General features: G+C 61.6%; 229 protein-coding genes, 1 tRNA gene and 4 pseudogenes (2 of these 234 running past the window's edge). 127 read left to right on the plus strand and 107 right to left on the minus strand.

Annotated elements, in window-relative coordinates:
* The 5 genes from C1M53_RS30085 to aat form a co-directional block, all read left to right on the plus strand.
* Positions 1-624, plus strand: partial view of a DsbA family protein gene (locus tag C1M53_RS30085; protein ID WP_129415697.1) — the 3' portion only. The gene continues 147 nt to the left of window position 1, outside the view; the window shows 624 of its 771 coding nt (coding positions 148-771); the start codon falls outside the window, past its left edge; it ends in the stop codon at positions 622-624.
* A 163-nt stretch (positions 625-787) separates the two neighbouring features.
* A complete protein-coding gene (gene aroQ / locus C1M53_RS30090; protein ID WP_129415698.1) occupies positions 788-1,222 on the plus strand; it encodes a type II 3-dehydroquinate dehydratase in 435 nt (144 codons plus the stop codon).
* A gap of 28 nt (positions 1,223-1,250) precedes the next feature.
* Positions 1,251-1,712: an acetyl-CoA carboxylase biotin carboxyl carrier protein gene (accB, locus tag C1M53_RS30095; RefSeq protein WP_129415699.1), complete on the plus strand. Its 462-nt coding sequence runs from the start codon at positions 1,251-1,253 to the stop codon at positions 1,710-1,712.
* Between the two features lie 18 nt (positions 1,713-1,730).
* On the plus strand, positions 1,731-3,074 hold the full coding sequence (gene accC, locus C1M53_RS30100; protein WP_129415700.1) for an acetyl-CoA carboxylase biotin carboxylase subunit: 1,344 nt from the start codon (positions 1,731-1,733) through the stop codon (positions 3,072-3,074).
* 148 nt (positions 3,075-3,222) lie between these two features.
* Positions 3,223-3,849: a leucyl/phenylalanyl-tRNA--protein transferase gene (gene aat / locus C1M53_RS30105; RefSeq protein WP_129416423.1), complete on the plus strand. Its 627-nt coding sequence runs from the start codon at positions 3,223-3,225 to the stop codon at positions 3,847-3,849.
* 13 nt (positions 3,850-3,862) lie between these two features.
* Here the strand turns inward: aat and C1M53_RS30110 are convergent, their stop codons facing one another.
* Positions 3,863-4,441, minus strand: coding sequence for a DUF2155 domain-containing protein (locus C1M53_RS30110; protein ID WP_245488355.1), 579 nt, complete (start codon positions 4,439-4,441; stop codon positions 3,863-3,865).
* 193 nt (positions 4,442-4,634) lie between these two features.
* Positions 4,635-5,033, minus strand: coding sequence for an NADH:ubiquinone oxidoreductase subunit NDUFA12 (locus tag C1M53_RS30115; protein ID WP_129415701.1), 399 nt, complete (start codon positions 5,031-5,033; stop codon positions 4,635-4,637).
* A gap of 251 nt (positions 5,034-5,284) precedes the next feature.
* On the opposite strand from C1M53_RS30115, the gene panB reads away from it, so the two are divergent.
* Entirely contained in the window at positions 5,285-6,124 is an 840-nt protein-coding gene (panB, locus tag C1M53_RS30120) for a 3-methyl-2-oxobutanoate hydroxymethyltransferase (RefSeq protein ID WP_129415702.1), read from the plus strand.
* Positions 6,121-6,972 (plus strand): pantoate--beta-alanine ligase, encoded by an 852-nt coding sequence (gene panC, locus C1M53_RS30125; RefSeq protein WP_129415703.1) that lies wholly within the window; start codon positions 6,121-6,123, stop codon positions 6,970-6,972. The genes panB and panC overlap by 4 nt, the downstream gene beginning before the upstream one ends.
* Positions 6,973-6,999: 27 nt before the next feature.
* Here the strand turns inward: panC and C1M53_RS30130 are convergent, their stop codons facing one another.
* A complete protein-coding gene (locus C1M53_RS30130) occupies positions 7,000-7,491 on the minus strand; it encodes a GNAT family N-acetyltransferase (protein ID WP_129415704.1) in 492 nt (163 codons plus the stop codon).
* A 5-nt stretch (positions 7,492-7,496) separates the two neighbouring features.
* Positions 7,497-8,999: an Asp-tRNA(Asn)/Glu-tRNA(Gln) amidotransferase subunit GatB gene (gatB, locus tag C1M53_RS30135; RefSeq protein ID WP_129415705.1), complete on the minus strand. Its 1,503-nt coding sequence runs from the start codon at positions 8,997-8,999 to the stop codon at positions 7,497-7,499.
* A gap of 318 nt (positions 9,000-9,317) precedes the next feature.
* On the opposite strand from gatB, the gene C1M53_RS30140 reads away from it, so the two are divergent.
* The 4 genes from C1M53_RS30140 to C1M53_RS30155 all read left to right on the plus strand — a co-directional run bounded on the left by C1M53_RS30140 (position 9,318) and on the right by C1M53_RS30155 (position 12,496).
* Positions 9,318-10,151, plus strand: a complete 834-nt coding sequence (locus C1M53_RS30140; protein WP_129415706.1) for a MetQ/NlpA family lipoprotein — start codon at positions 9,318-9,320, stop codon at positions 10,149-10,151.
* Positions 10,152-10,312: 161 nt separating this feature from the next.
* Positions 10,313-11,380, plus strand: coding sequence for a methionine ABC transporter ATP-binding protein (locus C1M53_RS30145; RefSeq protein WP_207213155.1), 1,068 nt, complete (start codon positions 10,313-10,315; stop codon positions 11,378-11,380).
* A complete protein-coding gene (locus C1M53_RS30150; RefSeq protein WP_129415708.1) occupies positions 11,373-12,026 on the plus strand; it encodes a methionine ABC transporter permease in 654 nt (217 codons plus the stop codon). The genes C1M53_RS30145 and C1M53_RS30150 overlap by 8 nt, the downstream gene beginning before the upstream one ends.
* Positions 12,027-12,238: 212 nt before the next feature.
* Positions 12,239-12,496, plus strand: a complete 258-nt coding sequence (locus C1M53_RS30155; protein WP_129415709.1) for a YjhX family toxin — start codon at positions 12,239-12,241, stop codon at positions 12,494-12,496.
* 86 nt (positions 12,497-12,582) lie between these two features.
* On the opposite strand, the gene C1M53_RS30160 is transcribed toward C1M53_RS30155, so the two are convergent.
* On the minus strand, positions 12,583-13,014 hold the full coding sequence (locus C1M53_RS30160; RefSeq protein ID WP_129415710.1) for a CBS domain-containing protein: 432 nt from the start codon (positions 13,012-13,014) through the stop codon (positions 12,583-12,585).
* A 101-nt stretch (positions 13,015-13,115) separates the two neighbouring features.
* Entirely contained in the window at positions 13,116-13,841 is a 726-nt protein-coding gene (locus C1M53_RS30165) for a rhomboid family intramembrane serine protease (protein WP_129415711.1), read from the minus strand.
* 411 nt (positions 13,842-14,252) lie between these two features.
* On the opposite strand from C1M53_RS30165, the gene C1M53_RS30170 reads away from it, so the two are divergent.
* Together C1M53_RS30170 and C1M53_RS30175 are read left to right on the plus strand one after the other, a co-directional pair.
* Positions 14,253-14,894 (plus strand): PAS domain-containing protein, encoded by a 642-nt coding sequence (locus C1M53_RS30170; RefSeq protein WP_129415712.1) that lies wholly within the window; start codon positions 14,253-14,255, stop codon positions 14,892-14,894.
* Between the two features lie 110 nt (positions 14,895-15,004).
* Positions 15,005-15,622: a PilZ domain-containing protein gene (locus C1M53_RS30175; protein WP_129415713.1), complete on the plus strand. Its 618-nt coding sequence runs from the start codon at positions 15,005-15,007 to the stop codon at positions 15,620-15,622.
* A gap of 159 nt (positions 15,623-15,781) precedes the next feature.
* Here the strand turns inward: C1M53_RS30175 and C1M53_RS30180 are convergent, their stop codons facing one another.
* Complete coding sequence (locus C1M53_RS30180) at positions 15,782-20,209, minus strand: PAS domain-containing protein (protein WP_129415714.1); 4,428 nt, start codon at positions 20,207-20,209, stop codon at positions 15,782-15,784.
* Positions 20,210-20,588: 379 nt separating this feature from the next.
* Between C1M53_RS30180 and C1M53_RS30185 the strand changes: the two genes are divergently transcribed.
* A complete protein-coding gene (locus C1M53_RS30185; protein WP_129415715.1) occupies positions 20,589-21,191 on the plus strand; it encodes a transglutaminase-like cysteine peptidase in 603 nt (200 codons plus the stop codon).
* A gap of 239 nt (positions 21,192-21,430) precedes the next feature.
* On the opposite strand, the gene C1M53_RS30190 is transcribed toward C1M53_RS30185, so the two are convergent.
* Positions 21,431-21,958, minus strand: a complete 528-nt coding sequence (locus tag C1M53_RS30190; RefSeq protein WP_129415716.1) for a gamma carbonic anhydrase family protein — start codon at positions 21,956-21,958, stop codon at positions 21,431-21,433.
* A gap of 183 nt (positions 21,959-22,141) precedes the next feature.
* Between C1M53_RS30190 and C1M53_RS30195 the strand changes: the two genes are divergently transcribed.
* Entirely contained in the window at positions 22,142-22,882 is a 741-nt protein-coding gene (locus C1M53_RS30195) for a hypothetical protein (protein ID WP_129415717.1), read from the plus strand.
* Positions 22,883-22,962: 80 nt separating this feature from the next.
* Here C1M53_RS30195 and C1M53_RS30200 read toward each other — a convergent pair whose 3' ends face one another.
* Entirely contained in the window at positions 22,963-23,166 is a 204-nt protein-coding gene (locus C1M53_RS30200) for a DUF3126 family protein (protein WP_129415718.1), read from the minus strand.
* A 177-nt stretch (positions 23,167-23,343) separates the two neighbouring features.
* Entirely contained in the window at positions 23,344-24,192 is an 849-nt protein-coding gene (cysE, locus tag C1M53_RS30205) for a serine O-acetyltransferase (protein ID WP_129415719.1), read from the minus strand.
* Between the two features lie 124 nt (positions 24,193-24,316).
* Here cysE and C1M53_RS30210 point away from each other — a divergent pair, with 124 nt between their 5' ends.
* Positions 24,317-25,096 carry an enoyl-CoA hydratase-related protein gene (locus tag C1M53_RS30210; protein ID WP_129415720.1) on the plus strand — a complete coding sequence of 260 codons (780 nt, stop codon included), beginning with the start codon at positions 24,317-24,319 and terminating at the stop codon, positions 25,094-25,096.
* Positions 25,093-25,701, plus strand: a complete 609-nt coding sequence (locus tag C1M53_RS30215) for a hypothetical protein (protein WP_129415721.1) — start codon at positions 25,093-25,095, stop codon at positions 25,699-25,701. Before C1M53_RS30210 ends, C1M53_RS30215 begins: the two co-directional genes overlap by 4 nt.
* On the opposite strand, the gene C1M53_RS30220 is transcribed toward C1M53_RS30215, so the two are convergent.
* The 4 genes from C1M53_RS30220 to C1M53_RS30235 all read right to left on the minus strand — a co-directional run bounded on the left by C1M53_RS30220 (position 25,698) and on the right by C1M53_RS30235 (position 28,363).
* The gene (locus C1M53_RS30220) at positions 25,698-26,198 is read right to left on the minus strand and encodes a GNAT family N-acetyltransferase (protein WP_129415722.1); all 501 of its coding nucleotides are present in this window, start codon (positions 26,196-26,198) and stop codon (positions 25,698-25,700) included. The two genes, C1M53_RS30215 and C1M53_RS30220, sit on opposite strands and share 4 nt — an antisense overlap.
* Before the next feature lie 7 nt (positions 26,199-26,205).
* Positions 26,206-26,973 carry an alpha/beta fold hydrolase gene (locus tag C1M53_RS30225; RefSeq protein WP_129415723.1) on the minus strand — a complete coding sequence of 256 codons (768 nt, stop codon included), beginning with the start codon at positions 26,971-26,973 and terminating at the stop codon, positions 26,206-26,208.
* A gap of 15 nt (positions 26,974-26,988) precedes the next feature.
* Positions 26,989-27,498 (minus strand): DUF192 domain-containing protein, encoded by a 510-nt coding sequence (locus C1M53_RS30230; protein WP_129415724.1) that lies wholly within the window; start codon positions 27,496-27,498, stop codon positions 26,989-26,991.
* 268 nt (positions 27,499-27,766) lie between these two features.
* Positions 27,767-28,363, minus strand: coding sequence for a cold-shock protein (locus C1M53_RS30235; RefSeq protein ID WP_129416424.1), 597 nt, complete (start codon positions 28,361-28,363; stop codon positions 27,767-27,769).
* A gap of 231 nt (positions 28,364-28,594) precedes the next feature.
* Here C1M53_RS30235 and gloA point away from each other — a divergent pair, with 231 nt between their 5' ends.
* Together gloA and C1M53_RS30245 are read left to right on the plus strand one after the other, a co-directional pair.
* On the plus strand, positions 28,595-29,035 hold the full coding sequence (gene gloA, locus C1M53_RS30240; protein WP_129415725.1) for a lactoylglutathione lyase: 441 nt from the start codon (positions 28,595-28,597) through the stop codon (positions 29,033-29,035).
* A gap of 119 nt (positions 29,036-29,154) precedes the next feature.
* Positions 29,155-29,439, plus strand: coding sequence for a DUF2218 domain-containing protein (locus C1M53_RS30245; protein WP_129415726.1), 285 nt, complete (start codon positions 29,155-29,157; stop codon positions 29,437-29,439).
* Between the two features lie 7 nt (positions 29,440-29,446).
* Here the strand turns inward: C1M53_RS30245 and C1M53_RS30250 are convergent, their stop codons facing one another.
* A complete protein-coding gene (locus C1M53_RS30250) occupies positions 29,447-29,986 on the minus strand; it encodes a DUF1697 domain-containing protein (protein WP_129415727.1) in 540 nt (179 codons plus the stop codon).
* Positions 29,983-31,239, minus strand: coding sequence for a threonine ammonia-lyase IlvA (ilvA, locus tag C1M53_RS30255; protein WP_129415728.1), 1,257 nt, complete (start codon positions 31,237-31,239; stop codon positions 29,983-29,985). The genes C1M53_RS30250 and ilvA overlap by 4 nt, the downstream gene beginning before the upstream one ends.
* A 228-nt stretch (positions 31,240-31,467) precedes the next feature.
* Here ilvA and C1M53_RS30260 point away from each other — a divergent pair.
* The 3 genes and pseudogenes from C1M53_RS30260 to C1M53_RS30270 all read left to right on the plus strand — a co-directional run bounded on the left by C1M53_RS30260 (position 31,468) and on the right by C1M53_RS30270 (position 34,478).
* Positions 31,468-32,513 (plus strand): annotated as a pseudogene (locus C1M53_RS30260) (alpha/beta hydrolase).
* A gap of 94 nt (positions 32,514-32,607) precedes the next feature.
* Complete coding sequence (locus tag C1M53_RS30265; protein WP_129415729.1) at positions 32,608-33,771, plus strand: alpha/beta hydrolase; 1,164 nt, start codon at positions 32,608-32,610, stop codon at positions 33,769-33,771.
* A gap of 65 nt (positions 33,772-33,836) precedes the next feature.
* On the plus strand, positions 33,837-34,478 hold the full coding sequence (locus C1M53_RS30270) for a DUF2268 domain-containing putative Zn-dependent protease (RefSeq protein ID WP_129415730.1): 642 nt from the start codon (positions 33,837-33,839) through the stop codon (positions 34,476-34,478).
* A gap of 160 nt (positions 34,479-34,638) precedes the next feature.
* On the opposite strand, the gene ade is transcribed toward C1M53_RS30270, so the two are convergent.
* Together ade and C1M53_RS30280 are read right to left on the minus strand one after the other, a co-directional pair.
* Positions 34,639-36,405: an adenine deaminase gene (gene ade, locus C1M53_RS30275; RefSeq protein ID WP_129416425.1), complete on the minus strand. Its 1,767-nt coding sequence runs from the start codon at positions 36,403-36,405 to the stop codon at positions 34,639-34,641.
* A gap of 217 nt (positions 36,406-36,622) precedes the next feature.
* A complete protein-coding gene (locus C1M53_RS30280; RefSeq protein WP_129415731.1) occupies positions 36,623-37,417 on the minus strand; it encodes an MBL fold metallo-hydrolase in 795 nt (264 codons plus the stop codon).
* A gap of 190 nt (positions 37,418-37,607) precedes the next feature.
* On the opposite strand from C1M53_RS30280, the gene C1M53_RS30285 reads away from it, so the two are divergent.
* The 20 genes from C1M53_RS30285 to C1M53_RS30380 all read left to right on the plus strand — a co-directional run bounded on the left by C1M53_RS30285 (position 37,608) and on the right by C1M53_RS30380 (position 57,990).
* Positions 37,608-39,449: a sensor histidine kinase gene (locus C1M53_RS30285; RefSeq protein ID WP_129415732.1), complete on the plus strand. Its 1,842-nt coding sequence runs from the start codon at positions 37,608-37,610 to the stop codon at positions 39,447-39,449.
* Entirely contained in the window at positions 39,446-40,804 is a 1,359-nt protein-coding gene (locus C1M53_RS30290; protein ID WP_129415733.1) for a sigma-54 dependent transcriptional regulator, read from the plus strand. The genes C1M53_RS30285 and C1M53_RS30290 overlap by 4 nt, the downstream gene beginning before the upstream one ends.
* Positions 40,805-41,089: 285 nt before the next feature.
* On the plus strand, positions 41,090-42,067 hold the full coding sequence (locus tag C1M53_RS30295) for a tripartite tricarboxylate transporter substrate-binding protein (RefSeq protein ID WP_129415734.1): 978 nt from the start codon (positions 41,090-41,092) through the stop codon (positions 42,065-42,067).
* Between the two features lie 122 nt (positions 42,068-42,189).
* On the plus strand, positions 42,190-42,660 hold the full coding sequence (locus tag C1M53_RS30300; protein WP_129415735.1) for a tripartite tricarboxylate transporter TctB family protein: 471 nt from the start codon (positions 42,190-42,192) through the stop codon (positions 42,658-42,660).
* A 3-nt stretch (positions 42,661-42,663) separates the two neighbouring features.
* Positions 42,664-44,175, plus strand: a complete 1,512-nt coding sequence (locus tag C1M53_RS30305) for a tripartite tricarboxylate transporter permease (RefSeq protein ID WP_129415736.1) — start codon at positions 42,664-42,666, stop codon at positions 44,173-44,175.
* A 110-nt stretch (positions 44,176-44,285) separates the two neighbouring features.
* On the plus strand, positions 44,286-45,134 hold the full coding sequence (locus C1M53_RS30310) for an alpha/beta hydrolase (RefSeq protein WP_129415737.1): 849 nt from the start codon (positions 44,286-44,288) through the stop codon (positions 45,132-45,134).
* Between the two features lie 159 nt (positions 45,135-45,293).
* The gene (locus tag C1M53_RS30315) at positions 45,294-46,319 is read left to right on the plus strand and encodes an ABC transporter substrate-binding protein (RefSeq protein WP_129415738.1); all 1,026 of its coding nucleotides are present in this window, start codon (positions 45,294-45,296) and stop codon (positions 46,317-46,319) included.
* A gap of 110 nt (positions 46,320-46,429) precedes the next feature.
* Positions 46,430-47,929 carry a sugar ABC transporter ATP-binding protein gene (locus C1M53_RS30320; RefSeq protein WP_129415739.1) on the plus strand — a complete coding sequence of 500 codons (1,500 nt, stop codon included), beginning with the start codon at positions 46,430-46,432 and terminating at the stop codon, positions 47,927-47,929.
* The gene (locus C1M53_RS30325; RefSeq protein ID WP_129415740.1) at positions 47,929-48,912 is read left to right on the plus strand and encodes an ABC transporter permease; all 984 of its coding nucleotides are present in this window, start codon (positions 47,929-47,931) and stop codon (positions 48,910-48,912) included. The genes C1M53_RS30320 and C1M53_RS30325 overlap by 1 nt, the downstream gene beginning before the upstream one ends.
* Entirely contained in the window at positions 48,909-49,898 is a 990-nt protein-coding gene (locus tag C1M53_RS30330; protein ID WP_129415741.1) for an ABC transporter permease, read from the plus strand. Before C1M53_RS30325 ends, C1M53_RS30330 begins: the two co-directional genes overlap by 4 nt.
* Before the next feature lie 5 nt (positions 49,899-49,903).
* Positions 49,904-50,923 carry a LacI family DNA-binding transcriptional regulator gene (locus C1M53_RS30335; RefSeq protein WP_129415742.1) on the plus strand — a complete coding sequence of 340 codons (1,020 nt, stop codon included), beginning with the start codon at positions 49,904-49,906 and terminating at the stop codon, positions 50,921-50,923.
* Between the two features lie 24 nt (positions 50,924-50,947).
* Positions 50,948-52,186 (plus strand): Gfo/Idh/MocA family oxidoreductase, encoded by a 1,239-nt coding sequence (locus C1M53_RS30340; protein WP_129415743.1) that lies wholly within the window; start codon positions 50,948-50,950, stop codon positions 52,184-52,186.
* Between the two features lie 203 nt (positions 52,187-52,389).
* Positions 52,390-53,058 carry a GntR family transcriptional regulator gene (locus C1M53_RS30345; protein WP_129415744.1) on the plus strand — a complete coding sequence of 223 codons (669 nt, stop codon included), beginning with the start codon at positions 52,390-52,392 and terminating at the stop codon, positions 53,056-53,058.
* 91 nt (positions 53,059-53,149) lie between these two features.
* Positions 53,150-53,716: a biotin transporter BioY gene (locus C1M53_RS30350; RefSeq protein WP_129415745.1), complete on the plus strand. Its 567-nt coding sequence runs from the start codon at positions 53,150-53,152 to the stop codon at positions 53,714-53,716.
* Positions 53,717-53,754: 38 nt separating this feature from the next.
* Entirely contained in the window at positions 53,755-54,798 is a 1,044-nt protein-coding gene (bioB, locus tag C1M53_RS30355) for a biotin synthase BioB (RefSeq protein WP_129416426.1), read from the plus strand.
* Positions 54,795-55,439: a dethiobiotin synthase gene (gene bioD / locus C1M53_RS30360; RefSeq protein ID WP_129415746.1), complete on the plus strand. Its 645-nt coding sequence runs from the start codon at positions 54,795-54,797 to the stop codon at positions 55,437-55,439. The genes bioB and bioD overlap by 4 nt, the downstream gene beginning before the upstream one ends.
* A gap of 112 nt (positions 55,440-55,551) precedes the next feature.
* Positions 55,552-55,854 carry a DUF982 domain-containing protein gene (locus C1M53_RS30365; RefSeq protein ID WP_129415747.1) on the plus strand — a complete coding sequence of 101 codons (303 nt, stop codon included), beginning with the start codon at positions 55,552-55,554 and terminating at the stop codon, positions 55,852-55,854.
* Between the two features lie 405 nt (positions 55,855-56,259).
* A tRNA-Leu gene (locus C1M53_RS30370) sits at positions 56,260-56,345 on the plus strand.
* A 310-nt stretch (positions 56,346-56,655) separates the two neighbouring features.
* Positions 56,656-57,594 (plus strand): DUF535 family protein, encoded by a 939-nt coding sequence (locus C1M53_RS30375; protein WP_245488357.1) that lies wholly within the window; start codon positions 56,656-56,658, stop codon positions 57,592-57,594.
* Between the two features lie 132 nt (positions 57,595-57,726).
* Positions 57,727-57,990 (plus strand): hypothetical protein, encoded by a 264-nt coding sequence (locus tag C1M53_RS30380; protein WP_245488359.1) that lies wholly within the window; start codon positions 57,727-57,729, stop codon positions 57,988-57,990.
* Positions 57,991-58,012: 22 nt separating this feature from the next.
* On the opposite strand, the gene C1M53_RS30385 is transcribed toward C1M53_RS30380, so the two are convergent.
* A complete protein-coding gene (locus C1M53_RS30385; RefSeq protein WP_129415749.1) occupies positions 58,013-58,594 on the minus strand; it encodes an NUDIX domain-containing protein in 582 nt (193 codons plus the stop codon).
* Between the two features lie 157 nt (positions 58,595-58,751).
* On the opposite strand from C1M53_RS30385, the gene C1M53_RS30390 reads away from it, so the two are divergent.
* Both C1M53_RS30390 and C1M53_RS30395 read left to right on the plus strand, forming a co-directional pair.
* Entirely contained in the window at positions 58,752-59,855 is a 1,104-nt protein-coding gene (locus C1M53_RS30390; protein WP_129415750.1) for an NADH:flavin oxidoreductase/NADH oxidase, read from the plus strand.
* 101 nt (positions 59,856-59,956) lie between these two features.
* On the plus strand, positions 59,957-60,208 hold the full coding sequence (locus tag C1M53_RS30395; RefSeq protein WP_129415751.1) for a DUF2188 domain-containing protein: 252 nt from the start codon (positions 59,957-59,959) through the stop codon (positions 60,206-60,208).
* Positions 60,209-60,221: 13 nt separating this feature from the next.
* Here the strand turns inward: C1M53_RS30395 and C1M53_RS30400 are convergent, their stop codons facing one another.
* From C1M53_RS30400 to wrbA, 4 genes are all read right to left on the minus strand, one after another.
* Entirely contained in the window at positions 60,222-61,202 is a 981-nt protein-coding gene (locus C1M53_RS30400; protein WP_129415752.1) for an alpha/beta hydrolase, read from the minus strand.
* Positions 61,203-61,472: 270 nt separating this feature from the next.
* Entirely contained in the window at positions 61,473-61,856 is a 384-nt protein-coding gene (locus C1M53_RS30405; protein ID WP_129415753.1) for a hypothetical protein, read from the minus strand.
* Between the two features lie 242 nt (positions 61,857-62,098).
* Positions 62,099-62,521 carry a hypothetical protein gene (locus tag C1M53_RS30410; protein ID WP_129415754.1) on the minus strand — a complete coding sequence of 141 codons (423 nt, stop codon included), beginning with the start codon at positions 62,519-62,521 and terminating at the stop codon, positions 62,099-62,101.
* Between the two features lie 270 nt (positions 62,522-62,791).
* On the minus strand, positions 62,792-63,391 hold the full coding sequence (gene wrbA / locus C1M53_RS30415) for an NAD(P)H:quinone oxidoreductase type IV (RefSeq protein ID WP_129415755.1): 600 nt from the start codon (positions 63,389-63,391) through the stop codon (positions 62,792-62,794).
* 277 nt (positions 63,392-63,668) lie between these two features.
* On the opposite strand from wrbA, the gene C1M53_RS30420 reads away from it, so the two are divergent.
* From C1M53_RS30420 to C1M53_RS30440, 6 genes are all read left to right on the plus strand, one after another.
* Positions 63,669-64,409: a competence/damage-inducible protein A gene (locus C1M53_RS30420; protein ID WP_129415756.1), complete on the plus strand. Its 741-nt coding sequence runs from the start codon at positions 63,669-63,671 to the stop codon at positions 64,407-64,409.
* A 115-nt stretch (positions 64,410-64,524) separates the two neighbouring features.
* A complete protein-coding gene (locus tag C1M53_RS30425; RefSeq protein ID WP_245488361.1) occupies positions 64,525-65,145 on the plus strand; it encodes a universal stress protein in 621 nt (206 codons plus the stop codon).
* A 23-nt stretch (positions 65,146-65,168) separates the two neighbouring features.
* Entirely contained in the window at positions 65,169-65,354 is a 186-nt protein-coding gene (locus tag C1M53_RS32275) for a universal stress protein (protein WP_245488363.1), read from the plus strand.
* Positions 65,355-65,563: 209 nt separating this feature from the next.
* Entirely contained in the window at positions 65,564-65,920 is a 357-nt protein-coding gene (locus tag C1M53_RS30430; protein ID WP_129415757.1) for a DUF1801 domain-containing protein, read from the plus strand.
* A gap of 250 nt (positions 65,921-66,170) precedes the next feature.
* The gene (gpt, locus tag C1M53_RS30435; RefSeq protein ID WP_129415758.1) at positions 66,171-66,668 is read left to right on the plus strand and encodes a xanthine phosphoribosyltransferase; all 498 of its coding nucleotides are present in this window, start codon (positions 66,171-66,173) and stop codon (positions 66,666-66,668) included.
* A gap of 266 nt (positions 66,669-66,934) precedes the next feature.
* A complete protein-coding gene (locus tag C1M53_RS30440) occupies positions 66,935-67,426 on the plus strand; it encodes an NUDIX hydrolase (protein WP_129415759.1) in 492 nt (163 codons plus the stop codon).
* 17 nt (positions 67,427-67,443) lie between these two features.
* Here C1M53_RS30440 and C1M53_RS30445 read toward each other — a convergent pair whose 3' ends face one another.
* The gene (locus C1M53_RS30445; protein WP_129415760.1) at positions 67,444-67,827 is read right to left on the minus strand and encodes a hypothetical protein; all 384 of its coding nucleotides are present in this window, start codon (positions 67,825-67,827) and stop codon (positions 67,444-67,446) included.
* 688 nt (positions 67,828-68,515) lie between these two features.
* Here C1M53_RS30445 and C1M53_RS30450 point away from each other — a divergent pair.
* From C1M53_RS30450 to C1M53_RS30465, 4 genes are all read left to right on the plus strand, one after another.
* On the plus strand, positions 68,516-72,292 hold the full coding sequence (locus C1M53_RS30450; RefSeq protein WP_129415761.1) for a vitamin B12-dependent ribonucleotide reductase: 3,777 nt from the start codon (positions 68,516-68,518) through the stop codon (positions 72,290-72,292).
* 256 nt (positions 72,293-72,548) lie between these two features.
* Positions 72,549-72,995 (plus strand): hypothetical protein, encoded by a 447-nt coding sequence (locus C1M53_RS30455; RefSeq protein ID WP_129415762.1) that lies wholly within the window; start codon positions 72,549-72,551, stop codon positions 72,993-72,995.
* A 221-nt stretch (positions 72,996-73,216) separates the two neighbouring features.
* Entirely contained in the window at positions 73,217-74,356 is a 1,140-nt protein-coding gene (locus tag C1M53_RS30460; protein WP_165358284.1) for an alpha/beta fold hydrolase, read from the plus strand.
* A gap of 268 nt (positions 74,357-74,624) precedes the next feature.
* Positions 74,625-76,091 carry a serine hydrolase domain-containing protein gene (locus C1M53_RS30465; protein ID WP_129415764.1) on the plus strand — a complete coding sequence of 489 codons (1,467 nt, stop codon included), beginning with the start codon at positions 74,625-74,627 and terminating at the stop codon, positions 76,089-76,091.
* A 76-nt stretch (positions 76,092-76,167) separates the two neighbouring features.
* Here the strand turns inward: C1M53_RS30465 and C1M53_RS30470 are convergent, their stop codons facing one another.
* From C1M53_RS30470 to C1M53_RS30525, 12 genes are all read right to left on the minus strand, one after another.
* Entirely contained in the window at positions 76,168-79,167 is a 3,000-nt protein-coding gene (locus tag C1M53_RS30470; protein ID WP_129415765.1) for an AsmA family protein, read from the minus strand.
* Positions 79,168-79,275: 108 nt separating this feature from the next.
* Entirely contained in the window at positions 79,276-80,391 is a 1,116-nt protein-coding gene (locus C1M53_RS30475; RefSeq protein WP_245488365.1) for a P1 family peptidase, read from the minus strand.
* Positions 80,392-80,421: 30 nt separating this feature from the next.
* Complete coding sequence (locus C1M53_RS30480; RefSeq protein WP_129415767.1) at positions 80,422-80,850, minus strand: GNAT family N-acetyltransferase; 429 nt, start codon at positions 80,848-80,850, stop codon at positions 80,422-80,424.
* A gap of 118 nt (positions 80,851-80,968) precedes the next feature.
* A complete protein-coding gene (locus C1M53_RS30485; protein ID WP_129415768.1) occupies positions 80,969-82,021 on the minus strand; it encodes an extracellular solute-binding protein in 1,053 nt (350 codons plus the stop codon).
* A 273-nt stretch (positions 82,022-82,294) separates the two neighbouring features.
* Complete coding sequence (locus tag C1M53_RS30490; RefSeq protein WP_129415769.1) at positions 82,295-83,182, minus strand: aldose 1-epimerase; 888 nt, start codon at positions 83,180-83,182, stop codon at positions 82,295-82,297.
* Complete coding sequence (locus tag C1M53_RS30495; RefSeq protein WP_129415770.1) at positions 83,182-83,937, minus strand: SDR family oxidoreductase; 756 nt, start codon at positions 83,935-83,937, stop codon at positions 83,182-83,184. Before C1M53_RS30495 ends, C1M53_RS30490 begins: the two co-directional genes overlap by 1 nt.
* A gap of 8 nt (positions 83,938-83,945) precedes the next feature.
* Positions 83,946-84,677 carry an ATP-binding cassette domain-containing protein gene (locus C1M53_RS30500; protein ID WP_129415771.1) on the minus strand — a complete coding sequence of 244 codons (732 nt, stop codon included), beginning with the start codon at positions 84,675-84,677 and terminating at the stop codon, positions 83,946-83,948.
* Complete coding sequence (locus C1M53_RS30505) at positions 84,674-85,657, minus strand: ABC transporter permease (RefSeq protein WP_129415772.1); 984 nt, start codon at positions 85,655-85,657, stop codon at positions 84,674-84,676. Before C1M53_RS30505 ends, C1M53_RS30500 begins: the two co-directional genes overlap by 4 nt.
* A gap of 62 nt (positions 85,658-85,719) precedes the next feature.
* Positions 85,720-86,694, minus strand: coding sequence for a sugar ABC transporter substrate-binding protein (locus C1M53_RS30510; protein WP_129415773.1), 975 nt, complete (start codon positions 86,692-86,694; stop codon positions 85,720-85,722).
* Between the two features lie 48 nt (positions 86,695-86,742).
* Positions 86,743-87,432, minus strand: a complete 690-nt coding sequence (locus C1M53_RS30515) for a GntR family transcriptional regulator (RefSeq protein WP_129415774.1) — start codon at positions 87,430-87,432, stop codon at positions 86,743-86,745.
* Between the two features lie 70 nt (positions 87,433-87,502).
* Complete coding sequence (locus tag C1M53_RS30520) at positions 87,503-88,702, minus strand: mandelate racemase/muconate lactonizing enzyme family protein (RefSeq protein ID WP_129415775.1); 1,200 nt, start codon at positions 88,700-88,702, stop codon at positions 87,503-87,505.
* Positions 88,703-88,705: 3 nt separating this feature from the next.
* On the minus strand, positions 88,706-89,368 hold the full coding sequence (locus C1M53_RS30525) for a FadR/GntR family transcriptional regulator (protein ID WP_129416428.1): 663 nt from the start codon (positions 89,366-89,368) through the stop codon (positions 88,706-88,708).
* Positions 89,369-89,770: 402 nt separating this feature from the next.
* Between C1M53_RS30525 and C1M53_RS30530 the strand changes: the two genes are divergently transcribed.
* Positions 89,771-90,919 (plus strand): fumarylacetoacetate hydrolase family protein, encoded by a 1,149-nt coding sequence (locus C1M53_RS30530; protein WP_245488368.1) that lies wholly within the window; start codon positions 89,771-89,773, stop codon positions 90,917-90,919.
* Positions 90,920-90,956: 37 nt separating this feature from the next.
* On the opposite strand, the gene C1M53_RS30535 is transcribed toward C1M53_RS30530, so the two are convergent.
* Positions 90,957-91,535, minus strand: coding sequence for a TetR/AcrR family transcriptional regulator (locus C1M53_RS30535; protein ID WP_129415776.1), 579 nt, complete (start codon positions 91,533-91,535; stop codon positions 90,957-90,959).
* Positions 91,536-91,731: 196 nt separating this feature from the next.
* On the opposite strand from C1M53_RS30535, the gene C1M53_RS30540 reads away from it, so the two are divergent.
* From C1M53_RS30540 to C1M53_RS30560, 5 genes are all read left to right on the plus strand, one after another.
* Positions 91,732-92,229: a (2Fe-2S)-binding protein gene (locus C1M53_RS30540; protein WP_129415777.1), complete on the plus strand. Its 498-nt coding sequence runs from the start codon at positions 91,732-91,734 to the stop codon at positions 92,227-92,229.
* On the plus strand, positions 92,226-93,284 hold the full coding sequence (locus tag C1M53_RS30545) for a xanthine dehydrogenase family protein subunit M (RefSeq protein ID WP_129415778.1): 1,059 nt from the start codon (positions 92,226-92,228) through the stop codon (positions 93,282-93,284). Before C1M53_RS30540 ends, C1M53_RS30545 begins: the two co-directional genes overlap by 4 nt.
* On the plus strand, positions 93,274-95,529 hold the full coding sequence (locus tag C1M53_RS30550; protein ID WP_129415779.1) for a xanthine dehydrogenase family protein molybdopterin-binding subunit: 2,256 nt from the start codon (positions 93,274-93,276) through the stop codon (positions 95,527-95,529). The genes C1M53_RS30545 and C1M53_RS30550 overlap by 11 nt, the downstream gene beginning before the upstream one ends.
* 60 nt (positions 95,530-95,589) lie before the next feature.
* Complete coding sequence (locus C1M53_RS30555; RefSeq protein ID WP_129415780.1) at positions 95,590-95,808, plus strand: hypothetical protein; 219 nt, start codon at positions 95,590-95,592, stop codon at positions 95,806-95,808.
* Positions 95,809-96,014: 206 nt separating this feature from the next.
* Positions 96,015-96,458: a hypothetical protein gene (locus tag C1M53_RS30560; protein ID WP_129415781.1), complete on the plus strand. Its 444-nt coding sequence runs from the start codon at positions 96,015-96,017 to the stop codon at positions 96,456-96,458.
* Positions 96,459-96,531: 73 nt separating this feature from the next.
* Here C1M53_RS30560 and C1M53_RS30565 read toward each other — a convergent pair whose 3' ends face one another.
* On the minus strand, positions 96,532-96,795 hold the full coding sequence (locus C1M53_RS30565; protein ID WP_129415782.1) for a DUF1127 domain-containing protein: 264 nt from the start codon (positions 96,793-96,795) through the stop codon (positions 96,532-96,534).
* A 145-nt stretch (positions 96,796-96,940) separates the two neighbouring features.
* Here C1M53_RS30565 and C1M53_RS30570 point away from each other — a divergent pair, with 145 nt between their 5' ends.
* Positions 96,941-97,750, plus strand: a complete 810-nt coding sequence (locus C1M53_RS30570) for a helix-turn-helix transcriptional regulator (RefSeq protein ID WP_165358285.1) — start codon at positions 96,941-96,943, stop codon at positions 97,748-97,750.
* Here the strand turns inward: C1M53_RS30570 and C1M53_RS30575 are convergent.
* Together C1M53_RS30575 and yghU are read right to left on the minus strand one after the other, a co-directional pair.
* Positions 97,729-98,319, minus strand: coding sequence for a GNAT family N-acetyltransferase (locus C1M53_RS30575; protein WP_207213054.1), 591 nt, complete (start codon positions 98,317-98,319; stop codon positions 97,729-97,731). The genes C1M53_RS30570 and C1M53_RS30575 overlap by 22 nt on opposite strands.
* Before the next feature lie 45 nt (positions 98,320-98,364).
* Positions 98,365-99,234, minus strand: coding sequence for a glutathione-dependent disulfide-bond oxidoreductase (gene yghU, locus C1M53_RS30580; protein ID WP_129415784.1), 870 nt, complete (start codon positions 99,232-99,234; stop codon positions 98,365-98,367).
* Positions 99,235-99,548: 314 nt separating this feature from the next.
* Between yghU and C1M53_RS30585 the strand changes: the two genes are divergently transcribed.
* The 7 genes from C1M53_RS30585 to C1M53_RS30615 all read left to right on the plus strand — a co-directional run bounded on the left by C1M53_RS30585 (position 99,549) and on the right by C1M53_RS30615 (position 106,757).
* Complete coding sequence (locus C1M53_RS30585) at positions 99,549-99,875, plus strand: hypothetical protein (RefSeq protein ID WP_245488369.1); 327 nt, start codon at positions 99,549-99,551, stop codon at positions 99,873-99,875.
* A 141-nt stretch (positions 99,876-100,016) separates the two neighbouring features.
* Complete coding sequence (locus C1M53_RS30590; RefSeq protein ID WP_129415785.1) at positions 100,017-100,394, plus strand: YbhB/YbcL family Raf kinase inhibitor-like protein; 378 nt, start codon at positions 100,017-100,019, stop codon at positions 100,392-100,394.
* A gap of 111 nt (positions 100,395-100,505) precedes the next feature.
* A complete protein-coding gene (locus tag C1M53_RS30595; RefSeq protein ID WP_129416431.1) occupies positions 100,506-101,213 on the plus strand; it encodes an HAD family hydrolase in 708 nt (235 codons plus the stop codon).
* A 135-nt stretch (positions 101,214-101,348) separates the two neighbouring features.
* The gene (locus C1M53_RS30600) at positions 101,349-102,443 is read left to right on the plus strand and encodes a glycosyltransferase family 4 protein (RefSeq protein WP_129415786.1); all 1,095 of its coding nucleotides are present in this window, start codon (positions 101,349-101,351) and stop codon (positions 102,441-102,443) included.
* Complete coding sequence (locus C1M53_RS30605; protein WP_129415787.1) at positions 102,440-104,605, plus strand: amylo-alpha-1,6-glucosidase; 2,166 nt, start codon at positions 102,440-102,442, stop codon at positions 104,603-104,605. The genes C1M53_RS30600 and C1M53_RS30605 overlap by 4 nt, the downstream gene beginning before the upstream one ends.
* A gap of 111 nt (positions 104,606-104,716) precedes the next feature.
* Positions 104,717-106,486, plus strand: coding sequence for a trehalose-6-phosphate synthase (locus C1M53_RS30610; RefSeq protein ID WP_129415788.1), 1,770 nt, complete (start codon positions 104,717-104,719; stop codon positions 106,484-106,486).
* Positions 106,487-106,538: 52 nt separating this feature from the next.
* A complete protein-coding gene (locus C1M53_RS30615) occupies positions 106,539-106,757 on the plus strand; it encodes a hypothetical protein (RefSeq protein ID WP_129415789.1) in 219 nt (72 codons plus the stop codon).
* 26 nt (positions 106,758-106,783) lie between these two features.
* On the opposite strand, the gene C1M53_RS30620 is transcribed toward C1M53_RS30615, so the two are convergent.
* Positions 106,784-108,163, minus strand: coding sequence for an MFS transporter (locus C1M53_RS30620; protein ID WP_245488370.1), 1,380 nt, complete (start codon positions 108,161-108,163; stop codon positions 106,784-106,786).
* Between the two features lie 102 nt (positions 108,164-108,265).
* Positions 108,266-108,937: a metalloregulator ArsR/SmtB family transcription factor gene (locus C1M53_RS30625; RefSeq protein ID WP_129415790.1), complete on the minus strand. Its 672-nt coding sequence runs from the start codon at positions 108,935-108,937 to the stop codon at positions 108,266-108,268.
* Positions 108,938-109,045: 108 nt separating this feature from the next.
* Here C1M53_RS30625 and C1M53_RS30630 point away from each other — a divergent pair, with 108 nt between their 5' ends.
* The gene (locus C1M53_RS30630; protein ID WP_129415791.1) at positions 109,046-109,540 is read left to right on the plus strand and encodes a DUF2938 family protein; all 495 of its coding nucleotides are present in this window, start codon (positions 109,046-109,048) and stop codon (positions 109,538-109,540) included.
* Positions 109,541-109,598: 58 nt separating this feature from the next.
* The gene (locus tag C1M53_RS30635) at positions 109,599-110,147 is read left to right on the plus strand and encodes an NADPH-dependent FMN reductase (protein ID WP_129415792.1); all 549 of its coding nucleotides are present in this window, start codon (positions 109,599-109,601) and stop codon (positions 110,145-110,147) included.
* Positions 110,148-110,175: 28 nt separating this feature from the next.
* Here the strand turns inward: C1M53_RS30635 and C1M53_RS30640 are convergent, their stop codons facing one another.
* From C1M53_RS30640 to C1M53_RS30660, 5 genes are all read right to left on the minus strand, one after another.
* Positions 110,176-111,339, minus strand: a complete 1,164-nt coding sequence (locus tag C1M53_RS30640; protein ID WP_129415793.1) for an ROK family transcriptional regulator — start codon at positions 111,337-111,339, stop codon at positions 110,176-110,178.
* Between the two features lie 262 nt (positions 111,340-111,601).
* Complete coding sequence (locus tag C1M53_RS30645; RefSeq protein WP_129415794.1) at positions 111,602-112,867, minus strand: ABC transporter substrate-binding protein; 1,266 nt, start codon at positions 112,865-112,867, stop codon at positions 111,602-111,604.
* Positions 112,868-112,941: 74 nt separating this feature from the next.
* Positions 112,942-113,991 (minus strand): aldo/keto reductase, encoded by a 1,050-nt coding sequence (locus C1M53_RS30650; RefSeq protein ID WP_129415795.1) that lies wholly within the window; start codon positions 113,989-113,991, stop codon positions 112,942-112,944.
* Positions 113,992-114,001: 10 nt separating this feature from the next.
* The gene (locus C1M53_RS30655; RefSeq protein WP_129415796.1) at positions 114,002-114,352 is read right to left on the minus strand and encodes a TIGR04076 family protein; all 351 of its coding nucleotides are present in this window, start codon (positions 114,350-114,352) and stop codon (positions 114,002-114,004) included.
* Entirely contained in the window at positions 114,345-115,061 is a 717-nt protein-coding gene (locus C1M53_RS30660) for a GntR family transcriptional regulator (protein ID WP_129415797.1), read from the minus strand. Before C1M53_RS30660 ends, C1M53_RS30655 begins: the two co-directional genes overlap by 8 nt.
* 165 nt (positions 115,062-115,226) lie before the next feature.
* Between C1M53_RS30660 and C1M53_RS30665 the strand changes: the two genes are divergently transcribed.
* The 5 genes from C1M53_RS30665 to C1M53_RS30685 are packed head-to-tail and all read left to right on the plus strand — an operon-like array spanning position 115,227 to position 120,150.
* Positions 115,227-116,030 carry an ABC transporter ATP-binding protein gene (locus C1M53_RS30665; protein WP_129415798.1) on the plus strand — a complete coding sequence of 268 codons (804 nt, stop codon included), beginning with the start codon at positions 115,227-115,229 and terminating at the stop codon, positions 116,028-116,030.
* Entirely contained in the window at positions 116,027-116,779 is a 753-nt protein-coding gene (locus C1M53_RS30670) for an ABC transporter ATP-binding protein (RefSeq protein WP_129415799.1), read from the plus strand. Before C1M53_RS30665 ends, C1M53_RS30670 begins: the two co-directional genes overlap by 4 nt.
* A complete protein-coding gene (locus C1M53_RS30675; protein ID WP_129415800.1) occupies positions 116,776-117,687 on the plus strand; it encodes a branched-chain amino acid ABC transporter permease in 912 nt (303 codons plus the stop codon). Before C1M53_RS30670 ends, C1M53_RS30675 begins: the two co-directional genes overlap by 4 nt.
* Positions 117,684-118,709, plus strand: a complete 1,026-nt coding sequence (locus tag C1M53_RS30680; protein WP_129415801.1) for a branched-chain amino acid ABC transporter permease — start codon at positions 117,684-117,686, stop codon at positions 118,707-118,709. Before C1M53_RS30675 ends, C1M53_RS30680 begins: the two co-directional genes overlap by 4 nt.
* Entirely contained in the window at positions 118,693-120,150 is a 1,458-nt protein-coding gene (locus tag C1M53_RS30685) for an aldo/keto reductase (RefSeq protein WP_129415802.1), read from the plus strand. The genes C1M53_RS30680 and C1M53_RS30685 overlap by 17 nt, the downstream gene beginning before the upstream one ends.
* Before the next feature lie 16 nt (positions 120,151-120,166).
* On the opposite strand, the gene C1M53_RS30690 is transcribed toward C1M53_RS30685, so the two are convergent.
* Positions 120,167-121,186: an AraC family transcriptional regulator gene (locus tag C1M53_RS30690; protein ID WP_129415803.1), complete on the minus strand. Its 1,020-nt coding sequence runs from the start codon at positions 121,184-121,186 to the stop codon at positions 120,167-120,169.
* Positions 121,187-121,352: 166 nt separating this feature from the next.
* Here C1M53_RS30690 and C1M53_RS30695 point away from each other — a divergent pair, with 166 nt between their 5' ends.
* Genes C1M53_RS30695 through C1M53_RS30705 form a run of 3 tightly spaced genes read left to right on the plus strand, consistent with a single transcriptional unit; the run spans position 121,353 to position 125,910 of the window.
* On the plus strand, positions 121,353-123,587 hold the full coding sequence (locus C1M53_RS30695) for a TonB-dependent siderophore receptor (protein ID WP_129415804.1): 2,235 nt from the start codon (positions 121,353-121,355) through the stop codon (positions 123,585-123,587).
* Positions 123,581-124,765, plus strand: a complete 1,185-nt coding sequence (locus C1M53_RS30700; RefSeq protein WP_245488371.1) for an ABC transporter substrate-binding protein — start codon at positions 123,581-123,583, stop codon at positions 124,763-124,765. Before C1M53_RS30695 ends, C1M53_RS30700 begins: the two co-directional genes overlap by 7 nt.
* Positions 124,766-124,803: 38 nt before the next feature.
* Positions 124,804-125,910 carry a siderophore-interacting protein gene (locus tag C1M53_RS30705; protein WP_245488372.1) on the plus strand — a complete coding sequence of 369 codons (1,107 nt, stop codon included), beginning with the start codon at positions 124,804-124,806 and terminating at the stop codon, positions 125,908-125,910.
* Positions 125,911-125,957: 47 nt separating this feature from the next.
* Here the strand turns inward: C1M53_RS30705 and C1M53_RS30710 are convergent, their stop codons facing one another.
* Complete coding sequence (locus C1M53_RS30710) at positions 125,958-126,380, minus strand: VOC family protein (RefSeq protein ID WP_129415805.1); 423 nt, start codon at positions 126,378-126,380, stop codon at positions 125,958-125,960.
* Positions 126,381-126,584: 204 nt separating this feature from the next.
* Here C1M53_RS30710 and C1M53_RS30715 point away from each other — a divergent pair, with 204 nt between their 5' ends.
* Positions 126,585-127,358, plus strand: coding sequence for an AraC family transcriptional regulator (locus tag C1M53_RS30715; protein WP_129415806.1), 774 nt, complete (start codon positions 126,585-126,587; stop codon positions 127,356-127,358).
* A gap of 28 nt (positions 127,359-127,386) precedes the next feature.
* On the opposite strand, the gene C1M53_RS30720 is transcribed toward C1M53_RS30715, so the two are convergent.
* The 3 genes from C1M53_RS30720 to cueR are packed head-to-tail and all read right to left on the minus strand — an operon-like array spanning position 127,387 to position 129,852.
* Positions 127,387-127,827 carry a YqaA family protein gene (locus tag C1M53_RS30720; protein WP_129415807.1) on the minus strand — a complete coding sequence of 147 codons (441 nt, stop codon included), beginning with the start codon at positions 127,825-127,827 and terminating at the stop codon, positions 127,387-127,389.
* Between the two features lie 32 nt (positions 127,828-127,859).
* Positions 127,860-129,368: a multicopper oxidase family protein gene (locus C1M53_RS30725; protein ID WP_129415808.1), complete on the minus strand. Its 1,509-nt coding sequence runs from the start codon at positions 129,366-129,368 to the stop codon at positions 127,860-127,862.
* A 37-nt stretch (positions 129,369-129,405) separates the two neighbouring features.
* Entirely contained in the window at positions 129,406-129,852 is a 447-nt protein-coding gene (gene cueR, locus C1M53_RS30730) for a Cu(I)-responsive transcriptional regulator (protein WP_129415809.1), read from the minus strand.
* A gap of 268 nt (positions 129,853-130,120) precedes the next feature.
* Here cueR and C1M53_RS30735 point away from each other — a divergent pair, with 268 nt between their 5' ends.
* Complete coding sequence (locus tag C1M53_RS30735; RefSeq protein WP_129415810.1) at positions 130,121-130,345, plus strand: heavy-metal-associated domain-containing protein; 225 nt, start codon at positions 130,121-130,123, stop codon at positions 130,343-130,345.
* 141 nt (positions 130,346-130,486) lie between these two features.
* Here the strand turns inward: C1M53_RS30735 and C1M53_RS30740 are convergent, their stop codons facing one another.
* From C1M53_RS30740 to C1M53_RS30755, 4 genes are all read right to left on the minus strand, one after another.
* The gene (locus tag C1M53_RS30740; protein ID WP_348630018.1) at positions 130,487-130,687 is read right to left on the minus strand and encodes a hypothetical protein; all 201 of its coding nucleotides are present in this window, start codon (positions 130,685-130,687) and stop codon (positions 130,487-130,489) included.
* Between the two features lie 157 nt (positions 130,688-130,844).
* The gene (locus tag C1M53_RS30745) at positions 130,845-131,240 is read right to left on the minus strand and encodes a GFA family protein (protein ID WP_129415811.1); all 396 of its coding nucleotides are present in this window, start codon (positions 131,238-131,240) and stop codon (positions 130,845-130,847) included.
* 96 nt (positions 131,241-131,336) lie between these two features.
* Positions 131,337-131,822: an SRPBCC family protein gene (locus tag C1M53_RS30750; protein WP_129415812.1), complete on the minus strand. Its 486-nt coding sequence runs from the start codon at positions 131,820-131,822 to the stop codon at positions 131,337-131,339.
* 139 nt (positions 131,823-131,961) lie between these two features.
* Positions 131,962-132,210 carry a ParB N-terminal domain-containing protein gene (locus C1M53_RS30755; protein ID WP_129415813.1) on the minus strand — a complete coding sequence of 83 codons (249 nt, stop codon included), beginning with the start codon at positions 132,208-132,210 and terminating at the stop codon, positions 131,962-131,964.
* Positions 132,211-132,345: 135 nt separating this feature from the next.
* Between C1M53_RS30755 and C1M53_RS30760 the strand changes: the two genes are divergently transcribed.
* Genes C1M53_RS30760 through C1M53_RS30780 form a run of 5 tightly spaced genes read left to right on the plus strand, consistent with a single transcriptional unit; the run spans position 132,346 to position 137,852 of the window.
* Positions 132,346-133,989: a N,N-dimethylformamidase beta subunit family domain-containing protein gene (locus C1M53_RS30760; protein ID WP_129415814.1), complete on the plus strand. Its 1,644-nt coding sequence runs from the start codon at positions 132,346-132,348 to the stop codon at positions 133,987-133,989.
* Positions 133,989-135,368: an aspartate aminotransferase family protein gene (locus C1M53_RS30765; RefSeq protein WP_129415815.1), complete on the plus strand. Its 1,380-nt coding sequence runs from the start codon at positions 133,989-133,991 to the stop codon at positions 135,366-135,368. Before C1M53_RS30760 ends, C1M53_RS30765 begins: the two co-directional genes overlap by 1 nt.
* Before the next feature lie 8 nt (positions 135,369-135,376).
* A complete protein-coding gene (locus C1M53_RS30770; RefSeq protein ID WP_129415816.1) occupies positions 135,377-136,306 on the plus strand; it encodes a 3-keto-5-aminohexanoate cleavage protein in 930 nt (309 codons plus the stop codon).
* A complete protein-coding gene (locus C1M53_RS30775) occupies positions 136,306-136,824 on the plus strand; it encodes a GNAT family N-acetyltransferase (protein ID WP_129415817.1) in 519 nt (172 codons plus the stop codon). Before C1M53_RS30770 ends, C1M53_RS30775 begins: the two co-directional genes overlap by 1 nt.
* Positions 136,821-137,852 (plus strand): histone deacetylase family protein, encoded by a 1,032-nt coding sequence (locus C1M53_RS30780; RefSeq protein WP_129415818.1) that lies wholly within the window; start codon positions 136,821-136,823, stop codon positions 137,850-137,852. The genes C1M53_RS30775 and C1M53_RS30780 overlap by 4 nt, the downstream gene beginning before the upstream one ends.
* A gap of 3 nt (positions 137,853-137,855) precedes the next feature.
* On the opposite strand, the gene C1M53_RS30785 is transcribed toward C1M53_RS30780, so the two are convergent.
* The 3 genes from C1M53_RS30785 to C1M53_RS30795 all read right to left on the minus strand — a co-directional run bounded on the left by C1M53_RS30785 (position 137,856) and on the right by C1M53_RS30795 (position 140,925).
* The gene (locus C1M53_RS30785) at positions 137,856-139,118 is read right to left on the minus strand and encodes a cysteine desulfurase-like protein (protein WP_129415819.1); all 1,263 of its coding nucleotides are present in this window, start codon (positions 139,116-139,118) and stop codon (positions 137,856-137,858) included.
* A 52-nt stretch (positions 139,119-139,170) separates the two neighbouring features.
* Entirely contained in the window at positions 139,171-140,232 is a 1,062-nt protein-coding gene (locus tag C1M53_RS30790) for an aldo/keto reductase (protein WP_129415820.1), read from the minus strand.
* Between the two features lie 231 nt (positions 140,233-140,463).
* The gene (locus tag C1M53_RS30795) at positions 140,464-140,925 is read right to left on the minus strand and encodes a hypothetical protein (protein ID WP_129415821.1); all 462 of its coding nucleotides are present in this window, start codon (positions 140,923-140,925) and stop codon (positions 140,464-140,466) included.
* Between the two features lie 299 nt (positions 140,926-141,224).
* Between C1M53_RS30795 and C1M53_RS31840 the strand changes: the two genes are divergently transcribed.
* Positions 141,225-141,389, plus strand: a complete 165-nt coding sequence (locus C1M53_RS31840) for a hypothetical protein (RefSeq protein WP_165358287.1) — start codon at positions 141,225-141,227, stop codon at positions 141,387-141,389.
* Between the two features lie 38 nt (positions 141,390-141,427).
* Here the strand turns inward: C1M53_RS31840 and C1M53_RS30800 are convergent, their stop codons facing one another.
* The gene (locus tag C1M53_RS30800) at positions 141,428-141,946 is read right to left on the minus strand and encodes a DUF1993 domain-containing protein (protein ID WP_129415822.1); all 519 of its coding nucleotides are present in this window, start codon (positions 141,944-141,946) and stop codon (positions 141,428-141,430) included.
* Positions 141,947-142,072: 126 nt separating this feature from the next.
* Between C1M53_RS30800 and C1M53_RS30805 the strand changes: the two genes are divergently transcribed.
* Positions 142,073-143,107 (plus strand): DUF1176 domain-containing protein, encoded by a 1,035-nt coding sequence (locus tag C1M53_RS30805; RefSeq protein WP_129415823.1) that lies wholly within the window; start codon positions 142,073-142,075, stop codon positions 143,105-143,107.
* 19 nt (positions 143,108-143,126) lie between these two features.
* Here C1M53_RS30805 and C1M53_RS30810 read toward each other — a convergent pair whose 3' ends face one another.
* The 7 genes and pseudogenes from C1M53_RS30810 to C1M53_RS32285 form a co-directional block, all read right to left on the minus strand.
* Complete coding sequence (locus C1M53_RS30810) at positions 143,127-144,002, minus strand: alpha/beta hydrolase (RefSeq protein WP_129416435.1); 876 nt, start codon at positions 144,000-144,002, stop codon at positions 143,127-143,129.
* Between the two features lie 71 nt (positions 144,003-144,073).
* Positions 144,074-145,702 carry a molybdopterin-binding/glycosyltransferase family 2 protein gene (locus C1M53_RS30815; protein WP_129415824.1) on the minus strand — a complete coding sequence of 543 codons (1,629 nt, stop codon included), beginning with the start codon at positions 145,700-145,702 and terminating at the stop codon, positions 144,074-144,076.
* Complete coding sequence (locus C1M53_RS30820) at positions 145,699-146,403, minus strand: XdhC family protein (protein ID WP_129415825.1); 705 nt, start codon at positions 146,401-146,403, stop codon at positions 145,699-145,701. The genes C1M53_RS30815 and C1M53_RS30820 overlap by 4 nt, the downstream gene beginning before the upstream one ends.
* Positions 146,404-146,415: 12 nt before the next feature.
* Positions 146,416-146,754, minus strand: coding sequence for an XdhC family protein (locus C1M53_RS30825; RefSeq protein WP_129415826.1), 339 nt, complete (start codon positions 146,752-146,754; stop codon positions 146,416-146,418).
* A gap of 21 nt (positions 146,755-146,775) precedes the next feature.
* A complete protein-coding gene (locus C1M53_RS30830; protein ID WP_129415827.1) occupies positions 146,776-148,005 on the minus strand; it encodes a VWA domain-containing protein in 1,230 nt (409 codons plus the stop codon).
* Positions 148,006-148,010: 5 nt separating this feature from the next.
* On the minus strand, positions 148,011-148,943 hold the full coding sequence (locus C1M53_RS32280; protein ID WP_245488658.1) for a MoxR family ATPase: 933 nt from the start codon (positions 148,941-148,943) through the stop codon (positions 148,011-148,013).
* A 45-nt stretch (positions 148,944-148,988) separates the two neighbouring features.
* Positions 148,989-149,462, minus strand: a pseudogene (locus C1M53_RS32285) (flavin reductase); the annotation flags it as partial.
* Positions 149,463-149,639: 177 nt separating this feature from the next.
* Between C1M53_RS32285 and C1M53_RS30840 the strand changes: the two are divergent.
* From C1M53_RS30840 to C1M53_RS30865, 6 genes are all read left to right on the plus strand, one after another.
* A complete protein-coding gene (locus C1M53_RS30840) occupies positions 149,640-150,713 on the plus strand; it encodes a branched-chain amino acid ABC transporter substrate-binding protein (RefSeq protein ID WP_129415829.1) in 1,074 nt (357 codons plus the stop codon).
* Complete coding sequence (locus tag C1M53_RS30845; protein ID WP_129416436.1) at positions 150,713-151,720, plus strand: P1 family peptidase; 1,008 nt, start codon at positions 150,713-150,715, stop codon at positions 151,718-151,720. Before C1M53_RS30840 ends, C1M53_RS30845 begins: the two co-directional genes overlap by 1 nt.
* Before the next feature lie 53 nt (positions 151,721-151,773).
* Complete coding sequence (locus C1M53_RS30850; RefSeq protein WP_129415830.1) at positions 151,774-152,499, plus strand: DUF2259 domain-containing protein; 726 nt, start codon at positions 151,774-151,776, stop codon at positions 152,497-152,499.
* Between the two features lie 35 nt (positions 152,500-152,534).
* Positions 152,535-153,023 carry a hypothetical protein gene (locus C1M53_RS30855; protein ID WP_165358288.1) on the plus strand — a complete coding sequence of 163 codons (489 nt, stop codon included), beginning with the start codon at positions 152,535-152,537 and terminating at the stop codon, positions 153,021-153,023.
* A gap of 61 nt (positions 153,024-153,084) precedes the next feature.
* Positions 153,085-154,386 carry an adenylosuccinate lyase gene (gene purB, locus C1M53_RS30860; RefSeq protein WP_129415831.1) on the plus strand — a complete coding sequence of 434 codons (1,302 nt, stop codon included), beginning with the start codon at positions 153,085-153,087 and terminating at the stop codon, positions 154,384-154,386.
* 6 nt (positions 154,387-154,392) lie between these two features.
* The gene (locus C1M53_RS30865) at positions 154,393-155,127 is read left to right on the plus strand and encodes a metallophosphoesterase family protein (protein WP_129415832.1); all 735 of its coding nucleotides are present in this window, start codon (positions 154,393-154,395) and stop codon (positions 155,125-155,127) included.
* A 5-nt stretch (positions 155,128-155,132) separates the two neighbouring features.
* Here the strand turns inward: C1M53_RS30865 and C1M53_RS30870 are convergent, their stop codons facing one another.
* Genes C1M53_RS30870 through C1M53_RS30880 form a run of 3 tightly spaced genes read right to left on the minus strand, consistent with a single transcriptional unit; the run spans position 155,133 to position 156,810 of the window.
* Positions 155,133-155,423, minus strand: a complete 291-nt coding sequence (locus C1M53_RS30870) for a putative quinol monooxygenase (protein WP_129415833.1) — start codon at positions 155,421-155,423, stop codon at positions 155,133-155,135.
* 48 nt (positions 155,424-155,471) lie between these two features.
* Positions 155,472-155,966 (minus strand): N-acetyltransferase, encoded by a 495-nt coding sequence (locus tag C1M53_RS30875; protein WP_129416438.1) that lies wholly within the window; start codon positions 155,964-155,966, stop codon positions 155,472-155,474.
* Between the two features lie 28 nt (positions 155,967-155,994).
* On the minus strand, positions 155,995-156,810 hold the full coding sequence (locus C1M53_RS30880; protein ID WP_129415834.1) for a VOC family protein: 816 nt from the start codon (positions 156,808-156,810) through the stop codon (positions 155,995-155,997).
* Between the two features lie 241 nt (positions 156,811-157,051).
* On the opposite strand from C1M53_RS30880, the gene C1M53_RS30885 reads away from it, so the two are divergent.
* On the plus strand, positions 157,052-157,600 hold the full coding sequence (locus C1M53_RS30885) for an alpha/beta hydrolase (protein ID WP_129415835.1): 549 nt from the start codon (positions 157,052-157,054) through the stop codon (positions 157,598-157,600).
* A gap of 59 nt (positions 157,601-157,659) precedes the next feature.
* Here the strand turns inward: C1M53_RS30885 and C1M53_RS30890 are convergent, their stop codons facing one another.
* A complete protein-coding gene (locus C1M53_RS30890) occupies positions 157,660-158,433 on the minus strand; it encodes an HpcH/HpaI aldolase/citrate lyase family protein (protein WP_129415836.1) in 774 nt (257 codons plus the stop codon).
* A gap of 207 nt (positions 158,434-158,640) precedes the next feature.
* On the minus strand, positions 158,641-158,961 hold the full coding sequence (locus C1M53_RS30895; RefSeq protein WP_129415837.1) for a DUF1476 domain-containing protein: 321 nt from the start codon (positions 158,959-158,961) through the stop codon (positions 158,641-158,643).
* 283 nt (positions 158,962-159,244) lie between these two features.
* Between C1M53_RS30895 and purC the strand changes: the two genes are divergently transcribed.
* The 4 genes from purC to C1M53_RS30915 all read left to right on the plus strand — a co-directional run bounded on the left by purC (position 159,245) and on the right by C1M53_RS30915 (position 161,525).
* Complete coding sequence (gene purC / locus C1M53_RS30900) at positions 159,245-160,036, plus strand: phosphoribosylaminoimidazolesuccinocarboxamide synthase (RefSeq protein ID WP_129415838.1); 792 nt, start codon at positions 159,245-159,247, stop codon at positions 160,034-160,036.
* Positions 160,037-160,134: 98 nt separating this feature from the next.
* The gene (gene purS, locus C1M53_RS30905; protein ID WP_129415839.1) at positions 160,135-160,377 is read left to right on the plus strand and encodes a phosphoribosylformylglycinamidine synthase subunit PurS; all 243 of its coding nucleotides are present in this window, start codon (positions 160,135-160,137) and stop codon (positions 160,375-160,377) included.
* 1 nt (position 160,378) lies between these two features.
* Positions 160,379-161,047 (plus strand): phosphoribosylformylglycinamidine synthase subunit PurQ, encoded by a 669-nt coding sequence (purQ, locus tag C1M53_RS30910; protein WP_129415840.1) that lies wholly within the window; start codon positions 160,379-160,381, stop codon positions 161,045-161,047.
* 58 nt (positions 161,048-161,105) lie between these two features.
* Positions 161,106-161,525 carry a hypothetical protein gene (locus C1M53_RS30915; protein ID WP_245488373.1) on the plus strand — a complete coding sequence of 140 codons (420 nt, stop codon included), beginning with the start codon at positions 161,106-161,108 and terminating at the stop codon, positions 161,523-161,525.
* Between the two features lie 65 nt (positions 161,526-161,590).
* On the opposite strand, the gene C1M53_RS30920 is transcribed toward C1M53_RS30915, so the two are convergent.
* Complete coding sequence (locus tag C1M53_RS30920) at positions 161,591-161,788, minus strand: hypothetical protein (RefSeq protein ID WP_129415841.1); 198 nt, start codon at positions 161,786-161,788, stop codon at positions 161,591-161,593.
* 13 nt (positions 161,789-161,801) lie between these two features.
* Positions 161,802-161,954, minus strand: a complete 153-nt coding sequence (locus C1M53_RS32290; RefSeq protein WP_245488374.1) for a DUF1127 domain-containing protein — start codon at positions 161,952-161,954, stop codon at positions 161,802-161,804.
* A gap of 192 nt (positions 161,955-162,146) precedes the next feature.
* On the opposite strand from C1M53_RS32290, the pseudogene C1M53_RS30930 reads away from it, so the two are divergent.
* Positions 162,147-163,567, plus strand: a pseudogene (locus C1M53_RS30930) (PLP-dependent aminotransferase family protein).
* A 3-nt stretch (positions 163,568-163,570) separates the two neighbouring features.
* Here the strand turns inward: C1M53_RS30930 and C1M53_RS30935 are convergent.
* Entirely contained in the window at positions 163,571-164,026 is a 456-nt protein-coding gene (locus C1M53_RS30935; protein ID WP_129415842.1) for a nuclear transport factor 2 family protein, read from the minus strand.
* Between the two features lie 74 nt (positions 164,027-164,100).
* Between C1M53_RS30935 and C1M53_RS30940 the strand changes: the two genes are divergently transcribed.
* The 4 genes from C1M53_RS30940 (at position 164,101) to C1M53_RS30955 (ending at position 168,137) form a co-directional block, all read left to right on the plus strand.
* The gene (locus tag C1M53_RS30940; protein ID WP_129415843.1) at positions 164,101-164,607 is read left to right on the plus strand and encodes a helix-turn-helix domain-containing protein; all 507 of its coding nucleotides are present in this window, start codon (positions 164,101-164,103) and stop codon (positions 164,605-164,607) included.
* Positions 164,608-164,720: 113 nt separating this feature from the next.
* On the plus strand, positions 164,721-166,946 hold the full coding sequence (purL, locus tag C1M53_RS30945) for a phosphoribosylformylglycinamidine synthase subunit PurL (RefSeq protein WP_129415844.1): 2,226 nt from the start codon (positions 164,721-164,723) through the stop codon (positions 166,944-166,946).
* Positions 166,947-167,331: 385 nt separating this feature from the next.
* The gene (locus C1M53_RS30950) at positions 167,332-167,565 is read left to right on the plus strand and encodes a BolA family transcriptional regulator (RefSeq protein WP_054314029.1); all 234 of its coding nucleotides are present in this window, start codon (positions 167,332-167,334) and stop codon (positions 167,563-167,565) included.
* Entirely contained in the window at positions 167,565-168,137 is a 573-nt protein-coding gene (locus C1M53_RS30955) for an HAD-IA family hydrolase (protein WP_129415845.1), read from the plus strand. Before C1M53_RS30950 ends, C1M53_RS30955 begins: the two co-directional genes overlap by 1 nt.
* A gap of 79 nt (positions 168,138-168,216) precedes the next feature.
* Here C1M53_RS30955 and C1M53_RS30960 read toward each other — a convergent pair whose 3' ends face one another.
* Positions 168,217-168,915 (minus strand): phosphodiester glycosidase family protein, encoded by a 699-nt coding sequence (locus C1M53_RS30960; RefSeq protein WP_129415846.1) that lies wholly within the window; start codon positions 168,913-168,915, stop codon positions 168,217-168,219.
* A gap of 337 nt (positions 168,916-169,252) precedes the next feature.
* On the opposite strand from C1M53_RS30960, the gene grxD reads away from it, so the two are divergent.
* Both grxD and C1M53_RS30970 read left to right on the plus strand, forming a co-directional pair.
* On the plus strand, positions 169,253-169,588 hold the full coding sequence (grxD, locus tag C1M53_RS30965) for a Grx4 family monothiol glutaredoxin (RefSeq protein WP_129415847.1): 336 nt from the start codon (positions 169,253-169,255) through the stop codon (positions 169,586-169,588).
* A 158-nt stretch (positions 169,589-169,746) separates the two neighbouring features.
* Positions 169,747-170,970 carry a multidrug effflux MFS transporter gene (locus C1M53_RS30970; protein WP_165358369.1) on the plus strand — a complete coding sequence of 408 codons (1,224 nt, stop codon included), beginning with the start codon at positions 169,747-169,749 and terminating at the stop codon, positions 170,968-170,970.
* A gap of 89 nt (positions 170,971-171,059) precedes the next feature.
* On the opposite strand, the gene C1M53_RS30975 is transcribed toward C1M53_RS30970, so the two are convergent.
* The 5 genes from C1M53_RS30975 to C1M53_RS30995 all read right to left on the minus strand — a co-directional run bounded on the left by C1M53_RS30975 (position 171,060) and on the right by C1M53_RS30995 (position 175,939).
* Positions 171,060-171,884, minus strand: a complete 825-nt coding sequence (locus C1M53_RS30975; protein ID WP_129415849.1) for an inositol monophosphatase — start codon at positions 171,882-171,884, stop codon at positions 171,060-171,062.
* Complete coding sequence (gene ttcA / locus C1M53_RS30980) at positions 171,874-172,740, minus strand: tRNA 2-thiocytidine(32) synthetase TtcA (RefSeq protein WP_129415850.1); 867 nt, start codon at positions 172,738-172,740, stop codon at positions 171,874-171,876. Before ttcA ends, C1M53_RS30975 begins: the two co-directional genes overlap by 11 nt.
* Before the next feature lie 150 nt (positions 172,741-172,890).
* Positions 172,891-173,508: a 30S ribosomal protein S4 gene (gene rpsD / locus C1M53_RS30985; protein ID WP_054314024.1), complete on the minus strand. Its 618-nt coding sequence runs from the start codon at positions 173,506-173,508 to the stop codon at positions 172,891-172,893.
* A 341-nt stretch (positions 173,509-173,849) separates the two neighbouring features.
* Complete coding sequence (locus C1M53_RS30990) at positions 173,850-175,382, minus strand: alkaline phosphatase (RefSeq protein WP_129415851.1); 1,533 nt, start codon at positions 175,380-175,382, stop codon at positions 173,850-173,852.
* Positions 175,383-175,531: 149 nt separating this feature from the next.
* A complete protein-coding gene (locus C1M53_RS30995) occupies positions 175,532-175,939 on the minus strand; it encodes a helix-turn-helix domain-containing protein (protein WP_129415852.1) in 408 nt (135 codons plus the stop codon).
* Between the two features lie 147 nt (positions 175,940-176,086).
* On the opposite strand from C1M53_RS30995, the gene C1M53_RS31000 reads away from it, so the two are divergent.
* Positions 176,087-176,725 (plus strand): NAD(P)-dependent oxidoreductase, encoded by a 639-nt coding sequence (locus C1M53_RS31000; protein WP_129415853.1) that lies wholly within the window; start codon positions 176,087-176,089, stop codon positions 176,723-176,725.
* Between the two features lie 24 nt (positions 176,726-176,749).
* On the opposite strand, the gene C1M53_RS31005 is transcribed toward C1M53_RS31000, so the two are convergent.
* From C1M53_RS31005 to C1M53_RS32425, 5 genes are all read right to left on the minus strand, one after another.
* On the minus strand, positions 176,750-176,938 hold the full coding sequence (locus C1M53_RS31005) for a DUF3008 family protein (RefSeq protein ID WP_129415854.1): 189 nt from the start codon (positions 176,936-176,938) through the stop codon (positions 176,750-176,752).
* Between the two features lie 63 nt (positions 176,939-177,001).
* Complete coding sequence (gene murI, locus C1M53_RS31010; protein WP_129415855.1) at positions 177,002-177,805, minus strand: glutamate racemase; 804 nt, start codon at positions 177,803-177,805, stop codon at positions 177,002-177,004.
* A gap of 9 nt (positions 177,806-177,814) precedes the next feature.
* Positions 177,815-178,690 carry an RNA methyltransferase gene (locus tag C1M53_RS31015; RefSeq protein WP_129415856.1) on the minus strand — a complete coding sequence of 292 codons (876 nt, stop codon included), beginning with the start codon at positions 178,688-178,690 and terminating at the stop codon, positions 177,815-177,817.
* A gap of 91 nt (positions 178,691-178,781) precedes the next feature.
* On the minus strand, positions 178,782-179,408 hold the full coding sequence (locus tag C1M53_RS31020; RefSeq protein WP_129415857.1) for a LysE family translocator: 627 nt from the start codon (positions 179,406-179,408) through the stop codon (positions 178,782-178,784).
* Entirely contained in the window at positions 179,401-179,523 is a 123-nt protein-coding gene (locus tag C1M53_RS32425) for a hypothetical protein (RefSeq protein ID WP_281040912.1), read from the minus strand. The genes C1M53_RS31020 and C1M53_RS32425 overlap by 8 nt, the downstream gene beginning before the upstream one ends.
* Before the next feature lie 109 nt (positions 179,524-179,632).
* On the opposite strand from C1M53_RS32425, the gene C1M53_RS31025 reads away from it, so the two are divergent.
* A complete protein-coding gene (locus tag C1M53_RS31025; protein ID WP_129415858.1) occupies positions 179,633-180,844 on the plus strand; it encodes an NADP-dependent isocitrate dehydrogenase in 1,212 nt (403 codons plus the stop codon).
* Positions 180,845-180,936: 92 nt separating this feature from the next.
* Here C1M53_RS31025 and C1M53_RS31030 read toward each other — a convergent pair whose 3' ends face one another.
* Entirely contained in the window at positions 180,937-181,779 is an 843-nt protein-coding gene (locus tag C1M53_RS31030) for an AraC family transcriptional regulator (RefSeq protein ID WP_129415859.1), read from the minus strand.
* A 126-nt stretch (positions 181,780-181,905) separates the two neighbouring features.
* On the opposite strand from C1M53_RS31030, the gene C1M53_RS31035 reads away from it, so the two are divergent.
* The 3 genes from C1M53_RS31035 to C1M53_RS31045 all read left to right on the plus strand — a co-directional run bounded on the left by C1M53_RS31035 (position 181,906) and on the right by C1M53_RS31045 (position 184,673).
* The gene (locus C1M53_RS31035; RefSeq protein ID WP_129415860.1) at positions 181,906-182,547 is read left to right on the plus strand and encodes a glutathione S-transferase family protein; all 642 of its coding nucleotides are present in this window, start codon (positions 181,906-181,908) and stop codon (positions 182,545-182,547) included.
* A gap of 191 nt (positions 182,548-182,738) precedes the next feature.
* Positions 182,739-183,560: an aldo/keto reductase gene (locus C1M53_RS31040; protein ID WP_129415861.1), complete on the plus strand. Its 822-nt coding sequence runs from the start codon at positions 182,739-182,741 to the stop codon at positions 183,558-183,560.
* Positions 183,561-183,695: 135 nt separating this feature from the next.
* Entirely contained in the window at positions 183,696-184,673 is a 978-nt protein-coding gene (locus C1M53_RS31045; protein ID WP_129415862.1) for a glycerophosphodiester phosphodiesterase family protein, read from the plus strand.
* A 64-nt stretch (positions 184,674-184,737) separates the two neighbouring features.
* Here the strand turns inward: C1M53_RS31045 and alaS are convergent, their stop codons facing one another.
* The gene (gene alaS, locus C1M53_RS31050) at positions 184,738-187,398 is read right to left on the minus strand and encodes an alanine--tRNA ligase (RefSeq protein ID WP_129415863.1); all 2,661 of its coding nucleotides are present in this window, start codon (positions 187,396-187,398) and stop codon (positions 184,738-184,740) included.
* Positions 187,399-187,605: 207 nt separating this feature from the next.
* The gene (gene recA / locus C1M53_RS31055) at positions 187,606-188,694 is read right to left on the minus strand and encodes a recombinase RecA (RefSeq protein ID WP_054314012.1); all 1,089 of its coding nucleotides are present in this window, start codon (positions 188,692-188,694) and stop codon (positions 187,606-187,608) included.
* A 260-nt stretch (positions 188,695-188,954) separates the two neighbouring features.
* Here recA and C1M53_RS31060 point away from each other — a divergent pair, with 260 nt between their 5' ends.
* From C1M53_RS31060 to C1M53_RS31070, 3 genes are all read left to right on the plus strand, one after another.
* Entirely contained in the window at positions 188,955-189,899 is a 945-nt protein-coding gene (locus C1M53_RS31060; protein ID WP_129415864.1) for a carbohydrate kinase family protein, read from the plus strand.
* Positions 189,900-189,962: 63 nt separating this feature from the next.
* Complete coding sequence (locus tag C1M53_RS31065) at positions 189,963-190,880, plus strand: pseudouridine-5'-phosphate glycosidase (RefSeq protein ID WP_129415865.1); 918 nt, start codon at positions 189,963-189,965, stop codon at positions 190,878-190,880.
* 93 nt (positions 190,881-190,973) lie between these two features.
* Positions 190,974-191,393 carry a hypothetical protein gene (locus C1M53_RS31070; RefSeq protein ID WP_129415866.1) on the plus strand — a complete coding sequence of 140 codons (420 nt, stop codon included), beginning with the start codon at positions 190,974-190,976 and terminating at the stop codon, positions 191,391-191,393.
* Positions 191,394-191,421: 28 nt separating this feature from the next.
* Here the strand turns inward: C1M53_RS31070 and C1M53_RS31075 are convergent, their stop codons facing one another.
* On the minus strand, positions 191,422-191,745 hold the full coding sequence (locus C1M53_RS31075) for a TfoX/Sxy family protein (protein ID WP_129415867.1): 324 nt from the start codon (positions 191,743-191,745) through the stop codon (positions 191,422-191,424).
* A gap of 204 nt (positions 191,746-191,949) precedes the next feature.
* On the opposite strand from C1M53_RS31075, the gene C1M53_RS31080 reads away from it, so the two are divergent.
* A complete protein-coding gene (locus tag C1M53_RS31080; protein ID WP_129415868.1) occupies positions 191,950-192,447 on the plus strand; it encodes a GFA family protein in 498 nt (165 codons plus the stop codon).
* A 59-nt stretch (positions 192,448-192,506) separates the two neighbouring features.
* Here the strand turns inward: C1M53_RS31080 and C1M53_RS31085 are convergent, their stop codons facing one another.
* From C1M53_RS31085 to C1M53_RS31125, 9 genes and pseudogenes are all read right to left on the minus strand, one after another.
* Positions 192,507-192,911, minus strand: a complete 405-nt coding sequence (locus C1M53_RS31085; RefSeq protein WP_129416441.1) for a GNAT family N-acetyltransferase — start codon at positions 192,909-192,911, stop codon at positions 192,507-192,509.
* Between the two features lie 97 nt (positions 192,912-193,008).
* Positions 193,009-193,395, minus strand: a complete 387-nt coding sequence (gene sufA, locus C1M53_RS31090; RefSeq protein ID WP_129415869.1) for a Fe-S cluster assembly scaffold SufA — start codon at positions 193,393-193,395, stop codon at positions 193,009-193,011.
* A gap of 188 nt (positions 193,396-193,583) precedes the next feature.
* Positions 193,584-193,976, minus strand: a complete 393-nt coding sequence (locus C1M53_RS31095) for an SUF system Fe-S cluster assembly protein (protein ID WP_129415870.1) — start codon at positions 193,974-193,976, stop codon at positions 193,584-193,586.
* A gap of 5 nt (positions 193,977-193,981) precedes the next feature.
* Positions 193,982-195,226, minus strand: a complete 1,245-nt coding sequence (locus C1M53_RS31100; RefSeq protein WP_129415871.1) for a cysteine desulfurase — start codon at positions 195,224-195,226, stop codon at positions 193,982-193,984.
* A gap of 111 nt (positions 195,227-195,337) precedes the next feature.
* Positions 195,338-196,605, minus strand: a pseudogene (gene sufD, locus C1M53_RS31105) (Fe-S cluster assembly protein SufD).
* 10 nt (positions 196,606-196,615) lie between these two features.
* Positions 196,616-197,371: a Fe-S cluster assembly ATPase SufC gene (gene sufC, locus C1M53_RS31110; RefSeq protein WP_129415872.1), complete on the minus strand. Its 756-nt coding sequence runs from the start codon at positions 197,369-197,371 to the stop codon at positions 196,616-196,618.
* A 25-nt stretch (positions 197,372-197,396) separates the two neighbouring features.
* Complete coding sequence (locus C1M53_RS31115; protein ID WP_129415873.1) at positions 197,397-197,657, minus strand: hypothetical protein; 261 nt, start codon at positions 197,655-197,657, stop codon at positions 197,397-197,399.
* Entirely contained in the window at positions 197,657-199,186 is a 1,530-nt protein-coding gene (gene sufB / locus C1M53_RS31120; protein ID WP_129415874.1) for a Fe-S cluster assembly protein SufB, read from the minus strand. The genes C1M53_RS31115 and sufB overlap by 1 nt, the downstream gene beginning before the upstream one ends.
* 181 nt (positions 199,187-199,367) lie before the next feature.
* Positions 199,368-200,528, minus strand: coding sequence for a cysteine desulfurase family protein (locus C1M53_RS31125; RefSeq protein ID WP_129415875.1), 1,161 nt, complete (start codon positions 200,526-200,528; stop codon positions 199,368-199,370).
* A 244-nt stretch (positions 200,529-200,772) separates the two neighbouring features.
* Here C1M53_RS31125 and C1M53_RS31130 point away from each other — a divergent pair, with 244 nt between their 5' ends.
* The 3 genes from C1M53_RS31130 (at position 200,773) to C1M53_RS31140 (ending at position 202,649) form a co-directional block, all read left to right on the plus strand.
* Positions 200,773-201,447: an alpha/beta hydrolase gene (locus C1M53_RS31130; RefSeq protein ID WP_054313999.1), complete on the plus strand. Its 675-nt coding sequence runs from the start codon at positions 200,773-200,775 to the stop codon at positions 201,445-201,447.
* A 36-nt stretch (positions 201,448-201,483) separates the two neighbouring features.
* On the plus strand, positions 201,484-201,921 hold the full coding sequence (locus tag C1M53_RS31135) for an acetyltransferase (RefSeq protein WP_129415876.1): 438 nt from the start codon (positions 201,484-201,486) through the stop codon (positions 201,919-201,921).
* Positions 201,922-202,001: 80 nt separating this feature from the next.
* Entirely contained in the window at positions 202,002-202,649 is a 648-nt protein-coding gene (locus tag C1M53_RS31140) for an FMN-binding negative transcriptional regulator (protein ID WP_129415877.1), read from the plus strand.
* Positions 202,650-202,756: 107 nt separating this feature from the next.
* Here C1M53_RS31140 and C1M53_RS31145 read toward each other — a convergent pair whose 3' ends face one another.
* The 5 genes from C1M53_RS31145 to C1M53_RS31165 form a co-directional block, all read right to left on the minus strand.
* Complete coding sequence (locus C1M53_RS31145; RefSeq protein WP_207213056.1) at positions 202,757-203,614, minus strand: phosphatase PAP2 family protein; 858 nt, start codon at positions 203,612-203,614, stop codon at positions 202,757-202,759.
* Between the two features lie 99 nt (positions 203,615-203,713).
* A complete protein-coding gene (locus tag C1M53_RS31150) occupies positions 203,714-205,354 on the minus strand; it encodes a glycosyltransferase family 39 protein (RefSeq protein ID WP_129416443.1) in 1,641 nt (546 codons plus the stop codon).
* Positions 205,355-205,415: 61 nt separating this feature from the next.
* Positions 205,416-205,748, minus strand: coding sequence for a lipid-A-disaccharide synthase N-terminal domain-containing protein (locus tag C1M53_RS31155; protein WP_129415878.1), 333 nt, complete (start codon positions 205,746-205,748; stop codon positions 205,416-205,418).
* A complete protein-coding gene (locus C1M53_RS31160) occupies positions 205,741-206,475 on the minus strand; it encodes a glycosyltransferase family 2 protein (protein ID WP_129415879.1) in 735 nt (244 codons plus the stop codon). The genes C1M53_RS31155 and C1M53_RS31160 overlap by 8 nt, the downstream gene beginning before the upstream one ends.
* Before the next feature lie 151 nt (positions 206,476-206,626).
* Entirely contained in the window at positions 206,627-207,751 is a 1,125-nt protein-coding gene (locus C1M53_RS31165) for an anhydro-N-acetylmuramic acid kinase (protein WP_129415880.1), read from the minus strand.
* A 104-nt stretch (positions 207,752-207,855) separates the two neighbouring features.
* Between C1M53_RS31165 and tyrS the strand changes: the two genes are divergently transcribed.
* Positions 207,856-209,106 (plus strand): tyrosine--tRNA ligase, encoded by a 1,251-nt coding sequence (gene tyrS / locus C1M53_RS31170; protein ID WP_129415881.1) that lies wholly within the window; start codon positions 207,856-207,858, stop codon positions 209,104-209,106.
* 11 nt (positions 209,107-209,117) lie between these two features.
* Here tyrS and C1M53_RS31175 read toward each other — a convergent pair whose 3' ends face one another.
* On the minus strand, positions 209,118-212,516 hold the full coding sequence (locus C1M53_RS31175; protein ID WP_129415882.1) for a DUF3971 domain-containing protein: 3,399 nt from the start codon (positions 212,514-212,516) through the stop codon (positions 209,118-209,120).
* A gap of 296 nt (positions 212,517-212,812) precedes the next feature.
* On the opposite strand from C1M53_RS31175, the gene C1M53_RS31180 reads away from it, so the two are divergent.
* The 9 genes from C1M53_RS31180 to C1M53_RS31845 all read left to right on the plus strand — a co-directional run bounded on the left by C1M53_RS31180 (position 212,813) and on the right by C1M53_RS31845 (position 220,462).
* A complete protein-coding gene (locus tag C1M53_RS31180) occupies positions 212,813-213,280 on the plus strand; it encodes a peroxiredoxin (protein WP_129415883.1) in 468 nt (155 codons plus the stop codon).
* Positions 213,281-213,400: 120 nt separating this feature from the next.
* Positions 213,401-214,711: a M23 family metallopeptidase gene (locus C1M53_RS31185; protein WP_129415884.1), complete on the plus strand. Its 1,311-nt coding sequence runs from the start codon at positions 213,401-213,403 to the stop codon at positions 214,709-214,711.
* 394 nt (positions 214,712-215,105) lie between these two features.
* Positions 215,106-216,038 (plus strand): sugar ABC transporter substrate-binding protein, encoded by a 933-nt coding sequence (locus C1M53_RS31190; RefSeq protein WP_129415885.1) that lies wholly within the window; start codon positions 215,106-215,108, stop codon positions 216,036-216,038.
* Positions 216,039-216,130: 92 nt separating this feature from the next.
* The gene (locus tag C1M53_RS31195; RefSeq protein WP_129415886.1) at positions 216,131-217,666 is read left to right on the plus strand and encodes a sugar ABC transporter ATP-binding protein; all 1,536 of its coding nucleotides are present in this window, start codon (positions 216,131-216,133) and stop codon (positions 217,664-217,666) included.
* Positions 217,667-217,698: 32 nt separating this feature from the next.
* Entirely contained in the window at positions 217,699-218,742 is a 1,044-nt protein-coding gene (locus C1M53_RS31200; RefSeq protein WP_129415887.1) for an ABC transporter permease, read from the plus strand.
* A gap of 335 nt (positions 218,743-219,077) precedes the next feature.
* Positions 219,078-219,368, plus strand: a complete 291-nt coding sequence (locus C1M53_RS31205) for a hypothetical protein (protein ID WP_129415888.1) — start codon at positions 219,078-219,080, stop codon at positions 219,366-219,368.
* A gap of 121 nt (positions 219,369-219,489) precedes the next feature.
* Positions 219,490-219,930: a hypothetical protein gene (locus C1M53_RS31210; protein ID WP_129415889.1), complete on the plus strand. Its 441-nt coding sequence runs from the start codon at positions 219,490-219,492 to the stop codon at positions 219,928-219,930.
* Between the two features lie 66 nt (positions 219,931-219,996).
* Positions 219,997-220,251, plus strand: a complete 255-nt coding sequence (locus C1M53_RS31215) for a hypothetical protein (RefSeq protein WP_129415890.1) — start codon at positions 219,997-219,999, stop codon at positions 220,249-220,251.
* A 55-nt stretch (positions 220,252-220,306) separates the two neighbouring features.
* Positions 220,307-220,462, plus strand: a complete 156-nt coding sequence (locus C1M53_RS31845; protein ID WP_165358292.1) for a hypothetical protein — start codon at positions 220,307-220,309, stop codon at positions 220,460-220,462.
* A gap of 296 nt (positions 220,463-220,758) precedes the next feature.
* On the opposite strand, the gene C1M53_RS31220 is transcribed toward C1M53_RS31845, so the two are convergent.
* Positions 220,759-221,247 carry a hypothetical protein gene (locus C1M53_RS31220; RefSeq protein WP_129415891.1) on the minus strand — a complete coding sequence of 163 codons (489 nt, stop codon included), beginning with the start codon at positions 221,245-221,247 and terminating at the stop codon, positions 220,759-220,761.
* On the minus strand, positions 221,247-221,434 hold the 3' portion of the coding sequence (locus tag C1M53_RS31225; RefSeq protein ID WP_129415892.1) for a hypothetical protein. The gene runs 175 nt beyond the window's last position; 188 of the gene's 363 nt are visible here — the last part of the coding sequence; its start codon lies beyond the right edge, outside the window; the stop codon is at positions 221,247-221,249. The genes C1M53_RS31220 and C1M53_RS31225 overlap by 1 nt, the downstream gene beginning before the upstream one ends.

The raw sequence follows: 221,434 nt of genomic DNA on the forward strand, positions 1-221,434 counted from the left end.
CTCCTGAAGAATCCCGAAATCCTGCTCGAAGTGCAGGATGCGCTGGAGACCAAGCAGAAGGAGGAGCAGAAGCTCGCTGCTTCGGGCGTCATCAAGGAAAACAAGGACGAGATCTTCAACGCCTCCTACGACACCGTCGTCGGCAATCCCAAGGGCAAGATCACGATCGTCGAGTTCTACGACTACAATTGCGGCTTCTGCAAACGCGCCATGGGCGATATGGAGAATCTCACCAAAGCCAATCCCGATCTGCGCTTCGTGCTTAAGGAGTTCCCGATCCTCGGGCCGGATTCCCAGAAGGCCCATGTCGTCTCGCAGGCCTTCCAGAAGCTGATGCCGGAGAAGGCGGGAGAATTCCATCTCGAACTCCTCGGCGGCCAGACCCGAGCGACCGAAGAGACCGCCATCAAGATCGCGCTGGAACTCGGCGCAGACGAGGCAAAGCTGCGCGAGGCGATGAAGGATCCGGCGATCATGGAGCGTTTCGCCAAGACCTACGACCTCGCCAACAAGCTCGCCATCACGGGTACTCCCTCCTACGTCATCGGCAACGAGGTGGTGTTTGGCGCCCTTGGCGCAGATGTTCTGACCGAGAAGATCAAGGCTGCGAAGCCCACACTCTGAGCTGCGCGGGACTGAAAACCCGGACTTGGCCAGCCCCAGTCCGGTCAAACCGGCGTTGTGGACAGGCCAAGATCACACTTGCGCTCTTTTCGCGGCCGGTTATGCCCATTATAGAGGTCCGGCGCGCCGGCGATATTCGGCGCGAGGGTAAAGGTAGCCATTTTTGAAAACGGTTTTCGTCCTCAACGGTCCCAACCTCAACATGCTCGGCAAGCGCGAGCCGTCGATCTATGGCGACCAGACGCTGGACGACATCGCTGCTGATTGCGTGAAAGCAGGCAAGGACCTGGGCCTGACCATCGATTTCCGCCAGTCGAACCATGAGGGCCATCTGGTCGATTGGATCCAGGAAGCAGGCGAAGCTGCCGCAGGGGTCGTCATCAATGCCGGCGCCTACACCCATACCTCGATCGCCATCCACGACGCCATCCGGGGTGTTGCCCCGCTGCCGGTGGTGGAAGTGCATCTTTCCAACATCCACGCGCGCGAGCCGTTCCGGCATGTATCCCGGATAGCACCGCACGCCGTGGGAATGATCTGCGGCTTCGGGCCGCTTGGCTATACGCTGGCGCTGCAAGCGCTCGCCGCCCGCATCTGAAATGGGCGGACAACAAGAAGGGTCGGACATGACGACGAAAAAAACCGGTGTTGATCAGCAGCTGATCCGCGATCTCGCGGGCATTCTGAACGACACCAACCTCACTGAAATCGAAGTCGAGCTCGGCGATCTTAAGCTGCGCGTGTCGCGTCATGCGCCGACCGTGCACGCAGTCGCAGCACCAGCTCCGGTCATCGCAGCCGCCCCTGTCGCCGCTGCGGCAGCCCCGGCTGCACCAAGCGCCGCGGAAGCAGCCAAGAATGCCGTGCCGTCGCCGATGGTTGGCACCGCCTACCTTGCGCCCTCGCCCGATGCCAAGCAGTTCGTCGAAATCGGCCAGAAGGTGAAGGAAGGCCAGACGCTGCTGATCATCGAAGCCATGAAGACGATGAACCAGATCCCCTCGCCGCGCGCCGGCACGGTGACGGCGATCCTGGTCGAAGACGCGCAGCCGGTCGAATACGGAATGCCGCTCGTCGTGATCGAATAAGGCACGAGGACGGACGGAATGTTCCAGAAGATCCTCATCGCCAATCGCGGCGAAATCGCGCTCCGGGTGCTGCGCGCCTGCAAGGAACTCGGCATCAAGACTGTCGTGGTGCACTCCACCGCCGACGCGGATGCAATGCATGTTCGCCTTGCGGACGAAAGCGTTTGCATCGGCCCGCCGCCCTCGCGCGACAGCTACCTCAACATCCACCAGATCGTTGCCGCCTGCGAGATCACGGGCGCCGATGCCGTGCACCCGGGCTACGGCTTCCTGTCGGAGAACGCAAAGTTCGCCGACATCCTTGCTGCCCACAACATCACCTTCATTGGTCCCTCGGGCGACCATATCCGCATCATGGGCGACAAGATCGAAGCCAAGCGTACCGCCAAGCGCCTGGGCATTCCGGTCGTTCCCGGCTCGGATGGCGCAGTCTCCGAGGAGAAGGAAGCCAAACGCGTCGCCGCAGAGATCGGCTATCCGGTGATCATCAAGGCCTCAGCCGGCGGCGGCGGTCGCGGCATGAAGGTGGCGCGCACCGAGGCAGACCTGGAGGTCGCGCTCGCCACCGCCCGTTCGGAAGCCGGCGCAGCCTTCGGCGATGATGCCGTCTACATCGAGAAGTATCTGGAAAAGCCGCGCCACATTGAATTGCAGGTGTTCGGCGACGGCGCAGGCCGGGGCGTGCATTTTGGCGAGCGTGACTGTTCGCTGCAACGTCGCCACCAGAAGGTGTGGGAAGAAGCGAACTCTCCTGCCCTGAACGAGGAAGAACGAGCCCGCATCGGTGGCATCTGCGCCAACGCTGTGGCCGATCTTGGCTATTCGGGTGCCGGCACCATCGAGTTTCTTTACGAGAACGGCGAATTCTACTTCATCGAGATGAACACCCGCCTGCAGGTGGAGCATCCGGTGACGGAGGCAATCACTGGCATCGATCTGGTGCATGAGCAGATAAGGGTTGCTTCGGGCGGCGGGCTTTCGGTGCGCCAGGAAGATATCAAGTTCAACGGCCATGCCATTGAATGCCGTATCAATGCCGAGGATCCGCGCACGTTTACGCCTTCGCCGGGCACCATCACGCATTTCCACACGCCCGGTGGTCTTGGCATCCGCGTCGATTCCGGCGTCTATTCCGGCTATCGCATCCCGCCCTACTACGACAGCTTGATCGGCAAGCTGATCGTGCATGGCCGCAACCGCGTCGAGTGCATGATGCGACTGCGCCGTGCGCTTGATGAATTCGTTGTCGACGGCATCAAGACCACTCTGCCATTGTTCCGCGACCTCGTCGGCAACTCCGACATCGCCAATGGCGACTATGACATCCACTGGCTGGAAAAATATCTGGCCAAGCCGGAGTGACAGGCAATGCGTCCTTCGAGGCTTGCCCCCGAGGGACGCATCGATGGATGCGGCCAGATGAATCCCGCTCTATCTCTTTGTTTTGGCGCATGATCTGTATTCGGAAAGCCTGCAACTTTTCGAGATCATGCTCGAGCACAACGCTGAAATGACCCGCCCTTTCGCGCCCGGCTATCGCATCCCGACCGACCTTCTGCTCAAGGCCTATGCCTCGGGTGTCTTCCCGATGGCAGAAAGTGCCGATGATCCCGAAGTTTTCTGGGTACGACCGGAAAAGCGCGGCATCATCCCATTGGATGGCTTCCATGTTCCGAAGAGCCTTGCCAAGACGATCCGCAAAGCCCCCTTCGACATCCGGTTCGACCATGACATCGCAGCGACCATCGACGGCTGCGCCGAACAGCGGGAAGAGCGCCAGTCAACCTGGATCAACGCACCGATACGCGAAGCCTATCTGCAACTGGCCCGCATGAGCCATTGCCACTCGGTCGAAGCCTGGCGCGACGATCACCTCGTCGGCGGGCTCTATGGCGTGTCGCTCGGCCGCGTCTTCTTCGGTGAAAGCATGTTTTCGCGGGAGACCGACGCCTCCAAGATCTGCCTCGTCCATCTGGTCGAGCGGCTCAGGGAGCGTGGCTTTGCCCTGCTCGACACCCAGTTCACCACCGAACATCTGAAACGCTTCGGAGCCGTGGACGTACCGCGCGGGCGTTATGAAAAGATGCTGGCAGCGGCCCTGAAAGGCGAAGCCGAGTTCAGCCCGCAGGCAGATTGAGATTGCCGGCCGGTCAGTTGGTGGGCTGCTTGCTGTTGACCTTGGCGGGCGCGCCGCTGGACGAAGGCTTGGCTGCAACAGGCGCAGGCACGTCGGACTTCTGTTTGCAGCCCTTCAGCCACACATCATAGACCGCGTGTTCGACTGCGTTGATACCGGGGCTTTCGGCGAACATCCAGCCGGTGAAGATACGACGTATCTTGCGGTCGAGCGTGATCTCGTCGACCTCGACGAAGGAATCCGTCTTCGGCGCCTCGGCACCGGGACGCGAATAACACACGCGCGGTGTCACCTGCAGTGCACCGAACTGCACCGTCTCGTCGATATAGACGTCGAAATTGATGATGCGGCCGGTGATCTTGTCGATGCCGGAAAACTCGGCGACCGGATTGGCAACGCGTTCAACCTTCACCTCAGGAGCCGGCTTGTTCTGGGCAGGCTGTTTCTGGCCAGGCTGCTCGCTCTGAGCCGGTTGCTGAGGAACTGGTTCCTGAGCCGGTTGCTCCTGGACAGGCTGTCCCTGGTTGGCGTCCGGCTGGATCTCGAATGGTATCTGGGCAGGCGTTTCGCCGGCGGGCGGATCCCACGGCATCTGCTGTGCATTCGCATGAAGTGGGCAAGCAACCGCCAGCATTGTTGCCAAGGCGCCGGTCGAAAGGCGGCTGAAAGATATCATACGGACGACCCGTCTTTGGGCAGGTGATTCTCAACGCCCAAAGGTAGAGCGTTCCGGCGAAGCGAACCAGCTAAACGGCAAATGTGGCGAGAACCCGAACCGTGTCGTTTCAGGAGCCCGGCGTCCAGGCATCATAATCGCCGGTCACCTGCGGACGGTGCTGGCTGCCCAGGATCGAGCCCTTCGGGCGGTACGCCGCGGCAGTACCGGTCAGGTTGGGCTCGTGCGGCTTCTGCCATTCCCGCGGCTTGTATGTCTCGTTGACCGGAGCAACATCGACGCGGTGGTGAATCCAGCCGTGCCAGCCGGGAGGAATGGCCGAGGCTTCCGACTTGTCGGCATAGATTACCCAACGGCGGGTCTGTCCATCGGAGTTGATGCCGCCCTCGTAATAGATATTGCCGAATTCGTCCTGACCGACCTTCTTGCCATGACGCCAGGTGTGGAAACGCGTTCCCAGCGTCTGGCCGTTCCACCAGGTGAAAAACTGCGTCAGAAAGCCTGCCATGCTGGTCCTCGCGGGCGTTTGCCGTTGCCTGCTTATGGCGCCCTGTCGGGCGGAAGGCAAGGGTTTAGATCGTCGCGACAAGGTGGAGTTCCTGCACTCCTCATCTGGAGACGGGAAAAGCGCCGCTTCATTTCGCAATTGCTCAAATTCATCTCGCACTTGCAAAATAATTAGCCGCTCCGTATCCCTAATGACGCTCGGACAAGCGGGCTCTCGGACAGGTCCGGCCTGTCCGTCGAGGGAGGAAAAAGATGGCTTCCGATGCGACTGCGGCTGCACCCCGCATCACGCCTGCAGAGCTGTCGGCCCGCAAGGGCGGCACGCCGATCGTCTGTCTGACCGCGTACACCTATCCCATTGCCCGCCTGCTTGATCCACACGTCGATCTGCTGCTGGTCGGCGACAGCGTCGCGATGGTCCTGCATGGCCACAAGACAACACTCGGCGCAACCATGGAGATGATGATCCTGCATGGCCAGGCAGTCATGCGCGGCACGCGCCGTGCCTGCGTCGTGCTCGACATGCCTGCCGGAAGCTATGAAAATTCGCCTGCCGTCGCCCTCGCCTCGGCCCGTCGCCTGGTCGATGAAACCGGCTGCGATGCGGTCAAGCTGGAAGGTGGAGTCGACGTGGCGGAGCAGATCGCTGCCATTGCAGGCGCGGGCATTGCCGTCATGGGTCATATCGGGCTGCAGCCGCAATCGGTCGAAAAGGACGGCGGCTACAAAATCAAGGGCGGCACCGATGCCGCCATCGCCGCACTGCTGGCGGATGCCAAAGCTGTCGAACACGCCGGTGCCTTTTCGATGGTCATCGAGGGCACGATGGAGCCGGTGGCGGCCGAGATCACGCGCCAATCGGCGATCCCCACCATCGGCATCGGCGCCAGCGTGGCCTGCGACGGCCAGATTCTCGTCGTCGATGACGCGATCGGCCTGACCGTCGACCGCGTGCCGAAATTCGTCAAGGAATATGCCAGCTTGCGCGATACGGTGGGGAACGCTGCCGCCCGTTACGCCTCGGAAGTGCATGCACGCACGTTTCCTGGCCCCGAACATGTCTTTCGATCGAAGGGCGAAAAAGAATCATGAAACGTCCGCAAGTTGTTGAAACCGTTTCCGATCTGCGCACCGTCGTACGAGAGTGGCGCCGGCAGGGTCTGAGTGTTGCCATGGTGCCGACCATGGGCGCCCTGCATGACGGCCATGTCTCCCTGACACGCATCGCACTCGAGCGAGCCGACCGCTGCGTTGTGTCGATCTTCATCAACCCGACGCAGTTCGCACCGACCGAGGACCTCGACAAATATCCGCGCCAGCTCGCCGCTGATCTCGACCGACTGGCAGAAGCCGGCGTGCAGCTTGCCTTTACGCCGACAGCCGCGGAAATGTATCCGCACGGCTTCGACGCCAAGGTGGTCATCGGCGGCCCGTCGGCTGGACTGGAAACCGATTTCCGACCGACATTTTTCGAAGGTGTAGCCACGGTCGTTGCCAAGCTTTTCCTGCAGACCCTGCCCGACTGCGCGGTCTTCGGCGAGAAAGACTATCAGCAGCTCTGTGTGGTGAAGAAGCTCTGTCGAGATCTCGACATTCCGATCGAGATCATTGGAGCACCGACGGTCCGTGACGGGGAAGGCCTCGCCATGTCCTCGCGCAATGCCTATCTCACGCCGACCGAACTCGCCGTGGCACGACAGCTCAACAGGATCCTGCGCCATGCTGCGCAAGCGCTGCAATCCGGGGCTGGCGAACAGGAAACACTGGAGAAAGCCCGCCAGAAAATCCTCGCCGCCGGCTTCGGCGCCGTCGACTATGTCGAGGCTCGCGAAAGCGATACGCTCGCCCCCTGGCAACGCGACCGCGACGGTCGCATCCTGGTGGCCGCGCGGCTTGGCGCTACGCGGTTGATCGACAATGTCGAGATTGTCGGGATCTAGAGCATTCAGTCTCTCTGCGGGAAGCGGCTAACCCAGCCGTTTCTCGAACACCAGTGCCGGGATACCCGATCCGGCAGCGCCACAATCGCTGCTCTGGCCAGCCTCAGTGAAACCATTGGCCGTGTAGAAGCGGATGGCCGGCGCATTGGCCCCCTCCACTTCCAGCCGCAATGTGTGGGCTTCGGGAAAGCTGTCTTCGATCTCTTCCAGCAACATGCTGCCTATGCCCTTGTGCTGGAACGCCGGCAACACATAAAGCTGGCGCAACTTGACCACCTTGGGATCATCGGTGGCGGCTGCAAAGGCCACGCCGGCGATGGTCTCGCCATCGTCGGCGACCAGAAACTCGGAGTTTGGCTGCGTCAGGCGAGCCTTGAGCGAGGCTGGCGTGTGCCACTGGCTCGTGATCTCGTTCACCCGCTCCACGCCGTAGATGGCATCGTAGGTGGCATGCCACGTCTCAGTGAGCAGCGCCTTTATCGCTTCAAGGTCACGCTCGCTCGCCGTACGCACGAACATGGCAGCTATTCCGTGATGCCGAGCTTGGCTTTGACGAGATCGTTCACCGCTTGCGGATTGGCCTTGCCGCCGGTCGCCTTCATCACCTGTCCAACGAACCAGCCGGCCATCGTCGGCTTGGCCCTGGCCTGCTCGACCTTGTCCGGATTGGCTGCGATCACATCGTCCACCGCCTTTTCGATGGCGCCGGTGTCAGTGACCTGTTTCATGCCGCGCGTCTCGACGAGTTCCTTGGGATCGCCGCCCTCGTTCCAGACGATCTCGAACAGGTCCTTTGCGATCTTGCCGGAGATGGTGCCTTCCCTGATCAGGTCGACGATGCTGCCGAGCTGGGCCGGCGAAACCGGTGTCTCCTCAATGGCCTTGCCGGACTTGTTCAAGGCGCCGAGCAGGTCGTTGATGACCCAGTTCGCCACCGTCTTGCCGTCGCGCCCCGCCGTCACCTGCTCGAAGTAATCGGCGATGGCCTTTTCCGAGACGAGGATCGAGGCGTCGTAGGCGGACAGGCCGAGCTTTTCGACCAGACGCGTCTTCTTGTCGTCCGGCAGTTCCGGCAGATGCCTGGCGAGGTCGTCGACATATGCCTGGTCGAACTCCAGCGGCAAAAGATCCGGATCGGGGAAGTACCGGTAATCATGCGCTTCTTCCTTGGAGCGCATGGAGCGCGTCTCACCCTTCACCGGGTCGTACAGGCGGGTTTCCTGATCGATCGTGCCGCCATCTTCGAGGATGGCGATCTGCCGGCGCGCCTCATATTCGATGGCCTGGCCGATGAAGCGGATCGAGTTCATGTTCTTGATCTCGCAGCGCGTCCCGAAACCTTCGCCAGGCCGGCGCACCGAAACGTTGACGTCGGCGCGCAAGGAACCCTCGTCCATGTTGCCGTCGCAGGTGCCGAGATAGCGCACGATGGTGCGCAGCTTGGTGATGTATGCCTTGGCCTCGTCGGAAGAGCGAATGTCGGGCTTCGAGACGATCTCCATAAGCGCCACGCCGGAGCGGTTGAGATCGACATAGGACATCGTCGGATGCTGGTCGTGCATCGACTTGCCGGCGTCCTGCTCCAGGTGCAGGCGTTCGATGCCGACCTCGATGTCCTCGAACTCACCCTTCTTGTCAGGACCGACCGAAACGATCACCGTGCCCTCGCCGACGATCGGCTGCTTGAACTGGGAGATCTGGTAGCCCTGCGGCAGATCCGGATAGAAATAGTTCTTCCGGTCGAAAACCGACTTGTGGTTGATCTGGGCCTTCAGGCCTAGCCCGGTACGGATGGCCTGACGCACGCACTCCTCGTTGATCACGGGCAGCATGCCGGGCATGGCGGCATCGACCAGCGACACATTGGCATTGGGGGCTGCACCGAAAGCAGTCGATGCACCGGAGAACAGCTTGGCCTCCGAGGTCACCTGCGCATGGACTTCCATGCCGATGATGACTTCCCAGTCGCCGGTGGCGCCGGGAATCAATCGCTTGGGGTCGGGCGTGCGGGTGTCGATGAGGGTCATGGAGGCCTGCATTCAGGAAGCGTGAAATCGTTGATTTGGGCTAGCGCAACCGGCGGCGCGAGGCAAGCCACCGCAAACGTCGCGCCCCTCGCCTCCTTTTAGGAAAAACTTTGCGCGCCGTCATCTCGCAAGTGCGAAGGCGAGGTTTGTTCTGCCCTGCAATGCAGAATCTTTAAGACGAAATTCCTGTCGTCGCCACTGAGCTGGCAAAGCGGTCCTTTGAACCGAAGGCCGGCTTTGTGGACGATATGGGCAGGCTTCGCATTCCGCGCCGCCAACCCTTTCGCCTCCCAAGGCTATTTTTGACCGAGGACTGTTATGACCACCGCCTTTAGAAGCCCGATTACCCGCCGCGCCGGTCTTGCCGCATTGCTGGCTTCGGCTGTTGCGCTTGTCAGCCTTGCCGCTCCGTCGTCCGCCTATGCGGAAGACAAGAAATCCGTGAAGGTCGGCATCATTTCCGGCGAAGATGAAGACGTCTGGCGCGTCGTTACCGCTGAAGCCGCCAAGACGGGCCTGACCATCGAAACCGTGGTCTTCAACGACTACACCCAGCCCAATGAGGCATTGGAGCGTGGCGAGATCGACGCCAACGCATTCCAGCACCAGCCTTATCTCGACAATCAGGTAAAGACCCAAGGTTATCACATCGTGCCGGTCGGCTATACCGGCGTCTGGCCAATCGGCCTTTATTCGAAAAAGCACGCCAAGGTGGCTGACCTGAAAAAGGGCGCAGTCGTCGGCGTGCCGAACGATCCCTCGAATGAAGGCCGCGCGCTTCGCGTGCTGCAGAACGAAAAGCTGATCAAGCTGAAGGACGGCACCGGTATCCTGGCCACCACCGCCGACATTGCCGAGAATCCGAGCGGCATCGAGATCAAGGAACTCGACGCCGGCATCGTCGGCCGCTCGGTGGAAGACCTCGACGCAGCTGTCGTCAACACCGACTGGGCGCTGAAAAGCGGGCTGACGCCGGAAAACCGCATCGCCCAGGAGCCGGTAGCCGACAACCCGTACCGCAACTTCATCGCCGTCAAGCAGGGCAATGAGAACGAGCCCTGGGTGAAGGCGCTGGTCGCGGCCTACCAGAACCCGACGGTGAAGGCAGAATTCGACCGCGTCTACAAGGGCACCGGCATCAGCGCTTACTGAGGCCGATGCAACCCTATCTGGAACGGCGAGCAGCTCGCGGCCTTTCGGCCAGCGGGCTGCTCGGTTTGGAGCCGTTCGATGCGCAGCCGCAAGAGGCTGCGGGGAAAGGACAACCCGTGAATCAGCACGTCTTGGCGGAGATCCCGCATTTGGCCGACACAGTGGACGATGATATCGCCAGCCGGCCGGTCGAACCGGCTCGTGGCCACAGCGAGGAGATCGTGCGTCTTGTCGATCTGAAGCGTCGCTTCGGAGAAACGCCGGCACTGGAGGGCGTGACGCTGACCGTGCGTCAGGGTGAGATTCTCGGCATCATCGGCCGCAGCGGCGCGGGCAAATCGACACTGATCCGATGCCTGAACGGACTGGAGCGACCGGATTCGGGCGAAGTCCGCATTGAAGGCCGCGAGATCAGCCGGCTTGGCGAGAAGGAACTGCAGCCGCTGAGACGGCGTATCGGCATGATCTTCCAGCACTTCAACCTGCTGTCGGCCAAGACAGTCGAGGACAATGTCGCGCTGCCACTCAAGATAGAGGGCCGACCCAAGGCCGAGCGCCGGGCGCGAGCGGCAGAACTGCTCGAGCTGGTCGGCCTTTCCGCAAAGGCCAAGGCTTATCCGTCGTCGCTGTCCGGTGGCCAGAAGCAGCGCGTCGGCATTGCCCGCGCGCTTGCTGCCGGACCGGCGCTGTTGTTGTCGGATGAAGCCACGTCGGCGCTCGATCCGGAAACGACACGATCGATCCTGGCGTTGCTCAAGGATATCAACCAGCGTTTCGGCCTCACCATCCTGCTGATCACCCACGAAATGGAGGTGATCCGCTCCATTGCCGACCGCGTCGCGGTGATCGACGCCGGGCGAATCGTCGAAGAGGGCCCGGTGTGGTCGGTCTTCGCCGATCCGCAGTCCGAAATCACGAAAAGCCTGCTTGGCAGCATCCGTCCGCAACTGCCGGCCGAGATCGCCGAAAAACTCTCGTCCGTTCCGGGCAAGGAGGCGATCCTGCGCGTGGACGTCGCCGGGGATGCGGCCAGGCGTCCACTGCTTTCAGAACTGGCGGCTGCCGTTCCCGGCCGTTTCCACCTGATCCATGGCGGCGTCGACCATGTCCAGGGCGAACCGATCGGCAGCCTCTTCCTCGGCGTCGTCACCAAAGATGGACAGGTCGCCAAAACGCTCGATTTTCTGACTGCCCGCGACGCCCGGGCCAAGGTGCTTGGTTATGTCTGAAGTCATGCTCCAACTTCTGCTGCGGTCACTTTGGGAGACCATCCTGATGACCGCGGCATCAGGCTTGATCTCGCTCGTCGCCGGCTTGCCTTTGGGGCTTGCGCTGATCGCGACGGAGCGCGGCGGCATCGCCGAAAACCTTTGGGTGAACCGCATCCTCGCCGCCATCATCAACGGTTTCCGTTCGGTGCCCTTCATCATTCTGCTTGTTGCGTTGATCCCGGTGACGAGACTGATCGTCGGCACTTCGATCGGCACCTGGGCGGCAATCGTGCCGCTGTCGATCGCTGCGACGCCCTATTACGCCCGCATCGCCGAAGTCTCGCTGCGCGAAGTCGACCGTGGCCTCATCGAAGCGGCACGCGCCATGGGCGGCAACCGCTGGACGATCATCCGTGAAGTGCTGGTGCCCGAGGCCCTGCCCGGCATCGTCGCCGGTTTCACCGTGACGCTGGTGACGCTGGTTGGTGCGTCTGCCATGGCTGGCGCGATCGGCGCCGGCGGGCTCGGCGACCTCGCCATCCGCTATGGTTACCAGCGTTTCGAGACCACCGTGATGATTGTCGTGGTGGCGGTGCTGATCGTGCTCGTGTGCGGCATACAGTGGCTGGGTGACCGGCTGGTCGCACGGCTGGATCACCGCTGAACGGCATCGATGCCGGCTGGTATTCCATGACAGCTTCGCCTATATGGCGCGCATCCCATGGAGTGTGGATGTTTATTTCGTCTGAGTCCCGCTAGGGCCCCGACCTTCTCCTGAAGGCGGGGCGAGAGAACCTGAAATCCCGTGCCGCGTTCGCGTGGCTGCGGTTTTTTGTTTTGGCCGCTTCGGCCAGGTTTTCCCGGGACCATTCCAGAATGAACATTTCGCGCTTGGAACAGCGCGTCCTGCACCTGCTCGCGCAGGGCGGACGTATTGAAATCGAAAAAGACGACAGCCAGAAGATCGAAGCCGTGCACTGCCTGACCCGCGACGGTTGGCGGTATCCGGATTTCGACATTTCGCTCTTCAAGAAACTGAAGCGAAGGAAAGCGGTCGCTTCCAACAATGGCGGCCCCTATCGCATCACGCGTGAAGGGCTGAGGCTGGTACGTCCACAGCTCGACAACCGTTGAGCTGTGACTGACTACTCAAAAGAAAACACCTCCCCATGCCGTCACCGGCATGGGGAGGTGTCGATACCCTCGCTCGGAAGAGGTGATCAAGCCGTGGCGATATAGGCCTTGATCTGCTCTGCCTCGCGCTCGACCGTTTCAATGCGCCGCTTGACCACGTCGCCGATCGAGATGATGCCATCGAGCAACCCGTCCTTCTCCACCGGCAGGTGGCGGAAGCGGCCATTCGTCATGATTTCCATGACTTCGTTGACCGTGTGGCTCGCGTTGCAAATCTTGACCTTCGGCGTCATGACGGCGCGCACCTGAAGGTCAAGCGCGGCGGCGCCTTCCTTGGCGATCACACGCACCACGTCGCGCTCCGAGAGAATTCCGACGATCTTGCGATCTCCGTTGGTGATGACCAGCGCACCAATCCGCCGATCGGCGAGCAATCCGACCGCCTCGGTCAGCGTCGCGTTGGGGCCAAGTGTGACCACGGCGTGGCCCTTCGCCTCAAGAATTGCCTTAACAGTCATGGCGTCCTCCTCTGCAACCCTCCGTCAGCCCCAGGCGGACGGATATTGACGTCAAGCAGGGATATGGTGCGCCGTGACGGGCCGCATTTCAAGTATTCCGATCAGCGACCATACACTTGCCTGCGGTCGAAGAAACGCAGTCCCAGGAAGCCGGCGAGGAAGCCACCGATATGAGCCTCCCATGCGATCTGGCTGTCTTCCCCCGGCACGAAGCCGACCACGCCGGTGACGATGTTGATGATCATCCACACAGCCAGGAAGCTCAGCGTGGCACGCGAGCGGAACACCGCGCGAAAAGGCAGCAGCGGTCCGGCGAATGCGCCTTTGCCGGACGAGCGATCAACATGGAACGCGAAGCGAGCGGCCGCGCCCATCATGCCGGAAATCGAACCAGATGCACCGATCAATGGCGCCTGCGTCTGCGGATGGATGGCAAAAAAGAAGAAGGCCGCAGCGACGCCGGTGACCGCGAAGAACAACGCGAAACGCAAAGCGCCGATGCGGCTTGCCAGTGGCGAGCCGAAGGCTGCAAGCCAGATCATGTTCACGATAAGATGAGCCCAGCCACCATGCAGGAAGGTGTAGGTGAATGGACTGGAGAAAGCATAGAAATCCACGTCGTACTGACCGGAGTAACGGACCGGAATGAACGCCGCACGAATGAGCAGTTCAATGTCCTGCTGCGGTGTCAGCACATAAAGACGCAACAGATGAACCGCAGCACAGACGAGGATGACCGCTAGAACGATGGCAGGCAGATTGAAGATCGGCTCGCGCGGCGCAATCTCGTCGTCCGCGGCTGTCCCCGTCTCTCTCGCCTCGTTCATCGTGTCATTCCCGGTTCATGGCCGTCCTGGTGAACTGGCATGTAAGCCAAGGCGCCGCATTACACAAACGGGTCGCGTCAGAAACGAATCAAAGTCCGGGAAACAAGAAAAAAGCCGCCCAGGGTTTCCCCTGGACGGCCGGTCGAGCCCCCATGCTCCCCTGAAAGCCTTTTGACTGGACTGTCGCCGCCCGAACCGGACAACGACGAAAACTGGAGTGATTTCAATCTCGCACGGACAAGTTTGAACGGCAATCTAAACCGTTCGTTAACCTTAATGACCCGGGCCGGTTAACAAATGGCATCCAGACTGGCACGCATCCTGCTCCGCGTCCCATGTAGGCCATCGGAAAACGCCCAGCTGTTCCCCGATGGCACATCTGATGGACGGATGGCGCGGAGCATATCGACTATGAACCTGAACGGATCGATCGCACTGTTCCAATATTGGAACCGGCTGCGCCGCGGCCGCCCGGCCCCCCGGCGAACCGAGGTAGAGCCCGCCGATATCAAGACACTGCTGGCCGACACCTTCATCCTGGAGAGGGATACGCGTGGCGAAGCCGTCTTTCGGCTGGCCGGCACGAGGTTGTGCGCCACCTATGGCCGCGAGCTGAAGGGTTTCTCCTTCCCTTCGCTCTGGCTGGAAAAGGACCAACGGTTGGTGTCTCGCCTGATGCAGGGCGTGTTCGAGCAGAATTCGGCGATCCTGATCAGCTATGAAGGCAGAAGCCGTGGCGGCCACGTCTGCCGATTCGAACTTCTGGCATTGCCGCTCGATGGTGGCGCTGAGCACCCGCGCTGTCTGGGCGTGGTCAGTACCGCCGAAAAACCATTCTGGCTGGGAGCCGACCCAATCGCCGAAGCGACGATCGAATCGATTCGCGTGATCGAGCCGGACAAGGAAATGGCTGCCCTGACGAGCCGGGCGGCGATTGCCGCCCCGTCTCTGGCGCCGACGGAACTCGGATATGCCAAACCGACCGGAACATACGGCGGCGCCAGGCGCGTGCGCCACCTGGTCGTGCTCGAAGGTGGGCGGGAAGACGAGTAAATGCTCTAAGCTGACGTTAACATTTTCAGCTTTTTTAACTTCTCATCATGTAGCGTTCCGCTGAAATTCCTCGCAACGGCGCAGGAATGCCAACGAGGTAACGAGCGGTGATGAGGTCAGCGGCGATCGACCAGGCGCCGGCGGCGGCTGAAAGACGCAACTTTCAGCGCGTTCGCGTGAAGATCTATGGCCGCTTCATGCTCGAGGATCGCACCGAGCATCCTTGCCAGGTCATCGACATGTCGCCCGGCAACGTGGCTCTTCGCGCCGACCGTGTCGGTGATCCCGGCGAGAAGGTGATCGCATATCTGGATCATATCGGCCGCATCGAAGGTGTGGTGACACGCCGCCTGCAGGACGGTTTCGCCATGACGGTGGTGGCCTCCGAGCGCAAACGCGACAAGCTGGCCGCGCAGCTCACCTGGCTCGCCAACAAGCACGAACTCGATCTGCCGGAAGATCGCCGCCATGAACGCGTCGCACCACGCAATCCAATGAGCGTGCTGCAGCTTTCGGACGGACGACAGTATCAGTGCCGCATCATCGATCTGTCGCTGTCGGGCGCGGCCATCGAAATCGACGTCAAGCCGGCCAAGGGCGTTCAGGTGGTGCTGGGCACCATGCGAGGCCAAGTCGTACGCCATTTCGAAGAAGGCATCGCTATCGAGTTCGCGGTCGTACAACGTCCGGAAACGCTCGATTCCGAGTTCAATCGGCCGCGGACCTAGAGCGTTTCCGTTTTTCACGGAAACGCGGAAATGCTCTAAGCTTTTGTTTTAGCCGCATTTTTGTAACGCCAAGTGATTCCACTTGGCTACAAAATGCTCTAGCCGCCTGCCCAAAGCCTGGTGCGTTGGTCGGCACCACGCAGTTACGTCGACGCTTGATCAGAAAATCGTCTCCAGCGGCTGCGGCATGGCGATCGCATAACCCTGTGCCTGGTCTATGCCCATGGCCTTGACCAGTTCGAGTGTTTTCTTGTCCTCGACCTGCTCGGCAACGGTTATCGCACCCAGGCGGTGACCAACGGCATTGATCGATTCCACGATGGCACGGTCAAGGTCGTTTTCAGTGACTTGCCGGATGAAGCTGCCGTCGATTTTCAGACCATTGACCGGAAACTGCCTCAGATAGCTGAACGAGCTCAGACCTGTGCCGAAATCATCCAGGATCACGCCGCAGCCAGCCGTGCGCGCCTTGGACAGGAACTGCTTGGCTGCCGACAGATTGTTCATCACGGCGGTTTCGGTGATTTCGAAATGCAGCCGCCTCGGCGACAGGCCGGACCGCTCCAGTTCTTCCTGCAGGAAAGGCCACAGGAATGGGTCGTTGAGTGAATTGGCCGACAGGTTGATGGCGAAAGACAGATGTTCGGCTGACGCCAGGCGTTCCCCAAAGTCGCGGAAGGTGGTGCGGATGACCCAGCGGTCGATGTTGCCCATCAGGTCATAGTGCTCGGATGCCGGAATAAAGGCCGAAGGCTCGACGATGCCGCCATCGTCTCCAAGCATCCTGAGCAGGATTTCATAATGCGAATAACCGTTTGAGCGACCGTTGAGGTCGCTTACCTTCTGGGCAAACAGTCGAAACCGGTTGGCTTCGATCGCGTTGCGAATGCCTGCGGCCACCTGAACCTGGCGATGGTTGCGATGTGCCTCACTGCCTGCGCCGCCGTAGACCGACACCTGGTTGCGGCCCGCAGTCTTGGCCGTGTAGCAGGCGATGTCCGCCTGGCTCATCAGTTCATCGATACGCAATCCCTCAGGACCGACGAGGGTCAGGCCGACGCTGGCCCCGATCCGGTAGGTTCGCTCATCCCAGACGAATTCGAGGGCCGCGAGTTGACGCAGAAGCAGCAGCGCAAGCTTCTCACCATCGGACGCGCCGCATTCATACAGCAGCAGGCCGAACTCGTCTCCTCCCAGACGGGCGACGATGTCGTCTTCGCGGCATACCCGGCGCATCACATTTGCGACTTCCCGCAGCAATGCATCGCCGGCGGCATGGCCGGCTGTGTCATTGACCAGCTTGAAGCGATCGAGGTCGATGAAGCACATGACGTGCTGCTGGCCGCGTGAACGAACCTGCTCGCTGGCAATTCTCAACTCCCGCTCAAAAGCAGTGCGATTGGGCAAGCCGGTCAGGCTGTCATGACTGGCCGAGTGTTCCAGTGCCTGCTGCAGCGTGCGGGCTTTGGTGACGTCCTGAAACACCAGCACGGCACCAATGATCTCGCCGGAAGCCGTGCGCACCGGCGCAGCGGAATCGCGGACACTGCGACGTTCGCCGTCGCGCCCGATCAGGGTCGCCGCGTCGCTGAGATAGAAAGGTTGTAGTCGGGCGAGACAGGTTTCGACCGGGTCGGGGATCGGATCGCCGGTCTGCTCGTCGACGATGCGGAAAACGTCGCGCAAAGGCATGCCCGCCGCCTCACTCGCCAGCCAGCCGGTCATCTGTTCGGCGACCGGGTTCATGAAAGTGATGCGCGCTTGCGCGTCGGTTGAAATCACCGAGTCGCCGATCGAATGCAGCGTGATGCGCAGCCGTTCCTTTTCCTCGAACACGGCCTGGGTCAGGTCGATGTGATCGGTGATGTCCCAATTCATGCCGACCGCACGCAAGGGAGCACCGCTTTCGTCCCGCGATAATTTGGCGAGCGACCGGATATGACGCATCACGCCCGAATGCTGACGCCGGATGCGCACATCCATGGAAAAAATCGACGTTTCCTGGACCCCGAGTTCATAGCGACGCAGTACCTCAGGCACGTCGTCGGGGTGGATGAACGTCAACCAGTGATCTAGGGTGCCGTCGAAATCCTCCGGCGACAACTCGTACAGCTCGTACATGCGCTCGTCCCAGGTGAACTTCCCCGTCGCGAAATCGAGCTCGAAAATACCAGCCTCGGACGCCTCGACGGCAAGTTGCAGACGCTGGTTCAGCGCCACGACCGCCTGCTCTGCCTCCTTGCGCGCGGTGATGTCGGTGTGAGTGCCGATACAGCGGAGCGGCTTGCCCGCCTCATCCCTTTCGATCACCTTGCCGCGGTCGTAGATCCAGCACCATGTACCGTCCTTCGCCAGCATGCGGTGCTCGAGGACAAAGTCGGTGGTTTCGCCGCTGAGATGTCTTTCGATGATCTCCATGCAACGCGGCAAATCCTCCGGGTGAACATGATCCGACCAATCGCTGACAGCGTTGCCGATATCGTCTTCCTCGTAGCCCAGCATGCTTTTCCAGCGCGGGGAGTAGAAAACGTGGCCGGTCTCCAGATTCCAGTCCCAGATGCCGTCGCCAGCACCATCGACGGCGAATTGCCAGCGCATTTCGCTCCTGCGCAGCGCCGCTTCCGCAGCCTTGGCCTCGGTAATGTCACGCGAAATGCCGACGATGCCGACGATCTCGCCCTTTTCGTCCAGACGAGGTGCCTTGGTCGACGAATAGGTTCGCATGACGCCATCGACCAGCACGGTCTCCTCGACCGTGAATGGCTTCCCGGTCTCCATCACGTGCCTGTCGTGAACAACGACGGTCTCTGCCGTGGCCCTCGGAAACACCTGGTGGTCAAAGCGGCCCAGAATATCGGCGCTCGAGCGACCTGCCAGTTGCTCGACGGATTTGTTGGTGAGCAGGTAGCGGCCCTCGGCGTCCTTGGCGTAGATCAGGTCCGGTGTGCCGCGCATCACGGCCTCCAGGAGAGCCAGTGCATCGTGCAACTGCTTGGAGCGCTCGATCTGCTCGGTGATGTCCCAGCAGACACCGACAAAACGCCGGACCACGCCCTCCGGTCCGCGGATTGCCTTGGTTGCAACGCGAATATGATGAACCTCGCCCGACGCGGGATGAACCGCCCTGTATTCGATCGACGTGAAGGTGTCGCGTGATTCCGCGAAGTGGCGGGTTCGCTCGCGCACGCGCGCAATGTCTTCCGGATGGAGCAGCTTGAAGAAGCCTTCCCGCGATCCGTCATAGGTTCCCGGCGTCACGCCGTGCAGCGCAAAGGCGCGCGCGTCCCATCTGCGCACACCGGTCGAATAGTCCATGTCGAAGGTGCCTATATGACCCGCTTCGAGAGCAAGCTGCAGGTGATCGGTGACACTGGAGAGCTGGTCCAGCGTCTCGCTGAGTTCAGTCGCCCGCTCCACATCGCCGGTAATGTCCCAGCAGGCACCGATACCGCGGCGCACCAAACCATCCTCGTCGCGCAGGAGACGAACCGAAACCCGGATGTGGCGATAGGCGCCCGGCACCTCCAGCTTGACGCGATAGTCCGTCTGATAGCTTTCCTGCTCCGCCAAAGCTGCATTCCGAACCTGCTCTACCTTGATCACATCATCAGGGTGGAGCAGGCGATTGAAGCCCTCGACGGTGCCATCAAAGGTTTTATCGCTGACCGCATGCAATTCATGCGTGCGCGCATCCCAGTGCCGAAAGCCTGATGGGAAATCGACGTGGAAGATACCGATACCGCCGGTTTCCAACGCGATGTCGAGACGCTCGGAAGCATCTGCGAGCTGCTCTTCGATCTCCTTTTGATGCGAAATATCGGTGATGGCCCCAACCAGGCGCAGGGATCGCCCCTCCGGTGTGCGCTTGACGACCTTGCCGCGCGCACGAATCCAGACCCAGTGTCCGTCCTCGTGCAGAAGCCTGTAGGTTTCATCATGGGAGGCCCGACGTCCCAGGACGACATCCCGGACCGACTCGCGGACACGGTCACGATCATCCGGGTGGGTCCGTGCAAGCCACTCGGATTCATCGACCTCAAGCTCTCCGGCCTCCTGACCGACCATCGTCCTGATCTGGGGGGAAACCCACATACGACGACCGAGAATGTCGGTGTCCCACACCGCTTGATCCGCCCCCGAAAGCGCATGGCTCCAGCGCCATTCGTTTTCCACCGAACGTTGTTCTGCCTGCTTCTGGACTTCGATGTCGGTGATTTGGAGCACAAAGCGGAATGCGGTGTCGCCTGCGCTCTCTTCCAGAGGAGAGATGCTGATCAGTCCGTGGCGAAGATCCCCGTCGGCACGCTTGTATCGGCATTCAGCATTTACGACAGACAGCAGCGGTTCGGCGAAGGGACCGCGATCGCCGGCCTGAAAGACATCCGCCAACGACAGGCCGATGCAATTCTCCGGCTCCAGGTCGAGCAACGCACCAAAAGCACGATTTGCAAAGAGACACTGCCCGCCATTGCCAAGCAACGCCATCGGGGTAGCAGCTCGATCGATGATGCCGCGCAGCAGACTGACATCATCGGGAAGAACCGGTGACTGGCGATGGCTCAACCTTTGCTTGGCGTCCTCGTCCATTTACCGACTCTTGGCTGCCCCTCTAACAACTTCAAGTGGCAAGACTTGTTCTGGCGAGTCAGGATTGCGCTTTGTCTGTTGAAAGGCAAGCCCCTCGAAGCCGCCACATCATGCGCTTCGGCTACGATCCAACGCCTGCGACATCACAACCGAGAGCAGCAGGCAATGGAGCAAACTTCAGCCGCAGCTGCGTTCCAATTCTGAACGGAGCGCCGGGAACCATGGTTAACAAATTCCAACGAAAATCGTAACTATTTTATACTTATTGTATTTGAAATAGTTTTCAAATCGTTCTGCCTTTTATTCAATATCTACTTCGCCACTTTGCGTCAAATAAATCCGACCGTGGCATTGTCATCTCAAACGGGGAGACGACAACATGGACGGATTGGGACGCAAGCTGCTGGTCGCGGTGGCTTTGCTGGTCGGCGCGGTGGGGACCGCAAAGGCTGGCGGCGACTATATGCCGACCGGCGCTCGCACGACGCAGCCCGTCGGCCACTATGAGCTTTGCCAGCGGCTGCCGGACGAATGCAATCAGCGTACGGCAAAAGGCGCACCGATCGAGTTGTCGCGCAAGCTTTGGGCGACAATGATCTCGGTCAACAACGATGTGAACACCAAGGTGAAGCCAGTCACCGACCTCGAAGCCTATGGCATCGAGGAATACTGGGCTTATCCGGACAAGGGCTATGGCGACTGCGAGGACTATGCACTGGAGAAGCGTCGCCAGCTGATGAGAGCCGGCGTCCCGGCCGGAGATCTGCTGATCACGGTGGCTCGTCAGCCGAACGGTGATGGTCACGCCGTTCTCACCGTCCGCACCTCGATGGGCGATTTCGTGCTCGACAACCTGCAGCCGAAGGTCCTGCTGTGGAGCCAGACGCCCTACACCTACCTCAAGCGCCAGTCCGAGACGAACTCCGGTATCTGGGTAACGATCACTGATGGTCGTGCTGACGCGGTCGCCAGCGTCCGCTGAATTCGTGTGCAGGCCGGAAACCCGGCCTGACTCGTCAAGGACATCACGGAAACCCGGTCGAGTCCCCACCCTCCCCGTCCCCGACGACCGGGTCAAGGAGCCGGCCCAGTCCCCGGGCCGGCTCCACCTTTTTTTGCGAGGCGGCGGCCCGATCGGCTCCGGCAGCTATCTCGAGACGGGCACTTCCAAGGCCGCGCCTGACTCACGATCCCTTCTGAAATCGGCTTGGACTTCAGGCGTCATGCAACGGTCAACCCAGCCTTGAAGCGCTTGCCATTGGCAACGTAGTGCGCAGCCGAGTTGCGTAGGCCGGCAATCGCACCTTCGTCCAGGGTACGCACGACACGTGCCGGCGAACCGACGATCAGCGAGTTATCCGGAAAGACCTTGCCTTCAGTGACGAGCGCGCCCGCGCCGACCAGGCAATTGTTGCCGATCCTGGCGCCATTCAGCACGATGGCACCCATGCCAATCAGGCTGTTGTCGCCGATGCTGCAGCCATGCAGCATGGCTCGGTGGCCGATGGTGCAGCCTGCGCCAATGGTCAGTGGAAAGCCGATATCGGTGTGCATGACGGTATGTTCCTGCACATTGGTGTCATCACCGATAAGGATCGGCTCGTTGTCACCGCGAATGACGACGCCGAACCAGATGCCGGCGTTGCGGCCCAACGTGATGTCGCCGATCAATGTCGCGTCAGGTGCGATCCAGTTGCTGTCCGCGTCGATGAGGCGCGGCGCTTTTCCATCCAGTGCATAAATCGGCATCTTTCCCTCAGGGCGAAGAAAACTCAGGTCACGCAAACAGTAGAGGACCGCCGGCAAGCGTGACAAGCGCGGCCGGGCCTTTACTGTCCGTTTACCATAGTTCCTCACAGTCGGTCTGATCGTCAGCCTGTCGGAATCGCATGCGTGCGACGCAAGGAACAGGTCACAACCTTCGGGATCGAGATGAGCAAATCCGCAACGGAAACGCCCGAATTCACGGTTGTCGACTCCGGTGTGATGGTGAAGGTGTTTTACGCTCTCGCCGTCGTCGCATTGCTCTCGGCTGGCATCAGTGCGGCCGGAAAGTGGCTTGGTCATTCCATCGCCATGGGCGGCTATTCCGACGATACGAAAGTGCGCGGGATCATCATCGGCAACAATGTGCTGGCCGTGCCTGCCAATTTCATCCGTTTCGACAAGGCGCGCCGCGATGGCAGCACCGACCGGCTCGACGTTTATCTGCGCTATCCCAAGATGGACGGTTACTCCGCCGCGGCAAGAGACGATTTCAACAATGCGTCCGGCAGGCGCACCATCCTGTTTTTGACGTTTGAAGAACAGGCGATGTCACGTGACATGAGCGGTCGCTACGCACCGATCTACTCTTCGCTGATCGCACGGCCCGGCGTGCCCGGCCCGGCCGGCACCATGATTTACGATTTCAGCGAAAAGTCCGGCTATCTCAATGAGAAACTGGTCGTGGCTGAGCGCCCCGGACAAGAGCCGTTCGTCGCCCGTTGTCTTGCCGGGCCGAGTGCCGATCAATCACTCGCCCCCTGCGAGCGCGATGTGCTCGTTGGCGATAGGCTGAGCCTCACTTACCGCTTTCCGAAGGAGTTCCTGGCCCAGTGGCCAGCGCTGGACGCCGCGGTCCTGGCCTTTGCATCGCGCACCCTGAAGACCGGTACTGCGCTGAAGAAGTGACAGGCGCCGCCATTCAAGGACGTCGGAACATCCCTTTGCGCGTCTGAATGACCGCGCTGCAGGACGGCGCCTGCGTTGTGTCAGCCGAGATCGATGTCGAGGATCGCCATCGAGAAATTGTAGTCGCCCTCTTCCTCATCCTTGTAGACGAGACCCAGGAACTCGTCGCCGATGTAGAGTTCGGCCGAATCCTCCTTGCGGGGGCGCGCCTTCACTTCGAGCTTCGGATTCTGGAAGACACGCTTGAAATAGGCGTCCAGCTTTCTGATTTCGTCGGGTTTCAACGGCTTTCTCCGCTAGGAAATGGCTGCCCGGCACCATCCGGCGCTCACGGCGTCCCGCGCTTCTGGCACGGTAAGGATGGCGATGTAAAGGCAGTGACGCCTATTGGTGACTGGCTCCGCCGCACAATGAAGCGGCTCGGCAATATGTCGCGAAATTCGAAAGAACCATCACCTGGCTCAGATGTCGAAGGAGACGACATGCTCCATCGTCTGCGACGGCAGCAGCTGGTCCATCTGGCGAGACGGCTGGTCGCAGCCGGTTTCACCAACGACGCGTGCCGGCACGCCCGCAACCGTCTTGTTGTGCGGCACCGCCGAGAGCACGACGGAACCGGCCGCCACCTTGGAGCAATGGCCGATCTCGATGTTGCCGAGGATCTTGGCGCCGGCGCCAATCAGCACGCCATGACGAATCTTCGGGTGACGGTCGCCGCCGGCCTTGCCGGTGCCGCCAAGGGTGACGCCATGCAGGATCGAGACATCGTCCTCGATGACCGCCGTTTCACCGACGACAAAGCCGGTGGCATGGTCGAGGAAGATGCCCTTGCCGATCCGGGCGGCCGGGTTGATGTCGGTCTGAAACACGGAAGACGATCTGCTCTGCAGATAGAGAGCGAAATCCCGACGGCCATGGTTCCAAAGCCAGTGCGCCAGGCGGTGCGTCTGGATCGCATGGAAGCCCTTGAAGTAGAGGACCGGCATCAGATAGCGATCGCAGGCCGGATCGCGGTCGAAATAGGCCTGGATGTCGGTGCGTACCACATCGGACCAGTCGGACTGGTCGTCCAGCATCGCCTTGAAGGTCTGGCGGATCAGGTCAGCACCAACATCCTGATGGGCGAGCCGTTCGGCGAGACGATGGATCACCGCCTCTTCCAGCGTCTCCTGGTTCAGGATGGTGGCATAGAGGAACGCCGCCAGCAGCGGATCGCGATTGACCGCCTCGGTCGCCTCGTCGCGAATGGACCGCCAGATCGGGTCCACCGGCTGCAAAAGGCTGGAGCGGGCGATGCTGATGCTGTTCATGGACAGTCTCCGCTGGCGGCTTGTCTTATCCGGCCGGTCCTATAAGCCATATCATAGCACGGGTGAACTCAATTTTCCTTAGTGCTTGTTCAAATGGTTTTGGCTGGCTGGAATTCAACCGGGCATGGAAAACGAACCCTTGATCGTCAAGGTCACCGATAATGTGGCCTCGATCCTCATCAATCGGCCGCAGAAAAAGAACGCCATCACCTTCGCCATGTGGCAGGCTCTCTCCTCCAGATTTGAGGCCCTGTCGACAGACCCGTCTGTGCGCGCCATCACATTGAGCGGCACAGGGTCCGATTTTTCAGCCGGCGCCGATATCGCCGAGTTCGATACACTGCGCGGCGGTGACAATGCGCGCCACTATGAGGCCGCCAATTCCGCGGCCTTCGCATCCATCCGCAATGCCCGGGTACCGGTAATCGCCGCGCTGCAAGGCATATGCTTTGGCGGTGGCTTCGGTCTTGCCGCCGCGGCGGACCTGAGGCTCGCAACACCCGACGCGCTGTTTGCCGTGCCTGCGGCCAAACTCGGCCTTGCCTACCCGCAGGACGCCATGCGCGATATCGTCGGCGCAGCAGGACCGCAAATGGCACGCTATCTCACCTTCACCGGCAATCGCATCGATGCCGAAACCGCGCTCAAGGCCGGTTTCCTGCTCGACATCGTTGCGACTGGGGAATTGGAGCGGCGCGTCGCCGAGATCGCGGCCACCATCGCTGCCAATGCCCCGCTTTCGGTGCGTGCCTCGAAACTGGCAATCCATGCAGAATTGAGCGGCAATGCGACCGACATCGAGCTTGCTCGAGCGGCTGGCGATAGGACCTTCACCAGTGCCGACTATGCCGAAGGCCGGGCTGCCTTCCAAACCCGCCGCAAAGCGGAGTTCATCGGCCTATGAGTACATCCCTGATTGCGCAGGAATTGAAGGCGGAACTGTCTGCACTCTATGCTGCTGAAGATCGCCATTATCACGGCATGGCCCACATCAAGGCGTTGCTGGGCCTGCTCGAAGAATACCGATCCTCCTTCTCCGACCCTGAGGCGATCGAGGCGGTGATCTGGTTCCACGATGCGATTTATGACAGCCGCGCCAAGGACAACGAGGCGCGCAGCGCTGACCTCGCGCGCGACAAACTGGCTGGGATCACCGGTGCGGAACGGCTCGACCGCATTGCCCTGACGATCGAGGCCACTGCAACGCACACGGTTCCGCGGATCGAACCGGAAACAGCAAGGCGCGACGCTGCGCTTCTGCTCGACATGGACCTGTCGATCCTGGGCACGGCACCCGAAACGTTCGATGCCTATGAAGCAGCGGTGCGGCGCGAATATGCCTGGGTCGAAGAACCACTGTGGGTCGCCGGACGCGGCAACGTGTTGAAAACCTTTCTCGAGCGCGAGCACATTTTCCACACCGAGATCTTCCGCAGCCGCTTCGAAAGGCAGGCGCGGGAAAATCTCCGACGTTCGATCGACGCACTCGAGGCGCAATCAGGCAATTAGTCGGGAAAACTCTCCATCCGCCGTTCGCGAATGGCAAAACCGGCGCGCAGATAGACGGACAGCGCCTTTGGGTGATCGTTGGTATCGGTGTGCAACCACACACGCTGCGGCTTTTGCGACCAGATTGCGCGTAACGAGCTGTCCAGCAGATAGGGCCCCAATCCCCTGCCCTGAAAGGCGGCGGCCAAGCCGAAATGGGCGAGTTCGACGACCGGCTCGCCGACACCGTTGAATTCACAGAAGCCTGCGGCAACACCATCCACCCGCAGGACATTCAGCCATGTGGACGGGCTGGCCAGCAGGATCGCCAGTTGTTCCCCCGGCATGCGCAACCGCTGATCCCAATCCAGTGATGCACCGACCGCGCGATACAGGTCCAGGTAGTCGGCGGGTGAAAGGTTTTCGCGTTCCAGGCGAGCCAACCTGCCCGGACTGGCCAACGCCGTGCCTGATGGCGATGCCGTCATATCCAGATAGGTAACAAGAAGCTCGACCATTGCGAGTTCAGAGCGGATGTTGCGTGTAGAACTCCAGAACCCGCTTCTTGAAGGTGCGGTCTCCCACTGACAGCATGTGATCGCGTCCTTCGATGTGGAAAGCAACGGCATTGGGCATCAATGCCGCCAGATCGTCGGCCGAACCCGCAATGTCATCGGTCGTGCCGACGGCCACCAGTGTCGGTTGCGCAATGCGCGAAACCTCGTCTTCGGAAAGCAGTTCACGCGAGGTCACGATGCAGGCGGCAAGCGCCTGGCGGTCGCTCCTGGTCTGGTCGGCAAAGCCGCGGAACATCTTGCCGCGAGCATGCGTGATCGCAGAGGCATCGGGCGCTATCAACGCTTCTGCGATGGGATCCCAGTCGCCAACGCCGTCGACCATACCGATGCCCAGGCCACCCAGTACCAGCGTAGCGACCTTGTCGGGATCGGAGAGCGCCAGGAAGGCGGAAACACGCGCCCCCATGGAATACCCCATCACATGCGCCCGTTCGATGCCGAGATGGTCGAGCAATGCGGCGGCATCGGAGGCCATCTTGTCCGGCGTATAGTCGGCGCCCTCATAACTCTTGGTGGAAGCACCATGACCGCGATGATCGAAAGCGATGGCGCGGTAGCCTGCCTCGTTCAGCGTCTTGAACCAGCCTGGCGCGACCCAGTTCACGTAGTGGCTGGAGGCAAAACCGTGGATCATCAGCACGGGATCGCCGCTGCCCGTAGCCGGCTGGCGGTCGAGAAAAGCGAGATCGAAGCCGTCATGGCTGAAAAACTGCATTGCGTGAAACTACCTTCAGTTGACGCCCGAGACTGCGTTGACGGCCGGATGTTTCACCAGATCGCCTTCCTTGATGTTTTCGCGCGCGGCGGTTCCGGCTTTCAATTCCAACACGAAACGCACCGGCTCATTGGGCGCGATGACGGCTTCCGACTGCGGCTCGCCCTGCCGGATCGCCTTGATGCGGCCGTCCTGCCCGATGAAGAGCAGATCGAGCGGCATCGGCGTGTTCTTCATCCAGAAGCCGACACCCTGAGTCTGGGGAAACACGAACAGCATGCCGCGATCATCGGGCATGGTCTGGCGGAACATCAGCCCCGCTTCACGCTCGCCATCGTCGTCGGCGATCTCGATCTGGAAAGGCCGGTCGCCCTTGGCTGTGACGGTCACCAGCGGCGCCGGGTCGACGGGCAACAGCATCGCCTGTCCTTCCGCCGCAATCGTCTGGCCGACGGTAAGCGACGTGATGACAACGACCGCCGCAGCCGAAAGACGCCAACTTTGCCCTGCCCAAAATCGAACCATCGTAGATTCCGCCTCGCTCACAGTCACGGCCGCACCCTAGACGCCCCGCGTGCAGGCGCAAGCGCCTTGCAACGTTGCATCCTGTTAAACCTGACAATGAGTCAACAAGATCGATGACAACGGCCGCATCAAACAGCCTTGCAGGACGCATCTGACGCCCCCCAATATGACCGGCGCGTCGCTGGTGATCGACGGGGGCAAGACAGCGCATGCCGGATAACAAAAAAGGCCGCGTAAACGCGGCCTCGACCATGTAAGAACCCGACGCTCAGTGAGCGACCGGCAGCGTTCCCATATCCGGGTGGATTTCCGCTGCCATCAGCCCCTTGTCGCCACGGCCATAGCGCACCAGGACGACCTGGCCGGGCCTGAGTTCCGTCACGCCATAGCGACGCAGCGTTTCCATATGCACGAAGATGTCCTCGGTACCCTCGCCCCGGCTCAGGAAACCGAAACCCTTGGTGCGGTTGAACCACTTGACGAGCGCGCGTTCCAGTCCGCTTTCCGGCGTCACCGTGACGTGCGTGCGCTGCTCCTGCAGTTCGGCAGGATGGACCGCCGTGGAGGTGTCCATCGAGAGAACGCGAAACGCCTGCAGGCCGCGATCGCCTTGCTTGACAAGGCAGACAACCCGAGCACCTTCGAGCGCAGTCTGGAAACCATCACGCCGCAGACATGTCACGTGGAGCAGAATATCGCCGGAGGCACCTTCGTCCGGGAGAATAAAGCCGTATCCCTTGGCAACGTCGAACCATTTGATCGCGCCGGAAACTTCCAGCAGATCCGCGGATTCGCCGATCTCGTCATGTCCAGCGGTATCGCCAAGAAGCGCATCCCGACCGGTCAGAGAGGCTTTTTCCCCCATCAGAATGCCCCCTTTCTCCGAAACTGCAGCTACTGATTCTTTACGTGAGATTAACACTTCGGCTTCCGGGGTGTGCAAGACCTGACGTGCCTTTTTTCACCGGCTCATTCAGAGTTATATTCAACCAGGCTCATAAAGACTGTTTGCTGGCTGCCGTAACGTTGCTTTTCGGCGTTGCGGCATCCTGCGACCACCCCTATGGTGCGCGCGATCCCAAGCTTGGAGACGAATATGCGCTATCTGCACACGATGGTCCGTGTGACCAATGTCGACGAATCCCTGGATTTTTACTGCAACAAGCTGGGCCTCAAGGAAGTCCGCCGCATCGAAAACGAACAGGGCCGCTTCACGCTGATCTTCCTGGCCGCCTCCGAGGACGAGAAAAGCGGCGTCGAAGCGCGCGCGCCGCTCGTCGAGTTGACCTACAACTGGGATCCCGAAGATTACAAAGGCGGACGTAATTTCGGCCACCTCGCCTACGAAGTCGATGACATCTACGCGACATGCCAGCGCCTGCAGGACCAGGGCGTGACGATCAACCGTCCGCCGCGCGACGGCTACATGGCCTTCATCAAGTCGCCGGACGGCATATCGATCGAGCTCCTGCAGAAGGGTGCCGCCAAGGAAAAGGCCGAACCCTGGGCCTCGATGGCCAATACCGGAAGCTGGTAATCAGCAGGGCAGCGACAGGCGCGCGCCTTCTCACATTTCCAGCGGGAACGGCCTCATGAACCGGGCCCGCCTTCATCAGCCAGCGTGACGCCAGCCAGACAGCCGAACGGAGAATTCCCATGTCGACCAGCAATGCCGACGTCACCACCGAACATGCCAGCCGCTATCTGCAGCAGCTCTGCAAGCATTGGGCACATAAGTTTCCAGTCACCTTCGATCCGAACCATGGTGAAATCGAGCTGACGATCGGCAAGACCGTGATGGATGCCGAAGCGACTGCACTGCGCATCGGGCTGACGGCAAGCGATGCCACCCAGCTGGAACAGCTCGAGCGTGTCGTGGAAGACCACATCAAGCGCTTTGCCTTCCGCGAAGAACTGGTCTTCAAATGGGTGGCGGCTTAAGCGCAGATCAGCGCTGGCCGATCATTTCCGCCAGCGCAAGAACACTGCGCCAGTTGCGCATCGTGCCGGGCACTTTGAGCGTGCGCGGCAGGATTTCGGCGAATTTCGATTTGCCCAGGCCATCCGGCGCGTGCAGGTAGAGGACATCGCCCTTGACCTCGAAACGCTCCGGGCCGGTGCATTTCTCGGCGAGCCTGCCGGTCTCCTCCGATGTCGGCTCGCGTTCCAGCACCATTGCATGCAACTTCGTCGGGTCGTCCACGATCTCGGGATAAGGGTTGTCCGTCACCAGCCGCGCGAACCAGGCCGCATCCCGCACCAGAATGCGGGAATGAAAACCCCAACGCTTATCGAACGCATCTTGCAGTGTCTTCGTCAGCACGGTGACATCGGTCTGCGCCGCGCAAAACACCACATTGCCGCTCTGCACGTAGCTCGCCACGTCGGCAAAGCCGAGTTCCTCGAAAAAGGCACGCAGCTCCGCCATCTTCACGATGCGATTGCCGCCGACATTGATGCCGGAAAACAGCGCAACGAACCCGTTCATATGATGAAACCCGCCAAGGTCTCATTGTCGGTGATGTCCTGATACTGCACGCCGTGCGTGGCGAAATTGGCGGTGAGCAGATCGAAGTTACGACGGTCCTTGGTTTCGATGCCGATCAGCACCGATCCGAAATTGCGCGCCGATTTCTTCAGGTATTCAAAGCGGGCGATGTCGTCGTCCGGACCGAGCATCTCGAGGAAATCGCGCAGTGCGCCAGGCCGCTGCGGGAAGCGGATGATGAAATATTTCTTCAATCCCTCGAAACGCAGCGCCCGCTCCTTGACGTCAGGCAGGCGTTCGAAATCGAAATTGCCACCCGATACGACGGCGACGATGGTCTTGCCCCTGATCTCCTTGCGCGGAAAATCCTTGAGCGCATCGATGGCAAGTGCACCAGCGGGCTCGAGCACGACGCCTTCGACATTCAGCATCTCGATCATGGTGGCGCAGAGCCGGTTCTCCGGCACCAGCCGCACATCGTCCCGGGAATAGCCCTTCAGATGGCGGAACGGCTCGCGACCGATCTCGGCAACGGCAGCGCCATCGACAAAATTGTCGACCCTTGCAAGCTTCACACGCTTGTCGGAGGCGAGGCTTTCCCTGAGACTCGGCGCGCCGGCAGGTTCGCAGAAAACGAAACGCGGCGCCCTGCCTTCTTGAGTGAAATAGTGTGAGACGCCGGCCGAAAGCCCGCCACCACCGACCGGCAGCATGATGATATCGGGCAGCCGCGCCCCCGGCATCTGGTCGGCGATCTCATAAGCCACCGTAGCCTGCCCCTCGATGATATCCCTGTGGTCGAACGGCGGCACCATATGCGCACCGCTCTGCTCGGTGAATTCAAAGGCGGCGCGATAGCATTCGTCGAAAAAGTCGCCGACCAATCTGATCTCGACGAATTCAGCGCCGAACAACCGTGTCTTGTCGATCTTCTGCTGGGGCGTCGTCACCGGCATGAAGACGACCCCCTTGCGGCCGAAATGCCGACAGACGAAGGCGAAACCCTGCGCGTGGTTGCCGGCCGACGCGCAGACGAAGAGCTCGGCTTCGTTGCCTTCCGCCAATGCCTTGCGGAAGAAATTGAAGGCGCCCCTGATCTTGTAGGAACGCACCGGCGTCAGATCCTCGCGCTTCAAAAGCACGCGCGCGCCATATTTGCGCGACAGGTAGTCATTCTCCTGCAAAGGCGTCTCAGGAAAGATCTGCCGCACCGCCGCTGCTGCATTGGCGACCCGGTCGGTAAAACTGGTCATGAGGCAAGTCCTTGTAGAAATTACAGCAATCGTTCCTGCCGCCATTTTGGCTTTGGCGCAACACCCCGGCCTCGACAGACACCCCGCAATGTGGTTTTCGCAGCTGCCGACTTACTTTAGCCGCACTTGGCTTGTCGGGAGACTGCTTTCAAAAGACAAGAACCGGCGGGAGTCGGATTTAGCAGGGCTGGACGTATCGTGCGTTTGAAAAGGTTCCTGATCGTTGCGATGACACTTGTTGCCGCCGGCTGCGCCAGCCAGGGGCCGCAGGAAGTGCTGGGCAGCGCCATGGTGACGGCGTCGGTTTCCGACATCGTCGGCAACCATGCGATCTTCATCACCACAACCCGCAAGCGCTCCGACGACCCCAATCAGGGCTTTGACGGTGACCGTTCGTCGACACTGAACTACGCCCGCGTCAACGTCACCGTGCCGAAGGCGCACCAGGTCGGCCAGATCGAACGCAAGAGCCGCGGCAATTCCGATGATCCGTCGAAATATTTCATGGCCTCGCAGATGGTCGGCTATGACACCGAGCCGAAATTCGAAGCTGCGTTGAATGCCGATATCGCCGCCCGCGGCGGCCGTGCCATGGTGTTCGTGCACGGATATAACACCTCGTTCGACAATGCGGTCTACCGGCTGACTCAGATCGTCAACGATTCCGGCTATCCCGGCACGCCGGTACTGTTCTCCTGGGCATCCGGCGCCTCGACCACCGGTTACGTCTACGATCGCGAGAGCGCCAGCGTCGCCCGCGACCAGCTCGAGGTCACGCTGCGCACCCTGGCCCGTTCGGGCGCACGCCGCATCGACATCGTGGCGCACTCCATGGGCACATGGGTAACGATGGAAGCCTTGCGTCAGCTGGCCATCACCGGTGACCGCAACCTGAGCGGCAAGCTGGGTGACGTGGTGCTGGCCTCACCGGACATCGACGTCGACGTGTTCAAAAGCCAGATGCGTCGCTACGGCAAACCCGACAAGCCGTTCATCGTGCTTCTGTCAGACGACGATCGTGCGCTGCGGCTCTCCGGCATCCTCGCCGGCTCGCGCCCGCGTCTCGGTGACTACAGGACGCCGCTGAACTTGCCGACTACGGTGTGACCGTGGTGGACCTGTCGTCCAAGTCAGGTACGGACTCGTTCAATCACAACAAGTTCGCCGACAATCCCGAGATGGTCAAACTGCTCGGCCAGCGACTGCGCGAAGACGACGGCTACGCCAATGACCGTACCGTCACGGACCGCATCAAACAGCTGGGCATGATGTAAATCACGGCTCAAATAATCTGGACTGGGGCAGCTCCAGCCTCTATTCGAGATCGAAGGCGCCACGCTCGGGCGCGAAGGCATCAGGATCGGCTTCATGCGCTGGAAGGCATTGTTCGTCGTCGCCATCGCGCTCTCGGCCACCGGCTGCGCCGGTTCCAATACGCACGACCTGCTCAACAGGACCGCGATCGAAGCACCCGCTTCGGCGATCGCCGCCACCCACGACATCTATGTCGCAACCACGCGTGAGGCAGCGAAAACCGAGCCACGCCAGGTGTTTGCCAGCGAGCGCTCGCTGCGCACGCAATATGCGCGCATCGACGTATCAGTGCCCAAGATCCACCAGGTGGGCCAGATCGAACGGGCCAAGGGTCGTGCTGACAGCAATCCGGCCAAGCACTTCACCGCCACCCGCGCCACACTCTACGGCAACGCCAAGGAATTCGAACAGGCGGTCGGCGCCGACATCGCCCGCAGCGACGGACGCGTGCTGGTGTTCGTGCATGGCTATAACAATGGTTTTGATGACGGTGTCTACCGCCTGACCCAAATCGTGCAGGATACCAACTATCCCGGCACGCCTGTGCTGTTCTCCTGGGCTTCGTCCGGCAAGACCACCGGCTACATCTACGACAAGGAAAGCGCCAACGCCGCTCGCGACGATCTCGAGGCGACATTGCGATTGCTGGCCAAGACCAAAGCCAAGAGCATCGACATCATCGCCCATTCCATGGGCAACTGGGTGGCTATGGAGGCCTTGCGGCAACTGGCTATCACCGGAGACCGCGACCTTTCCGGCAAGCTCGGCTATGTCGTGCTCGCCTCCCCGGACATCGATGTCGACGTCTTCAAGAAGCAGATGATGCGCTACGGCAAACCAGACCGGCCCTTCACCGTGCTCCTGTCGGCAGATGACCGCGCGCTGCAGCTTTCGACTTTCATCTCCGGCGCCAAACCGCGTGTCGGCGACTACGGCAATGCTTCCGATCTCGCGCAATACGGCGTCACCGTCGTCGACCTGACCAAGACCGAGAGCGGCGACAGGCTGAACCACGCGAAGTTCGCCGACAACCCGCTCCTGGTGCAGTTGCTCGGCAAGCAGTTGCGGACCCCGGCTGCCCTTGCTGCGGCCGAGCCCGGTGGCAACCAGCCGATCGAACAGCTTGGCACCGGTCTTGGCCAGGCCGTCGGGTCCGTGGCACAGATCGTCATCACCACGCCATTCAAGGTGTTGACGGTGGTCACCGGCGGAGAATAGCGCCTGAAAGCAACGCGCACCGTGCGCCGCTCCTCCCGCATGGATGTCATTGGGATTTCATTGCCATGTCCATGGAGCTTCACTTCCTCGATGCACGCGGCGCGCTCACGCATCACCGCGACTGGCTTCGCGGCAGCTTGCTGGAGACACATGCGAAAGCAGCAGCGTTGATGGCTATCCAGCCTCTGGACGTCATCGTGCAGACCGGAAGCTGGGTCGTCCCCGAAAAGGGACATATGGGGTATGCGCCAAGACCCGGCGTCATCTTCGTGACGGTCGACCCGGACAATCCGGCATTGCAAGCCAATGCAGAGGCATCGCTTGAGCGGATGTTTGCGCATGAGCTTCATCACGCCGCCCGCTGGGACGGGCCAGGCTATGGTTCATCTCTCGGGGAAGCGCTCATCTCGGAGGGGCTTGCCGGACATTTTGCCCAGGAACTCTATGGGGAGCCGCTTGAGCCCTGGGAGTCGCTGCCGATGAACGAAGTCCGGCCCCACCTTGGTCTGGCGGAGCAAGAATGGGACAAGACGGACTACAACCACGAAGCATGGTTCTTCGGCACGGCTGACCGGCCTGGCTGGTCGGGATATGCGCTGGGGTTCCGGCTGGTGGAACGTTTCCTGTCCGAGCATCCCGACAGCCTGGCATCAAAGCTGGTCAATACGGATGCACGCGCGTTCCGCTCTCTGCTCAGCCTGCTGTAGCAAAAGACAGGTGTTCCCGCTCGGCAACGACAGCCGTCACCCAACGGAACACGCAGCGCACCGAGTTTCGACGAAGCCGTCGCGGTTCACCATGTCATTTCTGCGATAGAGAACGCTGCAGAAAGCGGAGAAGGCGTGGTGCTGAATTGACAGGATCTATTCACACGAACAGGTCTACCTTCTCGAAGGTCCTGACGTCGACCAGCCCGACATCCGAGATGCGCAGTTCCGGGATCACCACCAGTGCCAGAAGCGAGTGCTGCATGTAGGCGTTGTTCAGCGAACAGCCCATCTTGCGCATCGCTTCGGTCAGTTTCTCGGCCTTGGCGGCTACGATCTCGGCGCGCTCATCGGACATCAGGCCGGCGATCGGCATTTCGACCAGCGCCAGTTCCTTGCCCTTCGAGTAGAGCACCACACCACCTCCGACCTCGGCGAGCCGGTTGGCGGCGAGCGCCATATCCTGCTTGTTGGTGCCGACGACGATGATGTGATGGCTGTCATGCGCCACCGATGAAGCCATCGCGCAGTCCTCGACGTAACCGAAGCCCGACACGAAGGCGTTGGTGACGCCACCAGTGCCGCGATGGCGCTCGACCAGCGCGATCTGGCAAACATCGCCTGCCCGGTCGATGGCGACCAGGCCATCCTCGACCGCAAGGTCCGCCTCCAGCGCGCGGGTCGGCGCCTGGTTCTCGATGACGCCGATGACACGGGCGCGCACCTTGTTGGCGCCCTCCGGCGCCTTGATGTCGAAATCGGCAGCGGCAAGCTGCTTGCCGAGCTTCACCGTGTTCTTGGCGCTGGCGGGATAGTCATAGGCCGGAATATCGGCCTCCAGCCTGCCGTTCGCCGCCAGCCGCACGCCACGGCCATAGACCTCGTCGATGGTCATCTCGGCGAGATTGGACACGATCAGGAAATCAGCCAGCCGTCCCGGTGCGATCGAGCCGATCTCGCGCTCCAGCCGGAAATGCTGGGCGGTGTTGATCGTCACCATCTGGATCGCCGTCACCGGCTTCAGGCCCTGTTGAATGGCGTGCCTGACGACGCGGTCCATGTGGCCGTCATTCACCAGCGTGCCGGAGTGGCTGTCGTCGGTGCACAGGATGAAGTTGCGCGGATCGATCCCCTGCTCCGTCACGGCCCTGATCTGTTCGGCGACATCGTACCAGGCGGAACCGAGCCTGAGCATCGCCTTCATGCCCTGGCGCACGCGGGCGATGGCGTCCTCGGCACGCGTGCCTTCGTGGTCGTCCTCCGGTCCACCGGCGACATAGCCGTGGAACGGCAGGCCGAGGTCCGGCGAAGCATAGTGGCCGCCCACGGTCTTGCCGGCCCTGACGGTGGCTGCAATCTCGCCCGACATGACCGGATTGTTGGCCGCCACGCCGGGAAAGTTCATGACTTCGCCCAGCCCGATGATGTTCTCCCAGGTCATCGCCTCGGCGACGTCGTCGACGGTAAGCACCGCGCCAGCATTTTCCAGCCCCGGCGCGGAAGGCACGCAAGACGGCATCTGGACATGCACGTTGATCGGCATGGCCAGCGCCTCGTCATGCATCAGCCGCACCCCAGGCAAGCCAAGCACGTTGGCGATCTCGTGGGGGTCGATGAACATCGAGGTGGTGCCGTGCGGAATCACGGCCCGGCTGAATTCGGTGACGGTCACCATGCCGCTCTCGACATGCATATGCGCGTCGCACAGGCCGGGCACCAGATAACGCCCGCCAGCGTCGACCACCACGGTATCCGGCCCGATGGCGTGGGAAGCATCAGGACCGCAGTAAGCGAAACGACCACCAATCACCGCAATGTCGGTGCCGGCGATAATCTCACCGGAGTGAACATTGACCCAGCGACCATTGCGCACCACCAGGTCGGCCGGCTTGCGTCCGGTGGCGACATCGACAAGCCGTGTCGCCATCTCGGTCCAGGGTTTGGGTCGGGGGAATGTTGCTGGAATCACGTTTCGCTTCCGTCGATCGCACTGAATTTCCCACTCTGGCAAAACTGCCGGCGGGAAACCAGTTCGATGATGACAAGCTAACGGCTCATTTGAGTGCACGCCTCCGTCTCACACGACATCACGTCGAAAGGTTGCGTGAGACAGTGAGTCAGGAAATCACGCCAAAGAACTGAAGCTAAACTGCAAATTCAGTTGGCTTGCCTTTCTCCAGCACCTTCAGGCGGTCGGCAATACCCAAAGCCTTGAAGGCGTGGGCGAGTTGTTCCTGCGTTTCGGTGAAATGCTCCCAGCCCTCATTGTGTATGGCGACAATGGTCGCCTTCTCGAAGGCCGCGGCTGCTTCGATCGCATCATTGGCATCCATGGTGACATGGAAAGCACCACGCGGCTTGGCGGAGCCGGTGAACAGCACTGCCAGGCGCACGTCGAAGCGCCGGGCGACTTCCGCAACGCCTTCGAACCAGACAGTGTCGCCGGAAACATAGATGCTCGGTCCCTTCTCATCGCCGAACGAGATGACGAAGCCGATGACATCGCCACTGATCGGCTCGAAACCGTGCGGGCCGTGCCGAGCGGGAGCGGCCGTGATCACCAGCCGCTTCCCCTGCGGGGTCTGGATGTCCACGCTCTGCCAGGGTTCGAGACCTTCGGCGAGATTTCCCAGGCGCTCGGCCCCCACCTTGGTCGTCAGCACGCGGCCAGCTTTCGGCAGGAAGGCGCGACCTGCATGATCGAGATTGTCGAAATGCTGGTCGTGGCTGAGAAGAACGGCATCGATGGGCGGCAGCTGATCCGGTCCAAGCGCCGGACCGGTCAGTTTCACCAGGCGCACCCCGCCATCATAGGCCTGCGGCGTGTCGAATGCCGGATCGGTGAGGAGATTGAGACCGCCGATGTTGATCAGGGCGGTCGGACCGCCGATCAGTGTTGCGGTGAGGTTTGCAGACAAGTCATCAGGTCCGTTCGTCATGGCACGCTCCGTTGTCCTGGCATCCACAGGGATTTGGATATCGGAACTGCCGATCGATCATCCAATGCCTTTGCGGGAACAGCGGGTGTGCCGAAATGCGCCCGCGACAACTTCTCGTCTCACGGTCTACCGATCCGTTGTACAAGACGGCACGCCGGCTATACTGCTTGCGGGTCAACCGGCGATGCTGATGTTCAAGCTATCTTCCAACAGACGCTGGTTCTGGATTGCGCTTCTGGCTGCTCTGACGGCGGCGCTCGCCATCTATGGCAGCAACTTCGCGACACGTGCTTATCTCGATCAGGCGGCATCGCGAGGCAAGACCACATTGCGGCTGGCGGTTGCTGCCTTGCAAGGACAGCTCAATCGCTTCGAGCCGCTCCCGTCCCTGATCGCCGACAATGACGACATCAAGGAGTTGCTGGCGGATCCCGGCAACCCTAAGCTTCGTGCCCGGGGCGACCTTTACCTCAAACAGATCAATGCCTTGCTGCAGTCCTCCGACATCTATGTCATCGGCCCGGATGGCGTGACGATCGTGGCCAGCAATTTCGACCGGCCGATCAGCTTCGTCGGCGAGAATTTCTCCTATCGTCCCTATTTCCAGGATGCGATCGAAGGAAAGCGCGGCCGCTTCTTCGCACTCGGCACCACTTCGCTGAAGCGCGGCTACTATTTTTCGGCTCCCGTGCATGTCGGCGATGCCATCCGTGGCGTCGTGGTGTTCAAGGTCGAGGTCGACGCCATCGAGGCATCCTGGCTTGGCGGCGACGACGAGATCATCGTCACCGATCCCGAAGGCATCATCTTCATGGCAGAGCGCCCGGAATGGCTCTACACCAGCCTGCTGCCGTTGACCCCTGAGCGGCTCGCACGTACGGCCGCTTCGCGGCGTTACGCGAACGCCTCGCTGCGCGAGCTGCCGGTCACGCGCGGAAATTTCGAAAACCGACTTTCGCTGATGACCGTCAACTTCGACAGGCAGCAGAGCGAATATCTGGTGCTGTCCGAGGCCATGCCGGATGCCGGCTGGACGATCAACGTGTTGCTGGATACCCGCTCCGCACGCACCCAGGCCTTGACGACAGTGGCCGCGGCTCTGCTGACGCTGGGCCTTGCTGCCCTGGCCGGCTTTGTCCTGTTGCAGCGGCGGGCCCGGCTGACCGAGCGCATGGAGATGCAGCGTTTTGCCCGGGAAGAGCTGGAGCGTCGCGTCGAAGAGCGCACGCACGACCTTGCGCTGGTCAACACGCGCCTCGAAACCGAAGTTGCCGAGCGACGCACGACAGAACAGCAACTGCGGCAGACACAGGCCGATCTCATCCAGGCCGGCAAGCTGGCGGCGCTTGGGCAAATGTCGGCGGCGCTGTCGCATGAGTTCAATCAACCGCTGGCGGCGGTGAAAACCTATGCCGACAACGCTGCCGTCCTCATCGAGCGCAACCGTGTCACCGAGGCGCGCGACAACGTTGCGCGCATTTCGGGTCTCGCCGACCGCATGGCCTCGATCAGCCGTCACCTTCGCAACTTCGCACGCAAGCCGAACGAAAAACTCGGCGCGATCGATCTGGCGGATGTGGTGCACGATACACAGGAAATCGTTGCCTGGCGCCTCAAGGCGGCCGATGCGACGCTGCTTGTCGACCTCGGTCGCGCGCCGCTGATGGTCAAGGCAGGTTCCGTCCGACTGCAGCAGGTGCTGGTCAACATCATCACCAACGCGGCTGACGCCGTGGAAGGCCTGCCCGACAGGCGCATCGAACTGCAGGCGCGCCGCAAGGCTGGCAGAGTGCTGGTCACTGTTCGCGATCATGGCCCGGGTGTTGCCGATGCCATCGCGGAACGGATATTCGATCCGTTCTTCTCGACAAAAGGCGTCGGCAAAGGACTGGGTCTCGGACTTTCGATTTCCTACAACATCATCAAGGACTTCGGTGGAAGCCTTGCCGTCCTGAATCATCCCGAGGGTGGTGCGCTGTTCACAATCGAACTCGAAGCCATGCGCAACACGGTGCGCGAGGCGGCCGAATGAAGCCGCCTATCGTACTGCTCGTCGACGACGAGGAAGAGCCGCGCCGGGCGGCAGCCCAATCGCTCGATCTTGCCGGACTTGCGCTGCAGGAATGCGCTTCTGCGGAGCGCGCGCTCGATTTCATCACACCAGGCTTCAACGGCGTCGTGGTATCCGACATTCGCATGCCCGGAATGGACGGAATGACGCTTCTTGCCCGCATTCGCGAAATCGATGCCGACATTCCCGTCATCCTCGTCACCGGCCACGGCGACGTTCAGCTCGCCGTGCGTGCAATGCGCGAGGGCGCCTACGACTTCCTGGAAAAGCCGTATGTCGTGCAGCACCTGATCGAAATGGCGGGGCGCGCCATCGACCGGCGCAGCCTCGTGCTTGAAAATCGCCAGTTACGCGCAGCGGCCGGCAAGAACGACGACCTCGAGACCCGCCTGCCGGGCCGCACCCAGGTGATGGTCGAGCTGCGCTACAAGCTTCGGGCCATCGCAGCCACCGATGCGGACATTCTGGTGATCGGCGATACCGGCACCGGCAAGGAGGTGGCGGCACGCGCGCTGCACGACATCAGCGGCCGCGCAACCAGACCTTTCATCGCCATCAATTGCGCGGCTCTCCCAGCCACGCTGATCGAAAGCGAATTGTTTGGCCATGAGGCGGGCGCTTTCCCAGGCGCCTTGCGGCCACGCTTCGGCAAGTTCGAGCACGCCAGGGGTGGTACTGTGCTCCTCGACGAGATCGGCTCGATGCCCGTCGACCTGCAGGCAAAGCTGCTGCGCGTCATACAGGACCGTGTCATCTACCGGCTGGGCTCCAACGAACCGATCCCGCTCGACGTGCGTTTCATCGCCACCAGCAAGGTCGACCTCGATGACGAAGTCGCGGCAGGACGCTTCCGTGCCGACCTGCTCTACCACCTCAACGTGGTAACGCTGAGAATGCCGGCGCTTGTCGCCCGGCGTGAGGACGTCCCCCTGCTTTTCCTGCAGCTGGTGCGCGAAGCCGCCGGGCGCTACCGCCGCGACGATGTCGACGTGGCGCCGCATGTCATCGCAGACATCGCCGGGCGGGATTGGCCCGGCAATGTGCGCGAACTCAGGAATGCCGCGGACCGGTTCGTGCTGGGGCTGAGCCCGGACGCCGGCGCACAGACGGCCGAATCCGCCAATGCTGACCTGCGCCTGGCGGATCGCGTCGCAGAGTTCGAAAAGGACATCATCTCGGCCGCCCTTGTCGCGCATGGCGGAAGCCGCAAGCCGGTTTACGAACAGCTCGGAATCTCGCGCAAGACGCTCTACGAAAAGATGCAGCGCTATGGACTCGACAAGAAGCAGCTTGGTGCGCCGGAGCCGGCGGACTAGGCCGATGTGTGGGAAACCACCCACGCCCGAGCCTCAATGTTACGATTTCCACCCATTGTTCGGACAGTTGAGGACGAATGCCGACATTTTTGCGCATTCGGACATTGCTTAACGCAACGGAGGCTTCTCCTATCGGCCATCCGTTCCGGCGCTGGAGGAGACCTGCGCCAGAGCAATTCTAGGAAAAGTGCGTAGCGGTTTTCCGTCCGGAATTGCGTGAAACAAGGGAACGGAGCGTTTCCGTCGAAAACGGAAACGCTCTAAACGACGATTTGGGAGGATTTCATGAAGAAGCTTATCGCCTCGCTGGCGACGGCTGCGACCTTTGCCGTTCTGGCGAGCTCTGCCGTGGCACAGACCTATCCCGACAAGACGATCACCGTGATCGTGCCGTTCGCCGCCGGCGGCCCGACCGACACGGTCACCCGTCTGGTCGCCGAGTCGATGTCCAAGGACCTCGGCCAGCAGCTGATCGTGGAAAATGTTGGCGGTGCCGGTGGCACGCTAGGTGCAGCCCGCGTCGCCGAAGCCGATCCCGATGGCTACACGCTGCTCCTGCATCATATCGGCATGGCCACCAGCGCCACGCTCTACCGCAAGCTCGCCTACGACACGCTGAATGCGTTCGACTATGTCGGTCTGGTCACCGAAGTGCCGATGACGATCGTCACGCGCAAGGATTTCGAGCCCGCTGATCTCAAGGGCCTGATCGACTACGTCAAGGCCAACAAGGACAAGGTGACGCTTGCCAATGCCGGCATCGGTGCCGCCTCGCATCTTTGCGGCATGATGTTCATGAACGCCATCCAGACGCAGTTCGTGACGGTGCCGTACAAGGGCACTGGCCCGGCAATGACCGACCTGCTCGGCGGCCAGGTCGACATCATGTGCGACCAGACCACCAACACGACCAAGCAGATCCAGGGCGGCACGATCAAGGCCTACGCCGTCACCTCGCCTGCCCGTCTCGACGTGCTGCCCAACATCCCGACCACCGAGGAAGCTGGCCTGCCGGGCTTCCAGGTCGGCATCTGGCACGGCCTCTACGCGCCGAAAGGCACGCCGCCGGAAGTGCTCGACAAGCTCAGCAAGTCGCTGCAGAAGGCGCTGAAGGATGAGAACGTCATCGCCCGCTTCGCAGAACTCGGCACCAAGCCTTCGCCCGAGGCCGACGCCACGCCGGCAGCGCTCAAGGCCAAGCTGGAGAGCGAAGTCGCCCGCTGGAAGCCGGTGATCGAGGCTGCCGGCCAATACGCAGACTGACACTTCGAAAGGCCGGACGAGCATCCCTCGTCCGGCTTTCACCTTGCCGGCCGTCTTGCTCGGACTGAAGATGCATGCGGCCGCATGAAGCAAAGTCTTGCGTCAGGCCTCTGGAGGGAACCGTGAACAAGCTTTCCATCGATCCGACGAACGGCGCGTGCGGGGCGATCTTCGTCGCCGCCGGCCTGTTCTTCGGCTACCAGTCACTCGGCCAGGAGATCGGCACTGCCTTTCGCATGGGACCGGGTTATTTCCCGCTCGTCCTGTCAGGCATCCTGATCGTGCTCGGCGCCATCATCGCCATCCAGGCTACCCGCGTCGCCGGCGAACCGATCGGCGCGATCGCCTGGCGTGGCATGTTCTTCATCCTGCCGGCGCCGATCTTCTTCGGGCTCACAGTACGCGGCCTCGGTTTCGTGCCGTCGCTGTTCATCACCGCACTGATCGCAGCCTTCGCCTCGCAGCGGATGCGGCCGGGTACCGCGATCATCGTGGCGCTGGCGCTTACCATCTTCTCCACCTTCGTGTTCAGCTATGCACTCGGCTTGCCGTTCCAACGGTTCGGTCCGTGGCTGGCCTGGTTCGGAGCCTGAGCCATGGAGCTTTTCGATAATCTCGCGCTCGGGTTCGTCACGGCCTCCACGCTGTGGAACCTGATTTTCTGCCTGGTCGGCGTCCTTCTCGGCACGCTGATCGGCGTGCTGCCCGGCATTGGCGCAACCGCGACCATTGCCATGCTGTTGCCGGTCACCTTCCAGATCGGCGATCCGGTTTCGTCGCTGATCATGCTGGCAGGCATCTATTACGGCGCCCAGTACGGCGGCTCCACCACGGCCATCCTGATCAACATGCCGGGCGAGTCCTCCTCGGCCGTCACCGCCATCGACGGCTACCAGATGGCGCGCAACGGCCGCGCGGGAGCAGCACTTGCCACTGCCGCACTCGGTTCCTTCTTCGCCGGCACGGTGGCAACCTTCCTGGTCGCGCTGTTTGCACCGCCGCTGACGAAGATCGCACTGCAGTTCGGTTCAGCCGAATACTTCTCGTTGATGGTCGTCGGACTGGTGTCTTCGATCGCGCTCGCCCATGGTTCGGTGATCAAGGCACTGGCCATGGTGGTGCTCGGCCTCCTGCTCGGCCTGGTCGGCTCGGACATTTTCGAGGGTACGCCCCGCTTCACCCTCGGCATCCGCGAGTTCGCCGATGGCCTCAACTTTGTCGCGGTGGCGGTGGGTGTCTTCGGCGTAGCCGAGATACTGCGCAATCTCGAGAACGAGCATGACCGCTCGGTGATGATCCGCAAGGTGACCGGATTGATGCCGACACGGGAGGATTTCCGGCGCATGGCGGCTCCCGTGCTGCGCGGCACCGGGCTTGGTTCGGTGCTGGGCATCCTGCCCGGCGGCGGCGCCATCCTTGCCTCTTTCGCCTCCTACACGCTGGAAAAGCGTGTCGCCAGGAACCCGGAGGAATTCGGCAAGGGTGCGATCGAAGGCGTGGCAGGGCCGGAATCGGCCAACAACGCCGCGGCACAGACCTCGTTCATCCCGATGCTGACGCTGGGCATCCCCGCAAACCCGGTGATGGCGCTGATGATCGGCGCAATGATCATCCAGGGCATCGTGCCCGGACCCGACGTCGCCGCCGAACGGCCGGCGCTGTTCTGGGGGCTGATCGCCTCGATGTGGATCGGCAACCTGATGCTGATCGTGCTCAACCTGCCGTTGATCGGGCTGTGGGTAAGACTGCTCACCGTGCCGTATCAGGTGCTGTTCCCGGCGATCATGGCGTTCTCGGCGATCGGCGTCTATTCAGTGAAGTCGAGCGCGTGGGATCTCTACTCGGTCGCCTTCTTCGGCTTCGTCGGCTACGTGCTCGCCAAGCTGCGCTGCGAACCCGCTCCGCTGCTGCTCGGCTTCGTGCTCGGTCCGCTGTTCGAGGAAAACCTGCGCCGGGCCATGATCCTGTCGCGCGGCGATCCGACGATCTTCGTCACCAGGCCGATCAGCGCCATCCTGCTGCTGGCCGCCGCCCTGGTCCTGGTGGTCGTGCTGTTGCCGTCGGTGCGCAAGAAGCGCGAGGAAGTGTTCGTCGAAGAAGACGCCTGAATCCAACCCTCCATGCTGGCATTCATCAACAGCGACGGCGCTGCCGTCGCTGTTGACTTTTCTGGAGGTAAGGGAGTTGATCTCGCCTTCCCTTCTGGAGGATCGCCCCGATGTCGCGTTTGTGGACTGCCCTGACCGTTGCTGTCTTGCTGCTGTTTGCCGGCGTAGCCCATGCCGAAGAACGCTGGCAGACCTTGCCCGAGCCGGCGCCGATGCCCAAGGCCGACGAAAGCGGCTATGCGCCCGTCAACGGTATCCAGATGTACTACGCCGTTTACGGCAAGGGCGATCCGGTGCTGCTGATCCATGGCGGACTCGGCCACGCCGACATCTGGTCGAACCAGGTGACGGAGCTGGCCAAGACGCACAAGGTGATCGTTGCCGACAGCCGCGGCCACGGTCGCTCGACCCGCACGGAAGAGCCGTTCGGCTACGACCTCATGGCATCGGACTACGTTGCCCTGCTCCACCACCTCAAGATCGACAAGACGGCACTGGTCGGCTGGAGCGACGGCGGCATCATCGGCATAGACCTCGCCATGAACCACCCCGAGCGGCTGACGCGGGTGTTTGCGCAGGCCGCCAACGTCACCACGGACGGCGTCGATCCGGGCGTGCTGACCAACAAGACCTTCGCCGCCTATATCGAGCGCTCCGGCCGTGACTACAAAAAACTGTCCAGGACGCCGGACCAGTACGACGCGTTCATCGGCCAGATCAGCAAGATGTGGGAGACGCAGCCGAACTGGAACAAGGAACAGCTCTCCAGGATCACCACGTCGATCGCCATCGTTGCCGGCGACCATGACGAGGCGATCAAGCGCGAGCACACCGATGCCATGGCCAGGATGATCCCCGGCGCGACCGAAATCATCCTGCCCGATGCCAGCCACTTCGCGATGCTGCAGGCGCCCGACGAATACAACAAGGCAGTGCTCGACTTCATCGACGCCAGGTAAAGCGAAGCGCTGTCTCGCCTGGCACGCGACAGCGCCTTCATCCGCTTCTCCAATCTGATCATCAGACGCCGAAATTCGCGCCGGAAAGCCGTGAAACCGCTATTGAAATCGATTTCATTCCTGATACTGTCGCATTGTCGCACTCAGGGAGGATCAATAATGAAGAAGGCGATCGTATTAGCTTTGACGGCCACCACTGCGCTGGCCGTATCGGCATTTTCCACCTACGCAGCGGATTTCAAGATTGGCCTTTCCAACGGCTGGGTCGGTTCCGAATGGCGCACGCAGATGATCGAAGAGGCACAGGCCGCGGCTGCCGCCTGGAAGGACAAGGGCGTCAATGTCGAAGTCGTGGTGCAGAGCGCCAATGTCGACGTGCCCGGTCAGATCGCGCAGGTGCGCAATTTCATGAGCCAGGGCGTCAACGCCATCATCATCAATCCGAACAGCCCGACCGCATTCGACCCGATCTTCAAGCAGGCGAAGGACGCCGGCATCATGGTGATCGCAACCGACGCCGAAGTGTCCTCCAAGGACGCTACCTATGTCGGCATCGACCAGAAGGCGTGGGGCGCTGCCGGCGCCAAATGGCTGGCCGAGACGCTTGGTGGCAAGGGCAATGTCGTCGCCATCAACGGCGTTGCCGGTCATCCAGCCAATGAGATGCGCGTTGCCGGCTACAAGGAAGTGTTCGGTCAGTATCCCGACATCAAGATCGTCAACGAAGTGAATGCCAACTGGGATCAGGCGCAGGGCCAACAGGCCATGCAGAACCTGCTCGCCACCTATCCCGACATCACCGGGGTCTGGGTGCAGGATGGCATGGCTGCAGGCGCCTGGAAGTCGATCATCGATGCCAACAAGCAGTCGTCGATCGCCGCGACCGGCGAAATCCGTAAGGACTTCATCGACCTCTGGAAGAAGGACAAGCTGAATTCCGGGGCCTCGGTGAATCCGCCCGGCGTCATGGCCAGCGCGCTCAACGTCGCCGTGCTGATGCTGCAGGGCAAGGAACTGAAAGAACCGGCGACGGCCGGTCAGTACGGCAATGCCATGTATCTGCCGATCCCGTTCATCGACAACAAGAACCTCGATGACGCGGTTAAGGCCGTGGACGGCAAGCCCGGCTACTACTCTTTCACCAGCCAGCTTTCGATCGAAGACGCCGAAAAGCTCTTCAAATAGAAGGTCTCAGGACCTCCGCCCGGCAGCTTGTGCGCCGGGCGGACCCGGGACGATTTTTCAAGTAAGCTGATCATCCGGGGCTCTCCCCGATAGCCGAAGGAACGGCTTCGATGTCCGAACTCATTGTTCGCGGCGCGCGCAAGGCCTATGGCGCAACGGTCGCGCTGAGCCGCGGCGACCTGCATCTCAGACCTGGCGAAGTGCATGTGCTGATCGGCTCGAACGGATCGGGCAAAAGCACGCTGTGCAAGATCGTCGCCGGCAGTGTGAAGCCGGATGCCGGCGACGTGCTGCTGGACGGAAAGCCTGTCACCATCGACGGCCCTCGTGCGGCGCGGGCACTCGGCATCGGCATCTTCTACCAGGAACTCAGCCTGGCTGCCCGTCGCACGGTCGCCGAAAACATCCTGCTGCCGGCAATGCCGGTGAAGGGTGGCATCTTCGTCGACCGGGCCGAACTGGAAGAACGGACCGCCCGGATCATCGCTGAATTCCAGGACGTTGCCGGCGAAGGCTTTGCCGCCGATGTGACCGTAGACAGGCTGCGCGCCGACCAGCGTCAGCTGGTCGAGATCATGAAGGCACTCGCCAGCGAGGCCCCAATCCTCATTTTCGATGAACCGACGTCCGCGCTTGACCGCGCCCAGGTCGATCGTTTCTTCGAGATCCTGCGTCGCCTGAAACAGGAAGGCCGCGCCATGGTGTTCATCTCGCACCGCATGGACGAGATCTTCTCGATCGGCGACCGGGTCACCGTCATTCGCGACGGTGCCACCGTCGCCTCCTCCGCGATCGCCGAGACCAGCGCCGATCAGGTGATCCGCCAGATGGTGGGCGAACGCGAGGCGCTGGCGGCCGAAAGCAAGCCGCCAGTCCCGGTGGCCGCCGGCGAACCGATGCTGTCCGTAGCCAATCTCGGTGGCACCGGCTTCCGCGATGTTTCCTTCAGCGTTGGCAAGGGTGAGATCCTCGGTTTCGGCGGACTGCACGGCCAGGGCCAATCGTCTGTCCTGCGCGCCATTTTCGGCGCACTGGCCCACAACGCGGGAACGATCGAGGTCAGTAGCAAGGCCTGCGCTGCACGCACCCCGGCCGAGGCCATCCGCAACGGTATCGCCTATGTCTCCGGCGACCGCGGCCGCGACGGCACCTTGACCGGCCGGCCGATCCTGGAAAATGTCACCCCGATCCACTTCCTGCGCAACAGGCTGCATCTTGCTCGCCCGGGCGCTCTCACAACCCTTGCCGACGGCCCGCTGAAGGCACTGAAGACCAAATTCCAGGATATCGGCCAGCCGGTGAATTCGCTGTCCGGCGGCAACCAGCAAAAGGTGGTGATCGCACGCTGGCTGATCGATCGCCCCGCGATCCTGCTGCTCGACGACCCGACCAAAGGCATCGACCTTGCCGCAAAGTCGGATCTTTTCCAGCTCATCCGCTCGCTCGCCGCGGAAGGCATGGGTATCGTGCTTTATTCCTCCGAGGACGCCGAATTGCTTGCCAATGCCGATCGTATCCTGGTCTTCAATTCAGGCGTGGTGACGCGCGAACTGCAGGGCGAAGACCGAACCCGCTACAATCTTTATCACGCCGCATATGAGGCTGCCTGATGAGCAACGCAGCCACCCAGACCGGTGCCGGCGGCCTTGGTCGCCTGATCCGTCGCTATCCTTTCGTGCCGGCCCTGATCATCCTCATCCTGCTTTTGGCACTCAACGGCATCTTCGAGCCGCGCAGTCTGAGCTTCCGCTCGATGACGGGGCTCGTCTCGACCTATCTGGCGCTGATGATGCTGGCGGTGGCGCAGACCTATGTCGTCTTTTCCGGCGACATCGACCTGTCTGCCGGCAGCATCGTGTCGCTGGTCAATGTCTCGGTGATCGTGCTGATGCAGAAATGGGGCGGCGACGGTTTCGCCGTCATCGCGGCCTGCCTGGCCGGCGCACTGATCGGGCTGGCCTGCGGGCTGATCAACGGCATCGTCGTTGCCGGACTGAGACTGCAAGCGATCGTCGCCACCTTCGCAACCTCCATCTTCTTCACCGGCCTGGCGCTGACCGTGTTGCCGGTGGCCGGCACACCGGCTCCCGAAGCCTATTGGACGACCTATGGCGGCCGTTTCCTGGGCATTCCTTTCGTGTTTTATGCCGTCGCCGCAGTGGCAGTCCTGCTCGCCGTCCTGATGCGCATGCGCTTGACCACGCAGATGCTGGCGGTCGGCGACGACCAGCAGGCGGCGTTCCAGAGCGGACTGCCGGTAACTGTAATCCGCATCAAGGGTTACGTTTTCTGCGGTCTCTTCGCGGCACTCGCCGCGCTCTGCATTACCGGCGACACCGCGAGCGGTGATCCGCTGGTCGGCGGCAAGATGACGCTTTATTCAGTCGCCGCCGTGGTTCTGGGCGGCTCGGCACTGGCAGGCGGTTTCGGCACGGTGACGGGGTCCCTGATCGGCGCGCTCATCATCGGCCTCATCAACGCGCTTGTCTTCTTTGTCGGTACGCCTTCGGAATGGCAGAACTTCGTGCAGGGCCTTGCCATCCTGCTGGCCCTGATGACCGGCATCCTCGTCAGCCGCGGAGCACGGGCATGAGCACCGACGCCCTCCCCTCCAAGCCAACCGCGAACGCCGCTCTGGCTTTCCTGAAGAAACCGCTCGTGGTGGCACTCATCCTGATCGTGCTGCTGCTTGCCGTCGGCGAATGGCTGTCGCCGGGCTTCGCCTCGCCGGGGCAGATCCTGAGGTTGCTGATCGTCGCCGCCCTGCTCGGCATCGTCGCGGCCGGCCAGAACCTCGTCATCCTTGGTGGACGTGAAGGCATAGATCTGTCGGTCGGCGGCATCGTCTCGCTGGCTGCGATCCTGGCCGGCAATGTCATGAACGGCACCGATGGCGGCATCCTGCCGGCAATCCTGGTCTGCATCGTCGTCGGCGCCCTGTTCGGCCTCATCAACGGTGTCGGCGTGACGCTGCTGCGCATTCCACCGCTGGTGATGACGCTTGGCATGCTTGGCGTGCTGCAGGGTCTTCTTGTGGTGATCCGCAACGGTATCCCCTCCGGCCGCGCAGCCCCCGGTCTCTCTGATTTCGTCGTCAAACCGTTCCTGCTCGGCCTGCCCGGCATCATCTGGCTGTGGCTGCTGATCGGGCTCGCCATGGCGTTCCTGCTGCGCCGCACGGTGTTCGGCTACCGCGTCTATGCGATCGGCTCCAACGAGCAGGCAGCCTTCATGGCCGGGGTTCCGGTGAAAACAACTCGCGTCGCGCTGTTCATGCTCTCCGGGGTTTTCGCGGCCATCGCCGGCATGTGCCTGCTCGGCTATTCCGGCTCCTCCTTCGCCAATGTCGGCGAACAGTACATGCTGCCCTCGATCATCGCTGTGGTACTCGGTGGCACGCCGCTCTCAGGTGGCAAGGGCGGCTACACCGGCACGATGGCTGGCGCCGTGCTGCTGGTTCTGCTCCAGAGCATCCTGACCACGGTCCATATCGATGAGGCCGGCCGGCAGATGGTTTTCGGCGCAACGCTGGTGGCGCTGATGCTGTTCTATGGACGCGCCAAGGCGATGCGGGGCTGACCAGGATGTCGGGACCCGCCAAGATCAAGGACATCGCCGCGCGCGCCGGCGTTTCCCCCGCTACGGTCTCTCGCGCGCTTTCCGACACGGGCCTCGTGGCCGAGCCGACGTTGTCGCGCATCCGCGAAGTGGCGCAGATGCTGAACTACCGGCCCAATGTCAGCGCCCGCAACCTGCGCACCCAGAAATCCATGGCCGTGCTGATGGTGGTGCGCGACGTCGGCAACCCCTTCTATCTCGAGATCATGAAGGGCGTCGAAGCGACCGCGCGCGCCGCCGGCTATTCGGTCCTGATGGGCAACACCGAAAACAACGCCGAACGCGAGGTCGAATATTTCGACATGCTGCGCGACGGTCATGCCGACGGCATGATCCTGATCACTGGCAAATTGCCCTGGTCGCCCGAGGAAAGTCGATCACACCTCCAGGGCCTGCCGGTGGTGGTGGCGCTGGAAACGATCGAAGGCATGGGGCTGCCGCATGTGCAGATCGACAATCTCGGTGCCTCGCGCAGCGCGGTCGAACACCTGATCGGGCTCGGCCATCGTGCGATCGCCCATATCTGCGGCCCCATCCCTGAAATCATGGCGGTTCGCCGCCGTGATGGATTTCGCCAGGCCATGCAGGCGGCCAGATTGCCTATACCGGACGGCTACGAGCCCATCGGCGACTATCTGCTGCATTCGGGCGAAACACTGTGCCGCGCGCTGTTCGAGCGGCCCGACCGGCCAACCGCACTGTTTGTCGCCAACGACGAAATGGCCTTCGGTGCTATCAACGAGTTGCGCAGGCTGGGCCTCGACGTACCGGGGGACATTTCCGTGGTCGGCTTCGACGACCTGTTCCTCAGCCAGGCCTATTATCCACCGCTGACAACCGTGCGCCAGCCGCGCGCCGAGATCGGCCAGGAAGCGATGCGGCGCCTGCTGCGGGTGCTGGCCGGAGAAGAAATCGAGGCCGAAACGCTGGAGATGCCGACAATGCTGCAGATCCGCGGCTCGACCGCCCGGCCCAAATCAATCTGAAAGACAAAAACAGGAAGGACGACCATGGCACAGTTGCCGAAGGAGAGATTGCGCGTCGGATTCGTGGGCACGGGCTTCATCGCCCAGTTCCATCTGAAGTCGCTGGTCGGCGTGCGCAACATCGACGTCGTCGGCGTCTACAGCCGCAGCAACGAAAAGCGCGAACACTTCGTCAGGCTGGCGGAAGAGATCGGTCTCGGCGACTGCAGGAACCACGACAGCCTGGAAAGCCTGCTCGGCGATCCGACGCTCGACGCCGTGTGGATCCTATCGCCGAACTACACGCGCCTCGACGTCATGCGCACGCTGCACGCGGAGATCAAGGCCGGCCGATCCAGGGTGTTCGCGGTTGCATGCGAAAAGCCGCTGGCGCGCACCGTTGCCGAAGCGCGCGAAATGCTGAGGCTGGCCGAAGACGCGGGACTGAACCACGGCTATCTCGAAAACCAGGTGTTTGCGACGCCGGTCATCCGCGGCAAGGAGATCATCTGGCGGCGTGCCGCATCGACCACCGGCCGCCCCTATCTCGCCCGTGCTGCCGAAGAGCATTCCGGCCCGCACGAGGCATGGTTCTGGCAAGGCGACAAGCAGGGCGGCGGCGTGCTGTCGGACATGATGTGCCACAGCCTCGAGGTCGCGCGTCATCTGCTGACGGCGCCCGGCGCGGCACGCGGTTCGCTGAAGGTCAAATCGGTGAACGGAACCGTTGCCAACCTCAAATGGACCCGGCCGCATTACGCAGACGAGCTCGCCCGCCGCTTCGGCTCCGGTGTCGACTACCGCAACCATCCCTCTGAAGATTTTGCGCGTGGCGTGGTGGCGCTGGAGGACGAGGCCGGCAACGAACTGATGATCGAAGCCACCACGTCCTGGGCCTATGTCGGCGCCGGCCTGCGCATCCAGCTCGAACTGCTCGGCCCCGAATATGCAATGGAATTCAATTCACTCGGCACCGGTCTGAAGATATTCATGTCGCGTGCGGTGCAGGGGTCGGAAGGCGAGGACCTCGTCGAGAAGCAGAATGCCGAGCAGGGCCTGATGCCGGTGCTGGAGGATGAAGCCGGCGTCTATGGCTACACCGACGAGAACCGCCACATGACCGAGTGTTTCCGCAAAGGCGAGACCCCGCTGGAAACCTTCCACGACGGTCTTGCGGTCGTGGAAATGATGATGGGGCTCTACAAATCGGCGGAGACCGGCGAGACGGTGCGGTTCCCGGCGCCAAACCTCGAGCACTATGTGCCGCCGGTGGCACGCCGCTAAGTACAGGCGGCGAAGCGATACGGCTGAAGAGGCAGACCTCACCCGCCGCAAGGCTGATCGCGTTTAATTGCCATCCTCAAGGCAAGGTGCCTCCTGCGCCTTGCCTTTCTGATTTGTTTGTTTGACGGAATGTCCGGGAAAGGGCCTGTGGCTTGTCCCGCAAGCCAATCGACAAGCCCTGCGCGCCAAATTATCTATGAAACATGGGCGCTCCAAAAGAAGACACTCTCGCAGTCCGCATTTCCAGGACGCTGGCCGACCGCATCATCGCAGGCAAGATCGAGCCCGGCTCACGGCTCCGCCAGGATCACATCGCCGAGGAATTCGGTGCCAGCCACGTTCCCGTGCGCGAGGCCTTTCGCAGGCTGGAGGCACAGGGCCTCGCCGTCAGCGAACCGCGCCGGGGCGTACGCGTCGCCAGCTTTGACCTCGCCGAAGTGAAGGAAGTGGCGGAAATGCGCGCGGCCCTCGAAGTGCTGGCGCTCCGCCATGCCGCGCAGCATCTCACCCCGGCCATTCTCGATGCGGCCGAAGAAGCCACCAAGGCTGGCGACAATTCGCGCGATGTGCGCTCCTGGGAAGAGGCGAACCGGCGCTTCCACCGCCTTATCCTGGAGCCCTGCGCCATGCCGCGACTGATCTCGGCGATCGATGACCTGCACGCCGCCAGCGCCCGTTTTCTGTTCGCAGCCTGGCGGTCGGACTGGGAAGCGCGCACCGACCATGATCATCGCGCCATTCTTTCCGCCCTGCGCAAGGGCCAGATCGAGGCCGCCTGCACCACGCTGGCGGGCCATGTCCAGTGGATCGGCCACCGGCCCCAGAAGTCGGCCAGCGGCGGCATTCGCGACGCTTTCGCGATTGTCGGATAAAATATCTATAATCCTGTTGCGACTCGTTTCCTTTTGTGGATTCAATGTAGATATAGATCATAAATTATCTATAATTTACGAAAGGAACATCATGAGCGAGACCCTCACGCTGCGCGGCGTCAAGCCGCGCGACGCGGTGAAAACCGTTGCAACCATCATCGCGGGCGTCGCCCTGATCACGCTATGCGCCAAGCTGCGCATTCCGTTCTGGCCGGTGCCACTGACCCTGTACACGCTGGCGGTCATGGGCATCGCGGTCGCCACCGGCCCACGCATGGCGACAGCCACCTTCCTCGCCTTCCTGGCGGTTGGCGCCGCCGGAGTGCCGGTGTTCTCAGGCTCGCCGGAACGCGGTATCGGCCTCGCCTACATGATGGGACCGACGGGCGGTTACCTGCTGGGCTATCTCTTCGCCAGCTGGTTGACCGGCTGGCTGGCTGAGGGCCGGCAGATGTTCGGGCGCGTCATGGCCATGCTGGCCGGCCTCGCGGTCACCTATGCAGTCGGCCTGCCCTGGCTCGGCTTCTACATCCCCGGCAAAGATGTCATTGCTCTCGGCTTCACCCCGTTCATATTGGGCGACCTCATCAACATCGCCATGGTCGCCGTCGGTTCGGCCATGATCCCGGCACGTCTGCTGGGGAGGATCGGCCGATGAAAGCGTCCACGACGCCGGATCACTCGTCACTTGCCGAGATGGGCGATGTCCGTACCGATTGGACGCAGGCAGAAGCGGAAGCAGTCTACGCCTTGCCCCTGCCCGACCTGCTCCATCGGGCACAGAACGTTCACCGCAGCCGTTTCGACCCGACCGTGGTCGAAACGGCCAGCCTGCTCAGCGTCAAGACGGGCGGTTGTCCGGAAGATTGCGGCTACTGCTCGCAGAGCGCGCATCACCAAACCGGCGTCAAGGCAACCAAGCTGATGGCAGTGGAGCGCGTGATCGAGGAGGCAAAGCGCGCAAAAGCCGGTGGGGCGACACGATTTTGCATGGGGGCTGCCTGGCGCAGTCCGAAGGACCGCGACATGGACCGGGTTTGCGCCATGATAGAAGGCGTCAGGGCGCTGGGCATGGAAACCTGCGTGACGCTCGGCATGCTGACCAGGTCCCAGGTCGAACGGCTGAATGAATCCGGCCTCGACTACTACAACCACAACATCGACACCTCGCGGGAATATTATCCCGAGATCGCCACCACCCGCACCATCGACGACCGCCTGGAGACGCTGGCGCTGGTACGCGCGGGTGGCATCAAGGTCTGCTCCGGCGGCATTGTCGGCATGGGCGAGACCATGGCAGACCGTATCGCCATGCTGGTCATCCTGGCGACGCTGGAAACGCATCCGGAAAGCGTTCCGATCAACATGTGGAACGAGGTCGAGGGCACGCCGGTGATGCAGAAGAGCCAGCCGGTCGAACCGATCGCCTTCGTGCGTCTGGTTGCGCTGGCGCGCATTCTCATGCCGGAAAGCGTGGTGCGGCTTTCAGCCGGTCGCCATGCCATGAGCGACGAGTTGCAGGCGCTCTGCTTTCTGGCCGGTGCCAACTCGATCTTCACCGGCGACGTGCTTCTGACCACCGGCAATCCGGAGCGCAACAAGGATTTCGCGCTGCTGAAAAAGCTCGGCATGCGTGCTGCCGAAGCGCCCGTCCATGCACGCGCAGTTGATCAGCCGGGGCAAGGCAGCAGATCCCGCCCTCTGCCATCCCTGCCCTCGCTCGCGATTGGTGCGCCTTGAGCGCACGCATCGTCGTCACCGGCACCGACACCGATGTCGGCAAGACGGTTTTCGCTGCGGGGTTGACCAGGCTGCTTGGTGCTTCCTACTGGAAGCCCGTGCAGGCAGGACTCGGCGGCGAAACCGACAGCGAAACCGTAGGCCGGCTCGGCGAAATTTCGTCGGGCCGCATCCTGCCGGAGAGATGGCGTTTGAACACGCCCGCCTCCCCGCATCATGCCGCGGCGGTCGATCGGGTTGCTATCATTCCTGAAGACCTTCATCTGCCGGAAATCGGCGGACCGCTGGTCATCGAAGGCGCCGGCGGCCTGCTGGTGCCATTGACGCAGACCACCACCTTCGCCGACGTCTTCTCGCGCTGGAAGGTGCCGGTCGTGCTGTGCGCCCGCACCCGGCTCGGAACCATCAACCACACACTTCTGTCGCTGGAGGCGCTGCGGGTACGCAACGTGCCCGTTCTGGGCGTCGCCTTTATCGGTGACGCCGAACCCGAGACCCAAAGCATCATCGGCAAGCTCGGCGGAACGAGAATCCTGGGCCGCCTGCCCATGCTTGCCCCACTGACCCCGGCGATTTTGCAGCAAGCTTTCGCCGACGCCTTTCACCCTGATGATTTTCTGACCGCTCGATCAACACGGTGAGGTTGAGTGAAGATGGCTACGGAACCACAACCGTGCTGGAACGTTTCTGTGCGTTCCCTGCCGAGGCCAGCGTTCGTTTTTGGCCTCTTTCCATTTTCAGAAAGGCCTTCCGATGCACAATTTGCTTGCGTTCAAGCATGTCGTCGTCACAGCCGAAGTTGGCGACAAGCGTGAAATCTCTTCGCTTTGCGACATGATCGAGTTCCTGACCGAGTGGGCCAAGACAGGCGAGAGCAAGACCTGGGAGATCGCCATGAAGGCATGCAACGCTGCACAATCGGGCGAGCTCGATCCTCAGATCGCACGCAATGCGTTCATCGCCTTTGCCCGCCGCTCCAAGATCCTCGTCCCCGAGGACACCAAATACATCACCGTAAAGCCCAGCGTCGCCGGCTTTGGCGGATTCGCGATGTAGCGGCGCCAAGCGACGAGGTCGCTTGCTGCATTTCGGATGCTGACGTAAGAACTGAGCCAAGTGATTTGCCCGTGTTCGATGGGAATGCCGACCAGCAATGCTCGTTAAGTTCGCCTTTGATCTTATGTGTCAGGGATGTGTCAGCATCTCTCACTCGAGCATGTGGCTGCTGGCCGGCATAGCTGTCGCACTGCTCCTGCAGTGGTTGTGCATCAGCCTCGTGTTGAGCCTGTTTCGCTCTTTCCCGACGCGCGTTCGCAGGTTCCTGGACAGACGCTGACCTCGCCGCCACGGCTATGATGCGGCTGACATCGCCAAGCTTACCCGATCGCAGGATCGGACAAGTTTCGTCAGCGCCGCAAAACAGGTTGACTACTCTCTCCAAGTCATTGAAGTGACAGCCGCGCGGACGTGGCGGAACTGGTAGACGCAAGGGACTTAAAATCCCTCGATCCTCGATCGTACGGGTTCGATTCCCGTCGTCCGCACCACCCCGAAAACTAAATTTCAAACAAATAGATAGCCGGATCCATTGCTGCTGGCACGAGCCGCCGTTCAGCCCTTGGCCAAGCAAAGTTCGAGACTTGCCGAGCCGGCACGCCTCGTGTCCCTGACGCGGGACTGCTGCAAAGCTTACAAATCCGTATGATTGCGGCGACGCGGCCGTAAGCTGCCGCGTCCAATCTGTTCCCCGACGTCCTTCGAACGCTTCTTTCCGGCGGCGGCATCGAAACGGTCGCCGTGCGCAGCATCCGCTTGGCGCGCGCCACGATGATATCGGCGTTGGGAAGCGCGCTCCTCATGACACCCCCTGAAAATCCACCGCGCGTCGAGTTTTCGCGCAGAAAACACTCGATGCTCCGGCAGCGGCTGAACAACTGGGTCCGTACGGCAAAGCGCGTTGTCGTACGGCGCATTTTCCGGCAGGAAATCTCGGCCATCAACTGCGCGCTCGGTATCGAGCCGTTCTGCCACGTTCTTGGGGCCTATCCGGAGATTCCGTTCAAACCGGTGCGCCCCTACCTCGTTGCCGGTCTCAGGCCTGCGGAGCGCGCTGCCGCGGTCATCGGGCACTATGCGGCTGCATTCCGTCTCATGAAGACGGAGGCGTTCGTCCAGAGCCACATCGCAAGCAAGCGGCTGCTGACGCTGCAAGCCGCCGCGGGCGAAATCACGGTGGACCTCACCGGCCAGCAGGGACTGTATCGCGAAGCCGAATGGCGACTTCTGGTGTCATGGGACGGACGAGCCATCGTCGAGATGGGTCTTGCGATCGTCGACAGCCACCTTCTTCGACTTGAAGGAACGATGGGCCCAGTCCTGTGGATCGGTGCCATCAAGACGGTAGCGGCCGGGGCACACGGGCTCGAGGATGCCCGAGCACTGACCAGAAACCTGGCTGGCTTGCGACCCAAAAGCCTGTTGCTGCTCGTGGCACAATGCCTGGCCGCCGGCCTGAAGCTCTCAGGTGTTTTTGCCGCGTCGAACCGGGGCCACGTGTTTGCGACCGACCCCGGACTGCGCCGCCGCATCTCGGCGGATTACGATGGTTTCTGGATGGAATCGGGAGGCAAACGCGTGCAGCCGACGATCTTCCAGCTCCCACAGACCAAGATCCGGCGTTCTCTCGGCGAGTACAAACCCAACAAGCGTGCCCAGATCAGGCGACGACATCAGCTTGAGATCGAGATCGAGCAGAATGTGCATGAGGCCCTCCTGCCACTGCTGCATCAACACTAGCAGCTCGACCTTTCCGACATGGTTTCCTTTCGCGAGCGACCTTGCTAGCCTGTCGCCATGAAAGCGATCGCCCCGAGGCCTCTGGCCAGCGCGTTTCTGCTTGGCTTGCCCTTGCTGGCAGGCTGTGGCTCGATGAGATCGGTTGACCCTGCGCAATATGCGTCGATGAATTGCGCCGAACTCAACGTCGCGCTGGGCGAACTGGCAACCGGAGTGACTTCCACCGCGATCAGCCGCGCCAACATCTCGAACACCCGCATCCCCTTCTGGCTGCCCGGCGGCCAGAAGGCGGTTTCCGTACTCAAGGACCGACGAACAGCGGATATCGAACGCCTGCAGGCGCAGGAAGCAGCCATCGAAGCCAGCCGCAGGCAACGTTGCCCGCGCGAACTTTGAGCCTACGCGCTCGCGTAGCCCTTTAGGCGAGCACGCCCGGATTGAGTTTCAGATGCTGTAGCAACAGGATCGTCTTGGCGTCGATGATGCGCCCATCCAAAATCGCTGCCAGCGCGTCATCGACCGGCATCTCAAGCACCTCGATATCTTCTCCCTCGTCCGGCGCGCCTCCACCTTCGGAGATGCGGTCCGCTGGCGTGTAGCGTGCAGCGAAAAGCCATAGTCTCTCCGTAACGCTGCCGGGGCTCATGTAGGGCGTGAACACGAGCTTCACACCGTTGAGCCGATAGCCCAACTCTTCTTCCGCCTCCTTGCGGATGCAGGTTTCAGGGTCATCCTTGTCGAGCAGGCCTGCACAGACTTCGATCAGCGGCTCCTTGTGGCCGGTGACGAAGGCAGGCCAGCGGAATTGCCGCACCAGAAGCACCGTGCCGCGGTCCGGATCGAAAGGAAGTATGGCGGCACCATCGCCGCGATCGTAGGTCTGGCGCACCTGCGTCTCCCAGACGCCGTCGCGGCGGCGGTAATCGAAGGTGGTCTTTTTCAGAATGGCCCAGTCGTCGGAAAGGATTTCCTGCGAACGGATGCGGATGCGGTCGTCCATGCTTGCCTCGTCTTGGGGGATGCGGTGGGATAGCGTGCAACGGGCCGCACCGCAATGACGTCCGGTCGGCTGGGCCAACAGCCTGCATTGCGCACAATCTGGCGCACAACGCCGCCTTTGGCCTAGAGAGAAAAGACCACATCAAACTGGAGCCATCATGACAGCTGCCCTCTTCCAGCCCATTTCGCTCGATGGCCTCGAACTACCGAACCGCATCGCGGTGGCGCCGATGTGCCAGTATTCGGCTGATGACGGCTCCGCCACCGACTGGCATCTCTACCACTGGATGAACCTTGCCATGTCGGGCGCCGGCATGATCACGGTGGAAATGACAGATGTCGAGCGGCGCGGCCGCATCTCGCATGGCTGCCTCGGCCTCTATTCGGACCACAACGAAGCGGCGGCCAGGCGCGCCCTGGATGCTGCGCGCCGTGTCGCGCTGCCCGGTGCCAAGTTCGGCGTGCAGCTTGCCCATGCCGGGCGCAAGGCTTCCTGCCAGCGGCCCTGGGAGGGCGGCGGTCCACTGAAGCCGGAACAGGATCCATGGCCGGTCGTCTCGGCTTCAGCCATCGCCTACGATACCGGCTGGCAGGTGCCACACGAACTGAGCGATGAGGAAGTGCTGGGCGTCATCCAGCGCTTTGCCGAGGCGGCCAGGCGCGCCGACCGCGCCGGCTTCGACTTCATCGAACTTCACGCTGCCCATGGCTACCTGATCTTCCAGTTTCTGTCGCCGCTCTCCAACCGGCGCACCGACCGCTGGGGCGGTTCGCTTGAGAACCGCATGGGTTTTGCGGTGGAGATCGCTAAGGCCGTGAAGGCGGCAGCGCCCAGGCTGATGCTGGGCGCCAGGCTGTCGGTGAAGGAATGGGTGGATGGCGGCTTCGACGTGCCCGATGCGATCGAGGTCGCAAAGGCCTTGAAAGCCATTGGCCTGGCCTATCTGTGCTGCTCCAGCGGCGGCAATTCTCCGCTGCAGAAACTGCCCACCGGCGCCGGTTATCAGGTGCATCTCGGCGAGGCGGTGCGCAACGCGGTCGGCATCACCACACGCACGGTCGGTCTCATCACCGACCCGGAGCACGCCAATGCCGTCGTCAAGGACGGCAAGGCCGATATCGTCGCACTCGGGCGGGCTTTCCTGGCCGATCCGCGCTGGGGTTGGCGTGCCGCAGCGAGCCTCGGCGAAAAGATCCAACCCGCGCCCCAGCTTGCCCGCGCCGTCACCACCATGGAGCATTGGATCCGTGACGAGGACTAAGCCTTGGCCGCCACTTGCCGGCTAAGGCCGCGAGAGGTTGAAATCCGTCTCAAAGTGCAGGAAAGTCCAGATCAGGAGGAGCGCCGGCACCGGAGGCTTTCATGGCGAAGTTGACCTACAAGATCGTCGAGCATGATGGGGGGTGGGCCTATAAGGTCGGCGACACGTATTCGGAGACCTTTCCGAGCCACTCCGATGCGCTGCAGGCGGCCCAGATCGCTTCCTCCGAACAGCGGATTGCCGGCCAGACCGATGGCATCGAATATGAAGACGCCAACGGCAAGTGGCACTCGGAACTCGCTGACGGACGCGACAGGCCCGACACGGAAGTCCGGGACGATTCCGCGGCCTGACAGCCGAAGACGCTCAGGCTGAAACGCGCCCGCCGAAAGCACGTTCGGCAATGCGGCGGATGAAGCTGGCCACCTGCTCAGGGCCGATGAACTGCGGCATGTGACCGAGGTTGTCTGCGACCTCCAGTTCCAGCCCCTCGATCTTTTCCTTGGCCGGCGTGCCCTGCACGTCGAGCGAGATGATGGGATCGACCCCACCGAACAACAACCCGGACGGTACCTTGATCTCGTTGTATCGCTCCGAAAGGCGCGGCAAATCCATCTCGATCACCGCGAAATCGGTTGCGCTGGCATAGTAGTGGCTGGGGCGCAGCCCGATATAGCCACCATTTTCGGTCATGTAATCTTTCGGCGGCGGGTGCGGCGCAAAGATCAACTCCATCGTCTTCATGCCGTATTTGAGCCCTGCCGGCGCCGAGACCGTATGTGCGAGAATAAAACGCTTCAACGGCGAGGATACAAACAGCGCCTTGAATTCCGGCCTGAGCTCGACTTCCCTGTGTGTGAGCGCCGCCAGGAGCACGAGACCTGAAATCGCTTCCGGATGCTCGACGGCGATCGCCAGAGCCACCGAACCGCCCAGCGAATGGCCGACGATCACCGGTTTCTCGAGGCCGAGTTTTTCCATGAAAGCGCAGACGACTTCCGCCTGTTCGGGCAGGCGGCCGGTCGAACCCCGTGCGCGTGTCGAATAACCGGAACCCGGCCGGTCGAGTGCGATCAGCCGATAGCCCGGCCCAAACACCTTGAACAACGGATGCGTGAAATGATGCAGTTGCGCACCAAGCCCATGCAGGAAAACGATGGGAGGCCCCTCACCGACATCGACGTAGTGAATGCGGTTGCCCTTGATGTCGATAAACTTGCCTGCAGGCGGCATGGTGCGCTCGACCCAGGCGACGATGCGGCGTGTCCTGAAAACGAAATAGCCAACGACGGCGAGGCAAGCCAAGGCGATGGCGGCCAGCAACCAAAGAAGCACTGTCAGCAACATCAGCAGCCTCTAATCCAGAGCTCGTCGCATATCGAGGTTTCGAGATCGCTGCTGTCAAGACAGGCCGAGGCGCATCAAACGGCAAAGCCCGCATGTGCCGGGCAAAACTGTGGAAATCCGGGCTGGCGGCAGCCCGGATTTCCTGCTGGTCCGTAAAGCCCCGCCCAGGAACCAGACCACGCCGCGTCAAGGTAGTGGATAAGCGGCGACCTGGGCATACGGCAAATGACGTATTTCGGAGGGGCACTTACAAAAAACTTCGTCGAACGCTTAGCGGGGAAAGTGCGCTTCGTAACCGGCAGGATAATAACCGCCATCGTCACCGTTGCCGAACAACTGGCCCTCACCGGTTGCGTTGCGCAGGCGCTGCGAGATGTCGTCGAGGCGTGCGAGCAATTCGCGCGATCCGTTGCCTCGTGCCGCCTCGTTCCGAACCTGTGTCGCCTCTGCCTCCAATTCGCGGGCCTTCGCCACGTCGACGAATTTCAACCTGGCTGCGTTACGGGCACCCTGGCTGACACCCTCCGCCTGGTTGAAGATTGCCCGCGCCGCGACGTCAGTTGGAGCCGCGGAGCGTTCTGCCGCCAGCGCGCCGTCGGCGATTGGAACCAAAGCGACAACGGCCGCGATGAGAAAAATCCTGGAAGAAGACATGACTGTTCCTTGGATAATGAGCTGCACCGTCGTGCTCGACATGCCGCTGCCGGATCGTCAGGTTCCACCTGTCGCGATTTCCGCCGGCAGTTCCCGATCCGCGAGCATTCAATGCCGCAGGCAAACCGGTGTTCCACGCTCACACGAATATTACCGGGTGGTCCGCCAACGCCTCCCGGACAAGATGATGCCCGCCCCATCGAAACACGAACGGAGCGGGCATTCTGGACTATAGGCGCGACCTATCGCGGGAAGCTGGAGCTGTATCCGTCGGGGTAGTATCCGCCGTCACCGCCATTGCCGTTGGGCGTCGCTTCGCCGGTGGCGGCGCGAAGGCTTTGCGACACATCATCCAGGCGGGCCAGCAGAGCGCGCGAACCGTTGCCACGCGCTGCCTCGCCACTGATCTGCCGCGCCTCGGACGCAAGTTCGCGCGCCTTCGACGCGTCGATGAGATTGAGCTGTTCGGCATCGCGGATGCCCTGCCCCACCCCTTCAGCCTGATTGTAGATCGTCCGCGCCATGGCGCCGTCCGAGCTGGATACCGCGACGGCGTGAGCCGATAGACGGACATGGCGATGCTCGGCCGCCAACGCACCGTCGGCGATCGGAACCACGGCCACAACCGAGGCCAGAAGAAGAAGCCTGGAAGAGAAAGAAGACATGGGTTGTTCCTATTGCGATTGGAACAAGCGACGTCCGCTCCGCAGCCCGTTCCGCTGCTGGACCGTCTGGTTCCACCTGTCGCGATTTGTCTGCTCGCCGGAAGTTCCCGATCCGCAGGGAAGAAATGCGGCTTTGGAAGAGGTGTTCCAGGCTCACGGAAATATCATCGACCGTGATGAAACCTGGAACACGATGGATCCTGGCATCAGCGCAAAAAAGCGGGCGGCCCGTGCGAGCCGCCCGCCTGCCAGATGCCAGCCGTGAGACGCTCAGCCGAGCAGCTTGGCAGTGATTTCGGCCACGCGCTTGCCCTGGAAGCGCGCGCCTTCGAGTTCCTGTGCGGAAGGCTGGCGCGAACCATCGCCATCCGCGGTCGTGGTCATGCCGTAGGGAGCACCGCCGCGCACCACATCATTGCCCATCTGCCCCTGATAAGCATAGGAAAGCGGAACGATGATCATGCCATGATGCTGCATCACCACCTGCGCGTTGATCAGCGCGAGCTCGGCACCACCGTGCTGGGTTGCCGTCGAAACCATGACCGATCCAACCTTGTTGAGCAGAGCGCCCCTTGCCCACAGCGGGCCAGTCTGATCCAGGAAGTTTTTCATCTGGGCAGCCATTGCACCATAGCGCGTAGCGGTTCCCAGGATAATGGCGTCGTAGTTCTCCAGTTCGAGCGGATCGGCGATCGGCGCTTCCTGGTCGAGCTTGTAGTAGGCAGCCTTGGCGACACCCTCCGGCACCAGTTCAGGCACCCGCTTGATGGTCACATCGGCGCCAGCTTCCCGTGCGCCTTCGGCAGCGGCCTTGGCCATCTGCTCCATATGTCCCCAGCTCGAATAATAAAGCACCAGTACTTTTGCCATGCGGGCATCTCCATACGATTGGACTAAGGGAACGCCGTCGTTCCGTCGCGTCGCAATCTAGTGTCCGGACCGTTCACCGGAAGCCGCCAAATCTGACACGCACTGTTCACCGTTTCAGGGCCATTGCCCGCACCTGGCCGCCGCGCTATTCGACTGAGGCGATTTCGAAGAATTATTGCTGCTGCCGGTGGTGGCCAACCGTCCATCATGCGCGATCTTCGGCCAAAATCGATGCAATAATTCTTCGAAATCGCCTGAGTCCAATCCGGAGTGCACCATGCCAGACATTGTAACAGCCGCCATGATCGTCATCGGCGATGAGATCCTGTCGGGGCGCACCAAGGATAAGAACATCGGTCACCTTGCCGACATGATGACGGCGATCGGCATCGACCTGAAGGAAGTGCGCGTCGTACCGGACGACGAGGACGAGATCGTCGCCGCGGTGAATGCGCTGCGGGCCCGCTACACCTATGTCTTCACCACCGGCGGCATCGGGCCGACGCATGATGACATCACTGCGGATTCCGTCGCCAAGGCTTTTGGCGTCCCTTGCGAATATGACGCCAAGGCGCTCGCCTTGCTGGCGGAGAGCTATGAGAAGCGGGGCATCGAGTTCAATGAGGCCCGCAAGCGCATGGCGCGCATGCCGCGCGGCGCCGAGCACATCGACAACCCCGTTTCCGTCGCGCCGGGTTTCCGTATCGGCAATGTCCACGTCATGGCCGGGGTGCCGTCGATCTTCCAGGCGATGCTGGACAACGTTGTGCCGACACTGAAGACCGGAACCAAACTGCTTTCGGCCACGGTGCAGTGTCCCTATGGCGAAGGCCGCATCGGCGGGCCGCTCGGTGAGATCCAGAAGACTCATCCCGACACGATCATCGGCTCCTATCCGAAATATGCCGACGGTACGTTCTGGACCGAACTGGTCGTGCGCGCCCGTTCGCCCGAGGTTCTGGAAACAGTGCGGGCCGAAGTGGAAGCCATGGTGGCGGGCCTTGCCAAGGAAGGCTGAGTTTGCTGGCCGAGCGGGAACCTGTCCTATATCCTCGACGTTCTGGTGATATCTGAGCCAGTGCTGAAATGTCCGGGTGGACGTCAGCGGTGGACAGACAGTGCAGGAGGGTTCCATGCCGTTCAAGACCATCGTCGCCATCGTGCAGAGCGAACAGGATGCGGAGCGCGTGCTGGATGGCGCCATCGCGCTGGCCTCCCGCTTCCAGGCCCATGTCATTGGCGTCCATGCCGAAGCGCTGCCGATGCCATACACCTCGGCCACAGGCTTCCCGGACACCGAATTCATGCAGGTCTCCGCTGACCTCAACAAGGAGCGCTCGGCGAAGCTGCGGACCGTCTTCCAGAAGAAACTGCAACCTTCCGGCCTCTCCTTCGAATGGCGGGCGGAGGAGACGTTTTCAGGCGACAGTGCACTCTCCAGCCTCGCCAGCGTACGCACCGCCGACATTGTGGTCGCGGCGCAACGCGATGCCGACAGCGACACCAACGCCGATATCGGGTCACTCGTCTACGATGCGGGCCGGCCGGTGCTCGTGGTACCGCACGCCGGGCCGATTGCCGCCAGTTTCCGCCATGTGATGCTGGCCTGGAACGGCAGCCGCGAGGCAGCCCGCGCTGCCTTTGATGCCCTGCCCTTCATGATCGAAGCCGAAAAGGTCGAGTCTTCGTGGTCGATCCCGGCGAGGACAGCGACGAGGAAGGACTGGGAGGAGCCGGAATTGCTGCGGCACTGACCCGTCATGGCGTGAAGGCCAGTGTGGCGACAAGGCAGGCAAAGGGCGGCACCATCGAGGACGCCGTACAGAACCGCCTGATAGAGACCGGAGCAGACCTGATCGTCATCGGGGCCTACAGTCATTCCTGGCTGCACCGGCTGCTCTATGGCGGTGTGACAAGAACCGTGCTGCGCTCCTCGCCGGTGACGGCCTTCCTGTCCCGGTGATGCCGACGTCACAGGCTGACCCGTTATATCGAAGACCAGATCAGTTCAGTCTTGGCATCACCTTCCCACGCTGCTTTTTGAATCAGACCCACAAGGGTGCTGAATTCCTTTGATAGGCCCTGAGCGCTTGCAGTGCCGGACACACATCGACGTCAAGGTTCGGCACACCGCTGATTGCCTTTGGACATGCCGATAGGCACACTATGGGGGTGACGAAGAAGGACAACCATGACACCTACATAGCTGCCGCACCGGAGCAGCTTCGTGCCATGTTGGGTCAACTGCGTGTGCGGCTAGCGCGGGCACTACCAGACGCCGAAGAGGTCATTAAGTACGACATGCCGGGATTTCAGATCGGAGAAACGATCATCGTGGGCTATGCTGCCTTCAGCAAGCAATGTGGTCTCTACGTTGATCCAGGTGCAATTGCCGCCCATGCCGACGAGATCGCTTCCTTGAAACTCAAGGCAAGCAAAACCGGAGTTACGTTTTCGGGAAATCGCCCTGTCCCTGATAAACTGGTTGAGAAGTTGGCCACCAGTTCGCGCAGCAAAAAGGGGCTTTAGCGGCCGTCTTCGGCAATCCAAAGGGTCGGTTTGGAAACCGTTGCAAACCCGGAACTCGGGCATTTAGGCTTGGAATGCCAAGCTTACGAAAGACGCATTTTGTCGGCCATCCGGGCGTTGTCGTCGTGGATATCCTGGCACCAGCCCAATGTACAGACAGCACGCCTCTTGCCAAAGGCGCGGCTTTCCGGCTAATTCCGCCCGCATTCCTCAAATCCTGCGCGCGGCTGGCGCGCCTGCGGAGTGCGTGATGTCCCTTCCCGAAAAGGCCTTTCCAGTTTCCTGGGATCAGTTCCACCGCGACGCCCGTGCGCTCGCCTGGCGGCTGTCCGGCGTCAACGGGCAGTGGAAGGCGATCGTCTGCATCACTCGCGGCGGCCTGGTTCCTGCGGCGATCATTTCGCGCGAACTCGGCATCCGCATCATCGAGACGGTCTGCGTGGCGTCCTATCACGACTACACGTCACAAGGGCAGTTGCAGGTGCTGAAGCAGGTCGAACCCTCGCTGCTCGCCGAAGAGGGAGCAGGTATCCTGATCATCGACGACCTTACCGATACCGGCAAGACAGCCGGCATTGTTCGGGCGATGATGCCAAAGGCGCATTTCGCGACCGTTTACGCCAAGCCGAAAGGCCGCCCCCTGGTTGACACGTTCGTGACCGAAGTCAGCCAGGACACATGGATCTACTTCCCGTGGGACATGGGCTTCACCTACCAGAAGCCGATCGCCGACGACCACGCCGGCTAGACGACGCAGACATCCTTCTTTGTTCCGATGGTCCGCTGGTTCGGGTATCTCAGCTCCGAATCACGGCGGCTGCACGCACCTAAGCCGTCTGTTTCAGGCCCCGGCCAGGCGGCTACATCGCTTTTTGAACCCTGGAGTCACAGTTTTTTCCGCATTCCCGGCCTTTCCGTGGAACTTGTGTGCGTTTTTTACTTTTGTTTCGCAAAATAGCGCCCATATTTCGTGAGACGGCAAAGAAGTTTCGGTTTCTTGGCAGTGGCTTTCGAATGTTGAACGGACCTCTAGCGAACGCCAATCTGGCTGAAAGGGTTAGAAAACTTTTCGGCACGGTTCCGTTGCGCCTTCAGGTTGCTGCCCTGCCCTGGCGTCGGCACAACCGCTCCATCGAAGTGATGCTGATCACCAGCCGCGATACCGGTCGCTGGGTCCTGCCCAAGGGCTGGCCGGAAGCAAGGGAGCCGTTGTGCGAGGCTGCCGCACGCGAAGCGGGCGAGGAAGCCGGCCTGACCGGCACCGTCTCGACGCTCGAGGCCGGCCGCTACTTCTATGCGAAGGCCCTGTCGACCGGGCAACAGGTGCCTTGCGAGGTGCTGGTTTTTCCACTCAAGGTCGTCGATGTCGCCGCAAAGTGGAAGGAGCGGCACGAACGCGAGCGCAAATGGGTGACACCTGTCCAGGCCGCGCGCATGGTCAACGAGCCAGATCTTGGCCAGATCATCGCCCATTTCGGTGAGAACCCGAAACGCTTCGCGGCCTGAAGCGGTCGTGCGCGAGATCAGGCGCTCTCGCTGAATGGCGTCATGCGCTTCTGTGAACCACCGGCGGATGAACCACCCGTACCCGACCATTCGCGCAGCATCTTGAGCGCCGCCGCCTTCAGCGGCTTCCACTCCAGCTCGCCACCTTCGCGCAGCTCGTCGTCCCATTGCTGGGACAGAGCCACGTTCTCGAAACCGTTTTCCGAGTCATCCTCGTTCAACGGCCATTGCGTCTGAGTGGAGCCAGGCACAAGGATGCCGCCCATCGGGGCGGCTGCATAGTCGCAGACCGACGGGTCGCAACATTCGTCGACCAGCGCGGCAAGCAAAATGAGTGACGGCGCGACAAACAGCCCGACGACCTCGCGATCAGCGGACTTGCGGACGAAATAGGCCTTCAACTGTCACCCCAGTTGCGTGACGGCTGTTCCCTCTCAGCCATATTCCCCCGCGTTCCTTTTACGCGTACGGGTCAAACAAGCAAGCCGTTGCGCACAGAATCCTGACGCCAGCGATCATTTTGCCGGGAGCATTTTCTCCCCATTATCCACATATGTGACACACAATATGTTGGGGTCACAAAATCTACAAAAACGAACCCTTGACGCTTCGGGGCGAGTCGACTTTTATAGGTCATGTGCTCGCGTTTCGGGCGCGACCGGAAAGTTTCGAGCCCGGTCTTTTTCCCAGGAATTTGTGCGTTTTCGCCCGTTTTCCGCCTTAACCACTAGGCCGGCGGAGGCGTGGCGTTTGTCGGGCGCGAAACACCGAAAAGGAGACTTTTACGGCTGGAATAAATGACCTGTTAACACTATATTTAGTGTTTGCAGCCAATCTCAGCCCTAGATAATGTGAAGAGCCCTCCGATGAGGGAATCGAAATTTTTCAGATCAAAGAGACCCGCGCGGGTCTGTCGGCAGGCTGAAAGAGGCTTCGAAGGAAGCGGAATGCAGCAGGGTGGCAACGAGGCGCGGCGAGGAACACCGGCTGTTGCGAGGCAGCTGGAAAGCTGGGGCGTGCGCTTTTTGGAAAGGGATCGGGCAAACGCCCGCAAAAAGCGCTATATATAGATGAGAAGGAACCACGACGATGCGCATTGAGCGGCGTTTCACCAAGCCAGGACAATCGGCTTATGCGGAGATCGAATTCCGCAAGGCGCTTTCCGAGATCAAGAATCCGGATGGTTCCGTGGTGTTCCGCCTCGACAACATCGACGTGCCCGCGCAGTTCTCGCAGGTCGCGGCCGACATCCTGGCGCAGAAGTACTTCCGCAAGGCCGGCGTCCCGGCGCGCCTGAAGAAGGTCGAGGAAAACGACGTCCCCTCTTTCCTCTGGCGCTCAGTCGCTGACGAAGCCGAACTGGCCAAATTGCCTGAAAACGAGCGCTATGGTTCCGAGCGCGACGCCCGTCAGGTTTTCGACCGCCTTGCCGGCACCTGGACCTATTGGGGCTGGAAGGGCGGCTATTTCGCGTCCGAAGAAGATGCAGCCGCCTTCCGTGACGAACTCGCCTACATGCTCGCCACCCAGCGCGTGGCGCCCAATTCGCCGCAGTGGTTCAACACCGGCCTGCACTGGGCCTATGGCATCGATGGCCCGGGCCAGGGCCACTATTACGTCGACCCGTTCACCGGCAAGCTGACCAAGTCGAAGTCCGCTTACGAACATCCGCAGCCGCATGCCTGCTTCATCCAGTCGGTCGGCGACGACCTGGTCAATGAAGGCGGCATCATGGACCTGTGGGTGCGCGAGGCGCGCCTGTTCAAATATGGCTCCGGCACCGGTTCGAACTTCTCCTATCTGCGCGGCGAAGGTGAGAAGCTTTCGGGCGGCGGCAAGTCGTCCGGCCTGATGAGCTTCCTCAAGATCGGCGACCGCGCCGCCGGCGCCATCAAGTCGGGCGGCACGACGCGCCGCGCCGCCAAGATGGTCATCGTCGACGCCGACCACCCCGATATCGAGGCCTTCATCGACTGGAAGGTGAAGGAAGAGCAGAAGGTTGCCTCGCTGGTCGCCGGCTCCAAGATCGTCAAGAAGCACCTCGATGCGATCATGAAGGCCTGCGTCAACTGCGAAGGTCAGGACGACGACTGCTTCGACCCGGCCATCAACACCGCGCTGAAGCGCGAGATCAAGGCTGCCAAGAAGAACGCCGTGCCGGAGAATTACATCCAGCGCGTCATCCAGTTCGCGCGCCAGGGCTACACCGCGCTCGACTTCAAGACCTACGACACCGACTGGGATTCGGAAGCCTATCTCACCGTTTCCGGCCAGAACTCAAACAATTCGGTCTCGCTGAAGGACGACTTCCTGCGTTCCGTTGAAGCCGATGGCGACTGGCATCTCACCGCCCGCAAGGACGGCAAGGTCCTGAAGACGCTGAAGGCACGCGACCTGTGGGAAAAGATCGGCTACGCCGCCTGGGCTTCGGCCGATCCAGGCCTGCATTTCAACACCACCATGAACGACTGGCACACCTGTGCGTCGGCCGGCGCCATCCGCGCTTCTAACCCGTGCTCGGAATACATGTTCCTTGACGACACGGCCTGTAATCTCGCTTCGATCAACCTCCTGCCCTATCGCCAGGACAACGGCGCGATCGACATCGCAGCCTATGAGCACACCGCCCGCCTGTGGACCATCGTGCTCGAAATCTCGGTGATGATGGCGCAGTTCCCGTCCAAGGAAATCGCCAAGCTTTCCTATGACTACCGCACGCTCGGTCTCGGCTACGCCAACATCGGCGGCCTGCTGATGACCTCCGGCATTCCGTACGACTCGGCCGAAGGTCGCGCCATCTGCGCAGCGCTGACCGCGATCATGACCGGCGTCGCCTACGCCACCTCGGCCGAAATGGCCGCCGAACTCGGCGCTTTCCCGGACTATGACCGCAACGCCGTCAACATGCTGCGTGTCATGCGCAACCATCGCCGCGCCGCCTATGGCGACAAGGACGGCTATGAGAAGCTGGCGGTCAATCCGGTTCCGCTCGTCCATGCCGACCTGACACAGGCCGAACTCGGCCTGCACGCCAAGGCCGCCTGGGACCGCGCCATCGAGCTCGGCGAAGAGCATGGCTACCGCAACGCGCAGGCAACCGTCATTGCACCGACCGGCACGATCGGCCTGGTGATGGATTGCGACACCACCGGCATCGAGCCCGATTTCGCGCTGGTGAAATTCAAGAAGCTGGCCGGCGGCGGCTATTTCAAGATCATCAATCGCGCCGTGCCGGAAGCCCTGCGCACGCTCGGCTATTCAGAAAGCCAGATCGCCGAGATCGAGGCTTATGCCGTCGGCCATGGCAATCTCAACCAGGCACCCGGTGTCAACCCGTCGTCGCTGAAGGCCAAGGGCTTCACCGACGACAAGATCGAAGCCCTGAATGCAGCGCTGAAGAGCGCCTTCGACATCAAGTTCGTCTTCAACCAGTGGACGCTCGGCGCCGACTGGGTGAAGGAGACCTTCGGCTTCACCGACGAACAGCTCGGCGACTTCTCCTTCGAGATGCTGCCGGCGCTGGGCTTCTCCAAGAAAGAGATCGAGGCCGCCAACGTTCACGTCTGCGGTGCGATGACGCTGGAAGGCGCGCCCTTCCTGAAGGTCGAACACTATGCGGTGTTCGATTGCGCCAATCCCTGCGGCAAGATCGGCAAGCGTTACCTGTCGGTGGAAAGCCACATCCACATGATGGCTGCCGCCCAGCCGTTCATTTCGGGCGCCATTTCCAAGACCATCAACATGCCGAACGAAGCGACGGTCGAAGACGCCAAGAGCGCCTACATGCTGTCGTGGAAGCTGGCGCTGAAGGCCAACGCGCTTTACCGTGATGGCTCGAAGCTGTCGCAGCCGCTCAACGCCTCACTCATCGCCGATGACGATGAGGACGAAGACGACGTCATCGAAGCGCTGATCGCCGCACCCGCCGCCGCCAAGGCCGTGCAGGTGACCGAAAAGATCGTCGAGCGCGTTGTGGAACGCCTTTATCGCGACCGCGAGAAACTGCCGAACCGCCGCAAGGGCTATACCCAGAAGGCGATTGTCGGTGGCCACAAGGTCTACCTGCGTACCGGCGAGTTCGATGATGGTCGCCTCGGCGAGATCTTCATCGACATGCACAAGGAAGGTGCCGCCTTCCGCGCCATGATGAACAACTTCGCCATCGCCATCTCGCTGGGTCTCCAGTACGGCGTGCCGCTGGACGAATATGTCGAGGCCTTCACCTTCACCAAGTTCGAGCCGGCCGGCATGGTCGTCGGCAACGACGCCATCAAGAATGCCACCTCGATCCTCGACTATGTGTTCCGCGAACTGGCCGTTTCCTACCTGTCGCGCCACGACCTCGCCCATGTCGACCAGTCAGACCTCGACAAGACCTCGCTCGGCAAGGGCATCACCGAAGGCAAGACGACGCCCTTCTCCAAGGGCCTCTATCGCGGCGCCTCGCCGGTGAAGCTGGTGTCGAACCTCGGCGCCGAGCCGAAGGGTTTTGGCGGCACACCGGCCCCGGCCCCGGCCCGCGCAACCCCGACGGCCTTTGCAGGCTCCAACGTACTGGCCCTGAAGCCGAATGCCGAGGACGCGCTTGCCTACAAGCGCGACTATGAGGAGCGCGCGAAGGAACTGGCCGAGGACATCGCCTTCGAAGAAGTCTCGGAAGAAGAAACCGCGACTTCGGCGCTGTTCACCGATGCTGCCGCACAGGAAGTCGCCGAGGCAAAGAAGCTGGCCGCCGACCGCCGCGCCAAGTCGCTGCTGCAGGGCTACACCGGCAACAGCTGCTCGGAGTGCCAGAACTTCACGATGGTGCGCAACGGCACCTGCGAGAAGTGCGACACCTGCGGCGCCACGAGCGGGTGCAGCTGATCCGGAGCCAGACGGGCTTTACGCAAACTCCATTCTACAACTTGCCATTCCAGGCAACGCAAAAGACCCCGGCACGACAGCGCCGGGGTCTTTTGGTTTTCACAATTGAAGGCGCGAGAATGCCCTGTTGGCATTCTCTCGCAGTCGTGCCAGCTTGAAGTGGCTCATGTCGGCCGACGGTCCCGTGCCTGCAGCCAGTTCGGGTCTTCGTAGCCTTGGAGTGCCCGGTAATCCAACATGGCCGAGAGTATCGATTGTGCCCAGCATCACGTCGAAGCCGTCGAAACAGTTGCCATCTCACGTAAGGATTGCGGCATTTGCGCTGACAGCGATTCTGCTGGCTTCGGGCGATAGCCTGGCGCAGGGGGCGGACCCCGTAGCGAATTCGATTTCGTGCTCAGAGGGCAAGAACAGCTTTGAGTTCACCTTTTCGGACTGGAAAAGTGCAAAGCTGAAACGGGTCGAAGGTGGCGAAATAACCCTTTTCCCCGATCTGCAGGAAGCGAACTGGACTGCCCGTTTTGCCATCGAAGACGGGGCTCGGAGCTATCGTATTGCAAATGCACGAGGCGCTGTGTTGTCCGTGCTCGTACCTCCACCGCCAATGACCAAAACCATCGGCCGTCTGACGCTGGCTACTCCGACCGGTGGGAAAATCGACCTGCTGTGCGACCTGAGCACGCCGATGCCCTGGCATTGGTGATCGCGGTTCTGACCGGATTTAGCCCAACATCCGCAAAGTGAGCGTTGGTCAATACTTGGCGCTGGCATCGACTCAAATCTTGGAGCATGGCAGCTGGCTTACGGCCCCAAGGAATGTGAAGCGATACCCCGTCTTAACGACCGCCACCAAGGCGGTCGAACATACGCTCCATGGATATATCGAGTGAGTGACATGTCGATCGTTTGTTTGATGAGGCTAGCGTGACATCCTCGACCTCCCGCTTCTTTTGCTGGTTCGTCCTCGTCATAGCGAGCGCAAGCATAACATCCTGCGCCCGCGGCCCCGGGAGTGCGGTTCTGCATCCGGTTGCGTCCACGGCCAAGGCCGGCTCTCCCGTCAATGTCCTTGTTGCCACCACACGCAAGCGTTCGGAGACAGACAAGCGCGATTTCACCAATGAGCGTAACTATGGTTTGGCCTATGGATCCTATACGATTTCAGTGCCGGCCAGGCATGTTGCCAACGAGATAGAGTGGCCCAGTCAGGTGCCGGGAAATCCCGCGACCGACTTTGTCGCGCTCAGATCAGCCCCTCTCGACGAGGCAAGCTTCAACCGAAATGTCGTTCAAGACGCCAATGGCACCGGCGAAGTCACCGTCTTCGTTCATGGTTACAAGACCAGCTATGAGAGAGCCGTTTTCCGGGCCGCGCAGCTGAAACACGATAGCCGTTTCCCGGAAGCGATCGTAGCGTTCGCCTGGCCATCCCGCGATGCGGTTGGCGATTATCTCACGGACCGCGAGAGTGCCACCTTTTCACGTGACTATCTCGAGCAGTTGCTGAGCAGCCTGGCCCGCACATCAGGGATTCGTCGCATCAACATCATCGCGCATTCAATGGGCAATCTGCTGGCAATGGAGACGCTGCGTCAGGCGGCAATTCGAGGCAAATCCGCTTTTCTGCCCAAGCTCGGCGAGGTTTTCCTGATGTCGCCCGATATCGACCTCGATGTCTTCGCCACCCAACTCACTGTGATCGGCAAACGCAATCCCCCGATTACGGTCGCAATCTCTGCAGATGACGAGGCACTGGCGGTCTCACAGTGGCTGTCAGGAGACCTGCCACGCGTCGGCAACGTTCTGATCGAGGACACAAAGGAGACCCACGATACCATTGCGCAGTACGGCCTCCGGGTCATCAACATGTCGGACGCCAGGAGCATGGATGCGCTGAACCACAGCAAGTTCATAGAACTTCTGCCTTCACTGAAGCAGATGAGCCGAAACGAAGCGCGTGCCCGTCGTAACCCGATTTCGCGCACCGGTCTCTTCGTGTTCAACACAGCGGGCGCGTTGCTGGACACTCCACGTCAACTTGGCTCAGCAATCACGCGGCAATGATGGCGCAAGGAGCACTATCGCCAGGCCGGGATTGGGGCAGCCTTGGGGGCGATGGTGCAGTCCTGTGCGAATCTTTGCCTGAACGGCCCCTCATCGAAAACCCCACCACTCAAAAATTATCCGAGATTTGACAGCCGAAAGCCTTCCTCGAAGGAGTGGATGTTTTCTAGAACCTCAACGGGACTTCGAAGCAGATTCGGATGCGCCTGATCCGGTTCTTCCTCTGTCTGCTTTTCGAAAGCCTGATGTGGCTGAAGGAATGTGAAGAATGCCCCGCCTGAACGAGTTACTCGAGCGCGAAGCACTTGCCGCCGCGGTGGCAGAGGTTTTCGCGCAACGCGTCGCCAACCGGGCGTGCCCCGGCACACGCTTCGTGGTGTTCGACGCTTCCGGGCCGGTGCTGGAAGGCAGCTTCGGTACCGCCGGGGCGGCGGGAGCTCCGCCCGGGCCGCACAGCCGCTTCCGCGTGGCTTCCTGCACCAAGAGTTTTACCGCAGCAGCGGTCCTGCTGCTGCGCGACCGCGGGCTGCTGTCGCTCGACACCCCTGTGACAGACTACGTGCCTGACCTCGTTCCGACCCTGCCGGTCAATCAGCCGGACGCGCCGACACTTCGTATGCTGCTGTCGATGGCCGGCGGCTTTCCGACCGACGATCCATGGGCCGATCGACAGGAATCAATCTCCAACGAGACCTTCCGGTCGATTCTGCGAAGCGGTGTCCGCTTCTCGACGGCGCCGGGAACCCGTTTTGAATATTCGAACCTCGGCTACGCGCTGCTTGGGCAGGTGATCGAGGTGGTCAGCGGCCAATCCTATCCGGAATTCTTGATCGAGAATTTGCTCAAGCCGCTCGGCCTCGACGAAACCGGTTTCGATCCCGCTGCAGTCCCGGACGGCTCGATGGCGACCGGATACCGCAAGGTCGGCGACGAATGGATTGCCTTGCCGTTCAGCGGCCCCGGCGCCTTTTCTGCCATCGGCGGTGTCGTCACCACACCATTGGACCTGGCACGTTGGGCCGGCTGGCTGTGCTCGGCCTTCCACCCGACGGGCAACGATGACGGACCTCTCTCCAGTGCCAGCCGGCGCGAAATGCAGCGGATCCAATGCCCGATCGCCTTCGACGCAACAGACGAACTGCGCCTCAAGGGCTATGGCTACGGTCTGGGGATCGAAGATCACACGCGCTTTGGCCCGATCGTCAGCCACTCTGGCGGATATCCTGGTTTCAGCTCCCACATGCGGTGGCACCCGGCGACGCGTCTCGGCATTGTCGCGGTCGAGAACGCCACCTATTCGGGTGCCTGGAGCCCCGCTGCCGAAGCCTTGGTCATGCTGCTCGGCGCGGCCACCAGCATCGCCGCGCCCAAACCGACAGTTCCTGCAGCGATCAAGCCGTTGGCAGACGGGCTTCAACGCCTGCTGTCCCAAAGCTGGGACGACACCACTGCAGACGCCATCTTCCTGGAGAACGTCGCCCTGGACCGCCCCTATCCGGAAAGAGCACAGGAACTCGCCGCGCTGCGGGAGAAATCCGGGGCACTGGATTCTGAAGGGGCATCCATCGTGGCCACGGATATCGGTGCCGTCGAAGGCGGTTATGGCAGCTTCGAACTGCACGTACCGTGCAGCGCAGGCGAGCTCGTTGCGGCGGTACAGTGCGGTCCTGTCGAGCCGATCCGGATCCAGACGGTGACCTGGCGTCTCGCCCAGCGAGACGGTCAACCTGGCTGAAACCCAAGCGAGCAGAAGCTCGCTGAGACGGCCGCTCCATGCCTCCAAACCCGGCTCAGGATCGAAGCGACAGAAGCTACTGTAGAAGCTGGTCGAGGATCGTTCCGATCTTGTCTTTCTTCGGGGGCTCGGGTGCAGGCGGCTGGCCCGGATCGGGCTCCGTCTCACCCTGGGCAGCGCCTTCGGTGGCTTGCGGCACATCGCCAACTCCCGGATCAGGGGCAGCCTGATCCGACTGCTGACCCGGCAAGACGCCATTTATGATGTCGGTGAGCCCGGATTTGCCGCCCTTGTCCTTGCCTCCCTTGATCAGGTCGCCAATGAGGTCACCGGCCCCTTTGCCATTTCCGGCTTCTCCCGGGAGCAATTTGTCGAGGTTCAGTTTTCCGGTCGGCAATCCGAGGTTGTTCAGCATCTCCAATGCGCCCTTTGGATCCTGCAACAGCTTGCGCAAATCCGGATAGATGCGTGGCGCCGATAGCGAACCGTCGACAATGACGGGTACGCCAATGCCTTTTGTCGCTATGTCGCCGCCTTGCCCGGAAAGCGAAGCCACGACCCGTGGGTTGAGATTGATTTCAAGTGTCAGTTCGGCGAGGTCGATCTTGCCTGCCCCGTCCATGCGGACAAGCGGGCCAAGCAGGCTGATGTCCTGCGTCTGCGCGACACCGTTCTCGATGGTAAAAGACGCGCCAAGTTCGGTGAAAGTCGTCTTCTTGTTGTCGTCCGACTTGAAACCGCCGGCGAGCAGCCCGGCCAGATTGTTGTAGACCTCGGCGATGTTGATGCCACGCAGTGCACCATCGCTGAGTTTCAGCGCGGATTTGCCTTCAAGCGAGCGCCGCAGCGTCTTGGTGGTCTTTCCCGCTCCCGAAACGGCGATGGTCGTGTCGAGCCGGCCCTCCAGCTTGTCGAACCCCGCCGCGTCATGAAGCAGCGGTGCGGCGGTCGCGCCGGCAATCGCCAGGTCCAGCTTTATCGCCGGCACATCGCCGGAGCCGCTCGCCGACATTTTCGCGGCGATGCTGCCCCCGTAAAACGGGCTTTGCGGCAGCGTCAGATCGGCGTCCCCATTTGCAACGACGAGCGTGGTTTTGACCGGACCGGCAAAGACCTTGCCGTAACCGATCCTGTCCGCCGCGACATCGATCTGCGCATCCAACCCTTTGAGGAAGGCAAGATCGATGGGAGCGTCGCTGGAGCCGGCCGAGCCCTGTTTTCCAGTTGCGGGCGTCTTCCCCCCTCCCGTGAGCGCCGCGAAATCCAGCGTCGCAAACTGGAGCGAGGTGCGGATGTTGAGCGGCGTCCCAAGTTTGACAGCACCGTCGCCGGACGCCTTGACCCCATTCAGGCCAACATTGGCGTTCGCGAACGAAACCCCTGCCGGTCCGGCGTCGATGGTGCCCTTGAAGTCGAAATCCTGCAAACCACCGGATGCGCCTTGCCCCAGCCACTGCAAGAGCCTGTCGAGCGATGGTGTCGCGGCGGAAACCTGCCCCTTGAACGTCCCGCCCGCACCCATCGTCCCATTCGCGCTGGCACGCAGAAGCTTCGAGGTGACGGACAGGCTGACAGGCCCCGACGCCTCTGCAAGCGATGGGCTTGCGAGGAAATCGGCTGGCGCGACCTGCGACTGGAAAGCGATCTCCTGACCTTGCCAGGTGAGCTTTCCAGCAACATCGACCGGCTTGGCGATGTCCTGGATTTTCGCATCGAGGCTCAGGCCGGTAATGTCGCCGCCTTTTTGACCGGCCAGCGCCGCCAGCGGAACCTTGCCCTGGCGGATGCCGACCGTGCCCCGCAGGTTGAGACTTTGGCGCATCCTGGCTGCGTTCAGCCCACGAAAAGCGAAGGCGGTATCCAGGGTTATCTTTCCCGACAGCGGGGCCGACTGGCCGGCAAGCTTCGCCATCGCGCCAATATCCAGTCCGGAACTGGTCAGCTTGCCCTGAAAGGTGGGCGCAGCCTTGGTCACATCGGCCGAAACCGAAGCGGCAACACTGCCTGCGTCGAGACCGAGATGCTGCAGATTGGCTTCCAGGTGCCCGTTGCGAAGGGTCGCCGCGAACTGGACATCGGACGCTGCAAGCGCGCCGCTGACCAATTGATCCACGGTGACGCTGACATCCGCATCGATATTCGACAACATCGCGAGACTGGGTTCGCCGGCGTTGCCCGGCTCTCCTTTGCCGGTTCCGGAACTGGCCAGCGCACCGACATCGATGCGCTTTGCGGACAGGTCAGCAAGGAAACGGTGTGGCTTGCCGGGCTGGAACAGTGCGTCCAGCTGGAAGGACTGGTCGGCAAGGTCGAATTGTCCGCCCTGAATCTGATAGCCGCCATCCGCATTCAGCCGGATTTCACCGCTTGCCTTCACCGACGCAAGCAGAGGTGACGGCGCAGGCTCGACCTTTGCTTCGATCGCAACCTTGGCCGGCTGCCGCTGAAGGATTGGCCTGAGTGCCGAAAGCGTGCCCTCCAGTTGCAGGCGCCGGCCATCCTGCGTCGCAGCCAGCGAGAACACCACCTCGCGGTCGAGATCGGGTGCTTTCAGGTCGACATCGATTGCACTGACGGTGCTTGCCGCTCCGGTTTCGTCTGTCGATCCAAGGCTGCCGTTTTCAATGGTGATACGATTGACGGCCAGCCGCTCCAGCGTACCGACGAGGGCGGCGAAAGGATCGTTGTCAGCCTGGCCAGATGGCGCAGGCTGCGCATCTGCCGCTTTTGCGGACGACGTGATGGTGATGGCGGGATCGACCAGCGCGATGGACTGGATTTCGAGCTTTTTCGACCACAGCGACGAAAGCGTGATCGCGGTCGAAAACCCGGGCACTTTCGCGGAAAGATCGCCTGTTTGAGACGAGATGGTGATGTCCTTCGTCACCACGGCCAGACTGGGCAGGAAGGACAGCCGCACCGGACCGTTCAGACTGATGTCCATTCCGCTTGCCGAGGACAGTTGCCGGCTCAGCTCGGACCTTGCCCAGTCCGTCGAAATCAGGGTCGGCAGGAAAAGGAGCAGTCCTACGACGGCCGCAACAACGGCAATGACTGCGGCAGCAGCTTTTTTCATATCGATCAGCCAGCTTCACCGGAAAGAATCAGTGCTGATACAACCTTACATCAGTGCATACCGGATTTCACAACCGCCCTCTGCAAGCGACTGGCTGTGGCCGATCCACTATCGATTGAGTCGATTGTACTTCTTCAGAGCCTCTTTCAGCCGATCGTGAGGAATGGCGAATGAGACATTGTCATCGCGCCCGGTCATGGTTTCGGCCGCGACCATGGCGTTGATGATCGCCTCTTCGGTTGCGTGCGCCGTCGCCTCGATCAGCGGATTCATCTTGTCGTTCGACATCATGTCCAGCGTGGTCGTCGCATCACGGCTGAAGGCACCGGGGTTTGCAGTCGAGAAAGTGATGAAGATGTCACCGCTGCCATTGGCGCCGTTGCCGCCGGTGCGCGCCATCCCGAGCGGAACGCGCCGCGCCAGCCGTTTCAATTGATGCGGCAGCAGCGGCGCATCCGTTGCCACGACCACGATGATCGAGCCTGCCTCCTCCCGCTTCCACGACGTATCAGGCAACAGGTCGGTGATTTCCTGACCGACAGGCACGCCGGCAATCGTCAGATCCTTGCGTGAACCAAAATTGCCCTGCACCAGCACGCCGACCGTGTAGCCACCGTCCTCATCGGCCAGCCTGCGTGACGCGGTCCCAGTGCCGCCCTTGAAGTTGAAGAGGTTCATGCCGGTGCCGCCGCCGACATTGCCTTGCGCGATCGGGCCGGAGGTCGCACTGTCCAGAGCCTTGAAGACATGTTCCGGTTTTACGTGCATGCCGTTGATGTCGTTGAGTATTCCGTCCCAGGTCTCTGCCACTACCGGCAGCAGCCAGTAGAGATCGCGGAAATGCGGCCCCTCAAGTCCGCGTTGCACCAGCCACGCAATGACCGCATCGCGAACCACGCCGACACTGTGCGTGTTGGTGATGGTGATCGGCCCTTCCAGGAAGCCGCTTTCCTCGATCCAGGTCGTCCCGGTCATCTCGCCATTGCCGTTCAGCGAGTACCAGCCGGCAAAGACCGGGTCGAAGCTGTGGCCACGCGGCAGGATCGCCGTCACACCGGTGCGCACGGGGCCTTTGCCGGGTTCAAGCATGCCGCTGCCTTCGATGATGGTCGAATAGCCGACCTTCACCCCGGCGACGTCGGTGATGGCATTGTGAGGTCCCGGCGTGCCGACAAAGGGAATTCCAAGATCCCGGGCATCGGGTTTGCGCGGTGTGGTGTCCATGAATGCGATTTCCATTTCGAAAGGCGGTCACTATGCGGCGAGGTCCTTGGTCAGGAAGATCCGCTTGATGCCGGGCTCTCCTTCGATCTCGCCGAACACACGATAACCATGTCGCTTGTAAAAGTCCGGCGCCTGGAAATTGGCGGTGTTCAGCAGCACCGCGCGGCAGCCGCGTTTCCTGGCTTCCTCTTCGGCCATGCCGAGCAAGCGCCCTCCCAGTCCGAGGCCACGCAGATCGCCCGGCAGCGCGAAGAGGTCGATGAAGAGCAGCCCGAGTGCCGTACGACCAGCCAAGCCACCAATGATGGCGTTCGTCTCGGCTTCGCGAACCGTGACAGAGAGGGAGCGGCGTTCATAGGCGCCGACCTGCTCCTCATTGTGGCTGACGAGCACCGCGCCGATCTGGTCCCGGATCGCCGGATCCGGATCGTCGGTCAGGGTGAGGATCGGTTCTTTCATGCGGGATTTCCTTCCGGCACACATCTTCGCGGCAAGCAGCCAAGGAGTGGCGACCGTCACCCGCACCAAAATCTCGGGGACGGCCGCCAAACAAACAGACGATCGATCGCGCCAGCCGTCAGCTGAACAGCTCATCATAGATCTTCAGCCAGGATTTCAGCGGCTCCGTTTCCGGCGACGCCACTTCCGGCTTCAGCATGGTTATCTTGAACTGTCCGCTGACCGGGCTGATCGACGGATCTTTCGGCGGCACCCTGGCATCGACCGGAGGATAACCGGCATCGCGGATCACGTAGGCTGCCTCGTCGGAGAAATAATATTCAAGGAAGAGCTTGGCGGCGTTGGGATGGGGAGAATTCCTGACCAGCGCGATGGCGCCGAGATTGGCGACCAGCGGCTCCATCTTGACCCATGCGATCGGCGCCCCCTTACCTTTGCTGATGACCGCATGATGGTTGTAGGTCATCAAGCCTATCTGGTGTTCACCCGATATCACCTTGTCGATGACCACCCTCTGGTTGCCGGGATCGCGAACGATCTTCTGTTCAGAAAGCTTGCGCAGGTAGGCGCGGCCCTTTTCGTCTCCCATCGTCATCAGGATGTTGCCGATGAAGCCCGGCGGACCGGATATGCCGCGGGTATCGGTCCATACCATCCTGCCCTTCCATTGCGGATCGAGCAGGTCGTCGAATGTCTTCGGCGCCTTGTCGGCCGGGACGAGATCGGTGTTGTAGGTTGTCGTCAGATAGAGAACATCGCTGCCGCAATAGAGCTTCGAGGCAGGCTTGAACATCGGGTCATAGTCGGCCATCGAGTTTGGCGCATAAGGTTCGATCAGATTGGCCGCTTCCAGCGGCGCCAGTGCGGTACCCGGCGTATCGAAGACATCTGCCTCGATCTTTCCGGCGCGTGCCTGACTGGTGATCTTCAGGACAGTGTCGGAGTCTCCTGCCTCCATATATTTGACTTCGATACCGTATTTGTCCTGGAAATTCCTGGTCAGCGGCCGGACCAGTTGCTTGATGATCAGGCCGGTGTACCAGACTACCTGCCCTTCCGCTTTTGCATCCGCGATCAATTGCGCGGCCGGCTCGGCTCGCGCCAAACCCCGTGTCGCCAGCATGGTCAGCGAGGCGCCGGCCAGCTGCAAGACGCTGCGTCGTGTGTGCACGTTACCCTCCCACAGAGATTGTCTTGTTTGATTGTCAGGCCTTCTCCACCCGGTGGCCTCCTCAAGATCCCGACGATCAAAAACTGCTCGCAAGCTGCGACAGCGGTCAAACGACTAAAGAAATCGAAGCTGTGAGTAATCCTCACGGGCCGGAGGCGGCCTCCACATCGCGGGAAGTAAACTGAGCGTGTTCGGTGCGCGTGAACGGCTCCAGCCAAGATCAGGCAGTCCCGAAAGATCGCTCCGGTCGTACAACCTTTCGGGTAGAGGCGATTACAGTGGTTGCGCGATGAAGCGCGCGCAGGCCTGTATCCGTTCGCCTGGTTCGAGCTTCACCATGCCGTGGCTGACAGGACCTTCCGGCAGATTGAAAGCGTCGACGGGATGGGAAACCGGTTCGAAGCAGAAGAAATCGGCATCACCCGACGGAGAGAAAAGCACGTACTGATCCAGCAGATCGCTGGTTTCGACCAGCACTGCCAGGCCGCGATCCGGCCATTCGATGCGCGCCTTGCGATCCCAGCCGTCGAACCAGTTGTTGACCCAGAACCGCGGCAGCTCACTGCCTCGCATGAAATCCAGGTCTGGATGCCGTGAAACGGGCTCGACCGTTCGTGGCAGATGGTCGTCACGTTCAAGCCAGACGCGATCAGCCCGGGCCGCCAACCGGGTGTCGTGATCGCGCACGAACCATGGGTGGAAGCCCAGACCGTAAGGCAGCGCGAGCGCCGCCTTGTTGGTGACGACGAGTTCCATGACGAGCGTCGCGCCGTCCAGCCTGTAAGTCATCAAGGCATCATAGTGAAACGGGCCAGGCCCCGTCCCCTCGAGGGAAAGCGTGACAGCATGATCGCTCGTCTCGACGACAGTCCAGGCTGCGGAAAATGCACTGCCGTGAATGGGGTATCTTTCGGTCGGCATGTTCGGCTCGACAGCATGAAATGCACCATCGAAAGCAAAGCCGCCACCTGAAACGCGTCCCGAGAACGGGACCAGCAAGATGTTCGACAGGCTGAAAGGGTGCCCGGTTTCCGGATCGACCGGGCGGAACACCGGCGTCCAGGCATTGCGATGCATCACGTCGAAGGACGTCAGTCCTGCTCCCAGATCCGGCCGGATGGTGATCCGGGCGAGCGCGCTGGAGAGACCGAGCGGCGCCATCACCAGCCGCCGTCGATATGGATGTTCTGTCCGGTGATCAGATCGGAGGCGGGCGAAACCAGGAACAGCACCAGCTCCGCGACATGCACCGGTTCGATGCGTTGCTTCAGGCACTGATTTTCGAGGATCCAGTCGTTGTATTCCTGCAGCCGGTCGGCAAAGACCCGCCGCTCGGCATCCGAAACGACGGCACCGGGTGACACGGCGTTGACGCGCACGCCATGCGGTCCGAGCTCCCGGGCTAGCGTCTTGGTCAGGCCAAGCATGGCTCCCTTCGAGGCGACATAGGGAACATAGCCGTCCCAGCGGCCATTCAGCGTCACCGAGCAGAAATTGACGATCTTGCCGTAGTGCTTCTGTTTCATCGCAGGCGCCGCCGCGCGTGCAAGTGCAAAGGCAGCTGCGGAATTCACGCGAAGCTGGTCTTCATATTCATCGAGCGAGAACGCCTCGAACGGCTTGTTGATGATCAGCGCCGCGTTGTTGATAAGGATATCGATGCCACCGCAGCTTGCGGCGAGCGCTTCGCCTCGCGCCTGCGTCGCGGCAAGGTCGTTGAGATCCTGCCCGACATAAGACGACTGAATCTGACATTTCATGCCGATCTCCAACGCGAATGCCTCGCCGCCTTCGGCATCCGGTCGATCGAACAGGAGAAGGTTCGCCCCAGCTGCGCCGAGCACCTCAGCCTGCGCACGCCCCAAGGTCCCGAGCGCCCCGGTCAGAAGCACGTTTTTTCCGGCAAGGATCGTCATCGGCTTTCTCACAAAAGGTCGTGGACTTCATCGATCGAGGTTTCGGCCGTCGGCCGATCGAAAACGATCTCGCCGCGCGCCATCGCCACGATGCGGTCGCAGGATTGGAAGACGTGCTGCATGTTGTGTGAGATGAAGATGCCGGTCAGCCCCTGTGCCTTGAGGCCTCGCACGAAACCGATGACCTTGTTGGTTTCCTTGACCGAGAGATGGTTGGTCGGCTCGTCCAGGATCAGCACCTTGGACCTGAAGTGCATGGCACGCGCGATCGCAACGCCCTGGCGCTGACCACCCGACAACTCGCCGACCAGGGCATCCGGCGAACGCAGATGCAGATCGACATCGGCGATCGCCTGCACGCTTTCCTCGCGCATGCGCTTCTGATCCATGAGGCCAAACCCGCCGAATGCCCACCTCAACGGTTCGCGACCGATGAAAAGGTTGCGCGCGATCGACATGGTCGGCACCATGGAGTTGTACTGGTAGATCGTCTCCAGGCCGTAATGCATGGCATCTTTCGGGGAGCGGAAACGGACCTCCTTGCCCTCGATCAGGATTTCACCGGCATCCTGGTAATGCACGCCGGACAGGATCTTGATGAGGGTCGACTTGCCGGCGCCATTGTCGCCGACCAGCCCGACCGTCTCGCCGGGGTGGATGATCAGCGAAACATTCTTGAGCGCGTGGACGCCGCTGTACCATTTCTGAAGATTGCGGCACTCGATGATCGGCGTGGTCATTTGTGCGCCTCCACCTTGATCTTGCGTGAGATCCTGGCCATCCAGGCATTGGCGATGACGGCGAACATGGTGAGCAGGCCGATCGCGAACTTGAACCAGTTGGCGTCGACGCGCGACAGGACCAGGCCGTTGTCGATCGTGCGGATGAGCAGCGTACCGATGATGGCGCCAAACACTGTGCCGATGCCGCCGGCAAGTGCGGTACCGCCGATGACTGCGGCTGCCACGGCCTGCAGCTCCAGCCCCTCGCCAATCGACGGCAAGGGCGAGCCGAGGCGCAGCACCTGCAGCAGGCCGGCAAAGCCCGCCAGCATCGAACACAGCATGAAGCAAATGATCTTCACGCGCTTGACCGGAATGCCCATGGAAGCGGCCGCCTCGTTGAAACCGCCGGTGGCGCGGATCCAGTTACCGAAGTTGGTGAGCGACAGCAGTGCCGCGGCAATGGCCGCTATAACCACGAACCAGACAAAGGACATGCGCAGGATCGCCCCCTGCCAGATGTAGTCGGTAAACAACCAGGTCGGCAGGTTGTCGGGCAGCAACGGCGGAAAACCGCCGGAGATGACGATGGTGAGCGAGCGGGCGATGAACAGCATGCCCAGTGTGGTGATGAAGCTGGGTATCGCAAACTGCAGCGTGATGTAACCGTTGATGAACCCGATCAGGGCGCAGATCGCCAGGCCGATCAGCAAGGCGAGCGGAAACGGAACTCCGGCATTCAGCATCACGGCGATGCTCATCGGCATCAGCGCGAAGACCGACCCGACGGAAAGATCGAACTCGCCGCAGATCATCAGAATGGTGACGCCGATCGCCACCAGTGCCATCTCCGGCAGAAGTCCCATGACGCCGCGGATGTTCTCCACGGACAACAGGATGCCGTTCGACTTGATCTGGAAAACCACCAGCAGGATGACAAGCAGCGCCAGGCCGGCAAGCTCCGGCTTATCCAGATAGATTTTCAGAAACCGCTTCATGGGTGCACACTCGTTGCTCGGCGTCCCGGACCCGCAGGCCGGGACGCCTACCGGATTGGGGATCAGCGCAGACCCTGCTTGGACATTTCCATGATCGCCGGAACATCCTTCGGCGTGACGATGCCCTGCCCGGTGTCGATATCGGCCGGAGTGAGGCCGGCGGTCTTGTGGAGGTAGGCCTGCATGACCGGCATGAAGCCCTGCATGTAGGGCTGCTGATCAACCTGGACCTGCACGTAGCCGGCCTGCATCTGCTGCAGGACTTCCGGCACCAGATCGAACCCGCCGAGCAACACCTTGCCGGGCGCGATGCCGCGATCCTTGAGGACCTTGGCGACACTGGCTTCCCAGTAGCCGGTATCGAAATAGGCCGTCGTGTTGGGATTGGCGTTCAGATAGGCGCCGATGCGATCGGCGGTGAGCGCGAGATCGGTGGCGGAATCGATGCGTGTAATGTTGATTTCGCGATCCTTGTGCTCTGCCTTGTATTCCTCCAGGAACTTGGTAACGCCGGCTGCACGCTGTTCCGACCAGGTCTGGCCGGGGGCATTCACGCCGACCAGCAGGTTGAGCGGGCCTTCCTTCGGGAAATTCTCGGACTGCGCCTTGGCCAACGCATAACCCGCCGCGACAAACCCCTGTCCGATAAAGGCCTTGCGGGCATTGCCCTTGGCGCCCTGGCTGTCGTCGACGTTGACCGCCAGCACAAGAATGCCTGCATCCGTCGCTTCCTTGATCGCGTTGTCGTAGGCCTTGTCGTCGACGATGGCGACGAAGATCGCGTCCGGCTTGGATGCGATCGCGGCCTGCAGATTGGCCACCGCCTGTTCGACCGAACCTTCCTGCTGCGTCAGCACCAGCTGGCAGGTGGCGCCAACCTTGGTGCAGGCATCGTCATAACCCTTCTTCACCGACTGCCAGAAGGTGTTGGAGGCCGAGGAATGGCTGATGAAGATGGTGTTGAGGCCTTCGGCGCCGGCGGGCGACGCCATCAGCGAGAGACCGAGTGCGGTGGTGGCCAGGAACTGTTTGAGCATGTCTTCCTCCATTGCTGTTTTTTGTTGTTGTCTTCACGCAGCCTGCGATCAGTCGCGGTCGAACAGTTCGGCGCGACCGCTGGCGATTGCAGGCAACGAATTCAGGATTTCGCGCAGATGCAGGCGCATTGCCTGTTCCGCGCCGTTCCGATCACCGCTGGCGATCGCCTCCACGATACGCTCGTGCTGGTCGATCAGCCGTGTCACGTGCATGTCGTCGACCGACAGAAACCGCACGCGGTCCATCTGCGCCTTGACACCTTCGATGACATTCCAGGCGTAGCTCTTGCCGGCGGAAGCGGCGAGCGTGCGGTGAAAGAGTTCATCGAGACGCAGGAAGGCAGCGCGATCGTTGTGCGGGACGCTCTTCTGCTGGGCCACTTGCCGGCGCAGCTCATCAATGGCACCGGCGGAGCGGCTCTCGGCGACCATGCGTACGACATCGGCCTCGATTGCCTCGCGCACGAAACGTGCGTCCATCACCGCCGCAACCGAGATCTTCGTCACGAACGTGCCCCGTTGCGGCAAGACCTGCACCAGCCCTTCCTCGGAGAGCTTGATGAAAGCCTCGCGCACCGGCTGGCGGCTGACGGACAGGGCTTTGGCGACTTCCGATTCGGAAAGACGCTCACCCGGCAGGAGTTCGGCCTGAATGATACGCCTTCGCAGAAGGCGATGGACCTGGGGGCCTACCGTCTCCCCGAGGGAAATACCGGCAGGCACTGCGGCGGTCTGCATGGAACCCTCCTCCCAAGGCGAAACCATCTACCCTACTACCATACCAGTTAAATGCATTTCTGCCTGCCGTTCAACTGGTCTTTGATGAACGGCGACGGACTGTGAATTTCCGATCGAGGTCTTCGGCGAGATCCACACCATGCCCCGGCCCCGGCGGGACAGTGATCATACCGTCGGCGACGGTGGGCAGCTGCGTGGTGAGATCGGCATACCAGGTCTTGTAGTAGGCACGAACGCTTTCCTGGACGAGCGCGTTGGGCGCATTGAGCGACAGATGCGTCGAGGCCGAAAGCACCACCGGTCCGGTGCAATCATGCGGGGCAACCGGCAGGTGCCAGGTTTCTGCCATCGTCGCGATCTTCTTGGCCTCGGAAAGCCCTCCACACCAGGACAGGTCGAGCATCACCACGCCTGCGGATTCCGTTTCCATCAGGTCGCGAAATGCCCACCGCGTGGCCAAGGTCTCGGAGGCGCAAAGCGGCGCCCGACTGGCGGCAGCGTAACGCTTCAGACTGGAAAGCGAGTCCATCTTGATCGGATCTTCGTGCCAGAAGGTGGAATAAGGCTCGAGCGCTCGCGCGATCTGGATGGCCGGCGTCAACTGCCACATCGAGTGGAACTCGACCATGATGTCGATCTTGTCGCCGACCCGCTTGCGGATCTTCTCGAACGGCTCGAGCGCCTTCCTGAGATCCGGACCTGAAATGTACTGGCCGGCAGTCTTTTCTGCGGCGATATCGAACGGCCAGATCTTCATGGCGGTGATGCCATTCGACAGAAGATCCTCGGCCAGATCGTCCGCGCGCTCCAGGAAGCCGTTCAGGTCGTCATAGTCCTGCCCCTGCCTGCCGATGCCGTAGTTAGCCGTCTGCTGCCCCTTGGCTTCGCGCATGTAGGTGTTGCCAGCGCAGGTGTTGTAGGTGCGGATCTCGCGGCGCGAGAAACCACCGAGCAACTGGGCAATGGGCAGATTGGTCGACTTGCCGAACAGATCCCAGAGCGCGATGTCGATCGCCGAATTGCCGCGCGTTTCAACCCCGGTTGAGCGAAAGCCAAGATAGCCGTTCAGGTCTTTGGAAATCTTGTCGATTTCCAGTGGGTCACGCCCAAGCAGCCTGGGTGCCGCCACTTCATGGACATAGGCTTCGACTGTTTCGGCCATGAAGAAGGTTTCGCCGAGACCGGCGATGCCTTCATCCGTGTGGACACGCACCCAAAGAATGTTCGGGAACTCAGTGACCCGAATGGTCTCGAACTCGGTGATCTTCATCGATCAATACACTCCAGCAGCGAGCAACGCCTTCACCGTCAGGTCGAAATGCTCGACCATGGCGGCCTCTCCTTTGGCAGGATCGCCATTGGCGATGGCCTGGGCGATCGCCAGATGCGTGTCGACGCTTTCCTGCCGTGTCTCATTGCTGCCGCGGCTTGCCCATCCGATCGGCCAGGTGTGACGCGTGACGACATGGAAAGACCCGACGATCATCGAAAACATCGGATTCCTCGACGCAGTACCGATCGCTTCGTGAAAGGCGATGTCGTGTTCCATGACCTTTTGCGGCTCATGAAAATCCCGCTGCATGGCCTCGGCGAGTTTCAGGATTTCGGCCGCCTCCTTGTCCGTACGCCTCAGGGCTGCGAGCGCGACCGTGCGCCGTTCGACGGTGCGCCGGACATCGAATATCTGCTGGATGGTGGCCTGATTGGTGTGGACGGCATGGTCTGTGATCATGGCCAGCACATCCGCCCTCGGCGCCGCGACCCGGGCGCGCCGGCCATTGCCGACATCGATCAATGTCAGCGCCGCCAGCGAGCGATAGGCCTCGCGGACGATGGTGCGTGAGGTGCCCGTCAACTCGCAGAAAGCCCCCTCGCTCGGCAACTCGTCGCCGACCTGAAGACCGTTATCGCGGATGTGGGTCTGAACCGCCGTCATCACGCGATCCACCAGCCCTTCTCCGCCCGGCTGACCGACCAGCTCCCTGGAAGTGGACGTCGTTTCCATCGCAACTACCTATCATATAGGTCAAAACCAACCTTGCAATAGATTCGCTATTGCCTATTGTCAACGCGATTGTCGAAAGCAGGAGGATGGATGCGAGCCGAAATTTTCTTCGATGCACGCGATGTCGTCGGCGCAAGCATCATCTGGCTCGGCGAGAGAAAAGCTTCCGGCGTTCGTCCCTGCATCGGCGCGGAACCTGCTAACCTCTCTAGTTCGGACTGCCGCACAATGATCCGGTGATCGACTGGCTGGTGCAGCAACCAGGCTCCGCGCTGGAGCTTGCGAACATCCTGAAAATCGAACCTAATCGCCCCAAAACAGGAGCAAGTGACAGTGACAATCGATGTCTTCGCCAGCGGTACATTCGTCGGGCGGGTTTGGAATCCCTCCGTCGCAGGCCCCAGTCTGGTCATGGTCCGTGACGGCAAGCTGATCGACATCACGTCAAAAACCACACCGACGATGCGCGACCTGCTCGAACGCGAAGACGCCGCCGAGTATGTTGCGCAGGCCGACGGTCCGGTTCTGGCATCGCTGGCGGAGCTGCTGACGCAATCAGGGGGCGATCAGGATCCGCAGGCCGTGCATCTTCTGGCACCCAATGACCTTCAGGCCGTCAAGGCCTGCGGCGTAACCTTTGCGCGCTCGATGATCGAGCGTGTCATCGAGGAGCGCGCCGCCGGCAACCCGGACCTCGCCACCAAGATCCGGGAAAAGGTCGTTGCCATCGTCGGCGACAGCCTGCGCAATCTGAAAGCAGGCTCGGTCGAGGCGGCGAGGGTCAAGGAAGCGCTGATCGAGGACGGCGTCTGGTCGCAATATCTGGAGGTCGGGATAGGCCCGGACGCCGAGGTCTTCTCCAAGGCGCAGGTGCTTTCATCGGTCGGCCACGGCGCGGACGTCGGGCTTCACCCGATCTCGAAATGGAACAATCCCGAACCCGAAATCGTGGTTGTCGTGAACTCCGCTGGCACGGTGAAGGGGGCAACACTCGGCAACGACGTCAATCTGCGCGATGTCGAGGGGCGTTCGGCGCTGCTGCTCGGCAAAGCCAAGGACAACAACGCCTCCTGCTCGATCGGCCCCTTCATCAGGTTGTTCGACGCCTCCTACACGATCGATGACGTGCGCAATGCGGAATTGAGGCTGAAGGTGGCGGGCGAAGACGGCTTCGTGCTCGACGGCAGAAGCTCGATGAAGGAAATCAGCCGCGACCCGCTCGATCTCGTGTCGCAGACCATCGGCCGTCATCATCAGTATCCGGACGGCCTGGCGCTCTTCATGGGCACGCTTTTTGCCCCGACCGAGGATCGTGGGACGCCAGGGCAAGGTTTCACCCACAAGATCGGCGACGTCGTCACGATTTCCAATGACCAACTCGGCTCGCTGACGAACCGGGTCCGCCTCTCCACGGATTGTCCGCCGTGGGTTTTCGGGCCATCGCACCTCATGCGCAACCTGGCGGCACGACAGCTGCTTTGAATGCAGCCGAGCTGTTGAGCAGCCTTTGGAGCGGGTCTCAGCGCCTGCGCAAGCCGTCCACGAAAACATCGACGAGACGCAGCGCGGTCGGCTGCCATTCCCCTGTCCCTTGCGAATAGAAGATGCCGACCAAGGTCCGCAGCAGGTCTCCCGGCGAAATGTCCGAACGCAGTTCGCCGGCGGCGACACCGCGTTCGAGCAGCATTGCGATAGCTGCCGTCAACCGCTCGAAGGAGTAGGCCTTCAGCTCCGATGAGCCGTGCGCCACGAGCTGCAGCCCCTCGATCATGCCTTTCTTGGTGGCGACAAGACGGACATTGGCATGCAGCCACCTGCGCAGCGCCTCGACCGGCTCGGTGTCCGCGGCCAGTCGTTCGGCAAGCTCGGTCAACTGGTCGACTTCGTGGCGATAGACCGCCTCGAACAGGGCTTCACGCGTCGGAAAATGCCGATAGAGCGTGCCGATGCCGACACCAGCCTGCCTTGCCACCGCTTCCAGGCTGGCTTGTGGCCCGCCGGCGCTGAAGATCTGCGTCGCAGTCTCAAGCAACAGCTGGCGATTGCGGATTGAGTCCGCACGCGGTTTTCGCCTTGCCTTTTCGCTCTTCAGTTCCATTTTCTCCAACGGGACACATTCCCCCTTGATAAACGGAGGCACCCTCCGTATATAGTAATGCAGATCGGAATAGTGCACAAAGGCAATTCCGGTCAGGGTCAACGGACCGTTTCGCACCAGATCTCTCCGCGCGCCCGCATCCTTCGCCGCTGGACAGCGGCTTCCATATATCACGATCACTGAATGGAGTACCGCGATGTCACTCTCCATCAGCCTCACCATCAATGGTCAAGCACACACGGTCGTGCTCGACGATATGCGTGTGACGCTGCTCGACCTTTTGCGTGAAAGGCTCGATCTGCCCGGCACCAAGAAAGGTTGCGACCGCGGCCAGTGTGGCGCCTGCACCGTGCTCGTCGACGGACGGCGCATCAACTCGTGCCTCGCATTGGCTGCAAGCCTCGACGGAGCCGAGGTCACCACCATCGAAGGGCTCGCCGATGGCGAAACGCTGCACCCGGTCCAGGCCGCCTTCATCGCGCATGACGGCTTCCAGTGCGGCTATTGCACGCCCGGCCAGATCATGAGTGCGGTCGGACTCATCAAGGAAGGGCATGCACAGGGTGACCCCGAGCGTATCCGCGAACTGATGAGCGGCAATATCTGCCGCTGCGGCGCATACCAGGGCATCACCGAAGCAATTCTGGAAGCCCAGAAAGCGACGACCGAGGGTAACCGGAGGGACGCGGCATGAACCGCTTCGACTATATACGTCCGGACAGCGTGCCAGAGGCAATCGCGGCCGCTGCCGTTCCCGGATCGACTTATCTCGCCGCCGGCACCAATCTGCTCGACCTGATGAAGGTCGGCATCATGCGGCCGGAGCGCATCATCGACATCACGCGGCTGCCGGGTCTCAATCGTATCGAGTGGCTGCCCGACGGCAGTGTGCGGATCGGTGCCATGGTCCGCAATTCCGATCTTGCCTATGATGCACGCTTTGCACGAACCTTTCCGGCCGTAGCGGAAGCACTGCTTTCAGGCGCTTCGGCCCAGTTGCGCAATGCCGCGACCGTTGGCGGCAATCTGATGCAGCGCACCCGCTGCGCGTATTTCCATGACCTGAACAGCGCCTGCAATCGGCGCGACGCCGGCTCGGGTTGCGATGCCCGCGACGGCGAGAACCGCCTGCACGCGGTGCTCGGCTGGAGCGAGCATTGCATCGCCACCCACCCCTCCGATTTCTGCGTGCCGCTGGTGGCGCTGGATGCCGTGGTTGAAGTCGAAGGCCCGCACGGTGGCCGCGAAATTCCAATGGACTTGCTGCATGTCCTGCCGGGCGCGACGCCCGAACGGGCAACCGCGCTTGCACCGGATGAACTCATCGTCGCTCTCAGACTGCCGGCGGAAGCGGCAGGCTTTTCCGCCAACGCCCGCTATCTGAAACTGCGCGAACGCACCTCCTACGCTTTCGCCGTGGTTTCGGCCGCGGCGGCGCTGGAGTTCGACGGTGGCAAGATCCGCAAGGCGCGCATCGCGCTTGGTGGCGTCGCGGCCAAGCCATGGCGGGCACGGGAAGCGGAAGCGGCCCTGGCAGGCACACCGGCGTCGACCGAAGCCTTCACGAAGGCTGCCGAGCTGGCGCTGGCCGATGCGGCTCCCTCCGGTGACAACGCCTTCAAGATCGAACTGGCGCGCCGCATCGTTGCCCGCGCCCTGAGCCTTGCCCTGGATGGCACGCCCGAGGTCATACCGGCGCTGCCGGCCTCGCCGTTCTCCACAACAGCTGGAGCTACCCATGTCGCTTGAGAACGTTCCCACACAGTCCCGCCGCCACGGGTCGAATGCCGGCCAGCCACTGACGCGCCGTGATGGCGTGCTCAAGGTCACCGGCCGCGCAACCTACGCCGCCGACAACCATCCAGAGGGCATGCTCTACGCTGTCGTCGCCGTCAGTCGTATCGCACGCGGGTGTGTCACGGCGCTCGACGTCGCTGCGGCCAAGACGCATCCCGGCGTCGTCGAAGTCCTGACCCCAGCCAATCGACCGCCGCTGGCGCATAATCCGGACGAGAAGATGCCGCCCTTCGGCTTCCGCGTCGAGGTGCTGCAAAACGACGAGGTGCGCTATGTCGGCCAGCCGATCGCACTGGTGATTGCCGAAACGCTTGAGGCGGCAACGGAAGGGGCTGCCTTGCTCGATCCGCGATACGAAGCGGCCGAGGCCCGCACGGACTTGTCCAATGGCGAGCGTTTCAATGTCGCTGCCGTGGGCATCGGCACGCCGGCGCGGACGGCCCATGGCGACATTGCGGCGGGCATGGCTGCCGCCACTCACATAACTGAGGCCGACTATGTGACGCCGGCGCAATACCACAATGCGATGGAACCCCATGCGGTGGTGGCTGAATGGGACGGCGATCGGGTAACGATCGACATGCCCAACCAGGCCATGGCGCTGAGCTGTGCCGCCTATGCCGCCTATTTCGGCATCCCCGCCGAGAATGTCCTGATCCGCTCACCTTTCCTGGGTGGCGGCTTCGGCTCGAAGGCAATCCTCAACGGTCCGCAGATCCTGGCCATACTGGCTGCGCGCATGCTCAGGCGTCCGGTGAAACTCGTGCTCACCCGGGCACAGATGTATGGCCCGGTCGGGCATCGCGGCCACACCTGGCAGAAGCTGCGCATCGGCACCGACAGCGAAGGTCGCCTCACCGCCCTGCATCACCACGCGGTTGCGGCCACGTCCAGCTTCGACGAATTTCTCGAGCCGTCGGCCAATGCCTCGCTGCCGCTCTATGAAAGCCCCGCCATCCTCGTCGAACATGAAGGCCTAAGGCTCGACACCGGCACCCCCGGGCCGATGCGCGCGCCCGGCGAGGCCTCGGGTTCAGCGGCGCTCGAAGTTGCGATGGACGAGGCCGCTGTCGCCTGCGGCATGGATCCGCTCGACTTCAGGCTGGCCAACTATGCGGAAACCGAGCCGGGTACCGGCAGGCCGTTTTCGTCCAAGGCGCTGCGGGAATGCTACTTCGAGGGCGCCAAACGCTTCGGCTGGGCCGGGCGGCCGATTGCCCCTCGCCAGATGCGCGACGAGAACGGTTTTCTCGTCGGCTGGGGCATGGGCACTGCGGTTTTCCATTGCCCGCATTTCCCGGCTGAAGCGCGCGCTACCTTGCGCGCCGACGGAACCGCCCTGGTGGAAACATCCGGCGCCGATATGGGCCAGGGCGCCTGGACGGCCCTTGTCCAGATCGCAGCCGAAGCGCTGGGGCTCGATCCTGAGCAGGTCGAGTTCCACTCCGGCGTATCGAGCCTGCCCGACGGCGGTATAGCCGGCGGTTCCGGGCATACGGCGAGCGCCGGCCTGGCTTTGAACAATGCAGGTGAGGATGCTATCGCCAGGCTCGCGGCTGTCGCCACTGCCGATCCGGCCTCGCCGCTGTTCGGCGCCGGCAACATCGGTGTCGTCGCCCAGTCAGGACGGCTCCATCGGCTTGACGATGAGGGCCGCAGCGAAAGTTATGTCGAGATCCTCGCGCGTGCCGGTCAGTCCGAAGTGATCGGCACAGCCAAGGCAGCGCGCGACCAGGAAAGCGCGGCACGTCACGCGATGTTCTCCCACGGCGCCGTCTTCGCTGAGGTCAAGATCGATCCTGATCTCGGGCAGATCCGCGCAACACGCCTGGTTGGTGCTTTCGCCGCCGGTCGCGTGATCAATCCCCGCCTCGTGCGCAGCCAATATTTCGGTGGCATGATATGGGGAACATCCTTTGCGCTGCACGAAGAGGCGATAACCGACCGCAGGACCGGCAGGATCATGAATGCCGACCTCGCCGAGTATCACGTGCCGGTCAACGCGGATGTGCCTTCTCTGGATGCGATCCTGATCCCGGAAGATGATCCCTACGTCAATCCGCTCGGCATCAAGGGCGTCGGCGAGATCGGCATCACCGGAACCGTCGGGGCTATCGCCAATGCGGTGTGGCACGCCACGGGCGTGCGCGTGCGCCGTTTCCCGATCCGCATCGAGGACCTCATTGACCGACCCTGAACACCGCAATCAAGTCGCGAGCTTGCGACACGATTGATCCCAACCACCATCGGAACAGCAATGCAGCAGATCGTAGTCACCACACCGTTCGACAGGCCGCCGTTGGCCAGCGTGATCGAACCCGAAACGTTCCTGGCCGAAGCAGACAAGCTTCACCGTACGATCGTCCGCCTCCTGCAGACATCGCCTGTGGAAGGAAGCCTGACCTTGATGCGTCTCGACGAAATCCTCTCGAATGCCGTCGTGGAAACGCTTGGACACTCGCCTGGCTGGAAATAGCCGAGCCAGCCAGATCGATAAAACCGAACCCCGCCATCGGCGGGGTTTTTCATTAGAGCCTGCTTATTTTTCCAGGGTTGTGTAAAGCCGTTCATAGAAGATGTTTCGACCCCTTCCCATTGTCCTCGCGCGGCCCGACGTGGACCCAAGTCCTCGCCCCCAACACCAAGTCAACGCGCGTACGCCGCCCGCGGAAGGAGGTTCCGATGAAGTTGAATGCCAAACTGCTCGCCATTATCGGCAAACGCATTCCCGCCATTTACGACGTCATCCCACGAGGGCCACAAGGCTGGCTGTCGCATGTCGCCCTCAATCCGCAACCCTTGCCACCCGGACATCTCGGCGCAACCGTAGCAGCTGAGTTCATCCGGTCCGCCTGGTTGGCCGACAGGGCTGGCCTGGACATGAAACAGGTCTTCGACGATCTGGACGACTGGTGTCCGACAAGACCGAAGAAGATCAAGCTCCCACCCTGGTGGCCGCCATTCCCGGAGCCGGAACCGCATCCGGAGTGGCTTGTCGATTTCCATTTCGGCTTTGCGGCCAGGGTTGCGGCGAGCGCTTCCGAGATCGGCGACACAACGCTCGGTCAATCCCTCAACAAGGCCGTTGAGCGCTCATTGGCTGCGATAGAAACCGCGAAGATCTGATCGCTGCAACGAAAAGAACGTGCCGGCGTCCAGCCGGCCCGTCTTCAAAAGCACGTAAGCCAGCCGTCTCGCGTCACATCTCATCCCATTCCGGTAGATGTCCCCGGCGCGCCACCAGCCCGATCTGATCGCGGTGGAAGCCAAGGTCAGCCAGCATCCTGTCATCAAGTTCGGAGAGACGTTTGCGCGTACGGCGTATCCCGCGCCAGTGGCGTAAGCGCTCTGCAAGGCTGGTGCCAATGGCTGTCGCCGTATCTGCCCAGATACCCACCCGCCCGTTCTGAGATCGAAGGGCCCGGCGGACGAGAAGCGCCCCCTGTGTGCTCACAACGTTCATGATCGCCTCCTTGATCTGCGCGCAAGGTAGCCTTCCCCGCCGAACCTTGGTCCGACGGTCGACTACCTGCAGCGCTGGTCGATTTCGCAGTGATGATACCGCGATCGGCGCCGGCGTGTTATCGTCATATCGACGATTTATATTTGTGACCCGCCAGATGATCCACCCGGACAACAGCATCCATCCCGATCTCAGCCTGACGGAGCAGCAGGACTATCCGGCGGCGATTGTCGGCTATGACGGCACGATCCAGAAAGGCACGCATTACGACCGGCATCGTCATCGCCGGGCGCAACTCTTCCACATCGTCTCCGGCGCGGTCACGGTCGAAACCGAACGCGGCACGTTCGTCGCGCCGCCTGAACGCGCAGTATGGATCCCATGCGATGTCGACCACACGGTGACCTATCTGCAGGACACAAGGCAGCGCTTCCTGTTCTTCCGTCCGGAAGCCGTATCGCACCTGCCGGGCACGCCGGCGGTGATCCGGCTTTCGCCGCTGCTGCGCGAACTGATCCTCGGTTTTCTTGGTTATGCACGGGATGCTGCAACCGAAGGGCCCGCCGCACGCATCGGTGCCGTCATCCTCGACCAATTGGCGACCGAGCGGGCCGCGCCGCTGCACCTGCCGATGCCTGTATCCCTTCGGCTACGCAACGCAGTCAGCGCCGTTGCCGCCAACCCGTCGTCAAAGGAAAGCCTCGCCGACATCGCTGCGATGGCTGCCCTGTCCGAGCGGTCTTTCGAGCGCCATTTCCGCGTCGAAACCGGCATGAGTTTCCGCGCCTGGCGCCAGCAGGCCCGTCTGATGAAGGCAGTGGAATGGTTGTCGCTTGGAGTCCCTGTCGGCGATATCGCGGAGCGGCTGGGCTACGAGCAGCCCAGCGCCTTCATCGCCGGTTTCCGCAAGGCCTTCGGCGTTACGCCCGGACGTTATTTCAGTGACGAACCCTGACGATTGTCATACCGCGCCGGTCGGGTGATTTCCACGCGCGCGGTTCCAGGTCTCGCGCGTGATCGCATATTCGACTTCGCCGCTTCGGAACCGGGCAGCGGGTTCGCCCAGTCGGCATGGACCGTGCGGACGTGAACGAGCCCGGCATTCTCCATCACCCGGCGCGAGCCCTGGTTCACGGCCATGGTGTTGGCCACGATGCGGACAAAACCAAACTGCGAGAAACCGGCATCGACGAGTGCTCTGGCAGCCTCGGAACCATAGCCTTGCCCCCAGGCTGAGCGCCGCAAGCGATAGCCGAGTTCGGCTTGGCCATCACCATGATCGTAGAGCGAAAACCAGCCGACGAAGACACTGGAGGCCTTCTCCTCAGCCACCCAGATTCCGGCTTCACCGCCGCGCGGCATCAGGAAATCAGCTTCGGGATCAACGCCGTCCGGCGGCGTCGGCTCGCCGCCATTCAGGAAGCGCATCACTTCCGCGTCCTGCTCGAGCGCGAACAGATCGTCCCTGTCGCCGGTCACGGACGGGCGCAGCCGCAGCCGCGCCGTTTCGAGTGTCGTCATCATGCCTGCGGCTAACATGACACGGCGCGGTGCGGCACGCAGATGGCTCTACGCCGCTGCCACCTTGTCCTGCGTGCTGGTCTCGAAATCGCTGGCATCATGGCGTTCGCGCAGCTGGCCAGCCGGGTCACCGGAAACACGGTTGACCATGCGCCCACGCCTGACCGCCGGCCGCGCGTGGAGCTGGTCGGCCCAACGCAGAAGGTTCTTGTATTCGTGTACGGAGAGGAATTCGCCGGCACCATAGTTCCAGCCTTTCACCATGCCGCCATACCAGGGCCAGATCGCCATATCGGCGATGGTGTATTCGCTGCCTGCAACATATTCGTTCTCGGCCAGCCGACGGTCGAGCACATCGAGCTGCCGCTTGGTTTCCATGGCGTAGCGGTTGATCGCATATTCGATCTTTTCCGGCGCGTAGGCATAGAAATGACCGAAGCCGCCGCCGACAAAGGGTGCCGACCCCATCTGCCAGAACAGCCAGGACAGCGCCTCCGCCCGCGCCGGCTGTTCGCTCGGCAGAAAGGCTCCGAACTTCTCGGCCAGATAGACGAGGATGGAACCGGATTCGAACACCCGGATCGGCTCCTCGCCGCTCCGGTCCACGAGTGCAGGGATCTTCGAATTCGGATTGACGTCAACGAAGCCGGAGCCGAACTGTTCGCCATCGATCTTGATCAGCCATGCATCGTATTCAGCGCCCTTGAAGCCGGCAGCCAGCAATTCCTCCAGCATGATGGTCACCTTCACGCCGTTGGGCGTTCCCAGCGAATAGAGTTGCAGCGGATGCTTGCCGATGGGCAGCTCCTTGTCGTGGGTCGCTCCGGCAATCGGGCGGTTCGTGCTGGCAAAGGCACCGCCATTGGCCTTGTCCCAGGTCCAGACCTTCGGTGGTGTGTATGGGGATTGTTCTGACATTCTCGGCTCCCATCGGATCGGCGGATGGCTGACAGGTGAAGGGCCACCCTCATGGACCAACTACATAGGCGTTGGAGCCAGCCTTTGACAGGCAGATTCTGTTCCAAAACCCAAGCGATCGCCGCAACGTTTTTCTGCGTTTCCCGGCCTTCACAGGTGCAATGTTTTGATCACCGTCCTCTGGTCGCGCCAGCACGAGCGCGAAACCACAGGCCCTGATGTTTTCTTGACCTGTGACCCGCAAATCCCCAATCGAATTCTGATGCCGGCTCGGCCTATCAAGGGCCATCCCAGATGGCCGGCGCAGTACGAGATTGCTGCTGACCGGCAACAGCGCCGCGACCCATGCCATGCTCAAACCCGTCTCCCAGTTCCGGTTACTGACCAGAACGAACGCCATCCCAACCGAATACTTCATCCTCGCCAACCTGCAATCGGACGGGCCGGTGGTCGGACATCTTGCCGGCAAGCCGATCCGAGAGGCCGTGATCGACCAGAATGGCCGGCGCTACCGCTTCGCCGGTGTCATGCCGCGCACGCGCGGCGGCCGTTTCGCCGTGGAAAATCTTCGTCCGGGCGAATGGATCGTGCAGCCGGGGTTTATCTACACTCTGGAAGAACCCGCAGCGCTGCGGGCGTGAGGCTTGCGGTGGAGATGCCGCTGCGATCTGCTCACGCTTATGTGCACCGACAAGCGGGAACCTGTGCAGCCTCTCCCGGTTTTTGCTGATGCCCGTTGCCGCCTTGCATGGAAGAAAGCCGGCAACGTGCGGGAGGCTGAGATGCGTGCTGCGCTGGTGTTCGGATTGCTTTTGACGACGATCTCGCCGGCAGCCGCCAATATGGGACTAGGGTTTGGCTGGGGGCCGACGAAGCAATGCTTCGATCCCAACTCGCCGCCCATCACCATCGCCGACGTCCCGCAGAGGACCGCGACGCTACGCTTCAAGCTCACCGATCTCGATGCCGCCGATTTCAATCATGGCGGCGGCGACGTCAACTTCCAGGGCCAGGAAACACTACCCTACGGCGCCTTCACCTACAAAGGCCCCTGCCCGCCGGATCCTTCGCAACCGCACCACTATCGGCTCTCCCTGCAGGCGCTCGATGCCAGCGGCGCGCTGCTGGGGACCGCCAGGGCCGAGAGGAACTTTCCCTAACTTGCCTTATCGCAGGCGTGTTGCGGCGGTCTCTTCGGCTCTTGCCATGATAAGAGGAACAATACCGCACCATCACAGTTGAGGAACCGAACCGAAAGGAGAGGTCTCTTGATGGATGTGACGGCACTTGCCACCGACTATGATGAAACGCTTGCTGAAGAGGGCCTGGTCTCAGCGACTACGTTGAGCGCGTTGCGGAAGCTCAAGGACAGTGGTCGCAGGCTCATTCTGGTTTCCGGACGGCAACTGCCCGACCTCAGGAGAGTTTTTCCCAACTTCAGCATCTTCGACAGGATCGTCGCGGAAAACGGAGCCATCCTGCATGATCCGGCGACAGGCAACGAGAGACTTTTGGCGCCGGCGCCTCCACCTGCCTTCGTTGAATCTCTGAGAACGCGCGGTGTCGATCCTCTGCTTGTCGGCCAATCCGTGATCGGCACGCTGGTCCCGAACGAGATGATCGTCCTCGACGAGATCCGGCGTCACGGCCTCGAACTCGAAATCATCTTCAACAAGGGCGCGGTCATGGTGCTGCCGAGCGGCATCAACAAGGCGACCGGACTTATGGCGGCCCTGGACGATTTGGACATGCCGATCGACGGAGTGGTTGCGATCGGCGACGCCGAGAACGATCACGATCTTCTGCGCCGCGCGGGATTTGGTGTCGCGGTGGCAAACGCGCTGCCGAGTTTGAAGAACACGGCGGATCGGATCACCCTTGCCCCCGCGGGTGATGGTGTGACGGAAATCATCGACGCAATCCTGCGGGGCGACATTGCGGTTGGCGGCAAAATCGATGGCTCGGGAGTGACCGCCTGATGCCGGGCGCTAGGCAGGCCAGCCCAATGTCCACGAGCCCGATCCTGACATCACCCCGAAAAGACGAATGTCGGAACGATCCCTACGCTGGCGCATTTGGTTTTCATCACCGACCCATAGGAGGACTGCCGGGCCATGAAAATTGCCCATGTCGCACCGCTTTTTGAGTCCGTTCCCCCAAAGCTTTACGGCGGTACAGAACGTATCATTTCATACCTCACCGAAGCCCTTGTCGAACTCGGCCATGAGGTCACCCTGTTTGCGACGGGAGACGCGAAAACATCAGCGACGCTGGTGGCGGGACGTGAACGGGCACTTCGGCTGGATCCTAATCCGCTCAAGTCTGAGATCGCGGCCCATCTTTCCATGCTGCACGACGTCAAGGCACGAGCCGACGACTTTGACGTCATCCACTTCCACCTCAGCCATTTCCAGCATTTCCCGTTCTTCGACGATATGCCGGAGCGTACGGTGACGACGCCGCACGGCCGGCTGGACTATGCAGACCTGGCGCCCGCCTATGCGCGCTTTCCGGAATTCCCGATGATCTCGATTTCCCAAAGCCAGAAAACCGGCCTGCCGGATGCCAACTGGCTTTCCACCATCCATCACGGCATTCCACCACAGCTCTACACGCTCGATTCGGAAGCCGGTGCGAACGGCACCTATCTGGCGTTCCTCGGCAGGCTTTCGCGGGACAAGCGGCCCGACCGAGCCATCGAAATCGCCCGCCGCACAGGGCTCAGGCTGAAGCTGGCTGCCAAGATAGGTGACGGCGATCGCGACTACTTCGCAGAGGTGATCGAGCCGCTGATCGACGGCGATCAGATCGAATATGTCGGCGAGATCCCGGAGCATGCCAAGAACGAATTTCTCGGCAACGCAGCTGGCCTGCTGTTCCCCATCGACTGGCCGGAGCCGTTCGGGCTTGCAGTCATCGAAGCCATGGCGTGCGGCACACCAGTCATGGCCTGGAGCTGCGGTGCGATGCCGGAAGTGGTCGACCACGGCGTCAGCGGGATTCTGGTGGAAACCATGGAAGATGCGGTGACAACGATGCCGGACCTGTTGTCGCTTGACAGGCGCCGCGTCAGGGCCACGTTCGAAGAGCGATTTTCCGCTTCCCGCATGGCGCAGGATTACGTGGCCGCCTACCGGCAGCTGGTCGGGTCGCCGACCGAAACCAGAAACCGCGCTGCCGACGGAAATCCCCTCGGAGCGATCCATTGAACACCGTACCGCTCGACGAGCACAAGCTCGACCCAGCTATCGCTCTGGCATCGCTTGACGAGGCTGCCCCTAGAGAACCGCATCGCCTGTTCGCCCTGAAACATGGCGACAGTTTTGCCGTCGCCGACTCCTATGGCGACATACGTGGTGTCGGCGACGGTTTCTTTCGCGACGACATGCGCATGTTGTCTGAATTCCGGCTCACCGTCGGCGGGCGCTCGCCCTCCCTGCTTGGCGCCTCGCTCAGCCAGGACAACGTGCTCTTTTCCACCAACCTGACCAACCTGCCGATCAAGACCATGGACGGTAAGGAGATCCGGCAAGGCGCAATCCATGTCGAACGGGTACGGCTGATCTGGGAAGACAGGCTTTATGAGCGCCTTACGCTTTCCAATTACGGGCAGGAGCAGTCCACCATCCAGCTGTCGCTCCGATTTGCCGCCGATTTCCGCGACATGTTCGAAGTCCGGGGCACGGTCCGACAGAAACGCGGCACCGCGCGTCTCGCCGAAGCAGGGCAGAATTCCATCGTGCTGCGATATCATGGGCTCGACGACATAGAGCGGGTTTCGGCGATTTCGTTCTCGCAGATGCCGGACCAGTTGATGCCGGATCAGGCTGATTTCTTCCTGACCCTCGCCAAACGCGGCAAGCAGACGCTCTATGTCGAAGTCGGCAGCGATGTCGCGGCACCGGACCGTGAGCGTTTCCGGGCGGCCGCGGCCAGAGCACGTTTTGCGATGCGCGCCAAACGCCGCCATGGTGCAACGGTTCACAGTTCCGGACGGGTCTTCAACGACTGGATCAACCGGGCACGTGCCGATGTCGCGCTGCTGACCACGGAACTGGAAACCGGGCCCTATCCCTATGCGGGTATTCCCTGGTTCTCGACCGCTTTCGGCCGCGACGGCGTGGTGTCGGCATTGCAGATGCTCTGGCTGAATCCGGGACTCGCGCGTGGTGTACTGGCCTTCCTTGCACAGCATCAGGCCACCGAGACATCGCCGTTCAGCGATGCCCAGCCAGGCAAGATCATGCATGAAACCCGCAAGGGCGAGATGGTAGCGCTCAGCGAGCTGCCCTTCGGCCGCTACTATGGCGGTGTCGACACGACACCACTCTACATCCTGCTAGCCTGCTCCTACGCCAACAGGACCGGCGACATGGATTTCATAGACCGGCTCTGGCCCTCGCTGAACGCCGCCGCCACCTGGATGATCGAGGCATCGAGGGAAACCGGTTTCGTGACCTATCAGCGGGCTGCGGCCTCCGGACTGGCCAACCAGGGCTGGAAGGACAGCTACGATTCCGTCTTCCATGCTGACGGACGAATCCCGAAGGGTCCTATCGCCCTGGTGGAGGTGCAAGGCTACGTTTTTGCAGCGTTCCGAGGATTGGCGGCGCTGGCGGAGCGTCGCGATGAGCCCGAGCAGGCGGCGGAATGGAGCCGTCTTGCCGAAGCACTCCGCGAGCGGGTCGAGGAGCGGTTCTGGATGGACGACCTCGACTATTACGCCCTGGCGCTGGATGGCGATGGCGAGCCGTGCAGGGTGCGCACCTCCAACGCGGGACATCTGCTCTATGTCGGCCTGCCGAGCGCGGAACGAGCGGCGAAAGTGGCCGAGCAACTGCTGTCGGCGTCCTTTCATTCCGGCTGGGGGCTCCGCACGCTGGCCGATGATGCGGTGTTCTTCAATCCGATGTCCTATCATAACGGATCGATCTGGCCGCACGATACCGCCATCTGCACCGCCGGGCTTGCCCGCTATGGCATCCGCGAAGACGTGGTGCGGCTCACCAGCGGCACCTTCGAGGCTGCGGTGCATTTCAACATGCGACTTCCCGAGCTTTTCTGCGGTTTCACCCGCTCCCCGGGAGAGGCACCGATTGCTTATCCGGTTGCCTGCCTGCCTCAGGCCTGGTCGGCCGGAGCGGCTTTCATGCTGATGCAAGCCTGTCTCGGCCTGCGCGTGGATGGATGGACAGGCTCGATCGAGGTGACCCGCCCCCGCCTGCCTATCGGCATCGACAATCTGACGATCCGCCACATCCAGGTCGGAACCGTCGCCGTCGACCTGATTTTTCAGCGCGTCGGCGATCGTATCGGCGCCTTCCTTGCCGATCAGCATGAAGGGCGTGTGCCGTTGATCGTGCGTAGTTGAAAATCGGAACCATCGCGCCGGCGTCGCGTTGGGTTCATACCTGCAGCGCAGGCAATTCTTCTCGAAGCTCAGGAGATGCAACCGACTGACAGGTCGGAAGTGGAACCATTGATGACAACAAGCGATCTCGTGAACTCGCTTCCGGCTCTGTGGCTTGCAGTTCTGGCGACCTTCTGCCTGGCGGGAGCGGCCTTGGCTGCTGCGTTGATACGATCCGGGAAATCCAGCCCCTCCCACTCCGTTGCCGAGCCGCCTCCCGACACGATGCGCGCATTGCTGCGCGAATTCGAGAAAAACGGCCATTCGGCGGACGCCGCCCTGGTCAAGTGGTCACCCGACACGCTGCGCAAGATTCTCGCCACCGAACTGCCCGACGCGCAGGTGATCGTCGTCTCCAACCGCGAGCCCTACATCCATAACATCAAGAACGACGAGGTCGAACTTGTCGTGCCGGCAAGCGGTCTGGTCTCGGCGCTCGAGCCGATCACACGCGCCTGCGCCGGCACCTGGATCGCCTACGGTGGCGGGTCGGCGGATCGCCTTACCGTTGACGAGCATGATCGCGTTGCCGTGCCGCCGGATGATCCCTCCTACATGCTTCGCCGTGTCTGGCTGAGCGAAGCGGAGCATGCGGGCTACTATCTGGGCTTTGCCAACGAAGGGCTCTGGCCGCTTTGCCACATCGCCTTCACCCGGCCGAATTTCCGGGCATCTGACTGGGAGACCTACGAGAGGGTCAACCGGAAATTCGCCGACGCTGTCGTTACCGAAGCCCGGAATGAACGACCGATCGTGCTCGTTCAGGACTACCACTTCGCACTGCTGCCACGCATGCTGCGAGAGCAACTGCCCGAGGCGATCATCATCACTTTCTGGCACATTCCCTGGCCGAACTCGGAAGTCTTCAGCATCTGCCCCTGGCGCGAACGCATCCTCGATGGATTGCTGGGCAGCTCCATCATCGGTTTCCACACTCAGTTCCACTGCAACAATTTCATAGAGAGTGTCGATCGCTTCCTGGAGACGCGGATCGAGCGTGAAGACGCCGCGATTTCCTACCAGGGACAGACCAGCCTCGTTCACGCTTATCCGATTTCGATCGAATGGCCTCCGGTTGAGCTGGGTAAGGTGCCTCCCGTCGCGCGTTGCCGGGACAGTATCCGGACCCGGCTCGGTATCGCCGATGGTGTAAAACTATGCGTCGGCGTGGAGCGGCTCGACTACACCAAGGGCATCATCGACCGGTTCTGCGCGCTGGGCGAACTGTTCGACCGGCACCCCGAATGGATCGGCAAAGTCACGTTCCTGCAGATCGCGGCACCAAGCCGCGGCACGTTGCCGGATTATGAGAGGCTGCACCGCGAATGCGAACGCTGCGCGGAAGATATCAACCAGCGCTATGGCCGCGACGGCTATACACCCGTGCTGTTCGTGGCCGAACACCATACGCGGCAGCAGGTCTACGAAATCTATCGCGCGGCCGATGTCTGCATGGTCACCAGTCTTCACGACGGCATGAACCTCGTAGCCAAGGAATTCGTCGCATCGCGCGATGACGAACAGGGCGTGCTGATCCTTTCGATGTTTGCGGGCGCGTCCAAGGAATTGCTCGAGGCGCTGATCGTCAACCCGTTCGATGCCGCCACGATGGGGGAAACGATGCGGCATGCACTGACGATGTCCTCGGCCGAACAGCGCGACCGCATGCGCCGCATGCGCGAAATCGTACGCGACAACAATGTCTATCGCTGGGCCGGCAGCATGCTTCTCGACGCGGCGCGTTTGCGCAAGCGGGCGGAGGTCGAGCTTGCCGGACCAGGCGACCCCATGGAGACCAACAACGTCGTCAGCCTGCCGGAGCGATGGCGGGCAATGACATGACCATCGCCATCCAGATGATCTGGATGACGATGCCGGTGAAAGGAGTGCTCAGATGTCGCCCATGGCCAGCCGACTTGAACAGATGATGCCCCGCTGGGTGCAACGTCTCGCCCGCGACAGGCATAAGGCATCGACGCCCGAAGACGTCGATGCACGATGGCGCGAGATGGCGGAAAACGATCTTTATGGCGCGAACACGCCCGACTACACGCATGTACCCAAGGAGAGCGCGCAAAGCGATCATCCTGCGAGCCGGAAGCCGCGCCGATAACCGCGCGAGCCCCGACCTGGAGCCGGTCAGCCATGGGCTATGGCGGCGCAGGCTCCCTGCCTGCTGGATCGGGCGGCGACAAGCGCCAGGACGATGTAGAACAGGCATGCGGCACCAAAGGCCCAGCCGTAACCGCGCACCACATCGCCTTGCGTCGCGGCGACCGACATCAACACTGCCAGCCCGACGGTCGGCCCCAGTTCCATGGCGGTGTTCATGACGCCACCGGCCAATCCTGCCTGGCGCAGCGGCACGTTGGTCATGGATAGCACCGCCGAGCCCGAGAACATCAGCGACATGCCGACTGCAACCAGAACGGTTCCAGGCATGAGGCCTATGAGATAGCTCGAGTCGCTGCCAAGCCCGGCAAGAAGTCCCAGTCCAAGCGCAGCGACAATCAGCCCCCCGATGGTTGTCTGCGCTGCACCGAAACGCGCAACCACAGCCGGAGAAAGGTAGTTCGTGATGATCAGCACGACGGCGAAGGGCAAGAAAGCCAGCGTCGTCACCAGGGGCGACCAGCCACGAACCTGTTGCAGGTAGAGCGACAGTATATACTCGATGGCGATGGACCCGACGGCAGCCAGCATCATGCCGAGAAGCCCGGTAAGGCGACAGGAATCGACAAGAAAGGATGGCGGCAGCAACGGATCGCGCATTTTTCCCTCGACCACGAAGAACACGATGAGCACGATTGCCGAGACGCTCAGCGGCGCCAGGACCGGCGTGGAGGTCCAGGAATGGTCACCGGTCATGATCAGACCGTAACTGCCGAGAACGATGCCCGCCGTGGCCAGCAATGCCCCAAGCGGATCGAGACGCGGCCTTGCAGCAGAGTTTTCGGTACTGTCCCGGGGCAGCAGCATGCTGGTGGTGGTCAAGGCGATCAAGGCAACCAGGATGGGTGCGGCAAACATCCAGCGCCAGGATACCCATGTCGTGATGACGCCTGAAACGATGAAACCAAGAATGGCCCCAAGCACCGAAACGCCACCCCATGTCGCCATGGCGCGACCGAAGTCCTTCGGCTCCGGAAACAACCTGTGCAGCACGGACATTGCAGCGGGCGCGATCATGGCGCCACCGACACCTTCGACGAAGCGCATCGCCGCCAGCATCTCATAGCTCGTCGCGGCAGCAGCGATGACGGAAGCCGCGCCGAACAGGACGAGCCCCAGGACGAACATGCGCCTGCCGCCGTAGCGATCGGCCAGCCGGCCGCCGAACAGAAGCAAACCACTGAACGGCAGCCCGTAGGCAACCTGAAGCAACAGCACGTCGGTCGGAGCGAGGTTGAACTCAGTCGCGATCTTCGGCAGCGGCACCATGATCAAGGCGATGGTGAAGATCAGCGTGCTTTGCACGGTGGCGAGCATGGCAAAGGCCAGGCGTTGCTGTTTTCTCACGTTCTGATTCCTCCAATCGCGGACGCGCATATCCGTTCGGCATGCGGGCCGCGGCGTTGTCTTGTGGTGATGGCGTGGCTGGACTGGCGGTGCGGTGTCGGATCAGCCGCTTTCGTAACCTTCGATGGCAAGGCCGGCGTCGAGCCAATCAGGAAAACCCAGTTCAAAACGACGAGCGATCCAGCCGCGCGCTTTGAGAATTGCCAGCGCATCGGCCGAAAGCACGCAACGGATACCGCGGCAATAAGCAACGACAAGTTTCTCTCGCGGCAGTTCAGCCAGCCGATTTTCCAGTTCTTCGACGGGGATGTTGATCGCCTGTGGCAAGTGACCGGCAGCGAACTCGTCTTCCGGCCGCACGTCGAGCAACACGATGGAATCTTCGCGCATGCGGCGCAGCAACTCTTCCCGCGTTATGCTCTCGAGGAGGTTGGAGCGACCGGTGCTGCCCGCAATCAGATCGCGAATCTGGACGCTGTTGTAGGCAGCGAGACTGCGTAAGGCGGCAAGCAAAGCCTCGATCGGACCACTGCCAAGGCGATAGAGCACACGCTTGCCGTCGCGGCGTGTCTGTACCAGCCCGGCCCGTTTCAACCCCTGCAGATGCTGCGACGCATTGGCGACGCTCAGGCCGGTCAGTTCGGTCAACTGCTCCACGGCTTTCTCACCCTCCGCGATATGGTGCAGCAGCACCAGCCTGTGAGCATGTCCAAGGGTGCGCGCGATATCCGCAGACAAGTCGAAGAGGGGATGGTGGGAGTCAGCATCTGTCATGACGTTGCTCTAACACCATTCAAACATTCAATCAATCTGTTGAATGATATTTTTCACTGAGCTATGACACCAAGCAATTCGACCGCTGCGAGTATCTGGAGTGAAACAATGAATGGCGATCTCATCCTGCGGGCTATGCTCATTGGCGTCGGAGCCACCGCCGCAATGGACCTCTGGGCGCTTTTCCTGAGGCGTATGTTTGGAATCCCGTCCCTCGACTACGCCTGGGTCGGGCGCTGGCTCCTGCATTTCGGGCATGGCCGCTTTGCGCATGAGAACATCGCGAAAGCGGCCCCGATTTCCGGCGAAGCCATCCTCGGCTGGTGCGCACACTATGCGATCGGCATTGCCTTTGCAGCCCTTCTGCTGGCGCTCGGTGGGGCCGGCTGGGCACAACACCCCACGCCCCTGCCCGCATTGACCATCGGTCTCCTGACGGTCGCCTTTCCATTCTTCATCATGCAGCCAGCCTTTGGCTTTGGCATCGCCGCTTCTCGCACGCCCAAACCAGCCATTTCGCGCCAGCGCAGCTTGATGGCGCACTTCTCTTTCGGCGTCGGGCTCTATCTCTCAGCCCTGCTGCTTGCTTTGGTTTTCGCCTAGACTGCACCGATTCCCCCGGCGATCCGCCGGGCAGTGTCCTGCTCAAGGCAAGGCGACGATGAAAATCCTGGCGATCTGCGGCAGCCTGCGCGCGCGCTCTTCCAATCTCGCCGTGCTGCAGGCAGCGCAGATGCTCGCGCCACGGTCGCTCGAGATCACGCTCTTCGATGGACTGGAGGCACTGCCCCATTTCAATCCGGATCGGGATACGGAAACTCCACCCCCAACCGTGTTGCGGTTGCGCGAGGCAATCGGTCACGCCGATGGCCTGCTCATATGCAGCCCTGAATATGCGCGCGGCATTGCCGGTGTCATGAAGAACGCGCTGGACTGGCTGGTCAGCAGCTTCGAGTTTCCGGACAAACCCGTTGCCGTCATCAATGCGTCCCAGCGATCGACGCATGCCGACGCTGCCCTCCGCCTGACGTTGCAGACGATGTCGGCTCGCCTGATCGAGGACGCGTCGATCACCTTGCCGCTGCTGGGACGCAATCTCGATGCGGCAGGAATCGCTGAGGACCCGGAGCTTTCGTCGCAGGTGCAGACGGCGCTCGAACATATGGAGCATGTCATCGGCGACCAGATCGCGAAGCAGCAATCGAGATAACGCCGCGCTGAATCACTCGCCCGGGTCGTCAGCTGGCGAGTTTTCGCTGATGTCCGGCCGCGCTTTCGAAATCGAAGAACTTCTGAATCGCGAGTGCGGACGCGCCACGCAACCAGACATTGTTGTCCCAGTCCACTTCCAGCGGAGGCGGCGACCCGAAGGAATTCTCCTTCACCGCCCGGGCGAGAGGATCGATCAGGGCCTTGCCGAAACGGACGGCCTCGCCACCAACAACGACAACTTCAGGATCGACAAGGTCGATCATGCCAATCAGCCGCTCGCCGATTTCACGACCGATCTTGCCGAGATAAGCCGACGCCAGCGGGTCTCCACGTTCGACTGCGGCCAACAAATCGTCGCCGGACTCTCCGTCCCGCAACTCCTGCCATCCCCTTATGATCCCGGACTCCGAAAGGCGCCGGTTCCAGCTCAGTCGATCGCTCGTCGCCCCACCATCCCTGTCCGGACGCACGAAACCGATCTCTCCTGCCGCGAAGCGCGCGCCACGATGGATCTGGCCATTGAAGATCAATGCAGCCCCGACGCCAGCGCTGATCACAAGCACCAGAGCGGAGCCATGTGTGCGCCCATATCCAAACAACTGCTGGGCGATGGCAAAAGCATTGACGTCGTTTTCCACCCAGACCGGCACGCTGATACGCGCTGCGATCAACTCGGCAACGGGCACATTGGTCCAGCCGAAGTCATGAAATTCAAGGCAGATCCCGCGATTCACATCGATAAGCCCCGGCATGGCGACCCCGATGCCGACAAGTTTTCGCGAATTGGCATTTTCCTTTTGCAACATGGCCACACCGCTTTCCACCGCGGCAGCAACGGCCTCGGGATCATGGCTGGACAGGGGCACCTTGCATGTCCCGATCGGCCGTGTGGACAGATCCGTCAGCGTACCTTCCACCCTGTCCGCCATGAGCTTGAATCCGATCGACCAATGCTGCTGGTAGTCGATGCTGAGCGGGATGGGCTTGCGTCCACCGGTGCTTTGCATGCCCTTTCCTTCGACGAGCATGCCTTCATTGATGAGCTCCGCGGTGACGCCGGTTACTGCCGCAGGGCTGAGACCGGTCATCGCCGCGATCTCGACGCGGCTCAGTCCGCCTGCGCGACGCAGGCAGTTGAGAACCAGCCGCCTGTTCAACGCGCGCGTTGTGCTTTGATCGCCTTTGATCATGTTTAATTCAATAAATGAATGTCGATGTGGCGCGCATATTGCGCCACAGTCAAAGGCAGATCAAGCTCCCGTAAACTACAACCTTAGGATCAGCCGCCCGAAGCTTGTCCGGTCAAGTGCGCAAGCGCAATTGTCAAGAATTGCCCCGTTTTATTATGCACCCGAGAGAATCGGCGGCAGACAGTTGATCTCCCAAAAACTTGGCCCCTTCTTCGTTTGAGCCGAAGAAGGGGCCAATAGCTTTCCTGACAAATGGCCGATTCTATTTCTGGATGTCGGCTTTGGTTTTGGCAACCTCGTCGGCGCTCATCTCTCCCACCGTCTCGACCTTGCCTTCCTTGACCTTCCACAGCCGGAATGGGCCGGTGATATCGCCATACTGGTCGAAGGAAACCGGACCGATGACGCCCTCATATTTCACCGGCTTGCCTTCCTTGATCAGCGCAAGGGCCTTGGCGAATTCCTCCTTGCCGGCATGGATCGGCTCACCCTTGTCTGAGACCACTTCCGGGATCGCCGCCTTGATCGCTGCGGCATCGCCCTTGCCAGCCTTGGCAATGGCCAGAGCCACGATCGCACCGGCATCGTAGGAGCGGTCTGCGGCGGGAGCGTCCGGCTTGATGCCACCGGAAAACGCCTCGTAGGCACCGTAGAAATAATCGGTCGACGCTGTCTTGCTCGTGCCAGACGAGGTGCCGTAAGCCTCGTTGAGATATTGCGCGCCGACCGCGTCGATGAACTCGGCGGAATTCATGCCGTCATTGAGCAGGAATTTCTGGGCGCCGCCGCCGGAAATCCAGGCACGCGCGATCGTCGCGCCGTCGACCGGATAGCTGACCAGATAAAGCGCCTCGGGTTCACCAGCCATCGCGGCGCTGGCTTCGGCGGAGTAGCTGGCCTGCTTTTCATTGTAGGGCGTGGTGGAAGTGATGACGCCACCGAGTTTCTTGTAAGCGTCGGCGAATTCCTTGACCATGTTGACGCCGAAGTCATTGTTGACGTGGATGATGGCGAGCTTCTTCAGGCCATTGTCGATGGCATATTTGGCGGCGGCGGTGCCTTGCAGCGCATCGGAGGTGATGGTGCGAAAGAACACCCCGTTGGTCTTGCCGTCCTTGCCAAGCGCGGTCAGCGTCGGCGACGACGAGGCAGGCGATACCTGCACGATGCCAGCCGGAGCGGTCACCGAGGTCAGGATCGGAATCGATACCGACGAAATAATGCCGCCAATGATGACCGGCACCTTCTTGATGTTGACCAGCTGGGTCGCCTGATCGACGGCCACGTTACCTTGGCTCTGGCTGTCGCGCGTGTCGGTGACCAGCTTGCAGCCGCCGGCGCCACCAGCCTCATTGAAATCACGGAAGGCCATTTCCACGGATTTCGCACCGGCCTGGCCATACTCGCCGGCAGGGCCGGTCAGTTCCATCACCAATCCGACGGTGATGTCGCAATCGGCGGCCAATACCGGCGTAGCTGAAGTGGCCAGCGCCGCCAGCATCGTGGTGACGAAAAGATGTTTCTTCATATCACTTCCCCTTTGTTATGGCCGAGCTCCCGACACGGCCTTGTTTGGTCTGCGAAAATCCGGGCCGCCCTGACTCAGGCAGCTCCCTTGTTGAGGTTGTATTTCATGATCGAGCCGTGACGGCCGTGGCGGTCGCGCTCGAGGGTGTAGACGTCGCCCTCGATCTGATGGGCTCGCGCCAGCACGGCAGCGATCTCTTGCTGGTCCCGCTCGGTCAGGTCGATGTCTGAAATGGCGAGGTTCGAGGGCAGATGCGCGCGGCTGCGTGCGCCGACGATGACGGCAGCGACTGACGGCTGCGACAGCATGGCGGCGCTGGCGATGGTGGCGATGTCGGCATCATGGCGGTCTGCCACGGCACGCAAAGTTCGCAGCAAATCCTGGAACAGGCCCCAACCGCCGAAATCGTCGATGATCAGTTTGTATTTGACCAGAGACCGGTTCTCGTAAGGTTCGGCAGGTTCCGTAACGCCAAGCCAGCGGTCACCGAGGAAACCACCGGCGACAGTGCCGTAGCACAGGAACGCGATGCCCTTTTCCGCAGCGAGTGCGGCCATCTGCTTTGCCGGCCGGGTATCGAGCAGCGAATACTGCACCTGCATGGAGGTCAGCGGCACACCGGCCCCAACGATGGCCTCGACATGCGCGGTGTCAAAATTGGTGCCGCCGATCCGGTTGATCTTGCCAGCCAGCCTCAGCTCGTTCAGCCAGCCCGCAGTCTCCAGCCAGCGCGGGGCGTCATAATCCCACCAGTGAAATTGCACCAGGTCGAGCCGGTCGAGATTGAGCCGCCGCAAGGACTGATCGATGACACCTTCTACATAAGCCTTGGTTATGCGTGGCAGGACATCGAGATCAGGCACGAATTTGGTGTGCACCTTGATGCGGTCGAGCGCCTCCTGACCACGCTCCTCCCGGTAACGCAGCCGGAAACGCCCGATCAGCTCCTCGACACCCGTATAGATGTCGGCGCAATCGAAGGTGGTGATACCGGCATCGGCAAAGGCGATCATGTCGGCAACCGGATCGTCGCTCGATGCGGCGCCATGACCGCTGGCCATCTGCCAGCCGCCGCGGACGACCCGCGAAATCTCATAGTCCGGCGCCAGTCTGGTTCTCTGCATTTACTTCGTCTCAATCGTCGTTCAGAGGCACGGCAGTCGTTTCGGCATGGCTGAAGCGGCGCAGGCCGGTTCGGGTGATGCGGAAACGCGAGCTGCAATTCGGATCCGGACAGGCGACCTCGGCGTCGGTCGTCATCCAGTCGTTCTTGTGCGTGGGCCGTTGTTTGGCCGGCAGCAACGGCAGCAGCGCCGCCAGCGAATAGATCGAGAAGCCCTGCCCTGCCGGCAGATGAAGCATCTCGCCGTGCATTTCGAAGTAATCACCAACCCTGGCGCCGCAATAGATCGCCCCGCCTTCCGGCGCAGTCACCTCAACGCGCAGATCGTAAAGCTCGAAGGAATCATCGTGTCCGTCAGCCATGTCGCACCTCCCGCGCATCAGCCTCTTCATCGTCGAGGCGGCCGCGGATCAGGTTGAACGACCGGGTGATGTCATCGGTCAGCGCCTTGACGGAGCCGGCAACGTCGCGGTGCTCCAGGGCCTCTATCAACGCCCAGTGATGGTGTGTGGCCGGGATGTCGCGGTTCTCGTCGTGGATCTGGGCCGCGGTGCGGACATAAGGCCCCGACTGCAGCCAGAGGCTCTCGACAATCGGGATCAACACCGCCGAACCGGCAGCCCGATAGATATAGAAATGAAACGCATGATTGAGCTCGGAGGTCTTGTGCGCCTTGTCGCGATCATTGCTGGCGAAAGCGGCTTCGCAGGCAGCGGTCAATCGCCTGAGCTCGACAAAATCGGCGGCGGCGAGATTGGGCAAGGCCAGGGCCGTGATCTGCCCTTCGATGAGACAGCGGGCGCGGGCGAGATCTTCCAGTCGTTCCCGTGTGATCAAAGGCACCCGCACGGACCGGTTCGGCAGCGCTTCCAATGCCTGTTCGGAAACCAGGCGTCCGAGCGCCTCGCGGACCGGCATGGTGCTGGTCTCCAGGGTTTCGGCGAGGTCGACGATGCGCATCATCTCGCCCGCATCGAACATGCCGTGGATCAGAGAGCGCCGCAGTTCGGCATAGACACGATCGTGCAATGTCTCGCGTACGACCGGCGAAAGTGCACCGCGGCGGCTCATGCTGCAGCTCCCGCGCGGCGGTTGAGGCAGTTTTCACGGATTTCGCGATCAGACATTTCGTCCACCATTCGAAGCCCTCAAGCCATTGCTCATTTTCGTAGTTGCAATTTGCCCCGATGTAAAGTTTGATCAAACATCACAGATCAAAATAATCGATCGGCCACCATGCAGCCTGTCGCAGATACCTCTTTCGACATACCTCGCGGCCCGCTGGTCGAGGCGCGTGAACTGGTCAAGCAATTTGGCGGCCTGCGGGCCGTTGACGGCATGTCGATCAGCCTGCATCGCGGCGAGATGGTCGGCCTGATCGGGCCGAACGGGGCCGGCAAGACCACCCTCTTCAACCTTATCGCGGGCAGCCTTAACCCGACCTCCGGTTCGATCCGGATCGGCGGCGTCGAAGTCGCGCAGGAGCGGCCGGAGCGGCGTATCGCGCGAGGCATCGGACGCACGTTCCAGATTCCGCGTCCCTTCGCTGAAATGACGGTGCTGGAGAATGTCCTGACCGGCAGCCAGCGGCAGTCCGGCGAGCGCATCTGGATGAACTTTCTCCAGCCCGGCCGTGTCGCAGCCGAAGAGCGTCAGGCCGTCGAGAAGGCGCGTGCACTGCTGGACTTCGTCAGACTGTCCGGGCTGGAAGCAGAGCCCGCACGGGTGCTGTCGGGCGGTCAACGCAAGCTACTGGAACTGGCACGCGTGCTGATGGCGGACCCCGAGACCATTCTGCTCGATGAACCGGCTGCCGGCGTCAACCCGACGCTGCTCGAACTCATCATCGATCGCGTGCTCGAGCTCAACGGCCAGGGCAGATCGATCCTGCTGATCGAACACAATATGGACATGGTCGCCCGGCTATGCGGCCGTGTCGTCGTCATGGCTTCAGGAAGATTGCTGACGGAGGGACCGCCCGACGAGGTGTCGCGCAACCGCACCGTGATCGAAGCCTATCTCGGCGAGGTCGCAGCATGATGGAGCCACCCTCCATCGCGCTGTCGACGCGAGCCGTTGTCGCGGGCTACGAACCCGACCTGCCGATCGTGCGTGGCGTCGATTTTTCGGTCCGCAGCGGCGAGCTCGTCATCGTTCTCGGCCCCAACGGCGCCGGCAAATCCACCTTCGTCAAGGCGATTGCCGGGCTGGTGCCGATCCATTCAGGCGCCACCCTGCTTGGCGATTTCGATATCACCAGCGTGCCGACGCATGAGAAGATCCGGCACGGCCTCGCCTTCGTACCGCAGACAGAAAACATCTTCGCGACCATGTCGATCCACGACAATCTGCTGCTGGCTGCAAATGTGTTGCCCAGGGAGAAACGTGGCCGCCGCGTCGCGGACCTCTATGCAATGTTTCCCGATCTCGCGGCGCGCCCATCACTGCGCGCGGGCCTGCTTTCAGGTGGCCAGCGCCAGATGCTGGCGGTGGCGCGGGCGCTGATCGTCGAGCCCAGCGTGCTGATCCTGGACGAGCCTTCGGCCGGCCTTTCGCCCAAGATCGTGCAGGATGTCTTTTCACAGCTGAAGGCAATCAACGACACAGGCGTCACCATCATCCTGGTCGAGCAAAACGTGAAGGCAGCACTTGCCATCGCGGATCGCGCGGCGATCCTGGTCGAGGGGCAGCTGCGCCATGAGGGACCTGCGGTCACACTCGCCGAAGACCCGATCGTCGCCGAACTCTATCTCGGCGCCCGTCACGCCGGAAAGGCGGCAACGCCATGAACCCGCAACTGATCATGGATGGCCTGATCGCCGGCGCGATGATCGGGCTCGGCGCCATCGGCATCACGCTCACCTATTCGATCCTGCGCTTCGCCAATTTCGCACATGGCGAAATGATCAGCTGGGGCGCCTACCTGGCACTCGCCACCAGCGGCCTGCTCGGTTCGCTGTCGGGGGCGCTGTTCAAGCCGATCGGGCCATTCTCCTTCGGCTGGTCGCTGCCGCTTGCCATACTTGCTGCCGTGGTGCTGACGGCGGCACTGGCGCTACTGGTCGATGCTCTTTTGTTCGGTCCCTTGCGCAGACGCCGCAGCGCGATCATCATCATGGTGATGGCAAGCTTCGGGGCCTCGCTGGCTTTGCGCAGCCTGCTCGAATTCCTCTTCACCTCAAAACCGGTCTACTTTTCCAAGGCCCTGCAGATCGCGCTTCCGCTCGGTGGCGGCCTGCGTGCCACGCCCGACCAGCTCCTGTCGCTGGCCGTTGCCGCGCTTCTCGTCATCATCGTTCACATCCTGCTGACACGCACGGCAATCGGTCGCTCCATGCGGGCCGTCAGCGAAAACCAGCAGCTTGCCGGCGTTGCCGGCATCGACGTCCGCAAGGTGATCCGCACCGTCTGGGTGCTGGGTGCCGGGCTTGCCTGCATCGCGGGTGTCATGGCTGGCCTGCTGGTACAGATCAGGCCTTATATGGGTTTCGACCTGTTGCTGCCGTTGTTTGCGGCAGCAATCCTCGGCGGCATCGGCAGCGTGCCCGGTGCGATGCTGGCGGGCCTGATCGTTGGCCTCGCCGAAGCCCTCGGCGTGCAATTGATCGGTGCGGAATGGCGCGCAGCCGTTGCCTTCATGATCCTCGTCTTCGTCCTGCTGCTGCGTCCGCAAGGCCTGTTCGGGAGGGCCGAATGAGTGTGGAACTGATCGCCTATGTCGCGTTCTTCCTGACCATGGCCCTGACTTATGCCGTCATGTGCCTGGGTCTCAACGTGCAGTGGGGGCAGACCGGCCTGTTCAACGTCGGCGTCGCTGGCTTCGTGGCCATCGGCGCCTACGTCTCCGCGCTGTTGACCACGCCCGATGCACCGGACCGCTTTGGTGGCTTTGGCCTACCAATACTGGTGGGCTGGCTGGGAGCAGCGCTTGCCACGGGCTTCGCCTCGTTTCTCGTCGGCTGGCTGACGATCAGGCTGCGGGCCGATTATCTCGCCATCGCCACCTTCGGCGTGGCAGTGACGGTGCAGCTCGTCGCCCTCAACCTGCAAAGCATCACCGGCGGCCCCTTCGGCATCGGCTTCATTCCAAGACCCTTCGCCAACCTGGCCGGCGATCCACTGGCCTTCAGCCTGCTCAATCTCGGCGTGCTGGTTGTCGTGGTCGTCCTGCTCTATCTCGCGCTCGAACATTTGTTGCGCAGCCCGTGGGGACGCGTGCTGCGCGCCATCCGGGAAGACGAAACCGCAGCGCTGGCGCTGGGCAAGAACGCGACCAGCTTCCGCCTGCAGGCCTTCGCCATCGGTGGCGCCATCATGGGTCTGGCCGGAGCCACTCAAGCACACTTCGTCGGTTTCATCGCCCCCGACAACTATGTTCCGCTGCTCACCTTCCAGGTCTGGGCCATGCTGATTGTCGGCGGCTCGGGCAACAATCGCGGCGCCATCCTTGGGGCCATCCTGGTCTGGGGCATCTGGGCGGCTTCAGCCGGTGCGATCGCCTCGCTGTTCCCACCGGACCAGCAGGCTCGGGCTGCGGCACTGCGGATCGTGCTGATCGGCGTCGGCCTTTGCGCGATCCTGCTGCTGCGGCCACGCGGCATCCTCGGCGAAGAGCGCGTGGTTTCGCGCCATCTCGCCCGCCTGAAGCCGGGACGCCGAATGGCGTCCAACACCATCCCCTCCGTTTCCGAGCGAGGCCCAAATGCCGACCACTCCTGAGCGCACGACGTTGGCCGGGCTCGACATCAGCCGCTTGCTGTGTGGCCTGTGGCAGGTCGCGGACATCGAGAAAGGCGGCACGACACTCGATCCGGAGCGAGGCGCCGATGCCTTGCGAGCCTATGCCGAGGCCGGGTTCGACACGTTCGACATGGCCGACCATTACGGCAGTGCCGAAATCATCACGGGCCGACTGTTGGCCCGCTTCCCGGAGGGCAAGCGACCACTGGCTTTCACCAAGTGGTGCCCGGAACCCGGCCCCATGACAGCCGATGTCGTGCGAAAGGGCGTGCAGGAGCGGCTCGACCGGCTCGGCATTGCAAAGGTCGATCTGCTGCAATTCCACTGGTGGAGCTTCGAGCATCCAGCCTGGCTGGATGCGTTGCACGAAATGGCGCAGCTCAGGCAGGAAGGACTGATCGGGGCCATCGGCGTCACCAACTTTGATTCCGCGCATCTGGGTCTGGCCCTTGCCGATGGTATCCCGCTTGCTTCCAATCAGGTTTCCTTCTCCCTGGTGGACCGCCGTGCTGCCGGAGCGCTCTCCGAACTCTGTATGCGTAGCGGAGTCAGGCTGTTTGCCTACGGAACCCTATGCGGTGGTTTTCTGTCGGACAAATGGCTGGGCGCACCGGAGCCGGCGTCGATCGCCGACTGGAGCCGCTCGAAATACAAACGCTTCATCGACACTGCCGGCGGCTGGGAAGCCTTCCAGGCTGTGCTCGGCGCGGCAGGCGAAATCGCGCGCAAGCACAAGGTCTCGATCTCCAACGTCGCGACACGCTGGGTACTGGAACATGCGTCCGTCGCTGCAGCTATCATCGGCGCACGGCTCGGTGAAAGCGAACATCGCGACGACAATCTCAAAGTCTTCTCGTTCGCCTTCGATGAAGAGGACCGGGCTCGGCTTGAAGCAGCCTTTGCCGGCACACAACCGATCCCCGGCGATTGTGGCGACGAATATCGCCGCCCACCCTTCCTGACCGCCTCGGGCGATCTCAGCCATCATCTCGACGCCCTGCCGTCGATCTATGTGGCCGCGCAAGTTCCAGGACGGCCGGGACATTCACGCGTTTCGTCCGGCAGCATCTGGGAGCCCATCGCCGGCTTCAGCCGAGCCGTGCGGGTGAAGGATACGATCCGCGTTTCCGGCACGACCGCCACCCATGGCGCAGACCGCTGCGTCGCGCCCGGCGACGTCGGAGCGCAGACCACCTACATCCTCGACAAGATCCTGGCTTCGATCGCAGCACTCGGCGGTCGGGCAGAGGATGTCGTGCGCACACGCATCTATCTTCGCGATGCCTCCCAGTGGGAGCCGGCTTCGCGGGCGCATGGCCGCGTCTTCGGTGAAATCAAGCCGGCGAACACCATGATCGCTGCCGGCGACCTGATTGGCGACTATGAGGTCGAGATCGAAGCTGAGGCGGTCGTCGACTGATCCAGGCCGACTGCCTTTATTGCCTGGCTGGAGCGATTTCGCGCGGCGTCACACCGAAACGGCGACGGAACGCTGTGGCGAAATTGGCGGGGCTGGTGTAGCCGGCAATGTCGCTGGCTGCCTGCACTGTCACCTCTCCGGCCTGCAGAGCGAGGAATGCGCGCTCGAGCCGACGATCGCGGATGTATTCGAAGACACTGGCCCCTTCCGCCTGGCGAAACAGCCGCTGGAGGCCACTGGCACTGATGCCGGCAGCCCGGGCAATCATTTCCACACTCAGCGCCTCACCCGGACGACTGTCGATGAGCTCCTTCGCCCGCTGCAGCCGGACGATGTCCTGGCGAGCGATGCCGTCGCCCGACGAAAGCCGGCGCCCGGATTGCGTGACGGTGGCGAGTGTCTCGAGGATGATCTCAATGGCGCGCCCCTCGAGATACAGCTTGTGCAATGCCGGCGATAGCCCGGAAGGCGCCATCACCTGCTGCACGAGATCGATGACCCGTGGCGTGAGCGTCCACGCATGATGCGCCAGATGGTCCTTCAGGAACCGGCCGGCCGGGCGGGCATCCTGCATCTCTTCAAGCCCGTCGCGGTCGAACCACTCCGGCGTCGCCGAGACCACGAGATGACGCACATGCTGCCGACCTCGCGAGGCTCGCCGGAAACTTTCCGAGTTGACGCTCATGATGGCGCTGCCCCGCATGGCGCTTCGCGGATCTCCCTTGAACTCGAAATGGCGGTCGCCGATGTCGAGGTCCACCTGGCCGTCGAGGAAGATGATGCAGGACAAGCCTTCCTTGAGATGGGAAGTCACGGTGAACATCCGTTCCTCGATGACGTCGCCGCCGTGAAGAAAGAGGCCGCTGCGCAGTTCCTGATGCAGCAGCCTACCCTCGATCAGCGTGTCCTCATCGGCAAGGCGATCGTCGGGGCTATCGAGAACGACCCCATCCCTGGCCATGAAGTCACGGACACGCACCCGCTTGCCCTGTTCAGGCAGGTCGCGACTTCTGTCCGCTTGTGGCACCGTAGACATCGCTTTCCGCTCGCATACCAACCGCCAGCACCGCAAGGCTGAAGAATCATTCTCGCGCAAACATGTCTGACCGTCCGGCAAAGGTCCCGGCGTTGTCACATATGCTCTGCTGCCCTATCCACTACTTTAACTTGACAAATGTAGTCAAATTTATTTGGGGCTTGGAATGGTTCGAATTGGCGTTACGCAATATCAGGCAGGCAAGGCGCGGGACGCCTATCATGGTCGGCTGTTGCGCGCCTCGATCCTGGCTTTCGGGGCGGTGTTGGCACTGCCGTTGTCGGCGGGCGCCCAGAGCGGGAAAGAGTCCACCCAACTCGAAAAGATCACGCTCGAGGGCGAAAGTGCACGCGGTCCCGACAAGGGCTTCGTCGCCAAGCAAAGCACCAGCGCTTCGAAGACCAACACGCCGCTCAAGGAAACGCCGCAGGCTGTCAGTGTCGTCACGCGCGACCAGATGAAGGCCCAGGGCGTCGACAGCGTCGCCGACGCGCTGCGCTACACGCCAGGCGTTCTTCCAGACCCGAACGGCTTCGACGTCCGCTACGACTGGCTCTACATCCGTGGTTTCAACGCCTATGGCACGACCTGGCTCGACGGACTGGTGATACCCGGCGATCCGTCCGGCTACGCCACGCCGACCGTTCATCCTTTCGCTCTCGAACGCGTTGAAGTCATCAAGGGGCCGGCCTCCGTCCTCTATGGACGCGCCGTGCCCGGCGGGCTGGTCAACCTCGTCAGCAAGCGCCCCCAGGAGACCGCACACCGCGAAGCATCGATCAAGACGAGCGGCTTTGGCGGCATCGAAGGCGCCATCGACGTGACCGGGCCGCTGACGCCGGATGGCGAATGGCTCTACCGTTTCACCGGGCTTGCCAAGAACATGCACACCCAGATCGACATGGAGCGCGATCGCAAGATCATGCTGGCTCCAAGCCTGACCTGGAATCCTTCCACCGACACTTCGCTCACGCTCTATGGCTACTACCAGCGCGACCGCGACGTCTTCAGCCCGCGTTTCTATCCGGCTTCCGGCACGTTGCTGCCCAATCCCGCCGGACAAATCCCTCGCGACCTGTTCCTGGCCGATCCCAATGCCAACCAGTTCAACCGGGACTTCTTCGCCACCGGCTACGAGTTCTCGCATCGCTTCAGCGAGACCTGGACCGTACGCCAGAACCTTCGTTATGCCCGCGCCGAACAGGACATGTTCCTGGCTCTCGTCAATCCTGCCTTTGCCTACACCGGCGCTCCGTCCAGCCAGTTGAACCGGGTTTCCGGTGTGGCGGACGACAGCCTTTCCACCTTTGCGGTCGACAATCAGGCCGAGGCGGTGTTCGACACCGGTGCGCTCAACCACACCGTGCTGTTCGGCCTCGACTATGTGCACAGTGTCTCCGACACCAATTTCGGCAATACCGGGCCTGGCGTGAACGTGCCACCGCTCGACTTCCTCAATCCGATCTATGGACGGATCATCCCGAACGCCCCGATCCAGCGCTCGGGGCTCCAGAAGCAGGACCAGATCGGCTTCTATGCCCAGGATCAGATTCGCTATGACCGCTGGGTCGGCACGTTCGGATTGCGCTATGACCGATCCAAGGTCGAAAGCACGAACCGCATGCTGGCGAATGCGCAACCGGTCAAGACCGAGGACGATCAGGTGACCTGGCGTGCCGGCCTCACCTACCTCTTCGACAACGGCCTGGCGCCGTACGCCAGCTACACCACATCGTTCCTGCCTACGCTCGGAACGGACAAGGCGAACAATCCCTTCCGCGCGCAGACCGCCCAGCAATTCGAGGTCGGTGTCAAATACGAACCGGTGGGCGCGCGCGGCATGATTGGCCTGTCGGTGTTCGACCTGACGCTTGAGAATGCGTTGACCCCCGACCCGAAAGACACGCGCTTCTCCGTCCAGGCAGGCAAGCAACGTGTGCGCGGTGTCGAACTCGAGGGCAAGATGGAGCTCACGCCCGAACTCGATGTCCTGGCGGCCTATGCCTATTCGCATTCGGAAGTCCTGCGCTCGAACAGGCCGATCGAGGTCGGTCGCGAAATGCTCAGGCTGCCCGAGCACCAGGCCAGCCTGTGGGCGATCTACCGGCCGACCTATGTGCCGGGCCTTGCCCTCAGTGCGGGCGTACGCGCCACGTCGTCCTACCAGACCGACAGCACCTATCTGGCGCAACTGCGTATCCCGGCCCGCACCCTTGTCGACATCGGCGCCGAATATGACTTCGGGGCAGTCGACAAGACGTTCGAAGGCACCAGGCTGCAGGTCAATGTCAGCAATCTGTTCGACAAGAAGTATGTTTCGCACTGCCTGAATCTGACCGGCGGCAGTTGCAACTACGGTGCCGGACGGACGATCACCGCAGGCATCAACTACACATGGTGACGATATCCGGCCGCCATATCCGGGGAACGCGCGCCGCCTTGGCGCCGATCCTGCTGCGCCCCGCAATCCTGATGCTTGGTCTGGCCTTGCTGTTCTGCAGCTTCGGGTCGCGGTCAGCCCGTGCCGAGATCATGCTGATCGATGCAGCCGGCCGCGAGGTGAGGCTGGAAAAACCGGCAACGCGAATTGTGACGAACGAGAGCCTGCTTCTGCTTTCCTTGGCGCTGATCGATGCCGATCCGGCAGCAAAGATCGTGGGATGGGCCGCACCCAGACGCCTCGACAGCGGTGTCCTGGCCGCGTTCCGCAAGCGGTTTCCACAGTCCATGGACATTCCCGAGGTCGGCGGCGTATTGCCAACCAAGAGTTCCGCCGAAGCAATCCTCAGCGCGCGTCCGGATATCTTCGTCGTCAGCATCTGGGATCCCGGCTGGAACGACATTGTCGAGATCCTGAAATCCGCCGGTGTCCCGACGATCTTCCTGGACAGTCCGAAGAACAGCACACTCAGCCCGGCTGAGGTTACCGCCTTCTCGATGACGTTGCTCGGCAGGGCGATCGGCCAGGATGCCAGGGCCGGCGAATATGCCGGGTACGTCAAGGAACGCTACCGTCTGATCGAAGAACGGCTGAAGCGCGCGACAGATCGGCCGAGCGTACTGATAGACGCCCACGCCGGTGCCGTCTGCTGTTCGTCGCCAGGCGCAAGCAACCGGATGACCGAAGCCGTCGAAATGGCTGGCGGACGTAGCATCGGTGCCGATGTTCCTGGCTATGATGGGCAGCTCAGCGCCGAGTTCGTCCTCGGCGCAGACCCCAGGGTCTATATCGCGACCGGCGGCCCGCACCTTGCTGCACAGGGCGGCCTGGTGGTTGGAGGCGGGGTGAGCGCGCAATCAGCTCGAGCCTCGCTGCGCACAGCGGTTGGTCGCGATTTCCGCGGCGAGCTGACGGCGGTGCGTAACGGACGTGCCTACGCTGTATCGCATCAACTCTCGATCTCGGCCCTGAGCTTTCTCGTTTTCGAATGCTTCGCCAAATGGCTGCATCCGGAGCTTTTCGGCGATCTCGATCCGGACCGCACCCTAGCCGAGATCAACGAGCGCTTCATGGCCATCCCACTCGAAGGCACGTTCTGGATCGGTTTGAAGGAAGATGCTGCGGCAACCCCGCAATAAGGCCTCCAACCAGGCATCCCACAGCGTGTCGAAGGTGCATGAAGAGACCCAAGCTTGAACGCAAGGCTTTGATCATGATGACATTTTCTGCCCAGACCCGTGTGGCGCTGTCCGATCCTGAAGCAATCATCGCACCGGTCTGCGAACACATGCTCGAACATGGCGGCGTTGCGCGCATCGAGGATGGCGTCCGTATCCTCGAATTCTCCGGTGCCCGTGCGCGATTCAGCCTGACAAATGACGGGACATTGGTGGATGTCGAGGCAGACAGCCTGGAGAGCCTCTATTTCGTGCGGGTTGCCGTTGCCTCCCATATCCTGGAATTCGCGGAACCCGCCGCGCCCACCATCGTCTGGAACGGCGACGGCGATGAACTGGCGCGTCCGCCGAATTTCCAGATCCTGCGCATAACCGGTATACGAGACCTCACACCGCATATGCGTCGCATCTCATTTCACGGCGACAACGTAGCCCGCTTCGCGGGAATGAACGCACTGCATCTCAATGTCCTGTGCCAGCATCCCGACCTCGCCGCGCCGCAGTGGCCGACGGTCGGCAGTAACGGACTGGCCCAATGGGAAGATCCGGCAAGACGCCCGAGTTTTCGAAAATACACCGTGCGTTCACTCGATGTCGCTGCAGGCAGCCTCGACATCGACTTCGTGCTCCATGCCGATGCCGGCCCGGGATCGGCACTCGCCGAGACCGCACAAATCGGCGCTGAAATCGGTGTTGTCGGCCCCGGCGGCGGCGGCCTTGTCGATGCCGACTGGTATCTCTTCGTGGGAGACGAGACTGCCCTTCCCGCCATTGCCCGCATGCTGGAGCGCCTACCCGCGCAAGCGCGTGGCAAGGCATTCATCGAAGTCGCCGACAAGAACGAAGTCCAGCAGTTCGAGCTGCAGGCCGACATCGAGGTGACCTGGCTTTATCGCGACGGTGCCACCCCGGGCACGACGTCACTGCTGATCGACGCCGTGCGAAGCAGCGTGCCTCCGGACGACGGATCGTCCGTCTACGTCTGGGCCGGCTGCGAATTCACCACGTTCCGGCAGATCCGCAGCTATTGCCGTGGCGAGCTCGGGCTGAAGAAAGAACAGCACCTGGTGGTGTCCTACTGGAATCGCGGCAACAGCTCCGAGTGAACAACTGCACTGCCGCGAACCATGGTGGCCGGGAATGACCGCTGCCATCATTCCTCGGGGAGAAAGGCAGGGTTGTAGACGATTTCCCAGAGATGGTCGTCAGGGTCCTGGAAATAGCCGGCATAACCGCCCCAGAACGTCTTTTGCGCCGGTTTGACCAGTCGAGCGCCGGCAGCGATGGCTTTTTCCATCACGGCATCGACTTCAGCTTGCGTCGCGACATTGTGACCAATCGTGAGTTCGGTGGGGCTGCGCCCGGTCTTCGTTATCCCTGCGTCATGGGCAATATCGGCCCGCGCAAAAAGCGCGAATTTCAACCCGCCCTGCAGATCGAAGAAAACAACGGCGCCATGCTCGAATTCGGTACCGATGATACCTTCCGTCTGCAGCCCCAGGCCGTCCCGGTAGAATTTGAGCGACGCTTCGAGATCATCGACGCCGAGTGTGATGACACTGATCCTCGGTTTCATGGTTCTGACCTTTCATAGTGGACTGTCTCATAGCCACCTCCGCTGCGGTGATGGCGTTGTACTATCTCTCCTCAAATGAACGATATTGCTTGAACATTTCGGCCAATCTCGCTGCCCGACGCGGCCAGCGGGTTGAACCTCGTTGCTGGCGGGCGTACCTGTGGCGGACAAGACCGGCCGATGCGGAAGGCCAGGGAGATCATCATGCAGGCGGTGCCCGCGCAGGCAACCGGCCACTATCACGAACGTCCGGTTGCGCCTTTCCTGCGCGACTGGTTCTCGGCCGTCTGGGCTCACCAGATGCCGGAGGCCGAAGCTCCGCCTGTCATCGTGACGCCTGACGGTACGATCGATCTGCAGTGGATCGATGGGCATTTTCGCATTGCCGGCCCCGACAGAGACCCGCAGACCGAGACCATACCGGCAGGCATCGCGGTGATCGGTTTCCGCTTCCAGCCGGCAGCGGCAGCAACCTGGCTCGGCGTCCCTGCCACTGACTTGCTTGGCGAGCGCCTGGCGATTGAAACCGTGCTTGGTCGAAAAGGCCGACAGCTGGGAGCCAGCATCCGCCATCAAAACGATCTGGCCGAACTCATTACTTCCATCGAGAAGAGTATTGCGGATGGTGCTCGTCACCATAGTGGCGATCACGCCATGCGTGCGGCATTTCGCCTGATCGAAGCCGGTCCGCCCGCCGATGCCCCGCTTATTCCGTGGCTTGGGCGCGCATTGGCGATGAGTGAACGCACGCTAAGGCGCCGTTTCGACGAGAACTTCGGCTACGGCCCCAAAACGCTCGACCGGATCCTGCGCTATCAGCGCTTCCAACGCTTGTCGCGGAGCTCGCGGGCATCAATGGCGGTGTTGGCGGTGGAGGCCGGTTATGCGGATCAGGCGCATCTGGTCCGGGAAAGTCGTCGTCTGACCGGCAGCACGCCGGGGCAACTCGAGCGCATCCTGACCGGCGCGAGCGCCTGACCGCTTGCCACGCACACCCGGCACCTCCTCAGCCTGTCGCCCATGCATGCCCGACAACGATGGCCGCATAGCGCGCCGCCTTGCCGAACCCGACCAATACAACGAAACGCCATAGGCCGACGCGTGCCGCACCTGCCGCGACGGTCAACGCATCACCGATGACCGGAAGCCAGGCAAAAGGCAGCGTCCACAGGCCGTAGCGCCTGAACAGGCGGCCAGCCTTCTCATAGTGCTCGCGAGATACGGGAAACCAGCGACGGCCATGCAGCACCTCGACGCCACGACCGATCGCCCAGTTCACCACCGATCCCGCCGTATTGCCGACCGTCGCCACGACGACAAGAAGGACGGGATCGCCACGACCGGCGGCAAGCAATCCGAGCAAAACCAGTTCGGACGATGCCGGCAGCAGGGTAGCGGCAAGAAACGCGCTGACGAACAACGCGCCATAGGATGCGAGTACCTCCATCACAACCTAACAAGACTCGCCGCCCATCATGCTCAGACTGTTACGTCGACAATGCCCATCATGCCAAGCTGCTCATGCTCCAGGATATGGCAATGATACATGCGTTGCCCAGGTAGATCCTGCTTCAACAACAGCCGCACGGTTTCACCCCGTGCGACGTTGACCGTGTCCTTCCATGCGCGATAGGCGGGCGGACTTACCTTGCCGTCGCGTTCATGCTCGATCACCTGGAACTGTGTGCCGTGGACGTGGAAGGGATGGTCCATGTCTGCCTTGTTGATCACTTCCCAGAGTTCGACTTCGCCGACCCTGGCGGTGACGTCGACGCGTTTCATGTCAAAGGCTACGTCGTTGATGAAAAAGCCCATTTCCATGCCGTTGGCACCCATCCCCATCTTCTCGGTGAAGACGAAACGGCGGTTGACCGTCGCATTGCCGAGCGCCGCAATGGTGCGCAGCTTTTCGGGCAGCGGCGGCATCGGCTCGCCGGCCTCGCTGGCTACATTGACGGTCAGCAGCGTCAGCCCGGAATCGTCCGGCTTGCCCGGGCCCATCCAGCCGCGCTCATAGGCAAGCGTTTCGAGCTTGACCTCACCCGGCCTGTCGAACGAAACTACCAGTTCGAGCCGTTCAGCCGGCGCCAGCAACACGTCGCCGACCGCCACCGGAGCCTCCAGCAAACCACCGTCGGTGCCGATCACGGTCATTGTCGCCGCACCGAAGGAGAGTTTCAGGAAGCGGGCGTTGGTGGCGTTGAAGAGGCGGAAGCGGCGTTTGGCGCCAAGCGGCACGTCGAGAGCCGGGGTTTTCTGGCCATTGACCAGGACATGATCGCCGACTCGGCCGTTCATCAGGTCCATCATCGAATTTTCCGGGATGGACCCATCCGCCGCAAGACGCAGGTCCGTGAAGACGAGAACTGTATCGCCATATGCCGATGGCACCGGATCGGCCTTCGGCTTCACCAGGAAGATGCCGGCAAGTCCGCGATAAACCTGTTCAGCCGTCTTGCCATGCGGATGCGGATGGAACCAGTAGGAGGCAGCACTCCCGGCCGGCAGATCGAATGCATAACGGCGGCTGGCGCCAGCGACGACAGGATCCATCGGATTGCCATCCTGCTCTGCCGGCACCGGCATGCCGTGCCAGTGGATGGTGCTATCCTCGCCTGGAATGTCATTGGTGAAATCGATCTCTATGCGATCACCTTCAAAGGCCTCGATCAGCGGCCCCGGGGTCATGCCGTTGTAGGCAAGCACGGGCGTCTCGACGCCATCGACAAAACGGGCCGTCGCCGGCGCCGGGGTCAATCTGGCGCGAAACAGGCCGGCTTCCGCGCTCTCATTTGCCAGCCGGGGCAAGTCACGCAACGCTTCGCCCTGCTTCAGCATCAACGACGCTGGGGGCTTGCCCGGCATGCCGTGAGCGGAATGATCCATGCCCGGCATTGCGTTCATGTCGTCCATCTTCATTTGCGCCGATGCCTGGCTGCCAGCAGCAAGCGTCGCAAGACCCGCCATGAGAAAGGTACGCCGATGCATGGGGAACTCCTGTTTCTGTGTTCTTGATCGTTGCGGTTCAATGCCTGCCATAACGTCTGGCGGTGGCGCGCTTTGGTTTGGGCGGAACCGCTTCATGGCCGCTCGATAGTTCTTCGATGATCGGACAATTCGGCCGCTCGTCACCGTGGCAGGTCTTGGCCAGATGCCGCAGCGTCTCGGCCATGGCGCGCAGCTCGCGCATCTTGCGCTCCAGCTCGACGACATGTGCCATCGCAAAACGCTTCACGTCGCTGCTGGCGCGCGACCGATCGCTCCACAGCGCAAGCAGGTTGGTCATCTGCTCGACAGAAAAGCCGAGATCGCGTGCCCGCCGGATGAAGCGCAGCATGTGCACCTCATCCGGCGAATAGTCCCTGTAGCCCGCTTCGGTGCGTGCCGGACTGGCGATCAATCCGACCTGTTCGTAGTACCGGATCATCTTCGCCGATACGCCCGAAGCGCTGGAGGCCTGCCCGATGTTCATAGGCCGCCCCTCGTCCAGCAAGGATGGGTGACATTGCTTGGGTGGAAGAAAAAGACCGGCACAATCATGGATTTCGCAACTCCCTTGCGGTTGTTGCTGCTGCAGATAAGGCTTCCAGTTACTGGAAGGTCAAGTCGCAACTTCTGAAATTTCGTCGGGGCGCGTGGGTCGCAAGTCGCGCATCACAAATCCCGCGCAGGAAGGCGCTTGACCTTCCCAGCGTGGCAAGCCCCACAACCGTCCCATCAACCATGAAAGGAGTGTTGCGATGCTGAACCTGAAAGTTCCCGAAATGACCTGCGGCCATTGTGCCAGCACGGTCGAAAAGGCGGTGAAGGGTGTCGACCCAAAAGCCAAGGTGACGGTCGACCTCGGCGCATCGACCGTCTCGGTGGAAGGCGCAGCCGACGAAGACGCTGTGGCGGCCGCAATCCTGCAGGCCGGCTACGCCAACGAGAAACTTGTCGTCAGCTGCTGTGGCAGCTGCCACTAGAGCGCTTGTGTTCCCGGAACCCTCAAAAATGCTCTCATGAAAAACGGCCCCGTGCTTTGACGGGGCCGTTAAATCTCTGACTCGCGACCAACCGGGAAAACCGCGTCGTCGCACCACTCGCAGATGGCTAGCCAGCAAATCTCAATCAGCTGCCCATCCATTGCGGCAGGCACGCTTTGGCGATGATATGCGCCGGCGGGATCGATGGCTCGATGCCGGAGCGCATTCGGGCTCTTTCGAGAAGCGTCGTACATGTTCCGGCCGCCAGCCGTCGCGCTCCATCACGAGCTGCACGATCTGGTCGCCCAAAAGCTCTTCCAGTGTCTCTCTGCGCTCACTCATGTCTTGCCTCTTCGAAGGCCACCCGCGATGCATAGATAGGGCGCCAAACATGGCAGACCAATGATGCTTCGTCGGCTATTTCGAGGAATTTAAAGAAAAAAATGCGGCAGCGTCCGCGATGTGTTTCACATTCGCTCGAGGCGCGTCCAGCCGTGGGCTATGCTGGTGGCGGCGCGCCTTCGAATTGCGGCAAGCCATCATCGAGCACAAGCCAGGACTGCTTCGAAGCGGTGAAGATGTGCATATCGGGAGAGAACACAGCCGGATCGTCAAGCGAGCCCGAAGTCACGCCCATGACGCCGGCTTTCTCACGGCGAGAGAACATGGTCGTGCCGCAATGTGGACAGAAGCCGCGCCGTATCTCCGGTGAAGAGCTGACCATGGCCAGCGGTCCTTCTACCGTGACCGTGTCGATGCGAAACAGAAGCCGTGCATTGAACGCCGCGCCGATCGCCTTCTGGCACAGGCGGCAATGGCAGACGCGCTGGTTGATCGGTTCGCCTTCGGCGGAATACCGCACCGCGCCGCACAGGCAACCACCCTGGTACTTCATCTTCGTTCCGGCTTCCTGAGAAAGGGAACGGCACGGTAGCTCGCCGCTCCGTGCCGTCAAATGAAAAGCTGTGATGCGCCCTATTCGCGCGGTCGATCAAAGCGTTCCGGCCAGGGCCTCGAGCTGGTCCGCACAGATGCCCCACCCTTCGTGAAAACCCATCTGCTCATGCTGTTCGCGATCGGCGGCATTCCAGTGCCGGACACGCGCAACATAGCGGGTCTTGCCCGCGCCTTCGTCCTCGAATGTCAGGACAACCGTCATGAAAGGTTTCTGCGAAGGCTGCCAGTCGCCGACAAAAGCATCGGTGAAAACCAGCTTCCGGCCCGGAATCACTTCCAGATACTGGCCGGCGTTCGGGAATTCGCTGCCGTCGGGGCCTGCCATCACCACCAGGGATGCGCCACCGGCGCGCAGATCCACCTCGGCGCGCGGCGTAGTCCATGGTTTCGGCGCGAACCACTGCGTCATCAGTTTGGGATCGGTCCAGCAACGGTACACGGCTTCGCGCGGCGCATCGATGATGCGGGCCAGAACCAGCTCGTTCTCCGACGATGGTGCAATGTCAAGTTTGGTAGCCATGGTCATTCTCTCCTCGATGGGTTGATTTCGATCTTCCCACCGAGGACGAACGGCCTGACCACGATCCGACATCGTCGCTGAAAAATTTCGCAACCATTCTGAAAACGAGATTCATTTCAGAAGCTTGCAAGCAAAAGCGTCAGTGCTTTCTCGCCTGCACGAGATAGGCGTCGATCGCGTCTTCCCCCAGCCACTTGGCCGCTTCCAGCCGGTGCAAGCCCTCGACCAGCACATGGCGCTTGCCATCGTGCCGAACCTGGATCGGCATTTTCATGCCGTTCTCCAGAATGTCTTCGGCAAGATGGCGAACGGTTTCAGGATGCAATGTCTTGCGTCGCGCCGTCGGCACATAGATGTCGTCGATCTTCACCCTGTGCACTCTCAGCATGGCGGCTCCCGCAAAACATCTCTCTGCCCTAGATAGTCGGTTTACACGCCGGCACCAAGCAGTTGCTGGCCCGATGCTTTCCATTTGACGCCTCGCGAGACGATGGTCGAAATGGCGGAGACTCACGGGCCTGCCATGAACCGATCGCCTTCGACATTTCCGGACTTCGGCTTGTCCCCGCATCAGCGCCATGCCGCGGTGCGAAGCCATTACTATGAGAAGCCGGGCATGGATGGCGCGCGTGGCGAGATCTGGGCCTATACCGACCGCTTGTCCTATCGCCCGGGAGAGATCGTGCTGCTGCAGGTCAGCGCGACGGCGCCGCGCTTTTCAATAGAGATCGTTCGCGATGGCGGCACGGAAGCCGTTTTTTTCGAACAGGCTGACATCGAATGTCATTGGCAGGACACTCCCGAACAATGTTCGGTCGAAGGCTGCGGCTGGGAGACGTCCTGCGAATTTGCAATCGGTATCGATTGGCCGTCCGGCGCCTACAGGATGACGCTGACAGCGCGAGGCCGCGACAAGCAGCCGATCCAGTATCGACATCTTTTCATTGTCGCGCCGCAAGCCGGCAAAAGAAGCGGCCGAATTCTCCAGGTCGCAGCCACCGGAACCTGGCTTGCCTACAACACCTGGGGCGGCTCCAATTACTACGAAGGCATCACCGGGCCGAACGGCAACCAGTATTCGCCGGTCGTGTCGATCGAGCGGCCGTGGTGCCGCGGTTTCGTCACACTGCCGCCAGAGGCCCCGCGCGTGCCGCATGGCGTGTCCATGCCGCCGAAGACCGCGCCTCGGTATCCGCATATGGAATGGGCTTACGCCACCGGCCATTCCAAGAAGTACACCTCGTCCGGCTGGGCAAGCTATGACAGCCACTTCTTCCGTTTCGCCGAACGCAGCGGCTATGCGATCGACCTCGCCAGCCAGCACGATCTGCATTTCACCCCAGAGATCCTCGATGGCTACGATTGTGTCGTCTTCGTCGGCCACGACGAATACTGGACCTGGGAGATGCGTGACGCCGTCGATGCCTATGTTGAAAGAGGCGGTCATGCCGCGCGCTTCGCCGGCAATTTCATGTGGCAGACGCGGCTGGAGAACGGGGGCCGACAGCAGGTCTGCTACAAATACCGCGCCCGCGCCGAAGACCCGGTCTATAAGAATGGCGACGTCCGCCGCGCCACCAATTCATGGGAAGCACCTGAAATCGGCAGGCCGGGGGCGGAAACATTCGGATTGAATGCCACACGCGGTCTCTATGCCGGCTGGGGCGGCTGTGCGCCACGCGGCGCACGTGGCTTTCCGATCTATCAGCCCGAACATTGGGCTTTTGCGGGAACCGGCCTGTACTATGGCGACCTGCTCGGCGCCGACAGCCACATCTTCGGTTATGAAGTCGACGGCCTGGAGCATGAGATCCGCGGCGGGCTGCCCTACCCGACCGCCGGCAGCGGCGCGCCGGCCGGCCTGGAGATCATCGCCGTTGGCATGGCGTCCCAGGTCGAAGAAAGCGCCGATATCGCAGCCGAGGATCAGTTTCTCGGCGACGAGGACGGGCGCTTCAGTGCCGAAACCCTTTTCGGCGAGGCGAGCGACGCCAATCTCGACAAGGTCAAGCGCGCGAACGGCATGATCGTCTCGTTCCAGCGCGGCAAGGGCGAGGTCTTCCATGCTGGCAGTTGCGAGTGGGTGGCCGGGCTGCTGCGCCAGGATGCCATGGTCGAACGTGTGACGGCCAATGTGCTTGACCGTTTCCTTGGCGCGCGATCCTGATGACCGCGACGCCCACAAGATCCTCCGCTGGAGCTTCCGTGACAAAACCCAATCTCTTCCATTTCACACGACTGCCGCGCCCGACCGTGGATCGCGCAGCCGGCATCTATCTGTGGGACAAGCAGGGCCGCCGCTACATCGACGGTTCCAGCGGAGCGGTGAACGTCAATATCGGCCATGGCAACCAGGCCGTGATCGACGCGATGAAACGGCAGATGGATCGCGTCAGCTTCGCCTATACCATCCATTTCGAAAGCGAACCGGCACTCGCGCTTGGCCACGAACTGGTACAACGTCTGCCGACGGGACTGGACCGCATCTACTTCGTTTCCGGCGGTTCCGAGGCGGTCGAGGCCAGCCTGAAGCTCGCGCGGCAATGGGCCGTTGCGACGCACCAGCCCGAGCGCTGGAAAATCATCGGGCGCATGCCGTCCTATCACGGCATCACCATCGGTTCGCTTGGTGTCACCGGCGACGAAGTCCTGACACCTGCCTTCACGCCTATCGGCAAATCGATGCCCCTGGTGCCGGCGCCTTTCGTGCACCGGGACAAGGACAACCTCTCGCTTGAGCAGCGCGGGCAACGCTATGCCGACATGCTCGAGGACAAGATCATCGAAGAAGGCGCCGACAGCGTGCTCGCCTTCATCATGGAGCCGATCGGCGGCGCGGCGACCGCTGCCCTGGTGCCGCCCGACAGCTATTTCGCCCGTATCCGCGATATCTGCGACCGCCATGGCATCCTGCTCATCCACGACGAGGTGATGACCGGCATCGGCCGTACCGGCCGCTTCCTCGGCGGCGATCACTGGAATTGCCGTCCCGATATCGTCGTTCTCTCCAAGGGGCTGTCGTCGGGCTATGCGCCGTTGGGCGCCATTGCGGCAACCGAAGCGATTGTCGGCCCGGTGCTTGCCATGGGCGGTTTTCTGCATGGCCACACCTATGGCGGCAATCCCGTCGCCACGGCTGCAGGTCTTGCCGTGCTTGGCGAGATCGACAGGCTCGGGCTCATCGGGAACGCCGCGGCAATGGGTGAAGTGCTGAAGGGGGAATTGCAAACCCTGGCGAAGCGCTTTCCCTTCGTGGCCGACGTGCGCGGCAAAGGCCTGCTGCTCGGTGCCGAGCTTTATGCCGATGCCGTCGCGAAAACACCGCTGCCGCGCGACCACAATGCCAATGTGCGCCTCATCGATCTTGCCTTCGAACGCGGACTGATCATCTATTCGCGTCGGGTGCGCGGCGGGCCGGAGAGCGACAATTTCATGGTTTGCCCGCCCCTGATCGTCACGCGAGAACAGATCGGCGAGATCGTCGATGTGTTGGGCGACAGCCTGCAAGCCCTGGCCGACGAACTCGGCCTGCCGGTCAATTCCTGAGGATCGCCATGGCGTCGAACAAAGTCATCATCACCTGCGCTGTCACCGGTTCGGTACACACGCCGTCGATGTCGCCGCACCTGCCGGTCACGCCGGATCAGATCGCCGCTGATGCCGTTGCCGCAGCCGAGGCCGGTGCCTCGATCCTGCATCTGCATGCGCGCGACCCCAAGGATGGCCGTCCAACTGCTGATCCGACGGTGTTCATGCAGTTTCTACCGCGTATCAAGCAGGCAACCGATGCGGTGGTGAACATCACCACCGGCGGCTCCTCGCTGATGAGTCTGGACGAACGACTGGCAGCCCCCCTGCAGGCCCAGCCGGAGATGTGCTCGCTCAACATGGGATCGATGAATTTTGCCCTGTTCCCGATGCTGGACAAGCCACGTGACTGGCAGCACGAATGGGAACCGAAGCTGCTGGAGGCGACGCGGCACACCATCTTCAAGAACACCTTTGCCGACATGGAGACCATCCTCGATAAGCTCGGCAAAGGGTGCGGCACGCGCTTTGAGTTCGAATGCTATGATGTCGGCCACCTTTATTCGCTCGCCCATTTCCGCGACCGCGGATTTGTGCAGGGCCCTCTGTTCATTCAGTTCGTGCTGGGAATTCTCGGTGGGATCGGCGCCGATCCGGAGAACCTCCTCCACATGAAGCGGATCGCCGACAAGCTGTTCGGCGGCGACTACAGGTTCTCCGTGCTGGCGGCCGGCCGCCAGCAGATGCCGCTGATCTCGATGGCGGCGGCCATGGGCGGCAATGTCCGGGTCGGCCTCGAAGACAGCCTCTACGATGGCCGCGCGCTGGCAAAATCCAATGCCGACCAGGTCAGGCGCATTCGTGGAATACTCGAAGGCCTGTCGCTGGAGGTAGCAACCCCCGCCGAAGCACGCCAGATGCTGGCGCTCAAGGGTGGTGACAGGGTGGCATTCTGATGAGCGACATCAAACAGGCGACTGTTCAGATCCGTCCTGCTCGCCCCGAGGATACCGACAATATCCATGCCGGCCTGATTGGCATTGCCGAGACGGTCGGCGAATTGCACAGGATGCGCTCGACGCCCGACGACATCCGTCGTGACGGCTTCGGAGACAGGCCGCATTTTCAGGTCCTGATCGCGGAAATCGATTCAGAATTCGCCGGCATGTGCCTGTATTTCCCTATCTATTCCACATGGAGAGGGAAGCCTGGCGCTTTCGTTCAGGATCTTTTTGTCGCAGAGAAGTTCCGTGGGAAAAAGGTGGGTGAAAAACTGCTGCGACGTCTGGCAAAGCAGGTCAATGGCGACGGTGGTGGCTATCTGGAGCTCGCGGTCGATACCGGCAACGTCGGTGCCCAGCGCTTCTATGAGCGCATCGGCATCGCCCATCAGGATGATGACCAGGTCCACAGGATCATCGGTGATGCATTCGTCGCCTTTGCCACAGCCCGGGATTTCGAGGACGAGACGTGAGAGCCTTTTACGCCGACGAACAGAAACGTCATGATCCCAAGGCCTTTTTGTCCAGCGGCGCACCGCAGCCCAATCCGGAACAGCCGGAACGCGTCGAGCGCCTGAAGGCTGGCGCGATAGCCGGTGGCTGCTCGATCGAACGGCCGCGCGAGCACGGGCTTGGAGCGGTCGCGGCCGTGCACACGCCGGAATATCTCGATTTCCTCGAACATATCTTCGAGCGCTGGCAGCGCATTGAAGGCGCCTCCGCGGAAGTGATCCCGAATATCCACCCGCTTGCGCGCACTGGTTCCTACCCCGCCTCTGCCGTCGGCCAGGCCGGCTACCATATGGCCGACACCGCCTGCCCGATCTCGAAGGACACCTGGAACAGCGCGCTGTGGAGCGCCTGGAGTGCCGTGGATGCGGCTGAAGCCGTGCTTTCAGGCGAGCCTGCCGCTTACGCGCTTTGCCGTCCGCCCGGCCATCACGCTTTCGCCGACGTGGCCGGGGGATTCTGTTTCGTCAACAATTCGGCCGTCGCCGCGCAGGTGCTGCGCAGGCATGCTGCACGGGTGACGATCCTCGATGTAGACCTGCATCACGGCAACGGCACGCAAGGGATCTTCTACACGCGCCCTGACATCCTCACCGTCTCGATCCATGCCGACCCTGTGCGCTTCTATCCATTCTTCTGGGGGCATGCCGACGAACGCGGCGAAGGTCCAGGCCTGGGCTACAACCTCAACTTGCCCCTGCCCCGCAAATCCGGAGATGACTCCTTCCTCGAGGCACTTCAGAGTGCCTTCCGCCGCATCGGCAGCTTCGCGCCCGATGCCCTTGTCATCGCGCTCGGCCTCGATGCCTTCGAAGGTGATCCTTTCGGCGGCCTGTCGGTTTCAACGCCCGGCTTTGCACGTATTGGCGAGGCGATCGGCAAGCTCGGCCTGCCGACGGTGATCGTGCAGGAGGGCGGCTATCTGTGCGATGCGCTCGGCGCCAACCTGACCAGCTTCCTCACCGGCTTCGGCAGCAGCCGTAGGCTATAGCAGTCAGCGCTGCTGCCGCAGCATGGCGATGGTGCGAGTTACGCTCTCCACCGTCTCGCTGATCTCCACTGCGGTGTTGTAGTGCGCGATGCCGATACGCACGACACCCTGGTCGGCGGGAATGCCAAGCTGGTGGACGATCTCCCAAGCATAGTTGTGGCCCGACCACAGGAAGATGCCTTCGGCGTTCATGGGTCTCACTATGCTCTCCGGCACGATCCCTTCGACCGTGAAGGAAACGGTCGGTACGCGCTCATGCACGCGTGCCCTGTCGGTGATGCCGTGAATGGTCAGCCCGTCGATCGTTGAAAGCCCGTCGATCAGCTGCAGCGCGAGGGCATTTTCATAGGCGATGGACGCGCCGAATGCGGCAGCGACCTTCTCGCGCCGCGAACCCGTCGAGCCGGCTTGTTCGCCCAGCCGTTCGAAATGGCCGATCGTTGCGGTCAATCCCGCCATCAACTCGATCTGCGGTGTGCCGAGCTCGAAGCGCTCCGGCAAATCATTGGAAGAGCACCGGCATTTGTAGGGCTGCAAGGCGTCGATGACCGCGCGCCTGCCCCACAGGATGCCCATATGCGGGCCGAAGAACTTGTAGGCTGAGCAGACCAGGAAGTCGCAGCCGATTTCGCTGACAGCGACCAGCCCGTGCGGAGCGAACTGTACGGCATCGACATAGACCAGCGCGCCGGCTTCCTTCGCGATCCGGCTAAGTTCCCGCACCCGGTTGATCGAACCGGTGAGATTGGAGGCATAGTTCAATGCCACCAGCCGCGTGCGATCGTTGAGCAGTGCTGCCAAGGCAGCCGGTTCGACCTGCCAGCTTTCCTGATCGAAAGGCAACCAGCGCACGACGAGACCGCGGTCCTCGGCCAATTGCAGCCAGGGCGAGACGTTCCCTTCATGATCCATGCGGGTAAGGATGATTTCGTCGCCCGGTGCGAAATCACGGCCGAGCGTACGCGACAGATGATAGGTCAGTGTCGTCATGTTGGCGCCGACGATGATCTCCTCCGCCGTTTCCGCACCGAGGAAATCCGCCATCGCAACGTGGGCATCGTCCACCACCTTCTGGGCAGCCAGGGTCGTCTCGAAGAAGCCGCCGAGATTGGCATTTGTGCTGAGGAGACACTGCGAGACCGCCTCGGCAACCGATTTCGGCACCTGCGTGCCGGCCGGATTATCGAGATAGATGCGTCGGCGACCGTTATCGGTCAGCGAAAGCGCTGGAAATGCAGCCCGTACGGCCTCGATCGGAAAATCCATACTGTCCTCGCTTCGTCTGTCTGTCTTTCATGCTGCATCCTGAAAGACATCACTAGGGACAGGGATTGCCGACGCGCTGATGCACGGCATCGACGGCTTTCTGCATTTCATCCGTCCAGGCCACATCGGCGCAGCCGAGTGCCGTCTCAAGCTGGGCGATGCTGGTCGCGCCGATGATGCTCGACGTCACGAATGGTCGGCTGGCCACATATGCGCCTGCAAAGAGCGCCGGCTCCATGCCGAACGAACGGGCCAGTTCGTTGTACTCCAGCAGTACGGCGGCGGCGTTCGGGGTCTGGTAGCGTTGGCCGCGGTTGAAGAGTTGCGAGCGTGAGCCCGCTGGAAGCGCACCATGGTCATATTTGCCGGTGAGATAGCCTTGCGCCAGCGGCGAGTAGGCCAACAACGAGACATCTTCGCGGGCACAGACTTCGGCGAGGTTCACCTCGAAGGTGCGGTTGACGAGGTTGTACGCGTTCTGCAGCGAGGCGACGCGAGGCCCCACGCCGTTGTCGCCTTCGGCCAGGAAACGCATCGTGCCCCATGAACTTTCGTTCGACAGACCAAAATGACGGATCTTCCCGGCCTTCACGAGCTCGTCGAAGACAGCCAGCGTCTCGCCGATCGGGGTTTCCCCGCCGCCGGGAGAATCCGCGCGCGACGACGTACCGCCGACGCGCGTGGGATTGGCGCCCCACGGCACATCACGATCCGGCCAGTGAATCTGGTAGAGGTCGACATAGTCGGTGCCGAGCCTGGCCAGCGACTTGTCGATGGCGTCGAAAATATCCGTGCGCACCAGCCTGGAGGTACGACCGCCGCGGAACCATTCGCTGGCCGTACGGCCGACCATCTTGGTGGCCAGAACGACCTTGTCGCGGTTGCGACGCGCCCTCATCCAGCTGCCGATGATCGTTTCGGTGCGCCCTTGCGTCTCTGCCTTGGGCGGGATCGGATAGAGTTCGGCCGTATCGATGAAGTTGACGCCATGCGCGAAGGCCAGGTCCATCTGCGCGTGCCCTTCGGTTTCGGTATTCTGCTGGCCCCAGGTCATGGAACCGAGGCAGATCCTGGAGACAAGAAGATCTGTCCGGCCGAGACGGCTTTTCTGCATTTTTTCTCCGGAAGGGGTTTGCGGCCACGGGCGCGCAGCAATGCGTGGATGGGGGAAGCCCAGCATAGGCAAGCACGACTTGCAGGCCAAGCCCTGCGAAGTTTCAGAAAAGGCTTGAGACGAAGCGCACTAGAGCAATTTGTAGCCAAGCGGGATCACCTGGCGTCAAAAAAATGCTGCGAAAACAAAAGCTTAGAGCGTTTCCGCATTTCCATGAAAAACGGAAACGCTCTAACGGCGACGCGTCGCGGCCAGGGCCTTTTTCTTTGCGTCGTCGATCAGCATGTTGGCCACCTGCATGCGGATCATGGCGCGTTGCCGCAGATGCGGCGCGACCCGGTCCGGATGATTGGTGAAAGCAAAATCGCGACGCAGGCGAGCGAGATCGGCGGCCTTCGCAATACGGCCGAGCCCGAGTTCTGAAGCGATTGCCTCGGGATCGATCGGCGGAAGGATCTCCTCCGGCTTGGGATGTTCGTCTGCCAGCGCGACGCGCGCCTGGTCGAGCAGAGCCGAGAACTCGGCGGCCAGATCAGCGCCGCTTTCACGATATTCGGCTGCCGCCGCCTCGCCCGACACCTTGATACGGCCGGAATGCAGTTCGTCGACGACAGAAAGATAGTCGAAGGGAATGGTCGGCTTCGCCCCGACTTCGTCTGCTTCCCCGGAAGCGACAAAGAGATCGTCGAGCAAGGAAGCAAAATCCCGCTTGGCTCCGGTAGCGATGTCAGCCTCCCAGCAATGCGCGCCCAACCGAACGTGCGCGGACGATACATCCGGCTCGTTAAAAATGCATGCCATCGGCGGCAGGATTTTTAGTGGCTGGCTCGCCGGCCGCAGGGGCAACGCAGACAATCCGGAGGCACCAGTCGGCAGGCTGCGACATATTGTGCAATGCAGCATAAAACCGGGCACTGCGGCAATGCTGCACTGCAACAATGGTCATGAATCACCTATATGGGGAATGGGAGGACCAACCGGAGCCAAGAACCATGGGGTTCTTCACCGAGATGTTCGCCCGCCCGCGCCCGCAGGAGCAGATACGCTATCGCGCCTCGCTGGCGCTGATCTATGCGATGAGCCGCGCCGACCGTGCCGAAGCCGGCATCAAGCCGGCGGACTTTCCGCGTATCGCCCGCATCCCCGCGCTTCGCTGACCACAGCCATCAACCGGAAACGAGCCGGTCCCGACACTTCACGCGCGCGGCTGCCCACCGCTGATGAAAGTGACCTTACCCAACGGCACGCCGTTGTGACGCAGGATGTCGTAGGCAGTGGTGACATGAAAGTAGAAATTGGGCATCGCGAAATGCAGCAGATACTGGAGGCCAGGCATTGAAAGTTGCCGGCCTCCCAGACGAAGCTCGACCGTCTTTTCCTCGGCCCCTGCAACGTCCTGCGCGGTGAACGTCGCCAGGTAATCCGTCGTACGACCGATACGCGCATGCAGATCGTCGAAAGTCTGCTCATCGTCCTCGAAACGAGGCGCATCACGACCGGCCAGCCTCGAGCTTGCGCCCTTGGCATGATCGGTTGCGATCTGCACCTGCCGGGTCAGCGGGTACATGTCCGGCGCCAGGCGTGCAAAAAGAAAGACTTCCGGGTCGATCTTGCGCTCCACCGCGTTCTGCTCCGCAGCGTTCAAGACACCAGCCAATGCCTTCAGCCTGGCCTGAAACACCGCGACCGATGCGTCGTACATGGATATCGCCATGGCCATCTCCCCTCCTGCCTAGCCAAGACGTAACGCTTCCGGCGACGATTCTTCAAGTGTCGGCTGGCCGTCACGCGCCTGCCTCATTCGACATCGAAACTGGTCGTATCGAGTGGAGATTCTCCGATGAAATGCGCCTTTTTCACCGTGACCGCAGCCATCGGCCTCGTCCTGTTCGGTCAGGCCGCAAGAGCCGCGGAGCCTGCCTATCTTGACGACCGTACCGATGCCGCCGCCGTCATCCGGTCGCTTTACAATGCGATCAACCGCCATGAATACGCGCGCGCCTGGGATTACTTTGGTGACACCAAGCCTGCGAAGGATTTCGACAGTTTCGCCAAAGGATATGAAGCGACAGAAACGGTCGAGGCCGTGATCGGCAACGCAGGCAGCGAAGGTGCCGCCGGCAGCATCTACTACACTGTCCCGGTTGCCATTCGCGCTGTCGACAAGACAGGCAAAGACACAGTGTTCGCCGGCTGTTACACGCTGCGCCAGGTCAATGCCGAGGTCCAGACACCACCCTTCAACCCAATCCGTATCGAGAAAGGTGCACTGGAGCCTTCCGGTCTAAATTTCGACGAGGCTTTGCCGAAGAGTTGCGGCGACGGCAGTCCGGCAATTCCGAAGCAGGACGCTGCGTTGGACTTAGCGAAAAAGGCTTTTCTCGCAACATACGCCGACACATGCTCAGGGAACGACCCTGAAGGGCGCCCAATCGGCACTCCTACGGTTTACAAAATTGGCTCCGAAGATCAGCCCGACAAAGAAGTGCGTCTGATCAGATTTTTGTGTTCGGTGGGCGCCTACAACGAGCTTTCCATCTACTACCTGTCGCAGGACGGACGGGGTCTGACGCCTTTGCAATTCGTCGAGCCTGAGCTCGATATCCGCCATCAAAACAACGACACGGAAAGCAAGGTCGAACACATCAGCATCACCGGGTTTCGCTCGGTCGATGAACTCTACAACGCCAAATATAACGAAGAAACGCTGACGCTTGTTGCGCACAACAGATGGCGCGGCATGGACGACGCATCCTCCACAGGCACTTACCTTTTCCGCGGCGGCGCGTTCGTGCTGGTGCAATACGATGTCGACGCGAGCTATGATGGCAAGGCCAATCCGGAGACCGTGCTCGACTACAACACCGCGCCCTGACTGCCGACGAAATCGCGTGTCATTTGGCCCGCGAGAGCATCCAGTTCAGCGTCTCGCGCCAGTCGGTCATGCGGATCGGCGTGCCATGCGTTCCTGTTTCAAAGCGCACGAAGCGGGTCGGGTAAGCCTTTGACCTGGCAAGGATAGAACGGAAGAAAGCTTCCTGGTTTTCAACCGGAAAGACCGGATCCTTGCTGCCTTGCCCGAAAAACACCGGTACGCGCCGCTTGAAGGCGGGGCTGGCGAAGAAACTCTCGTCCCACAATGATCCGAGCAACAACAGCCCATCGACGCGGTTGCCGGTATCCGGGCGATCTGCCAGCTTCCAGCACAGCGCGCCGCCCATCGAGCCGCAGGCGACGAAGATCTTCGCGCCTTGCGAACGCTCGGCGTAATAATCGATCAGAGCTGCCACCTGCCCCGCGCCCTTGTCGCCAAAGTCGGTGAAATCCGGCGACAGGTAGAGGCCACCATTGCCGGCCATCAGGTTCTTGAGACGGTTGAAGTTGCCGCCGAAGGTGAAATCATCCACGCCCTGTTTGCGACTGCCGCCTTGTCCATGCAGGTAAAGCACGATGATGGCGGCGTTCTCCGTCTTGCCGACCGCGACATGACGCAGGGTTCCGGTGTCAAGCTTCAGCGCCAGGTCCTGCTGCACATTGCGCACATCGGTCGACGTGTATTGCGGACGCACCCGCCGTTCCGGTACCGCGTCGCGCTCGTTGATGTCGCGCATCTCGCGGTAGTCGACCACGCGATAGACATCGCCCTTCTCCGCGGAAAGGATGCCCGGATAGGCAAACAGCTCATCCTTGAACGGCTTCAGCGTTTGCGCCTCGGCGAAAGCCACCATCAAGCCACACAGCACAAGGAGCGCCAGTGGAAGACTCCGCATGAGGCCGAAAGAGAGGGAGGGGATAATCGAGGTGTTCATGCGCGAGGGTTGCTTTGTCACAAGCCCTCTTGTCAATCCTGCAACACGCCGCCGGCGTCGACCAACGCTTCGCGCGTGTCGACATCGACGAATGCGCCCGCACCGATCTCGACATCGATGATGTCCAGCCCTTCCGCCTCGACAAGATGGCGTGCGCCGGTATCACCCTCCAGATGACTGACGGCGGCGAACAGCGAACGCGGCAGGATCACGGGATTTCCGCGCCGGCCATCATGTGAGGCGCGGACTACCGATCGGCCACCGGACGAGCGGAAAGCATCTATCAACCGGTCGAGGTCGGCTGGTGAAACGCCAGGCATGTCACCGAGCATCACCAGGACTCCGGATGCATCATCCGCGAGCGCAGAGACACCGGCCTTTAGCGAGGTCGAAAGACCTTCGCCGAAATGCGGATTTTCGACAAAAACAGCATTGAGGCCCGCGAGCGCGTTTTTCACCCGTTCGGCCTGATGGCCGGTGACGACGATGACGCCGTTTGCCTTCGAGGCCAAGGCCCGCTCCGCGCTCTGCCGCGCCAGCGGCTTGCCGCCAAAAAGCGCAAGAAGCTTGTTAGGCCCGCCCATGCGGCTGGAACGGCCCGCCGCGAGCAGCACGACCGGAACCTTCAGCGCAACCTGTTTTGCTTCGCCTTTGCCGGAGGCGAGTTCACGCGGCTGCGGCCGGGTCGGAATTTCCATCAGGAGCCCACCCACGCCCATGCCGGCAATGTCCTCGTTCGTCACCGGAATGCCGGTCATCAGCCGGTCCAGCACCCAGTCGAAACCGTTCAGCTTCGGGCTGCGCGCGCATCCCGGCGCGCCGAGCACGGATTTTCCATCGCGTTCGCCAAGCACGAAAAGATTACCAGGGTCGACCGGCATGCCAGAGCGGTGGACAATGCCGCCGGCAGCGCGGATCGCCGCCGGGATGACGTCCTCATCCGGATCGCTCATCGCCGAGGCGCCAAACACCAGCACCATATCGCTGTCATCCGACAGTTGCTCGATGGCGCGAGCGACATCCGATGCGGCATGCGGTGTGCGGATCTCGCCAGAGATCGAGCTGCCGGTCCGTCCCAGACGCTCCTCGGTGACCCGGAGGGTCTTGTCCAGCACGCTGTTCTTGATCGAAGGCAGCATGGTCTGCACCACGCCCACCCTGAACGGCCTGTAGGGATGCATGCGAAAGGCTTCCCGATTCCAACCCAATTCCAGCGCTCGCGTCAGCACGCTCTCCGAGATTGCGAAGGGGATGATCTTGATCGTCGCCACCATCTGCCCCTCCACCATCGGCGCGAAGGGCGGCATGGTGGCAATGGTGATACCGGGATCGACCAGGTTGATGGAATCGATCAGTTGCTTGTCGACGGTGAAGACGCCGGAAACCGTGGCATGCAGGTTCACGCGACCGGTGGCGGCGGGTTTGGCTTCGATACCGGCGAAGGAAAGCCCGGAAGCCAGCCGTTCGGCCGCGGCGTTCTCCTCGACGTCATCGGCGGCAAGCACCGCGACGGTGACCTCCTTCAGGCCGGCCGCCTGCATCGCCGCGATGTCTTCGGCGGACAACACGCGCGCCTTGCGCAAGCGCCTGTCGCCGACCACCGTCGAATGCGCCAGGATGGCGCCTTCGGCTTCCTGCAGCGGCACCGGACCGAATTTCACGCTGCTTCGCCCTTGCGCTGAAGGCCACGCGAGCGGAAGGCGTTGATGACTTCGGCCAGCACCGCCACCGCGATTTCGGCAGGGCTCGCCGCACCGATGTCGACGCCGATTGGTGCATGGATACGTCCGATATCCTCGGCGCCGGCACCCAGGGCCAGCAGACGCTCGACACGCCTGGCATGTGTCTTGCGGCTACCGAGCGCGCCAACATAGAAGCAGCGTGCGTCGAGTGCAGCCTTCAGCGCAAAATCATCGATCTTGGGATCATGAGTGACCGCTGCGAGCGCGGTGTAGCCATCGAGCGGCTGCCGTGCCAGCACGTCCTGCGGCCATTCGGCATGGAGCGTCACGTCAGGAAAGCGATCCGGCGTGGCGAAGGCGGTGCGCGGATCGACAATCTCGACCGGATAGCCGGCTATCCTGGCCATCGGCGCAAGCGCCTGGCTGATATGGACGGCGCCGATCACCACAAGGCGCGGCTGCGGCAGATGGGCGTTGAGGAAAAAAGTGCGGCCCTCGGCCTCGACAGAACCGGACAACCCCGTGCGGAAAGCCCTTTCGATTGCAGCCCCCAGTTCTCCCGCTACCATATCGCCTTCGCGCACGACACGGTCGCGCCCATCACCAAGATCGGTCATCAGCACCGCCGCGCGGCGTGCGCGGCGCTCTGCGTTCAATGTCTTGAGAACATAGGGATCCATGATGCCCCGTTCCTATCCCAGCCGTTCGACATAGACCTTGATGCGGCCGCCGCAGGAAAGGCCGACCTGCCATGCCGTCTCATCCGCGACGCCGAATTCGAGCATCCTGGCCTTGCCGGAATCGATGACATCCAGCGCCTCGGTCACCACGGCGCCCTCGACACAACCTCCGGAAACCGAACCATGGAAGTTGCCTTCGGCATCGATCACCAGATGGCTGCCGGCCTGACGCGGCGCCGAGCCCCAGGTCTCGACAACCGTGGCGATGGCGACATCCTTGCCGTCCTTCATCCAGTCTTCCGCGATAAGCAAAGGATCGCGGGCCTCGTCGAGATAGGCGCTGTTCTGCATGGCCATTCCTCCAGACATCGGCTAGGCCGCCCTTGCCGTGACGGCATCGAGCCAGCGGCGCGGGTCATTCTCGCGCATCGGGCCACGTCCCAGCGACACGCAAAGATCGGCAAGCGCGTTCAGATTGTGTACGGGCCGGAATTCATCGACGTGCGGCAGCATCGCCCGCACGCCACGCGCCCGCGCCTCGAACCCGTCGAAGCGCAGCAAGGGGTTCAGCCAGATCAGGCGCCGGCAGGATTTGTGCAGGCGTTCCATCTCGCTGGCGAGCCCTTCGACATGGTCGCGCTCAAGCCCGTCGGTGATCAACAGCACAACCGCACCCTGCCCCAAAACGCGCCGCGACCACAACCGGTTGAATTCAGCAAGCGTCTCGCCAATACGGGTGCCACCTGACCAGTCTTTCACGGCAGCAGAAGCATCGGCCAGCGCCTGGTCCGGATCGCGGTGCCGCATCTGGCGCGTCAGATTGGTGAGCCGCGTGCCGAACACGAAGGCATGCACACGCCGGCGTTTCTCCGTCAGCGCATGCAGGAAATGCAGAAAGATGCGCGTGTACTGGCTCATCGAGCCTGAAATATCGGCCAGAACCACCAGCGGCGGGTGGATCTCGCGCGGTGACCGGAATTTCGGCAGGATCAGCACCCCGCCGGTACGCGCAGATGCTCGCATCATGGCGCGGGGATCGATGCGCCGGCCGGACGCATCGGCCTTGAAACGCCGTGTCGTCACCATGTCGAATGGCAGCCGCAGCTCCGAGATCGCCCGGCGGGCATCGGTCAGCTCCGCTGCGCTCATCTGGGCGAAATCCTTGCCACGCAGCATTTCATTGCCGGAAACGGTGAAACGCGCGTCGATTTCGATATCCGGAATCTCGCGTGGCGGTGCCGCGTTCTGATGTCCTTCGAACATCGCATCGCTGACCCGGCTCTCGGCGGCGCGTGGCTTCTGCCGCTCGCGGTTCTCGAGCGCCACCGGCGAGAACATGGCGAGCAGTTTCTCGACAAGCTCGCGCGACTTCCAGAACAGCCGAAATGCCTCGTCGAAAGTGGCATGATCCTCGTGGCGGGTTACAAGCACCGCATGCAGCGTCCAGTAAAAATCGTCCCGGCTGCCAATGCCGGCGGTCAGCACCGCCTCGATCGCATCCTTCACCGAAGCAGGCCCGACCCGCATGCCCGCCTTGCGCAGCGCACGCGCGAAATAGACGATGTTGTCGGCGATCCGGCCCTCCGGTTGGCTGCCTGTCATTTCACCTACTCCGCCGCCGAGGCGAGTTCCGCCTGGACCTCCTGGAGAATGCGCCGTCCTTCACCCTGTTCGATGCGGGCAATGTCGTCCTGATATTTCAGCAAGACACCGATCGTGTCGGATACGGTTTCCGGGTCGAGTGCCACCTTGTCGAGTTCCGTCAACGCGCCAGCCCAGTCGATGGTTTCCGCTACGCCCGGCGCCTTGAACAATTCGATCTGTCTCAGCTTCTGGATGAATGCGACGACTTCGGACGACAGGCGCCTGTTCGCACCCGGCACCTTGCGCCTGACAATCTCCAGCTCGCGTGCCGCATTCGGATAGTCGACCCAGTGATAAAGGCAGCGACGCTTCAGCGCGTCGTGGATTTCACGGGTACGGTTGGTGGTGATGATGACGATCGGAGGCTCTTCAGCCCTGATCGTTCCCAGTTCAGGCACCGTGACCTGGAAGTCGGACAGTATCTCGAGCAGGAAGGCTTCGAAAGCCTCGTCGGTACGGTCGAGTTCGTCGATCAGGAAGACAGGAGCGGCTCCTTCCTTGCCGGTCAGCGCATCGAGCACAGGGCGGCGGATCAGATATTTTTCCGCGAAGACATTGCGTTCCATGGTCGAGCGTTCGACCTTGCCCGCCGCCTCTTCCATGCGGATCTCGATCATCTGGGCGGCATAATTCCACTCATAGACGGCCGAGGAAACATCGAGCCCCTCATAGCACTGAAGGCGGATCAGACGCCGGCCAAGCGCAGACGCCAGCACCTTGGCGATCTCGGTCTTGCCGACCCCGGCTTCGCCTTCGAGGAACAGAGGCCGTTTCATGCGGAGCGACAGGAACAGCACCGTCGCCAGCGACCGGTCGGCCACATAGTCCGCGCCGGTCAGGAGATCGAGCGTCTCGTCGATCGTCGCCGGCACGGGGCACGGTTTCAGCTCGGTCATCCTGGCTCCGTGAATGCCCGCGTCCCAGTCCTGCAATATGCGGTAGCCGCGGTCGTGATAGATCAACGGCTTCAAATTATCGCCGATGCGCAGACCTGTCACCTTGCCAAAAAGCACACGGTGTGTGGCCAAGTCCTTGGTATCGAACAGCTCACAGTCGAAAACAGCCAGCGCGTCGGACAGCGTCGGCGCACCGGTCGACAACGTGTCCCATTGCCCGAGCGCGAAACGCTCATCAAGCGACAGGCCGGTTATGCCGGAAAAACCGACAGACAAAGGCTGATGGTGCGAAGACAGCGTATTCAGGGCGAAATTGCCGTTCTGGATGAACGCTTCGTTCTTGGGATTGACCCGGTTGAGGCAGACCAGAATCATCGGCGGCGTGTCCGACACGGAACAGGCCGCAATGACGGTAGCGCCACGTCTGCCGGCGACACCATCGGTGGTGATCACGTGGACATGGCCGGCAAAATGGCTCATCGCGTCGCGATAGGCCTGCGGCTCGACATCATTCTTCATCAGCACGGGCGATTTTCCAGACACCAAACCCCTAGCGCTATATATGGCCGCAACCTGCGCACGACAAGCGAAGTGGTTGATGCAGCCGCCGAAATTGCCTTGTTGCACCAAAAGCTGCCAGCCTTTAGGTCTGGATCGACACCGGTTCGAAAACCGATGGGGGAACAGTTTATCGGAATGCGACTGCCGAACGCACTCATAGGCCTGTTTGGCGGGCTGCTGTTGAGCGACGCCGCTGCAGCGGCGCCGCTCAACATCGGCGTCGCGGCGCCACTGTCCGGCCCGTCTGTGATCCTCGGCAGGCAGATCGAGTATGGCGCGCGGCTGGGCGCCAGCACCCGTGGCGCCGAAACCACAATTGTCGATGACAAATGCAGCGCAGAAGGTGGTGCTGCCGCCGCCGCCCAGTTCGTATCGTCCAAGGTTGACGTTGTCGTCGGCTTCCTCTGCACCGAGGCTATCGAGGCGGCGATGCCGATTTTGAAAGAGGCCGGCATCCCGGTGATAACGCTTGGTGTGCGTAGTGAAGGTCTCACGGACAGGCGCGCCAAGACGGGCTGGCCAGTGTTCCGACTGGGTCCGCGTGGCGATGCCGAACGGGACGCCGCCGGCACGATCCTGTCAAAGCTGTGGCGGGATGCTTCCTTTGCCATCGTCGACGACGGCACCATCTACGGACGCGAATTGGCGGAGGCAGTGCGCGTGGCGACCCAGCAGGCAGCGCTGAAGCCAGTGTTCACAGACACATTCCGTCCCGAGCTCGACAATCAGGTCGGGCTTGTCGGTCGGCTGCGCAAAGCCGGCGCGGACGCCGTCTTTGTCGGCAGCGACGGCCGCGATGTCGCCATCATGGCGCGTGACGCGGCCAAACTGGGCTCCGCAATGGCGTTTGCCGGCGGCGAGGCGTTGCGCGCGGCAGCGAGTGACGTGCCCTACGCGACAGGCACATTGATGATCGCAATGCCCGAATGGGCGGATGTCGCGGACAAGAAGACGCTCGACCTGTTTTCCGTCAGCAAGGTCTTGCCCGAGGGCTACGCGCTGCCGGCCTTTGCCGCCGTCGAGATCGCCGATGCGGCCAGGAAAGCGTCCGAGGCAGATGGGAAGCCATTGGCAACCATGCTATCGGGCCGGACTTTCACGACGTCGATTGGCCCGATTGCCTTCGACCCGAAAGGCGACCTGACGCAGAACCCCTATCGTGGCTTCCGCTTCGACGGCACGCGTTTCGTGCCCCTTGAGGAGCAATGATGTTCCGTGCCGGCCAACACAACCTGATCACCGATGTCGCGGGCCTGCGTGTCGGCAATGCCGGGGATGCAAGGCTGAAGTCGGGAACCACGGTTCTCGTTTGCGACGAACCGGCAGTGGCTGGCGTGCAGGTACTGGGCGGCGCACCGGGCACGCGCGAGACCGACCTTCTCGAGCCGCACAATTCGGTCGAAACCATCAACGCCCTGGTGCTCTCCGGCGGTTCCGCCTTTGGCTTGGATGCAGCTTCCGGCGTGCAATCGGCCCTGCGCGAACTGGGCGTTGGCTTCGAGGTCGCGGGCTTTCGCGTGCCGATCGTGCCGGCGGCCATCCTTTTCGACCTTCCCAACAATGGCGACAAGAACTGGGGTCGGTATCCGCCCTATCGCGAGTTCGGATACGAGGCGACGCTCGCCGCTTCGACGGATTTCGAAATCGGCACCGCTGGCGCAGGTACCGGCGCCCTGGCCTCAGGCCTGAAAGGCGGTCTCGGATCTGCTTCGACGATCCTGGACAACGGCATCACCATCGGCGCCCTCGTCGCGGCCAATCCAACCGGCTCGGTGACTGTCGGCCGCAGCCGCCATTTCTGGGCGGCCCCTTTCGAGATCGGTGATGAATTCGGCGGGCTGGGCTATCCTTCTCCTCTCCCCGCCGACAGCCGCCAGGTCCGGTTGAAGTTCCGCGACAATCCTGTCGGTGCCAACACGACCATCGCGATCATCGCAACGGACGCGGTGCTGACCAAGGCCGCCGCCAAACGGCTGGCGATTGCAGCACATGACGGCTTCACGCGCGCCATCTGGCCGACCCATACACCGGTGGATGGGGATCTCGTCTTCGGCCTCTCGACAGGCAGGAGTGGAATCGTGCCCTCGCCGGTTGAAGCCATCGACCTTTATGCTGTGGCCGGCGCTACCATGGCGCGGGCGATCGCACGCGCCATCTTCAAGGCCACCCCGTCGCAGGGCGATCTTTTTCCAACCTGGTCTTCGCTGAAAGGCTGAGTGTACAGCGACCACCTCCAACAGGCATAATAGACAAGGGTTCGAGAGGTCGAATGAGGAACTTGGCGAAACTTACAAGCCTGGCAGGCGCGTTATGGCTGGCGGCGAGCCCCGCATTGGCCGGCGACGTCGCACAACTGCAGGTCCTCGGCTTCAGCAAGGGCGGCAACATCTTCGCTTTCGAAGAATACGGCGTGCAGGACGGCTCCGGCTTCCCCTACGCCAATCGCTACTACATCGATACGGCAACCGACACGTTCGTCAAAGGCACGCCGGTGCGCGTGCGCATCGACGATGAAAGCGCCCCTCTGCAGGCTGCCCGCGAAAAGGCACGCGAACAGGGCGAGGCGATCGTCAAGCAAGCCGAGCTCGACGCCAACCAGGGTTTTACCGCCGGCAGCAATCCTGTTACCGAACTTTCCGCCGACCCGCAGCGCATGGTCGTCAACCCGCGCCCGGTCTTTCCGGCCATCGACGAGCCGCTGGAGTTCAGGCTGAATGAGTTCGTGCTGAGCGGCGATGAGGTCTGCGCCAGCCAGGGCGAGACCAAGGGTTTTCGTCTCCTGCGCATCGAGGCAACCCCCAATGGCACGACGAAACTGCTGCATGAGGACAAATCCATCCCGAAGAGCCGCGGTTGCCCGACCGGCTACGGGATCGGCGCGGTACAGACGTATGGCGGCGACAGCCTGTCCGCTTATGCCGTGCTGATCTGGACACGCGGTTACGGCTTTGAAGGGCCGGATTACCGCTGGATCGCGGTGACCGGGCGACTGTGACCGCGTCTGCCTCGCCAGTTCCGGCAAGTGGCGCAATGGCGGCCCGGCTGCACCAAGCCTTGCCTGCGCTGCACACGACGATCGCCGGTGCCCTCATTTGGGCCATTTCGATGGGCGCCAGCGTCTATGCCAGACTGTTCATGGCCGATTGGCTGACGCCGGGAAGCATCGTGACGGTCGTGTTGCTGTTTGCCGCCGGAGGGGCTCTCGCCTTTCCGCTTGGCCTGTACGCCGCGCGGTTCGTTTCGCTTGGCCGGTCCGGCGAAGTGGCTTTTGCCGCCTTTCTGGTTTGCCTCATCGCCGCGACAATCGTGGTCACCGGCGGCCTCTACGCGCTGCAGTACCGCAGTTACTATGCCGAGTGGCACGGTACACCGTTCAGCCTGCGCTGGTTCTTCCAGTTCGCCTTCACCAGTGCGGGCGCTCTCTACCAGTTCGCGATGCTCGGCATTCGCTTCTATTTTCCGCTCGGCTTCGTGGCACTGTTTGCCGCTGCGCTGTGGTTTGTCCGTCAGCCGCGTTGAGCATTTTCTCCCGCTCTGTTAGGACGCGGCGTAAGTTTTCCCGAGACATCAGGACGGACCGATGATCCCACGCTACTCCCGGCCGGAAATGGTCGCCATCTGGTCACCGGAAACACGCTTCCGCATCTGGTTCGAGATCGAGGCGTATGCCTGCGACGCATTGGCCGAACTTGGCGTCATTCCGAAGGAAGCTGCGAAGACCATCTGGGAAAAGGGGGGCGCCGCCAAGTTCGATGTCGACAAGATCGACGAGATCGAACGCGTCACCAAACATGACGTCATCGCGTTCCTGACGCATCTCGCCGAGTTCGTCGGCCCGGATTCGCGTTTCATCCACCAGGGCATGACCTCGTCCGACGTGCTCGACACCTGCCTCGCGGTGCAACTCACCCGGGCCAGCGACATTCTGCTCGCCGATATCGACGCCTTGCTGGCGGCGCTGAAGCGGCGCGCCTTCGAACACAAGGACACCGTTACCATCGGCCGCAGCCATGGCATCCATGCCGAGCCGACCACATTCGGCGTCAAGCTGGCGCAGGCCTATGCCGAGTTCAGCCGCTGCCGCGAGCGTCTTGTCCATGCGCGCGAGGACATCGCCACCTGCGCGATTTCCGGTGCCGTCGGTACCTTCGCCAACATCGAACCCTATGTCGAAGAGTATGTGGCTGCAAAACTGGGACTGAAGCCCGAGCCAGTGTCGACGCAGGTCATTCCGCGCGACCGTCATGCCATGTTCTTTGCCACGCTCGGCGTCATCGCCTCGTCGGTAGAACGGCTGGCCACTGAGATCCGCCACCTGCAGCGCACCGAAGTGCTGGAAGCGGAAGAGTATTTCTCGCCCGGCCAGAAAGGCTCGTCGGCGATGCCACACAAGCGCAACCCGGTGCTGACCGAGAACCTCACCGGCCTTGCCCGGCTGGTGCGTGGCATGGCGCTGCCGGCCATGGAGAATGTGGCGCTCTGGCATGAACGCGACATCTCGCATTCCTCGGTCGAGCGCATGATCGGACCGGATGCGACGGTAACACTGGACTTTGCCCTGGCGCGTCTCACCGGCGTTGTCGACAAGCTGCTAGTCTATCCCGAAAACATGGACAGGAACCTCAACAAGTTCCGCGGTCTCGTCCACTCGCAGCGCGTGCTGCTGGCCCTGACGCAAGCCGGCGTCTCCCGCGAGGACGCCTATCGGCTTGTCCAGCGCAACGCCATGAAGGTCTGGGAACAGGGTGCTGATTTCCTTGAGGAACTGCTTGGCGACAAGGAAGTGACGGCAGCGCTGTCGGAAGCAGAGATCCGCGAAAAGTTCGATCTCGGCTACCACACCAAGCATGTCGACACGATCTTCAAGCGGGTGTTCGGATAAGCTCTCATGCGGCTGGCGGTCATTTCCGACATCCATGGCAATCTGCGTGCACTTGAAACGGTGCACCGCGAGATCAAGGCGGCCGCACCCGACCTGATCGTCAATCTCGGCGACTGCCTGTCCGGTCCGCTCTGGCCGGAAGAAACCGCGCAATATCTGGCGGCTCAGGGCTGGCCGACCGTGCGCGGCAATCATGATCGCGAACTCGCCGAGACCCCGGCTGACGATCTCGGCGAGTCGGACGTCTTTGCCAATCGATATCTCTCCAGAGAGTCCCGGGAGTGGATCGCGGCATTGCCGGCTACGATGAGCGTGGGATCGGACATTTTTCTTTGCCATGGCAGCCCGTCGAGCGACGAGATCTTCCTTTTGGAGGAAGATGGCGGCAACCATTTCTTCCCGTCCACCGAAGGTGCCGTTCGCCACAAGCTCGGCAATGTCACCGCAGGGCTTGTTCTGTGCGGTCATTCGCACACGCCGCGCGTCGTTCAAGTCTCTGAGAGCCAGACCGTACTCAATCCAGGCAGTGTCGGCGTGCAGGCTTTTCCCGGTCTTACTGCCACCGGTAGCCCGCACGCACGCTATGCGGTCGCCACGCACCGGAACGGCAGATGGTCGTTCGACCTGCGCGCCATCGACTACGACTGGGCGGAAGCTGCGGGCCGTGCGAATGCCAGCGGCTTCGGAAATTGGGCGCATGGGCTCGCGACAGGCTTCGCGGCCGACGCCATCGGCAGCTGACCCAATCAGGCCGTGAACGGATCCAGGAGGGTGACCGTTCCGTCGCGCGCCTTGTGAGCATTGATCAGCGGCACAAGGCGCTGGAAATGTTCTGTTCCGACATGAGCCTTCAGCGCCGCACGGTCCGGCCACGCTTCGACAAAGACGAAATGGCCAGAGTCTTTCTGATCGACGAAGAGCTCATAGGAGATGCAAAGCGGCTCCCGTCGCGTCTTCTCGACGAGTTCTGCATAGAGCGGCCGTACGGTTTCGATTGCCTCGAACTTGATGAAATCGTGAGCGACAACCTTGAGCATGGGGTCATTTCGTCCTGTGAGTGAGGTTAGCTGGCGGCAGCACCGGCCTCATCCTCCGAAAGCGCGTGCGAATTTGAGAGTACCGGATGGCGCAGATCCGCGCAGGACGAACCGTTGCACATATTTCGTATCAATGTCCTGGTAGGTCAGCCGCCCGTCACTGACGAAGCCGGCGCGGCTGTAGACGTCGGGATTGCCGATCAGCGCACATCCACTGGCGCCGCGTTCATCCAGCAGCTTCAGTCCGGCCGCGATCAGCGCCTTGCCGACACCCTGGCGTTGCATGCCTGGCTTGACCGCGATCGGACCAAGCCCAAACCAGCCGTCATCGACGCCGTTGATCGTAACCGGCGAAAACGCCACATGGCCGACGATCTCGCCGCCCTCTTCAGCCACCAGTGAAATCGCCAGATCACCATTGGCCCGCAGGGTCCGGATGATATCCGCCTCGGTGTCGTCGCTGAAGGCCATAGGCTTGAATGCGACCCAGGTAAGCTCATGGATCGCGTCGTGATCAGCGGGCGTCTCGGGCCGGATCAGCATTTCATGCAGGAACTCTCTCTGCAGGAACTCATGCAGGAGCTCCGGGCACTGCACGGATCACCGTACCCCAGGGATCGACATAGGTCGATGGCGCCTTGGCTTCCGATGAGCGCATCTCCACCCAGGACAGCCCCGAGCGGCCGGCGTCGCGCTTGCCGGCGCCCGCGCTCTGCCAGGTGTTGGCGCCGATATGGTGGTGATAGCCACCGGACGACAGGAACACCGCCTGCGAGCCATATTTGGTGACCGTGTCAAAGCCGAATTCTGTATTCCACCACGCCTCGGCCTGGCTGGGGTCGCCAACCCGAAGATGAACGTGGCCGACCACCGTGTTTTCGGGAGCGCCTTTCCAGCCGGCGTCGCCGGCGGGCACAGAGCCGATCACGCCGGGGATATCCATGCGGATCGTCGCCATCTCGACGGTCGGGCCATTCCACTTCCAGGTGTCGTGCGGACGATCGGCATAGATCTCGATGCCGTTGCCCTCGGGATCGGTGAGATAGGCAGCTTCAGAGACCAGATGATCCGAAGCGCCTTCGACCGCGATCTTGTTTTCGATGGCGTGGTTGATCCAGCGACCGAGATCAGCCCGGCTCGGCAGAAGGAAAGCGGTGTGGAAAAGGCCAGCGCTACGCGGATCATCCGGCTTGGCGCTCGGGTCGCGCTCCAGCACCAGAAGCGGGCGATTGGCCGAGCCGAGCGTGATCGTCTCGCCGTCACGGCTCAGTTCCTGGAGGCCGACGACGGCGTTGTAGTACGCGGCAAGCCCGTCGGCGTCGCGGGCTTTCAGGCCTACGCGGGCGACGCTGACCGGTGTGGTGGCGGCAAAAGGCAAAGTGCTCATTTTGGTCTCCGGGCGGGCCGCGCCGGTGATGGCTCCCAGAGCCAGAATGCCGGTTGCGCCCACCATCCTGCGTCGCGTCAGTCGCAATCCGATCTCCGAGATACGCAGCCAGTTTATGTTGCCCAGCAGATGGAGGATTTCAATCGTTCACACAAGACAGCAAAAATCGAACACGTCGTTCACATCATGGCGACGACGCCACGCCATTGCGCCCGGCGACACCGCTCGCTAAATCGGGGCCATGAAAGTCAAGGACGCCGACATCCTCATCGTACCCGGTTACACAAATTCGGGGCCCGATCACTGGCAAAGCCGCTGGGAAGCGAAACTGTCGACCGCGCGTCGCGTCGAGCAGGCTGAATGGTCCAAACCCGTGCGCGAGGACTGGACGGCGCGTGTCGCCGCAGCCGTCAATGAGGCAACCAAGCCTGTCGTGCTGGTTGCGCATTCGCTCGGTGTGCCGACAGCCATCCAGGCGCTGCCGTTGTGCAGGAAGCCAATCGCCGGCGGTTTCTTCGTCGCCCCGCCGGACGTCGCCAACCCGAAGATCAAGCCGAAGCACCTGATGACCTTCGGCCCCTACCCGCGCGATCCGCTACCTTTTCCGTCGATGGTGATCGCCAGCCGCAACGACCCGTTCTGCGATTTCGAAATCGCAGAAGACCTTGCCGCGGCTTGGGGTTCGCTGTTCATCGACGCTGGGGAAACCGGCCATCTCAATTCGGAATCCGGTCATGGACCATGGCCGGAAGGCTCGATGACCTTCGCGCATTTCCTGTCGCGGCTATAAGTGAGTAGAGAGTGGTGAGTAGTGAATTGGCGGCTTACCGCTATTCGCTATTTCACTAATCACTCCCCAATCGACGCTTTTACGCTCGCCAGCAGCGTTTTTGCGCCAAGGCCGACCAACGCCTGTTCAGAGCCCATGGCAAGCAGCCTGTAGCCCATCTTGACCAGACGACCGCTGAGGCCTGCATCCAGGACGTAGATGGCCGCATGCTTGCCCGCCTTGCGGCTGCGTTCGGCGATCAATGCAATCGTCTCCATCATGTCCTCGAGCGTCGAGTCCACGACCGCTCCATTGCTCCAGGCGATCGAGAAATCCGACGGTCCGACAAAAATGCCGTCGATACCAGGCGTTTCAAGAATGCCATCCAGCGCTGCGAGCGCTGCACGCGTCTCGACCATGGCGAAAGCCAGGGTGCGCTGGTTGCTCTCCTTCAGCCAGTCGGCCTGCGTGCCTTTGCCATAGCGCGGCAAGGCATAGGTCGGCCCCCAGGATCGTTCGCCAAGCGGCGGATACTTCATTGCCGCGGCAAAAGCCTTGGCGTCGGCAACCGAATTGACCATCGGCGCGATCACGGCTTCGGCGCCGAAATCCAGCGCGCGGCTGGCCATGTCGAAACGGCCTACCGGAATGCGCACCAGTGCTGGCTTGCCGACGGACTGGATCGGCGCAATCGAGCGCAGGACGCTGTCCTCGTTGTGACCGCCATGCTGCATGTCGAGCGTCACCGCGTCGAACCCCTGCCTGGCGACGATCTCGACGGTCAACGCATCCGGCACGCCCGACCAGGCGGTGCACAGCGTTTCATCGGCTTCCAGGCGTGCTTTCAGGGACATCGGCAATTCCTCTCCAGATCAATTCCAGCAAAAAGTGCGCAGCGGTTTGCGTCCGGAATTGCTTAACACATAAAGCAGGAGCGTTTCCGCGAAAACGGAACCACTCGATTTGAATCCAGTTTCAGCCGGAAATGCCGGAAAAGGCAAAGAAAAACCGCCCGGCGAAACCGGGCGGTGCATTGGTCCAGCCATGCCGGCGCCAGACGATCAGGTGTTCTTGATCTGCTCGATGGCCTGAGCCATCAGCTCGTCCATGGTGCGACGGATCTGATGATCGGACTGGTCGACACTGGCAGCATCGAAATCCTTGCGGATCTTGCGGAAGACGTCATGGTCGCCCGCTTCCTCGATATCCGAAACCACGACTTCCTTGGCATAGGCTTCGGCATCGGCGCCGGTCTTGCCCAGCTTCTCGGCCGCCCACAGGCCAAGTGCCTTGTTACGGCGCGCGTTCGCCTTGAAGCGCAGTTCCTCGTCGAAGACGAACTTGCGCTCGAAGCCCTCTTCGCGGTCCTTCATGCTGCTCATCGCAAATCCTCCGGTGGAACCGATTCGGTTTATGGTCGATATATCCCTACCGGGATTTCTCAAACCAAATGGCTGGCGCGCGGTCAATATGCGATCTTGTCTGGCACGTGCTTGTTGCGTTGCGGCATTTCGGCCCGGAAAGCGGTGATTCAACCGATTTGCCGATTGAGCCACGCCCACGATTGCGGTAGAGACCGCGATTGAGACCATAGACGCGCCAATGTGCCGCGAGAGAAAGGGACCGGTCGTTGTCACCTGCCCTTCCAACCAGAGAAAAAATCCGATGAAGTCACGCCGCCGCATTTATGAAGGCAAGGCCAAGATCCTTTATGAAGGACCGGAGCCCGGAACGTTGATCCAGTTCTTCAAGGATGACGCGACCGCGTTCAACAAGAAGAAGCATGAAGTGGTCGACGGCAAGGGCGTGCTCAACAACCGTATTTCCGAGCACATCTTCAACCATCTGAACCGCATGGGTATCCCGACCCACTTCATCCGCCGGCTCAACATGCGCGAGCAGCTGATCAAGGAAGTCGAGATCATTCCGCTGGAAGTGGTGGTGCGCAATGTCGCCGCCGGCTCTTTGTCCAAGCGGCTCGGCATCGAAGAAGGCACCGTGCTGCCGCGCTCGATCATCGAATTCTACTACAAGGCCGATGCGCTGGACGATCCAATGGTGTCGGAAGAACACATCACGGCCTTCGGCTGGGCAAGCCCGCAGGAAATCGACGACATCATGGCACTGGCCATCCGCGTCAACGACTTCCTCTCCGGCCTGTTCCTCGGCGTCGGCATCCAGCTTGTCGATTTCAAGATCGAATGCGGCCGCCTGTTCGAGGGCGACATGATGCGCATCGTCGTGGCCGACGAGATTTCACCTGACTCCTGCCGCCTGTGGGATGTCGCCACCCAGGACAAGCTCGACAAGGACCGTTTCCGCCGTGACATGGGCGGGCTGGTCGAGGCCTATCAGGAAGTGGCGCGCCGTCTCGGCATCATGAACGAGAACGAGCCGCAGCGCCCGACCGGACCGGTCCTGGTCGCTTCGAGCGGCCCGAAGGACACCAAGCACTGAGACCATTGCCGCGCCGACTTCTGTCAGAAGTCGGCGCATCTGGTTCCCGGAGGCAGTTTCGCGGAGCCGACCAACGACCACAACGAGGATTGCATAGCGTGATTAAGGCCCGTGTCACCGTAACCCTGAAGAATGGCGTGCTCGATCCGCAGGGCAAGGCGATCGAACATGCGCTGGGCGGCCTCGGCTTCGACGACGTCGGCCAGGTGCGCCAGGGCAAGGTGTTCGACATCGAGATCGATGGCACCGACAGGGCCAAGGCAGAAACCGCACTCAAAGCGATGTGCGACAAGCTGCTGGCAAATACGGTGATCGAGAATTACGCGGTGGAGATTGCCTGACGTGAAAACCGCCGTCGTCCTCCTCCCCGGCCTCAATCGCGACCGCGACATGATCGCGGCGCTGACGAAGATTTCCGGCACCGCCCCTGCAACCGTCTGGCAGACCGACACGGACATTCCCGATGTCGACCTGATCGCCATTCCCGGTGGCTTTTCCTTCGGCGACTATCTGCGCTGCGGCGCGATCGCCGCGCGCTCGCCAGTGATGCGGGCGGTGGCCGAAAAAGCAGCCAAGGGCGTCATGGTGGTGGGCGTCTGCAATGGCTTCCAGATCCTGGTCGAGGCAGGCCTGTTGCCGGGCGCGCTGATGCGCAACGCCTCGCTGAAGTTCGTCTGCCGCGAAGTGAAGCTGCAGGTCACCAATGCCAACACCGCCTTCACCCGCGGCTATCAGCCGAACCAGATCATCCGTTGCCCCGTCGCGCATCATGACGGCAACTATTTCGCCGAGGCCGAGACGCTGGCCCGTATCGAGGGTGAAGGCCGTGTCGTGTTCCGCTATGCCGAAGGCACCAACCCGAACGGCTCGATCAATGACATTGCCGGCATCATCAATGACAAGGGCAATGTGCTCGGCCTGATGCCACATCCCGAAAACCTGATCGAGGCAGCGCATGGCGGCGTTGATGGCCGCGCGCTCTTCGAAGGCGCGCTTGGCATCGCAGCCTGAGCCATATCCCTCTTCCGACACCGACCAGATCTCATCTCGACTTGGGGAAGCCGAAACGATGAATGCAGCAAAGATGGCCGTCCGTTTCGGTTTTGTGGCCCTGGCGGGCCTCACGCTGGTCGCCTGTCAGTCGAAGTCCTACAATTCCGCACCGAGCGGCGGCGGCAAGAGCGCGTCGCTGCGGGCCATGGAACAGGTGGCGATCGCCGCGCACAAATGCTGGATCGCATCCAAGGACCCTGCTTTCAAATCCTACCAGATGGCCAATGAGCTCAACAATTTCGGCGGCACTCCACGCTTCCTGCTGGTGCCGGCCAAGCACTACGGCGGCAAGCCGCTTCTGGTGGTGCAGGCGCGCGGCGCTTCCAGCCGTGTCGAAGTGTTCGGCCCGCTGATGAGCGACCCGCTTTCCGGCCGCATCGGTGCCGACATCGCGCGCTGGCAGACCGGCAACAGCGACTGCGGCGCCAAGGCCTGACAATCAGCACGCCGCTCTCCAGGGTTTGGGCCGCACGTCCAGGCTCCTGGCCGATCAGACCGCGTTCATTTCACTTTTGTACGTCGCGGCATGCCGATCTCGGCAAGCTCTTCATCATCGAGCTCCATCAGCCCCCGGCGGGTAAGCTGATGTTGCGGTAGCGCGTTCCAGCCGCCCGCCAGCCTTTCGAGCAACCTTGCAAGAGACGACCGCGCCGGTTCTGTGGGGTGTATCGGCGCGGGATATCGCTTCTTCCGTTCCATCGCACTTGCCTGTTCATTCGAAAAAGGAACGCATTCCTTCGCGATAGGCATCGGAACGAGACACCCCGATGTCTTTCAGCTGTTCGTCGGTCATCTCAAGCAAGGCCAGGCGGCTGCGGCGGCGCTCCAGCGCCCTGCCCAGCCAGGTTGCGGACGCGGTCATCATCACCGTCACGCGGCGGCAAAACCCCGAAAAGCCCGATGGCTGCTCGATGTGGATGATCGAAGATGATTGTCTCCGATAAATTGTCTCTATTGCACTTGCCATAACAGCACCATTGTCACAATCACCGCTACAATCGCGGTGCAATGCATATGTATTGACTCTCCAATTGATACAATCTATTAAATTGTCACCATGACAAGTTGGCTCCCTGACCTCTCCTCCGGCACCGGTCCGCTCTATCAGCGCCTCGCCGACCGCATCGAAGCCGATATCGACCGCGGCGTGCTCGGTGCCGGCACAAAATTGCCTCCGCAGCGCGACCTCGCCTACGACATCGGCGCGACGGTCGGCACGATCGGCCGTGCCTATCAGTTGCTGCGCGAGCGGGGTCTTGTCAGTGGTGAAGTCGGCCGCGGCACCTATGTGCTCAAGCGGCATTCCGACAGCACGCAGCAAAGCGATGCGATTCCCCTGCCTGCTCATCCGGAAGGAACACGCCTGACCGTGGCACCGGCTGGCAAGCTGCGCCTCGACAGTACGGCAGCACCCGACACCGGCCAGGGCGGTGCCATCACCGATCTCCTGGCGCAGATCACACGCGACCATGCCTATGAGATCGCCAGTTACACGCGCGACTTCCCGCAGCGCTGGATGGATGCCGGCAGCCTCTGGCTTGCCCGCAACGGCTTTCGCCCTGCCCCTGACAGCATCGTACCGACACTCGGCACGCATGCGGCGGTCATGGCTGCAATCGCTGCGCTGACCGCACCCGGCGACTACATCGCTTTCGAACACCTCACCTATTCGCAGGTGTCGCGCAGCGCAGGACTGGTCGGGCGACGTATCGCGCTGGTCGGCTCCGACGCCGAGGGCATCGATCCAGAGGATTTCGAGCGCGTCTGCGCACAGAAGCATCCCAGGATGATGTTCCTGATGCCAACCGTACAGAACCCCACGCTGGCAACGATCGATGTCGGCCGCCGCCGCGACATCGCGCTGATTGCACGCGAATACAATGTGCTGCTGGTCGAGGACGATCTCTATGGCGGCCTTACCGAGGACAAGACACCGCTGCTGGCCGAATTCGCGCCGGAACGCACGATCGTCGCCAGCGGCCTGTCCAAATCGGTATCGGCGGGGGTCCGTGGCGGTTGGCTGTCATGCCCACCCGCCTATCGGCACCGCATCCAGGTGGCTCACAAGATGTTGACCGGCGGCATGCCCTTCCTGCTCGCCGAAGTCGGCTCGAGGCTGGTGCTTTCCGGCAAGGCGCATGAAATTCGCCGCAACAGCATTGCCGAAATCAATGCCCGCATCGCCATCGTGCGCGAAAAACTGGCTGGCTTCACCTTCCAGGCTCGCGACAATGTCCCCTTCGTCTGGTTGACTCTGCCGACCCCTGGCTTTCCGGCACGTTCAAGAACGCGTCATTCGAGAACGGCGTGCTGCTCGACGACGAGGACGAGTTCAAGGCCGGCCGGTCGGAACAGGTCTTCCATGCCGTGCGTTTCGGCATCTCGGCGCCGGGCCCGCGCGCCGATGTCGCGCGCGGCGTCGAGATCATCCGCCGACTGCTGGAAGAAGGCCGTGCCGGTTACGATTCCTTCGGCTGAGCTTCAATCCGTGATCGGCGCCGCGTGTGCTTCCGCATTGCCGGCAGCGGCCAGGCGATCGAGTGTCGCTACCAGCCCCGCCGTATCAGGACAGATCTGCAGGGACGTCATCCTGCCCCAGGCCAGATGCACGGCATGTATGCCGCGATTGCAGGTACGCACACCGTCGGTGCCGCTGTTGGTCTCCAGCCAATTCACGATGGCCAGCGTATTCCATGGCGGCCCGCTGACGGCGATCCGATCCAGGTCGAAATGCAGGTCGGGCAGCAGCCGATAGAGGCGCTCGTACCATTCCTTCGTCTTCGGCAAGGACGTGCGCACACCGGAAAGCGCGTGCCCCTCGCCCAGGAAACGATGTTCGAAACGCGACGCGAAGCCTGCCAGTACAGGGCCGGCATCACCCTTGTTCACGCTGTCGAACAACGAGCGGATTCGCGCACGAACAATCGCATGGTACATGCCAGCCTCCACCATAGTTCAATGATTGAACTTACTGCCTTGAGTTCAATCAGGCAACCCACTAGCGTAAGCGCATGAAAAAGGTCAGCTTTGGCGAAATGCGTTGCTCCCTGGCGCGATCCCTGGAGATCATCGGTGACTGGTGGTCGCCCCTCATCGTTCGCGATGTCTATCTCGGGCTGGTGCGCTTCGACGACATTGCGCTCAATCTCGGTATCTCACGCAATCTGCTGACGTTACGGCTCCGGCATCTTGTCGAAGGCGGTGTGCTGAAACGCACGGCCTATCAGACACGGCCTGTCCGCTTCGACTACCAGCTCACCGAAGCCGGAGAGGAGCTGGTTCCCATCATCCTTGCCCTGACAGCGTGGGGCGATCGCTGGGCGCAACCGAAGGAAGGGCAGCCGATCCGGTTCGTGCACAGGACCTGCGGCTGCGCGCTCATCCCGAAAATCACCTGCTCCGCATGCAGTGAAGATGTGAATGCATCCGATGTCAGTGCCCTGCCCGGCCCCGGCGGCGCCGCCCTTCCCGGCACGATGGTGCTGGCAAAACGTCTCGCCCGGGCCACCAGGGCCTGATCATTGGCAAACTGCCTGTGGCATGCGGCCATTTTTCTGAAATCGGCAGTGTCGCAGCGCCGCCTGTTCGGCTATAGGGGCCGCAACACGCTCTCGGAGTTGCCCGCTGCACCATGACCATCTCCAACACCGTGAAGATCACGCCGGAACTGATCGCCTCTCATGGGCTGAAGCCTGACGAATATCAGCGCATTCTCGAACTGGTCGGGCGCGAACCGACTTTCACCGAGCTCGGTATCTTCTCTGCGATGTGGAACGAGCACTGCTCGTACAAATCCTCGAAGAAATGGCTGCGGACGTTGCCGACGAAAGGCCCGCGGGTCATTCAGGGTCCTGGCGAAAATGCCGGCGTAGTCGACATCGGCGACGGCGACGTCGTCGTCTTCAAGATGGAGAGCCACAACCACCCTTCGTTCATCGAGCCTTATCAGGGCGCGGCCACCGGCGTCGGCGGTATCCTGCGCGACGTCTTCACCATGGGCGCACGTCCCATTGCGGCGATGAATGCGCTGCGCTTCGGCGCGCCGGACCACCCCAAGACCCGTCACCTGGTGGCCGGCGTGGTTGCCGGCGTCGGCGGCTACGGCAATTCCTTCGGCGTGCCGACTGTTGGCGGCGAGGTCAATTTCGACGCCCGCTATAACGGCAACATCCTGGTCAACGCCTTCGCAGCCGGCCTCGCCAAGGCCGATGGCATCTTCCTGTCGCAAGCCAAGGGTGTCGGCCTGCCGGTCGTCTATCTCGGCGCCAAGACCGGTCGCGACGGCGTCGGCGGCGCCACCATGGCCTCGGCCGAATTCGACGACAAGATCGACGAGAAGCGCCCGACCGTGCAGGTCGGCGATCCCTTTACCGAGAAGTGCCTGCTGGAAGCCTGCCTGGAGCTGATGGCATCCGGCGCCGTCATCGCCATCCAGGACATGGGTGCAGCCGGCCTCACCTGCTCGGCTGTCGAAATGGGCGCCAAGGGTGACCTCGGCATCGAGCTCGAGCTCGACAAGGTGCCAGTGCGCGAAGAGCGCATGAGCGCTTATGAAATGATGCTCTCCGAGAGCCAGGAGCGCATGCTGATGGTGCTGCGCCCCGAAAAGGAACAGGAAGCCGAGGCGATCTTCCGCAAATGGGGGCTCGACTTCGCCATCGTCGGCAAGACTACCGACGACCTGCGCTTCCGTGTCCTGCACCAGGGCGAGGAAGTCGCGAACCTGCCGATCAAGGAATTGGGCGACCAGGCTCCCGAATACGACCGCCCGTGGGTGGAGCCGGCCAGGCGCACGCCGCTGGCCGCCAACGACATCCCGCAAGCGGATGTGGCAGATGCACTGCTCAAGATGCTCGGCGGCCCCGACCTCTCCTCACGCCGCTGGGTGTGGGAGCAGTACGACACGCTGATCCAGGGCAACTCGCTGCAGATTCCAGGTGGCGATGCCGGCGTGGTGCGCGTCGACGGCCATGCCACCAAGGCGCTCGCCTTCTCCTCCGACGTGACGCCGCGCTATTGCGAGGCCGATCCCTATGAGGGCGGCAAGCAGGCGGTGGCGGAATGCTGGCGCAACCTGACCGCGACGGGCTCGTTGCCGCTCGCGGCCACCGACAACCTCAACTTCGGCAATCCCGAACGCCCCGAGATAATGGGGCAGTTCGCCAAGGCCGTCACCGGCATCGGCGATGCCTGCCGCGCGCTCGACTTCCCGATCGTTTCGGGCAACGTCTCGCTCTACAACGAAACCAACGGCCAGGGCATCCTGCCGACCCCGACCATCGGTGGCGTCGGCCTGATCGACGACTGGTCGAAGATGGCCAAGGTGGGATTTGCCGCCCAAGGCGAAGTCATCCTGCTCATCGGCGGTCCCGCAGGTTGGGGCAGCCACCTTGCCCAGTCGATCTACATGCGCGACATCCACAACCGCAGCGACGGCCCGCCGCCGCCCGTCGACCTCGCCCACGAGAAGAAGGTCGGCGACTTCGTGCGCAAGCTGATCCGCAGCGGCGCGGCCACCGCCGTGCATGACCTGTCGGATGGCGGCCTTGCGGTGGGCCTCGCCGAAATGGCGATGGCCTCCGGTATCGGCGCAACGGTACCCGGCCTGAGCGATGCCGATCCGGTCCCCGTCTTCTTCGGCGAAGACCAGGGCCGCTATCTTGTCACGGTGAAATTCGCCGGCCAGTCGGATGAGTTGCAGGCGCTGTGGAACGAAGCCAAGGCGCTCGGCATCTTCGCACCGTGGATCGGCAACACCGGCGGCAGTGAATTGAAACTGGGTTCTGCGCGCGCCATATCAATCGAAGACTTGAAAGCGGCGCACGAATCCTGGTTTCCTCGCTTCATGGATGCGTAGGACGAGCGAGCAGATGATGGAACCGGCAGCTGACGCGGTAGCAAATCGAAAATGGCTGAATTCGTGATCAACCTGATCGTGTTCTGTCTTGCTGATTTGGTCTGCAGGATTCTGCGAAACACGGCGAGAGCGGCAGGTTGGCGGCCCGTTGAGAGTATAACGCAACTGACGAGATCACTCTCGATCTCGCTTTTCCCCGGTGTCGGCTTGAATGGGCCTCGATCCATAGGGAGTGGACAGCGGTTTTCCGACCAACGATATTCAGCCTTGCGGCTCTGCAGATCTCGATCGGCGATTGGTTTGAAACCAACACTGGTGAATTGACCGAAGCTCACGAATCCTGATTTCCTCGCGTCATGGGGAACTGAAGAAGAAGGAACGTCCCATGGCTATGGACTCCCGCGACATCGAACGGCTGATCAAGGAAGGCATTCCGGACGCCAAGGTGACGATCCGCGATCTCGCCGGCGACGGCGACCACTATGCCGCTGAAGTCGTGGCCGAAAGCTTTCGCGGCAAGAACCGTGTGCAGCAGCACCAGATGGTCTACGACGCGCTGAAGGGCAACATGGGCGGCGTGCTGCATGCCCTCGCCCTGCAGACCAGCGTACCGGAGTAATGCGGGCCGTCTTCTTCGACATTGACGGCGTTCTGATCCACAGTCTTTTCCACCCCGACCCGGCGCGTCGCCGACGTTGGGATCAACATCTCCTGGAAGATCTGGGAGTGGCCCGGGAGGATATTGCGCCTCTCTTTGGGGCGGAATTCGATGACGTCATCGAAGGCCGCGTTTCACTCGTCAACAAACTCGACGCGTTCCTGCCGACGATCGGCTTTCGCGGTTCCTCCCTTGATTTCCTGACCTATTGGCTGACGCGCGACGTCAGCCTGAACCTGCCGCTTCTCGATCTCATCAAGAGACTGCGCCGTTCCGGCGACATGCGGCTGTTCATCGCCACGAACCAGGAACATATCCGGGCTTTCCACCTGTGGAGCGAGGTCGGATTGCGGCATCACTTCGAGGAGATGTTCTACGCCGCGCGCTTCGGCGTCGGCAAGAACAGCGCCCGTTTCTACGAAAACGTCGAGCAACTGATCGGACAGCAAGCCCAGCCCCCGCTTTTCTTCGACGATTCCGCCAAGGTTGTCGCGGCAGCACGACAACCTTGGCTGGGAGGCCGTCCTCTATAACGACCTCGACGATTTCACGCGCCATCCTTGGATTGCGTCGCGACTCGACTGAACAAAAAGCCCTGCAGAGGTTTGAAAACTATCGTTTTTTCACTGCCAGAACAGGGCCGGCAGGAAACGAACCGCCGACAATCGTGTCGGTCCCGTTGGAGAGCGTCGAGACGGCGCCGTCGAAGAACAGCGCATTGCGGCAGCCCAGCGCATCGCGAAACAACCTGGCAAAGCCGCCAAGGCTGACTTCGCCGCGCGAGATCGCCAGCACCACCGTATCGGGATCGCGAACGCCGACACCGTTGCGGATGTAGCGTGACGTACCATTCGGCTCGAAGCGTGGGTGCAGCGCTCCGTCGATCACCAGCATCGGACCGGATTGGGTGGCGTAGGTAACCGCAAGTCTGGCTGTCGCGAAGGCGCCGGTTTCCAGGACACCCGCCTTGCCGTCGATACCGATGTAGAAAACTCCATTCGGCTTGAGAAAGAAATTGCCCTCAGCGTCATCGCGGTTGAGCGGTGCTTCTTCGTGGGCCTTCTCAACGAACAGGCCGACCGGCGATAGGTCCTTGTGGTACATGCCGGCATTCATGGCGAGCAACACCGGTGAACCGCCGGCGCGCATGGCTTCGGTGAACTTCGCTACGGAACCGTAGGGTTTGGCTGCCGCATCCTGCCTGTGCAGCGATACCGCGTATCGGCGCAGATCCAGCTCGCACACGACATAAGCGACCGTCTCGAAGGTAAGATCACGGCAGGGTTCCGGTAACGCGTTCCCTGCCGGCATCTGTGCAGGCTGCTGCTCCGTCGATGGGGATTGCGATGATATCGGAGCCGATGGCAGAGGTGCTGATGGCGTGGACTGTTGAGGCGCTGCCTGTTGCGACCGCAAGGCAAGCCATGTCGCCAGACAGGCGCCCGCGAGCAATAGAACCAGCAAGACGATCCAGGTTCGACGGGACATCGGCAGCCCTAGACTGTGTTCTGCTTGGCCCAGCAACCGACTGTTGCTTGCGCCATTTCGGCATGGTGATCGGCAAACATCTTGTTTCGGCCCGCTGTCGGGGTTATCTCATTAGAAATGTTACAGCCCGACTCCCGCGGGCGCAGAAGGATTTTGGCCCATGAGCGGAATCAACGACTACATCGACAGCGAAGTGAAGAGCAACGACGTCGTCCTGTTCATGAAGGGCACGCCGGGCTTCCCGCAGTGCGGCTTCTCGGGTCAGGTCGTGCAGATCCTCGACTACATCGGCGTGGACTACAAGGGCGTCAACGTATTGACTTCCAACGATCTTCGCCAGGGCATCAAGGATTATTCCAACTGGCCGACCATCCCGCAGCTTTACGTGAAGGGTGAGTTCGTGGGCGGTTGCGACATCATCCGCGAGATGTTCCAGGCCGGCGAACTGCAGGCTTTCCTCGACGAGAAGGGCATCAAGGTCAAAGGCGCCGCCTGACCTGATCCTTGCCGGGCAGCCCCCTGCCCGGCTGACTTGAAATCGTCCGCTTCAGGACATCAGGCCGATGCACTCTGGTCGTGCATCGGCATTTTCGCATTTGGGGGATCCTCATGGATACGCAAACCCAGCAAGACGGCCGACAACAAGCCTTCGCCATTCCACGCTGGGAATTCATCTCCATCTGCGCAGCGCTGATGGCGCTCAACGCGCTCGCCATCGACATCATGCTGCCGGGTCTGCAGGAGATCGGCGCCAGCCTCGGCGTCACCAACGAGAACCACCGGCAGTATGTGATCTCCGCCTATTTCGGCGGGCTTGCAGCCGCGTTGATTTTCTATGGACCGCTGTCGGATCGCTTCGGCCGCCGCAAGCCGCTGCTGGTCGGTCTCGTCATCTATATCTGTGCAGCCGCCAGCGCGGTGTTCGCGCCGAGCTTCGAAACACTGCTGCTGCTGCGTTTCATCCAGGGCATCGGCGCTGCCTCGACGCGCGTCATCGCCGTCTCGATGGTGCGCGACCGTTTCGGCGGCCGTGCCATGGCCGAAGTCATGTCGTTGATCTTCATGGTCTTCATGGTGGTTCCAGTGGTAGCGCCCTCGATCGGGCAACTGGTGATGATCTTCTCCAACTGGCACATGATCTTCATGGCGATGGCCATACTGGCTACGGCGATCGCGCTGTGGACCTTCATCCGTATGCCCGAGACACAGCATCCCGAGGATCGTCGGCAGGTTGATCTCAGCTCTGTCTTGCAGGGCTTCGGGATCGTGCTGTCGAACCGGCTGTCGCTCGGCTATACGCTGGCATCGACCGCCGTGTTTGCCTCGCTGTTCGGCTTCATCAACTCCGCACCGCAGATCTATCTCGACATTTATCACCTCGGTTACTGGTTCCCGGTGCTGTTCGCGGCGATCGCCGGCATGATGGCGGTGTCGTCGTTCGTGAATTCGCGGTTGGTGATGCGGCTCGGCATGCGCCGTCTTTCGCATGGTGCGCTGATCGGCTTCACCATCGTCTCGACGATCTGGTTCGTTCTGTCCCTGCTCGGACCGATACCGCTGCCGCTGTTCGTGCTGCTGTTTGCGCTGGCGATGTTCCAGTTCGGCTGGATCGGCTCCAACTTCAACGCCATCGCGATGGAGCCGCTCGGCCACATTGCCGGTACGGCGGCCTCGATCCAGGGGTTCATCCAGACCCTGGGCGGCGGCCTGATCGGCGCCGGCATCGGCCAGGCCTTCGATGGAACGGTGACGCCGCTTGCCGCTGGTTTCTGTGGTGTCGGGCTGCTCGGGCTGATGTTCGTGCTGATCGCGGAACGCGGCAAGCTGTTCACGGCACCGAGTGCCAAGCAGACAGTCAGCGCGGATCTTTCCCACTAGAGCAATGCCAGGAAAAGTGTGCGGCGGTTTTCCGTCCGGAATTGCGCAAACACATAGGTTAGAAGCCGGCAGTCATCCTGCCGGCTTCTTTATTCCGCCCAGAGCTCGCGTCTGATCTCGGTCCAGCTTGCCTTGTCGGGTGCGACGATCAAGCCGCCCGAAACATGCGAAGGCAGGTAGGCGCTGCCGTCGAAGCGCGCAGCGTAGCCGCCTGCCTCTTCGTGGATCAGCACCCCGGCAAGGTGATCCCACGGCATCATCACATTGTGGACAATGAAGTGCGCGTGACCGGCCGCGAGCACGCGATACTCATGCGCCGAGCAGCGATAACCGATGTATGACAGGCACTTTGCCTGGTTTTTCGCGAGCAGCGAACGCTGCGGTTCATCGAACGCCTGCCAGCCTAATGCACCGGTCATCTGCCAGAACGGGACCGGTTCGGCCACCGCGACACGCTGCCGTCCCTGCCCGTCAACCATATGGCTGCCCGCCCCACGAACGCCGACCAGGGCATCCTTGCCGACCGGGTCGTAGATGATGCCGGCAACCGTCTCGCCGTCCTTGACCACGGCCAGGATCACACCGAACACCGGCACGCCGGAAGCGAAATTATAGGTGCCGTCGACCGGGTCGATGACAAAGGCGAGCTTGCTGCCGCCGAGCTTCGCCAGCAGCGTCTTGTCGGCCTCGCAGGCTTCCTCGCCGACAATCAGCGCATCCGGATATCTTGCGGCCAGGGCCTGGGTGATCACCCGCTCGGCATTGATGTCGGCCTGGGTGACGAGGTCCGCCGCTGACTTCTTCTGCTGCACGTCATCTGCGCCAAGGCGGCGAAAGCGCGGCATGATCTCGCGCTCCGCCGCATCGGCCAGAACGCCGGTCAGCCATTCGATGTCACGGTCGTCAAAGCGCATTTGTATTTCCGGAAGCAGGTGCCAGAGCAGCGAAATCGAACAGCTTGCGATCGAGCAAGTGAGAAGGCCGCACATTGGTCATGGCGCGGATCATCGTGTCCTTGCGGCCGGGCATGCGCTTTTCGATGTCGTGCAGCATCGCCTTCATGGCATTGCGCTGCAGCCCTTCCTGGCTGCCGCAGAGGTCGCAAGGGATGATCGGAAAGGCCATGGCACTGGCGAATTTCTCCAGATCCTCCTCGGCGCAATAGGCCAGCGGCCGCAGCACCATCATGTCGCCCTCGTCATTGAGAAGCTTCGGCGGCATCGCCGCCAGCCGTCCGCCGTGGAAGAGGTTCATGAAGAAGGTTTCGAGGATATCCTCGCGATGGTGGCCGAGCACCAGCGCCGAGCAGCCCTCCTCGCGTGCCACGCGGTAGAGGTGGCCGCGCCGCAGCCGCGAACAGAGCGAGCAGTAGGTCGAGTTCTCGGGCAGCTTGTCAGTGACGATCGAATAGGTGTCCTGGTATTCGATGCGGTGCGGGATACCGTTGGTCGTCAGGTAGTTTGGCAAGATGTGCTTGGGAAAGTTCGGCTGGCCCTGGTCGAGATTGCAGGCGATGAGCTCGACCGGCAACAGGCCACGCCATTTCAGGTCGAGCAGCAACGCCAGCAAACCGTAGGAATCCTTGCCGCCCGAGAGGGCGACCAGCCAGCGTTCGCCGGGTTTCACCATGGCGAAATCGTCCATTGCCTGGCGCGACAGCCTGAGCAGGCGCTTGCGCAGCTTGTTGAATTCGACCGACGACGGCACGTCGCGAAACAGCGGATGGCAACCACCATCGAGATCGGGAATCGGGTCTGCTGGTGCGTTCATGGCGTTACGTTCCGCAGGATCTTGGCGCATGCAATCGATGCGCGGCTCTGATGCCGCGCCTTATACCGAGGCTCGCGCCACCAAACAAATGCCTGAAACAAAAAAGGCCGCCCGAAGGCGGCCTTTTGCATTCGAAATTCGCGAACTGGATTAGCGCGAATAATATTCGACGACCAGGTTCGGCTCCATCTGGACAGCGAACGGAACGTCCGCCAGGCCCGGAACGCGGGCGAAGGTCGCGACCATCTTGTTGTGATCGGCTTCGATGTAGTCCGGCACGTCACGCTCGGCGAGGCCGACGGACTCCAGAACGATAACGAGCTGCTTCGACTTCTCGCGCACTTCGATGACGTCGCCCGGCTTGCAGCGGTACGAACCAATGTTGGTGCGCTTGCCGTTCACGTTGATGTGGCCGTGGTTCACGAACTGGCGTGCAGCGAAGATGGTCGGCACGAACTTGGCGCGATAGACGACGGCGTCCAGGCGCGACTCGAGCAGGCCGATCAGGTTCTCGGAGGTGTCGCCCTTGCGGCGGTTGGCCTCTTCATAGGTCTTGCGGAACTGCTTTTCCGAAACGTCACCATAGTGACCCTTCAGCTTCTGCTTGGCGCGCAGCTGCAGGCCGAAGTCGGAAAGCTTGCCCTTGCGGCGCTGGCCGTGCTGGCCGGGGCCGTATTCGCGCTTGTTGACCGGGGACTTCGGGCGACCCCAGATGTTTTCACCAAGACGGCGATCGATCTTGTACTTAGCGGATTCGCGTTTGCTCATCGCATTCCCTTTCAAAACAACACACCCGAACCACCGCGGTTCGGGTGAAGGAAACGCGCCCTCCTCTGGCCTCCGTTTTCGAGACCTGACAGGATTTTCCGCGCAAGCGACTGGAAAACCCACGGGACACGTCAGTTTGCGGGACCGGGAAAGTGCATGCTGTTTTCTGCCCCGGTCTCGCGGCCACAGAAAACCGAACACCGGGCGCGTGGCCCGGTGCTTGGACGGCTACCTAGTGGAAGAGCCTCGCCTTGTCAACGGCGGGGCTCAAACGAGGCATTCGCGCAATCTTGAGCGCCGCAGCGCGGAGTGCATCATAGCACTGCATGGCCGATGCACGGCTACTTCTTCTGAAGACGTTCGCCAATGCCGGACGCATAGTTCATGACATGGAAGGTGTAGTTCTCCTCCACCGTGCCCTGGAACAAATGCGCCCACGGCCCGATCGCATAGATGCCGAGGTCCTCGCCACCATGCGTCTCGCTGGAAAGCGGCACCAGCGAATGCTGCACGAAATCCGGCTTCGTCGTTTCCTCGGAAGTCAGCATGGGACGTTCGGAGGGTTTCTCCGAGCCGCCCGGTCCATTGGCAAAGCCTATGGTGGTGTAGGTCTTGCCGTCCTTGCCATAGATCGGCTCGTCATCGACACCGACTGAAATGCCGAGGATGGGATTGCCGCGCTTGGCATAACCGGCGATCGTCAGCGTGTGGCTGTGATCGCCGGTGACGACGATCAGCGTCTCGTCGAGATCGACCTTGCGCAGGATCGCCTTGACCGCCTGGTTCATAGCCACTGCGTCCGAAAGGGTGCGATAGGCATTGGACTCATGGCTGGCGTGATCGATGCGTCCGCCTTCAACCAGCAGCACATAACCCTCCGTATTGCGGGAGAGCATGTCGATCGACTTCTCCGCCATCTCCGCCAGCGACGGTTCGCCCGCTTTGTCGCCCGGGCGGTCATGTTCGTACTGCATATGCGACGGCTCGAAGAGGCCAAGCAGATGATCGGTCTTGGCCGGATCGATCGCCTTGAACTGCTCGGCGTTCCAGACAAAGGCGCCCTTGTCGCCATAGCGGCTGAGCCAGGCCTGTGTCAGGTCCTTGCCATCCTTGCGCTTGCCTTTCTTGTCGGCATATTCCGGATCGGCAGCCGTTGCCGGCAGGAAGCGATCACGCCCGCCGCCCATCGCCACTTCGAGACCGTTGCCGTAGCGCATGTCGACCAGTTGCTGTGCGATGTCGGCACAGCCGGCGGAAACCGCCTCGGCCGGCATGTCGGCATCCGATTCCCAATCGCGGTTGGCGATATGGGAGTAGGTCGCGCCCGGCGTGGCATGCGTAAGCCTCGCCGTGGTGATCGCTCCCGTCGACATGCCGAGCGTTTCGGCCATTTCCCACAAGGTGGTCACCGCCTTGGTCTTCTGGTCCTCGCAGGAATCGAGCCTGGCTGTGTGGTTGAGCCCCATCAGGTCGTTGATGGTCTTCACGCCCGTCGTCATGGCAACCGCGCTCGGCGCGGAATCGGTGATCTGGGCATCGGCGGAATAAGTCTTGGAAGCGGCCAGGTAAGGAAACGCCTCCCAGGCAAGGACATTGGATTCGCCATCGACCCCGCGTTGCTGCCCCTCGAAGATGCGGGCTGCGGTAACCGTGGAGAAGCCCATGCCGTCACCCACGACCAGGATGACGTTCTTGGCGCGGTTGGTGTTCTTCTGGCGCTTCAGGATCTGGTTGAGCGCGCCGTCGGCCTGCTTGTAATAAGGGTCGTCGCCCTGCACCAGCCTGGCATCCTCGGCGCGAACGCCCGTCACCGTAGCGATACCGGCCAGCACAAAGAGGGCTGGGCGGGCAAAATCCTTCCAGTAGCGTTTCATTCCTTCCTCCGCAGAATGACCCCACCGCGAGACAATGATTAGCCCGCTAATGAAATCTGGCAATGGTCAGGAGGAGAAGAGAGCCATTTTCCCCAGCGTAAAGCAGGCATGTGTTGTCGATGCACGCTGTAGGGGAAGGTCCGCCCGGCTCAAGCGGCGGCGTCGAAAGCCACCCGTGCGGAACGCAGATTGTCACGGTTGCCGGCAGCCCAGGCGCCGAGCGCCGCAATAGGCACCGCAAGCGACTGGCCAAGCCCGGTCAGCGCATACTCTACTTCCGGTGGCGTGGTCGGTCGCACGGTGCGGCTGACAAGACCGTCACGCTCCAGCGAACGCAACGTGACGGTCAGCATGCGCTGGGAGATGCCTTCGATCGCACGCTTCAGTGCATTGAAGCGCATCGATGCCGGCTGCAGGTTGAGTATGACGAGAATGCTCCAGGTGTCGCCGACACGATCGAGCACCTCGCGGATCGGGCAATTGCCATCGGCATCGGTGGCAAACCCGGGCGTGGTGTGCAGCAGCGGCACGCCCACTTCATTTGTCCTGGCGTTCATGCAGTTCCCTTCGCGTAACCTGGGCACGAAATCATGCGTTCTTTTCGTCGCCTCATGTCACAGCTATCTAGTTACCCGTGATAACCTGATTACCAGAAATATCCATCTTTCCTACTCAGGGAAAGGGATAAGACAAGGAGACCATCCATGAAGATCGCCCTTATCGGCGCCTCCGGCTTCGTCGGCGGCGCGCTGCTCAAGGAAGCCGTTCAGCGCGGGCACAGCGTCACGGCCATTGTCCGCAACCCCGAGAAGGTCGCCGCAGCCTCTGGCGTCACCGCCGTCAAGGGTGACGTGAACGACGTCAAGCAGCTCGCAGCATTGCTTGCCGGCCAGGATGTCGTCATCTCCGCCTTCAACGGCGGCTGGGGCGATCCCGACATCTACAACAAGCACCTGGCCGGTTCGCGCGCCATAGCGGCCGCAGCCAAGCAGGCCGGCGTCCGCCTGATCGTCGTCGGCGGCGCCGGCAGCCTGCTTGCGCCCGACGGCAGCCAGATCGTCGATTCGCCGGACTTTCCGGCCGCCTACAAGGATGGTGCCCGCGCTGCCCGCGATGCGCTTGCAGAATTGCGCAACGACAGCGACCTGGAGTGGTCGTTCGTGTCGCCGGCTGCCCACATCGCCCCGGGCGAGCGCACTGGCAAGTTCCGTCTCGGCGGTGACGAGCCAGTGCTGGATGCCAAGGGCGAAAGCCATGTCTCGGTCGAGGATCTCGCCTACGCAATCCTCGACGAGGCCGAAAAGCCGAAGCACACCGGCAAGCGCTTCACGCTCGGCTATTGATCGGGAACAGCCTGCCGGGCAAGATCAATCTTCGGATTTCCTGTCCGGCAGGCCGTCGAGCTTGGTCTCGGCCAGCTCCTCGAGTTCCTTCTCCGTCATCGACTGATACATCTGTTTCGATGCACCGAAGAGTTCGCTCTTCTTGACCTCACCGCGTTTGGCGGCAAGGGCTGCACCCGCGGCGCGTTGCTGGGCCTTGGAGGTGGCCGGCATGATCGCATCTCCCTGTCCGATTGAACGGGAAACGCCTCGTCCGGCCATGCGTTCCGCCGAATTTCAGGACGCGGTCAGCCCGAAGCCCTGCATCAGGCGCCGCGTCGCGAAATTGGCCTTGCCCGAGGTGAAGACGGCGAAATCGGTGCCGTTGCCGGAAAGCTCGACGACCTCCCTCGGCTGCCCATCCCCAAGCAGCGACTGTGCCCGGCGCGCGATCGCTTCGGCCGGATCGATCCAGTCGACGGGCCAGGGTGCGGTCTTGCGCATGCGGTTGACCAGAAAGGGATAATGCGTGCAGGCCAGCACGACGATGTCGGTGAAGCGGCCGTCCTGCTCGATGAAACAGGGGGCAATCTCGGCGCGCACCGCCTCTTCGTCGACGAATCCGTCACGCATGTAGATCTCGGCAAGGCCAGCCAGCGCGGTCGAACCGACCAGCCGGACGTGACATTTCTGCGCCCATTTGCCGATAAGATCACGCGTGTATTGCCGCTTCACGGTACCGGGGGTGGCCAGCACCGAGACGAGACCGGAACGCGTGCGCTCGGCCGCCGGCTTGATCGCGGGGACAGTACCGACGAAAAGATGGGCGGGAAAAGCCTCACGCAGCGCGTCGATGACCAATGTGGAGGCAGTATTGCAGGCAATGACCGAAACCGCAGGCTGGTAGCGTTCCAGCAATTGCCCGAACAGCGCCAGAAGATGCGCATTCAATGCCGGCTCTTCCCAATTGCCATAGGGAAAAGCGGCATCGTCAGCGATGTAGATGAAGCGACGATCGGGCATCAGCACACGCGCTTCGCGCAGCACGGTGAGCCCGCCGACACCGGAATCGAAGATCAGGATCGGCTGCTGCCCGGTCATTTCATGCCCTCAGTCGTTGTCCAGCCCCTTGCCGCCGACGGGCGGCAGCGTGTCGGCGTCGTCGCCGTCCTCAGAGGGATGCGCCGCGCGATCTGCCTTGGCCTTGCGTTCAGGATAGCCGGCGCCGCGCGGTTCCTTTGGCGAGAAATAGTCGAGCGACGCAACGACACCACGCAGCACCTTCAGCTCCGGCTCGGCAAAGCCGGCGCGGGTCAACACGGCGCGCAGATTGTCGACCATCTTGGGCTTCTTTGCGGCGGGCCGGAAATAACCGCGCGCCTCGAGCGCAGCTTCCAGATGCCCGAACAGGCCGTGCAGCTGTTCCTTGGTGGCCGGCAGCATTTCGGGGCTGGAGAAGTTGGTATCGGTCTCGTTCTCGAGACCGGACTTCATCCATTCATAAGACATCAACAGCACCGCCTGGGCGATGTTGAGCGACGAAAAGGCAGGGTCGACCGGGAAGGTGACGATCTCGTCGGCAAGGCCGACCTCGTCATTGTAGAGCCCGAAACGCTCGCGGCCGAACAGGATGCCGGTCTTCAAGCCATCACGCGTACGGGCACGCAACGCCCTGCCCGCTTCCACCGGCCCGCGTACCGGCTTGAAGCCGTCACGCTCGCGCGCCGTGGTGGCGAAGATGAAGTTGAGGTCGGCGACAGCCGAAGGCAGGTCGTCGTAGAGCTTGACCGCGTCGATGACATGATCGGCCCTGCTGGCAGCGGCACGGGCCTTCTCGTTCGGCCAGCCGTCACGCGGATTGACCAGCCTCAGCTCGCTCAGGCCGAAATTCGCCATGGCGCGCGCGACCATGCCGATGTTCTCGCCCAGCTGCGGTTCGACAAGGATAATGGCGGGGCCACCGGCCTGTTCAGGGGAATTCGTCATGACAAAACGCTCATTTGCGGCACTGTCGCGTCCCCTGCCACATCCGGCCGCGAAAATGAAGCTTTGCCTGCTCCCTCGGACCGCCGGCGTTTCAGCGATGCTGCAGGGCCAGGCGCACGCCGAGCGCACAGTAAATGGCGCCGACGACCTTGCCCTGCCATTTCAGGATCATCGGATTGCGGCGCAGCAGGTTGCCAAGCGCGCCCGCGCCAAATGCGAACACCAGCGTGCTTACCAGTCCCAACACGACAAAAATGACGCCGAGGCTGAGCAACTGGAAAGGAACCGGCCCATTCTCCGGCCGCACGAACTGCGGAAGGAACGCCAGGAAAAACAGCGCCGTCTTGGGGTTCAGGACTTCGGCCAGGATTGCCTGACGAAAAGCCTTTCCGGCGCTGATCGGCAGCGTGTTCGTGGCCAGCTCCGTCGGCGCCTTGGCCAGGATCGCGCGGATGCCGAGGTAAACGAGATAGCCGGCGCCGAGATATTTGACGATCGAGAACAGCATGGCCGATGCGGCAATGATGGCCGAGATGCCGACAATGGCCAGCACAGTGTGGATCATGTCGCCGGCGGCGATGCCGGCCCCGGTAGCGACGCCCACCTTCGTTCCCGAGCTGGTCGAACGCGCAACGGTGAGCAGTGTCGCCGGCCCCGGAATGAAGACGAAGCCGAACACGATCGCGACATAAGAAATCAGTGTGGCCAGATCAATCATGCGTGAGCTCCCTGTCGACGACTGCCAACAGCATCACCGTTTCGACCGAAAAGCAACGTTGTGCCAGCAGTCGGGCCTGTTCGTCGGCAGGCATTTGACCGTCACCGATGATCAATCTCGTATTCTGAGCGTTTGCACCCCCAATCGTGCTTTGATATAGGGGCCGCATCTCCTGGCCAAGCCGTGCGCGAGGCCCTTCCCGACCAGCAGCGAGGCTTCTTTCCATGGCGAAGATCAAGGTGGCTAACCCCGTCGTCGAACTCGACGGCGACGAGATGACCCGCATCATCTGGCAGTTCATCAAGGACAAGCTGATCCACCCTTATCTCGACATCAACCTCGACTATTACGACCTCGGCATCGAGCATCGCGATGCCACCAATGACCAGGTCACCATCGACGCCGCCAACGCCATCAACAAGTACGGCGTCGGCGTGAAATGCGCGACCATCACGCCCGACGAAGCCCGCGTCGAGGAATTCAAGCTCAAGAAGATGTGGAAGAGCCCGAACGGCACCATCCGCAACATCCTGGGCGGCGTCATCTTCCGCGAGCCGATCATCATGAAGAACGTGCCGCGTCTGGTGCCGGGCTGGACCAAGCCGATCATCGTCGGCCGTCATGCTTTCGGCGACCAGTACAAGGCGACCGATTTCAAGTTCCCCGGCAAGGGCAAGCTCTCGATCAAGTTCGTCGGCGACGACGGCCAGGTGATCGAGCACGACGTGTTCGACGCACCGGGCGCCGGCGTGGCAATGGCCATGTACAACCTCGACGAATCGATCCGCGAATTCGCGCGCGCCTCGCTGAACTACGGCCTGCTGCGTGGTTATCCGGTCTATCTCTCGACCAAGAACACCATCCTCAAGGCCTATGACGGCCGCTTCAAGGACATCTTCCAGGAAGTCTACGAGAAGGAATTCGAGGCCGCCTTCAAGGAAAAGAAGATCTGGTACGAACACCGCCTGATCGACGACATGGTCGCCTCGTCGCTGAAGTGGTCGGGCGGTTACGTCTGGGCCTGCAAGAACTATGACGGCGACGTGCAGTCCGACACCGTCGCGCAGGGCTTCGGCTCGCTCGGCCTGATGACCTCGGTGCTGATGACGCCGGACGGCAAGACGGTGGAAGCGGAAGCCGCGCACGGCACCGTCACCCGCCACTACCGCCAGCACCAGAAGGGCGAGGAGACGTCGACCAACTCGATCGCCTCGATCTTCGCCTGGACCCGCGGTCTGGCACACCGTGCCAAGCTGGACGACAATGCGGAACTGAAGCGCTTCGCCGAGACGCTGGAGAGGGTCTGCATCCAGACCGTCGAGAGCGGCTACATGACCAAGGACCTGTCGCTGCTGATCGGTCCCGACCAGCCCTGGCTGTCGACCACCGGTTTCCTCGACAAGATCGACGAGAACCTTCAGAAGGCGATGGCCTGATCCTGGCGGTTATAGAATTGGAAAAGCCCCGGAGCGATCCGGGGCTTTTTTTGTTGGCAGCGTGTTCAGGAGAAAGCCCGGAACGCGGCTTCTCAAACCAGCGGCAGATTGATGTCAGTCAACAGCTCGGCCGGCGATACGTCACGCGGATTGTTGAGATATTCCTCGAACATCACCGTGTCGCGTAGCTTGCGGCCGGACAGCGGCAGCCACTCGGCATAAAGCCAGGTATAGGCCTTGTGCATCTCGGCATAGGGGCCCTTGTGGCGCAGAACGGCATAGTCGCCGCCTTCGAGTGTGCGCCGTTCCAGCGGCGGCTGCACCGCCGCGTCCATCTCGACGCAGGCATAGGAACGCAGCTTGTCGACCGCGACGACATCGGGATCGTCGAGATAGACGCCGATCATGCGTTGCGCCGGATGCCCCTGGCCACGGGCATAAAGCGTTCCGAACAGCTGCTCGAACGCCTTGCCGATGCCCATGTAGGAGCCTTGATGGGAAACGCCGACCACTTCGGTTGGCTCGAGTGTGCGGATGGAAACATCAAACATCAGGGAAGCCTTTCTCTGCTTGCTTTCAAAGAGTGTGTGGCTTCCCTCTTTCCGGTAGCGCGCGGGCGGCATGCCGTAGACTGCCTTGAAGATGCGGTTGAACGACTGGACATTGGGATAGCCAGACCGTTTTGCAATTTCGCCGATGCCGAGATCCGTCCCGACGATGTCACCGGCGGCGCGATGCAACCGCAATCGCTTGACGGTTGCCGCGGCGGTTTCACCGTAGATGGCGCGATAGATCCGATGCCAGTGATAGGGTGACAGGCAGGCGATTTCAGCCAGGCCGTCCATATCCAGTTCCTCGTCGAGGTGTTCGTGGATGTGGTTCGAGACCCGTCTCAGACGGGTTTCGTAGACTGCCCATGCCGTTTCGCCATTCATGTCAGGCCTCATGCAAATCGATCGGCTGGAAACAACCATAGCCGCTTTTGACAAATCCTGCTGACTTGCAAAGCGCAGGAAGCAGCCGCCGCCGCGTGCTATGCAGCCAGACAGGAGACCCTGATCATGAACCACAGACCAACGCTCTACGGGGCGGATTACAGCGTCTATGTGCGCATCGCCCGGCTGGCCCTAGCGGAGAAGCACGTCGAATACGATCTCGTACCAGTCGATATCTTCGCGGCAGGCGGACCGCCCGATTGGTATCGCGCCTTGCATCCTTTCGCGAAGATCCCGGCGTTCGAGCATGACGGGCTGACGCTGTTCGAAACGACGGCGATTGCCCGCTATGTCGACGAGGCTTTCGATGGCCCTGCCCTGCAGCCTCTGCTGCCCCGCGAACGCGCGGTGATGAACCAGATCGTCGGTCTGCTCGATGCCTATGCCTATCGCACGCTGGTGTGGGACATCTATGTCGAGACCGTCTCCAAACCGCGTGAGGGCAGGACACAGGACGAAGCCGTCGTGTCGGCCGCACTGCCCCATGCCGAAACCTGCCTCACCGCCCTCGCCGCGCTGAAATCTCCAGGCCCATGGCTGCTCGGCGCACAACTGACCCTGGCTGACCTGCATGCAGCGCCGATCTTTGCCTATTTCATGCAGGCCGGCATCGCAGCGCCGATGCTTGCCGGGCATCCCGCCCTGCTGGACTGGTGGCAGGCGATCCAGACGCGAGAAAGCTTCACGGCCTCAAAGCCAACCAGCTAGCCCGACATTCGAAAGATTTTTTCCGTAAGCTTCCAAAACCGAGGCGTGGTTTCTTGCCCTCGGCTGTCAAGCGCCCCAAATAAAGGCAGCGGCTGTTCTTGCCGCGAGCGTCCTTGAGCATCTGCATGCCTTTGCCTGATGTGGACGCCTTTCAATCGCTGTCCTTTCAAGACATTTCAGGAAAGAGACCCATGAGCCCGACAATCCGTTTCAACGACGGCAAGGCCATCCCGCAACTCGGCTTCGGTGTCTGGCAGGTGCCGAACGAAGGCGCCAATGCCGCCGTGACTGCCGCGATCGAGGCCGGTTACCGTTCGATCGACACCGCCGCCATCTATGGCAACGAAGAAGGCGTCGGCGACGCGCTCGCAGCCTCCGAAGTCGACGATATCTTCCTCACCACCAAGCTGTGGAATTCCGCACAAGGTTACGATTCGGCACTGAAAGCCTTCGACGCCAGCCTCAAGAAGCTGCGCCGCGACACGATCGACCTCTATCTCATCCACTGGCCGGTGCCGTCCCGTGATCGTTATGTCGACAGCTGGAAAGCGCTGATCAAGCTGCGCGAGGAAGGCCGTGTCGCTTCGATCGGTGTCTCCAACTTCCAGATCGCCCATCTCGAGCGTCTCAAGGCAGAGACCGGCGTGGTTCCGGCGATCAACCAGGTGGAACTGCACCCGCGTTTCCAGCAGCAGGAGTTGCGCGCCTACCACGCCAGCGAAGGCATTGTGACCGAGGCCTGGAGCCCGCTCGGCCAGGGCACGCTGCTGCATGATCCGGCGCTCGTCGCGCTGGCGAAGAAGTACGGCAAGACAGCCGCCCAGGTGATCCTGCGCTGGCATCTCGATATCGGCAACGTCGTCATTCCGAAGTCGGTGACGCCATCGCGCATCGTCGAGAATTTCCAGGTCTTCGATTTCAGGCTGACATCGGAAGACATCGCCGCGATCAAAAAGCTCGATGATGCAAAGGGTAAGATCGGGCCGGATCCGGATACGTTTGCGATGGGCTAACCAGAAATCAGGCGCGTTCGTCCAGAACGCGCCTGACCGCCATCGCGATTTTCATGGCTGCCTTCAAACCGGCGCAGCTTCGTCCAGATTTCGTACCGGTTCAGCGCATAGTCTCCTGCGAAATTCGGGGGAATCATGCGCAAGAGGACCATTGCCCTGCTCGGGGTCATCGTTGCCGCTGGCGGCATATGGGCAATGAACAGCAGCCTGCTCGCCGGCACCGCGGAGCGACGGCCCATGCTGATCGCGCACCGCGGGCTCGGCCAGACCTTTTCTCCGGTTGGCATCGGCAACGACACCTGCACCGCCGAACGCATCTATCCGCCCGAACATCCCCATCTCGAAAATACCATCGAGGGGTTTCGAGCGGCGTTCGCGGCAGGCGCCGATATCGTCGAGCTCGACGTCCATCCGACCACCGATGGTGACTTCGCGGTGTTCCATGACTGGACGGTGGACTGCCGCACCGACGGCAAGGGCGTGACGCGCGAAAAGAGCCTCAAGGACCTGAAAGGGCTCGACATAGGCTACGGCTACACCGCCGATGGCGGCAAGACCTTCCCGTTCCGGGGCAAGGGCGTCGGCCAGATGCCGAGCCTCGGCGAGGTGCTCGCGACATTTCCGGACAAGCGCTTCCTGATCAACATCAAGAGCGACGACATAGCCGAAGGCCGGCTGCTGGCAAGGATGATCGGCGCGCTGCCGCCGGAGCGGCAGAAGCGCATCATGGTCTATGGCGGCGGCAAGGCGATCGACGCCTACCTGACCGCCTTGCCTGATGCCGTTGTGCTCGGGACCGACCGTGTTGTCCCCTGTCTCATGCGTTATGCAGCGCTCGGCTGGAGCGGTTACGTTCCTGAGGATTGCCGCAAGACACTGTTCATGCTGCCGGCCAACTACGCCTCCTTCGCCTGGGGCTTTCCCAACCGTCTCAGCCAGCGGCTGGACGCCAACGGCTCGACGCTGGTGATCCTCGGCGACAATGACGGGTCGAGACATTCGGCCGGCGTCGATGACACCGCGACATTTCGGAAGCTGCCCGCCCGTTTCGACGGCGCAATCTGGACCAACCGCGTCGACCGCATCGGAGCTGCGGTAGCAGCCTCGAAATAGGTGATGCCGGAATCGCTTCCGGCACCGATCATCTCTCAAATGCGGATCGAAGGCAGCTCACGGTTTAGGCGGCCAGCGCCGCCTTGACCGCGGCAATGGCGTCATCGGCCTTGGAGGCGTCCGGACCGCCGGCCTGCGCCATATCAGGCCGACCGCCACCGCCCTGTCCGCCGAGGGCTGCGGACGCCACACGCACCAGGTCGACGGCGCTGAAGCGACCGACAAGATCCTCGGTGACCGCAACGACGACACTCGCCTTGCCTTCAGCCTCGCCGACCAGCACGACAACGCCAGAGCCCAGCGCCTTCTTGCCCTCGTCGGCGAGCGGCTTCAGGTCCTTCGGCGACACACCGCTGACCGACTTGCCGAGGAAGCCGACCCCTGCCACGGTCTCGGTGGCATTTTCGGTCGCGCCGGCGGAACCACCGCCCATGGCGAGCTTCTTGCGCGCATCGGTCAGGTCACGCTCAAGCTTCTTGCGTTCATCGAGCAGGGTTTCCACCCGTGCGAGCACATCGGACGGGGAAATCTTCAGCGTCGCCGCGACTGCCTTAAGGCGACGGTCCTGCTCGTCGAGATGGCGACGTGCCGCCTCGCCGGTCAGCGCCTCGATGCGGCGAACACCGGCCGCCACAGGGCTGTCGGAAATGATGCGCACCAGGCCTATATCGCCAGTGGCCTTCACATGCGTGCCGCCGCAAAGCTCGATCGAATACGGCCGGTTGGCCTTCTCGCCATGCAGTGCCGTACCCATCGAGACGACACGGACCTCGTCGCCGTACTTTTCACCGAACAGTGCCATCGCGCCTTCCGCGCGTGCATCATCGACCGACATCAGCCGGGTCGTGACCGGGCTGTTCTGTACGACGATCTCGTTGGCCATGCGCTCGACCTCCTCCAGCTCTTCCGGGGAGATCGGCTTGTTGTGCGAAATGTCGAAACGCAACCGCTCCGGCGCAACCAGCGAACCCTTCTGGGCGACATGGGTGCCCAGCACTTCGCGCAGCGCCTCGTGGATGAGGTGCGTGGCGGAGTGATTGGAGCGCAGGCGCGTCCGGCGCGCATGATCAACCTCGAGTTCGACGGCAGCGCCTGTCTTCAGCGAACCCTTGGTCACCTTGCCTTGATGCACGAAGAGCCCATCGGCCTTCTTCAGCGTATCAGTGACTTCGATGCGGAAGCCTTCGCCGGAAATCGTTCCGGTATCGCCCATCTGGCCACCGGACTCACCGTAAAAGGGCGTCTGGTTGACGATGATCGCCACGCTGTCGCCTTCCCTGGCGTCGTCGACGACCTTGCCGTCACGCAGGATTGCTGTGACGATGCCTTCGGCCTTTTCGGTCTCATAGCCGAGGAATTCGGTCGCGCCGGTCTTGTCGCGTACGGAGAACCATACGGTCTCGGTGGCAGCTTCGCCGGAACCGGCCCAGCTCGCACGCGCTTCCGCCTTCTGCCGTTCCATCGCGTCGGTGAAACCGGCGAGGTCAACGGAGATGCTGCGCTGGCGCAGCGCGTCCTGCGTCAGATCCAATGGGAAACCGTAGGTGTCGTAGAGCTTGAAAGCAGTCTCGCCGTCCAGCATGTCGCCGGCGCCGAGTCTGTCGGTGGCGTCGGCGAGCAGGCCGAGGCCGCGCACCAGCGTCTTGCGGAAGCGTGTTTCTTCCAGCTTCAGCGTTTCGGTGAGCAGCGCCTCGCTACGCACGAGCTCGGGATAGGCCTGTCCCATCTCACGCACCAGCGCCGGTACCAGCTTCCACATCAGCGGTTCATTGGCGCCGAGCAGCTGCGCATGGCGCATGGCGCGGCGCATGATGCGGCGCAGCACATAGCCGCGCCCCTCATTGGAAGGCAGAACGCCATCGGCGACCAGGAAGGACGACGAACGCAGATGGTCGGCGATCACGCGATAGGAAGCGACATTCTCGGTGTTCGGCCCCTGCCCGAGCGCGGACGATGCCGCATCGATCAGGTGACGGAACAGATCGGTTTCGAAAACGCTTTCCACCCCCTGCAGGATGGAGGCCATGCGCTCCAGGCCCATGCCGGTATCAATCGACGGGCGCGGCAGGTCGATGCGCTCTTCCTTGGTGACCTGCTCATATTGCATGAAGACCAGGTTCCAGAACTCGAGGAAGCGGTCGCCATCCTCTTCCGGGCTGCCGGGAGGGCCGCCCCAGATGTGCTCGCCGCGATCGATGAAAATCTCCGAACACGGGCCGCACGGGCCGGTATCGCCCATCGCCCAGAAATTGTCCGAGGTCGCGATGCGGATGATGCGGTCATCCGAGAAGCCAGCGATCTTCTTCCAGTAGCCGGCAGCCTCGTCGTCGGTGTGATAGACGGTGACGAGCAGCTTGTCCTTCTTGAGCCCGAAACCCTTGGTGATCAGGTTCCAGGCCAGTTCGATCGCACGTTCCTTGAAATAATCACCGAACGAGAAGTTGCCGAGCATCTCGAAGAAGGTGAGATGGCGGGCGGTGTAGCCGACATTGTCGAGATCGTTGTGCTTGCCGCCGGCACGCACGCTCTTCTGCGCGGTCGCGGCGCGCGAATAAGGCCGCTTCTCCAGGCCGGTGAAGACGTTCTTGAACTGCACCATACCGGCATTGGTGAACATCAACGTTGGGTCGTTGCGCGGCACCAGCGGGCTGGAGGCGACGATCTCGTGGCCTTCCTTGCGGAAATAGTCGAGAAAGGTCGACCGGATATCGTTCACGCCACTCATCGAAACTGCCTTTATGGTGAAGCCACCGGCCAGGCCGATGGAAATGGACTAGGCCTTTTAGCGGCAGCCTTCCAGCCTGTCCAGAAACAGGAAAGGCCCGCTTGGCGCAGACCATAAGCCGCCACCCAAAATGCAAACCGCCGGCGCTAGGCCGGCGGTTCAAGCACCATCGTCAGGACAAATTACCTTTCAAGGCAACCTCTGTCCTTATCCTTCTGCAGCGTCGTCGAGATCGTTGTCGCTGTCGCCGCCATTGTCGAGGAACTTCTCCGCGATCAGCCCGGCATTCTGCCGCAGCGCCTGCTCGACCTCGCGGGCAAGGTCAGGATTGTCGCGCAGGAACTGCTTGGCGTTTTCACGGCCCTGGCCAAGACGCTGCGAATTGTAGGAGAACCAGGCACCCGACTTCTCGACGATGCCGGCCTTGACGCCGAGATCGATCAATTCGCCGGTCTTGGACACGCCCTCGCCATACATGATGTCGAATTCGATGACCTTGAAGGGCGGAGCCAGCTTGTTCTTGACGACCTTGACGCGGGTCTGGTTGCCGACGACCTCGTCCCGGTCCTTGATCGAGCCGATGCGGCGGATGTCGAGGCGCACCGAGGCGTAGAACTTCAGCGCATTGCCGCCGGTGGTCGTCTCGGGCGAACCGAACATGACGCCGATCTTCATGCGGATCTGGTTGATGAAGATGACCATGGTGTTGGAGCGCGAGATCGAAGCGGTGAGCTTGCGCAGCGCCTGGCTCATCAGGCGGGCCTGCAGGCCGGGCAGCGCATCGCCCATCTCGCCCTCGATTTCGGCGCGCGGGGTGAGTGCGGCGACCGAATCGACCACCAGAACATCAATGGCGCCGGAACGAACCAGCGTGTCGCAGATCTCCAGTGCCTGCTCACCGGTATCCGGCTGCGAGATCAGCAGGTTTTCGAGATCGACGCCCAGCTTGCGGGCATAGACCGGGTCGAGCGCATGTTCGGCGTCAACGAAGGCGCAGATGCCGCCCTTCTTCTGCGCTTCCGCCACCGTGTGCAGCGCCAGCGTGGTCTTGCCCGAGCTTTCCGGCCCGTAGATTTCAACGATACGGCCACGCGGCAGGCCGCCAACGCCGAGCGCGATGTCGAGGCCCAGCGAGCCTGTCGGCACCGTTTCGATCTCGACTGCCTGTTCATTGGCACCGAGCCGCATGATCGAGCCCTTGCCGAATGCCCGTTCGATCTGCGACAGCGCAGCGTCGAGCGCTTTTGTTTTGTCCACCGAATTGTCCTCTACAAGCCTCAAGCTATTCTGAGCCATGATACATCACCCCTTGGTCGTCAATGAAGGCCGGACAGTCCGGGATCCCTTGTTATTATGTACCCTTTTTGTTCCGTTTTGGCAAGGCACCCCAAAACTTTGAAAAATATACTCAATTCCAATTTGTTCTTTTTTTGTTTTGCAGATAGCTTCCTTGAAGTGCTCTCGCGAACGTCCATCACATCGGCGCCACACGGCCGGTGCCGATTCGGCGTCACGACAGCCGGCAACGGCGCTGGCGCGCACATCGCGGTGCCTGCATGAGCTCCACACCCAGACTTTTCGCAGCGGGTGGCGCGCATATCGACCGACGCGGCCAGGTCAGCGGTCCTTATGTACCGGCGGCTTCCAACCCCGGTACGATGCGCGAGGATGTCGGCGGCGGTGTTTTCAATGCACTGCGCACGGTCGTGCGACGGGGTGTCTCCGCCTCGCTGATGTCGGTGCGCGGTGGCGACACCGCAGGCGAGACGGTTGCCCGGACGATTACCCAGGCTGCCATCAAGGATCTTTCGGTCACCTTCCTCGATCGGGCCACGCCGAGCTACACCGCGATCCTCGACAGCGAAGGCGAGCTGGTGGTCGGCTTTGCCGACATGGGGCTCTACGACCTCGCCTTCCCGAAGCAGATGCGGCGCGCCAACATTCGCGGTGCGGTCGAGGCATCGGATGCGGTGCTCTGCGACGCGAATCTGCCAACCGCAGCGCTCGAACGCCTGATGGCACTGGCCGCGGACCAGCCGGTCTTCGTCATCGCCATTTCACCGGCCAAGGTGGTGCGCCTCGCCTCGCTGTTCGAACGACCGACACTGGTGTTCATGAACCGGCGTGAGGCTGCGGCTCTGACCGGCCTTTCACGCGAAGCGACGGAGAGAGAGCTGGTGACGGGTCTGCGTGGCATTGGCATGCGCGGCGGCGTGGTCACGGCAGGAGATCGCCCTGCCCTCGGCTTCGACATGCACGGCGCCTTCGCGGTTTCGCCACCGCCGCCCAAAGCGGTGATCGACGTGACCGGCGCCGGCGATGCGCTGGCGGGGGCCACCACCGCGGCGCTGCTGCGCGGGTTGCCGCTGCGCGTCGCCTTGCGCGAAGGTGTGGCGGCAGCGGGGCTCGCCATCGAAAGCCCCCTCGCAGTACCCGACTTCAACCAGGCATCCTTTGCCGCAGCCCTGGCCCTTGTGCCGGAAGCGCGCGAAGTGGCATGAGGGCGGCAATCCCATTCTTGAACGGCTGTTCGCGAACCGCGTGACGCCAACCGGAGACATCTCATGATCCTCGAAACCGCCCGCCAGTACATCGACATCCACGCGCCCGTGGCAGAGGCGCTGAAGGCGGGCCGCCCGGTGGTGGCGCTGGAATCGACCATCATCACCCACGGCATGCCCTATCCCGACAATGGTGCGATGGCGGCCAATGTCGAAAAGATCATTTCAGACGAAGGCGCGGTGCCGGCAACGATCGCGGTCGTCAACGGCCGTATCAAGATCGGGCTGTCCGATGGCGAGCGGGAATCGCTTGCCATGACCGGCGATGCGATGAAGCTGTCGCGCGCCGACTTTGCCTTCGCCGTCGCCGAAGGACGCACCGGCGGCACGACGGTCGCCGCCACCATGATCGCGGCACATATGGCTGGCATCAGGGTGTTCGCCACCGGCGGCATCGGTGGCGTACACAAGGGCGCCGAAAAAAGCTTCGACATCTCGGCCGACCTCGACGAGCTGGCACGTACGCCGGTCATCGTGGTGTCGGCCGGTGCGAAGGCCATCCTCGACATCGAAAAGACGCTGGAAGTGCTGGAAACGCGCGGCGTGCCGGTGATCGGCCATGGTTGCGAGACGATGCCGGCCTTCTGGTCGCGGCAATCGCCCTTCCGGGCACCGCTGACACTGGATGCACCCGAAAAGATCGCCAGACTCTTCAAGACCCGCCAGGCGCTTGGTATCGATGGCGGTGTGCTGGTGGCCAATCCGGTGCCGGTAACCGACGAGATCCCCGCGGCCGAGATGGCCGGCTATATCGAGGCTGCGCAGAAGGCGGCGGAAGCGCAGAACGTGACGGGCAAAGCCGTCACGCCATTCCTGCTCGGCAAGATCCTGGAACTCACCGGCGGCCGCAGTCTGAAGACCAACATCGCGCTGGTGGAAAACAACGCCCGCGTTGCGGCCCGGGTCGCCAAGGCCCTGTAGAAAAGGTCATCAGCTTCCCCGCCCTCACCTTCCCTCTGGCACGCAAGTGTGGTGACGATGTCCCGGGCGGGATGGCGAAGGAATGAGGACAGAATGCCGATCAAGGGAAAATTGACCGTCGTTGCGGTGAGCATCGCGACGCTGTTCGCGGGCGTTGCGAATGGCCAGGCAGCGACCAAATGCACGGCCTATGAGCAGCAGGTGGCCAGGCAGATCAAGGAAGGCAAAGCCTTCCTGAAGCAGGAAAGCTTCAAGAAGTGGATTGACGACGCCCTGCAGAGCAAGGCGCCCTACAACAAGAAGCCCTATACCGCCTACAGCAAATGGTATACCCGGTTCGACACGCTGGGCTCGATGGGAGCGGAAACGGAAAACGTCAAATTCCTTGAAAACCACGGCTTTACGGCTTCAGCCGCTTATTCCGTGTTTCAAGGCTATGCCCTCAACGGCAAGCTGACATCCGATGTCGACATCGATTTCGAAAAGAAGATGAACGCCTTTTCCTGCGGCTGATTTGTCTTTCCAGGCTGGCTTCCTCGTCTCACTTTCCCGAGCGCAAGCCGGCCTGATAGGATTTCCTGGCCCAGGAAGCCATTTCGTCCGCGTCGTCGGCAGCGCCATCCGGCAGTGTCCAATACGGCATCGCCACCTGCTTGCCGTGGCGCGAGCCGACATAGGTCCATTGCGTGCAGCCGGCCGCGTCGAATTCACGGCCGAGCTCGGCATCGCCCTTCAGCATCAGCTCGCCGCGCAATTCGACGGCCACGATGACACCTTCGAAATAGATGCCCTTGCCGCCGAACAGACGGCGGATGCTGACCGGGCCCAGGCCAGAGAAAAGGTCGGAAATCGCGTCATTGTCCATGGCTTGATCCTGTCACGAACCCCAGAGCAATTCCAGGAAAAGCGGCCAACGGTTTTCCGTCCGGGATTGCATCAAAACAAAGAGTTAGAGCGGTTCCGCGTTTCCATGAAAAATGCAACCGCTCATAACGGCGCAACCAAAGTTCTCCTGACAGGTTTCGTCCGCAAAGCGTGTAGGATTCAGGCAAAGAACGAGGAAACGATCATGCCCATGCTTCTCCAAGGCTCCTGCCGTTGCGGCGCAGTTCGCTTCGAAGTCGAAAGCCACACACCGGCACCCTATCAGCTCTGCTATTGCTCGATCTGCCGCAAGCAGCAGGGCGGCGGCGGATACGCGATCAACCTCGGGGCCACTTCAGCAACGCTGCAGATCACCGGCAAGGAAAACCTCGGTGTCTATCGCGCCGAGATCCAGGACGACGAACGCCCTGTGTGCGAGACCTCCACGGGCGAACGCAATTTCTGCAAGAACTGCGGTTCGGCACTGTGGCTTTACGATCCGACCTGGCCGGAACTCGTGCATCCATTCGCATCGGCGGTGGATACGGAACTGCCTGAGCCGCCGGAACGCACGCATTTGATGCTGAAGTACAAGAGCAGCTGGGTCGAGCCCGAGATCCGCGACGGCGACAAGGTCTTCGATCTGTATCCTGAGGAATCGATTGCCGACTGGCATCGAAGAACCGGAATGTGGGTGGAGTGAGACACCTGCGGTGAGGCTGCGAGCCGACCGGCTCTCCGCTGTAAATCTCCGGGGCACTGTCAGTTTTCGCTGGCGAAATCCTCGAGTGCCTGTCCCTTAAGGCGAAAGAACACTTTTTCTTCTTCACGCGAGGCACCGGTTTCGTCATAGAAAGCGAGCAGCCGGGCATTGCCCCTGTCCGCGGTCCAGTCGACGCGCGAGAGACCGCGCGTCACCGCAAGGCGGGCAAGCGCGCGCAAAAGCGACTTGCCGGCGCCGCTGCCGCGCACGGCCTCCAGGACGAACAGGTCCTTGAGGAACAGCCCGCCCTTCAATCCCGGGCCGGGGTAGATGGTGGAGAATGTGGCAAAACCGATCAGGCGATCGGTTTCAGCGACGAGGATCTCAACACCGGCCGGGAGGCTGGCGAGGTCTGCCAGGATGGCCTCCCTCGCAGGGCATGGCACACGATAGTGCTGCTGCATCGCCTCGAAGAGGGCGGCAAGCTGCGCGTGGTCGGCAGGACGATGCGGCCGGACAGAGATCACGCCCGCATCAGTCGAATTCATTGCAGCAAAAATCTCAGGCGGCGCTTTGAGCGCGGGCCTCGGCCAACGCCTTGAGGTCGGCTGGCTTTAATTCCACCGACTCGCCGCAGCCACAAGCCGAAGACTGGTTCGGGTTGCGGAAGGTGAAACCGGTGCGCAGCGTCGTGCGCTCGAAATCCATCTCGGTGCCGAACAGGAACAACGCAGCTTCGGGCGCAACGTAGACATGCGCGCCGTCACGCTCGACATGATCGTCCTTGGCGTTCGGTTCGGTCACCAGATCGACCGTGTATTCCATACCCGCGCAGCCGCCCTTCTTGATGCCGAGACGAATGCCTTGCGCGTTCTCGCGCGTGGCCATGATCTCGCGCACGCGCTCGGCGGCTTTGTCGGTCATTGAGATGACGGCGAAGCGTCCCATGTCATTCTCCAGTTTCACGCAGGTTCAAGGCCTGCGGAACGAGGCCAGAGCGTTTCCGTTTTTCACGGAAACGCGGAAACACTCTGGCTTTGTTTCTACGCAATTCCGGACGGAAAACCGCTGTGCACTTTTCCTGGAATTGCTCCAGCTATAAGATGGTGAAGTTTTCGCAGCCATGCAAGACGGGCTTAATACCACCCCACCGCAACCTGAGCCTCTTCCGACATGCGGTCGGGTGTCCATGGCGGATCGAACACCATCTTGACCTCGACGCCCGAAACGCCTTCCACGGTGCCGACGGCATTTTCGACCCAGCCTGGCATCTCACCGGCCACCGGGCAGCCGGGCGCGGTCAGTGTCATGTCAATCTTGACCGTGCGGTCGTCCTCGATGTCGATCTTGTAGACCAGACCGAGTTCGTAGATGTCGGCCGGGATTTCCGGATCGTAGACCGTCTTCAGCGCCGAAACGATGTCATCCGTGATGCGCGCCAGTTCGTCTGCGGGAATTGCCGAAACGGGACCGCTCTCGGCTGGCACCGCCTGAGGCGTCTCTGTTTCAGTGATCGCGGCGTCTTCCATGGCTCTTACCCGAAGAATTTCCGTGCTTTTTCCAGCGCCTCGACAAGCGCGTCGACCTCGGCGCGTGTGTTGTACATGCCGAAGGATGCCCTGCATGTGGAGGTCACGCCGAAGCGTTTCAACAGTGGCTGCGCACAATGCGTGCCTGCGCGCACGGCTACACCCTGTCTGTCGATCACCATCGAGACGTCATGGGCGTGGATGCCCTTGAGCTCGAAGGAGATTATGGCGCCCTTGTCGGGCGCATCGCCGAAAATGCGCAGCGAGTTGATCGACCGCAGCCGCTCATGCGCGTAGGCCTTCAAGTCAGCCTCGTGCGCAGCGATGCGCTCGCGACCGATCGATTCCATATATTCGAGCGCGGCACCAAGGCCGATCGCCTGCACGATCGGCGGCGTGCCGGCCTCGAAACGGTGCGGCGGATCGTTGTAGGTGACGATATCCTCCGTCACCTCTTCAATCATCTCGCCACCGCCCATGAAGGGCCGCATGGCCTCTAGTCGCTCCTTCTTGCCATAGAGTACACCGATGCCGGACGGACCGTAGACCTTGTGGCCGGTGAAGACGAAGAAATCGCAGTCGAGATCCTGCACGTCGATCGGCATGTGCACGGCGCTCTGGCTGCCGTCGACCAGGACCGGAATGCCGCGCTGATGAGCGATGCGGCAGATTTCCTTGATCGGTGTCACCGTGCCCAGCGCGTTCGACATCTGGGTGATGGCGACGAGCCTGGTGCGATCGGTCAGCCGCTTTTCGAATTCCTCGATGTGGAACGCCCCCAGATCGTCCACCGGCACCCAGACCAGCCTGGCGCCCTGGCGCTCGCGGATGAAATGCCACGGCACGATGTTGGAATGGTGCTCCATGATGGAGAGCACGATCTCGTCGCCTTCGCCGATGTTCGGCATGCCCCAGCCATATGCAACCGTGTTGATGGCGGCGGTGGTGTTGGAGGTGAAGACGATGTTGTCGGTACTCGGCGCATTCAGGAACCGTCGCACCGTTTCACGCGCTTTTTCATAGGCATCGGTGGCGGCGTTCGACAGGAAGTGCAGGCCGCGATGGACGTTGGCATATTCCTGCGAATAGGCGTGCTGGACGGCGTCCAGCACCGCCTGCGGCTTCTGCGCCGAAGCGCCGTTGTCGAGATAGACCAGCGGCTTGCCATAGACTTCGCGCGACAGAATCGGGAAGTCGCGGCGGATCGCTTCGACATCATAAGGGGCAGCGGTGTTCAGCACATTATCCATTTCTAATCAGAAGTGAGTAGTCAGTAGCGAGCTAGTCAGTGTAACGGGCCTGAAGTCCGCATATGCTCTCTCACGACTGACTACTCACTAATCCCTACTCACTATCTCTCACTACCCGTGCGTCGCGAACCACTCGTCGAGCTTGCCTTCCAGCGTCTCGACGATCTGCTCGTCTTCCAGTTCCTCGATCACTTCCGCGACAAAGGCCTTCACCAGCAGACCACGCGCGGTCTTTTCATCGATGCCGCGCGCCATCAGATAGAAGAGATGGCCGTGGTCGATCTCGGTGACGGTGGCGCCATGGCCGCACTGGACGTCGTCGGCGAAGATCTCCAGTTCCGGCTTGGTCGAGAACTCGCCATCGTCCGACAACAGCAAGGTGTTGCAGGCCATCTTTGCATCGGTCTTCTGCGCATATTGATGCACGTTGATGCGGCCCTGGAAAACACCACGCGCCTTGCCGGTGACAACGTTGCGGATCACCTCCGTCGACGTGGTGTGCGGCACCGCATGGTCGAGCACCATGGTCACATCGGTGTGGGTATCGCCGGCCAGAAGATTGACGCCGCGCAGCTTGAAATCGGCGCCTTCACCCCTGGTTGCCACGACGACTTCCTGCCGCACCAGCTTGCCGCCGGCATTCATGAAGAACAAGGTGAGCTTGGCATCCTTGCCGATCCAGGCCTTGAACTGGGCGAGATGCGAAGCCGTTTCCGGCTGCTCCTGCACGATCAGCCAGGTCGCTTCCGCACCCTCATCCAGCGTCAGCTGGCTGACGGACGAGGTGAGCGCTGCGCCTTCACCGGTCTGGCGCTCGACGATGACCGCCTTGGCGCCTTTGCCGATACGAACCGGCAGCCGGATATGGCTCTGGCCGCCAGCTGTACATTCTGTAGTTCGATCGGCTTTTCCAGTTCGATCCCGTCGGCGATGTCGACAAACACGCCGTCGGCGACGAAAGCCGTGTTGAGCGCGCCGATGGCATCGTCAGCGCCATAAAGATCGAGCGCCGGCGCAAAGCTGCCGTCGGTCAACTTGTCCGACAGCCGGGCGAACGAGACACCTTCGACCGTCGGGAACTTGGTCGTCGACGCACCATTCAGCACCGAAACCACCGTCGAGCCTTCGATCACCGCGGCAATCGGCTTGGCGTTCGCCGATGCATCGAATCCCGGCACGGCAGGCAGCAAGGTGCGCAGATTGGTGTAGTGCCAGCTTTCGATACGCTTGGTCGGCAGGCCGCCCTTCAGCGCCTCGATGGCGTTGTCGCGGCGAACCATGACCTCGCCATCGCCCGGCAGCAGCGACTGCCGCTCACCGAAGGCATCGATCAGCGCCGTCTCGGCCTGTGTCAGCTGCGGTTGAACATGTGCATTCATGACAGTTCCCTCACGCAGCCTCGCCGATCACGCCGGCATAACCATTGGCTTCCAGATCGAGCGCCAGCGATTTGTCACCCGACTTGATGACCTGGCCCTTGTAGAGAACGTGCACGCTGTCCGGCACGATGTGCTCGAGCAGGCGCTGGTAGTGGGTGATGACAAGGAAGGCTCGGTCGGGCGAACGCAACGCGTTGACACCGTCGGAGACGATCTTCAGCGCGTCGATGTCGAGGCCGGAGTCGGTTTCGTCGAGCACGCACAGCTTCGGCTCGAGCAGCTTCATCTGCAGGATCTCTGCGCGCTTCTTCTCGCCGCCGGAGAAGCCGACATTGAGCGGACGCTTCAGCATGGCGATGTCCATGTTGAGCGAAGCCGCGGCTTCCTTCACCCGCTTCAAAAATTCCGGCACCTTCAGCGGCTCCTCGCCACGCGCCTTGCGCTGGGCATTCATGGCCACCTTCAGGAATTCCATCGTCGCCACGCCCGGTATCTCCATCGGATACTGGAACGCGAGGAAGATGCCGGATGCGGCGCGCTCGGCCGGATCCATCTCCAGGATCGACTCGCCATTGTAGAGGATGTCGCCTTCGGTGACCTCATAGTCCTCGCGACCGGCGAGGATGTAGGACAAGGTCGACTTGCCGGAGCCGTTCGGGCCCATGATGGCGGCGACTTCGCCCTTGTTCACCGTCAGGTTCAGGCCGCGAATGATCTCGGTGCCGTCATCGGCGATGCGGGCATGCAGGTTCTTGATCTCAAGCATCTTCTTACCTTCAAATTCAGTTTCTTCACCGCGTATTGCCGCGGTCAGTCACCCTTGAGATGCCGGAGACCAACGGTCCCATCACAAGCATCCCGACAAAAAAACCACCAGCACCGATTGCAGCTGTATAGCCGCCAAGCGCCTTGAGTTCCGACCAACCGCCTATCGCACCAATTAGTGCCAAAACGGCTCCGCCAATTGCAGCAATTAAGAGCAAGCCCAAGACACCAAGAATTGCCCACTCTATCGTGTTGACAATTCGGTAGAGCTTGGGCTCAGCGCTCACTACCCTACGCTTCCCTCCAGACTGATACCGATGAGTTTCTGCGCCTCAACGGCGAACTCCATCGGCAGCTCCTGGATGACATCCTTGACGAAGCCGTTGACGATGAGCGCGATAGCTTCCTCTTCGGGGATGCCACGCTGCATGACGTAGAACTTCTGGTCTTCGGAAATCTTCGACGTCGTCGCCTCATGCTCGAACTTCGCGGTCGAGTTCTTGGCTTCCATGTAGGGAACCGTGTGCGCGCCGCACTGGTCCCCGATCAGCAGCGAGTCGCAGTTGGTGAAATTGCGCGCGTTGGTCGCCTTGCGGTGAGCCGAGACCTGGCCGCGATAGGTGTTCTGGCTGAAGCCGGCGGCGATACCCTTGGAGATGATCCGGCTGCGGGTGTTCTTGCCGAGATGGATCATCTTGGTACCGCTGTCGATCTGCTGATAGCCGTTCGAAACCGCGATCGAATAGAAATTGCCCTGGCTTTCATCGCCACGCAAAATGCAGGATGGATATTTCCAGGTGATCGCCGAACCGGTCTCGACCTGCGTCCACGAGATCTTCGAACGATGGCCGCGGCAGTCGCCGCGCTTGGTGACGAAGTTGTAGATGCCACCCTTGCCCTGCGCGTCGCCGGGATACCAGTTCTGCACGGTCGAATATTTGATCTCGGCATCGTCGAGCGCGACCAGTTCGACCACTGCGGCATGAAGCTGGTTTTCGTCACGCTGCGGCGCGGTGCAGCCTTCCAGATAGGAAACGTAGGCGCCCTCTTCCGCAATGATCAGCGTGCGTTCGAACTGGCCGGTGTTCTTCTCATTGATGCGGAAATAGGTGGAAAGCTCCATCGGACAACGGACGCCCTTCGGCACGAAGACGAAGGAGCCGTCGGTGAAGACCGCCGAGTTCAGCGTGGCATAGAAATTGTCAGAGGTCGGCACGACCGACCCGAGATATTTCTTCACCAGTTCCGGATGCTCGCGGATGGCCTCCGAGATCGAGCAGAAGATGACGCCGGCCTTGGCCAGCTCTTCCTTGAAGGTGGTGACGACGGAAACCGAGTCGAAGACGGCATCGACGGCGACGCGGCCGGACTTGTAGACGTTATCGCTGGCATCCTCGTCCGAGAGACCGTCGACCGGCGCCTTTTCCTTCTGCACACCGGCGAGGATTTCCTGCTCCTTCAGCGGAATACCGAGCTTCTCGTAGACCTTGAGCAGTTCCGGATCGACCTCGTCCAGCGACTTGGGGCCGGACTGGTTCTTCGGTGCCGCGTAGTAGTGGAGCTCCTGGAAGTCGATCTTGGGGTACTCGACGCGCGCCCAGGTCGGCTCTTCCAGCGTCAGCCAGCGGCGATACGCCTCCAGACGCCATTCCAGCATCCAGTCCGGCTCGTTCTTCTTTTCGGAAATGAAACGGATGATGTCTTCCGAAAGGCCCTTGGGTGCCTTGTCGGTCTCGATCGTCGTCTCGAAGCCATATTTGTATTGATCGACGTCGATCTTTCGGACTCGATCGATCGTCTCCTGCACAGCAGGCATAAGCGTTCTCCATCCATGCCGAGGTCAAGGCCCGGCCGTTTTCAAACTATGGCACCGCCGGCCCGATACGGACCGTGCTTGGCGGCGTAAGTTCCATATAGTGCGCTCCGGCCAAGAAAACACCCGGCCAATCGGAACACACGGCTCTACCAGGCCGAAGCCTGAATGCTTCCCGCCTTTCTCAGGCGGCTCTTTCCCGCGCGGCGCGACGGGCGACGATGCCGGCCAGCGCCTTGCGAAACTGCTCGACTTCATCCGCGGTCGTGGCAGCACCGATCGAAACGCGCAGCGCCCCGCCCTCTTCGCCATGGCCCATCGCCTTCAGAACGTGGCTCGGGCCGACCTTGCCTGACGAACAGGCGGAGCCCGCCGACAAAGCGACACCTGCAAGATCGAAGGCGATCTGCACCGTCTCGGCCTTGGCGCCCGGAATAGCGAAGAACGTCGTATTGGCAAGGCGTTCCACGCGCTTTCCGAAAATTTCGGCGTCCGGCACCAATTCGGTCACGATCGCCTCGATGGCATCACGCCGCTGCCGGACAACCTCGATATCGGCAAGTCCAGCCAACCCTTCGCGTGCGGCAGCGCCAAAACCGGCAATGGCGGCAAGGTTCTCCGTGCCGCCGCGATGACCCTTCTCCTGGCCGCCGCCGGTAACCAGAGGCGCAGGCATCATCAAATCAGAGGCAGCAACGATGGCCCCTATGCCCTTGGGACCGCCAAGCTTGTGGGAGGAGAGAATCAAGTAGTCCGCATAAGGCGCTGACATATCGAGCGGAATGCGCCCTGCGGCCTGCACTGCGTCCACCACCAGGAGACCGCCGGCTGCCTTCACGATCGTGGCAATCTCGGCGATCGGCTGGATGACGCCCGTCTCATTGTTGGCGGCGTGCATGGCTACAAGAGGCAGTCCTTCGGCTTTGTCGTGGCTAGCGAGTGCCACGCCCAAAGTTTCGAGATCGATGATGCCATCGGGTGTCACGCCGATGCGCACGATCTTCTCCCGTGCGAAACGACCACCGTTCAGGATGCACGGGTGATCGGCTGCAGAGACGTAGAGGCGCGCCATGCGCAGTGCCGCGCGGCCCATCCGCCAGTCGGGAGACAGCAGTGTCACCGCCGCTTCCGTAGCGCCTGAGGTGAAGAATACATGATCCGGCTTGGCATTGACCAGTGCGGCCACATCGCGGCGCGCATCTTCAACCAGCCGCCGCGCTGCACGGCCTTCGGCATGAACCGAGGAGGGATTTGCCGCATCGAGCGCCGCGACCACAGCCACCCGCGCCGCCGGGAGCAGCGGTGCACTGGCATTGTAGTCGAGATAGGCGCGATGCTCGGCCATTTTACCCGGTGTTTTCCCTTCAAAACCCGCTCTCGCAGCGAGAAGCGTTATTTCCTTGAAATTCCAAGGCCAGCCGTCCTATTACGCGGCTTGCGGCAGCAATGGCAGAGCCTTACATCTCTGCCATGCAGTTTTGAACAGTTCTAAACTAGCTTCTAGGTAGGCGCTCGCCTTGCGTCAAGCTTGGATTGAAGCCGGAGTTGGAATTGTTCGGACACCATATAGCGTACACCAGGAGTTATTGATGCCAGAGGTCATTTTCGCCGGTCCGGCCGGTCGCCTTGAAGGTCGCTACCAGCCTTCCAAGGAAAAGAGCGCGCCGATCGCCATCGTTCTGCATCCACACCCGCAGTTCGGCGGCACGATGAACAACAAGATCGTCTACGACCTCTTTTATATGTTCCAGAAGCGCAATTTCACCACGCTGCGCTTCAATTTCCGCAGCATCGGCCGCAGCCAGGGCGAGTTCGATCACGGCACAGGCGAACTTTCGGATGCCGCCGCGGCGCTCGACTGGGTGCAGTCGCTGCATCCCGATTCCAAGAGCTGCTGGGTGGCAGGCTATTCCTTCGGTGCCTGGATCGGCATGCAGTTGCTTATGCGCCGCCCGGAGATCGAAGGCTTCATTTCGGTGGCGCCACAGCCCAACACTTATGATTTCTCCTTCCTGGCGCCTTGCCCGTCTTCGGGCCTGATCATCCATGGCGACGCCGACAAGGTGGCGCCCGCGAAAGACGTTCAGGGGCTGGTCGACAAGCTGCATACCCAGAAGGGCATCACCATCACCCAGAAGACGCTCCCGGGGGCGAACCACTTCTTCGCCAATGACGCCGAGCTGCTGATCGAAGAATGCGCGGATTATCTCGACCGCCGTCTCGCCGGCGAACTGGCCGACCCGCGCCCGAAGCGACTGCGCTAGAACGCTCATGCCGGCTGGCCGGCAGCAGGACTACACATGAAAATAAGATCCTACGCCGAGCGCGATACTGCGCGCCTGGTCGATATCTGGCTTGCCGCCGTGCGCGCCACGCATCATTTCCTGACCGAGGACGACATCCGCTTCTTCGAGCCACGGCTGCGGGATCTGCACATACCGGCGCTGGAAGTCTACGTCGCAGAAGGCGATGACGGCCAGTTGCTGGGCTTTGCCGGGCTGGATGGCGCAAATCTCGAAATGCTGTTCATCGATCCGTCTCATCATGGACACGGCATCGGCAGGCAGCTGGTCGACCATGCCGTCGCGCTGAAGGGACGTCTGAAGGTGGACGTCAACGAACAGAATCCGGGTGCGCTGGCCTTTTATCTCAAATGCGGCTTCACACAGGTCGGTCGTTCCGAGCTCGACGGCTCCGGAAAGCCTTTTCCGCTGCTGCATCTTGCGCAGCTGGGCTGAGACAGTCGTAATCCGCAACAGGAGCATTGCGTCAAAGCCACGTTGATTTCAGGGTAGTCCTTGAGAGAAGGATTTCACCCTTGTACCAGCCGCCGCATTTCAATGAGACGCGCCTCGAGGTCCTGCACGCGCTGATCCGCGCGCATCCGCTGGGACTGTTGATCTCCAACGGCGTAGACGGACCCGTCGCCGATCCGATCCCGTTCCTGCTCGACGCTGAAACCGATACGCACGGCAAGCTGAGAGCGCATCTGGCCAAAGCCAATCCACACTGGCGGCTGATTTCGGACAATCCATCAGCCAGGGTTCTGGTCGTCTTCCAGGGCAGCGATGCCTATGTCACGCCATCCTGGTACGAAACCAAGCGCGAAACCGGCAAGGTGGTGCCGACGTGGAACTATGCCACTGTGCAGGTGCGCGGAACGGCAAAAATCGTAGCCGACAACGCATGGCTTGCGCGGCAGATAAACGATCTCACCGGCAAGCAGGAAGACGGGCGCGAACACTCCTGGGCGGTTACCGACGCCCCACCGGAATTCATCCAGGCTCAGATCAAGGGCATCATTGGCCTGGAAATCACGATCGAAGACATCACAGGCAAATGGAAAGTGAGCCAGAATCGGCCCGTTGCCGACCGTGAAGGCGTGGCAAGCGGCCTCGACCGTGAAACCTCGCCGCATTCGCCCGACATGGCGGCGCTGGTGCGCCGTTATGGCGGGCTCGACTGATCGGCCCCTGAGCGTTTCCGTTTTCCACGGAAACGCCGAAACGCTCAAACTTTTTGTTTTCGCGCAATTCCGGACGGGAAGCCGCTACGCACTTTCCTGGAATGGCTTTAGTGCAGGGTTGCGGGCTGTTTGCGGGCGATCAGGTTTCCGGGAGCTGTGGCACTTCTTGGCGTGCGCCAGACCGTCCGTCTCGGAAGGGGCAGGCCGACCGGGTTTGAACGGAACAGGAAACCCAGGCGTGCACAGACGATCGCAGCCACAACCGCAAGGCCGAAACCGAGGCCGAAGCCGACAATGGTGTCGCTGGGATAATGAGCACCGACGAAGATACGCGTTGCCGCCAGCCACAGGCCGAGGAGCAGGAACCAGTACCTTCCACGCGGGAACAAAAGCATCAGAACGGCCGCGACCGATCCGATCGTCGTGGCATGCCCGGACGGGAAGGAAGCGAAGATGGCTTTCACCGTGAACGGATGAAACGAGAACGCACCATACGTTTCGTAGAGCGCGGGGCGGGCGCGACCGAACAAGATCTTCAGGACGATGGTCAGCAATCCGGGCAAACCGACAGCCACAAGGACGAAAAGTGCAATGGAGGTGCGGTTGTAGACCGCCATCAGTTGTTTGCGACCAAGACCCGTCCAGTCGATCTGATTGGCCACCAACAACCATGCCGCCGCTGGCCAGAGATACCACTCCCCCAATCCCAGCGGTGTGGACATTTCAGCCAGCGCACCAAAAACCGGGTGCCAATCGCGTATCGAAGCGTGATCGAGATAGATGGCTGCCAGTCCCGCCAGAAGGACACAGCCGATTGTCCAGGGCAGCCAGAATATCCGGTCATATTGCGCCGGTCGGCGGTGGAAACGGCGACCAATAACAGCAAAGGTGGTGGCCGTGTTCGTCCGGCTGCGCGCAAGCATGCGCTGCAGCAGCGGCCGTGGTGGCGCGCCGGCGTCCTTCATAATCAAAGCCCCTTACCCCAGTTCCGCCAATCAGCGGCAGCAACACATCGGTAGAGTGACGCTATCATGACAGATCATCAAGGTCTGGCTAATGAACGGTCAAGGATTGGCGACCCTGTAGAGCCCGAGTGCCAACTTGTCGCCGGACGAGTAGTTGGTGCCGTCGATTTCCTTCAGGCGCGCTGCCGTCTTCCCTGACCCGGCCAGCGCGGACTGAAGTGCGGGCTCGTCGGCAACAGGAACCAGTGCAAGCGCGCAAGCCGGGTCCATTGCAAGATGGGCAGCGGCCCCTTGTGTATCGGTCAGCTTGGTATTGGTGCCGGCCATGAAGATCAGGCTCGGTTCATGGTATTGAGAAGACGCCAGAATTGAATTCTGACACGGTTTGCTTTCCTGGATCGCAGCAACGATGCGCGGCGTAAGCCACATCGGCGTCAGGGACGGCACGATGAGACCGATCAACACAGCGTATGCTGCTCCCGCGGCCGCTGCGGCGGCACCAACACGGTTCAACGAAAGCTGCAATTGGCGCGGGAATGCCAGATAGCCCGCTGCGAGCGCGAAAACGGCCGCCGGAATGCTCCACGGATTGAACGCACCAGTCAAATACAGCGGCGCCCCGACGGCGACCGCCGCCAGCCCGAGCGTGACGACGACAAGACCGAAGGCCGTCGCCCAATAGAGCCACGTCTGCCAGCGCTTCAGGACGGCCTGCTCGGGCGACAGGGTCAGCAGCCAGCCGACAAGCAGCGCGACGGCCGGATAGGCCGGCAGGACATAATGCGGCAGCTTGGTGGGCACCAGTTCGAGAAGGATCCAGAACGGGATGTACCACGCCAGGCAGAAGCGCAGCCGCGGGTCATTGCGCACATGATTGAGAGCTGCCAGTCCCGCTCCGAGCGCGATCAGGCTGAAGGGCCACATGAACAGCGAATAGGTCAGCGAATAATAGCCCGGAGGCATGCCGTGCGATTCCTGGCCGTCGGCAACCTTGCCGACCAGGTCCTTTCCGACAGCTTCCTGCCAGAAGGCACCACCACTCTTCCAGGTGATGATGGCAAGCCAGGGCACCACGATGAGAGCCGCCAGAAGCAGGCCCCGCCCGGCCTTCAGTCGCGACAGCCAACGTGCGTCGCGTTCGAAAGCGAGCAGGATCAGGATGGTGACAAGCGACAATGCCGGCGTGATCGGTCCCTTGATGAGGATACCGACCCCTTGCGCAATCCAGAACAGCCACGGCAGATATGCGGCCGACGGCTGGTCGCGGCGTGCCGCGACATAGATCTGCGCCAATGCGCCCTGCGCGAGCACACAACAGGCCAGGAGGAACGCATCGGTCTTGGCGATACGCCCCTCGAAAGCCGTGGCAAAGATGGCAGCGAGCACCAGACCGGCAGCCATACCGGCATTTGCTCCAAACAGAATCGTTGCCGTCCACGCCGTCGCAACCACTGCAATGGCGATGCCCAGCGCCGAAACGAGACGATAGATCCAGATCGGAGCACCGGCCCCCTCGCCGCTCAATCCCACTGCCGCTGACTGCAGCCAGTAGATGCCGATCGGTTTCTTGTAGCGCGAGGCATCCTGGAAACGGATGTCCATGTAGTCGCCGCTCTCGGCCATCTGCTTGGTGGCCTGCACGAAACGCGCTTCATCGCGGTCCACCACCGGCAGGCTGGCGAGCCCCGACGCAGAGAGCACGAGACTGAAGAGAAACAGAAACAGATATTTCCTGGTCATCTCCACGCGCTTGATCTCCTGTCGAAAGATTGACCCGCCGTGGACGCCCGCGCCATTGAGGTCAGTCGACCTTGCTCATGGCGGCCTTACGCTCATTGGCGATCAGCCAGAGATTGCGGATATAGATGAAGAGGCCCAGCCCCTGCCCGGCGATAAACACCGGGTCACGGCGCTGTATTGCGTAGATCAGGAGCAGGCCGCCGCCGCCGAGCGAAAAAAACCAGAAAGCAATCGGTACCACCGAACGCTTGGCCCGTTCGGAAGCGACCCATTGCACCACGAAGCGCATGGTGAAGAAGAACTGCGCGATGAAGCCGAGCAACACCCAGCCGTCGAACTGCTGCACAAAGACTTCGTGCAGCCAGGTCACCAGTTCCTGGAACACACTATCCATGCGTGATTTCCCTTGCCTTTGGCATACGCCGACGCCTGCGCCGCAGCCACCAAACCCCGAGCAGATCGGCAGCGCCCTGCAGCCCCCGATCAAAGATGCCGTAATTGGACTTGCCGTGACGGCGCGAGCGGTCGACCACGTCGCGATGCACCACGCCGTAGCCTTCCTGGATAACGAGCGCCGGCACGAAGCGATGCGTGCCGTCGAAGAAGGGGAGCTTGCGGAATATCTCGGTACGCACGGCCTTCAGCCCGCAGCCGGTATCACGGGTCTGGTCGTGCAGGATGGCGTTTCGCAACCAGTTGGCGAAACGCGAGGCAAGCTGCTTGGCCTTGCTGTCGCGCCGCTTCAGGCGCTGGCCCTGGGCCGCGCCGACCTCCGACCCGGCCTCGCGCAGCGCATCGACCAACACCGGGATGTACTGCGGATCGTTCTGGCCATCGCCGTCGATGGTCGCGACGATGTCGCCACGCGCCACCCAGACACCGGAACGCACGGCAAGGCTCTGACCGGACGACTTCTCATGGCGGATGTGGCGAACCGGAAACGGTTGCGCGGCATCCAGGGCGGCAAGCACCGTCGCTGTGTCGTCGGTCGAACCGTCGTCAACGACGATAACCTCGAAGTCACGCCCGTTCATGGCCGTTGCGATCTCGTCGATCAGCAGAGGCAGGTTAGCCGCCTCATTGCGGCCTGGTATGACGATGGAGATCAGGGCGTCCGCCATGGCAATCAGATCGACCGAACAGCTTCACGGATGTCGAGCGACGCGGTCGGCCCGACGCGTCCCTGGAATGGCGGCGCGTCCACCGGAACGCGGGGCTTTCCTTACGCCAGCGGCCAGATCGTGGCAAGCGTCCGGGACACGCCAATACCGTTCACGGACGCGTGATCAGTCCACCTGTCACAGCGTCGCTGCAGCCGGTCGTGGTCGGAAAGGTCAACGGAAGACCGCGCTCGGCACGCACGGCGAGATAGGCCCAGGCCTCTGCTTCTGTGGCGTCACCATTGAAACCGGCATCCTCGGCCAGGATCACCTGCGCACCGGCCTTCAGCGCACCGGCGCGCAGGTCGCCGACGATATGCGGGTTCTTGCGGCCGCCACCGCACACGATCCACAGTCGCGGCGCTTCCGGCATATGGTCGGCGGATTTGAGGATGGCCTCAGCCGACACGCTGGCCAGCGTGCGGGCACCGTCGGCGAGTTCCAGACCCTCGACTTCATCAAGCGTGAAATCATTGCGATCCAGGGACTTGGGACCGGATTTGGCGAAGAAGGGACTGTCAAGATAACGCTCGACAACAGAGAGGATCACAGCACCTTCGCTGGCGATTGCACCGCCGGCATCGAAGGGCACGCCCCCTTCGCGCGACACCCATTGATCGATCAGCGTGTTGCCAGGTCCTGTGTCGAAGGCGACAGGATCGCCGCTTTCCCCGACATAGGTGATGTTGGAAATTCCGCCGATGTTGACGAACACGACCGGATATTCGCCAGCAAAGGGCTGAGGCAGTGTTCTCGCCAGCGCAGCATGATAGGCGGGAACCAGCGGCGCTCCCTGCCCACCGTGCAGCATGTCATTGGCACGCATGTCATAAACCACGGGCAAACCGGTGCGCGCTGCCAGCAACAGCCCATCACCGAGCTGGACCGTCAGCCCCAGATGTGGCCGGTGCAGCACGGTCTGGCCGTGGAAGCCGACCAGGTCGGGCTGCCCCCATTTTCCAGCATCCGCAGCCAGAAACCGCGTCACCGCATCCGCGTGCCTCTCCGTGATCTCCCGCTCGAGTCCGGCAAGCATTCCCGGACGCTCCTCACGCAGGACGATTGCCTTGGCCTCCTCCAGCCCGACCGTGATGCGCTGGCGGAAGGCCGCCTCGTAAGGCACGAAGAAGGATGGACCGCGCTCGAGTGCATTTTCGCCGTCGCTACGCAGCATGGCGAGGTCGATGCCATCCATGGAGGTACCGCTCATCAGGCCGATTGCGCAGAATTGGGGCATTCCTGACCTATATTCTTGTGATTCCAGGCCCGGCGATGCTAAAGGCCCGGAGCAGCGCACGCCAAGGGCTGCGCTGCTTTCTCGTTGTTTTCCGGAATCCAGTCATGCCCGCCTTCAAGTCCGACTTTCTGCGCGTTCTCGACGAACGTGGCTTCATCCACCAGATCTCCGACCCGGAAGGGCTCGACGCATTGGCCACGAAGGGCCCGATCTGCGGCTATGTCGGCTATGATGCGACGGCTACGTCGATCCACATCGGCAATCTGATCACTGTCACCATGCTCTACTGGTTGCAGGAAACCGGCCACAAGGCGATCACGCTGATGGGTGGCGGCACCTCGATGGTGGGCGACCCTTCCTTTCGGGACGAGCAGCGCAAGCTGCTGACGGTCGAGCAGATCAAGAGCAATATCGAGAGCATCAAGAAAGTCTACGGCAACATCCTGCGCTATGACGGCTCGAATCCTGCCATCATGGTCAATAATGCCGACTGGCTGCTGAAGCTGAACTATGTCGAATTCCTGCGTGACGTCGGCCGCCACTTCTCGGTCAACCGCATGCTGTCGTTCGACAGCGTGAAGCTCAGGCTGGACCGCGAGCAGTCGCTGTCGTTCCTCGAATTCAACTACATGATCATGCAGGGCTACGACTTCACCGAGCTAAGCCGGCGCCACGGCACGGTGCTGCAGATGGGCGGCTCCGATCAATGGGGCAACATCATCAACGGCGTCGATCTGAGCCATCGCATGGGCGGCCCGCAGCTCTACGCACTGACCACGCCACTGCTCACAAAATCCTCCGGTGAGAAGATGGGCAAGTCTGCTTCGGGGGCGGTCTGGCTGAACGGTGATCTCTTCAGCCCCTATGATTTCTGGCAGTATTTCCGAAACACGGAAGATGCCGATGTCGGTCGCTTCCTGAAAATCTTCACGCGCCTGCCGCTCGACGAGATTGCCAAACTGGAAGCCCTGGGCGGTTCCGAGCTCAACGAAGCCAAGAAGATCCTCGCCACGGAAGTGACGGCAATCGTGCACGGACGCGCTGCCGCACAGGAGGCTGCCGAGACCGCGCGCAAGACTTTCGAGGAAGGCGCGCTGGCCGACAATCTGCCGTCGATCGAGGTACCTGGCGCCGAGCTGGAGACCGGCATCGGTCTTCTTGCCCTGCTGGTGCGGGCCGGGCTGGCCGCTTCCAATGGTGAAGCACGCCGCCATGTCCAGGGCGGCGCGGTGCGGCTGAACGACGAGGCGATGACCGACGAACGGCGCTCTGTCACAGTTCAGGATCTGAGTCCGGAAAAGGTCGTAAAGCTTTCGCTCGGCAAGAAAAAACACATTCTGGTGCGGCCGGTCTAAATCGAGCGGTCTTATCGGAACTCGAAGATCGAGCGGAAAATGCCGGGCGCGATGACTGACAGCGGGTTGATCTGCAGGTCGGGCTTTTTGGCACTGCCCCTCAACCGGTAAGTCACGCCGATCAGACCGCGGTCGCGTCCATTGCCCAGCAGCGCGCCGACCAGAGGCAACTCGCCGAAGATGCGGTTGATGCCATAGGCCGGCATGAAAGTGCCGGTCATGTCCATGTTGTCGTTCTGGTCGTAGAGCGTACCCTGGAAGGTGGTCCCGATCAGCGGGCCACGCAGCACACCATTGGCCACCTTGAGAGAACCGGTTCCTTTGACGATCTCGGCATAGCCTCGCTCGAACTGAACGCGCGAGGTATCGATATCGGCCTTCACCGCCTGGTTGAGCGACCGCTTGTCGCCGGTTGGCGTCGTCGAGACGATCGACGCCAGCTTTGGCTCGTTGACGATCTGGAAGTTGCGGGCATCCACAGTGCCGCGCATGGGCCCATCCGCCGCGCCGGCCAGCGCTACGGCGATCGCGCCGCCTTCCATGTGCTTGTAGATGTCGAGGAAACGCAGCACCGCGCCCGCATCCGCCGACTTCATGTCCAGCGTATGCCGGCCGCCAACGGTGTTGTTCGAAACGTCGATGGACGCGCCGGAGCGGGCCTGTGCCTTCACCGTAAGCCCGTTCACCTTCGATCCCGCGCCGCTGTAGTCGAGCGTGAAGTTCGACACGACTTCATCATTGAAGCCAGTCAGCGCCTTCACGTCGGCAGTTACGGAGATCGCGTCACCGCCTGTGCCCTTCGTGGCGCTGTCGGTGTCCGAGGTGAATTGCTTGACCAGTGCGCGAGCATCGAGTGCGTCGCCGTTCACCTTGACGGCATAGCCCTTGCCGGAGCGCTTGATGGAGACGGCAACGTCATCGCCACGGTTGAGCTGCACATGGGACAAATTCGCGGAAACCAGATCTCCATTGGACAGCTCGACCGCACCGCGAGCCTCAAACGTCTTGCCATCGAGATCGAAATTGGTGAGCCGCGTGGTCGATCCGGCCTTCTCCATGGTGAAGGAAACTGTTGCCGGCACTCCGGGGCCCTTGCTCCATCCCGCCCAGGGAATACTCAGCTTGGCACTGGTCAGGTCTGCGACGACGTTCTGATTGGCGTTGTCGCTCTTGTCGAGCGCGATCTTCATCGTTCCGGAAAGCATGGCAGAGAGGCCCGGCATCAGAGCCTGCCGGATTTTATCGTCAACCGTAAGCGTCACCTGACGAGAGCGTGGCGGCCCGTCTGCTTCAAGCGGTTCGACCAGCGTGACGTCGGCGGGAATGTCGTTGAGCAAGGCCTGAGCCTTGACCGTCGCGCTCCTGGGATCGACGATGATACTGCCGTCTGCGCCGGTTACCATCTGGTCGTCGATCGGTTTGGAGATGGCGAGATCCTGGTAATCCAGCGACACCAGCCAGCCGAGTTTTGACGTATCGATACCTTTCTGCAGCGGGATATCCGCCTTGACGTTGCCGGTGACGGTTCCGGACAGTTCGTCCGGCTTCAACCCGACGTGCCGCATGGCGTTAATAGGTTCGTAGGAGGCCAATTCGACGATAGCGTCGGCATCGCCCGCGACATCGATGTTCAACGCGCCGATGACCGGCGGGATGTTGGCATTCTTGACACTGAGCGTACCGTTGCTTGCAGCCACCAGTCGACCGCTCGGCATGTAGACCGTACCGCTGGACAGCGAGATGTCGACATCGTTGCCGTGGAATTCGACCACGCCATTGGCATCGCGGATAGGTGGAATCTGGCCAGCAGTGTCGAAGCGTGATCCTTCGAGCTGAAAGCGGCCGAACACTTCGTTGCGGTCAAGCGGGACGCCGTTTCCTGCCCGTCCGGGCGCCACCTGATACTGCAAGCTGCCTTCCACGACCTTGCCACCGAACAGGTTCTCCAGCACCCATTCGCGGGCCCCACGCGCAGAGAACCAGGGCCAGAGCTGCTTGACATGCGAGACCGGCATGTCGTGAACGTTCAGAGCCATCGAGACACCCGGCGCCTTGCCGGCCACGAACTCCACAGCTGCATTGCCCAGCACCTCACCCGATGCCCCCGATCGGACTGCGATGGTTGGCACGACAAGCTTGCGGCTCACAGTCTGGTAGTCGCCAGCAATGCGTCCGACGAAGTCAAGTGCAGGTTCCGACGAATCGATTGGCGCCAGCATCGCCTTGTTGCTGACGAGGTCGAAACGATAGGACGGTTCATCGCCGGCTACGCCCTGCGTCGGTTTAGGCCCAAGCGACCCTTCGATATCGAAGTCCGACCGGCCAACCTGCAGGTCAAGGCCGTCGATACCGATCTTGTTGGCACCCCGTAGCAGCGTCGCTTTCAGCTTCGCGTCGACCGGCAACATTCCACGTGCACCAAGATCCAGCACTGCACCAGCCAGTGACCCGGAGAGGCTGAGCCGCGGCTGCGCGTCACCCTCACCCTCCGTTCCCTCCAGATGCAACGTTACCGCTCCGACATTGCCACCGGCCTGCCCGGCTGCCTTGATGTCGGCTTCGATCGGCTCCGCCGTAATGTCGGCCTTGAGAGCCGTTACCTTGCGCGCGGCAGGATCGCGCCCCGCAGAAGCTTCCACTGCCAGCTTTCGACCATCGATGTCGAGCTTGGAAGAAAATCGCACGGCGGCGGGACCGGATTGCGAAACCGTCGCGTCCGCAACCGTCACAAGCCGCACATCACCGGTAGAAGAAAGGACCACCGCAACATTTTCGAGATCGATTGAACGGATCGAATCCAGCCGGATCGCATCAAGCGACTGATGGACTGCCCCAAAGACCGCATCGACGATCCTGTCCGGGTCAATAAGCCCATCGGCGTTGCGCAGAGAAGCCGCCCAGTCACTGCTCCCCTGCGAGGGCATCGCTTCGGCGAACAGGCTCGCATCGGAAATCCTTGCGCTGGTAAGCTGTACCTCGCCCGACAAGAGCGGCAGCATGCGCACACCAAATCGTATCAGGCCGGCTTCCACCATCGGCTTGCCATCGCCGGCGGTCAGCTTCACATCGCGAACTTGCAGGGCCAGGAAACTCGCTTTGTCGAGCGTGATGCTGGCTGGCCCCATTGCAACGCGGACATCAACGCCGGCCATTCCCTCGATGGCTTGCTCGGCGGCCTGTCGCAGCCGCTCCGAGCCTATGCCACTGGCGCCGATGGCATAAATTCCACCGACCGCCAGCATGATCAGCATGCCGATGCCGAAGAGAACACGCGTCAGAAGGCGGGCACCGCGGCGAAATCTGGCGCGCCCAAGCGGTGGTACGGCATTGGCCGAAGGCAGGGTGCGGAGATCTGCAATCTCATCGCGCCTGAACCGGATCTTCTCGTGCCTCGGGAGTTCCTGATTCACCTAGTCTTCCGTCTTCAGCCCTCATTGGCCGACGATTCCACGCCGACACTAGAGTGTTTCCGCCCTGAGCGGAAACGCGGAAACGCTCCAACTCTTTATTTTACGCAACTCCCGCGGCGCACTTTTGCTGGAATTGCTCTATAGCGAGCCAATCCAAAGCGGGAACGGCAAAAGCGGAATCGTGCTTTGCCTTCCACCGCGCGCCGATTTATTGAGGATCACGCACGATGCCAGCCGAGGCCAAACCCTCAGCGGCATCATTGGCTCGGCGCTTAGGCTCAAACAAAGGCGTGGTTATGGCTGATCTTGACGTGGGTGATGTTGCACCCGATTTCACTCTCCCAGCCGACGGCGGCAGCAGCCTTAAACTCTCTTCCTTTGTCGGCAAGCCAGTGGTTCTCTATTTCTATCCGGAGGACGACACGCCAAGCTGCACCAACGAGGCAATAAGCTTCTCGCAACTCAAATCCGATTTCGAGAAAGCCGGCGCCGTGGTGATCGGGCTCTCGCCCGACAGCGTCAGGAAGCACGACAAATTCAAGGCCAAGCATGCCTTGGATATCGCTCTCGCCTCCGACGAAGAGCGCAAGGTAATCGAAGCCTACCACCTGTGGGTGGAAAAGAAGATGTATGGACGTACCTATATGGGAGTGGAACGTGCCACTTTCCTGATCGGGCGCGACGGCCATATCGCCCGCATCTGGCGCAAGGTACGGGTCAAGGGCCATGCCGAATCGGTTCTTGACGCGGTTAGAGCCCTGTAGCCGGACATCGGCTCGGATTTACGCACCTTAGAGCTGCACGGACCGCGTGGGGCAAGGCTTTGTTAACCATAACAAGTGCCTAATGGGCATTGTTGGGGTAGCAAACGAAAGCCTGGTTCTGTGAACGCAAACGGTCAGTCGGCGGTGTTCGGCAGGCGCAAGGAGCCGCATACGGTCATCATCGCCCGAGGCGATGAAATCCGGCACTTCACGGTGCGTCCCTGGATGATTGCATGTCTGGGTTCGATCGTTGCAGCCGTGGTCGTCGGGTACTTGCTGGCCACATCCTATCTCGTTTTCCGCGACGACCTCATCGGCGCGACGACCGCTCGCCAAGCCCGCATGCAGCAGGCCTATGAGGACCGCATCTCCGCGCTGCGGGCGCAGGTGGACCGGATCACCAGCCGGCAATTGCTCGATCAGCAATTGATGGAGACCAAGGTCGGTGAACTGCTGGCGCGTCAGACCCAGCTCAGCCAGCGTCATGGCCGGCTTGGCCCCATCCTCGAACGCGCAGAAACTCTCGAAGGGATCAGCCCGGAACTGCAAAATCCAACGCCCACCGTGCCGGCCGATCGAACCAAGCCTGAAGACCACGCAGCGATCGTCGGCGACAAGGTGATGCCGGAGCTTGCCGCGCTGGCCAGCATTGGCGGCAGTTCCGAGGCGCCGGCATTTTCACGCTGGTCAACTCGTGCCGACCTGCCCGTAGGCGCGTCTTCGGCTGACCGCGCCGACAAGCTGTTTGGGGCGATCAATCAATCGCTGCAGGCGATCGAAACGGAGCAGTTGCAACGTATAACCAGACTTGCCGATACAACCTATCAGAATGCCGATGCCATCAAGGATGCGCTGCAAGCGGCCGGACTGCCTGTTGACGCTGATTTTGGCAAGGATGAAACCGATGTCGGTGGCCCGCTTGTGCCGATTGATCGCGCGACATTGTTTGACACCAAGGTCAAGGAACTGGACGAAGCCCTCGACCAGCTCGATCATCTGCGCAAGGAAGCGAGGCGGTTGCCGCTCGCCAATCCGGCTCCGGGGCGTGCCGTGACCAGCCCGTTCGGCGTACGTACGGATCCCTTGCTGGGTACCGCGGCGCTGCATTCAGGCATGGATTTCCGCATTCCGCTCGGCTCCCCTGCCCGCGCCACGGCAGCCGGCATAATTACCAAAGCAGGCTGGAACGGCGGCTACGGTCGCATGGTCGAAGTCGATCATGGTCAAGGCTACACAACCCGTTACGCCCATCTCAGCCGCGTCGATGTCGCCATCGGCCAGGCCGTCAAAGCCGGCGATGTCGTCGGCCAGACCGGCTCGTCGGGCCGCTCGACCGGTCCACATCTGCACTATGAGGTCCGGCACGATGGCGACGCCATCGATCCGCTGCGCTTCCTGAGGATCGGCAAGAAGGTCGAGAAGTACCTGTAGGTATCATCGGATGGCGCGAACGCTGTCCTCAATTCTCCCGTTTCGGGATTCTCCAAGAGCAAGGCCACAGCGCCGGATAACCGTGCAAAGCTGATCGCTTCCCGAGCAGACCCAGGCGAGATGCCCTGAGCCTGCGGCTCGGCCTTTCATTTCCCCAAGCCCACAGAGCAAGCCAGAAGCCGCAAAAATTCGATATTGACGAGTGCGGCATAAAATGGAATAAATATTCCATAAAGAGTTAATACGCTTCAATCATTCCAATTGATGTTCTGGAGGTCCATCAAGGGGAACGTCATGCCGGCCCCAGGCCCAGGGGAACAATGGGGCCGAATGTTTGGGAGCAGGAATCCGGATTGTCAGGTGCGACCGGACACCATCGTGGAGGAGAACTGAAATGAAGAAGCTTTTGCTGAGCGCAATCGTCACAGCGCTTATGACTGGTACTGCCTTCGCTGGCGACATCGGCGTGTCGATGGCGAATTCGGACACATTTTTGACGGTGCTTCGGAAAGGCATCGAAAAAGCGGCATCCGATGCAAAACAGCCGGTCCAGATCGAAATCGCCGACGACGATGTCAACAAGCAACTCAGCCAGGTGCAGAACTTCATCGCCGCGAAGGTAGACGCGGTCATCGTCAATCCCGTCGACACCTCGGCCACTGCGAGCATGACCAAACTCGCCAACGACGCTGGAATCCCGATCGTCTATGTCAATCGTCAGCCGATCGACATGGACAAGCTGGGCAAGGGCGCGTTCGTTGGCTCCAACGAAGTCGATTCCGGCACGTTGGAGACCAAGGAAGTCTGCCGCCAGCTCAAGGAAGCCGGCAAGACGGAAGCCGGCATCCTGGTAATGCAGGGCGACCTTGCCAACCAGGCGGCGGTCATGCGCACCAAGGACGTGCATGACGTGATTGCTACTCCGGACTGCTCATTCATCAAGATCATCGACGAACAGACCGCCGGCTGGGATCCGGTCAAGGCTCAGGATCTGATGACCAACTGGATCGCCGCGGGTCACAAGCCGGATGCCGTCATCTCCAACAATGACAACATGGCCATCGGCGCCATCAACGCGATGAAGGCTGCCGGCTGGGATATGAAAACAGTGATCGTCGGCGGTGTCGACGCCACACAGGAAGCGCTCGCCTACATGAAGGCCGGGGATCTTGATGTGACAGTGTTCCAGAATGCGGCAGCTCAGGGCGGTGGCGCTGTCGACACCGCAATGAAGCTCGCCAAGGGTGAAGCTGTACAGTCCCCGGTATGGGTGCCGTTCGAACTGGTGACCCCAACCAACATGGATCAGTACATCTCGAAGAACTGACCGGGGCCGCGAGCGCGCCGCATGCGCGGCGCGTCTCTCCCATCGATTTCATCAACCATGCATCTGAACCGGGTCTGGGAGGACTGATCGGCATGCAGAGCCCTGTGGCAACCACGACGCACGACACCGGCATCGTTCCCATCGACGATTACATCCTCGAGGTTGAGGGTGTGCGTAAGGAATTTCCAGGAGTTCTTGCCCTCGACAATGTACAATTCCGCCTGCGCCGCGGCAGCGTTCACGCCTTGATGGGCGAAAATGGCGCCGGCAAGTCGACGCTGATGAAGATCATCGCCGGCATCTACACTCCCGACTCCGGTTCGTTCCGCTTTCACGACAAAGATATTCGCCTCAAAAGCCCGCTCGACGCCCTCGAAAGAGGCATCGCCATGATCCATCAGGAACTCAACCTGATGGCGCCGATGACGGTGGCCGAAAACATCTGGATCCGGCGTGAACCGACCAACCGTTTCGGTTTCGTCGACCATGCCAGGATGCATGCCCAAACCGTTGCGCTGTTCAAGCGCCTCAACATCGACCTCGATCCGGATGCCCAGGTCGGCACACTCAGCGTTGCCAATCGACAGATGGTCGAAATCGCCAAGGCGGTGTCCTACGAATCCGACGTGTTGATCATGGACGAACCGACGTCAGCCTTGACCGAGCGCGAGGTCGAGCACCTGTTCAAGATCATCCGCAGCCTGCGCGAACAGGGCAAAGGCATCATCTACATCACGCACAAGATGAATGAACTGTTCGAGATCGCCGACGAATTCTCGGTGTTCCGCGACGGCAAATACATCGCGACAAGAAAATCGACCGAAGTGACCCGCGACGACATCATCCGCATGATGGTCGGGCGCGAGATCACCCAGATGTTCCCGAAGGAGACGGTACCAATCGGAGAGGTAGTGCTTTCCGTGAAGGACCTCGCGCTGAACGGCATCTTCAAGGATGTCACCTTCAACGTCCGTTCTGGTGAAATTCTGGGCATTGCCGGGCTTGTCGGCTCGGGGCGCTCCAACATCGCCGAGACGATCTTCGGCGTGACACCAGCCGATTCAGGTACGATCGAGCTGTTCGGTAAGACGACACGCGTCGACACCCCTGCCACCGCAATGCGTCACGGCATGGCTTTCCTAACGGAAGACCGCAAGGACACCGGCTGCTTCCTCCTGCTCGACATTCAGGAAAACACCCAGATCGCCGTGCTGCAGTCGGGCTATGTCAAGAATGGCTTCGTCGAGCAAAAGCGGCTTGCCAAGGATTCGATCGACATCAGCAACGCCTTGCGCGTCAAGACACCCGACATGTCGGAACCGATCAACAATCTGTCCGGCGGCAACCAGCAGAAGGTTTTGATCGGACGCTGGTTGCTGACCAAGCCTAAGATCCTGATTCTCGACGAACCGACGCGGGGCATCGATGTCGGCGCCAAGGCGGAAATCCATCGCCTGATTTCCAAACTGGCGGGCGAAGGCGTCGCAGTCATCATGATCTCATCCGAAATGCCGGAAGTACTCGGCATGAGCGACCGCATCATGGTGGTTCACGAAGGTCGAGTGACCGGATTTCTGGACCGCGAAGAAGCCAATCAAGTGAAAATCATGGAGCTGGCATCTCACTGAGATTTGCCGCCCCACTTTTGGTGGAGACAAACATGACTACGAATGATCTTGCGGGGCCCACACGCATGATAGGGGCCAAGAAGCGCCTGCCGCCGGAGGTTTCGATCCTGGCCGTGCTTATCGGGATCGCGCTGGTGTTTGAAATCCTGGGTTGGATTCTGGTCGGCGACAGCTTCCTGATGAACAAGCAGCGCCTCTCCATCATTATCCTGCAGGTGTCCGTCATCGGCATCATTGCCGTCGGTGTCACGCAGGTCATCATCACCGGTGGTGTCGACCTGTCTTCCGGTTCGGTTGTCGGTCTCGTTGCCATGGTCGCGGCCAGCCTGGCACAGACGTCAGTCAACCCACGCGCCGTCTATCCATCGCTGACCGATATCTCGCCGGTCTTTGCCATTTTGGTCGGCCTTGCCGTCGGCCTGCTCGCTGGCTGGGTGAACGGCTTCATCATTGCGAAAACCAAGATACCGCCTTTCATCGCCACGCTTGGCATGATGGTGTCGGCGCGCGGTCTCGCAAAATGGTACACGCAGGGCCAGCCGGTAGCCTTGCTATCGGATGAATTTACCTGGTTCGGCAAAAGCTTCGATGTCTTCGGCTTCCCGCTGCCGCTACCGGTTATCATCTTCCTGCTGGTTGCGGTGGTCTTCCATGTAGCGCTTGGCTACACACGCTACGGCAAATTCACCTACGCGATCGGCGCCAATCCACAGGCAGCGCGCGTGTCGGGAATCAATATCGGCAACCATCTTATCAAGGTCTATGCCATTGCCGGCCTGCTCTCGGGCCTCGCCGGCGTTGTCACGGCAGCGCGCGCGGCTTCCGGCCAACCCAATATGGGTGTCGCCTACGAACTCGATGCAATTGCGGCAGCCGTGATCGGGGGCACGTCCCTCTCCGGCGGTGTCGGACGAATATCCGGAACCCTGATCGGCACCATCATCCTCGGCGTGCTGACCTCGGGATTCACTTTCCTCAAGGTTGGTGCGTACTACCAGGAAATCATCAAGGGCATGATCATCGTCGCCGCCGTGATCATCGACCAACAGCGTCAGAACCGACGCAAGAAGGCCTGAGCCGTCTCCTCCCAGGACAGCCATCTCGCCGCGCCGCACCCCCGGCGCGGCGTTTTCCATTGCACCAGGCATAAACCCGGCTGCCTCGAATCCAGGCAGCCAGACTGCAGGTCAAATTCGGATCGTCGTTTTGAAGAATCTGGTGGGCGATGACGGGCTCGAACCGCCGACATCTTCGGTGTAAACAATGCTCCCTACCCTGAACTGTGAGCTTTTCCGGGAAAAGAGCACTTCGCAGATGGACGTTTCAGGCGACATGTTCCGCGTGCGTTCCACTTTTGAGGTTCGGCGTGCCAAAGAGCACTTCGTAACGCCTTGGTTCTAGGAGATGAAAGATGGCTGACGAAGAGATGATTGAACGAGTTGCGCGGGCTATCCATTTCCGTGGTGACGATCAAGGCGACGATGCCTGGAATTATTGCCAGAACTCGTTGAGGGTGCTGGCGCGAGAGCAGGCACGCGCTGCGATAGAAGCTATCCGCTCAGATGGCGCGGCGGGCTATCGCGTGAAGAACACCGTAGGGATGGGGGAATACTCATTCTACGAATATCTGCATGGCGCCGTTCCTCACTCGCAGGGCAACGGAAATCCGGTAGAGTTTCTTTATGTGCTGCCTTCCAAATGAGCCCCTACCGCCATCAGCAATGGCCATATGCCTTCATAGTAGGCGTGGCTGTCGTGTATCTGGTGGGGTATGTCGCGTGGAAGGCGATTCACTTCCTGTTATCGCTGGGATAGAATGCACAATGGCCGAAGATACCATCTTCCGTTTTGCTCTTGCCAACAAACTCGCTCGTATTAAGTACGGCGCCTCAGAGATTGTCAGCCGCAGTGATGCGCAACGAGCGTGGCCACCAACAGGCGATCATGACACTTCTGACGAAGGCGCTTTTCGCGCCATGGCGCTTGCGCACGGCGGCCATAGGCCAGAGACATCCTACACGACGAAAGAGCGCATTCTGAACGATTTGGACCTGTCGTTCTCGGTTCACCAAGATTTGAGAACAGGCGATTGGATTATCCATCGAACCGCATCAGCGTGCCCCAAATGCCATGGGCGTGGGTCATTTGATGTTCAAAGGATGGTCACTACGGAAATCGGCCCGGCTGAATATCTGTCTGACGAAATTGTCAGCGTCCGCGATAGGCAGGCGTGTGATTGCCAATCCACCCCATTGCGAACGTAACCGGAACATGCAACCCTTATCGTCCGGGGTGTGAAACTTCCTTGGTGGGGACACTGAGGCGAGCAAATGGGCATACGAACGAACGCAATCCACGACTTCAACTACCAGATCCACATGCTCGATTCGCACGGGAAAGTGTTCGAAACACTAGCAATGGCCAACAACTTCGAGGTAGCCAAGGCTGCTTTTGAGGCGTCCTTGGCCTCCCGGACTTGGTGCACCATCGAACTTTGCAACGGCGGCAAAATTATCGAGCAAGCCACGACAGGCGGCTACGATATCGAGACAAAGACAGTCCCGATCTTGAATAGGCGCAAATGAGCGCTACTCTGCCGAAATGGCGAGGAAAGCACGCAAGATAGGCGTAGGGGATGTGGTGACGCTGCAAGCGCGAGTAACAGGCGTTGGCGTCATAGACGGCTATATCACCGTCGAGATCAACGGGCAGAAGCAGACGATACCGGAAGACTTGTCCGAGATAATCGACGTGAAGCCGTTCAATCCGGCTGACGTGTATAAGCGGGTGAGGTGATTATTCTTCCTTGGCCGGCCTAGCTTGCCAAGCCTCTGCCGCGCGCTTGAGAGCGCCGGCTACCCACCATGAGACGAAGGCAGCGAGACAGGCGGCTGCAAAGAGCCCTTCCCCGTCTGTTGAGAATCCTGCCTTGTCCTGAACATAGGGGGCGAATGCAGCACCGCAAATAAGCGCTGCTGTCGTGCGGCGGAAGAAACCGCGAATAGTGCGAGGAGGGACAAACACCAGGGCGACAACAGCACCAGCTATCGACCCGGCAGCTTTAAACATCATTGCGCTTATCAATTCTGGCGTCATTTGACTTGCCAGAACGGAGGGTGGTTTCTTTTCGAGAATAGAGCGCGAGCGAGACCAAAAAGCCGGCGACCCCGATAGCTGCCAGAACGAAGCCGAGCATAGCCAGCCCTATCCATGATGCCGGTAGCGGCGATGAGCAGAAGAGCTGCGGCATTGACGACCTCAAGACTTACGGCAAAAAGCAGCTGGGTTTTGATGATGCCTGCCAGATAGAGGATATCGAGCAGGATCATGGCATGGAACATGTTCCACGTGCGCAATTCCCAACGCTGCTGGGCGAGCGAATAGATGGCCAAGCAGATAGCCAGATTAGTGGCCATGCCGTATGCAGCCCCATAGGGAAGCCCAGCATTGTGCCACCAAGCCGACGTGACATAGGAGAGCGCGCCGAGTGCTATCCAGAAGACGGCGCGCGGTAGGTGCCAAGCACAGGCGGCGGCAAGTACCGCCATTGTGATCAGCGTCCAGTGATACCATTCAAGCATCAGCGACCGCCGTCCATTGTCCCGATCGGAGCGAATGGCGCTAGAACAGCGTATTCACCGCCGACATCGCATTCGGCTGCCTTGGCCCATTCAGTCGCTTGCTTGTGAAGCGGATAGATTTCCTCCTCAATGGCCGCGATTTGGCCGGCGAGGCGCCCCATTTTCGAAATCATCACCATGGCATCGG

The sequence above is a fragment of the Mesorhizobium sp. Pch-S genome, from assembly GCF_004136315.1.
Taxonomy (GTDB): domain Bacteria; phylum Pseudomonadota; class Alphaproteobacteria; order Rhizobiales; family Rhizobiaceae; genus Mesorhizobium.

What these genes read in the sequence shown, in the direction of transcription:
- aat (WP_129416423.1), top strand. Translation starts at nt 3,223, where the DNA reads ATGACCCGCCCTTTCGCGCCCGGCTATCGCATCCCGACCGACCTTCTG.
- C1M53_RS30790 (WP_129415820.1), bottom strand. Translation starts at nt 140,232, where the DNA reads ATGCAGAAAAGCCGTCTCGGCCGGACAGATCTTCTTGTCTCCAGGATC.
- C1M53_RS30340 (WP_129415743.1), top strand. Translation starts at nt 50,948, where the DNA reads ATGGCACAGTTGCCGAAGGAGAGATTGCGCGTCGGATTCGTGGGCACG.
- C1M53_RS30245 (WP_129415726.1), top strand. Translation starts at nt 29,155, where the DNA reads ATGTCGACCAGCAATGCCGACGTCACCACCGAACATGCCAGCCGCTAT.
- C1M53_RS30110 (WP_245488355.1), bottom strand. Translation starts at nt 4,441, where the DNA reads ATGCCGTGGGATCCGCCCGCCGGCGAAACGCCTGCCCAGATACCATTC.
- C1M53_RS30770 (WP_129415816.1), top strand. Translation starts at nt 135,377, where the DNA reads ATGGCGTCGAACAAAGTCATCATCACCTGCGCTGTCACCGGTTCGGTA.
- bioB (WP_129416426.1), top strand. Translation starts at nt 53,755, where the DNA reads ATGGGCGATGTCCGTACCGATTGGACGCAGGCAGAAGCGGAAGCAGTC.
- C1M53_RS31150 (WP_129416443.1), bottom strand. Translation starts at nt 205,354, where the DNA reads ATGACCAGGAAATATCTGTTTCTGTTTCTCTTCAGTCTCGTGCTCTCT.
- C1M53_RS31100 (WP_129415871.1), bottom strand. Translation starts at nt 195,226, where the DNA reads ATGGATAATGTGCTGAACACCGCTGCCCCTTATGATGTCGAAGCGATC.
- C1M53_RS30310 (WP_129415737.1), top strand. Translation starts at nt 44,286, where the DNA reads ATGTCGCGTTTGTGGACTGCCCTGACCGTTGCTGTCTTGCTGCTGTTT.
- purC (WP_129415838.1), top strand. Translation starts at nt 159,245, where the DNA reads ATGAAGTCACGCCGCCGCATTTATGAAGGCAAGGCCAAGATCCTTTAT.
- C1M53_RS31075 (WP_129415867.1), bottom strand. Translation starts at nt 191,745, where the DNA reads ATGGACAATGACGCGATTTCCGACCTTTTCTCTGGCCTGGGCCCGGTC.
- C1M53_RS30725 (WP_129415808.1), bottom strand. Translation starts at nt 129,368, where the DNA reads ATGCATCGGCGTACCTTTCTCATGGCGGGTCTTGCGACGCTTGCTGCT.
- C1M53_RS30215 (WP_129415721.1), top strand. Translation starts at nt 25,093, where the DNA reads ATGAGTACATCCCTGATTGCGCAGGAATTGAAGGCGGAACTGTCTGCA.
- C1M53_RS30380 (WP_245488359.1), top strand. Translation starts at nt 57,727, where the DNA reads ATGAGATCGGTTGACCCTGCGCAATATGCGTCGATGAATTGCGCCGAA.
- C1M53_RS31145 (WP_207213056.1), bottom strand. Translation starts at nt 203,614, where the DNA reads ATGAAGGACGCCGGCGCGCCACCACGGCCGCTGCTGCAGCGCATGCTT.
- C1M53_RS30820 (WP_129415825.1), bottom strand. Translation starts at nt 146,403, where the DNA reads ATGGATCCCTATGTTCTCAAGACATTGAACGCAGAGCGCCGCGCACGC.
- C1M53_RS30690 (WP_129415803.1), bottom strand. Translation starts at nt 121,186, where the DNA reads ATGTCTACGGTGCCACAAGCGGACAGAAGTCGCGACCTGCCTGAACAG.
- C1M53_RS30505 (WP_129415772.1), bottom strand. Translation starts at nt 85,657, where the DNA reads ATGAAGCGGTTTCTGAAAATCTATCTGGATAAGCCGGAGCTTGCCGGC.
- sufC (WP_129415872.1), bottom strand. Translation starts at nt 197,371, where the DNA reads ATGCTTGAGATCAAGAACCTGCATGCCCGCATCGCCGATGACGGCACC.
- C1M53_RS31000 (WP_129415853.1), top strand. Translation starts at nt 176,087, where the DNA reads ATGAAGATCGCCCTTATCGGCGCCTCCGGCTTCGTCGGCGGCGCGCTG.
- C1M53_RS31005 (WP_129415854.1), bottom strand. Translation starts at nt 176,938, where the DNA reads ATGCCGGCCACCTCCAAGGCCCAGCAACGCGCCGCGGGTGCAGCCCTT.
- C1M53_RS30680 (WP_129415801.1), top strand. Translation starts at nt 117,684, where the DNA reads ATGAGTGTGGAACTGATCGCCTATGTCGCGTTCTTCCTGACCATGGCC.
- C1M53_RS30995 (WP_129415852.1), bottom strand. Translation starts at nt 175,939, where the DNA reads ATGAACGCCAGGACAAATGAAGTGGGCGTGCCGCTGCTGCACACCACG.
- tyrS (WP_129415881.1), top strand. Translation starts at nt 207,856, where the DNA reads ATGCCCGCCTTCAAGTCCGACTTTCTGCGCGTTCTCGACGAACGTGGC.
- C1M53_RS31060 (WP_129415864.1), top strand. Translation starts at nt 188,955, where the DNA reads ATGAGCTCCACACCCAGACTTTTCGCAGCGGGTGGCGCGCATATCGAC.
- C1M53_RS30335 (WP_129415742.1), top strand. Translation starts at nt 49,904, where the DNA reads ATGTCGGGACCCGCCAAGATCAAGGACATCGCCGCGCGCGCCGGCGTT.
- C1M53_RS30180 (WP_129415714.1), bottom strand. Translation starts at nt 20,209, where the DNA reads ATGGACGAGGACGCCAAGCAAAGGTTGAGCCATCGCCAGTCACCGGTT.
- C1M53_RS30975 (WP_129415849.1), bottom strand. Translation starts at nt 171,884, where the DNA reads ATGCGCTTTGACGACCGTGACATCGAATGGCTGACCGGCGTTCTGGCC.
- C1M53_RS30150 (WP_129415708.1), top strand. Translation starts at nt 11,373, where the DNA reads ATGTCTGAAGTCATGCTCCAACTTCTGCTGCGGTCACTTTGGGAGACC.
- gloA (WP_129415725.1), top strand. Translation starts at nt 28,595, where the DNA reads ATGCGCTATCTGCACACGATGGTCCGTGTGACCAATGTCGACGAATCC.
- cueR (WP_129415809.1), bottom strand. Translation starts at nt 129,852, where the DNA reads ATGAACATCGGGCAGGCCTCCAGCGCTTCGGGCGTATCGGCGAAGATG.
- cysE (WP_129415719.1), bottom strand. Translation starts at nt 24,192, where the DNA reads ATGAACAGCATCAGCATCGCCCGCTCCAGCCTTTTGCAGCCGGTGGAC.
- C1M53_RS30650 (WP_129415795.1), bottom strand. Translation starts at nt 113,991, where the DNA reads ATGCAGAGAACCAGACTGGCGCCGGACTATGAGATTTCGCGGGTCGTC.
- C1M53_RS30990 (WP_129415851.1), bottom strand. Translation starts at nt 175,382, where the DNA reads ATGAAACGCTACTGGAAGGATTTTGCCCGCCCAGCCCTCTTTGTGCTG.
- C1M53_RS30705 (WP_245488372.1), top strand. Translation starts at nt 124,804, where the DNA reads ATGAAGAGACCCAAGCTTGAACGCAAGGCTTTGATCATGATGACATTT.
- C1M53_RS30645 (WP_129415794.1), bottom strand. Translation starts at nt 112,867, where the DNA reads ATGAAGAAACATCTTTTCGTCACCACGATGCTGGCGGCGCTGGCCACT.
- C1M53_RS31040 (WP_129415861.1), top strand. Translation starts at nt 182,739, where the DNA reads ATGAGCCCGACAATCCGTTTCAACGACGGCAAGGCCATCCCGCAACTC.
- C1M53_RS30940 (WP_129415843.1), top strand. Translation starts at nt 164,101, where the DNA reads ATGAAAAAGGTCAGCTTTGGCGAAATGCGTTGCTCCCTGGCGCGATCC.
- C1M53_RS30685 (WP_129415802.1), top strand. Translation starts at nt 118,693, where the DNA reads ATGCCGACCACTCCTGAGCGCACGACGTTGGCCGGGCTCGACATCAGC.
- C1M53_RS30765 (WP_129415815.1), top strand. Translation starts at nt 133,989, where the DNA reads ATGACCGCGACGCCCACAAGATCCTCCGCTGGAGCTTCCGTGACAAAA.
- C1M53_RS31085 (WP_129416441.1), bottom strand. Translation starts at nt 192,911, where the DNA reads ATGCAGCAGCACTATCGTGTGCCATGCCCTGCGAGGGAGGCCATCCTG.
- C1M53_RS30175 (WP_129415713.1), top strand. Translation starts at nt 15,005, where the DNA reads ATGAGGTCAGCGGCGATCGACCAGGCGCCGGCGGCGGCTGAAAGACGC.
- C1M53_RS30595 (WP_129416431.1), top strand. Translation starts at nt 100,506, where the DNA reads ATGGATGTGACGGCACTTGCCACCGACTATGATGAAACGCTTGCTGAA.
- C1M53_RS30810 (WP_129416435.1), bottom strand. Translation starts at nt 144,002, where the DNA reads ATGCGGAGTCTTCCACTGGCGCTCCTTGTGCTGTGTGGCTTGATGGTG.
- C1M53_RS30470 (WP_129415765.1), bottom strand. Translation starts at nt 79,167, where the DNA reads ATGAAAAAAGCTGCTGCCGCAGTCATTGCCGTTGTTGCGGCCGTCGTA.
- C1M53_RS30785 (WP_129415819.1), bottom strand. Translation starts at nt 139,118, where the DNA reads ATGGATTTTCCGATCGAGGCCGTACGGGCTGCATTTCCAGCGCTTTCG.
- C1M53_RS30735 (WP_129415810.1), top strand. Translation starts at nt 130,121, where the DNA reads ATGCTGAACCTGAAAGTTCCCGAAATGACCTGCGGCCATTGTGCCAGC.
- C1M53_RS31035 (WP_129415860.1), top strand. Translation starts at nt 181,906, where the DNA reads ATGAACCACAGACCAACGCTCTACGGGGCGGATTACAGCGTCTATGTG.
- C1M53_RS31840 (WP_165358287.1), top strand. Translation starts at nt 141,225, where the DNA reads ATGGGGTTCTTCACCGAGATGTTCGCCCGCCCGCGCCCGCAGGAGCAG.
- C1M53_RS31130 (WP_054313999.1), top strand. Translation starts at nt 200,773, where the DNA reads ATGCCAGAGGTCATTTTCGCCGGTCCGGCCGGTCGCCTTGAAGGTCGC.
- C1M53_RS30385 (WP_129415749.1), bottom strand. Translation starts at nt 58,594, where the DNA reads ATGGACGACCGCATCCGCATCCGTTCGCAGGAAATCCTTTCCGACGAC.
- C1M53_RS30615 (WP_129415789.1), top strand. Translation starts at nt 106,539, where the DNA reads ATGTCGCCCATGGCCAGCCGACTTGAACAGATGATGCCCCGCTGGGTG.
- C1M53_RS31190 (WP_129415885.1), top strand. Translation starts at nt 215,106, where the DNA reads ATGAAGAAGCTTTTGCTGAGCGCAATCGTCACAGCGCTTATGACTGGT.
- C1M53_RS31030 (WP_129415859.1), bottom strand. Translation starts at nt 181,779, where the DNA reads ATGAATGGCGAAACGGCATGGGCAGTCTACGAAACCCGTCTGAGACGG.
- C1M53_RS30295 (WP_129415734.1), top strand. Translation starts at nt 41,090, where the DNA reads ATGAAGAAGCTTATCGCCTCGCTGGCGACGGCTGCGACCTTTGCCGTT.
- C1M53_RS30875 (WP_129416438.1), bottom strand. Translation starts at nt 155,966, where the DNA reads ATGCTGATCCGGCCCGAGACGCCCGCTGATCACGACGCGATCCATGAG.
- C1M53_RS30610 (WP_129415788.1), top strand. Translation starts at nt 104,717, where the DNA reads ATGACAACAAGCGATCTCGTGAACTCGCTTCCGGCTCTGTGGCTTGCA.
- C1M53_RS30855 (WP_165358288.1), top strand. Translation starts at nt 152,535, where the DNA reads ATGGCGGCCCGGCTGCACCAAGCCTTGCCTGCGCTGCACACGACGATC.
- C1M53_RS30465 (WP_129415764.1), top strand. Translation starts at nt 74,625, where the DNA reads ATGCCCCGCCTGAACGAGTTACTCGAGCGCGAAGCACTTGCCGCCGCG.
- C1M53_RS31125 (WP_129415875.1), bottom strand. Translation starts at nt 200,528, where the DNA reads ATGGCCGAGCATCGCGCCTATCTCGACTACAATGCCAGTGCACCGCTG.
- C1M53_RS30195 (WP_129415717.1), top strand. Translation starts at nt 22,142, where the DNA reads ATGAGCAAATCCGCAACGGAAACGCCCGAATTCACGGTTGTCGACTCC.
- C1M53_RS30955 (WP_129415845.1), top strand. Translation starts at nt 167,565, where the DNA reads ATGCGGGCCGTCTTCTTCGACATTGACGGCGTTCTGATCCACAGTCTT.
- C1M53_RS30130 (WP_129415704.1), bottom strand. Translation starts at nt 7,491, where the DNA reads ATGTTCGTGCGTACGGCGAGCGAGCGTGACCTTGAAGCGATAAAGGCG.
- C1M53_RS30565 (WP_129415782.1), bottom strand. Translation starts at nt 96,795, where the DNA reads ATGAACGTTGTGAGCACACAGGGGGCGCTTCTCGTCCGCCGGGCCCTT.
- C1M53_RS30710 (WP_129415805.1), bottom strand. Translation starts at nt 126,380, where the DNA reads ATGAAACCGAGGATCAGTGTCATCACACTCGGCGTCGATGATCTCGAA.
- C1M53_RS30170 (WP_129415712.1), top strand. Translation starts at nt 14,253, where the DNA reads ATGAACCTGAACGGATCGATCGCACTGTTCCAATATTGGAACCGGCTG.
- C1M53_RS30410 (WP_129415754.1), bottom strand. Translation starts at nt 62,521, where the DNA reads ATGTCTTCTTTCTCTTCCAGGCTTCTTCTTCTGGCCTCGGTTGTGGCC.
- C1M53_RS30440 (WP_129415759.1), top strand. Translation starts at nt 66,935, where the DNA reads ATGTTGAACGGACCTCTAGCGAACGCCAATCTGGCTGAAAGGGTTAGA.
- C1M53_RS30320 (WP_129415739.1), top strand. Translation starts at nt 46,430, where the DNA reads ATGTCCGAACTCATTGTTCGCGGCGCGCGCAAGGCCTATGGCGCAACG.
- C1M53_RS30550 (WP_129415779.1), top strand. Translation starts at nt 93,274, where the DNA reads ATGTCGCTTGAGAACGTTCCCACACAGTCCCGCCGCCACGGGTCGAAT.
- C1M53_RS32290 (WP_245488374.1), bottom strand. Translation starts at nt 161,954, where the DNA reads ATGATGACCGCGTCCGCAACCTGGCTGGGCAGGGCGCTGGAGCGCCGC.
- C1M53_RS32280 (WP_245488658.1), bottom strand. Translation starts at nt 148,943, where the DNA reads ATGACCGAGCTGAAACCGTGCCCCGTGCCGGCGACGATCGACGAGACG.
- C1M53_RS30230 (WP_129415724.1), bottom strand. Translation starts at nt 27,498, where the DNA reads ATGGTTCGATTTTGGGCAGGGCAAAGTTGGCGTCTTTCGGCTGCGGCG.
- C1M53_RS31045 (WP_129415862.1), top strand. Translation starts at nt 183,696, where the DNA reads ATGCGCAAGAGGACCATTGCCCTGCTCGGGGTCATCGTTGCCGCTGGC.
- C1M53_RS30420 (WP_129415756.1), top strand. Translation starts at nt 63,669, where the DNA reads ATGCCAGACATTGTAACAGCCGCCATGATCGTCATCGGCGATGAGATC.
- gpt (WP_129415758.1), top strand. Translation starts at nt 66,171, where the DNA reads ATGTCCCTTCCCGAAAAGGCCTTTCCAGTTTCCTGGGATCAGTTCCAC.
- C1M53_RS30165 (WP_129415711.1), bottom strand. Translation starts at nt 13,841, where the DNA reads ATGAACGAGGCGAGAGAGACGGGGACAGCCGCGGACGACGAGATTGCG.
- C1M53_RS30600 (WP_129415786.1), top strand. Translation starts at nt 101,349, where the DNA reads ATGAAAATTGCCCATGTCGCACCGCTTTTTGAGTCCGTTCCCCCAAAG.
- rpsD (WP_054314024.1), bottom strand. Translation starts at nt 173,508, where the DNA reads ATGAGCAAACGCGAATCCGCTAAGTACAAGATCGATCGCCGTCTTGGT.
- C1M53_RS30235 (WP_129416424.1), bottom strand. Translation starts at nt 28,363, where the DNA reads ATGGGGGAAAAAGCCTCTCTGACCGGTCGGGATGCGCTTCTTGGCGAT.
- murI (WP_129415855.1), bottom strand. Translation starts at nt 177,805, where the DNA reads ATGACCGGGCAGCAGCCGATCCTGATCTTCGATTCCGGTGTCGGCGGG.
- sufA (WP_129415869.1), bottom strand. Translation starts at nt 193,395, where the DNA reads ATGGGACGCTTCGCCGTCATCTCAATGACCGACAAAGCCGCCGAGCGC.
- C1M53_RS30375 (WP_245488357.1), top strand. Translation starts at nt 56,656, where the DNA reads ATGACACCCCCTGAAAATCCACCGCGCGTCGAGTTTTCGCGCAGAAAA.
- C1M53_RS30950 (WP_054314029.1), top strand. Translation starts at nt 167,332, where the DNA reads ATGGCTATGGACTCCCGCGACATCGAACGGCTGATCAAGGAAGGCATT.
- C1M53_RS30865 (WP_129415832.1), top strand. Translation starts at nt 154,393, where the DNA reads ATGCGGCTGGCGGTCATTTCCGACATCCATGGCAATCTGCGTGCACTT.
- C1M53_RS30555 (WP_129415780.1), top strand. Translation starts at nt 95,590, where the DNA reads ATGCAGCAGATCGTAGTCACCACACCGTTCGACAGGCCGCCGTTGGCC.
- C1M53_RS30655 (WP_129415796.1), bottom strand. Translation starts at nt 114,352, where the DNA reads ATGGCTGACGGACACGATGATTCCTTCGAGCTTTACGATCTGCGCGTT.
- C1M53_RS30750 (WP_129415812.1), bottom strand. Translation starts at nt 131,822, where the DNA reads ATGGCTACCAAACTTGACATTGCACCATCGTCGGAGAACGAGCTGGTT.
- C1M53_RS30760 (WP_129415814.1), top strand. Translation starts at nt 132,346, where the DNA reads ATGAACCGATCGCCTTCGACATTTCCGGACTTCGGCTTGTCCCCGCAT.
- C1M53_RS30885 (WP_129415835.1), top strand. Translation starts at nt 157,052, where the DNA reads ATGAAAGTCAAGGACGCCGACATCCTCATCGTACCCGGTTACACAAAT.
- C1M53_RS30495 (WP_129415770.1), bottom strand. Translation starts at nt 83,937, where the DNA reads ATGACGATCCTTGCCGGAAAAAACGTGCTTCTGACCGGGGCGCTCGGG.
- grxD (WP_129415847.1), top strand. Translation starts at nt 169,253, where the DNA reads ATGAGCGGAATCAACGACTACATCGACAGCGAAGTGAAGAGCAACGAC.
- C1M53_RS31210 (WP_129415889.1), top strand. Translation starts at nt 219,490, where the DNA reads ATGGCCGAAGATACCATCTTCCGTTTTGCTCTTGCCAACAAACTCGCT.
- C1M53_RS30660 (WP_129415797.1), bottom strand. Translation starts at nt 115,061, where the DNA reads ATGAGCCGCCGCGGTGCACTTTCGCCGGTCGTACGCGAGACATTGCAC.
- C1M53_RS30350 (WP_129415745.1), top strand. Translation starts at nt 53,150, where the DNA reads ATGAGCGAGACCCTCACGCTGCGCGGCGTCAAGCCGCGCGACGCGGTG.
- C1M53_RS30390 (WP_129415750.1), top strand. Translation starts at nt 58,752, where the DNA reads ATGACAGCTGCCCTCTTCCAGCCCATTTCGCTCGATGGCCTCGAACTA.
- C1M53_RS30140 (WP_129415706.1), top strand. Translation starts at nt 9,318, where the DNA reads ATGACCACCGCCTTTAGAAGCCCGATTACCCGCCGCGCCGGTCTTGCC.
- C1M53_RS31165 (WP_129415880.1), bottom strand. Translation starts at nt 207,751, where the DNA reads ATGCCCCAATTCTGCGCAATCGGCCTGATGAGCGGTACCTCCATGGAT.
- C1M53_RS30490 (WP_129415769.1), bottom strand. Translation starts at nt 83,182, where the DNA reads ATGGCGCCGCTCGGTCTCTCCAGCGCGCTCGCCCGGATCACCATCCGG.
- C1M53_RS31070 (WP_129415866.1), top strand. Translation starts at nt 190,974, where the DNA reads ATGCCGATCAAGGGAAAATTGACCGTCGTTGCGGTGAGCATCGCGACG.
- C1M53_RS30520 (WP_129415775.1), bottom strand. Translation starts at nt 88,702, where the DNA reads ATGAAGATCACCGAGTTCGAGACCATTCGGGTCACTGAGTTCCCGAAC.
- accB (WP_129415699.1), top strand. Translation starts at nt 1,251, where the DNA reads ATGACGACGAAAAAAACCGGTGTTGATCAGCAGCTGATCCGCGATCTC.
- C1M53_RS30640 (WP_129415793.1), bottom strand. Translation starts at nt 111,339, where the DNA reads ATGATCAAAGGCGATCAAAGCACAACGCGCGCGTTGAACAGGCGGCTG.
- C1M53_RS30745 (WP_129415811.1), bottom strand. Translation starts at nt 131,240, where the DNA reads ATGAAGTACCAGGGTGGTTGCCTGTGCGGCGCGGTGCGGTATTCCGCC.
- C1M53_RS31080 (WP_129415868.1), top strand. Translation starts at nt 191,950, where the DNA reads ATGCCCATGCTTCTCCAAGGCTCCTGCCGTTGCGGCGCAGTTCGCTTC.
- C1M53_RS30560 (WP_129415781.1), top strand. Translation starts at nt 96,015, where the DNA reads ATGAAGTTGAATGCCAAACTGCTCGCCATTATCGGCAAACGCATTCCC.
- C1M53_RS31205 (WP_129415888.1), top strand. Translation starts at nt 219,078, where the DNA reads ATGGCTGACGAAGAGATGATTGAACGAGTTGCGCGGGCTATCCATTTC.
- C1M53_RS30500 (WP_129415771.1), bottom strand. Translation starts at nt 84,677, where the DNA reads ATGACCACGCCGATCATCGAGTGCCGCAATCTTCAGAAATGGTACAGC.
- C1M53_RS30315 (WP_129415738.1), top strand. Translation starts at nt 45,294, where the DNA reads ATGAAGAAGGCGATCGTATTAGCTTTGACGGCCACCACTGCGCTGGCC.
- C1M53_RS30625 (WP_129415790.1), bottom strand. Translation starts at nt 108,937, where the DNA reads ATGACAGATGCTGACTCCCACCATCCCCTCTTCGACTTGTCTGCGGAT.
- C1M53_RS30115 (WP_129415701.1), bottom strand. Translation starts at nt 5,033, where the DNA reads ATGGCAGGCTTTCTGACGCAGTTTTTCACCTGGTGGAACGGCCAGACG.
- C1M53_RS30590 (WP_129415785.1), top strand. Translation starts at nt 100,017, where the DNA reads ATGCGTGCTGCGCTGGTGTTCGGATTGCTTTTGACGACGATCTCGCCG.
- C1M53_RS30290 (WP_129415733.1), top strand. Translation starts at nt 39,446, where the DNA reads ATGAAGCCGCCTATCGTACTGCTCGTCGACGACGAGGAAGAGCCGCGC.
- C1M53_RS31215 (WP_129415890.1), top strand. Translation starts at nt 219,997, where the DNA reads ATGGGCATACGAACGAACGCAATCCACGACTTCAACTACCAGATCCAC.
- C1M53_RS31025 (WP_129415858.1), top strand. Translation starts at nt 179,633, where the DNA reads ATGGCGAAGATCAAGGTGGCTAACCCCGTCGTCGAACTCGACGGCGAC.
- C1M53_RS30160 (WP_129415710.1), bottom strand. Translation starts at nt 13,014, where the DNA reads ATGACTGTTAAGGCAATTCTTGAGGCGAAGGGCCACGCCGTGGTCACA.
- C1M53_RS30285 (WP_129415732.1), top strand. Translation starts at nt 37,608, where the DNA reads ATGTTCAAGCTATCTTCCAACAGACGCTGGTTCTGGATTGCGCTTCTG.
- C1M53_RS30395 (WP_129415751.1), top strand. Translation starts at nt 59,957, where the DNA reads ATGGCGAAGTTGACCTACAAGATCGTCGAGCATGATGGGGGGTGGGCC.
- C1M53_RS30510 (WP_129415773.1), bottom strand. Translation starts at nt 86,694, where the DNA reads ATGCTCAAACAGTTCCTGGCCACCACCGCACTCGGTCTCTCGCTGATG.
- C1M53_RS30325 (WP_129415740.1), top strand. Translation starts at nt 47,929, where the DNA reads ATGAGCAACGCAGCCACCCAGACCGGTGCCGGCGGCCTTGGTCGCCTG.
- C1M53_RS30270 (WP_129415730.1), top strand. Translation starts at nt 33,837, where the DNA reads ATGTCCATGGAGCTTCACTTCCTCGATGCACGCGGCGCGCTCACGCAT.
- wrbA (WP_129415755.1), bottom strand. Translation starts at nt 63,391, where the DNA reads ATGGCAAAAGTACTGGTGCTTTATTATTCGAGCTGGGGACATATGGAG.
- C1M53_RS30515 (WP_129415774.1), bottom strand. Translation starts at nt 87,432, where the DNA reads ATGCAGACCGCCGCAGTGCCTGCCGGTATTTCCCTCGGGGAGACGGTA.
- C1M53_RS30845 (WP_129416436.1), top strand. Translation starts at nt 150,713, where the DNA reads ATGTTCCGTGCCGGCCAACACAACCTGATCACCGATGTCGCGGGCCTG.
- C1M53_RS30540 (WP_129415777.1), top strand. Translation starts at nt 91,732, where the DNA reads ATGTCACTCTCCATCAGCCTCACCATCAATGGTCAAGCACACACGGTC.
- C1M53_RS31220 (WP_129415891.1), bottom strand. Translation starts at nt 221,247, where the DNA reads ATGCTTGAATGGTATCACTGGACGCTGATCACAATGGCGGTACTTGCC.
- C1M53_RS31200 (WP_129415887.1), top strand. Translation starts at nt 217,699, where the DNA reads ATGACTACGAATGATCTTGCGGGGCCCACACGCATGATAGGGGCCAAG.
- accC (WP_129415700.1), top strand. Translation starts at nt 1,731, where the DNA reads ATGTTCCAGAAGATCCTCATCGCCAATCGCGGCGAAATCGCGCTCCGG.
- C1M53_RS30715 (WP_129415806.1), top strand. Translation starts at nt 126,585, where the DNA reads ATGCAGGCGGTGCCCGCGCAGGCAACCGGCCACTATCACGAACGTCCG.
- C1M53_RS30720 (WP_129415807.1), bottom strand. Translation starts at nt 127,827, where the DNA reads ATGGAGGTACTCGCATCCTATGGCGCGTTGTTCGTCAGCGCGTTTCTT.
- C1M53_RS30405 (WP_129415753.1), bottom strand. Translation starts at nt 61,856, where the DNA reads ATGTCTTCTTCCAGGATTTTTCTCATCGCGGCCGTTGTCGCTTTGGTT.
- C1M53_RS30535 (WP_129415776.1), bottom strand. Translation starts at nt 91,535, where the DNA reads ATGGAACTGAAGAGCGAAAAGGCAAGGCGAAAACCGCGTGCGGACTCA.
- C1M53_RS30450 (WP_129415761.1), top strand. Translation starts at nt 68,516, where the DNA reads ATGCGCATTGAGCGGCGTTTCACCAAGCCAGGACAATCGGCTTATGCG.
- yghU (WP_129415784.1), bottom strand. Translation starts at nt 99,234, where the DNA reads ATGTCAGAACAATCCCCATACACACCACCGAAGGTCTGGACCTGGGAC.
- recA (WP_054314012.1), bottom strand. Translation starts at nt 188,694, where the DNA reads ATGGCTCAGAATAGCTTGAGGCTTGTAGAGGACAATTCGGTGGACAAA.
- C1M53_RS30670 (WP_129415799.1), top strand. Translation starts at nt 116,027, where the DNA reads ATGATGGAGCCACCCTCCATCGCGCTGTCGACGCGAGCCGTTGTCGCG.
- C1M53_RS31160 (WP_129415879.1), bottom strand. Translation starts at nt 206,475, where the DNA reads ATGGCGGACGCCCTGATCTCCATCGTCATACCAGGCCGCAATGAGGCG.
- C1M53_RS30830 (WP_129415827.1), bottom strand. Translation starts at nt 148,005, where the DNA reads ATGACAGGCAGCCAACCGGAGGGCCGGATCGCCGACAACATCGTCTAT.
- C1M53_RS30825 (WP_129415826.1), bottom strand. Translation starts at nt 146,754, where the DNA reads ATGCAGAACAGCGCCTATCTCGACGAGGCCCGCGATCCTTTGCTTATC.
- C1M53_RS30225 (WP_129415723.1), bottom strand. Translation starts at nt 26,973, where the DNA reads ATGCAGTTTTTCAGCCATGACGGCTTCGATCTCGCTTTTCTCGACCGC.
- C1M53_RS30740 (WP_348630018.1), bottom strand. Translation starts at nt 130,687, where the DNA reads ATGAGTGAGCGCAGAGAGACACTGGAAGAGCTTTTGGGCGACCAGATC.
- ade (WP_129416425.1), bottom strand. Translation starts at nt 36,405, where the DNA reads ATGGCGACACGGCTTGTCGATGTCGCCACCGGACGCAAGCCGGCCGAC.
- C1M53_RS30890 (WP_129415836.1), bottom strand. Translation starts at nt 158,433, where the DNA reads ATGTCCCTGAAAGCACGCCTGGAAGCCGATGAAACGCTGTGCACCGCC.
- C1M53_RS30545 (WP_129415778.1), top strand. Translation starts at nt 92,226, where the DNA reads ATGAACCGCTTCGACTATATACGTCCGGACAGCGTGCCAGAGGCAATC.
- C1M53_RS30220 (WP_129415722.1), bottom strand. Translation starts at nt 26,198, where the DNA reads ATGGTCGAGCTTCTTGTTACCTATCTGGATATGACGGCATCGCCATCA.
- C1M53_RS30210 (WP_129415720.1), top strand. Translation starts at nt 24,317, where the DNA reads ATGGAAAACGAACCCTTGATCGTCAAGGTCACCGATAATGTGGCCTCG.
- C1M53_RS30775 (WP_129415817.1), top strand. Translation starts at nt 136,306, where the DNA reads ATGAGCGACATCAAACAGGCGACTGTTCAGATCCGTCCTGCTCGCCCC.
- C1M53_RS30155 (WP_129415709.1), top strand. Translation starts at nt 12,239, where the DNA reads ATGAACATTTCGCGCTTGGAACAGCGCGTCCTGCACCTGCTCGCGCAG.
- C1M53_RS31065 (WP_129415865.1), top strand. Translation starts at nt 189,963, where the DNA reads ATGATCCTCGAAACCGCCCGCCAGTACATCGACATCCACGCGCCCGTG.
- C1M53_RS30475 (WP_245488365.1), bottom strand. Translation starts at nt 80,391, where the DNA reads ATGGACACCACACCGCGCAAACCCGATGCCCGGGATCTTGGAATTCCC.
- C1M53_RS31020 (WP_129415857.1), bottom strand. Translation starts at nt 179,408, where the DNA reads ATGATTGATCTGGCCACACTGATTTCTTATGTCGCGATCGTGTTCGGC.
- C1M53_RS30365 (WP_129415747.1), top strand. Translation starts at nt 55,552, where the DNA reads ATGCACAATTTGCTTGCGTTCAAGCATGTCGTCGTCACAGCCGAAGTT.
- C1M53_RS30915 (WP_245488373.1), top strand. Translation starts at nt 161,106, where the DNA reads ATGAATGCAGCAAAGATGGCCGTCCGTTTCGGTTTTGTGGCCCTGGCG.
- C1M53_RS30895 (WP_129415837.1), bottom strand. Translation starts at nt 158,961, where the DNA reads ATGAGCAGCATGAAGGACCGCGAAGAGGGCTTCGAGCGCAAGTTCGTC.
- gatB (WP_129415705.1), bottom strand. Translation starts at nt 8,999, where the DNA reads ATGACCCTCATCGACACCCGCACGCCCGACCCCAAGCGATTGATTCCC.
- C1M53_RS30425 (WP_245488361.1), top strand. Translation starts at nt 64,525, where the DNA reads ATGCCGTTCAAGACCATCGTCGCCATCGTGCAGAGCGAACAGGATGCG.
- C1M53_RS30265 (WP_129415729.1), top strand. Translation starts at nt 32,608, where the DNA reads ATGCGCTGGAAGGCATTGTTCGTCGTCGCCATCGCGCTCTCGGCCACC.
- purB (WP_129415831.1), top strand. Translation starts at nt 153,085, where the DNA reads ATGATCCCACGCTACTCCCGGCCGGAAATGGTCGCCATCTGGTCACCG.
- purL (WP_129415844.1), top strand. Translation starts at nt 164,721, where the DNA reads ATGACCATCTCCAACACCGTGAAGATCACGCCGGAACTGATCGCCTCT.
- C1M53_RS31195 (WP_129415886.1), top strand. Translation starts at nt 216,131, where the DNA reads ATGCAGAGCCCTGTGGCAACCACGACGCACGACACCGGCATCGTTCCC.
- C1M53_RS30345 (WP_129415744.1), top strand. Translation starts at nt 52,390, where the DNA reads ATGGGCGCTCCAAAAGAAGACACTCTCGCAGTCCGCATTTCCAGGACG.
- C1M53_RS30185 (WP_129415715.1), top strand. Translation starts at nt 20,589, where the DNA reads ATGGACGGATTGGGACGCAAGCTGCTGGTCGCGGTGGCTTTGCTGGTC.
- C1M53_RS30630 (WP_129415791.1), top strand. Translation starts at nt 109,046, where the DNA reads ATGAATGGCGATCTCATCCTGCGGGCTATGCTCATTGGCGTCGGAGCC.
- C1M53_RS30755 (WP_129415813.1), bottom strand. Translation starts at nt 132,210, where the DNA reads ATGCTGAGAGTGCACAGGGTGAAGATCGACGACATCTATGTGCCGACG.
- C1M53_RS30805 (WP_129415823.1), top strand. Translation starts at nt 142,073, where the DNA reads ATGAAATGCGCCTTTTTCACCGTGACCGCAGCCATCGGCCTCGTCCTG.
- ttcA (WP_129415850.1), bottom strand. Translation starts at nt 172,740, where the DNA reads ATGAACGCACCAGCAGACCCGATTCCCGATCTCGATGGTGGTTGCCAT.
- C1M53_RS30935 (WP_129415842.1), bottom strand. Translation starts at nt 164,026, where the DNA reads ATGTACCATGCGATTGTTCGTGCGCGAATCCGCTCGTTGTTCGACAGC.
- C1M53_RS30665 (WP_129415798.1), top strand. Translation starts at nt 115,227, where the DNA reads ATGCAGCCTGTCGCAGATACCTCTTTCGACATACCTCGCGGCCCGCTG.
- C1M53_RS30700 (WP_245488371.1), top strand. Translation starts at nt 123,581, where the DNA reads ATGGTGACGATATCCGGCCGCCATATCCGGGGAACGCGCGCCGCCTTG.
- C1M53_RS30870 (WP_129415833.1), bottom strand. Translation starts at nt 155,423, where the DNA reads ATGCTCAAGGTTGTCGCTCACGATTTCATCAAGTTCGAGGCAATCGAA.
- C1M53_RS30305 (WP_129415736.1), top strand. Translation starts at nt 42,664, where the DNA reads ATGGAGCTTTTCGATAATCTCGCGCTCGGGTTCGTCACGGCCTCCACG.
- C1M53_RS31155 (WP_129415878.1), bottom strand. Translation starts at nt 205,748, where the DNA reads ATGGATAGTGTGTTCCAGGAACTGGTGACCTGGCTGCACGAAGTCTTT.
- C1M53_RS31015 (WP_129415856.1), bottom strand. Translation starts at nt 178,690, where the DNA reads ATGACGAATTCCCCTGAACAGGCCGGTGGCCCCGCCATTATCCTTGTC.
- alaS (WP_129415863.1), bottom strand. Translation starts at nt 187,398, where the DNA reads ATGAGTGGCGTGAACGATATCCGGTCGACCTTTCTCGACTATTTCCGC.
- sufB (WP_129415874.1), bottom strand. Translation starts at nt 199,186, where the DNA reads ATGCCTGCTGTGCAGGAGACGATCGATCGAGTCCGAAAGATCGACGTC.
- C1M53_RS30920 (WP_129415841.1), bottom strand. Translation starts at nt 161,788, where the DNA reads ATGGAACGGAAGAAGCGATATCCCGCGCCGATACACCCCACAGAACCG.
- C1M53_RS30190 (WP_129415716.1), bottom strand. Translation starts at nt 21,958, where the DNA reads ATGCCGATTTATGCACTGGATGGAAAAGCGCCGCGCCTCATCGACGCG.
- C1M53_RS30480 (WP_129415767.1), bottom strand. Translation starts at nt 80,850, where the DNA reads ATGAAAGAACCGATCCTCACCCTGACCGACGATCCGGATCCGGCGATC.
- panC (WP_129415703.1), top strand. Translation starts at nt 6,121, where the DNA reads ATGAAACGTCCGCAAGTTGTTGAAACCGTTTCCGATCTGCGCACCGTC.
- C1M53_RS30330 (WP_129415741.1), top strand. Translation starts at nt 48,909, where the DNA reads ATGAGCACCGACGCCCTCCCCTCCAAGCCAACCGCGAACGCCGCTCTG.
- C1M53_RS30525 (WP_129416428.1), bottom strand. Translation starts at nt 89,368, where the DNA reads ATGACGGCGGTTCAGACCCACATCCGCGATAACGGTCTTCAGGTCGGC.
- C1M53_RS30635 (WP_129415792.1), top strand. Translation starts at nt 109,599, where the DNA reads ATGAAAATCCTGGCGATCTGCGGCAGCCTGCGCGCGCGCTCTTCCAAT.
- C1M53_RS31180 (WP_129415883.1), top strand. Translation starts at nt 212,813, where the DNA reads ATGGCTGATCTTGACGTGGGTGATGTTGCACCCGATTTCACTCTCCCA.
- C1M53_RS30675 (WP_129415800.1), top strand. Translation starts at nt 116,776, where the DNA reads ATGAACCCGCAACTGATCATGGATGGCCTGATCGCCGGCGCGATGATC.
- C1M53_RS30850 (WP_129415830.1), top strand. Translation starts at nt 151,774, where the DNA reads ATGAGGAACTTGGCGAAACTTACAAGCCTGGCAGGCGCGTTATGGCTG.
- C1M53_RS30400 (WP_129415752.1), bottom strand. Translation starts at nt 61,202, where the DNA reads ATGTTGCTGACAGTGCTTCTTTGGTTGCTGGCCGCCATCGCCTTGGCT.
- C1M53_RS31135 (WP_129415876.1), top strand. Translation starts at nt 201,484, where the DNA reads ATGAAAATAAGATCCTACGCCGAGCGCGATACTGCGCGCCTGGTCGAT.
- C1M53_RS30280 (WP_129415731.1), bottom strand. Translation starts at nt 37,417, where the DNA reads ATGACGAACGGACCTGATGACTTGTCTGCAAACCTCACCGCAACACTG.
- C1M53_RS31095 (WP_129415870.1), bottom strand. Translation starts at nt 193,976, where the DNA reads ATGGAAGACGCCGCGATCACTGAAACAGAGACGCCTCAGGCGGTGCCA.
- C1M53_RS30960 (WP_129415846.1), bottom strand. Translation starts at nt 168,915, where the DNA reads ATGCCGGCAGGGAACGCGTTACCGGAACCCTGCCGTGATCTTACCTTC.
- C1M53_RS30880 (WP_129415834.1), bottom strand. Translation starts at nt 156,810, where the DNA reads ATGAGCACTTTGCCTTTTGCCGCCACCACACCGGTCAGCGTCGCCCGC.
- panB (WP_129415702.1), top strand. Translation starts at nt 5,285, where the DNA reads ATGGCTTCCGATGCGACTGCGGCTGCACCCCGCATCACGCCTGCAGAG.
- C1M53_RS30250 (WP_129415727.1), bottom strand. Translation starts at nt 29,986, where the DNA reads ATGAACGGGTTCGTTGCGCTGTTTTCCGGCATCAATGTCGGCGGCAAT.
- C1M53_RS30840 (WP_129415829.1), top strand. Translation starts at nt 149,640, where the DNA reads ATGCGACTGCCGAACGCACTCATAGGCCTGTTTGGCGGGCTGCTGTTG.
- C1M53_RS30575 (WP_207213054.1), bottom strand. Translation starts at nt 98,319, where the DNA reads ATGATGACGACACTCGAAACGGCGCGGCTGCGGCTGCGCCCGTCCGTG.
- C1M53_RS30800 (WP_129415822.1), bottom strand. Translation starts at nt 141,946, where the DNA reads ATGGCGATATCCATGTACGACGCATCGGTCGCGGTGTTTCAGGCCAGG.
- ilvA (WP_129415728.1), bottom strand. Translation starts at nt 31,239, where the DNA reads ATGACCAGTTTTACCGACCGGGTCGCCAATGCAGCAGCGGCGGTGCGG.
- C1M53_RS30695 (WP_129415804.1), top strand. Translation starts at nt 121,353, where the DNA reads ATGGTTCGAATTGGCGTTACGCAATATCAGGCAGGCAAGGCGCGGGAC.